Raw genomic sequence first — 230,686 nt, 5'->3', positions numbered from 1 at the left:
ATATTGAGTATGGGGCACTGTCAGTTGATAGCCGTAGCGAACGGTCAGTGTAGGCACTTTGTTATTGATCTTCAGGGGATTGAGAAGAAAGACCTGGTCAACGCCGTAGCTACCGTTTCGGTAGGCGAAGTACATTTTTCCGCGAACCTTGATCCAGTTCACGGATTGGTTGGCGCCGCGGTCATTGGTATGGAAAAGTGAGCCGGATTCATGGGCAGACCCCGATGTCCTGCTGATGAACCGACCTTCACTGCGACGGTAGGTTTCTGTGTAACTGAACATCCCGGTGCCGCCGGAATAGGTTTCAACGATGAGGTCACGCTGTCCGTCGCCATCCATATCCATCAGCGTGTATGTGGTCTGCCCGGATTCAGCGGCGCTGTCGATGTCGGACGCTGTCAGTGCTTTCCACTCGTCCCCCGTGACATTTTGGGGAATGGTCTTGGGAAAGTGGGATTGCTCATCTTCACCCGAGTCGCCAGAGAATGACGTTGTGCCGCTGTCGAACGCCATAGAGTCGAGTGCCCGCTCCAACGCAAACTCGGGGTTGTCCTTGCTCAGGTCCTGGATGCGTTGTTGCAAATCCTCCATCACTTGTTTATCGATGTCATCGGGTTGGTAGGCAACGGCGTCGACCCATTGCTCGTGCAATGCCAGCAAGCGTTCGCGATAGTGTTGGTCCAGACAGGCGATGTCTTCGACGCAGTCATTGCGCACTTTCAACCACTGGCGCTGGGATCTCTTCAGTTCAACCTGTGCCTGCGAACCGGCGTTCATCAGCGTTCGATAGGCCGAACCCATTTGCGTATCTAACTCATACAGCTCTTTGTTCGCGCAAATTGTGTTTTCGACAGCGTTTGCCGCTTTTGTGCAGTCCATTCCGGTCGCCAGTGCGTGCTGGAAAAACAGCAGCGCGCAGGCAGATATGAGGTAACGTCCTTTGATGTACACGATGAAATCCTTTTCCTGGGTGGCGCACATTAAACTACGCATCCCAGAGGTTCACCTAACGCGTTGCATCCACTAGTGAATCAACTAGTTAGGGGGTATGGAGCGTGAGCGAAGGAGTTGAGTAGCCGGATAATGGTTCGACCTTCCCTGGTCTCCACTATCATCAACTGCTCAACTCCAGCCCAACATCACGCCGTCAGCGTGTGGTCCGTATCCCCGAACCAAGTGCGCACCAGATCGGGCCCAGGCGTACCAGTGTGGTCAAGCACTGCCACATCGACGAAGTTCTTGCCATTGCTTGCGCCATCAGGGTCCACCTTCACGGTGATGTCGCTGCCGGTCTGCACCACTTGGACAAAGTCCGACACCTGGCTGGTGCCGGCGACAAAGTTGGCCTTGAGCAGCGCGGAGAGGTCGATTTTGTCTCCTTCGGCGTAGTTGTAGTCGAGGATATGGTCGCCGCCTTCATTCACGTTGAAGTAGGCGAACACGTCGGCTCCCGCGCCGCCGCTGAGCGTGTCTGCGCCGCCACGACCCACAATGATGTCGTTGCCGTCGCCGCCACTGATCGTGTCTGCGAGCATGGTGCCCACCAGAGTGCCGCTGGATTCTCCGTGGTAACTGACTTGAGTGCCGGCCGCGCCGCCGTCGGTGACCTGGAAGTCTTCCGCCGAGTAATGCCCCATCAGGTTCACCTCGGCCCGATGCACGCCGTCGTCCACCGTCAGCAGGCCGCCGGCGCCAGAGGCGTTGGCGTTGTAGCTGAGCTGGGTGTTGGCGCCGAAAGCCACATTGCCGAACGTCAACATGTCATCGCTCTCAAGGCCGAGGATGCCGACCAGCGAGCCCGCCGTTTCGGCCTGGGCGATCACCAGCGTGCCGGCGCCTTCGCCGTGGAAGGCGACGGACCCGTGTGCAGCACCGGAGAAGGTCAGGGTCGCGTCGCCGTCGATGGTCGCGCTGCCATCGCCGGTCACGTCGGCCAGCAGGCGCAGATCGCCACCATTGGCCCACAGGTGCCCGGTGTTTTCGACCGTACTGGCAACCGTCATGCCGCCTGGGCCTGTGGACTCCAGCACCCCGCTGTTGGTGATGGTGTGGGTGCCGGTGTCGAGTACCAGGCTGTTCAGCCCGCTGGCCATGATCAGCCCCGCGTTGATCAGCACCATCTGCCCGGCACCCAACTGGCCGGCGCCGGAAATGCGGTTGTCGACGTTGTTCAGCACGGTGTCGGCGCTGCCGCCGAAAATCACGTTTTGCGCGTTGTCGGATAGCAGCACCTGGCCGCCACCGGTCAAGGTCGCGCCACGGAACAGAATCTCAAGACTGGTCGTGCTGCCGGCGGAGCCGAGCTCGATAGTGCCGCTGTTATGGATACTGCCACCGAACGGCATGATCGCGCCGTCGGCAATGGTGATGGTACCGGCGTTGTTGGTGATCGGGTCGGTATCGAACTGGAAGTTCGCTTCGCTCAAGCTCGCCGCGTCGACACCTTTCAGGGTGATCGTCTGGCCGGAGCCCATGCTGACCAGCGCATTGCCGTTTGCGTCGTTAGTGATGCTCACGTCAGCAAAGCCGTTGACGCCCGTGAAGCCGATCAGGTCGATCTTGTCCGCTGCGGCATCGAAGTTGTAGATCTGGTTGTTGCCGATCGGCTGGGCGAAGACGAAGGTGTCGGCACCGGACGAGCCGGTCAGGTTGTCGTCGCTGGACAAGGCGAAGATTGGCGCTCCAGGGGCGTAGGCTTCTACGTTATCCAAGACGATGGCGCTTCCTGTGGTCCCGTCTGCGTTGGTCCAGGTCTCCGTTACATGCAACACCATAGCGCCGACATAGCCTGCCGTCGTAGTGACGGAGAGTACCGAGGGATCGATGGTGGTGAGCGTCCAGCTGCCGTCGCCGAGATGCGTGGCGCCGTTCACTATCCAGTCCGCTGGAACACCGCTGATCGTTACCCTAACTTGAACGCTATGGTCTGCAGATGGGTTGGTCAGGGCCAGGTTAATGGGCTGTCCTGCCACGCCTGCAGGTGTTGCCACACTTATCGTGACGGTCTGTGTAGCACTGACGTTCGTACCGTCGTTGACCACCACGTTCACTATGCGAGGGGTTGTGGTATCGCGGTTTCCAGTTTTTGTGTCAGTGTATTGGATGCCATCGAGAATCGTCTGGTAGATCGCCTTGGTGGCCGAGCCCGTGATCGACAGCTCGCCGGTGCCGGCGGTGTAGCTCACGGTGAGGCCGGTGGCGGCGGTCGTTGCCGCCGCGTTGAGCGAAAGCGACTCCTTGTTGTCGCCGTCCGGTCGATTTGTCAACGTGACTGTCAGCGACGTCATGTTAGTGGAGTCAACATCGGTGAGCGTCGCCGATGGGGCGATCGATAGCGCTGAGGTGCCTGAATAGTTCGCTGTTGCATTATTACCGGCCGCCGCACCATTCAGGTCGAGTACCGGTGCGTCGTTAACCGCGGTGATGTTGATGTTGACCGTGTCGCTGTCGCTCAGCGCACCACCAGTGCCCGTGTTGCCACCGTCATTGGTCAGCATGGTCAGGGTGACCGCACCGTTGGCATTGGCAACCGGGGTGTAGGTTGGCTGGTTGGCGACCGTGGCCAGGTAAGTATTGATGTTGGCGAGGGTACCGGTGAGCACGATGCTGCTGGTGCCCGAGCCGCTGACCGTGACACTGCCTGCTGTCGCGGCCGTTAACGAGCCGCTGCCGACCGTGAGCGTGACCGAGATGCTGCCAGCGCCAGCGTCGACGTCTGCCACCGACAGGCCGCTGAGCTTGAATGCAGTGTCTTCATTCGTCGTGTAGCTTGCCGGCAGCGTGTTCACCGGTGTGTCGTTGAGCGCAGTGATGTTGATGTTGATCGTGTCGCTGTCGCTCAGTGCTCCACCAGTGCCCGTGTTGCCACCGTCATTGGTCAGCATGGTCAGGGTGACCGCACCGTTGGCATTGGCAACCGGGGTGTAGGTCGGCTGGTTGGCGACCGTGGCCAGGTAAGTGTTGATGTTGGCGAGGGTACCGGTGAGCACGATGCTGCTGGTGCCCGAGCCGCTGACCGTGACACTGCCTGCTGTCGCGGCCGTTAACGAGCCGCTGCCGACCGTGAGCGTGACCGAGATGCTGCCAGCGCCAGCGTCGACGTCTGCCACCGACAGGCCGCTGAGCTTGAATGCAGTGTCTTCATTCGTTGTGTAGCTTGCCGGCAGCGTGTTCACCGGTGTGTCGTTGAGCGCAGTGATGTTGATGTTGATCGTGTCGCTGTCGCTCAGTGCTCCACCAGTGCCCGTGTTGCCACCGTCATTGGTCAGCATGGTCAGGGTGACCGTACCGTTGGCATTGGCAGTCGGGGTGTAGGTCGGCTGGTTGGCGACCGTGGCCAGGTAAGTGTTGATGTTGGCGAGGGTACCCGTGAGCACGATGCTGCTGGTGCCTGAGCCGCTGACCGAGACACTGCCCGCTGTCGCGGCCGTTAACGAGCCGCTGCCGACCGTGAGCGTGACCGAGATGCTGCCAGCGCCTGCGTCGACGTCTGCCACCGACAGGCCGCTGAGCTTGAACGCAGTGTCTTCATTCGTCGTGTAGCTTGCCGGCAGCGAGTTCACCGGCGTGTCGTTGAGCGCGGTGATGTTGATGTTGATCGTGTCGCTGTCGCTCAGTGCACCACCAGTGCCTGTGTTGCCGCCGTCATTGGTCAGCATGGTCAGGGTGACCGCACCGTTGGCATTGGCAACCGGGGTGTAGGTCGGCTGGTTGGCGACCGTGGCCAGGTAAGTGTTGATGTTGGCGAGGGTACCCGTGAGCACGATGCTGCTGGTGCCTGAGCCGCTGACCGTGACACTGCCTGCTGTCGCGGCCGTTAACGAGCCGCTGCCGACCGTGAGCGTGACGGAGATGTTGCCAGTGCCTGCGTCGACGTCAGCCACCGACAGACCGCTGAGCTTGAATGCGGTGTCTTCATTCGTCGTGTAGCTTGCCGGCAGCGTGTTCACTGGCGTGTCGTTGAGCGCGGTGATGCCGAGGGTGACGCTGTGCGAGATGCTGCTGTCGATGCCGTCGCTGACCAGAACGTTCACTGTCCGATCAGAAGTGGTCGGCGTATTGCTGGAGTTGTTGTAGAGGATGCCGTCCAGAATCGTCTGGTATGTGGCCTTACTGGCCGAACCGGTGATCGACAGCACGCCGGTGCTGGTGGTGTAGCTGACCGTCAGGCCGGCCGCTGCGGTAGTGGCGCTCGCGTTAAGCGATAGCGACTCGGTGGTGTTGCCGTCAGGGCGCACCGTCAGCGTCGCCGTCATCGAGGTCAGGTTGGCCGAGTCGACGTCGGTGATGGTCGCCGACGGGGCGATCAGCACGGAGGTCTGTTCGGTGAAGGCTGCGGTCGCGTCGCTGCCGACGCTTCCACCGTTCAGGTCGGTTACCGGTGCATCGTTAGTGCCGTTGATGGTGACGCTGACCGAGGTCTCGGTGCCATCAGCACTGAATACCGCGAAGGTGTCGGTCAGGCTGTCGCCGACATTGAGTGCATCGAAGGCCGAGTTGGCGGTATAGCTCCAGTTACCCGCGGCATCGATGGCGAAGGTCCCGTTGGCGCTGGTAGTGCCGGACTGCGCCTGGAAGCTTTCCGGGCTGTCGATATCGCTGACGGTCAGGCTGCCACCGGTGGTCAGCGGAGCATTGGTTTCGCTCAGCGTGACGCTGGCCGAGGACAGCACTGCGGCGTCGTTGCTGCCGGTGACGGTCACGGTCACCTGCTGGGTGTCGACGCCGCCGAGGCCATCGCTGACCTGCACGCTGAACACTTCGTTATGACTTTCGCCGGCCTTCAGCGACTGCACCGCACTGGCAACGCCATCGCTGCCGTTGGCCAGGGTGTAAGTCCATTGGCCGCTGCCGTCCACGGCGATCGAGCCGTAGGTTCCGGTTGCCGAGCCATTGATCGACCAGGTGGCGGTGGCCGCATGATCGATGTCGCTTGAGCTGAACTGGCCACTGACGCTGAGGGTGCTGTCTTCCTGCACGGCGCCGACCTCATTACCCGACGCGAAGCTGAGCACCGGCGCGTCGTTGCTGCCGGTGACGGTGACGGTCATCTGCTGGGTGTCGACGCCGCCCAAGCCATCGCTGACCTGGATGGTGAACACTTCGTCGTGAGTCTCGCCGGCCTTCAGCGATTGCACCGCACCGGCAACGCCATCGCTGCCGTTGGCCAGGGTGTAAGTCCATTGGCCGCTGCTGTCCACGGCGATCGAGCCGTAGGTTCCGGTTGCCGAGCCATTGATCGACCAGGTGGCGGTGGCCGCATGGTCGATGTCGCTTGAGCTGAACTGGCCACTGACGCTGAGGGTGCTGTCTTCCTGCACGGCGCCGACCTCATTACCCGACGCGAAGCTGAGCACCGGCGCGTCGTTGCTGCCGGTGACGGTGACGGTCACCTGCTGGGTGTCGACGCCGCCGAGGCCATCGCTGACCTGGATGGTGAACACCTCGTCGTGGCTCTCGCCGGCCTTCAGCGATTGCACGGCACCGGCAACGCCATCGCTGCCGTTGGCCAGGGTGTAAGTCCATTGGCCGCTGCTGTCCACGGCGATCGAGCCATAAGTGCCGTTAGCTGTTCCGGCGATGCTCCAGGTAGCCGTGGCCGCATGGTCGATGTCGCTTGAGCTGAACTGGCCGCTGACGCTGAGGATGCTGTCTTCCTGCACCGCGCCGACATCGTTGCCGCTGGCGAAGCTGAGTACGGGGGCGTCGTTGCTGCCGGTGACGGTGACGGTCACCTGCTGGGTGTCGACGCCGCCGAGGCCATCGCTGACCTGGATGGTGAACACCTCGTCGTGGCTCTCGCCGGCCTTCAGTGATTGCACGGCACTGGCGACGCCATCGCTGCCATTGGCTAACGTGTAGGTCCATTGACCGCTGCTGTCCACGGCGATCGAGCCATAAGTGCCGTTAGCTGTTCCGGCGATGCTCCAGGTAGCCGTGGCCGCATGGTCGATGTCGCTTGAGCTGAACTGGCCGCTGACGCTGAGGATGCTGTCTTCCTGCACGGCGCCGACATCGTTGCCGCTGGCGAAGCTGAGTACGGGGGCGTCGTTGCTGCCGGTGACAGTGACAGTCACCTGCTGAGTGTCGACGCCGCCCAGGCCATCGCTGACCTGGATGGTGAACACTTCATCATGACTCTCGCCGGCCTTCAGTGATTGCACGGCACCGGCGACGCCATCGCTGCCGTTGGCCAGGGTGTAGGTCCATTGGCCAGTGCTGTCGACGGCGATGGAACCGTAAGTGCCGGTATTGGACCCGGCAATGCTCCAGGTGGCGGTGGCATCGTGGTCGATGTCGGCCGAGCTGAACTGGCCGCTGACGCTGAGGGTGGTGTCTTCCTGCACCGCGCCGACATCGTTGCCCGACGCGAAACTGAGCACTGGCGCGTCGTTGCTGCCGGTGACAGTGACAGTCACCTGCTGAGTGTCGACGCCGCCCAGGCCATCGCTGACCTGCACGCTGAACACTTCGTCGTGACTCTCGCCGGCTTTCAGTGATTGCACGGCACTGGCAACGCCATCGGTGCCGTTGGCCAAGGTGTAGGTCCATTGGCCGCTGCTGTCGACGGCGATCGAGCCGTAAGTGCCGGTATTGGACCCGGCGATGCTCCAGGTGGCGGTGGCCGCATGATCGATGTCGGCTGAGCTGAACTGGCCGCTGACGCTGAGGGTGCTGTCTTCCTGCACCGCGCCCACTTCATTACTCGACGCGAAACTGAGCACGGGGGCGTCGTTGCTACCGGTGACGGTGACGGTCACCTGCTGGGTGTCGACACCGCCGAGGCCATCGCTGACCTGCACGCTGAACACTTCGTCGTGACTCTCGCCGGCTTTCAGTGATTGCACGGCACTGGCAACGCCATCGCTGCCGTTGGCCAAGGTGTAGGTCCACTGGCCCGTGCTGTCGACGGCGATCGAGCCGTAAGTGCCGGTATTGGACCCGGTAATACTCCAAGTGGCGGTGGCATCGTGGTCGATGTCGGCCGAGCTGAACTGGCCGCTGACGCTGAGGGTGCTGTCTTCCTGCACCGCGCCCACTTCATTACCTGACGCGAAGCTCAGCACCGGCGCATCGTTGCTGCCAGTGACAGTGACGGTCACTTGCTGGGTGGCGACGCCACCGAGGCCGTCGCTGACCTGCACGCTGAACACCTCGTTATGGCTCTCGCCGGCCTTCAGCGATTGCACCGCGCCGGCGACGCCATCGCTGCCGTTGGCCAACGTGTAGGTCCACTGGCCGCTGCTGTCGACGGCGATCGAGCCATAGGTTCCGGTTGCCGAGCCATTGATGGTCCAGCTGGCCGTGGCATTGTGATCGATATCGGCCGAGCTGAACTGGCCGCTGACGCTGAGCGTGCTGTCCTCCTGCACCGCACCGACATCGTTACCGCTCGCGAAGTTGAGCACCGGCGCGTCGTTGCTACCGGTGACGGTGACAGTCACCTGCTGGGTGTCGACGCCACCGAGGCCATCGCTGACCTGGATGCTGAACACTTCGTCATGGCTCTCGCCGGCCTTCAGCGATTGCACGGCACCGGCAACGCCATCGCTGCCGTTGGCCAGGGTGTAGGTCCATTGGCCGCTGCTGTCGACGGCGATCGAGCCGTAGCTGCCAGTCGGCGAGCCATTGATGGACCAGGTGGCGGTGGCCGCATGGTCGATGTCGGTCGAGTTGAACTGGCCACTGACGCTGAGGCTGGTGTCTTCCTGCACCGCGCCGACATCGTTGCCCGACGCGAAGCTCAGCACTGGCGCATCGTTGCTGCCAGTGACGGTGACGGTCACCTGCTGGGTGTCGACGCCACCTAGGCCGTCGCTGACCTGGATGCTGAACACCTCGTCGTGACTTTCACCGGCTTTCAACGATTGCACGGCACTGGCGACGCCATCGCTGCCGTTGGCCAGGGTGTAGGTCCACTGGCCGCTGCTGTCGACGGCGATCGAGCCGTAAGTGCCGGTATTGGACCCGGCGATGCTCCAGGTGGCGGTGGCCGCATGGTCGATGTCGCTTGAGCTGAACTGGCCGCTGACGCTGAGGATGCTGTCTTCCTGCACCGCGCCGACATCGTTGCCGCTGGCGAAGCTGAGTACGGGGGCGTCGTTGCTGCCGGTGACGGTGACGGTCACCTGCTGGGTGTCGACGCCGCCCAAGCCATCGCTGACCTGGATGCTGAACACCTCGTCGTGGCTCTCGCCGGCCTTCAGCGATTGCACCGCACTGGCGACACCATCGCTGCCGTTGGCCAGGGTGTAGGTCCATTGGCCGCTGCTGTCGACGGCGATCGAGCCGTAGGTTCCAGCTGCCGAGCCATTGATGGACCAGCTGGCGGTGGCCGCATGGTCGATGTCGCTTGAGCTGAACTGGCCACTGACGCTGAGGGTGCTGTCTTCCTGCACCGCGCCCACTTCATTACTCGACGCGAAACTGAGCACGGGGGCGTCGTTGCTACCGGTGACGGTGACAGTCACCTGCTGGGTGTCGACGCCACCGAGGCCATCACTGACCTGGATGCTGAACACCTCGTCGTGACTTTCACCGGCTTTCAACGATTGCACGGCACTGGCGACACCGTCGGTGCCGTTGGCCAGGGTGTAAGTCCATTGGCCGCTGCCGTCCACGGCGATCGAGCCGTAAGTGCCGGTATTGGACCCGGCAATGCTCCAGGTGGCGGTGGCATCGTGGTCGATGTCGGCCGAGCTGAACTGGCCGCTGACGCTGAGGGTGGTGTCTTCCTGCACCGCGCCCACTTCATTACCCGACGCGAAACTGAGCACTGGCGCATCGTTGCTGCCGGTGACGGTGACGGTCACCTGCTGGGTGTCGATGCCACCGAGGCCATCACTGACCTGCACACTGAACACTTCGTTGTGACTCTCGCCAACCTTCAGCGATTGCACGGCACTGGCAACGCCATCGCTGCCGTTGGCCAGGGTGTAAGTCCACTGGCCCGTGCTGTCGACGGCGATCGAGCCGTAGGTTCCAGTTGCCGAGCCATTGATCGACCAGGTGGCGGTGGCCGCATGGTCGATGTCGGCCGAGCTGAACTGGCCGCTGACGCTGAGGATGCTGTCTTCCTGCACCGCGCCCACTTCATTACCCGACGCGAAACTGAGCACTGGCGCATCGTTGCTGCCGGTGACGGTGACAGTCACCTGCTGGGTGTCGACGCCGCCGAGGCCATCGCTGACCTGGATGGTGAACACTTCGTCGTGAGTCTCGCCGGCCTTCAGCGATTGCACGGCACTGGCAACGCCATCGGTGCCGTTGGCCAGGGTGTACGTCCATTGGCCGCTGCCGTCCACGGCGATCGAGCCGTAAGTGCCGGTATTGGACCCGGCAATGCTCCAGGTGGCGGTGGCCGCATGGTCGATGTCGGTCGAGTTGAACTGGCCACTGACGCTGAGGATGCTGTCCTCCTGCACCGCACCGGCATCATTGCCGCTGGCGAAGCTGAGCACCGGTGCGTCATTGCTGCCAGTGACGGTGACGGTCACCTGCTGGGTGTCGACGCCACCTAGGCCGTCGCTGACCTGGATGCTGAACACCTCGTCGTGACTTTCACCGGCTTTCAACGATTGCACGGCACTGGCGACGCCATCGCTGCCGTTGGCCAGGGTGTAGGTCCACTGGCCGCTGCTGTCGACGGCGATCGAGCCGTAAGTGCCGGTATTGGACCCGGCGATGCTCCAGGTGGCGGTGGCCGCATGATCGATGTCGGCTGAGCTGAACTGGCCGCTGACGCTGAGGCTGGTGTCTTCCTGCACCGCGCCGACATCGTTGCCCGACGCGAAGCTCAGCACTGGCGCATCGTTGCTGCCAGTGACAGTGACGGTCACCTGCTGGGTGTCGACGCCACCTAGGCCGTCGCTGACCTGGATGGTGAACACCTCGTCGTGGCTCTCGCCGGCCTTCAGTGATTGCACGGCACTGGCGACGCCATCGCTGCCATTGGCTAACGTGTAGGTCCATTGACCGCTGCTGTCCACGGCGATCGAGCCATAAGTGCCGTTAGCTGTTCCGGCGATGCTCCAGGTAGCCGTGGCCGCATGGTCGATGTCGCTTGAGCTGAACTGGCCGCTGACGCTGAGGATGCTGTCTTCCTGCACCGCGCCGACATCGTTGCCGCTGGCGAAGCTGAGTACGGGGGCGTCGTTGCTGCCGGTGACGGTGACGGTCACCTGCTGGGTGTCGATGCCACCGAGGCCATCACTGACCTGCACACTGAACACTTCGTTGTGACTCTCGCCAACCTTCAGCGATTGCACGGCACTGGCAACGCCATCGCTGCCGTTGGCCAGGGTGTAAGTCCACTGGCCCGTGCTGTCGACGGCGATCGAGCCGTAGGTTCCAGTTGCCGAGCCATTGATCGACCAGGTGGCGGTGGCCGCATGGTCGATGTCGGCCGAGCTGAACTGGCCGCTGACGCTGAGGATGCTGTCTTCCTGCACCGCGCCCACTTCATTACCCGACGCGAAACTGAGCACTGGCGCATCGTTGCTGCCGGTGACGGTGACGGTCACCTGCTGGGTGTCGATGCCACCGAGGCCATCACTGACCTGCACACTGAACACTTCGTTGTGACTCTCGCCAACCTTCAGCGATTGCACGGCACTGGCAACGCCATCGCTGCCGTTGGCCAGGGTGTAAGTCCACTGGCCCGTGCTGTCGACGGCGATCGAGCCGTAGGTTCCAGTTGCCGAGCCATTGATCGACCAGGTGGCGGTGGCCGCATGGTCGATGTCGGCCGAGCTGAACTGGCCGCTGACGCTGAGGATGCTGTCTTCCTGCACCGCGCCGACTTCATTACCCGACGCGAAACTGAGCACTGGCGCATCGTTGCTGCCGGTGACGGTGACAGTCACCTGCTGGGTGTCGACACCGCCGAGGCCATCGCTGACCTGGATGGTGAACACCTCGTCATGACTCTCGCCAGCCTTCAGCGATTGCACGGCACTGGCAACGCCATCGGTGCCGTTGGCCAGGGTGTAGGTCCACTGGCCCGTGCTGTCGACGGCGATCGAGCCGTAAGTGCCGGTATTGGACCCGGTAATACTCCAGGTGGCGGTGGCATCGTGGTCGATGTCGCTCGAGCTGAACTGGCCACTGACGCTAAGCGTGCTGTCTTCCTGCACGGCGCCGACATCGTTGCCCGACGCGAAACTGAGCACTGGCGCGTCGTTGCTGCCGGTGACGGTGACGGTCACCTGCTGGGTGTCGACACCGCCGAGGCCATCGCTGACCTGCACGCTGAACACTTCGTCGTGACTCTCGCCGGCTTTCAGTGATTGCACGGCACTGGCAACGCCATCGCTGCCGTTGGCCAAGGTGTAGGTCCACTGGCCCGTGCTGTCGACGGCGATCGAGCCGTAAGTGCCGGTATTGGACCCGGTAATACTCCAAGTGGCGGTGGCATCGTGGTCGATGTCGGCCGAGCTGAACTGGCCGCTGACGCTGAGGGTGCTGTCTTCCTGCACCGCGCCCACTTCATTACCTGACGCGAAGCTCAGCACCGGCGCATCGTTGCTGCCAGTGACAGTGACGGTCACTTGCTGGGTGGCGACGCCACCGAGGCCGTCGCTGACCTGCACGCTGAACACCTCGTTATGGCTCTCGCCGGCCTTCAGCGATTGCACCGCGCCGGCGACGCCATCGCTGCCGTTGGCCAAGGTGTAGGTCCACTGGCCCGTGCTGTCGACGGCGATCGAGCCGTAGCTGCCGGTATTGGAGCCGGCAATGCTCCAGGTGGCGGTGGCATCGTGGTCGATGTCGCTTGAGCTGAACTGGCCGCTGACACTGAGGGTGCTGTCTTCCTGCACCGCGCCCACATCATTGCCCGACGTGAAATTGAGCACCGGTGCATCGTTGCTGCCGGTGACGGTGACGGTCACCTGCTGGGTGTCGACGCCACCGAGGCCGTCGCTGACTTGCACGCTGAACACTTCATCGTGACTCTCGCCGGCTTTCAGTGATTGCACGGCACTGGCAACGCCATCGGTGCCGTTGGCCAAGGTGTAGGTCCACTGGCCCGTGCTGTCGACGGCGATCGAGCCATAGCTGCCGGTATTGGACCCGGCAATGCTCCAGGTGGCGGTGGCATCGTGGTCGATGTCGCTTGAGCTGAACTGGCCGCTGACACTGAGGGTGCTGTCTTCCTGCACCGCGCCCACATCATTGCCCGACGTGAAATTGAGCACCGGTGCATCGTTGCTGCCGGTGACGGTGACGGTCACCTGCTGGGTGTCGACGCCACCGAGGCCGTCGCTGACTTGCACGCTGAACACTTCATCGTGACTCTCGCCGGCTTTCAGTGATTGCACGGCACTGGCAACGCCATCGCTGCCGTTGGCCAGGGTGTACGTCCACTGGCCAGTGCTGTCCACGGCGATCGAGCCGTAGCTGCCGGTATTGGACCCGGCAATGCTCCAGGTAGCGGTGGCATCGTGATCGATGTCGGCCGAGCTGAACTGGCCGCTGACGCTGAGGATGCTGTCTTCCTGCACCGCGCCGACCTCATTACTCGACGCGAAACTGAGTACGGGGGCGTCGTTGCTACCGGTGACGGTGACAGTCACCTGCTGGGTGTCGACGCCACCGAGGCCATCACTGACCTGGATGCTGAACACCTCGTCGTGACTTTCACCGGCTTTCAACGATTGCACGGCACTGGCGACACCGTCGGTGCCGTTGGCCAGGGTGTAGGTCCACTGGCCGCTACTGTCGACCGCGATCGAGCCATAGCTGCCGGTATTGGACCCGGCAATGCTCCAGGTAGCCGTGGCCGCGTGATCGATGTCGGTCGAGTTGAATTGGCCGCTGACGCTGAGGGTGCTGTCTTCCTGCACAATGCCGGCATCGTTGCTGGGCGCGAAGCTCAGCACGGGCGCATCGTTGCTGCCGGTAATGGTGATGCTGACAGTCTGCGTTGCCGAAGCAGCGTTAGCCGCGCCACTGTCATCGGTGGCGACCACCGTGTACGAGAAGGTGATGGTTTCACCTGCGCCGAGGAAGTCGAGGTTCTGGCTGGTACTGTAATCCCAGCTGTCCTGATCGACCGAGAAGCCGGAGACCAGTGCCGAAGCCACGCCCGCATTGAGCGTGCCGCCGCTCCAGGTGATGTCGCCGTTGGCGGTGTGCGACACGGTCACCACGTCGGTGCTGTCCAGATCGGCAAAGCTCAGTGCGCCGCTGTCGCTCAGCATCGCCGCGCCATCGCCTTCGTTCATCGCGCCGGTGGTGTCGGCAATTGTCAGGGTTGGTTGGTCGTTGGTACCGGTGATGGTCACGTCCACGGTGGAACTCGAGAGTGCGCCGTGTTCGTCCTGCATGGTGTAGTTGAGTGTCACATGCGTGACCGCACCTTGCGCCAGATGATCAAAGTCGCTGCCAGGGTTGAACACCAGCTGGTTGGCGACCACGCTGGCGGTGCCCTGGCCGAGCGGGGCATTGGCGCTGTTCAGGGTGAACAGATGACCGTCATCGACGTCGGTGTCGTTGGCCAGGACGTTGATGGTCAGGGGCTGGTTTTCCGTGCTGGCGGCGACATCGGCCATCGCGACTGGGCCGTCGTTGGTGCCGGTGATAGTGACGTCCACAGTACTAGACGAGAGCGCGCCGTGTTCGTCCTGCATGGTGTAGCTGAGCGTCACGTGCGCGACGGCGCCTTGTGCCAGATGATCAAAGTCGCTGCCGGGGTTGAACAGCAGCTGGTTGGCGACCACGCTGGCGGTGCCTTGGCTGATTGGGGCACTGGCGCTGTTCAGGGTGAACAGATGACCGTCGTCGACGTCGGTGTCGTTGGCCAGGACGTCGATGGTCAGGGGCTGGTTTTCCGTGCCAGCGGCGACATCGGCCATCGCGACTGGGCCGTCGTTGGTGCCGGTGATAGTGACGTCCACAGTACTAGACGAGAGCGCGCCGTGTTCGTCCTGCATGGTGTAGCTGAGCGTCACGTGCGCGACGGCGCCTTGTGCCAGATGATCGAAGTCGCTGCCGGGGGTGAACACCAGCTGGTTGGCGACCACGCTGGCGGTGCCTTGGCTGATTGGGGCACTGGCGCTGTTCAGGGTGAACAGATGACCGTCGTCGACGTCGGTGTCGTTGGCCAGCACGTCGATGGTCAGGGTCTGGTTTTCCGTGCCGGCGGCGACATCGGCCACCGCGACCGGACCGTCATTGGTGCCGGTGACGGTGACGGTCACTTGCTGGGTGTCGATGCCGCCGAGGCCGTCGCTGACCTGCACGCTGAACACTTCATCATGACTTTCGCCAGCCTTCAGTGACTGCACGGTACTGGCGACGCCATCGGTGCCGTTGGTCAACGTGTAGGTCCACTGGCCGGTGCTGTCGACGGCGATGGAGCCGTAGGTTCCAGTTGCCGAGCCATTGATCGACCAGGTGGCGGTGGCCGCGTGATCGATGTCGGCCGAGCTGAATTGGCCGCTGACGCTGAGGATGCTGTCTTCCTGCACGGCGCCGGCATCGTTGCCGCTGGCAAAACTGAGCACCGGCGCATCGTTGCTGCCAGTGACGGTGACGGTCACCTGTTGAGTGTCGACACCGCCCAAGCCATCGCTGACCTGCACACTGAACACTTCGTCATGACTCTCTCCGGCCTTCAGCGACTGCACCGCACTGGCAACGCCATCGGTGCCGTTGGCCAGGGTGTACGTCCATTGGCCTGTGCTGTCGACGGCGATGGAACCGTAGCTGCCGGTATTGGACCCGGCAATGCTCCAGGTCGCGGTGGCTGCATGATCGATGTCGCTTGAGCTGAACTGGCCGCTGACGCTGAGGGTAGTGTCTTCCTGCACCGCGCCGGCATCGTTGCCGGTGGCAAAACTGAGCACTGGCGCATCGTTGCTGCCGGTGACGGTGACGGTCACCTGTTGAGTGTCGACACCGCCCAAGCCATCGCTGACCTGCACACTGAACACCTCGTCATGACTCTCGCCGGCCTTCAGCGATTGCACCGCACTGGCAACGCCATCGGTGCCGTTGGCCAGGGTATAAGTCCATTGGCCGCTGCTGTCGACGGCGATCGAGCCATAGGTTCCAGTTGCCGGGCCATTGATGCTCCAGCTGGCGGTGGCCGCATGATCGATGTCGCTTGAACTGAACTGACCACTGACGCTGAGGGTAGTGTCTTCCTGCACCGCGCCGGCATCGTTACCCGACGCGAAACTGAGCACCGGTGCGTCATTGCTGCCGGTGACAGTGACGGTTACCTGCTGGGTGTCGACACCGCCGAGGCCATCGCTGACCTGGATGGTGAACACTTCGTCATGACTCTCTCCGGCCTTCAGCGATTGCACGGCACTGGCGACACCGTCGGTGCCGTTGGCCAGGGTGTACGTCCATTGGCCGGTGATGCTGTCGACGGCGATCGAGCCATAGGTTCCGGTTGCCGAGCCATTGATGGTCCAGCTGGCCGTGGCATCGTGGTCGATATCGGCTGAGCTGAATTGGCCACTGACGCTGAGGATGCTGTCTTCCTGCACCGCGCCAAGCTCGTTGCCGCTGGCGAAACTGAGTACCGGCGCGTCGTTGCTGCCGGTGACGGTGACAGTCACCTGCTGGGTGTCGACGCCACCGAGGCCATCGCTGACCTGGATGGTGAACACCTCGTCGTGGCTCTCGCCGGCCTTCAGTGATTGCACGGCACTGGCGACGCCATCGCTGCCATTGGCCAGGGTGTAAGTCCATTGGCCGCTGCTGTCGACGGCGATCGAGCCATAGGCTCCGGTTGCCGAGCCATTGATGGTCCAGCTGGCCGTGGCCGCATGATCGATGTCGGCCGAGCTGAACTGGCCACTGACGCTGAGGATACTGTCTTCCTGCACCGCGCCGGCATCGTTGCCGCTGGCGAAACTGAGTACGGGGGCGTCGTTGCTGCCGGTGACAGTGACAGTCACCTGTTGGGTGTCGACACCGCCGAGGCCATCGCTGACTTGGATGGTGAACACTTCGTTGTGAGTCTCGCCGGCCTTCAGCGACTGCACGGCACTGGCGACACCATCGCTGCCATTGGCTAACGTGTAGGTCCATTGACCGCTGCTGTCCACGGCGATCGAGCCGTAGCTGCCGGTGTTTGACCCGGCAATGCTCCAGGTGGCGGTGGCCGCATGGTCGATGTCGGTCGAGTTGAACTGGCCACTGACGCTGAGGATGCTGTCCTCCTGCACCGAACCGGCATCGTTGCCCGACGCGAAGCTCAGCACCGGCGCGTCATTGCTGCCGGTGACGGTGACGGTCACCTGCTGGGTGTCGACGCCGCCCAAGCCATCGCTGACCTGGATGGTGAACACTTCGTTATGACTCTCGCCGACCTTCAGCGATTGCACCGCACTGGCAACGCCATCGGTGCCGTTGGCCAGGGTGTAGGTCCATTGGCCGCTGCTGTCGACGGCGATCGAGCCATAGGTTCCGGTTGCCGAGCCATTGATCGACCAGGTCGCGGTGGCTGCATGGTCGATGTCGCTCGAGTTGAACTGACCGCTGACACTGAGGGTGCTGTCTTCCTGCACCGCGCCCACATCGTTGCCGCTGGCGAAACTGAGCACCGGCGCATCGTTGCTGCCGGTGACAGTGACGGTCACCTGCTGGGTGTCGACACCGCCGAGGCCATCGCTGACCTGCACGCTGAACACTTCGTCATGGCTCTCGCCGGCCTTCAACGACTGCACGGCACTGGCGACACCATCGCTGCCGTTGGCCAGGGTGTAGGTCCATTGGCCCGTGCTGTCGACGGCGATCGAGCCGTAGGTGCCAGTTGCCGAACCATTGATGGTCCAGCTGGCGGTGGCCGCATGATCGATGTCGCTTGAGCTGAACTGGCCACTGACGCTGAGGGTGCTGTCTTCCTGCACCGCGCCGACTTCATTACCCGACGCGAAACTGAGCACTGGCGCATCGTTGCTGCCGGTGACGGTGACAGTCACCTGCTGGGTGTCGACGCCACCGAGGCCATCGCTGACCTGGATGGTGAACACCTCGTCGTGACTTTCACCGGCCTTCAGCGATTGCACCGCACTGGCGACACCATCGCTGCCGTTTGCCAGGGTGTAAGTCCATTGGCCGCTGCCGTCCACGGCGATCGAGCCGTAGGTTCCGGTTGCCGAGCCATTGATCGACCAGGTGGCGGTGGCCGCATGATCGATGTCGCTTGAGCTGAACTGGCCACTGACGCTGAGGGTGCTGTCTTCCTGCACGGCGCCGACCTCATTACCCGACGCGAAGCTGAGCACCGGCGCGTCGTTGCTGCCGGTGACGGTGACGGTCATCTGCTGGGTGTCGACGCCGCCCAAGCCATCGCTGACCTGGATGGTGAACACTTCGTCGTGAGTCTCGCCGGCCTTCAGCGATTGCACGGCACCGGCAACGCCATCGCTGCCGTTGGCCAGGGTGTAAGTCCATTGGCCGCTGCTGTCCACGGCGATCGAGCCATAAGTGCCGTTAGCTGTTCCGGCGATGCTCCAGGTAGCCGTGGCCGCATGGTCGATGTCGCTCGAGCTGAACTGGCCACTGACGCTGAGGATGCTGTCTTCCTGCACCGCGCCGGCATCGTTGCCGCTGGCGAAACTGAGTACGGGCGCATCGTTGCTGCCGGTAATGGTGATGCTGACAGTCTGCGTTGCCGAAGCAGCGTTAGCCGCGCCGCTGTCATCGGTGGCGACCACCGTGTACGAGAAGGTGATGGTTTCACCCGCGCCGAGGAAGTCGAGGTTCTGGCTGGTGCTGTAATCCCAGCCGTCCTGATCGACCGAGAAGCCGGCGACCAGTGCCGAAGCCACGCCCGCATTGAGTGTGCCGCCGCTCCAGGTGATGTCGCCGTTGGCGGTGTGTGACACGGTCACCACGTCGGTGCTGTCCAGATCGGCAAAGCTCAGGGCGCCGCTGTCGCTCAGCATTGCCGCGCCATCGCCCTCGTTCATCGCGCCGGTGGTGTCGGCAATTGTCAGGGTTGGTTGGTCGTTGGTGCCGGTGATAGTCACGTCCACGGTGGAGCTCGAGAGCGCACCGTGTTCGTCCTGCATGGTGTAGTTGAGTGTCACATGCGTGACCGCACCCTGCGCCAGATGATCGAAGTCGCTGCCGGGGTTGAACAGCAGCTGGTTGGCGACCACGCTGGCGGTGCCCTGGCCGAGCGGGGCGCTGGCGCTGTTCAGGGTGAACAGATGACCGTCATCGACGTCGGTGTCGTTGGCCAGGACGTTGATGGTCAGGGGCTGGTTTTCCGTGCTGGCGGCGACATCGGCCATCGCGACCGGACCGTCGTTGGTGCCGGTGATAGTCACGTCCACGGTGGAGCTTGAGAGCGCGCCGTGTTCGTCCTGCATGGTGTAGCTGAGTGTCACGTGCGCGACGGCGCCTTGTGCCAGGTGGTCGAAGTCGCTGCCGGGGTTGAACACCAATTGGTTGACGACCACGCTGGCGGTGCCCTGGCCGAGCGGGGCGCTGGCAGTGTTCAGGGTGAACAGATGACCGTCATCGACGTCGGTGTCGTTGGCCAGCACGTCGATGGTCAGGGTCTGGTTTTCCGTGCCGGCGGCGACATCGGCCATCGCGACCGGACCGTCGTTGGTGCCGGTGATAGTCACGTCCACGGTGGAACTCGAAAGCGCGCCGTGTTCGTCCTGCATGGTGTAGCTGAGCGTCACGTGCGCGACCGCACCCTGCGCCAGATGATCGAAGTCGCTGCCGGGGGTGAACACCAATTGGTTGGCGACCACGCTGGCCGAGCCTTGGCCGAGCGGGGCGCTGGCGCTGTTCAGGGTGAACAGGTGACCGTCGTCGACGTCGGTGTCGTTGGCCAGCACGTCGATGGTCAGGGATTGGTTTTCCGTGCCGGCGGCGACATCGGCCACCGCGACCGGACCGTCATTGGTGCCGGTGATAGTGACGTCCACGGTGGAACTCGAAAGCGCGCCGTGTTCGTCCTGCATGGTGTAGCTGAGCGTTACGTGCGCGACGGCGCCTTGTGCCAGATGATCGAAGTCGCTGCCGGGGGTGAACACCAATTGGTTGGCGACCACGCTGGCCGAGCCTTGGCCGAGCGGGGCGCTGGCGCTGTTCAGGGTGAACAGGTGGCCGTCGTCGACATCAGTGTCGTTGGTCAGCACGTCGATGGTCAGGGATTGGTTTTCCGTGCCAGCGGCGACATCGGCCACCGCGACTGGGCCGTCGTTGTTGCCGGTGATAGTGACGTCCACGGTGGAACTCGAAAGCGCGCCGTGTTCGTCCTGCATGGTGTAGTTGAGTGTCACGTGCGCGACGGCGCCTTGTGCCAGATGATCAAAGTCGCTGCCGGGGTTGAACAGCAGCTGGTTGGCGACCACGCTGGCGGTGCCTTGGCTGATTGGGGCACTGGCGCTGTTCAGGGTGAACAGATGACCGTCGTCGACGTCGGTGTCGTTGGCCAGGACGTCGATGGTCAGGGTCTGGTTTTCCGTGCCAGCGGCGACATCGGCCACCGCGACTGGGCCGTCGTTGGTGCCGGTGACGGTGACAGTGACCAGATGGGTAGCGACGCCGCCGAGGCCATCGCTGACCTGCACGCTGAACACTTCGTTGTGACTCTCGCCAACCTTCAGCGATTGCACCGCACTGGCAACACCATCGGTGCCGTTGGCCAGGGTGTAGGTCCACTGGCCGCTGCTGCTGTCGACCGCGATCGAGCCATAGGTGCCAGTTGCCGAGCCATTGATGCTCCAGCTGGCGGTGGCCGCGTGGTCGATATCGGCCGAGCTGAACTGGCCGCTGACGCTGAGGGTGCTGTCTTCCTGCACCGCGCCGGCATCATTGCCGGTGGCGAAGCTGAGCACCGGTGCATCGTTGCTGCCGGTGACTGTGACCGTCACCAGATGGGTAGCGACGCCGCCGAGGCCGTCGCTGACCTGGACGCTGAACACTTCGTTGTGACTCTCGCCAACCTTCAGTGATTGCACCGCACTGGCAACGCCATCGGTGCCATTGGCCAGGGTGTACGTCCACTTACCGGTGCCGTCCACCGCGATCGAGCCGTAGGTGCCAGTATTGGACCCGGCAATGCTCCAGCTGGCAGTGGCCGCGTGATCGACGTCGGTCGAGTTGAACTGGCCACTGACGCTGAGGGTGCTGTCTTCCTGCACCGCGCCGGCATCGTTGCCGGTGGCGAAGCTGAGCACCGGCGCGTCGTTGCTACCGGTGACGGTGACAGTGACCAGATGGGTGGCGACGCCGCCGAGGCCATCGCTGACCTGGACGCTGAACACTTCGTTGTGACTCTCGCCAACCTTCAGCGATTGCACGGCACTGGCGACGCCATCGGTGCCGTTGGCCAGGGTGTAGGTCCATTGGCCGGTGCTGTCGACGGCGATCGAGCCGTAGGTTCCAGTTGCCGAGCCATTGATGCTCCAGCTGGCAGTGGCCGCGTGATCGATGTCGGTCGAGTTGAACTGGCCACTGACGCTGAGCGTGCTGTCTTCCTGCACCGCGCCCACATCATTGCCCGACGCGAAGCTGAGCACCGGTGCATCGTTGCTACCGGTGACGGTGACCGTCACCAGATGGGTAGCGACGCCGCCGAGGCCATCGCTGACTTGGACGCTGAACACCTCAGCATGACTTTCGCCCACCTTCAGCGACTGCACGGCACTGGCAACGCCATCGGTGCCGTTGGCCAGGGTGTAGGTCCACTTACCGGTGTTGTCCACCGCGATCGAGCCATAGCTGCCGGTATTTGAACCCGCAATGCTCCAGGTGGCTGTGGCCGCGTGATCGACGTCGGTCGAGCTGAACTGGCCACTGACGCTGAGGGTGCTGTCTTCCTTCACCGCGCCGGCATCATTGCCCGTTGCGAAGCTGAGCACCGGCGCATCGTTGCTGCCGGTAATGGTGATGGTCACAGTCTGCGTCGCCGAAGCAGCGTTAGCTGTACCGCTGTTGTCGGTGGCGACCACCTTGTACGAAAAGGTGATGGTTTCACCCGCGCCGAGGAAATCGAGGTTCTGGCTGGTGCTGTAGTCCCAGCTGTTCTGATCGACCGAGAAACCGGCGACCAGTGCCGAAGCCACGCCCGAATCGAGCGTGCCGCCGCTCCAGGCGATGTTGCCGTTGGAGGTGTGGGACACAGTCACCACGTCGATGTTGTCCACATCGGCAAAGCTCAGTGCGCCGCTGTCGCTCAATGTGGCCGTACCGTTGCCTTCGCTCATGGTGCCGGTGGTGTCGGCAATCGTCAGCGTCGGCCGGTCGTTGGTGCCGGTGATAGTAATGGTCACGGTCTGTACCGTGCCGTCGCCGATCGCCACGTTATAGGTCTGGGTGAGGGTCTGGCCTTCGCCCAGGAACTGCACGGCGGCGTTGTCTACCGCGAAGTGCCAGCCCAGCGAACCGCTGCCCGTGCCGGTGCTGTCGTGCAGTGGATCTGTGGTGAAGCTGCCCAGGTAGCCGGAAGCGCCCGGTGTGACGGTGACGCTGTGAGTGTCGATCAGGTCGGCGTCGGTGAAGGTGATGCTGCCGTTGGCAGCGTAGTCGCCGCTGTCTTCCTTGGCATCGCCGGTCTGCACGCCGCTGGTGATGTGCACCTGGTCGTTGGTGCCGGTGAGGGTGATGATCACATTTTGCGTTGTCGATGAACCATGCCCATCGTTGATGGTGACCACATAGGTTTCGGTAGCCGTCTGACCTTGGGCCAGGTACTGGGCTGCCGCATTATTCACGGTATAAGTCCAGTTAACGGTGCCGTTGGCCGCATTGGCCGCTTCAATGACAGAGGCAAGGGCGAAGTTACCCAGCGCTGTGCTATTGCCTCCCGCCGCCACGAATGAAGCGGTATGCGTGTCGCTCAGATCGACATCGCTAAATGCAATCGTGCCCGTCGTACTCAGCGAGTCGGTTGTGCTAGGCGTCGTGGTCGCATCTTCGGTTACGGTGCCGGCCTGTGCGCCGAGGCTCATCGTCACGCTGTCATTCACACCTGCGAATTGCACCTGCGCAGTGGCCCAGCTGAGGGTGCCATTGCCGAGACGAATCGCATACGTAAAGCTGTCTGCCAGGGACGCTCCGGCAGCAAGCTCCTGAAGTTGCGTCTTGAAAGCAGTCGATAAAGTAGCGGCGTCGTAGCCGACTTTGCCATCCGATGTAATCCAGATTTTTGCCCCGTTTAGGCTGGTGTCGGTACTCGTAGCCTCGATTCTGCACGTGTCCTGGACCAGCAGATCGGCTGGAGCATAAACCTTGGTGGCAGTAGAAAGACTGGTCGCGTTATCGAGTGACCAGAGTGTCTTTGCGTTGCCACCCAGGTCATTGGACATGACGTCCAGGTACACCACACCCTGCAGGTCTTCAGTGATGATCGCGTTGCTCGTGCCAATGACACCTGTAGTGAAAATGTCGTCCTGCGCCTGCGGCGTATTGGAAAACGAAGTAACGGTGCCGCCGCTGGTCGTGGTGGTGGTAGCCATGTCTTTCTCCCGAGAATGTTTTTTTATTGGAATCGCCAGGGAAACTGCTAACAGGACGAAGTCCCGTGTTTGTGCCGCTCAGGGTGTTCAGGAGCGGTGCGGGGCGGCCGCCGGACATCGTCGGCATTCCGGGCCCGACGCAATAGGCGCTGCGGGCAGAGGGACGCTGGTGTCGCGGGGGTGAAAAAGTTCGCCGCACTTGAGGAGCGAATCGCAGGAGCTGCTGGGCGAACGAGGGCCCAAGCCCGGGGCTGCGCTGCGCATGGCGCGCAATAATCTGAGAGTACCCATATGGCAGGGACCCCTGAAGTGATGGCTGGGTGAGGCCGTGTTTTGGTACAGCACTGACTCAGGGATACGGCCTTTCCTGATATCAGTTTGATAGGTGTTTAGTTGTGGGCTCAGGCTTTGTAAAGGTGTTAACCGGATGAAACGGTGGCATGTGCCAATATTCCGACAAGTGGATGTTTTGGTGTCAATATTACGTCGATTTGTTTTTGGCGAAGGGGCCGCAGGCACTCAATACGGGTGCGCCTAAAATGAGCTGAAACCCTTATGCGGCAAGGGCTTGCTGTGTATTTTCAGTGCTGGGACACCCTCAAATTGCAACGTCAGCGGTTAAAAAAGCCCTGCCAGGGCATTCCTCTGTCGTTTTTTTTCATGCTCGAACCACCTGACGACTTATGTGGAACGTCTGTCATGGCAACGAAATACGCGATTGCACACCCGCTGCTTCAAGGGATTGCCACTACTGGCCGATAACCCGATCGGTCGTTGTGAATTTCGTCTCCGGCGGCCGGCAAACCTTATTACGCGATTGTGCGAAATTGCTTGATAGCTGATGGCCTCCCGCTATTATCTGCGCGCCCAAAAAGTGGCCAAGCTGAACTCGCAGCCATTGCCTTTAGGTTGTTCTTCCTTAAATTGCCTGGAAATCTTCGATGCTGTCGTATCACCAAAAAAGCTTTCTGATCGTCGATGATTTCTCGGATTTCCGCAGTTCCGTCAGGTCCATGCTACGGGAGTTGGGCGTCAAGGACGTCGACACCGCCGATACCGGTGAACAGGCGTTGCGCATGTGCTCGCAGAAGTCCTACGACTTCATCCTGCAGGATTTCCACCTGGGCGATGGCAAGAAGAACGGTCAGCAGGTACTCGAAGACTTGATGATCGAGAAGCTGATCAGCCATGAAAGTGTGTTTGTCATGGTCACCGCTGAAACCAGCCAGGCCATGGTGCTCAGCGCACTGGAGCATGAGCCCGACGCTTACCTGACCAAGCCGTTCAACCGTTCCGGCCTGGCCCAGCGCCTGGAGCGACTGGAACAGCGCAAGACCTTGCTCAAACCGATCCTGCAAGCGCTTGACCGGGGTAAACCGGTTGAAGTGCTCAATGCCTGCATCGCCCTGTGCAAGCAGGACATTCGATATTCGCCGCTGTGCCTGCGCTACCGTGCCGATGCGTTGCGCGACTTGAACCAGAACGAAGCGCTGGAGCGCCTGTACGACAGCATTCTGGCGGACCGCCCTTTGCCTTGGGCGTTTGCCGGGTTGGGCCAGTTGCTGTTCAAACGCGGCCAGGTCAGCCAGGCCAAGGGCATTTACGAAAAAGCCCTGAAAGTCTTCCCGATGATGCCGGCCCTCTACGATGGCATGGCCGATGTGCTGGTCGCCGAAGGCGACACCAAAGCGGCGCAGAAAGTGTTGGAAGAAGCTATTCGCCTGTCGCCGCTGGCGGTGCGCCGGCAAGCGTTGCTGGGCAAGTTGGCAATGGCCAACGAAGATTTCGACACCGCCTCCAAAGCCTATCGCCAGGCCGTGAACCAAGGGGCGCAGTCACGTTTCAAGGATGCGGAAAGCAACCTCGGCCTGGCCCATGCCTTGATCAGCAAAGGCGCGGAAAAGGGCCTGGACACTCGAACTCGGTTGGAAATCAACACGACGCTGAGTGCGGTGGCGAAGGAGAACCCTTCCGACCCGGGCCTGCAGATTCGTGCGCGTCTGATGAAGGCCACCAGCCTGCTGCTCAACGATGCCGAGACCGCCGAGAAGCTCACCGAGCAAGCGATGATGCGCCTCGATGGCATGGAACAGTTCATGAGCGCTGAAGCGGCGCTGCTGGTGGCCAAGCAGCTGCAAATGCTCGGGCAGGCGAGTGCCGGCGCTTCGATGCTGAAAAACTGTGCGGAAATCTACGGCGACGATCCGGGCGTGATGAAAGGCATCGCCAAGCTGACCGACGACCCGACCATCCTCAACTCCGGCAACGCGGCAGCCGACCTCAACCGTCAGGGCGTGCGGGTGTACAAGACCGGCAATCTGGTGGAAGCCCGGGATGTGTTCCGCAAAGCCCTGGCGTTGCAACCGAAGAACATCAGTATTGCCCTGAACATGGCACAGTCGCTGCTGCATGGCACCGACACCAGCGTGCCGTCGTCCGAGCTGGAAGAATGCCGGGCCTGCCTGAAAACCGTCGGCCTGATGCCCGATACCGACGCGCGTTATCCGCGCTACCAGAAACTGAAAATCAAGGCGTTCGGCGAATGATCGACAGCGAACCGTCACTCGACTTCTCCACGGTGATTGCCTCCACCGTGCACGACATGAAGAACTCCCTGGCCATGCTGATGCAGGCGCACAGTCAATGGCTGGCGCGCTTGCCAGATCCCGAGCAGCACACCCCGGAGCAGGGCGTCATCGACTTCGAGTTCGCCCACCTCAATGGCATGCTGGTGCAGTTGCTGGGGCTGTACAAACTCGGCGTCAACCAGATGCCGTTGCAGCCGGCCTATCATGAGCTGGATGACTTCATTGAGGCGCAACTGGCGGCTCATCAAGAAGTGTTCGCCAGCCGCGGCATTATTGCGACGTATGAAGTGGACCCGTTGAGCCCGCTGGGTTTCTTCGACCGCGAGCTGATTGCCTCGGTACTCGCCAACAGCATCAACAACGCTATCCGTTACGCCCGCCATGCCTTGTTGATCAGCGTCAGCGATGAGGCCGGGCAACTGGTGCTGACCATCAACGACGATGGCGAGGGTTATCCGCCCGAGATGATCGAGCGTCAGGCCGATTACGTGCAAGGCATCAACCACAGCAGCGGCAGCACCGGCCTGGGCCTGTACTTTGCCGGGCGGATCGCCGCCTTGCATCAGCGCAATGGCGTGGGCGGACGCACCGAAATCAGCAATGGCGGCCCGTTGGGCGGCGGTGTGTTCAGCCTCTATCTCCCCTGAACAACACTTCTCTTCAAGGATTGCGCCTTTTTGTTTGACGCTGCTTGATATTCCGAACGGCCGGAGCCTATTTTGTACGGGTCGCCGTTCGCGGCTCGTACAACAACAAGGATTGCGTCATGACAACCGATGGCCATCGTTCACTCGCGCAGCGATTGACGGGCATTGATGAGATTGAATGTGTCACGCCGGACCTGAACGGCGTACCACGCGGCAAGGTGATGACCGCCGAAGGGTTTCTTGAGGGGCGGCGTTTGCAAATGGCGCGAGGGGTGCTGCTGCAATGCATCATGGGCGGGTATCCGCCAGCGCACTTTTACGGCAGTGATGATGGCGACCTGGCGCTGGTGCCTGAGCCGGCGCAGATCCACCGCTTGCCCTGGAGCGCGCAGCCTCGGGCGCTGGCCATTTGCGACGCGCAGGAACTGACCGGCGAGAGCTCGCGTCTGTCGACCCGCGGTCAACTCAAGGCAGTGATCGCTCGATACGCCGCCCTCGGTCTGGCGCCGGTGGTGGCGACTGAGCTTGAATTCTTCGTGTTCGCGCCCAACCCTGACCCGACTCAACCTTTCCAGCCGCCGATGGGCCTGGACGGCCGTCGCGAGGACGGTCATTCGGCGTTCAGCATCAGCTCCAATAACGGCTTGCGGCCGTTCTTCACTGAAGTCTACGCAGGCATGGCGGCGCTGGGCTTGCCCCGCGATACCTTCATGCACGAGATGGGCATCAGCCAGTTCGAGATCAACCTGTTGCATGGTGATCCGCTGCTGCTGGCCGACCAGACTTTGCTGTTCAAGCATCTGCTTAAAGAGGTCGCGCTCAAACATGGCCTGACCGTGGTCTGCATGGCCAAGCCGCTGGCCCATACACCGGGCAGTTCGATGCATATCCACCAGAGCGTCGTCGAGATCGACAGCGGGCGTAATGTGTTCAGCGACAAGGCCGGCGAGCCGACCGCGACCTTCCGTCATTTCATCGGTGGTCAGCAAGCCGGCATGGCGGATTTCACCGCGCTGTTTGCGCCGAACGTGAACGCCTATCAGCGCCTGTGCCATCCTTTTGCATCGCCGAATAATGCCTGCTGGTCCCACGACAATCGCGCGGCCGGGTTGCGCATTCCGGCCAGTTCGCCGGTCGCTCGTCGGGTCGAGAATCGCTTGCCGGGGGCCGATGCCAATCCGTATCTGGCGATCGCCGCGAGCCTGGCCTTGGGGTTGTATGGTATCGAAAACAAACTGGAGCCGAACGAGGCGGTGCAGGGTGAATTCGTGGTGCCGGATAATCTTTCATTACCCTGTACCTTGCATGCCGCTCTCGAACGTCTGAAACGTAGCCAATTGGCGAAGGAACTGTTCGGCAAGGAGTTCATTGAAGGCTACATCGCTTCGAAGACCATGGAGTTGACCAGTTTCCTCGATGAAATTACGCCCTGGGAACGGCGTGTTCTAGCAGCCCAGGCCTGACGAACCGTCGCCACCGGGCTATCGTTGTCGATAGCCCGGTACTCACTGCAAGGAGCCGCTCGGAACGCCGATGCGCCAAATCTTGAAATCTTTTCGGGGACTTTATTTCGCCTCGCTGATGATGTTGATCGGCTCGGGCCTGTTGAGTACTTACCTTGCCCTGCGCCTGGCGGCCGATAAAGTCGACAGCCTGTGGGTCGGTGCGCTGATGGCCGCCAACTATTTCGGCCTGGTGCTGGGCGGCAAGATCGGCCATCGGCTGATTGCCCGGGTCGGGCACATTCGAGCTTATTCAGCCTGCGCCGGGATCGTCGGCGCGGCGGTGTTGGGTCATGGCTTGGTGGATTGGCTGCCCGCGTGGCTGTTCCTGCGGGTGATTGTCGGCCTGGGCATGATGTGCCAGTACATGGTGATCGAAAGCTGGCTCAATGAGCAGGCAGAAGCCAAGCAGCGTGGCGTGGTGTTCAGCGGCTACATGATCGCTTCGTACCTGGGGCTGGTGCTGGGGCAGCTGATTCTGGTCATGCACCCGGGCCTGGGCCTGGAACTGCTGATGCTGGTCGCGCTGTGTTTCGCCCTGTGTCTGGTGCCGGTGGCCCTGACCCGGCGGATTCACCCGGCGCCATTGCACCCGGCACCGATGGAACCGCGTTTCTTCATCCAGCGCGTGCCGCAGTCACTGAGTACGGTATTGGGGGCGGGGTTGATCGTCGGTTCGTTCTACGGTCTGGCGCCGCTGTATGCCTCGCAGCAAGGGTTGTCCACCGAACAGGTCGGCCTGTTCATGGGTAGCTGCATTTTTGCCGGCCTGGTGGTGCAGTGGCCGTTGGGTTGGCTGTCGGACCGCTATGACCGGGCGCTGTTGATCCGCTGTTTTGCGTTTAGCCTGGCGCTGGCCGCGTTGCCGCTGGCGATCATGCAGCAGGTGCAGCTGGAAGTGCTGTTCATCGCCGGGTTCCTCTGCTCGTTGGTGCAGTTCTGCCTGTACCCGTTGGCGGTGGCGTTCTCCAATGACCATGTCGAGGGTGATCGCCGGGTGTCGCTGACGGCAATGTTGCTGGTGACCTACGGTGTCGGCGCGAGTGTCGGACCGCTGGTGGCCGGGGTGCTGATGAAATTGTTCGGCAGCCACATGCTCTATGCCTTTTTCAGCTTCTTCGCGCTGGTGCTGGTGTGGCGAATCCGTCCGAAAGCGGTCACCAATCTGCATCAGGTGGACGATGCTCCGCTGCATCACGTGGCCATGCCGGACAGCATGACGAGTTCGCCGCTGGTGGCTTGCCTTGACCCGCGGGTCGATGAGCAGGTGGTGCAGGATCAGATGCAGAACCCGGTCAACCCTGAACCCGAGCCCGAATCAGAGCCCGATACAGATCCGGAACCAGAAGACCCTGACGCGAATCGCGAGCAGAGTTTTACCGAAGCGAGGCCTTGATCAAGGCATAAAAAAACGGGCAGTCACCGCAAGGGACTGCCCGTTTTTTATGGGGGGAGCGTATCAGAAGTCGTCTTTATCGAAACGCCGCGCTTCGCGCTGAAGCTGATAGACGAACCGCTCGACCTGCCGCTGCACCAGGCCGCTCATGTTGTGAAAACGCACACCGGCGAAGGTGGTGTTGATCTTCTCTTCGAAGTGCAGGTAACGCAGCTCGACCGGTGCCGTCATGCTGCCGAATGGCAGGGCGGCGATGAAGCGGTCGTAGACCTGGCCCAGTTGCAGCCTGGCGGTAATGTCGCCTTCGAAGCGCAATTTGCAGCCGGTGGCAGAGATGTCCAGCAACTTGCCGTTGATCGGCGACTTGAGCTTGTCACCGCCCAACTCGACATTGACCAGTTGTGCCAACTTCAACGCCGCGCGAAAAGCATTGCGGCGCTGGTGATAAACCACCTCGTCGGGCAGCGTGCCACGGTAGCAGCGGCCATCGCCGGACTCGTCGATGGTCAGCGGGCCATTGCTTTCCCAGGCGATGCGCACGCCGTCGTGGAAGCCTTCGACCTTGAACGGTTCGCCGGCCAGCAGAAAGCGTTCGCCGTCGCGCGGGATCATTTCGTCCAGGGCGATCATGTTGCTGTCACGGTCGACGTCCACCAGATAACTCTGGAAGCGCTGGCTGCGCTCGTGGAACGTGATGATCAGCGGGTCATGGCTGTCTTGCAGCTGACGCAGGTTGCCGGAGATTTCCAGGGGCGTGGTGAGCACCTTGGGGGGCTGCGGAGCATCTTCCGCGCTTAAGGCATTGGACACGGGGTATCAATCTCCAGACAAATATGACTACTAGCCAGCATTCTGCCAGCATGTTTCGCGTCTTGATAGGGCGTGCTCATCGAAAGGCTCAAGCCTGACTGAGCTGGCGTGGCTTGGCGAGCTTGGAGGTTGATCCGCGGGCATCGTAGAGCGCTGGCGGCTCGCCGCCGGTGAGGATCTTCAGCTGGTTGGCCGTGGCGGCCTGCTGCACCAGAATCGACTGGCCATTGTGGACATTGGCGGCCTGGCATTGGGCCAGGAGATCGGTCAACACGTCGCTCTGTGCCAGCAACTGTTCGCCAATGCTCGAGTGGCCGGCAAGTTGCTCCAGGCCCTGGCGATTGGTTGGCAGGTTGAGGCTGGCGAGGATTTCACTGCGCTTGCGGCCATGCTGTTCGAGCAAAATGATCAATGCCTGTTTGCGCGCCAGAATGTCTTCGAGCAGTGGCATGTCGCGACCGTGCAAGGCGAGGGACTCGGTTTGCAGCAGCTCCAGCAAATGTTGCGCCGGGGCAAAGTCGTCGATGATCAGTTGCAGTAAATTAGTGTCGTGCATGGCTGGCCTTGGGTTTTAAGCGTCCAAAAGCCTGGCGCGGGCCGTGGCCTAGCGCTGGGCTTCGAAGTTGAGCAGTTTGCTGGCTACACGGTTGCTGTCGACTTTATAGCTGCCATCGGCAATCGCTGCTTTCAACTCGGCCACGCGGGCTTTGTCGACGGCAGGCTGATCGCGCAGCTTGTCAGTGACCTTCTGCAACTGTTGAGCCTCATTGCTGAGGTGTACCGACTCCCCGCTTTGGGTGGTACTGGCCTGTTCGGCCGGGGTATTCAGCGGCGCGGATTGGCCGGCTTCGGCGGTTTCCTTAGCAACGCTGGTACGCGTACTGCCCGTAAGTGACGAAGAGCTGTTTAAACGACTGAAATCGATGACCATGACAAAAAACCTCTGGATATTTGGACGCTTGCCATGTTTTCGGCGATTCCCCGAAAAACTTTAGGCCCATTTATCAATGAGCGTGCATGCGCCAGCGCGTGTCCTGCATGCGGCACAGTTTAGGCAACAGCCCAGTGGCGCGCCATCTCTTCACGAACTGCATGGCCACTCACATAGACACTTCCACCTGGCCGGGCGCGGTGACTTGCGCCTTGATGACCCGCTGGGAGTTAAGGTTTTTCACGCGAATCTGTTCGCTCATGCCGCCGTTGGACAGCGCTTCACCCGGCATGCGCACACTGAGCGTACCACTGCGGGCGGTAATCACCACCTGGTCGCCTTTGCGAACCACTTCCGCCTGTTCGAGATGCACCAGGGTAATGATCTGATCGGCGACCATTGGTCGGGTAAGTTTTTGCCCGATCGCCTGATCGACGGAGGTCAGAAAACCCTGATTTATCAAGCTGATATCACGCTCGTGCAGGGTCACGTCCTGCGGTTCGATAATACCGGTGCGCTTGAGCGGGCGGGTGGTGGTCACGATGTCGCGAAACAGCTTCACTTGAGCGGGCACGAAGACGGTCCAGGGCGAGGCGCCATCGCAGCGAACCTTGACCGTGACCCGGCCCAGAGGCCTTGCCGGGCTCTCGAGGGTGGCTGTCAATTCCTTGTCGCACATAGGCATGCGCAGGCGCGGATCGAGCTGGTTGACCTGGATTTCGTAGCGACCTTGCGTTTGACTGGTGGCCAGATAGTCCTCTACGGTGAATTCAAGAAAGCCCTGGGTGACGCCGATAAGCATGTCAGGCAAGGTAACCGTATCAGCAAGGGCAGGGCTGCCAGCGTTGAACAGGCAAGCGGCCGACATCGCGCAGAGCAATCTGCGGCAGGTTGATGTCAGGTGTCGGAAAAATGTCGGTTCTGTGTTCATAAGAGTTAAAAAGCAAGCGCCGTGCCGTTTAGTGATGAATGTGCGTCGCAACACACTTAGCGTTGGTAGTGGGAGTCTGGGCATGGCTGGTGTAATGGATTCGGTGAACCAGCGCACACAACTGGTAGGGCAGAATCGCCTTGAGCTGTTGTTGTTCCGTCTCGACGGCCAGCAGCTGTATGGGATCAACGTGTTCAAGGTTCGCGAGGTGCTGCAATGCCCCAAGCTGACCCTGATGCCCAAGTCCAGTCCTGTCGTGTGCGGTGTGGCGAATATTCGGGGGGCAACCATTCCGATTCTGGATCTGGCGATGGCGACCGGTGCCGGTCGGTTGCTGGACCAGAGCAATCCCTTCGTGATCATCACGGAGTACAACACCAAGACCCAGGGTTTCCTGGTCCGGTCGGTGGAGCGCATCGTCAACATGAACTGGGAGGAGATTCATCCGCCACCCAAGGGCACGGGGCGCGATCACTACCTGACGGCTGTGACCCGGGTCGACAATCAGTTAGTCGAAATCATCGACGTCGAGAAGGTGCTGGCCGAAGTGGCGCCGACACCGGAAGCGATTTCGGTGGGCGTGGTCGATGTTGAAACCCAGCACAAGGCGCTCTCTTTGCGTGTACTGACGGTCGATGACTCGTCGGTGGCGCGCAAGCAGGTGACCCGTTGCCTGCAGACGATCGGTGTCGAAGTGGTGGCGTTGAACGACGGCCGGCAAGCGCTGGATTACCTGCGCAAGCTGGTCGAGGAGGGCAAGAAGCCGGAAGACGAGTTCCTGATGATGATCTCCGACATCGAGATGCCGGAGATGGACGGGTACACCCTGACGGCCGAGATCCGCAACGATCCGCGCATGCAAAAGCTGCATATCATCCTGCACACTTCGTTGTCGGGTGTGTTCAATCAGGCGATGGTCAAGAAGGTTGGTGCCGATGACTTCCTGGCCAAATTCCGTCCTGATGACCTGGCATCCCGGGTAGTCGACCGGATCAAAGCGGCAGATAACAGCTAGGGGCCTTCTGTCCCTGGCGTTCAACACGATTTAAGAGGCGGCATCTTTGTCTACGGGTAATTTGGATTTTGAACAGTTCCGGGTATTTCTGGAAAAAGCCTGTGGCATTTTGCTCGGTGAGAACAAGCAATACCTGGTTTCGAGCCGTCTCAACAAACTGATGGAACAGCAGGGCATCAAATCGCTGGGTGAACTGGTCCAGCGCATCCAGACCCAACCACGCAGCGGTTTGCGCGAGATGGTGGTGGACGCCATGACCACTAACGAAACCCTGTGGTTTCGTGACACCTATCCGTTTGAAGTCTTGAAGAACAAGGTGTTGCCTGAAGCGATCAAGGCCAGTCCCGGCCAGCGCCTGCGGATCTGGTCGGCGGCCTGTTCGTCGGGGCAGGAACCTTACTCGCTGTCGATGTCCATCGACGAGTTCGAGCGGGTCAACATGGGCCAGTTGAAGATGGGCGTGCAGATCGTTGCCACCGATCTGTCCGGCACCATGCTGACCAACTGCAAGACCGGCGAGTACGACAGCCTGGCCATCGGCCGCGGTCTGTCGCCGGAGCGCCTTCAGCGTTACTTCGACCCGAAAGGACCGGGGCGCTGGGTCGTCAAGGCGCCGATCAAGAGTCGGGTGGAGTTCCGTTCGTTCAACCTGCTGGACAGCTACGCGAGCCTGGGCAAATTCGACATCGTGTTCTGCCGCAACGTGCTGATCTACTTCTCCGCCGAGGTGAAGAAAGACATCCTGCTGCGCATTCATGGCACGTTGAAGCGAGGCGGTTATCTGTTCCTTGGCGCGTCCGAAGCGCTGAACGGTTTGCCGGATCATTACCAGATGGTCCAGTGCAGCCCGGGGATCATTTACCAGGCGAAGTGATACGTTGACGGCATAAAAAACGGGAGTCCTCAGGGGCTCCCTTTTTTTGTCTGATTTCTCATGTGGCGAGGGGGCTTGCCCCCGTTGGGCTGCGAAGCAGACCTAAAATCTCTGATGTGGCAAAAATCCTATGAGTGCTACGCACTCAAACGGGGGCAAGCCCCCTCGCCACAGTCCGCTCCCACAGGGTCAGTTGTTGTTCTGGCGATCGGTGATAAGCGGCAGAAAAGCGGCAGGCGGCGGAAATCGGTTGCCGCTTTTCTGGCATTGCCACTTTGCCACTGCCCGCAAAGCCCCGGTTTACGGGTTTTTTTGAGTTGGCACGCGGCTTGCTGTACTCATCGTACGAAAAATCAGGTCACCCGAAGGTTTCCCGACATGAGCATCAGCTTCGATAAAGCGCTCGGTATCCATGAACAAGCCCTGGGCTTCCGCGCTCAGCGTGCCGAAGTCCTGGCCAACAACATCGCCAACGCCGACACCCCGAACTACAAGGCTCGGGATCTGGACTTCTCCAAAGTGCTCGCCGAGCAGAACGAGAAAACCAAAAACGGTAAGTTCGCCTTGAACATGACCAACAGCCGTCACATCGAAGCTGAAGGTCTGGGCAATGGCGACGAGTCGCTGATGTATCGCACGCCGATGCAACCGTCGATCGACCAGAACACCGTGGACGCCCAACTGGAACAGTCGAACTACGCCGAAAACGCGGTCAACTTCCAGGCCAGCTTCACCCTGCTCAACAGTAAATTCAAAGGGCTGGTGTCAGCCCTGCGCGGAGAGTAATCCATGTCTCTATCCAGTGTTTTCAACATTGCCGGTAGCGGCATGAGTGCCCAGACCACTCGCTTGAACACCGTCGCCTCGAACATCGCCAACGCCGAAACCGTTTCGTCGAGCATCGACCAGACTTATCGCGCCCGTCACCCGGTGTTCGCCACCATGTTCCAGGGCGGCCAGAGCGGTGGCAGCGATTCGCTGTTCCAGAACCAGGACGCGGCCGGCCAAGGCGTGCAAGTGCTGGGCGTGGTCGAAGACCAGAGCAACCTTGAAGCGCGCTATGAGCCGAACCATCCGGCCGCCGATGCCAAGGGCTACGTCTACTACCCGAACGTCAACGTCGTCGAAGAAATGGCCGACATGATTTCCGCGAGCCGTTCGTTCCAGACCAACGCCGAAATGATGAACACCGCCAAAACCATGATGCAGAAGGTCCTGACCCTCGGTCAGTGATAAGGGGCGATTCATATGAGCGTTATCAGTGATGTTCTGACCAACTCTTCGGTCAAGACCACTACCTCTACTACCACCGGCAGCCTGACCTCGGCCGCTACCGGTGGCCAGGCACTGGGCAAGGACGCGTTCCTGCAACTGCTGGTGACTCAGCTGAAAAACCAGAACCCGCTCGATCCTCAGGACAACAGCGCGTTCGTGGCCCAGCTGGCACAGTTCAGTAGCCTGGAAGGCATCACTACGCTGAACGAGACCGTCTCCGGCATTGCCGGCAACTACAACTCGTCGCAAGCCTTGCAGGCCTCTTCGCTGGTGGGCCGTTCGGTCATCGCGCAAACCGACAAAGCCGTGGTCGACACCACCAAGAGCCTCAACGGGACCGTTGTGGTGCCGACATCGGTTTCCGCCGCCACGGTCAAGATCACCAACTCGGCAGGCACGACCATCCGTACCCTCAACCTGGGCAGTCAAAGCGCCGGCAACGCCAGTTTCATCTGGGACGGCAAGGACGATTCGGGCGCGGTGGCACCGGCGGGTACTTACACCTTCGGCGCAACGACCACCATCGACGGCACCAACACCTCACTGATTACTTACCTGCCGGCAACGGTCAACAGCGTGACCATCAGCCAGACCGGCGGTGAGTTGATGCTGAACCTGGCAGGCATGGGCAGCGTCGCCCTGTCCAAAGTGCAAACCATTGGTATATAGAGCCGACTAACACGGCACAAAGGAGTGGAATATGTCTTTCAATATCGGCCTTAGCGGTCTCTATGCCGCCAACAAACAACTGGACGTGACCGGCAACAACATCGCCAACGTCGCGACCACCGGTTTCAAATCGTCCCGTGCAGAATTCGAAGACGTGTACTCGGCCACTCGCCTGGGCACCGGCAGCAAAACCATCGGTAACGGCGTGCGCCTGGCCAACGTCTCCCAGCAGTTCAGCCAGGGTGATGTGAACAACACCGGCAACGTGCTGGACATGGGTATTCAGGGCAACGGCTTCTTCATCCTCAGCGACAACGGTTCCCTGAGCTACACCCGTGCCGGTGCGTTCAAAACCGACGCTGAAAACTTTGTGGTCGATAACAACGGCAACCGTCTGCAGGGTTATGGCGTCGACTCCAACGGCAAGATCATCAACGGTGTGTTGACTGACTTGAAGATCGATACCTCGAGCCTGAAGCCGAACCCGACCACCAAGGTCGATCAGACGATGAACCTGAATTCGGCGGAAACAACGCCGACTGTGGCCACGTTCAGCCCGACTGACACCAACAGCTATAACAAGACCATCTCCACCAAGGTCTACGACAGCCAGGGTAACGAGCACACCATGGACCAGTACTACGTGAAAACGGGTACCAACGCCTGGCGTGTCTATACCTACATGGACGGTCGCTCCCCGGCCAACCCTGCAACCACGCCTCCAGTGCCGATCACCGCTGACATCACTTTCAACTCCGACGGCAGCATTAACACGCTGACGGCGGGTGCCGGCTGGACCCAGACTGGTAACACGTTGACCATGACCGGTTGGGTGCCAGGTGCCATTACCAACGCCGCAACGATTCCTGTGACCTGGGGCCCGAATGGTTCCGTCGCTGCCACTGGCGGTATCGCGTTCAACATGGCGCTGACCACTTCTTACAACTCGCCAACCGCCCGTACTGCCCAGTATCAGGACGGCTACGCCACCGGCCAGATCTCCAGCCTGACCATCGACGCCAGCGGCGTCATGACGGCCAACTTCAGCAACCAGCAAACCAAGGCCATCGGCCAGGTGGCGGTGGCCAGCTTCGCCAACGAGCAAGGCTTGCAGCCAGTGGGCGGTACCCGCTGGAAAGAAACCTTCGCCTCCGGTGTGGCCGGTGTCGATGCGCCGAAGACCGGTACTTTGGGGTCGGTCGTGTCCAACTCCCTGGAAGAGTCCAACGTCAACCTGACCAACGAACTGGTTGACTTGATCAAGGCGCAGAGCAACTACCAGGCGAACGCCAAGACCATCTCCACCCAGAGCACCATCATGCAGACCATCATTCAGATGACCTGACGCAGATAGCGCTGCATAAAGAGGCCCCTCGCAAGAGGGGCTTTTTTTATGAGCGGGATTTTTGTCAGGGGCTGAGGTTTTGGTTGTGCCGGCCTCTTCGCGGGCAAGCCTCGCTCCAGAATCGCGTTGATCATCTGGACGACGTATATCCTGTGGGAGCGTGGCTTGCCCGCGATAGCGTCAGAGCGGCTACCACATTCATCAAGGCAAAAGAAAACCCCCGACCAGCCAGAGGCTCATCGGGGGTTTCAGGTAAGCGCCTTGCAGCGCTCACCGGCTCAGCTTATTGGCAAGCTTCGCAATCCGGCTCGTCGATAGCGCAGGCCTTCGGCACTGGAGCAGGGCCGGCAGGAGCTGCCAGGACCGAGTCGTCACCGTGGTTACCGCCGCTGGAAACAGCGTTCAGCTTACCGGTGTTGATGGTCGACTTCTCGGTGCTGGTCGCGGCCAGGGCACGGAGGTAGTAAGTGGTTTTCAGACCACGGTACCAGGCCATGCGGTAGGTCACGTCCAGCTTCTTGCCCGAAGCGCCGGCGATGTACAGGTTCAGCGACTGAGCCTGGTCGATCCACTTCTGACGACGGCTTGCCGCGTCGACGATCCACTTGGTGTCCACTTCGAAGGCAGTCGCGTAGAGCTCTTTGAGTTCTTGCGGGATGCGCTCGATCTGCTGCACCGAACCGTCGTAGTACTTCAGGTCGTTGATCATGACCGAGTCCCACAGACCGCGAGCCTTCAGGTCGCGAACCAGGTACGGGTTGATCACGGTGAATTCGCCCGACAGGTTCGATTTCACATAGAGGTTCTGGTAGGTCGGTTCGATCGACTGCGATACGCCGGTGATGTTGGCGATGGTCGCGGTCGGTGCGATGGCCATGATGTTGGAGTTACGAATGCCTTTCTGTACACGGGCGCGAACCGGTGCCCAGTCCAGGGTTTCGTTCAGGTCAACGTCGATGTACTTCTGGCCACGCTGTTCGATCAGGATCTGTTGCGAATCCAGCGGCAGGATGCCTTTGGACCACAGCGAACCCTGGAACGTCTCGTAGGCGCCACGCTCGTCAGCCAGGTCGCAAGACGCCTGGATCGCGTAGTAGCTGACCGCTTCCATCGACTTGTCGGCGAACTCGACGGCAGCGTCGGAACCGTAAGGGATGTGCTGCAGGTACAAAGCGTCCTGGAAGCCCATGATGCCCAGGCCGACCGGGCGGTGCTTGAAGTTGGAGTTCTTCGCTTGCGGCACCGAGTAGTAGTTGATGTCGATCACGTTATCGAGCATGCGCACAGCGGTGTTCACGGTGCGTTGCAGCTTGGCGGTGTCGAGCTTGCCGCCCACGATGTGGTTCGGCAGGTTGATCGAGCCCAGGTTGCAAACGGCGATCTCGTCCTTGTTGGTGTTCAAGGTGATCTCGGTGCACAGGTTCGAGCTGTGAACCACGCCCACGTGCTGCTGCGGGCTGCGCAGGTTGCACGGGTCTTTGAAAGTCAGCCATGGGTGGCCGGTTTCAAACAGCATGGACAGCATTTTGCGCCACAGGTCTTTGGCCTGGATGGTCTTGAACAGCTTGATCTTGCCCGGGTACTCGGACAGGGCTTCGTAGTACTCGTAACGCTCTTCGAAGGCCTTGCCGGTCAGGTCGTGCAGGTCCGGTACTTCGGACGGCGAGAACAGGGTCCACTTGCCGTCATCGAAGACGCGCTTCATGAACAGGTCAGGGATCCAGTTGGCGGTGTTCATGTCGTGGGTACGACGACGGTCATCACCGGTGTTCTTGCGCAGTTCGATGAACTCTTCGATGTCCATGTGCCAGGTTTCCAGGTAGGCACAGACAGCGCCTTTGCGCTTGCCACCCTGGTTAACGGCAACGGCGGTGTCGTTCACCACTTTCAGGAACGGCACGACGCCTTGGGATTTGCCGTTGGTGCCCTTGATGTACGAGCCCAGCGCACGAACCGGCGTCCAGTCGTTGCCCAGGCCGCCTGCGAATTTGGACAGCATGGCGTTGTCGTGGATCGCGTGGTAGATGCCCGACAGGTCATCCGGCACGGTGGTCAGGTAGCAGCTCGACAGCTGTGGACGCAGGGTACCGGCGTTGAACAGGGTCGGGGTCGAGGACATGTAGTCGAAGGACGACAACAGGTTGTAGAACTCGATCGCACGGTCTTCTTTGTGCTTCTCTTCGATCGCCAGGCCCATGGCCACGCGCATGAAGAAGATCTGCGGCAGTTCGAAGCGGATACCGTCCTTGTGGATGAAGTAACGGTCGTACAGGGTTTGCAGGCCCAGGTACGTGAACTGCTGATCGCGCTCGTGGTTGATCGCCTTGCCGAGTTTTTCCAGGTCGAAGGACGCCAGAACCGGGTTCAGCAATTCGAATTCGATACCCTTGGCGATGTAGGCAGGCAGGGCCTTGGCGTACAGGTCGACCATTTCGTGGTGGGTCGCGCTCTCGGCGACTTCCAGGAAGCTCAGGCCTTCGGCACGCAGGGTGTCCATCAGCAGGCGAGCGGTCACGAACGAGTAGTTCGGCTCACGCTCGACCAGCGTACGGGCAGTCATCACCAGGGCGGTGTTGACGTCGGTCAGGGCTACGCCGTCGTACAGGTTCTTCAGGGTTTCGCGCTGGATCAGCTCGCCGTCGACTTCTTCCAGACCTTCGCACGCTTCGGTGACGATGGTGTTCAGACGACCCATGTCCAGAGGTGCAAGGCTGCCATCGGCGCGGGTGATGCGGATCGACGGGTGAGCCTGAACCGCTTCCTCGGCAGGCGTGTGCGCAGCACGCTCTTTGGCGCGGGAATCGCGATAGATCACGTAGTCGCGCGCCACTTTCTGCTCGCCGGCACGCATCAGGGCCAGTTCGACCTGGTCCTGGATTTCTTCGATGTGGATGGTGCCGCCCGAAGGCATGCGACGCTTGAAGGTTGCGGTGACCTGTTCGGTCAGGCGGGCAACGGTGTCGTGGATGCGCGACGAAGCGGCAGCGGTGCCGCCCTCAACTGCAAGAAACGCTTTGGTGATGGCGACGGTGATCTTGTCATCGGTGTAAGGAACGACAGTGCCGTTACGCTTGATCACACGCAGTTGGCCAGGCGCGGTGGCGGACAGATCCGAATTCGAATCGGCGGCCTGCGGCAAGGTGCCCTGCGGGTTCTCGCGAGTTGTGTCGGTTTGCATGGGGGGGTGTCTCCACATTCTCTATGTTTGTTTGGGCACCATCACGGTGCCCACCGTTCTGTCCTGAAGCACTACAGCCGACGAGCGTCGGGCATAACAACTTCGGGACAGTAGGAAAAAGGCTAATGATGCCGCTTCCTTGCCGAAGTCTTTGGCCGCGAGCCTGGGCTCGAAACCGGATTCCTTTCAGGGGTGCAGTAATGACTGCAACACCCGTACCGTTCTGGCCGTTCCGGCTTGAAAAAACGGTGCCATCCGCGCGTGCGGTTTGGGCTTGTAAAATCACGCTTGGTTCAACCATAAACAGGCAATAAAGCGCTTGAGTTTCTGGTCTGAAATGTGGTTGGGCTTTTAAGCAAAAACCCTACATGTAGGGTTTTTTTTGCGCCGTGCTACAAGATAATGCGTTTTTGGGGGTGTTGCAACGTACTGCCTGTGGATAAACCTGTGCGTAAATTGTGAGTGAAAGGTGGAACGCGCGTGTAAGCCGCGACGCTGCTGGCGCGGACTATTTTTCATCGATTTTCAATGATCAAAAACGGCGGGACGGATTTTTAAGGGCGCGAACCCTATCACAAAAAACCGTTGTGTCCGAACGCATTTACCGGCTTGTGTTCCCGGCGAGCGACGTTTATACAATCGGGCAATGCATACGCATTCTTATCCTCCCCAATCATTACAAAAAGACGGGCGGATCCTTCCTTATCAGTGTTGTTGGCAAGTAGAGGTCACCGTGGAGCAAGAAGCCTGGCAGGTATTGATTGTCGAAGACGACCAGCGTCTGGCTGAACTGACCCGCGACTATCTGCAAGCCAATGGCTTGCGTGTGGCGATCGAAGGGAATGGCGCCCTCGCCGCGGCCCGTATCATCAAGGAACAGCCTGATCTGGTGATCCTCGATCTGATGCTCCCTGGTGAAGATGGCCTGAGCATTTGCCGCAAGGTTCGCGACAAATATGACGGCCCGATCCTGATGCTCACCGCGCGCACCGATGACACCGATCAGATCCTCGGTCTCGACCTCGGCGCCGACGATTACGTCTGCAAACCCGTTCGACCACGCCTGCTGCTGGCGCGCATCCAGGCCTTGTTGCGGCGCAGTGAAACCCCTGAAACCGCTCCGGAAAAACAACGGCGCCTGCAGTTCGGCCCCTTGGTGGTGGACAACGCGTTGCGCGAAGCATGGCTGCATGACAAAGGCATCGAGTTGACCAGCGCCGAGTTCGATTTGCTCTGGCTGCTGGTGGCCAACGCCGGGCGTATTCTGTCCCGCGAAGAAATTTTCACCGCGCTGCGCGGTATCGGTTATGACGGCCAGGACCGCTCCATCGACGTGCGTATCTCGCGTATCCGCCCCAAGATCGGCGATGACCCGGAGCATCCGCGGCTGATCAAAACCATCCGCAGCAAAGGCTATCTGTTCGTTCCCGAAGCCTGCGCAGACGTGTCGCTGTGAACTCGATCTTCCTGCGCATTTATGGCGGCATGTGCGCGGCGCTGATTCTGGTGGCCGTACTCGGTGTGCTGGCCTTGCACCTGCTGAACCAGGTGCGCAGCGAGCAGTACCGCGAGCGCCTGGCCCACGGCACGTTCTCGCTGATGGCCGACAACCTGCAACCGATGAACGAAACCGAGCGCCACCGCGCCTTGCTGGTATGGGAGCGCTTGCTCGGGATTCCGCTGGCGCTCAAGACCTTCCCTCAAACTGACCTCGACTTGACCCAGCGCACCCGCGTGCTGCACGGCCAGGCACTGGTGGAGCAGACCGGTCCGCATGCGGCGAAGGTTTACCGCTTGGTCAGCGACAAGGAACAACTCGTGCTCACCGGGGAAGTCCAGCAGATCAGCGAACAACTGGCGCGCGCGACCATTTACCTGTTGGCCGATGAATTGGTGCGCTATCCGGTGGCCGAGCAGCCCAAGCGTCTGGCGCAATTAAAGGAAGAGAAGGGGTTCGGCTTTGATCTGCGGCTGGTCACAGTCGATCAGGCTGATATGGACGAAGACCAGAGCCGCCGCGTGTCCGAAGGCGACACGGTGATGGCGCTGGGCAAGGGCGGCGATTCGATCCGGGTGTTTGCCGGCATGGTCGGTACGCCGTGGGTGCTGGAAATCGGTCCGCTGTATCAGATGAATCCTTACCCGCCCGAGTGGCTGGTGCTGATCGCGGCCCTTGGCCTGAGCCTGATCGGTTTGATTGTCTATCTGTTGGTGCGCCAGCTGGAGCGCCGTTTGCGCGGGCTGGAAGCCGCCGCCACGCGCATTGCCCAGGGCAGCCTGGAAACCCGTGTACCGGCCCGCGGCGCGGACTCAGTGGGGCGCCTGGCCTCGGCGTTCAACGGCATGGCCGAGCACTTGCAGCAATTGTTGGCGATTCAGCGAGAACTGGTGCGTGCCGTGTCCCACGAATTGCGCACGCCGGTGGCGCGCTTGCGTTTTGGCCTGGAAATGATCGGTTCGGCCACCACGCCTGAGGCGCTCGAAAAATACCGCGACGGCATGGACCACGACATCGAGGACCTTGATCGGCTGGTCGACGAGATGCTCACCTATGCGCGGCTGGAGCAGGGTTCGCCGGCATTGAATTTCCAGCGGATCGACCTGGATGCGCTGGTCAATCAGGTGATCGAGGAACTGGCGCCGTTGCGCGCCGAGGTCACGGTGCAGCGTGGTTTGTGCCTGTCGGCCGCCGATTGCGACGGCGCCTGGGTCGAGGCCGAGCCGCGTTACCTGCACCGGGCATTGCAGAACCTGGTGAGCAACGCCATGCGCCACGCGCAGTCACGGGTGACCGTCAGTTATCAGGTGGGGCAGCAGCGTTGTCGGGTGGATGTCGAGGACGACGGACCGGGCGTGCCGGAAACCGCGTGGGAGAAAATCTTCACCCCGTTCCTGCGCCTCGATGACAGCCGGACCCGCGCTTCGGGTGGGCATGGGTTGGGATTGTCGATTGTGCGGCGGATCATCCACTGGCATGACGGGCGAGCGTTGATCAGCAAGAGCAAAAACCTGGGCGGGGCCTGTTTCAGTTTGAGCTGGCCGAGGAATCAGGAACGGCGTTGAGGTTGGGCACATGACAGGGGCTTCAGGCCTTGATACTGACCAGACTCAACAACTGCCCATCCCTCACCGCAAACTGCGCATCCAGCTCCGTGCCGCTACGCCATTCACCGGACAGGTCAGTCAGCAACCGCAACCGCACTTCACCGCCCTCGCTCCACTCCAGCATTTCGGCGTGTTCGAAGTAGAAGCGTTTTTGGACGATCGGGTAGAGCGCCTTGAACAGGCTTTCCTTCACCGAAAACGTCAATGTCACCCACATTGCCAACTGATCGCGAGCGCCAGCGGCCATGCGCTGCAACTCAGGCCCGGTCAGAATTTCCCCGGCCAGGCGTTCGGCCCGTTCAGCGTCGAGCAGGTTTTCCAGGTCCATCCCCAAACCGCGCCAATGGGCCTTGTTCGCGACAATTGCCGCGGCCCGGCCGGTGCTGTGGGTGATCGAACCAGTGATATGTGCGGGCCACACCGGTGCGCGGTCTTCACCAATGGCCGGAATGAAACTCAGCCCTTCCAGTCGTTGCAACGCGGCCCGAGCGCAAACCCGCCCGGCGAGAAACTCGGCCTGGCGCTTGGCCACCGAACGCTGGATGCTCGCGGGCGGCTCGATGGCGCTGCGCTGGAAATCATCGCTGGCCAGTTGCGCGGTATCGAAGTGAGTGCCCAGCAAGACTGTGTCGGGCAGCACAAACGGCAGCGGCCAATGGGCGTCGAGTGGGGTGCAGCAGGTGGGTAGGGCGGGAATGGGATTCATGACGGGCATTTTGCCGTCTGGCGCGATGGCTGGGTAGTGGCAGCAGGGCTTTTGTGGCGAGGGGGCTTGCCCCCGTTGGGTTGCGAAGCAGCCCCAAAACCTGCAATCGCATTCCGACAGATGCACTGCGTTCGCCGGTTCACGACTGCTTCGCAGCCGAACGGGAGCAAGCCCCCTCGCCACAGGGAGCAATGCCCGGCTCAATGCTGTTGGTGTGTCAGCTAAATATTTTCTTGAAAAACGCCTGCATGTCCGCCCACGACTTCTCATCGGCGGCCTTGTTGTAACCAATGTCCGGCCCGCCATGATCGCCGTGGCTCAGGCGATCTGCATCAGGGTTGCTGAACCCATGCTTGGCGCCTTCGAGGCTGACGAATTTATAGTCGGCACCGGCCTTGTCCATTTCCGTTTTGAACGCCGTCACGTTATCCGCGGTGACCATGCTGTCCAGAGCGCCATGCTCCACAAGGATTTTCGCCTTCACACTGCCAGGCGCAGCCGGCGTAGTGGTCGCCAGCGCACCGTGGAAACTCACCACGCCCGCCAGTGGCAATCCCTGGCGTGCCGCATCCAGCACTACCTTACCGCCGAAGCAATAACCGATGGCCGCCAGTTTGTCCGGATCGGTCTGCGGCTGTTTCTTCAGCAGATCGAGCCCGGCCTGAAACCGCGCGCTGGCCGCCGTGCTGTCCTTCAACGCTGCTTGCATGAACGCCATGGCGTCCTTGGGGTGTTCGGTGTTCTTGCCATCGCCATACATGTCGATCGCCAGCGCGCTGTAACCCAAACCGGCCAGATCACGGGCGCGGCGCTTGGCGTAGTCGTTGAGGCCCCACCATTCGTGCACCACCACAACGCCGGGGCGTTGGCCTTTGATGGCGTCGTCGTAGGCGTAATAGCCAATCAGCTTGGTGCCGTCGGTACTTTGGTAAGGGATTTCCTGAGTCTTGATGGCTGCCTGGCTGAGCCCGCTGAGGGCCAGCAATACGAGGGTGAGGAATACGCGCATGGTTGGACCTCTTTATATGAAAGCGTCAAAACAGCGTAGTCGATTTGATTCAGCTCAGGTTCAGAGTGCGTTCAGGGGGAGTTCAGGGGCGGGTGCGTAACCTTGCCCCGTACCCAAAAAGCACATAGCGCATGAGGAAACTTCCCAATGACTACTTTCAAAAAACTGCTTCTGGCTTTCACCGTGATGGGCGCCAGTGTGGCGGCCCACGCCGATACCACCAATTTCGCCGGCCTGACCTTTGGCCAGACCAGCGACAAGGTTAAAAAATCCAACGCCCTGAACGACAACCTCAACCACCCGAACGCCGACGGTGTCATTGGCAAGGACAACACTTGGGGCGTGCGTCTGGGTCAGCAAGACAGCAAGGGTCGTTACTACGCCACTTACGACAACGTGTCGGGCTCGCACAATGGCATTAAACTGCGTCAGGAAAACCTGCTGGGTAGCTACGATCTGTTCTACCCGGTGGGCGGCAGCACCAAACTGTTCGGCGGTGCCACGGCCGGTTTGACCAAAATGACTCAGGAATCGCCAGGTTTCAGCCGCGACAGCGACATCGGTTACGCCCTCGGTGGCCAGGTCGGCGTGTTGCAGCAAGTTTCGCAAAACACCTCGGTCGAGTTGGGTTACCGTTACTTGCGCAGCAACGCCAGCACCGAGATGAGCGAACGCGGTGGCAGCAAACAGGGTTCGCTGGATTTGACCAGCAGCGCCCAGACTTACCTGTCCGCCAACTACGCTTTCTAAAAAACGGTTCGCGGCCAGTCGGTTAAGCCGCGGAACCTGTGGGAGGTTCCGTGACTTGATTGACTGGCATCGTCCTGTCAGCCGTCAAGATGCGTGCCTTAGGGCGCGTCATGTCTTTGGAGACGTTGAGTTGCCCCGGAGAGCCTTATGAAATTGCTGGTCGTCGAAGATGAAGCGCTGTTGCGCCATCACCTGCAAACCCGCCTGACGGAGAGCGGCCATGTGGTCGAGTCCGTGGCCAATGCCGAAGAGGCGTTGTACCAGACCGGGCAATTCAACTTTGACCTGGCGGTGATCGACCTCGGTCTGCCGGGCATGGGCGGGCTCGACCTTATTCGTCAGCTGCGCGCCCAGGGCAAGAGTTTTCCGATCCTGATCCTCACCGCGCGCGGCAACTGGCAGGACAAGGTCGAAGGCCTCGCCGCCGGTGCCGACGACTACGTGGTCAAGCCGTTCCAGTTCGAGGAGCTTGAGGCGCGGCTCAATGCCCTGTTGCGCCGCTCCAGCGGTTTCACCCAGTCGACCATCGTCGCCGGGCCGCTGTTGCTGGACCTCAACCGCAAACAGGCGTCCCTCGATGAACAACCGCTGGCACTGACCGCCTACGAATACCGGATCCTCGAGTACCTGATGCGGCATCACCAGCAAGTGGTGGCCAAGGATCGCTTGATGGAGCAACTCTACCCGGATGACGACGAGCGCGATCCGAACGTGATCGAAGTGCTGGTCGGCCGCCTGCGCCGCAAACTCGAAGGCCCGGCCGGCTTCAAGCCGATCGATACCGTGCGTGGCCTCGGCTACCTGTTCAATGAGCGCTGCACTTGATTCGATCCCTTCGCGTCCGTTTGATGCTCGCCGCCACCATCCTGGCGGTGTTGTTCATGCTGGCGTTGCTGCCGGCGATGCAGGGCGCGTTCAGCCTGGCGTTGCAGGATTCCATCGAGCAGCGCCTGGCATCGGACGTCACCACGCTGATCTCCGCCGCCCGGGTGGATAACAACCGCTTGCAGATGCCGGCGCAGCTGCCCGACGAGCGCTTCAACCTGACCGACAGCCGTTTGCTCGGCTACATCTATGACCGCGAAGGTCATTTGGTCTGGCGCTCGAAGGCCACCCAGGAAGAGATGATCAACTACAAGCCGCGTTACGACGGACGCGGTAACGAGTTCGCGAGGATTCGTGAGGCCAATGGCGAAGAGTTCTTCGTCTATGACGTCGAAGTCAAACTGCTGGGCGGTAAAAGTGCGGCGTTCAGCATCGTCGCGCTGCAACCGGTGCGCGAGTACGAAGTCACCCTCGAAGGCCTGCGGGAAAACCTTTATCTGGGCTTCGGCGCGGCGTTACTGGTGTTGCTCGTCTTGCTCTGGGTCGGCCTGACCTGGGGCTTGCAGGCGTTGCGCCGGCTGAGCCAGGAACTGGACCAGATCGAGGGCGGCACGCGTGAAAGCCTGAGTGAAGAACATCCACGGGAACTGCTGCGCCTGACCGGCTCGCTCAACCGTTTGCTGTACAGCGAGCGTGAGCAGCGCAGCCGCTATCGCGATTCCCTCGACGACCTGGCCCACAGCCTGAAAACCCCGCTGACCGTGTTGCAAGGCGTCAGCGAAGACATGGCCCAGAAGCCGCAAGAGCGCGATCAGGCCTGGGTGCTGCAAACCCAGATCGAGCGCATGAGCCAGCAAATCAGCTATCAACTGCAACGCGCCAGCCTGCGCAAAAGCGGCCTGGTGCGCCACCAAGTGCGCCTGCAACCGGTACTCAAAAGCCTCTGCGACACCCTGGACAAGGTCTACCGCGACAAACGTGTGCGGGTCGCTTTCGATCTGCCCGATCAATGTTACGTACCGATCGAGCAGGGCGCCTTGCTGGAAATGATGGGTAACCTGTTGGAAAACGCCTATCGCCTGTGCCTGAGCGAGGTGCGCATCAGCGTGCGTGAAACCCTCAGCGGCATTGAGCTGTGCGTCGAAGACGACGGCCCCGGTGTACCACCAGACCAGCGCGCACGGATTCTCGAGCGCGGCGAGCGGCTGGATCGCCAGCATGCGGGGCAGGGGATTGGGTTGGCGGTGGTCAAGGACATCATCGAAAGCTACAGCGCCAAGCTGACACTGGGGGATTCGCCGATGGGCGGGGCGGCGTTCCGGATTCATTTTCCGGTGGTTTAGTTATTGGCTGGGCTGGCCTCATCGCGAGCAGGCCGGTACAGCCACCAAAAGGCTCGGTGTCAGACCGCTAAACAAGCACTGTTTAAACGACACTTCCAGATACTCACTCAGGCTACACATTCTTGCGCCGCTGCCTACGACTACGCCAGAATCCGCCGGCTAGTGCGCCTGGGGCGCGGGCTCTATCCTTTGCCGGTCGCTGACGAATCAGCGATCGGGTTTAGCGATCCGATCCCATACACAGACGCAAAAGCGCCCAAGTTCTGATTGCAGTTTTTAGTGCCTGCAATTCGCGTAATGGTGGCTGTGCGTGGGAGACCTTCGAGTCTACCCGGGGTTTCTGTGACCCGGATCGCTAACCTGCGTACAGCCGCCACCTTTACTTGTTTAGCGATAGGTTGTGGCGGCTCAACCAACCACGGAGTTTCGCCATGTTCAAACCTACACCCAACCCACCTGAAACCGATCCGACATCCCCCTACGAATCCCTCGATTCGAAAAAACTCAACGAAGCCGCCGACCGCGCCCTCGATTACTACCTCAAACCGGACATTCCCAAAGACACCAAGCGCAAACCCAGCACCATTTACCATGTCGGCACCGAGGTCGATAACGAAACCCTGCTGGTCAACGCCTGCGAATCCCTGGCGTCAGCGAGCATGATGCTCAGTGAGTTCGCCGGATTGATGGACATGCCACATCGCAACATGATGTTGGGGATTCAATCGGTGGTCATGCTCGGGGAATTGGCGGTGAATCGGGTGCTGGATAACCTCGATCCGCGAGGCTAGCGAAGAACCTGTGGCGAGGGGGCTTGCTGTGGCGAGGGGGCTTGCCCCCGTTCGGCGGCGCAGCCGTCGTAAACCAGCATCTGCGGAGTACCTGAAAACATGCGGTTGCAGGTTTTGGGGCCGCTTCGCAGCCCAACGGGGGCAAGCCCCCTCGCCACAACAGCATGGCTGTCTGCAAAGTTCTGTGGTGTTTTTCCGGGCCTCATCGCGGGTAAGCCCGCTCCCACAGGTTTCGACTTCTGACACAAAATTTGTGAACAACACAGCCTCCTGTGGGAGCGGGCTTGCCCGCGATGGGGCCAGTCAATTCAACCGAAATATCAGTTCTCTTGGGCGCGATAGGCCCCAGGCGTAAGCCCCGTCCACTTCTTGAACGCCCGGTGAAACGCCGACGGCTCGGAAAACCCCAACTGCTCGGCAATCTGTTGCAACGACAGATCCGCCCGCCCCAGGTGATAAATCGCGATGTCCCGGCGCAACTGGTCCTTCAATTCCTGAAAACTCGTGCCTTCTTCGCGCAAATGCCGACGCAAGGTTTGCGGGCTGATGTGCAGGTGCGCGGCCACGGCTTCCAGGTCTGGCCAGCGCGCACTGTCACGGCTGAGCAAGCGTCGCAACTGGCTGCTCAGACTGTCGCCTTCATCGGGGCGCGATAGCAGGTCGGCGGGGGAGCGCTCAAGGAAGTGCTTGAGGGTTCGTTCGTCCTGTAACAGCGGCATGCTCAGGTAGCGACTGTGGAACAGCAGGCTACTCTGAGTAGTGGAGAACGTTAGCGGGCAAGAAAACAGCAAGTCGTATTCGGCCCCGTGCTCGGGCCTCGGGTAGCTGAATGTGGCGTGCTCCAGACGAATGCGCTGGCCGATCAGCCAGCTGCCGAACCGATGCCAGATCACCAGCAGGCTTTCGCTGAGGAAGTGGTCCGGGTCCCACAGCGGCGAATCGTCGAGGCTCAGGCGAATCATCTCGCCTTCTCGGCTCAGCGTCAGACGCGGTGCCCCGGGAAACAGGCTGTAAAACAACAGGCCGCGATTGAGCGCTTTCTCCAGCGTGCGGCAGTGGATGACGGCGTGGCACATCATCGCGAAACTGCCGGGTTTGCTCGGCGCCTGCCCGAAGCCCAGGTATTCGTCGTCCAGGGCCAGCCACAATCCCTGGATCAACCGGGTGAATTGTTCAGGCGCGATTCGCGCGCGCGGTTCGTCGAGCAACTCGGGGCTGATCCCCAGTTGCTGCAGCAGGCTCGAATAGTCGTAGCCACGTCGACGCGCGCCACCGAGGGCGGCACGGGCGAAATGGCTGGCGATGGTGCGTTCACGCATAAGAGGGCAGGTCCGTGCACTGAGCAATGGATGGTAGCGGTGCCCGTCGATGATGGACAAGGCGGATATCCGCCAAATTGCAGGACGAGGTTTGGCTGGTTGGCGGAAATCCGCCACATCGTTGTAACCAGTCGGTGACGAAAAAAAACCTGTAACCCTTGATGTCAAAAGGCTCGCAGGCTTTTTGGCGAATGTGGCACGGGCCTTGCGATACAAGCCACAGATGCCTGCCACCACGCAGCTCGACAAAACAAATCCCTCCAGTGCAGGAGGGTTCGCAATTGAAGTGTCTTGGGCAACATGATGGATGTTGTCATCGGGCACTCTTGAGGAACTTTGCAATGACGACTCGTCAGCCACTGTACAAATCCCTGTATTTCCAGGTGATCGTTGCCATCGCTATCGGCATCCTGCTCGGTCACTTCTACCCGCAGACCGGTGTAGCCCTCAAGCCGTTGGGTGACGGGTTCATCAAACTGATCAAAATGATCATCGCTCCTATCATCTTCTGCACCGTTGTCAGCGGTATCGCGGGCATGCAGAACATGAAGTCGGTCGGCAAGACCGGCGGTTACGCGCTGCTGTATTTCGAAATCGTTTCGACCATCGCCTTGCTGGTCGGTCTGGTAGTGGTCAACATCGTGCAGCCGGGTAACGGCATGCACATCGACGTCACCACGCTGGATGCCTCCAAAATCGCTACCTACGTGGCTGCCGGTGCGGATCAAAGCGTCGTTGGTTTCCTGCTGAACGTGATCCCGACCACCATCGTCGGTGCGTTCGCCACGGGCGATATCCTGCAAGTGCTGATGTTCTCGGTGATCTTCGGTTTCGCCCTGCATCGCCTGGGTGCTTACGGCAAGCCGATCCTGGACTTCATCGATCGCTTCGCCCACGTGATGTTCAACATCATCAACATGATCATGAAGCTCGCGCCACTCGGTGCCTTCGGCGCCATGGCGTTCACCATCGGTGCCTACGGTGTGGGTTCGCTGGTGCAGCTGGGTCAACTGATGGCCTGCTTCTACATCACCTGCCTGCTGTTCATTCTGGTCGTGCTGGGCGGTATCGCTCGCGCTCACGGCTTCAGCGTGCTGAAAGTGATCCGCTACATCCGTGAAGAACTGCTGATCGTGCTGGGTACTTCCTCTTCGGAGTCGGTACTGCCTCGCATGCTGATCAAAATGGAGCGTCTGGGTGCACAGAAATCCGTGGTAGGTCTGGTGATCCCGACCGGCTACTCGTTCAACCTCGACGGTACTGCAATCTACCTGACCATGGCGGCCGTGTTCATTGCTCAGGCAACCGACACCCACATGGACATCACTCACCAGATCACTCTGCTGGTGGTGTTGCTGCTGTCCTCCAAAGGCGCTGCTGGCGTGACCGGTAGTGGTTTCATCGTACTGGCCGCTACCTTGTCCGCCGTTGGCCACCTGCCGGTTGCCGGCCTGGCGCTGATCCTCGGCATCGACCGCTTCATGTCCGAAGCCCGTGCCCTGACCAACCTGATCGGTAACGCGGTTGCCACCATTGTTGTGGCCAAGTGGGTCAAGGAACTGGACACCGACGTGCTGCAATCGGAGCTGGCTTCCGGTGGTCGCGGCATTGCCGACGAGCCTAAAGACGATGTTTTGGGCCACGTCGAAGGGGCAACCCCGACGAACGCCAAGTAAGCCTTGTTGTAATAAAAAACCCGCTTCGGCGGGTTTTTTAATGCCTGCGATTTGAGCACAACGGTCACCGCCGCTGACGCATCAGGTGATTGCTGCAATGTCCCGGGCTGCCTAGGCTTGGGGGATCGTATTGGAGAACACTCATGCTCGGTCCACTGGCATCACTCAAGGTTCTGGATTTTTCGACATTGCTGCCGGGGCCGTTCGCCTCGTTGTTGCTGGCAGACATGGGCGCCGAGGTGTTGCGCATCGAATCGCCGACCCGCATGGACCTGCTGCGGGTGCTGCCCCCCCATGATCAAGGCGTGTCGGCCAGCCACGCCTACCTCAATCGCAACAAGCGCAGCCTGGCGCTGGACCTCAAGCAGCCCGAGGCGCTGGAAGTGATCAAGGCGTTGCTGCAGGACCACGACATTGTGCTGGAGCAGTTCCGTCCCGGCGTGATGGATCGGCTTGGCCTGGGGTACGAAGCCTTGAAGGCGATCAATCCGCGGCTGATCTATGTGTCGATCACCGGTTACGGCCAGACCGGCCCTTACAAGGACCGCGCCGGCCACGACATCAACTACCTGGCACTGGCGGGGCTGGCGAGCTACACCGGCCGTGCCGATAGCGGCCCGTTACCGTTGGGCATGCAGGTGGCGGATGTCGCGGGCGGTTCGTTGCACGGGGTGATCGGGTTGCTGGCGGCGGTGATCGCACGACAGCAGACAGGGCAGGGGCAGCATCTGGATGTGAGCATGACCGACTGCGCCTTCAGCCTGAACGCCATGGCAGGTGCCGGGTACCTGGCCTGTGGTGTGGAGCCGGGCAGGGAAGATCAGTTGCTCAATGGTGGCAGCTTCTACGACTACTACCGCTCGCGCGATGGCCGCTGGTTGTCGGTGGGCAGTCTGGAACCGGCGTTCATGCAGCAACTGTGCACGGCGCTGGGCCGTCCGGAACTGGCGGCCGAGGGAGTGTCGTCTGACCCCGCCCGGCAACAAGCGCTCAAGGACGAGTTGAAAGTCGAATTCGAAAAACATGACTTTTCCCGGTTGTGTGAACTGTTTGCCGGGGTCGATGCGTGTGTCGAACCGGTGTTGAGTCTGGGCGAAGCGGTGCGGCACCCGCAGTTGCAGGCGCGGGAGTTGGTGACTGAGGTGCCGCGCGGCGATGGGACGAGCCAGGCGCAGATGGCTTGTCCGTTGAAGTTTTCGGACGGCTTGCCTGAGCCTCGGCAGATTGGCGCGACGCTGGGAGCGCATACCGATCAGGTGTTGGGGGAGTTGGGGTTCAGTGTTGAGCGGATCGAGGAATTGCGGCGTGCCAAGGTGGTTGTGTAGCGCCTGATCAGACGCCATTACAACTCCCACTACTCGACCCGCATCTCGCCACTGAACACCAACGTACTGCGACAACGCCGGCACAAATACCGTCGCCCCTGGCGCACCAGGCTGTGGCGCTGGGCCGAAAACGGGAAATCGCTGTCGGCGCACGGGCATTTGTAGATGTAGCGGGTCACGCTGCGGCGTTTGACGTCGTAGGTGTGGCAGCGGTTGGGCGGCAGTTCATAAACACCGCGCATGATCAGTTGCCACTCTTCACCATGGGGCTGGATGCGGTCGCCGAACAGTTGATGGGCGATCAGGTGCGCGACTTCATGGGCCACGGTCTGCTTGAGGAAATCTTCGGTGTTTTCCCGGTACAGCTGCGGGTTGAAGCGCAGCAGGTTCTCGTGCAGATGCGCGACACCGGCTTTTTGCCCGCGCAGCTTGAGGCTCACCACGGGGCGTTTGAAAGGTCGTTTGAAAAAGGATTCAGCTTGTTGGAAACAGTCTTCGACGCGGGTATTGAGTTGCTCGGGCATGCTTGATGGATCTCCAGAGGCGTCGAGTATGCCGCAACCTTCGAGGCTTGCGAATCGTCGAGGCGCCGAATGGTCGTCGCCGCTTCCTGTCGTCGAGCCCTCTATCCCGGAGCTCTTTATGCTGAGCATTAGAAGGCCGCCTTGCGGCGGCCTTGTATTGGCAGATCTTGATTGTTATGTGGGCGGTCGGTTGTCAGTTGGTATAGACGGGGCCCACGCCCAGGCCCCAGACAATCACGGTGAACGCCATGATGGCCACCAGCACCACCAGTCCTACGGCGAGCACCGAACTGGAAAACAGGAATCCCTCGTCCGACGGAATGTTCATGAACGTTGGCAAGCCTACATATAGCAGGTACACCGTGTAGCAGACGGCTGCAGTGCCGACGATCATCCCCAACCACAAGTGCGGGTACAGCGCCGCCAGGCCGCCGATGAACAGTGGGGTTGCGGTGTAGGTGGCGAACGCGACACAGCGTGCCAGGCTCGGATTGGCGTCATAGGTACGGGCCATCCAGTGGATGAACGCACCCATCACCGCGACACCGCCAAGCATCGCCAGGTACGACATGACGGTCATCCAGAGCGCGCTTTCCATAGTCAGCATCACCGGCGCCCGATTACCAATGACCCAGCCGACCTGCGTGGTGCCGATAAACGCCGAAACGGCGGGGATCGCCGCCAGAATCAGGGTGTGCGTCAGGTACATGTGGCTGATGCTTTCCTCCTGGTCGCCACGGATTTCTTTCCATTCCTGGTCAGGGTGGGTGAAGAGCCCCACTACGTGATGGATCATGCCAGTCACTCCTCTTGTTGTTGCCATCGCCCCCCAGCGGAGCGCTTACGGGCCAAAGTGGCCAGGTAAGTACAGGTCTGAATACGTGTGCGACCTTATGCCGCAGTATAGAAAGGAGTTACCGGAAATAGTGCGAGGGGCTTAGAGCAAATCGCGCTGTAAACAATCTTGTTAATCGCCGCCAGGTCTGTGCCTGTTAAACCCTGTGGCGAGGGGGCTTGCCCCCGTTGGGTCACGAAGTGGCCCCCAATCAGTCGACTATATTTTCCAAGAGGAACCGCAGTGTTTGTTTTACGACTGCTGCGCAGCCGAACGGGGGCAAGCCCCCTCGCCACAAGTGCAATGTTTTTGCGTAAAATGCCGGCCTTTCGTCACACCTCACGGATTTCGCGTCATGGGCACTCTTACGGTCAATCAGAACAAACTGCAGAAGCGCCTTCGCCGCCTGGCCGGTGAGGCTATCGCCGATTTCAATATGATTGAAGACGGCGACAAGGTCATGGTCTGCCTGTCCGGTGGCAAGGACAGTTACACCATGCTTGATGTGTTGATGCATTTGCAGAAAGTCGCGCCGATCAAGTTCGAGATCGTGGCGGTGAACATGGACCAGAAGCAGCCGGGTTTCCCTGAGCATGTGCTGCCGGCTTACCTCAAGGAACTGGGCATCGAGTACCACATCGTCGAGAAAGACACTTACTCGGTGGTCAAGGAGCTTATTCCTGAGGGAAAGACCACCTGCTCGCTGTGCTCGCGCCTGCGTCGCGGCACGCTCTACACCTTTGCCGATGAAATCGGCGCGACCAAAATGGCCCTCGGTCACCACCGTGACGACATAGTCGAGACGTTCTTCCTGAACATGTTCTTCAACGGTTCGCTCAAGGCCATGCCGCCGAAGCTGCGCGCCGACGATGGTCGCAACGTGGTGATCCGCCCGTTGGCCTACTGCAACGAAAAAGACATTCAGGCCTACTCGGACCTCAAGCAATTCCCGATCATTCCGTGCAACCTCTGTGGCTCCCAGGAAAACCTGCAACGCCAGGTGGTCAAGGAAATGCTCCAGGAGTGGGAACGCAAGACCCCGGGCCGTACCGAAAGCATTTTCCGCAGTTTGCAGAACGTGATCCCCTCGCAACTGGCGGACCGCAACCTGTTCGATTTCACCAACCTGCGTATCGACGAAAGCGCCGCTTCGCGGTTCGTCAATGTAGTAAACCTCTGAACAAAATTGTGGGAGCGGGCGTTGTGGTGAGGGGGCTTGTCGGAACGCCGCATCGCCACGGGTCGCTCCCACAGGTGATTCTTATTCCTCAGGAGAGGGCATGCGCGACTACAAGTGGCTGCACGAGTACTGTCTGAACCGCTTCGGTTCGGCAGCTGAACTGGAAGCCCATCTGCCCGTTCCCAAGACCCCGGCGCAATTGCGCAAGATCAGCGATGACCGCTACCTCTCGACCATGGCGTTGCGCGTGTTTCGCGCCGGGCTCAAGCACAGCCTGGTAGATGCCAAGTGGCCGGCGTTCGAAGAGGTGTTCTTCAAGTTCGACCCGGAAAAAGTCGTGCTGATGAGCGCCGAACACCTGGAGCGCCTGATGCAGGACGCGCGAATCATCCGCCACCTGGGCAAGCTCAAGAGCGTGCCGCGCAATGCGCAGTTCATTCTGGATGTCGCACATGAGAAGGGCAGCTTTGGTGCCTTGCTGGCTGAGTGGCCAGTGACCGATATCGTCGGCTTGTGGACCTACCTGAAAAAACACGGGCATCAGTTGGGCGGGTTATCGGCACCGCGATTCTTGCGCATGGTCGGCAAGGATACCTTCGTGCCGAGCTACGACGTGGTGGCGGCGCTGAATGCGCAGAAAATCGTCGACAAAGTGCCAAGCAGTTTGCGCGACCTGGCTACGGTGCAGAATGCATTCAACCAGTGGCATGAAGAGAGTGGTGGGCGGCCGATGAGCCAGATTTCGATGATGCTGGCGTACACAGTCAATCATTGATACCGAGTCGCCCCCATCGCGGGCTTGCCCGCGATGGCGATATGTCAGGCGACAGAGATCTCGCCTTCACCGGCCAGTTTGCGGTTCAGCTGATACCGCCACCGCACATACAGCAGCGCCGAGCAGAACACCGCCAGGCTCGCGGCCATTTCCAGCAAACCGAACAGCTGCCGGTTCGGGTCATACGCGGCCAATGCGCCCTTGATGAAATACAGGTTCACCACAAAACACATCCACGAATGCCCGCGGGCGCTGCCGATGATCATCCCCGGCGCCAGCAACAACAACGGCACCAGTTCGATCAACAGAATCACCCACGGCCGCGCGCCATGCAGGTCGGCGAACACCAGATAGTAGGCACAGAGCAGCCCCATCAGGCCAAAAAAACACAGCAGGCTGATGATGCGCATCGCCTTGACTCGCGGTTCAAGCCATTCGATGGAAGGCAGAATCTTCGGCTTCTTGGCCACGTTAGCGCTCCAGTTTCTGCGCGGTTTTTGCCAGACGCAGGCCCAAGGCCCGGCACAGTGCGACTTCATGTTCGTTCAAGCCGCTTTTGCCGTCGGCCCCGGCGTGATGGCTGGCACCGTAAGGCGTGCCGCCGCCACGGGTTTCCAGCAGCGCCGATTCGCTGTAAGGCAGGCCGGTGATCAACATGCCATGGTGCAACAGCGGCAACATCATCGACAACAAGGTGGTTTCCTGGCCGCCGTGCAGGCTCGCGGTCGAGGTGAAGACCCCGGCCGGTTTGCCCACCAGGGCGCCGGTCAGCCACAGGTTGCTGGTGCCGTCGAGAAAGTACTTGAGCGGTGCGGCCATGTTGCCGAAGCGGGTCGGGCTGCCCAGGGCCAGGCCGGCGCAGTTCTTCAAATCGTCGAGGCTGGCGTACAGCGCGCCTTCGTCGGGAATGTCCGGCGACACGGCTTCGCATTCGGTGGAGATCGCCGGCACCGTGCGCAACCGGGCTTCAAGGCCGGCCTGCTCGACGCCACGGGCAATTTGCCGGGCCATTTCATTGGTCGAGCCGCTGCGGCTGTAATACAGCACCAGAATGTACGGCGCGCTCACGGCAGCAACTCCAGCACTTGCTCCGGCGGACGGCCGATGATGGCTTTGTCGCCGACTTCGAGAATCGGCCGCTCCATGAGTTTCGGGTGCGCGGCGATGGCGGCGATCAGTTGCGCCTCGCTCAAACTGCTGTCAGCCAGGTTGAGGGTTTTGTACTCGTCCTCGCCGGTGCGCAGCAGTTGCCGGGCGCCGATGCCGAGTTTGCTCAGCAGGCTCTGGATTTGCGCGGCGTCCAGCGGCGTTTCCAGGTAGCGGACCACCGTCGGGGTCAGTCCACGGGCTTCGAGCAGTTCGAGCGCACCGCGGGATTTCGAGCAGCGCGGGTTGTGATAAAGCGTCAGATCGGTCATGTGCGGGTCGCATCTTGCGTAAGGTGGCGGCTATTCTAACTGTGCGGCGCGTAATCCAGAACCTTGGGAGGCGATGGGTCGCAGACGATTCCATTTTTGACAAGGATTGAGACATGAAAAGGCGACTGGCAGCGGCATTGGCGATCATGGGGGCGTTATTGCTGGGGGGCTGCGGCAACGACTATGGCATTGACCAGAACGGCCACAAAATCGCCGCCGAGCGCCTGGACAAACAATGGCTGGTGCTCAATTACTGGGCCGAATGGTGCGGCCCGTGCCGTACCGAGATTCCAGAGTTGAACGTGCTGGCCGGGCAGCTCAAGGGTAAGAAGATCGGTGTGTTCGGGGTCAACTTCGACAATGTACAGGGCGAAGAGCTGAAAAGTGCCAGTGAGAAACTGGGGATCACGTTCACCGTGCTGGCCCAGGACCCGGCCGACCTTTTCGAATTGCCGCGCAGTGAAGCGTTGCCGGTGACGTACATCATCGATAACAAGGGCAAGGTGCGGGAACAGTTGATGGGCGAGCAGACGGCGGCGGGCGTGATGGCGAAGCTTGAGGCGTTGCAGGCGACCAACTGATTGCGCAGGGCGATTCGCGGAACACCTGACAAAACAAGGTGACTGGGTTTAGGGCTGCTTTGCAGCCCAGCGGGAGCAAGCTCCCTCGCCACAGTCATTCACTTGGCTACAACCGAGGGTGATCAACCCTCTTCAAGCCACCAACGCAACGGCTTGCCTTCGGCCGGCCAGAAGCGCATCTGGTCGATCGGCGAAACGTCCCAACGCTGGACGTTTTCCAGTGCCTGCAGGAATCGTTTCTCCTGCTCCATCAGGGCCGGTGCGCAGAGTTTGCGGGTGCTGCCTATCTTGCCGAAGCTCAGCTTGTCGCCTTCCAGGGAATACGGCGCGAACCAGTGGTTGCAGCCGCCGTTGCCGTAGGCCCGACCGTCTTCACCGAGGGTGACGGTCAGGTGGCTGTAGTCCATCAGCGGACGCTCGCCGATCCATTCCAGAATATAGCTGCGGTTGTGTTGCAGTTGCGCAGGTGTAGCGGCGCAACCCAGCAGGCTGGCACCAACCATCGTGGTCAGGGCAAGGTGTTTCATCACGCAGGCTCCTGGCATTTCGGGCACAGGTGCTTCTCGGCGACAGTCGTCCAGCCCAATTCGGCAATTCGCGCGGTGGCTGCCGGTTTTTCGGCCTTGTTGCCCAGCTTGGCGTCGACCGCGAACTCAAAGCTGAGCTCTTTGGCGCAGCTGTCGCAATTGACTTGCCAGGTGTGGATCGCCAGTTCGCCGAACACCGGACCACTGGCCACCGCGACCCATTGGCCCGGCGGGTTGATCAAGTGGCGAACCGTTTCGACGGTCAGGCGCATGGACAAGTCCTTGCTGCCTTTCAGGGTCACTACCAGCACGTCGCTATTACGAATCGAGCCGCCGTTGCCGGTGACTTGATAACGCCCCGGCACCAGGGCGCGGCATTCGGTGAGAGTGTGTTGCGGGTTCATCAGGCTGTAGCGGAAATCGTGTTCGACCATGGGTCCTCCAAATATGCGCGGTATGCTAGCACGAGCATGAATGCAGCATGGCGCGGGCATGTGACCTTCGATCCGGTTCAAATTACTTGTCGACTCATGGCACACTGCTACTTTTGCATTTCTAAGGAACGGACATGGCGTTAATCGAGTGTTATGAATGTAAGCAAAGCATCAGTACCACGGCGCCTGCTTGCATTCATTGCGGTGCACCTGCGGTAACGGTGCAAGCAGCCACTTCGACGGCAGCGCCGGTGCAAACACCGCTTTCTTTCGGGCGTTTGCCGAGCAATGAGAGTGTGCCTCGGGTAACCCCAGCCGCGTTCGGGCGCAAACGAAAAACCGAAGTCCAGGCCGAAGTCACTGCACCGGCGCTCAGTGGGCCGCGTCCGGTGGCACTGTGGCTGAAACTGATGATTTTCTTTCTGCCACCCTTTTTTGTCTGGTTCCTGCTACGTCCCGGACATTCCCTGCGGCAACGCTTGATAGGTTTCGGCTGGCTGGCTCTGATGATTATCTTGTCCAAGGCCTGAGCCCCGATCAGCGCTCGACCCGGTTCTGCGGCGTACCGGCGGCCCAGGCCGCGATGTTCTGCAGGGTCGTCGCGGCAATCGCGCCCAGGGCTTCGCGAGTCAGGAAGGCCTGGTGAGCCGTGACGATCACGTTCGGGAAGGTCAGCAGGCGCGCCAACACATCGTCTTGCAGTGGCAGGTCGGAACGGTCCTCGAAGAACAGCTGCGCTTCCTCTTCATACACATCCAGCCCCAGATACCCCAGTTGACCATCCTTCAGCGCATCGATCAGCGCCGGCGTGTCGACCAGGCCACCGCGCCCGGTGTTGATCAGCATCGCGCCGGGCTGCATGTGCGCCAGTGACTCACTGTTGATCAAGTGTTTGCTCTGCTCGTTGAGCGGGCAGTGCAGGCTGATGATCTGCGACTCGGCCAGCAATTGCGGCAAGCTCAGGTAGCGCGCGCCGAGGGCTTCGACCTGCGGGTTCGGATAGGGGTCATAGGCCAGCAATCGGCAGCCGAAGCCGTTCATGATTTTCGCGAAGGTCGCGCCGATTTGCCCGGTGCCGACCACGCCAACGGTCTTGCCCACGAGGTCGAAACCGGTCAGCCCGTGCAGGCTGAAATCGCCTTCTCGGGTACGGTTGTAGGCACGGTGCAGGCGCCGGTTGAGCGCCAGGATCAGCGCCACTGCGTGTTCGGCCACGGCATGGGGCGAGTAGGCCGGGACCCGCACAACCGCCAGCCCCAGGCGTTTCGCCACCGCGAGGTCGACATGGTTGTAGCCGGCCGAGCGCAAGGCAATCAGGCGTGTGCCGCCCGCGGCCAGGCGTTCGAGTACCGGGGCGCTGAGGTCATCATTGATGAAGGCACAGACAACCTCGTAATGCTCCGCCAGCGCCGCCGTGTCGAGGCTCAATCGCGCCGACTGGAAATGCAGCTCGATGCCGGCGGGCAGGTCGGCTGCGAGAAAACTGTCTCGGTCGTAGGTCTGGCTGCTGAAAAGAATCGTGCGCATGCTGTCCTCCTGGAAGTCTCAAACCTTGTAGCAGCAGCTGCTACACAGAATGTATTTGAGCTTAGCCTTCCAGGCACTCCGTGTTATTGCGCTGCATCAGGCATTGATGCGTGCCTGGGCCGCCAGGCGATTGATGGCGCGATCGAGGTCTTCCAGCGCGCTGGGGGCTTTGGGGTCCTGTTGCTTGAGCAGGGTCTCGCTGCGCTGGCAGGCGGCACGCAATTGCGGTACGCCGCAATAACGGGTTGCCCCATGCAGGCGATGGACCCGCTCGATCAAGGCATTCTGGTCGTTGGCTTCACGGGCGACGCGGATGGCCTCGCGGTCGGCTTCCAGCGACGCCAGCAGCATTGCCAGCATATCCGCCGCCAGATCGGCCTTGCCAGCCGCCAGGCGCAGGCCTTCGTCGTGATCGAGCACCTGCAAATCATTGCCGCCGTGGTTTTCACTGGAACGCTCAGGCCCCAGATTTCGCAACGCCAGGCCGGTCCATTTCAACACCACCTGCGCCAGTTGCCGTTCGCTGATGGGTTTGGTCAGGTAGTCGTCCATGCCGCTTTGCAGCAACGCACGTTTTTCATTGGCCATCGCGTGGGCGGTGAGGGCGACGATCGGCAGGGGCGTGCAATGCCGCTCGCTTTCCCACTGACGAATCGCTTCGGTGCTTTGACGCCCATCCATGCCGGGCATCTGCACATCCATCAGCACCAGGTCGAAGGTCTCGTGCTGCACCGATTTGACCGCGGCATAACCGCTTTCCACCGCGAGTACCTTGGCGCCCATGTCTTCGAGCAGGGTTTGCACCAGCAGCAGGTTGGCCGGGTTGTCGTCGACGCAAAGGACCTTCGGCGCGCGGCTGGAAACCGGCTCGGCGGGGTCGCTGCGCTGCTGGCGCGGGTTGATCAGATCAGACAGGGCCCGACGCAGTTTGCGGGTGCAGGCCGGTTTGGCCTGGAGCTGGCTATGGGGGTTGGGCACCGAGAGGTGGAACAGCGTCAGTTCGGTGGTAGGGCACAGCACCAACACTCTGCAGCCCAGATGTTCGAGGTCCCAGATATGCTGGTTGAGGCGCTCCGGCGGCATGTCGTTGCTGGTGATGCCGAGTACCGCCAGACCAATCGCCTGATCGGTCTGATGGGCACCGGTCACGCCGTTGGCCAGGCTTTCCAGGGTGTTGAACGGCGTGACGGCCAGGCCGCAGTCTTCCAGTTGATGCTGCAATGCCTGACGGGCCAGTTCATGATTTTCCAGGACGGCCACCCGAAGCCCGAGCAACGGTGGGCCGGGCAGGTCTTCGGCATCGTCACGGGTTTTGGGCAGGCTCAGGCTGATCCAGAATTCCGAGCCTTCGCCCGGTGTGCTGTCGACTCCGATCTCGCCGCCCATCTGTTCGATCAGGCGTTTGGAAATCACCAGCCCAAGGCCGGTGCCGCCCGGTTGCCGGGACAGCGAGTTATCGGCCTGGCTGAAGGCCTGGAACAGGGCGCGCACGTCCTGATTCGACAGGCCGATGCCGGTGTCCTGAATGCTGATGCGCAGTTGCACGCTATCTTCGTGCTCTTCTTCGAGCATGGCCCGGGCGACGATAGTGCCTTCGCGGGTGAATTTGATCGCGTTGCTCACAAGGTTGGTGAGGATCTGCTTGAGTCGCAGTGGATCGCCCACCAGCGACAGTGGCGTGTCGCGATAAACCAGGCTCACCAGCTCAAGTTCCTTGGCGTGGGCGGCCGGGGCGAGGATGGTCAGCGTGTCCTGTAGCAGGTCGCGCAGGTTGAACGGAATATGGTCGAGTACCAGTTTGCCGGCCTCGATTTTCGAGAAGTCAAGAATCTCGTTGATGATCCCCAGCAGGCTGTCGGCGGATTTTTCGATGGTGCCCAGGTAATCGAGCTGGCGTGGGGTCAACTCGCTTTTTTGCAGCAGGTGCGTGAAGCCGAGAATGCCGTTGAGCGGCGTGCGGATTTCATGGCTCATATTGGCCAGGAACTCGGATTTGATCCGGCTCGCTTCCAGGGCCTCTTTACGCGCCAGGTCCAGCTCGATGTTCTGGATTTCGATGGTTTCCAGATTCTGGCGCACGTCTTCGGTGGCCTGGTCGACGCTGTTTTGCAATTCTTCCTGAGCGTTCTGCAGGGTTCCGGCCATGCGGTTGATGCCGGACGCCAGTTCATCCAGTTCCTGGCTGCCGAGCGGCGGCAGGCGGGTTTCCAGATGACCGTCCTTGAGCAACGTCACTGCTTGTTTGATCTGGTTCAGCGGTCGATTGATGGTCCGGCCCATGCGCAACGCCAACAGCGCCGCACCGGCCAGGCCCGTGCCAATCAGCAGCAGGCTGGCGAACAGGCTGCGGTAACCGCGCAGCAACATGCCATTGTGCGACAGTTCGATTTCGACCCAGCCCAACAGGCGGTCGGCTTCATCGGGGATCAGGTCGCCGGCAAGGTTCCGGTGCTTGCCGAACACTGGCAGCAAGTAACGAGTGGCGTCATTGCCACTGCGGCGCAGCATCTGCGAACCATTGCCCAAAGGCGCCGAGTTGAGCATGGTCGGGCCGGCATGGGCCAGCGTCGTGCGGTCGGGGGCGAGGAAGGTCACCGCGCGCACGTCGGCTTGTTCCAGGGACTGGGTGGCGATGCGCTCCAGCAGCTCGTTGTCTTTGCGACCCATGGCCGGGGCCACCAATGGCGCCAGTTGTTCGGCAATCATTTCGCCGCGCTGCATGAGTTGCGATTGCAGGTCCGACTGCTGCATCCAGGTGAAATAACCGCCCAGGACCAACGCCATCAGGGTGGTCGGCAACAGGGTCAGCAACAGTACGCGGCCTTTGATTCCCAGTTTTTTGAGCACGCATCTCTCCTGCATCCAGCTGTTTATTGACCTGCACATGCGTCCGGCATGCACCACCTGCGCAGTGTAGCGATTTGCATGCGGGCAATCTTCGTAAAATTGATGTCGTCATTCGTCGGTTAGTTCAGTGCTTTGGTGTCGGGGGCAAACCTTGGGTTGCCCCCGACAAGGCAATCTTGAATAATCGCCAACTGAGAATTATTTGCAGATACTCATGACTCCCATCTCTGTTGGCCATCCAAGAATCCTCTCCATCGAGGACGATCTGGTGCTCGGTGCTTATGTTCATGAGCATCTGGGGCGCTGCGGCTTTCAGGTGACCTGGTGCCAGAACGGGCGGGAAGGTCTGGCCATTGCGCGCCAGCAAACCTTCGATGTGGTGTTGATGGATATCCTGCTGCCGGGGCTGGATGGCTTGACGGTGTTGACCCAATTGCGCCAGAGCCATTCCACCCCGGTGGTGCTGATGTCGGCGCTGGGCGCCGAGGCGGATCGCATCAGTGGCTTTCGCCTCGGGGCCGACGATTACCTGCCCAAACCCTTCAGCATGGCCGAGTTGCGGGTGCGCATCGAAGCGATCCTGCGGCGGGTGGCGTTCGACCGTCGGCCAGCGCCGGCACCGATTGCCCCCGCGGCGGACAACCTGTGTTTCGACGATGAACTGTGCGAGGTTTTTTTTGGCTCGCACGCTGCGGGCCTGACCCGCAGCGAATACCGGCTGCTGGACACGCTGAACCGTAACGGCGACGAAGTGCTGAGCAAGGCGTTCCTTTATCAGCAGGTGTTGCAGAGAGGTTATGCGCCCCATGACCGCAGCCTCGACATGCACATCAGCCAGATTCGCCGCAAACTCAAGGCTATCGGTTACACCGAGCGCGAAGTGCATACGGTCTGGGGCAAGGGCTATGTATTGAGTGTGGCCGATGACGTGGTCTGACGTGCCGGGCCGTACGATGGCCTTGCAACAGCAATTGCTGCGTGACCTGTCCCACGAATTGCGCACACCGCTGAGCCGGCTGCGGGTGGCCTGCGAAAGTGAGCAGGACCTGGAGCAATTGCGCGAGCGCATCAGCCGGGAAGTCGATGGCATGCAGCGTCTGGTCGAGGACGCCCTGCAACTGGTCTGGCTCGACACCGAGCGTGCGCCGTTGCCCGACGAAGCGATCCAGGTCCAGGCCTTGTGGGAAATGCTCACGGAAAATGCCTGCTATGAAAGCGGCTGGCCGGCGAGTCAGTTGCACTGTGCATTGGATGCCTCCTGCTGGGTGCGCGGCCATCTCAATACCTTGGCCCAGGCGCTGGAAAACATTCTGCGCAACGCCATTCGTCATTCTCCGAAGGGCGGCATCGTGACGCTCGATGGCCGGCGCGATGGCGACTGCTGGCACCTATGGCTGGAAGACGAGGGCGGTGGAGTGGCTGACGAGGATCTTGAGCGGATCTTCTCGCCGTTCATCCGGCTCGATGGTTCGCGGCCGGGGGATGGTGGGTTCGGGTTGGGTTTGAGCATTGCGAGGAATGCGGTGCAGAGGCAGGGTGGGCGGCTTTGGGCGGAGAATACTGGACGTGGATTGCGGCTGAATATGCGGTTGGTGACTGAGCGTGATGGCATCTTTAAGGACGCCCTCGCGAGCAGGCTCGCTCCCATATTGGGTGTGTGTAAGCCACAGATAGTGTGATCAACCTCGACTCCTGTGGGAGCGAGCTTGCTCGCGATGCGGCTCTTCCAGCCACCGCCGTTCTGCTTTTGCCGGAGCGTTCCCGTTTATTTGTACGACCTTTCCTAAAGGGTATTACCGACACCTTATGCCTGATTCGACGGAATAGACTCGCGTTTTTCCTCGTCCCCAATGAATTTGGCATGAATGCATCCAGCGTCCCCGACAACGCAACCGACGACCGTTTCAATGAAGTACTTGCGCTGATTCAAAGTGCCAAACAGCAAGCCATGCAGGCGGTGAATACTCAGCTGATCGAGCTGTATTGGCAGGTGGGTGCCTATATCAGCCGCAAGCTGGAAAGGGCTGAGTGGGGTGATTCTGTGGTCAGTCAATTGGCTGAGCATTTGGCTAAGACTCAACCAGGGTTGCGTGGCTTTACCCGCCCCAATCTATTCCGCATGCGTCAGTTCTACGAGACTTACCGGGGTGACGAGAAAGTCTCACCGCTGGTGAGACAAATACCCTGGACCCATAATCTGGTCATCTTCAGTCAGGGCAAACGCCCGGAAGAGCGGGAGTTTTATCTACGTATGGCGGTTCAGGAGAAGTGGTCGAAGCGCGAGTTGGAACGTCAGTTCAAAGCAGCACTGTTCGAGCGTAGCGTGACCCAACCGGCAAAAACTTCCGCAGTGCTAAGACACACTCACCCTGCGGCGCTTGAGATTTTCCGCGATGCCTACATGGTCGAGTTTCTCGACCTGCCTGGCGGCCATGCCGAAACCGATCTGCATAAGGGGCTGCTGGCGCGTCTCAAGGAGTTTTTGATCGAACTGGGTCGCGACTTCTGCTTTGTCGGCTCCCAATACCCGCTGCAAGTCGGCGGGCGTGATTTCGCCCTGGATCTGCTGTTCTTCCACCGTGGGCTCAACTGTCTGGTAGCCATTGAGCTCAAGGTCGGTCGATTTGAGCCGGAGTATTTGGGCAAGCTGGATTTCTATCTGGAAGCGCTGGATCGCAAGGAGCGCAAACCCCACGAAAACCCGGCCATTGGTGTATTGCTCTGCGCCAGCAAGGATGATGAAGTGGTCGAGTACGCCCTTAACCGCAGCCTTTCGCCAGCGCTGATTGCTGAATACCAGGTGCAGCTACCGGACAAACAGTTGTTGCAGGCCAAGTTGCATGAGTTCTATGCATTGAATGTCGCGCAAGATGAAGGGTACTGATCCAGCCCTTATTCCCATTAGCCATAAGCCCCTCACTTTGCGTGATATGGCCTGCGCACGTTTGCCGGTATGATAGGCACCCCCGCAGTCTGGATTGCGAATACGCCATGACCTTGCAGTACCCAACCATCGCCGATTGCGTCGGCAACACTCCGCTGGTTCGTTTGCAGCGCCTGCCTGGCGAGACCAGCAACACGCTTTTGCTCAAGCTCGAAGGGAACAACCCGGCGGGTTCGGTCAAGGACCGTCCGGCGCTGTCGATGATCACCCGCGCCGAATTGCGCGGACAGATCCACGCTGGCGATACGCTGATCGAAGCGACCTCGGGTAATACTGGGATCGCCCTGGCCATGGCCGCCGCGATCAAGGGTTACAAGATGATCCTGATCATGCCGGACAACTCCAGCGCCGAGCGTAAGGCCGCCATGACGGCGTATGGCGCCGAGCTGATTCTGGTCAGCCAGGAAGAAGGCATGGAAGGCGCCCGCGACCTCGCCCAGCGAATGGAAGCCGAAGGCCGCGGCAAAGTGCTGGATCAGTTCGCCAACGGTGACAACCCCGAGGCGCACTACACCACCACCGGTCCGGAAATCTGGCGTCAGACCCAGGGCACCATCACGCATTTCGTCAGCTCGATGGGCACCACCGGCACCATAATGGGCGTCTCGCGCTACCTGAAAGAACAGAACGAGAACGTGCAGATCATCGGCCTGCAACCGATGGAAGGCTCGGCAATTCCCGGCATCCGTCGCTGGCCGCAGGAATACCTGCCGAAGATCTACCAGGCCGATCGCGTGGACCGGATCGTCGACATGGCGCAAAGCGAAGCCGAAGACGTGACCCGTCGTCTGGCTCGCGAAGAAGGCATTTTCTGCGGCGTGTCCTCGGGCGGTGCCGTGGCGGCGATGCTGCGTCTGTCCAGAGAAGTTGAAAACGCGGTGATCGTCGCGATCATCTGCGACCGTGGCGACCGTTACTTGTCGACCGGCATTTTCGACGCGCCCAACTGATGGCCAAGCAAGAGAGAGGCCTGCGCTTCCAGCCCACTGGCGGCAGCAAGGCGCCGCAAGTCCCGACCGGCAAAAAGCAGCGCTTGAGCATCGAGCGCCTGGCCAATGACGGTCGCGGTATTGCGTTTTTCGAAGGTCGTACCTGGTTCGTCATCGGCGCATTGGCCGGTGAAGAAGTCGAGGCGCGGGTTCTGGGCGCTCACGGCAAAGTGGTCGAGGCGCGCACCGAGCGTGTGTTCCAGGCCAGTGAATTGCGCCGCCCGGCGCCGTGCGCCCATGCCGCTCGCTGCGGCGGTTGCAGCGTGCAGCATCTGCCCCACAACGAACAGCTCGCCCTGAAACAGCGCATGCTCGCCGAGCAGCTGTCGCGGGTCGCCGGTGTCGAACCCGAAGCGTGGGCCGAGCCGTTGAGCGGTCCGGAATTCGGTTACCGTCGTCGCGCCCGGGTGGCAGTGCGCTGGGACATGAAGGCGAAAAAACTCGAAGTCGGTTTCCGCGCCGCTGGCAGTCAGGACATCGTCGCCATCAACGAATGCCCGGTGCTGGTACAGCCCTTGCAACCGATCATGGCCCGCTTGCCGGACATGCTCCGGCGCTTGAGCAAACCGCAGGCGCTAGGGCATGTGGAGTTGTTCAGCGGTTCGTCATTGGCGGTATTGCTGCGGCACATGGCACCGTTGTCCGAAGCCGACATGACGATCCTCAAGGAATTCTGCGCGTTGCATGAAGCCCAGTTATGGCTGCATGGCGACGGCGAGCCGCAACCGGTCGAGGCCGGTCAGTCCCTGGGCTATCGCCTTGAGCAGTGGGACTTGAACCTGGCGTATCGGCCGGGAGATTTCATCCAGGTCAACGCCGGGATCAACGAAGCGATGGTCGCCCAGGCGCTGGAGTGGTTGAAGCCTGCAGCGGATGAGCGGGTTCTGGACTTGTTCTGCGGGTTGGGCAACTTTGCCTTGCCGCTGGCCAAGACCGTTCGCGAGGTGGTGGCGGTGGAAGGTGTGCAGGCGATGGTCGAACGGGCTGCCGCGAACGCCGCTAGCAATAATTTGCATAACGCGAAATTTTTTCAGGCCGATTTATCCCAGCCTTTGGCTGATGCCGAATGGGCCAGCGAAGGCTTTTGTGCGGTACTCTTGGACCCACCTCGCGATGGTGCTTTCGAGGTGGTGCGCAAGCTGGCGTCCCTGGGTGCCAAACGCTTGGTGTATGTGTCGTGCAACCCTGCAACTCTGGCGCGCGACACGGTCGAATTGATCAAGCAGGGCTACCGGTTAAAACGTGCCGGGATTCTCGATATGTTTCCTCAAACGGCACATGTCGAGGCCATGGCGTTATTTGAAGCGAGCTAGGAAGGCTCGTCTGGTCCGACTGACCCGCTCGTGCAAAGCGCATTCGTCTTAGCCCCGCGAGTGCACATGGGCAGCAAAGGTCAGCGATTTGACGCATTGAATCTGCGTCGTAGGGAAGGTAAAGCAAGATGGTACAGGTGAGAGCACACCAGCCGATCAACACCGACGGCAGTATCAATCTCGAGGCTTGGCTCGATCATGCGGTCAGTGTCGATGCGGCACTGGATCGCGAAGCCTTGAAGGAAGCCTGCGAGTTCGCTCGCGAGGCCGAACAACAAGCCAATGCGGCGAAGAATCTGTGGTCCGAAGGGACCTCGAGTTTTCGCACCGGCCTTGAGATCGCCGAGATTCTCGCCGACCTCAAACTCGATCAGGATTCGTTGGTCGCAGCGGTCTTGTACCGCGGCGTGCGTGAAGGCCAGATCCAGTTGCCGGCGGTCAGCCAGCGCTTCGGCCCGGTGGTCGCCAAACTCATCGACGGCGTGTTGCGCATGGCGGCGATCAGTGCCAGCCTGAGCCCCCGTCAATCGCTGGTGCTGGGCACCCAGGGCCAGGTGGAAAACCTGCGCAAGATGCTGGTGGCCATGGTCGATGACGTGCGTGTCGCGCTGATCAAACTGGCCGAACGCACCTGCGCGATCCGTGCGGTGAAAACCGCCGACGACGAGAAGCGCAACCGCGTGGCCCGTGAAGTCTTCGACATTTACGCGCCGCTTGCCCACCGCCTCGGTATCGGTCACATCAAGTGGGAACTGGAGGACTTGTCCTTCCGTTACCTGGAGCCGGAGCAGTACAAGCAGATCGCCAAGTTGCTCCACGAGCGACGGCTGGATCGCGAGCGTTTCATCGCCGATGTGATGAACCAGCTGAAAGTCGAATTGCAGGCTACCGGCGTTGAAGCCGACATCAGCGGCCGGGCCAAACACATCTATTCGATCTGGCGCAAAATGCAGCGCAAGGGCCTGGAGTTCAGCCAGATCTACGACGTGCGCGCCGTTCGCGTGTTGGTGCCGGAAATGCGCGACTGCTATACCGCGCTCGGCATCGTCCACACCCTGTGGCGGCACATCCCGAAAGAGTTCGACGACTACATCGCCAACCCGAAAGAGAACGGCTACCGCTCGCTGCACACCGCGGTGATCGGCCCTGAGGGCAAGGTGCTGGAAGTGCAGATCCGCACCCACGCCATGCACGAAGAAGCCGAGCTGGGCGTGTGTGCGCACTGGAAGTACAAGGGCACCGACGTCAAGTCCGGCTCCAACCACTATGAAGAGAAAATCTCCTGGCTGCGTCAGGTTCTCGAGTGGCACGAAGAGCTGGGTGATATTGGCGGCCTTGCCGAACAACTGCGGGTCGATATCGAGCCGGACCGGGTCTACATCTTCACCCCGGACGGTCACGCCATCGACTTGCCCAAAGGCGCAACACCGCTGGACTTCGCCTACCGCGTGCACACCGAAATCGGTCACAACTGCCGCGGCGCCAAGATCAACGGGCGGATCGTGCCGCTCAACTACAGCCTGCAAACCGGTGAACAGGTCGAGATCATCACCAGCAAGCACGGTACCCCGAGCCGCGACTGGCTGAACCCGAACCTGGGTTACGTCACCACCTCGCGGGCGCGGGCGAAGATCGTTCACTGGTTCAAACTGCAGGCGCGTGACCAGAACGTCGCGGCCGGCAAAACCTTGCTCGAGCGCGAACTCAATCGCCTCGGCCTGCCACAGGTGGATTTCGACAAGCTGGCCGAGAAGGCCAACATGAAGACCGCTGAGGACATGTTCGCCGCATTGGGTGCAGGCGACTTGCGCCTGGCGCAACTGGTGAACCTGGCGCAGCAACTGGTCGAGCCGGAACGCGGCAACGAGCAATTGGAGCTGATCCCTCGCAAAGCTACCGGCTACAAACCGGGCAAGCGCGGCGACATCCAGATCCAGGGCGTCGGCAACCTGATGACCCAGATGGCCGGCTGCTGCCAACCGTTGCCGGGGGATGCCATCGTCGGTTACATCACCCAGGGCCGTGGTGTGAGCATCCACCGTCAGGACTGCGCCTCGGTGCTGCAACTTGCCGGGCGCGAGCCGGAGCGGATCATCCAGGTCAGCTGGGGCCCGGTGCCGGTGCTCACCTATCCGGTGGACATCATCATCCGTGCCTACGATCGCTCCGGTCTGCTGCGTGACGTGTCGCAGGTGCTGCTCAACGAGCGGATCAACGTGCTGGCGGTCAACACCCGCTCGAACAAAGAGGACAACACGGCGTTGATGTCCCTGACCATCGAGATTCCGGGGCTGGATGCGCTGGGGCGGTTGCTGGGGCGGATTTCCCAGTTGCCGAACATCATCGAAACCCGCCGTAACCGCACACCGTGAGTGGCCTGCACGGAAATTGATGGTGAACCTGTAGGAGCGAGCGGTGCGGCGCTCCTACAGGTATGTAGAGATTTTGAAAGATGTATTCACTTGAAGACCTGTTGCACCTGATGAACCGTCTGCGCGACCCGCAATACGGCTGCCCGTGGGACATCAAGCAAACTTACGCCACCATCGTCCCGCACACCCTCGAGGAAGCCTACGAAGTCGCCGACGCCATCGAGCGTGGCGACTTCGATCACTTGCAGGGTGAGTTGGGCGACTTGTTGTTCCAGGTGGTTTATTACAGCCAACTGGCGCGGGAAGAAGGGCGCTTCGAGTTTGCGGGCGTGGTCGATAGCATCACGCGCAAGTTGATCCGCCGTCATCCTCACGTGTTCCCCACTGGTGATCTGTACGCACCGCTGGACATCGCGCGTTTGAGTGAGGAGCAGGTCAAGCAGCGTTGGGAAGAGATCAAGGCTGAAGAACGCGCCGAGAAGTCTTCGGCGCCGCAGCAGTTGTCCTTGCTCGATGATGTGCCCGCGGCGCTGCCGGCGCTGTCCCGTTCGGCAAAACTGCAGAAGCGTGCAGGGCAGGTCGGTTTCGACTGGCCGGACGCGTTGCCGGTGCTCGACAAGGTTCGCGAAGAGCTCGACGAAGTGCTCGAAGCCATGGCCGACAATGACTCGGCAGCGATTGCCGATGAAGTCGGCGACCTGCTGTTTTCCGTGGTCAATCTGGCGCGACACCTCAAGGTCGATCCGGAAACCGCACTGCGCGGCGCGAACTCGAAGTTTGAAAGACGCTTCCGATTTATCGAACAGGCATTGCGCGACACCCACCGTCCCATAGAAGATTGCACCCTCGAAGAGTTGGACGCCTTGTGGGGCGAAGCCAAACGTCAGGAAAAGAATTTGCCCAGCTGCGGCTGAGCTGTTGCCTAAGTGAGAAATAAGCACCATGAGCATTTCCCTTCGCGACCAGTTGCTCAAAGCAGGGCTGGTCAACCAAAAGCAGGCCAAACAGGTCGGCAAAGAGAAGCAGAAGCAGCAACGTCTGGCCCACAAAGGCCAGATCGAACTCGATGACTCCCAGCAGCGTGCCGCTCAGGAAGCCATGGCCGAGAAGGTCAAGCGCGATCAGGAGCTGAACCGCCAGCAACAAGAGAAGGCTGAAGCGAAGGCCCGTGCGGCCCAGGTCAAGCAGTTGATCGAAGTCTCGCGCCTGCCCAAGCTGACCACCGAGGACTACTACAACTTCGTCGACGACAAGAAGGTCAAGCGCATCTCCGTCAACACGCTGATGCGCAACAAGCTCAGCAGCGGCTCGCTGGCGATCGTGCATCATGCCGGCGGTTACGAAGTGATCCCTCGTGAAGCGGCCCTGAAGATCCAGGAGCGCGATCCACAGCGCATCGTGCAGCTGAATGTGAAGACAGAAGAAGTCAGCGCCGAAGACGATCCGTACGCGGCTTATCAGATTCCTGATGATCTGATGTGGTAAGCCTTTGTGGCGAGCGAGCTTGCTCGCGTTGGGCTGCGTAGCGGCCCTGAAAATCTGGCAGCAATTGCCGATTTTTGTGAGTGCTACGCACTCAAGCGGGAGCAAGCTCCCTCGCCACAGTTTCTCACTGGTTCAGGGTTTTGTCGTTTTCAATGCGGTGGTTATGCAGAACGCGCTTCGCGTTGCTGCTCCAGTGTTTCCAGTTCGGCCTTGTACTGGTGGGCTTCGGTCTCGGAGTGGAACATCCCGACCAGCAGGTCTTGTTGATGTACATCCCAGATGCGGATACCGGCGGCGATGCCTTCATGGGACATATGTGAATCGTCGCGTTCAGTTACTTTTACAGTCATCTGCTAGCTCCAATCTCTGTTATCTGCAGCAAGGCGTGTGCAGGCCTTTGTTATATGATTTGTTAGCTGGCTAAGTAAATGGCAGAGTTCGGTAGCGAATTTTTGCAGAATCGGCAAAAGTCCTGCAGCCCGCGAAATACGCGACATTCAGTCGCAGGTCGCTGAGTTTCATGACAAATGTTTCATGTTTGCGAGACAGAAAACGCGGCTTGTACCTGTAGGAGCCAGGCTTGCCGGCGAAAGCGTCCTTGAATACGCCTTCGCCGGCAAGCCTGGCTCCTACAAGAGCAATCCACGCATCATGAACATTATTTACAGGCACAAAAAAAACGCCCCGAACCAGTCGGGGCGTTTTTATTTACGGCGAATCGACAGGGTATTACTTACCCTGCCAGCGCTTCAGTACCAGCGTGGCATTGGTGCCACCGAAGCCGAAGCTGTTGCTCATCACCGTGTTGATGGTGGCGTCTTCGCGAGTCTTGGTCAGGATTGGCATGTCTGCCACTTCCGGGTCCAGTTCGTCGATGTTGGCGGAGCCCGCCATGAAGTTGCCTTCCATCATCAGCAGGCAGTAGATCGCTTCGTGAACGCCAGCGGCGCCCAGGGAGTGACCCGACAGGCTCTTGGTGGAGCTGATGGCCGGGGCCTTGTCGCCGAACACTTCACGCACACCTTTCATTTCCATGACGTCGCCGACCGGAGTCGAGGTGCCGTGGGTGTTCAGGTAGTCAATCGGAGTGTCGACGGTGGCCATGGCCATCTGCATGCAGCGGATGGCGCCTTCGCCGCTTGGGGCGACCATGTCGTAGCCGTCGGAGGTCGCGCCGTAGCCAACGATTTCCGCGTAGATCTTCGCGCCACGGGCCAGAGCGTGTTCCAGCTCTTCGACTACGACCATGCCGCCACCGCCGGCGATGACGAAACCGTCACGCTTGGCGTCGTAGGCACGGGAAGCTTTTTCCGGGGTTTCGTTGTACTGGCTGGACAGGGCGCCCATGGCGTCGAACAGGAACGATTGGCTCCAGTGTTCTTCTTCACCGCCGCCAGCGAACACGATGTCCTGCTTGCCCATCTGGATCTGCTCCACAGCGTTACCGATGCAGTGAGCACTGGTGGCGCACGCGGAGGAGATCGAGTAATTCACACCCTTGATCTTGAACGGCGTCGCCAGGCAAGCCGAAACGGTGCTGCCCATGGTCCGCGTGACGCGGTACGGGCCGACGCGCTTGACGCCTTTCTCGCGCAGGATGTCCAGCGCTTCCATCTGGTTCAAGGTCGACGCGCCACCGGAACCGGCGATCAGGCCGGTACGCACGTTGGAAACCTGCTCTTCGGTCAGGCCGGAGTCAGCGATGGCATCTTTCATGGCCAGGTAGGCGTAAGCCGCCGCGTGGCCGACGAAGCGATAGATCTTGCGATCGATCAGCTCTTCGAGGGGAAGGTCAATGGAGCCGGAAACCTGGCTACGCAGACCCATTTCGGCATATTCCGGGTTGAACCGGATGCCAGGGCGGCTTGCACGCAGGTTAGCGGAGACGGTCTCTTTGTCATTGCCCAGGCACGAAACGATGCCCAGACCAGTGATAACGACGCGGCGCATGCGGATAACCCTTAGAAGTTGTCAGTGGAAGTGAAAACGCCGACCCGAAGGCCTTCGGCGGTATAGATTTCGCGGCCGTCAACGGTCACGGAACCATCGGCGATAGCCAGGTTCAGTTTGCCTTTGAGGATGCGTTTGATTTGAATGTTATAGGTGACTTTCTTGGCCGTCGGCAGTACCTGGCCAAAGAATTTTACTTCGCCCGAGCCCAGGGCGCGACCGCGGCCCGGCAGACCTTGCCAGCCGAGGAAGAAACCGACCAGTTGCCACATGGCATCGAGGCCCAGGCAGCCCGGCATCACCGGATCACCTTCGAAGTGGCAGGCGAAGAACCACAGGTCCGGAGTGATATCCAGCTCGGCGACCAATTCACCTTTGCCGTACTTGCCACCCTCTTCACTGATCAGAGTGATGCGATCGACCATCAGCATGTTCGGGGCGGGCAGTTGCGCGTTACCTGGGCCGAACAGCTCACCGCGACTGCAGCGCAGCAGGTCTTCCCGAGTAAAGGCGTTTTGTTTGGTCATGCGAGCTCCTCAATAGTCCATGCGGCAGGGTGGGCGAATCTTCCCGGCCGATCGAAGCGTTCATGCCTCGAGTCAGCAGCCTACTCATAGACTATTGCGTTGTGGTGAAAGTCACAGCGCCAAGGACATGAATGTACACTTGTGCACTGAAATTATTATTCAAGCCCCTTTTGGGGCTCGTTCGGGTGCCTAAGACTGCCGCACTTTCGTCGTTCACGCCAGTCGCAGATAGCCGAATGGCCTGTTCTACTGCACCCATCGTTGCAGAATTTGCTGCAGATCAGTGCGTTTGAAGGGCTTGGCCAGGTAATCGTTCATTCCTGCGGACAAACAGGCTTCGCGGTCACCCTGCAAGGCGTTGGCCGTCAGGGCGATGATCGGCACGTCGGCGCAGCCGGGCAATTGGCGAATCTGTCGGGTGGCCTCGTAGCCGTCGATGACCGGCAGTCGGCAGTCCATCAGGATCGCTTCGAAAATCAGACTCTCGGCACTGCGTACCGCTTGTGCACCATCGGTGACGACGCTGACAGTAAAGCCCAGACTGCGCAACATTGCCTCGACGACAGTGCGGTTGACCGGATTGTCCTCCACCAGCAACACATTGCGACCTTCGCCGTGGTCATTGTCGGTGTGTACTCGCGGCGTTCGCACGGGCAACGACTGCTTGTAGAGGGCCAAAGGGATTTCCAGGGTGAACACCGAGCCAACGCCTTCTTCGCTCTGAGCGCGCAAGGTGCCGCCCATCCGCTCTGCCAGGGTGCGGGCAATCGGCAGCCCCAGCCCGGTGCCGCCGTAACGTCTTGAAATAGAACTGTCGGCCTGCTGGAACGCGTTGAACATCAATTCCAGACTTTCGGCCGGGATACCGATCCCGCTGTCGCGCACGGTGCAGGTGAACCACAGCAGCTCTTGATCCAGGGACTGCCACTGCGGTTCGATCGTGACGCGCCCCTGTTCGGTGAATTTCAGCGCATTGCCGACCAGATTGACCAGAATCTGCCGGATCCGCGTCGGATCGCCCTGAACCTGCAGGGCGCGCATGTCTTCGGGGATCAGCAATTGCAGGTCGAGCCCGCGTTGTGCCGCGCTGTGCTGGAACGACTGGGCGCAACTGCCGATCAGGTCCGCGAGGTTGAACGGAATGTGCTCCAGCTCCAGTTCCGAACGCTCGATGCGCGAGAAATCGAGGATGTCGTTGATCACTTTGAGCAGGTGTTCGGTGGATTCCGAAGCCAGTGCCGCGTACTCGATCTGTTCCTCGGTCATCTCGGTGGTTTCCAGCAGTTGCAGCATGCCCAGCACGCCATTCATCGGCGTGCGCAGTTCATGGCTCATCATGGCCAGGAAATCGGATTTGGCGTTGTTGGCCTTTTCCGCTTCCTCGCGGGTCTGGATCAGTTGTGCCATGGCCTGGTGCTGTTCGCGGCTGGCTTGTTCAAGGCCTTTGGCCAGGTTGTTGATGTGTTGCGACAGGGCGCCCAGTTCGGTGTCGTCGACAATCGGCAGGGGTGTTTTGTAGTCGCCTTCCTGAATCGCCTTGACGGCGTTGCCGATGTCGTGGATCGGTTGCGACAGGCTGCCGGCCAGGCGCCGAGCCAGCAAAAACGTAAACAGCAGGGCAAACAACGCCAGGACCCCGGCCTTGAAGAGGATTTCCTGCTGGCGTTGGTTGAAGGCGTCATTGGACAGGCCGACGATCACCCGGCCCAGATAATCCTCGCCCGGTGCACTGGCGGTGGTACGGCTGTTCTGGAAAAAGTCATTGTGCAGGGCGATGCGTTGCAGCCGCACCGGTGCCTGGAACACTTCGACCTGGTGCGAGCGGCTGTGGGTTTGCGACGGTTGTTCGACGTACACCAGAATCCGGTTGGTGCTGTCCTGTACTTCCAGAAAGCGCACATTGGGCGTGGCCAGGGTGGCCTTGAGCAAACTTTCGAGCACTTCGTTATTGCCCGAGATCACCCCGTATTCGGTGGCCGGCGCCAGTTGGTTGGCGATCAACTGACCGGTGTGATTGAGTTCCTGGCGCAGGTCCTGGATTCGCACGAAGGTGAAAAAACTGATCAGCAGCAACGTCAGCAGCAGGGCCGGGCCGAGGCTGATGATCTGGGTGCGGGTATTGATGTCCCAACCGCGACGGAAGGTCATGGGCGGCGTTCTCCTTCGGCCAGCTGTGTTGCGACAGAGGCTTCATTCATCGGTTCAATACCCAATGAACGAGCCACTTGCGGGTTGCTCAAGACCTTGAAGTGTTGCGGATAGAGTGTGCGCGGCCAGGTGCTTGATGGTCGGTCGAGCAACTCGTCGAGAATCCCCAGCCAATCGCTCTGGTCGCTGTAGGTGCTGGCCAGGCTGCCGGCCTTGACGAAGGCTGCGTTGGGACCGATCAACGCCAGTTGCTGTGCATAGCTGCTGAGCAGCAGGTTTTTCACGGTTTTGGGGTTGTACAAATCTGAATCGTCCAGACCCAGCAGCACGTCACTGTTTTTCAGCAAGGTCTGCAAGGGGCGGCTGTCATTGGTGTTGTCCCAACGCTCGGTGACTATCTCAAGGCCCAGAGGCTGCGCCGCCTGATGCAGTTCCTTCAAAAGGAATTCGCTGTGGGTGTCGAAGAGTACGCCGACCCGCCGGGCCTGAGGCAGGAGGAGTCGGGTCAGGCGTAACTGTCGATCCAGCGGCGGATCGCTCCAGAGCAGGCTGAGATGCGAGGGCTGGTCATTGCCCAGGCGTTGGTGGGCTTGCAGGCGGCTGATACGCAGCACCAGCGTCGGCGGGCCCTGAGTGTCTTGCAGGCGCCAGTCGAGGCTCGGCAAGTCGAGCAGCACCAGGCGGGTGCCGGCCGGTAGTTGACCTGGCGCCGGCAGGCTGGCGAGCGGCTGGAAATGCACGCGGTCGGTGGGGCGCAACTCGCTCAGGGCCTGGGTGAAAGACTGCACGCCGGGGCTTTCTTCGGCACCGGTCAGCAGAATGTCGGCGGCGCGTACTGGCAGACTGCACAGCAGCCCGCTAAACACCAGGCACAACCCGGCCAGCAGGCGGCCAAGGGTTGGCGTCTTCGGTGCCGGGCGATGCTGCATCTTAGAACTCCAGCTCCGCGCTGAAGTAGAGCACCCTGCGTTCGTCGTAGTTGTTGTCAACGAAGGTGGTGGGCTGATTGTCGAGGCGTTGCTGGAGGATCCCGGCCAGTTCCAGATTGGCCTTGCCCAGGCCGATGCGTTTGGCGATGCGGGTATCGACCCGTTCGAAGCGATAACCGTTGAGGGCGTCGGCGCCATAGTAGAAGAGTGCGCTGTTCCAGCCGTGGTCCCAGTTTCGCAGCCAACCGGCGGAGCCACTGTGGCGCGCAGTCTGTTGTGCATCCAGCGGGTTGCTCGACTCGGCATCGACGTAGGCATAGGTCAGGCGCAGGCGATCGGTGCTGTTGACGCGCCAGTCCAGCTGGGTTTCAGCCCCGGAAAAGCGCGAGTTGTTCGAGTTGCTGGCGATGTACTGATTGTTGCGCAGCGGTTCGCTGATCATGCCGGTGATTTCGTCGTAGAACAGCTTTACATCGACCGTCAGCCCCCACTCAGTGAAATAGCCGTTGTAGCCCAATTCCCGGGAGCGCATGCGTTCCTGTTCGAGGTTGCCCGGGCCACGGGTCTTGACGAAATAGCGGGCGCTGGTCTGGCCATAGGCACTGGGCTGCAGGTTGGTCACCTGATAACTCCAGTTGACGTTGTTCTCGAACATGTCCGGCGAGCGGATGGCTTCCGAATACACCGCGCGCAAGCCGTGGCGCGGGTTGATCAGGTAATTGACCGCCACCCGCGGGGTAAGCGAATTGCCGGTCAATTGCGTGTCTTCGAACATCGCACCGCCCTGCAGCAACCAGTGCTCGGTGGCGCGCCACTCAAGTTGGCCGAACACTCGCCAGGTGGTGTCGTCGAGCGTGCCATTGAAGTAGGTCTCGGAATTTGCCCGGTCGTAACGATAGTTCATGCCGCTGACCAGCCGCAGAGTGTCGGACAGGCTGAGCGTATCTTGCAGTTCGAGGTCGTATCGCGATTCCCGGGCGCTCTGGTCAATGTTGCCGCAGACGGTTTGCCGGGCGCCGTTTTGCCATTGCCTCAGGACCTGATTGCCCAGCGCTTGTTCAGCCGCAGTACCCGCCGGTGCGCCGGAACCCGTGTAGCGCTCCATGTTGCGCGCCAGGCGTTCGGTGTAGTTCGGGTTGAGTTGCCAGAGCTCTGTCAGTTCCGGGCTGAACGAGATTTCGGCATCGCAGGCACGCCAGGTCTGTTGCCGATCCCAGTGTTGCGCCGAGCCTTGAATATAAAGGCTGTGATCGGGATTGATGTCCAGGTTCCAGCGCAGCGAACCGGCATAGTCCTTGGCGATGACGTCGGAATTGTTCCCGGCAGCGGTAATCCCTGAGAACACTGGTCGGTAGGTATACGGCCGCTGGTTGCTCCCGTCCTTGGCATTCAGTTGCCAATCGATGCTCTGGTTTTCATTGAGCGTCTGGCTGACGGCGAGGCTGAAGCGGTTCAAGCGACGGCTGTCGCGGTAATCGGCACCGGTGTGGTCCGAGTCGAAGCCATCGTCTTGTTGGCCGGACAACGACAGGCGCAAGTCACCGCTGTCCCAACCCATGCCCTGGCTGGCGTAGAAGTCGTTGATACCGCGTTGGCCATGGGTGACTTTCAGCCGCGTGCCGTGGCTGTCGGCCGGTTTGCGAGTGATGATGTTGACCACCGCCATCAGCGCGTTGGCGCCGTAGCTGACGGTGTTCGGGCCGCGGAAAACTTCGATGCGCTCGATGTCTTCCATAGCCACCGGAATATCACTCCAGTCCACCGTGGCCAGGCCTGCGCGGTATACCGAGCGGCCGTCGATCAGCACTTGCATGCGCCGTGCTTCGCTGGCGTTGGTGCCGTGGTAGTTCACCGCCGCCTGATTGCCGTTGATATTGCCGACCATCATTCCCGGCACCAGCCGCAGCAACTCGCTGATGTCCCGCGCGCCGCTGGCGTTGATCAGTTCGCTGTCGATCACCGTCATGCTGCCCGGCACGGCCGCCGGCGACTGCTTCAGGCGCGTCGCGGTGAGTACTTGCGGCAACGGATCGTTGTCCAGAAACAAGTCGTCGGCCAGCAATGGCGAGCTGAAGATCAGCGCCAGTACCAGCGGTGAGCGAGGAGAGGGAGAGCCAAAAGACACGACACAGCCTTGTCAGCGATTAGTTGGCGCGCATGTTAACCGAGCGCAATGACTTTTCCAGTCACGATGAGGGCATTTTCCTCGGTTTTCTTGGTCTTCTTCCTACAAGTGCCGGTAATTGATGCAGGGGCTGGCCGCCACTGGGCCGCTCCGTATAATGCCGACATCGCCACTGGTATGGATTAACGGATTGCATATGACTGAACAGCGCCCAATTGCGGTCCTGGGAGGCGGAAGTTTTGGTACCGCCGTGGCTAATCTGCTGGCCGAGAACGGTCATCAGGTCCGGCTGTGGATGCGTGACCCCGAGCAGGCCGAGGCTATTCGGGTCGATCGCGAGAACCCGCGTTACCTCAAAGGCATCAAGATTCTTGCGGCGGTAGAAGCGGTCACGGACCTGCAAGCCACCCTGAAGGCTTGCGACCTGTGCTTCGTCGCGTTGCCGTCCAGCGCGTTGCGCTCGGTGCTGGCACCCTACGCCGAGCTTTTGAGTGGCAAAATGCTGGTGAGCCTGACCAAAGGCATCGAAGCCCATACCTTCAAGCTGATGAGCCAGATTCTTGAAGATATCGCCCCACAAGCGCGCATCGGCGTGCTGTCCGGGCCGAACCTGGCCCGTGAAATCGCCGAACACGCACTGACCGCCACAGTAGTCGCCAGCGAAGATGAAGACCTTTGCCAGCAGGTCCAGGCCGCGCTGCATGGCCGGACCTTTCGCGTGTACGCCAGCGCCGACCGCTTTGGCGTGGAGCTGGGCGGGGCACTGAAAAACGTCTACGCCATCATTGCCGGCATGGCGGTGGCGTTGGGCATGGGAGAAAACACCAAGAGCATGCTGATCACCCGGGCACTGGCGGAAATGACTCGCTTTGCGGTGAATCAGGGCGCCAACCCCATGACGTTCCTGGGGCTGGCGGGCGTCGGCGATTTGATCGTCACTTGCTCGTCGCCGAAAAGTCGCAACTATCAGGTCGGGTTTGCCCTCGGCCAGGGCTTGAGCCTGGAGGATGCGGTGACGCGTCTGGGCGAAGTCGCCGAAGGCGTGAATACCCTCAAGGTACTCAAGGCCAAGGCCCAGGACGTGGGCGTCTATATGCCGCTGGTCGCCGGATTGCACGCGATTCTGTTCGAAGGGCGCACGCTGAATCAGGTCATTGAGTTATTGATGCGTGGTGAACCGAAAACCGACGTGGACTTTATTTCCACCAGTGATTTCAACTGAGCACTTAACCAATACGGGCAGGGAGCGAGACAGACATGAATGATCCGAAAGTAGAAGCCAAGTACGAATCCATCCTGCTGCGCGTGCTGTGGATGATTGTCTATGTGCTGGTCTGGCAAGTGGCGCAATTCATCCTCGGTGCGGTGGTGCTGGTGCAACTGATCTATCGTTTGATTTATGGCGCACCGAGCGCCAGCCTGATGAATTTCGGCGACAGCCTGAGCCAGTTTCTGGCGCAGATCGGTCGTTTCGGCAGTTTTCACAGCGACCAGAAACCCTGGCCGTTCGCCGACTGGCCAGCGCCGCGTACACCGGAAGGTGAAGCGCCTCACGTTGTGGCGCCGGCACCGCATCCGGCCCGAGATGAGGAACCGAAGCTATGAAACTCTGGGTATTGCGTCATGGTGAAGCCGAGCCTCACGGTACTCGCCCGGACTCCGAGCGGACGCTGACCGTCAAGGGGCGTGAAGAGGTGTTGCGCGCTGCCGCCCAATTGATCGGCAAGCCGCTCACCGCCATTTATGCCAGTCCTTTCCTGCGAGCGCAGGAGACCGCTTTGCTGGTGCGTGAGGCACTGGGTTTCGAGCCGGAGATCCGCACGGTTGACTGGTTGACCCCGGATACCGATCCGGACAAGGTGGCGGAGCAGCTCGTATCGGTGAGTGACGTCCTGTTGGTCAGTCACAATCCGCTGGTGGGCAACCTGCTGAGCTATCTGCAGCACGGCGCTGGCCATCCACCGGAAAAAGTCAGCACCGCCGGCCTGGCCGAGCTTGAAAACAATGAACTGCTGATCGGGTCGATGAAGCTCAACGGCATCCAACACCCGTAACGGTTTTGGCAGTGGCTGTGACCTTTGCTTCTGCTCCTACAGAGGGCGGTAGCGTTCGGTTTTTTGTGTGAAATAGTCAACCAAGCACTTGCTTGGTTGACTACGCTTGCTCCAGATAAAAAATAAAGGGGCAAGTCGCATGTCTGCTGCTTTTCGTTTGCCATTGGATATCTTCTACGAGCGTGAAGCCCGTCATCCGCGCCAGCGCTTTCTGGTCCAGCCAACGGGGGGCGGCCAGGTCGAAACGCTGACCTGGGCCGACGTCGGCCATCAGGCGCGTTGTGCCGCCCACTGGTTGCGGGCTCGCGAATTGCCGCAGGGCAGCCACATCGCGCTGATTTCGAAAAACTGCGCCCACTGGATTATCGCCGACCTGGCGATCTGGATGGCCGGGCATGTCTCGGTGCCGCTTTATCCCAATCTGACCGCCGATTCCGTAGCCCAGGTGCTCGATCATTCTGAAGCCGCGCTAGCCTTCATCGGCAAGCTGGATGACTGGCCGGGCATGTCCGCCGGGGTCAGCCCCGACCTGCCGACCATCAGCCTGCCCCTGTGTCCGGCCGGCAATTTCGATTTCAGCTGGGCCGATCTGCAACGCAGCTCGCCGACTCAGGACGACCCCAAACCCGCCGCCGATCAACTGGCGACCATTATTTACACCTCCGGCACCACGGGCCAGCCCAAAGGCGTGATGCACAGTTTCGCCACCTTGGGATTTGCCACTACCCATGGCACGCAGCTGTTCGACCTTAATGAGTCGGACCGCCTGCTGTCTTATCTGCCGCTGTGCCATGTTGCCGAGCGCATGTTCGTCGAGCTGGCGTCGATCTACACCGGGCAAACCGTGTTTTTCGCCGAGAGCCTCGACACTTTCCTCACCGATTTGCAGCGTGCCCGGCCGACCGCGCTGTTTGGCGTGCCGCGGATCTGGACCAAATTCCAGATGGGCGTCTACAGCAAAATCCCGGCAAAACGCCTCGACTTCCTGCTCGGTTTGCCCTGGATCGGCAAACGGGTCGGGCACAAAGTCCTCGCCGGGCTGGGGCTGGATGCCTTGCGCATTGCCTTGTCCGGCGCTGCGCCCGTGCCGCAGACCTTGTTGCTCTGGTACCGAAAGCTGGGGCTGGATGTGCTGGAGGTTTATGGCATGACCGAAAGCTGCGGTTATTCCCACATAGGCCGGCCGGGGCAGGACAAACCCGGCTGGATCGGCAAACCGTGCCCGGAGGTCGAAGTGCGCATCGAACCGTCCGGCGAAGTGCTGGTGCGAAGCGGCGCGACCATGCTTGGCTATTTCAAGGAACCTGGAAAAACCGCCGAAACCCTCACCAAGGATGGCTTCCTGCGCACCGGTGACAAGGGCGAGGAAGATGCCGAAGGCAACCTGCGGCTGACCGGGCGGCTGAAGGAAATCTTCAAAACCAGCAAAGGCAAATACGTTGCCCCGGCACCGATCGAAAATCGCCTGGCGGTGCATTCGCGAATCGAACAAGTGTGCGTGGTCGGCGATGGCCTGAGCGCACCCTTGGGCTTGTGCGTGTTGTCGGCGGTGGGCCAGCAGGACGCGAATGGATCGGCGCGGGCGGGTTTGCATTCAAGCCTGGAAAAGCTGCTGGAGGAGGTCAACGGCGTCCTCGACAGGCATGAACGCTTGCGTCGGCTGGTGGTGGTCAAGGACAGTTGGGCGGTGGAAAACGGTTTCCTGACACCGACCCTGAAGATCAAACGCAACATGATCGAAGCGGCTTACGGTGCGCGCTTTGAAGAATGGAGCGAGCGTAGTGAGGCGGTGCTGTGGCAGGATTGAGCCACGAACAACTCCAGCAAAGGAACGTAACGATGAGTCTGTGGCGCACCATTCCCAACGTCGAGCAGTTGAACGCAATCGGGAAAAATACCATCAGCGAAGTGCTGGATATTCGCTTTGAAGCCTTCGATGACGAGTCCCTGACTGCCAGTATGGTCATCGACCATCGCACGCATCAGCCCTTTGGTTTGCTGCACGGCGGCGCCTCGGTGGTGTTGGCCGAAACCGTCGGCTCGATGGCCAGTTACCTGTGCATCGACGCCAGCAAGTTTTATTGCGTGGGCCTGGAAATCAACGCCAACCATTTACGCGGCCTGCGCAGTGGGCGAGTGACGGCGGTGGCCAAGGCGATTCACATCGGTCGCACCACCCATGTCTGGGATATTCGCTTGAGCAGCGATGAGGGCAAGGCCAGTTGCGTGTCGCGCCTGACCATGGCGGTGGTGCCGCTGGGTGAAAATCCACCGGCGCGTTGATTCCTGATCGAGCCAAAGATTCATGGTCGGCGAACTTTTGTGGCGAGGGAGCTTGCTCCCGCTGGGTCGCGAAGCGGCCCCAACCCGGAATACATCGCTCTGGTCATACCGCATTCGCCGGTTTTGCGGCTGCTGCGCAACCGAGCGTCGGAACGCCGCCCGGAGCAAGCTCGCTCGCCACAAGATTTTCAGTGAATGCTCAATGGTCCATAGCCCTGACCCGACTGTCATCATTCCTGTCAGTTACGGTCATTGCTGTAGGGCACGGTCTTACGGACAATCAACCTCCGTTCTCGCTCATGGATTTGCAGGTATGTCGCAACAGATATTTTTCGCCCACGCCAATGGCTTTCCTTCGGGGACCTACGGCAAGTTGTTCGCGGCGCTGGCGCCCGAATACCAGGTGACGCATCTGGAGCAGCACGCCCATGACCCGCGTTTTCCGGCGGACGACAACTGGAACAATCTGGTGGACGAACTGATCCATCACCTCAAGCAGCAGCCGGAACCGGTCTGGGGCGTCGGCCATTCCTTTGGTGGCGTGTTGCACCTGCACGCCGCCTTGCGTTGCCCTGAGCTGTATCGCGGCGTGGTCATGCTCGACTCGCCAGTGCTGACCCGCGCCGATCAGTGGGTGATCCGTGCCGCCAAACGGTTCGGTTTCATCGATCGCCTGACCCCGGCTGGCCGTACATTGGGACGACGGGAAGAGTTCGCCGATCTGGACGCGGCTCGCCTGTATTTCGCCGGTAAAACCCTGTTTCGTGGCTTCGATCCGGAATGCTTCGAGGCCTACCTTCAACATGGTTTGCAAAAGGTCGGCGACAAGTTGCGGCTGCGTTTCGATCCGGCCACGGAAATCAGCATCTACCGCGGCGTACCCCACACCAGCCCTGGCCGTGCACGGCAGTTGAAAGTGCCGCTGGCGGTGGTTCGCGGGCACAAGAGCCGCGTGGTGATGCGCCATCACGCCCGTTCCGTCGGGCGCATGCCCTTGGGCGAGTCCTTGACCATGCCCGGCGGCCACATGTTTCCCCTCGAACGCCCGCAGGACACGGCCACGCTGCTGAAGAATCTGTTCAGCCGTTGGGACGGTCGCAGCCAACAGGATTGCGCATGAACAGCATCGTTGAAGAAGTTCGCCTGAGCCTGCCGCATATCGAGTTGGCGGCGCACCTGTTCGGTCCCGAGGACGGCTTGCCGGTGATCGCCTTGCACGGTTGGCTGGACAATGCCAACAGCTTTGCCCGGTTGGCGCCCAAGCTCAAAGGCTTGCGCATCATCGCGCTGGACATGGCCGGGCACGGTCACTCGGGGCATCGGCCGAACGGCGCCGGTTATGCGCTGTGGGACTACGCCCACGACGTGCTGCAAGTGGCCGAGCAATTAGGATGGAAACGGTTTGCACTGCTGGGGCATTCCCTGGGGGCGATCGTTTCGCTGGTGCTGGCTGGCTCGTTGCCGGAACGGGTCACGCATCTGGCCTTGATTGACGGCATCATTCCTCCTACAGACAAAGGCGAAAACGCCGCCGAGCGCATGGGTATGGCCCTGCAAGCGCAGCTGGATCTGCGGGAAAAACGCAAACCGGTCTACAGCACCCTCGACCGGGCCATCGAAGCGCGCATGAAAGGCCTGGTGGCAGTCAGTCGCGAGGCCGCCGAACTGCTGGCCCAGCGCGGCTTGATGCCGGTGCCGGGTGGTTATACCTGGCGCACCGACAACCGCCTGACCCTGCCATCGCCGCTACGTCTGACCACGGAACAGGCGATGGCCTTCGTCCAGCGCGTCAGTTGTCCTGCACACCTGGTGGTTGCGGCTGACGGCATGCTCGCCAAACATCCCGAGTTGCTGGAACGTCTACCCTTTAGCCGGGAACAGTTGCCTGGCGGCCACCATTTGCACCTGAATGACGAATCCGGTGCCGACCTTGTCGCAGACTGTTTCAATCGGTTCTTCGCCGTTCCTTGACTTGCGCCGGGCAACTGTCGAGGCTGGGCGGGTTGAAATGGGAGACAACCATGATAGATCTGTACACCGCTGCGACCCCGAATGGCCACAAGGTCTCTATCGTGCTCGAGGAACTCGGCCTGCCCTACACGGTGCACGCCTTGAGTTTCGACAAAAAGGAACAGAAGTCCCCGGACTTCCTCAAGATCAACCCCAATGGCCGGATTCCGGCGATTGTCGACCGCGCCAATGGCGATTTCGCCGTGTTCGAGTCCGGCGCAATTCTGATTTACCTCGCCGAGATGACCGGCAAACTGCTGCCCCAGGACCCGAAAGGGCGTTCGGTGGTGTTGCAATGGCTGATGTTCCAGATGGGCGGCATCGGTCCGATGCAGGGCCAGGCCAACGTGTTCTTCCGCTATTTTCCGGAAAAACTCCAGGGTGCCATCGACCGCTATCAACATGAAACCCGGCGCTTGTACGAGGTACTCGACACGCGTTTGCAAGCCGTAGAGTTCCTGGCGGGCGAGTACAGCATTGCCGATATCGCGACTTTTCCGTGGGTCCGTGGCTACGACTGGTCAGGGGTCTCGGTGGAGGGCTTGCCGGCCTTGCAACGCTGGATGGCAGCCATGGAGGCACGTCCTGCGGTACAACGCGGTTTGCAGGTGCCCCAGCGCATCGATGACGACAGTGTCATCAAGGGTGCCCAGGCCATGCTGATTCGATGAGTCTATCCATGCGTTCTCTCAATCTGCTGGCGCTGTGCTGTTTCAGCCCTCTGTTATTTGCCGCCGACATCCCGGGCAGCCAGGACCTGCCGATCGTGCCGCGTATGGCCGATGCGCAGATTGTCGACTATCGCCCTGTGGCTGAGCTCGAGCGGATCTACCCGCTGGGTTCGATCCGCAAGATCAGCGGCCAGTTGCGCTTCGACGGCCAAGTCTCGGCTCGGGGTCAAACCACCTCGGTCACCTACGAGTTGCCACCGGAGCATTCCTCCACCGATGCCTTCACCGCCGCTCGCGAAGCCTTGCAGAAGCAAGGCGCTGAGTTGTTGTTCTGGTGCCAGGCCCGGGATTGTGGCGAAAGTAGCGCTGTGGGCCAATGAAGTCTTCGGCAATGCCAAGCTTTATGGCGCCGATAATGAGCAGGCTTATTTGCTGCTGCGTCTGGCGGCCCCTCGAGACAACACACTGGTGGCGCTTTACAGCATTACTCGCGGCAATCGCAGGGCTTATCTGCACGTCGAACAGTTCGACGCCTCCACGCCGCTGGGTGATGTGCTGCCGACGTCCGCGACTTTGCTGCGCCAGCTCAAAAGCACCGGGAAACTCGATTTCCCCAAACTCGGCGGCGCGCCTGACGACACCTGGTTGCGTCTGATTTCCCGAGGCTTGAACCTGGACACCACGCTGCGAGTCAGCGTTGCGGGGGCCGATGCCGAAGCCTGGCGTCAGGCGCTGATCGGCCAGGGCGTACGGGCGACGCGGATGGAAACCGGCAGCGTCGAAGGCTCTGGTTTGCACTTCGAGCTGTTGCGATAAGCTTCATTCGGCGAACGCGTGCTGCGCGTTCGCCTACTCTTTGCTGACTGACTTTTTCAGGACCTTACATGCTCAATAACGATCGGCTGTTGGTGCAGATCCTGCTCCTGGTGCTGTTTGGCGCGAGTTTATGGGTGATGGCGCCTTTCTGGTCGGCGCTGTTCTGGGGCGCGGTACTGGCGTTTGCCAGTTGGCCGCTGATGCGGCTGTTGACCCGTTGGCTCAACGGCCGTGAATCCCTGGCGGCGCTGTTGTTGACGCTTGGCTGGATGCTTTTGGTGGCGGCGCCGCTGGTATGGCTGGGGTTCAACCTGGCGGATCACGTGCGTGATGCCACGGCGTTTATCAAGGATGTGCAGGTCGATGGTCTGCCGCAAGCACCGGCCTGGCTGGGCAGTATTCCCTTGGTCGGCGAGCGATTGGTGGGGATCTGGAACAGCATCGATCAACAGGGCGCGGCGATGATGCTGGCGATCAAGCCTTATCTGGGGCAGGTGGGTAACTGGTTACTGGCGCGCAGTGCACAGATTGGCGGCGGGATTCTCGAGCTGACGCTGAGTATTGTCTTCGTGTTCTTTTTCTACCGCGATGGGCCGCGGTTGGCGGTGTTTGTTCATGGGCTGCTGGAGCGGCTGATCGGTGAGCGTGCCGGGTATTACATCGAACTGGTGGCGGGCACCGTGCAGCGGGTGGTCAATGGGGTGATCGGCACAGCGGCGGCCCAGGCGGTGCTGGCGTTGATCGGCTTCCTGATTGCCGGCGTGCCTGGGGCGTTGGTGCTGGGGATCGTGACCTTCCTGCTCAGCCTGATTCCGATGGGGCCGCCGTTGGTGTGGATTCCGGCCACGGCCTGGTTGGCCTGGAAAGGGGAGTACGGGATGGCGGTGTTCCTCGGGATCTGGGGGACGTTCATCATCAGTGGGGTCGACAACGTACTTAAACCGTACCTGATCAGCCGGGGCGGGAATTTGCCGTTGGTGATCGTGCTGCTCGGGGTGTTTGGCGGGTTGATTGCGTTTGGATTCATCGGCTTGTTCATCGGCCCGACGTTGTTGGCCGTGGCTTACAGCCTGCTCACCGATTGGAGCAAGAGTCAGGTTCGGGTTGAGGATCGCAGGCCCTGACCTGTGGGAGCGAGCCTGCTCGCGATAACGATGACGCGATGTACTTGATGATACGGGCCGGCTGACTCACATCGGCTCCGGCGGCCCAATCAATCTTCCCATCACCCCAAACAACCCCAGCTCGCGAATCACCTCCAATTCGCCTTGTGTCTCCACCATCTCGGCAATCAACGGCAAATCAATGCTGTTGGTCGCCCGGAAAATCGCCTCGATGAACAGGCGTTTGTCTGTCTGCTCATCGATGCCCCGTATGTAGGCACCGTCGATTTTCAGGTAAGCCAGCCCCAGTTGCGTCAGGTTGCCGATCTGGCTGAAGCTGCCGCCGAAATGCTGCAACCCGATGCGGTAACCGGTATTGAGCAGGCTGTGGCTCAAGCGTTGCAGTTCTTCGGGAGGTGGCAGTTGGCGTTCGTCGATTTCCAGGATCAGCAGCGGCGCGAGTTCTGGCAGCGATTCGAGCAGGTCGAGGATCTGTTGCAGTTGCGCCTGATCGCGCAGGGTACTGCCGGACAGGCTCAGCGCGAGGGGCCAGCGGTTGGCGGCCAGGTATTCGAGGGTGGTTTCGAGCATCGCCAGGTCGAATCGCGCCGACCAGCCAAGACGCTCGATCCACGGCAGGAAATGCCCGGCGGCAATCGCCTCGCCCTGCGGATCGAGCAGGCGAGCGAGGACTTTGTGGTGCAGCACCTGGCTGGTGTCGGCGCACTGCACCACCGGTTGGAAATACAACTGCATCTTGCCCTCGGTCAGTGCCTCGTCGATCCAGCTGCGCCAATCGTGTTGGGAATGGTTCGGCGCGGTATCGGTGTGGGCCTGGGCTTGGTACACCCAGGGGCGCTCGGGATGTTGCCGGGCCTGGGTCAGCGCCTGATCGAGGCGTAGCAGCACGTCGCTCGCCGGTTCGCCGGGGTGATAGGCGACCACGCCCAGGTGCGCCACCGGCATGCAGTCGCTGGCGCCGGTAAGACGCAGGTTTTCCAGGGTGGCGCTGATTTCGGAGGCCAGCCGTGCCGCGTCCTTATTGTCCAAGCCTGGGGTCAACAAACTGAATTCGCCGCCGCGATTGCGCGCCCCGAGCCAGGTTCGACGCTCCGGCGGTTGCATCAGGCGCTTGAGCAACTCGCCGACGGCACTGATCAGGGCATCGGTGCGCTGGCCGCCCAAGCGTTGGTTGAGGCCGATCAGGTCATTGATTCGCAGCATCAGCAAATGACCGTCGCGGCTTTGCTCGGAAACCAGTAATTGGTCGGCCAGATGTTCATCCAGCAAGCGCCGGTTCGCCAGGCCCGTCAGGGCGTCCTGATAAGATTCGGCTCGCAGATTTTCACTGCGCGCGGCCTCCTCGGCGAACAGCGCCTTGAGCTTTTCGACCATCTGGTTCATGGCCAGCACCACGCGTTTGAGTTCCGGCGTGCGCGGCAGTTTCGGCAAACTGCGGAATTCGCGTTTGCTGATGGCTTCTGCCTGTTTGACCATGTTGTCGAGCGGGCGCAGTTGCCGGCGCAACAACCAGCCGCCGAACACGGCGCTGAGCAGCCCGCAAATCAGTAACCAGATCAGGCTGCCGAGGCTGCTATCCCAGAGTTTGGCCAAGGCGAATTGCGGATTGCTCAACACTTCGACCCGCGCCGCCTGCTGCCAGCCACGGGTGATCAGTGCGTCACCACCTTGCGGACGCAGATTGACCACGCTCACAAACCACTGCGGAACGCCTTCTATTTGCGCCGGTGCGCTGCGTTCCACCAGCACCTGTTCATTCTCGATGTTGATGACCCGGATGCTGCTGAAATAGCCACTGTCGAAAATCGAGCTGACCATCAATTCGATCATCGCCGGGTCGTCGATCTGTGCGGTCAATGACAGGCCCAGCGCCGTGGCCGCGTCCTGGGCGTGAGAGCGCAACTGGCTGAGCATCTGTTCGCGAGAGCTTTCCAGGCTGACAAAAAAGTTGCCGCTGAAAGCCACCAGCAAGAACAGGCAGATGGCCAGGAACAACTGTTTGCGCAATGACATAAAACGCTCCTTGCTGTGGCGGCTAGCCTTCGCCCACGGCGAACCCTTCGATTTGCATCTTTTGCAGCACGTCTTGCCAGCGCGACAGTTTTTTCGAGTCGCTGCTGCGTTTGCCGCCATGGGCCCCTGGCAAGTACAGGCCTTCGGCGTTGAAGGCGTACACCGGCAGCAGATCCTTGCGTTGGGACGCGGGGAGGATCTCGCCGATCAGGTTGTCCAGCACCAGCGGGTCGGCCGTGGGGCTGCCGTAGAAGGTCAACACCATGTGCGCCTGGTTCTGGGTCAGGGCCTTGACGTAGGTGATGCGCAGTTTCTCGCTGGGAATTCCGAGGTGACGCAGGCTGAAATATTTCGCCAGGGCGTAGTCTTCACAGTCACCTGCGGCTTTGATCAAGGATTCCACCGGCGTGGCCCAGTAATCAGTCTGACGCCAAATGCGCATGTCATCCTGAAAACTCAGTTGTTGATTGAAGAAGCGATTGACCGCGTTCAGTTGCTCGCGCTCAGGCTGGTTGAGTTCGCTTTGCAGCATTTGACTCCAGGCCTCGATCCGTCCCTGGGCCGGGCCAAGGGGGCCGTAGCGTTTTTCGGCCGTTTGCAGAATCTGCGCAAAATCCCGGTCGGCCCAGACACTGCCCAACCCGGCCAGCAGAAAACTCGCCAGCAGCAGCCATCCGCCGAACCGAAGTCGGAGCGTTGACCATCCTGGACTACGCGGACTGCGGGACATGTCTGGCCGCTCGGGTGCAGATGTCTGAAGTCTAGGCGCTGATTTGGGCGGGGTAGGGCAGGTCGTCGGACGAATGGACGTCAGCGGTTTGCTTTCCGTGGCGAGGGGGCTTGCCCCCGTTGGGTTGCGAAGCAGCCCCAAAACCTGCAACCCACCTTCTCCTGACACACTGCATTGATCGGATTGGCGACTGCTTCGCAGCCGAACGCAGCCTCGCTGGGGCTCGACAGCTGCTACGGGAATCAGGGTTTATGCAGGGTTTTCTGCCGCAGGATGTAAACCGTCACCAGCACCGCACTGGTCAGCATGAACCCCCGCGCCCACGGCAGCGGTACCAGATAGCAAGAGAACAGAATGCTCGCCCACATCAGCCCGATCGCATAGACCTTGCCCTTGAGCGGAATGCCATTGCCGCTCAGGTAATCGCGAACCCACGGCCCGAGCCGTGGATGTTCAACCAGCCAGTGATAGAAACGCGGCGAACTGCGGGCGAAACAGGCGGCCGCCAGCAACAGGAACGGTGTGGTGGGCAGCACCGGCAGGAAAATCCCGATCACCCCCAGCGCTACGCTCAGCCAGCCGATGGCCAGCAGCACGTAGCGCAACATCAGGGGGCGGTTGCCTATGGGGTTGTCCATAGGCAAAACCTTAGTGGTGACGTGGCTTGAGGATCGCCGGTTTTTCGTCTGGCGCGTTGCACAGCAGGTACAGCGCGGTCAGGGCTTCCGGGATCTGCACGATCATGTCGTCCATCAGGTTGGCGTCGGCCGCGATGTCGGAGAACTCAGGCTGTTCGTCGAACAGACCCGAACCGACCATGATCGGCAGCAGCATTTCGCTGACTTCGTCTTCGGCGGTTTCGAACCAGGCCGCTTCGCGCAGGAACACGCCTTCCATGAAACCGATGCACCAGCCGCGCAGGTCGGAGTCGTCCGGGTCGTCGCCCAGGTCCAGGTCGCACGGCAGCTCGAACTCTTCGTCGGACGCCAGTTGGCGGGCGATGTGAGCCTTGAGCAGCAGCAGGGTGGATTCGATCGCTTCACGCTCGGTGTCGTCGGCGTAGTGCGGCTCTTCGGCGAAGAGTGCGTCGATCCATTCACGGTCGGGAACGCTTTCGGAACAGATCGACAGCGCAGTGAGGTAGCCGTGGGCGGCCACGTAGTCCAGCGCCTCGTCATGCAGCTCGTCGGCGTCGAGGAAGACTTGCAGGCGGGTTAGTTGCTCAGCGAAGGACATTAAAGGGCTACCTTGGGGAATATACGATGCGGGAATTCTAGGCCTTCTTGAGCGCTTGGGCCAGCCGCGCGGTGTATTTGCACCTTTGCAGGCTTGCGGGATGCTGCATTCCCTGTGGGAGATTCTATGGTTGAGGGGAAGCCCTCAACTGACTTTCGGTTGGTATTCGTCCTGCCCCTTTAGCAGAGCGAATACCACCCGAGCGAGCTTTCGAGCCAGCATCACCAATGCTTGAGTCGTGCTGAAACCCCGAGCTCTTTGTTCTTGATAAAAATCTTTCCAGGCCTCGGTGCGACTCGCCGACATTGCCGCATTGTGCAGCAGCCGCCGAGCTTCCGGGTCACCGCGCTTGGTCAAACTGCGGCGGCCATCTTTTTGCCCCGATTTTGATACCCGCAAATCCATTCCCAGAAAGGCGATAAAAGCATCCGCGTTTCTGAAGTCACCCCTCTGAAACGCCGTGATCAAACGCGCTCCTGTCAAAAAACCAATGCCTTCCACTTTCAGGCAGCGTTTTAACTGGCCCAGCAAACCGGCTTCTTTGAGCTGATCGTTGATCGTCTTCTCGATCAGCATCTCAAGCTGTTGCATGGACTTCACTTGTTCGGCAAAAGCGGTCTTGAGCAGCGGCTCATTGGCCCAGCTTTGCACCAGGCCGACCCTTGCCTGGACCAACGCCGCCCGGCGGCGGAAAAGACCCAGAAGCTGGCGGTATAGCGGGGATGGCGGGGTCCATGGGTGAAGCTCTTCATGTTCATTTTTCAGATACCGAGCAAGCAGCTTGGCATCCAGTGCATCAGTTTTGGCGCGGACCTTCACACCTTCGCGGTAATGCTTGAGTTCATAGCCGCCCACCATGTAAATCACGCATCCGGCCTCGTAGGCCAGATCGGCGAACTCCAAGTGGTAGATATTGGTGGCTTCGACGGCAATGGCCACCGTACTCGGCAAGGCCTTCAACCACTTCTTGATGGCTGTTTTGTTGTTGGGAATCTCTTCAAGCAGGCTCAGTTCGGCGTGATAAATCACCAACTCATTCTTGGCGACATCCACGCCCACGATCGGCTTTGAAGCAGAAACCGGCATTGCCATAGGATTTCCTCCGGGATATGGTTTTAAGCACTTGAAGGGCTCACCCAGGGGCGCAGGCTTGTTCCTATCGTCGGTCTAGGCCAGATGCATTCTTTATCGGCGCTTGGGTGAAAGGAGGAGGGGCGAACTCTCCCACGGTCTGTACTGCGTCAACAGTCAGAATCGAGCCTTGTCCCTTCTCCTCCCTTCAAGTCCTACCATACAAGCGAGCCTGCTCGCGATGAGGACATAACATTCAATAACAATATTGACTGGCCCACCGCTATCGCGAGCAGGCTCGTTCCCACAAGTTGGCTTTCATGTCTTATCAGTGGCGCCCTTTGCCGGACAGGCGTCGGGTATACTCGCGCGTTTTGTGATGCCCTGCTGGCGTCACGGCTGAGATGTGAAGCGTCATGCAATGCGTACTTACGATTTGTCAGTGCAGCTTTCGTGATTCTGAACCAGCCTTGCAGGGATGTTTCGGTGATTTTTGGAGTTTTTATGCTCGAACAGGCTCAACGCGTCCTCAAGGACATCTTCGGCTACGACAGTTTCCGTGGCCGTCAGGGTGCAATCATTGAGCGCGTGGCCAGTGGCGGCGACGCCCTGGTACTGATGCCTACCGGGGGCGGCAAGTCCTTGTGCTTCCAGGTGCCGGCGCTGCTGCGCGACGGGCTGGCAGTGGTGGTGTCGCCACTGATCGCGCTGATGGACGATCAGGTCGCCACCCTCGAAGAGCTGGGCGTTGCCGCGGCGTCGTTGAACTCCACTCTCAGCGCCGAGCAGCAGCGCGACCTGGCGGCGCGGATCAAGCGAGGCGAGGTGAAAATGCTCTACCTGGCGCCCGAGCGCCTGGTTCAGCCGCGCATGCTGGCCTTTCTGCAAAGCCTTGAAATTGCCTTGTTCGCCATCGACGAAGCGCACTGCGTGTCCCAATGGGGCCACGATTTCCGTCGGGAATACCTGCAACTGGGCCAGTTGGCGGAATTGTTCCCCAACGTTCCGCGCATTGCCCTGACCGCCACTGCCGACAAGCGCACCCGGGAAGAAATCGTCGATCGCCTGCATTTGCAGGATGCCGAGCGCTTCCTGTCGAGTTTCGACCGCCCCAATATTTTTTATCGCATCGTGCCCAAGGAACAGCCGCGCAAGCAGTTGCTGGCGTTCCTCGCCGAGCGGCGCAGCGATGCCGGTATCGTTTACTGCCTGTCGCGCAAAAAGGTCGACGAAGTGGCGGTGTTCCTCAGTGAGCAGGGCTTCCCGGCGCTGCCGTACCACGCCGGCCTGGCCAACGATACGCGGGCTCACCACCAAAAGCGCTTTCTCAACGAGGAAGGCCTGATCATGGTCGCCACCGTGGCGTTCGGCATGGGCATCGACAAGCCCAACGTACGTTTTGTCGCGCACCTGGATTTGCCGAAGTCCCTTGAGGCCTACTACCAGGAAACCGGTCGCGGCGGTCGTGATGGCCTGCCGGCGGATGCCTGGATGGCGTACGGCCTGCAAGACGTGGTGATGCTCAAGCAGATGCTGCAAAACTCCGAAGGCGATGAGCGCCACAAGCGTCTGGAGCAGCACAAGCTCGACGCCATGCTCTCGCTTTGCGAAGAAACCCGCTGCCGCCGCCAGACCCTGCTCGCGTACTTCGACGAAGACATGCCCGAGCCCTGCGGCCACTGTGACAACTGCGTCGACGGCGTGCAGACCTGGGACGCCACCGAGCCGGCCCGTCAGGCGCTGTCGGCGATCTACCGTACCGGTCAGCGTTATGGCGTCGGTCATCTGGTGGACGTGCTGCTGGGCAAGGACAACGAAAAGGTTCGCAGCTTCGGTCATCAGCATTTGTCGGTATACGGTGTAGGCAAAGCGATGGGGGAGAGCGAATGGCGCTCCTTGTTCCGACAGCTTGTTGCCCGAGGCCTGGCGGACATCGACCTCGAAGGCTACGGCGGTCTGCGCCTGAGCGATACCTGTCGGCCGCTGCTCAAGGGCGAAGTGACTCTGGAACTGCGCCGCGACCTCAAGCCGCAAACCACCGCCAAAAGCAGCAAGAGCCAGGCCAGCCAACTGGTTCGCGGTGAAGAACGCGAACAGTGGGAAGCCCTGCGTGCCTTGCGTCGCAAACTGGCTGAAGAACATGGCGTGCCGCCGTATGTCATCTTCCCCGACTCGACGCTGCTGGAAATGCTCCGCAGCCAGCCGACTTCGTTGGCGGAAATGGCCACGGTCAGCGGTGTCGGCGCGCGCAAGCTGGAACGGTACGGCGAGGCCTTCCTCGAAGTGCTTGGCGGCCAGGTCGAGGCGCCGAAAGTGGTGGCCGATGTGCGTCACGAGCTGATCACGCTGGCCCGGGCCGGCATGACACCGCTGCAGATCGCCGGTCAGTTGCAATGCTCGGAAAAGAACGTCTACACGATGCTCGCCGAGGCCATCGGCAAGCAGCAACTGTCGCTGGAGCAGGCGCTGGATCTGCCCGAAGAATTGATGGGCGAAGTCCAGGACGCCTTCCTCGACGGCGAAGGCGAGTTGCCCTCGGTATCAGACATTGCCGCGTTGTTCGCAGGGCGAGTGCCGGAAGGTGTTTTGTATTGCGTTCGTGCCGCGCTGCAGTCCGAATTCGAACTTTGAACGTCTGGCCGCGCAGGTGTAACGATTCAGTGCAGAGCAAACCTTGCCTATAGCCAAAGGTCATGCTTAGCTGACTAATAATTAGTTTTTCTCTATTTCAGTCTAACCATGAGTGTTTTATGCCGTTAACCGATCAACACCGCTTTGGCATGCAACTGGCCCAGATGTCCCGGGGCTGGCGTGCCGAACTGGACCGCCGACTGGCGGGCTTGGGTCTATCCCAGGCGCGCTGGCTGGTGCTGCTGCACCTGGCGCGTTTCGATGATGCTCCCACCCAGCGCGAACTGGCGCAAAGCGTCGGCGTCGAAGGGCCCACCCTGGCTCGACTGCTCGATAGCCTGGAAAGTCAGGGCCTGGTGCAACGACAATCCGTGCTGGAAGACCGTCGGGCGAAAAAAATCGTCCTTTGTACTCCGGCCCGGCCCTTGATCGAACAAATTGAAACCATTGCCACCCAATTGCGCCACGAACTGTTCGAAGGCGTTGATGAGGCGGATTTGAAGGTCTGCATGCGTGTTCACGGGCACATCCTGGCCAACCTGGAAAAATCTTGAGGCACAACCACGCGCCAGACTTTTGAGATACCCCGTTGGGCAGACTATAAAGAACTACTAGGCAATATCGTGTTCGTACCGGATGTGCGAACACGTACAGGTTGGTTCTGGTTATCTAAGGGATGCTCATGCTCGAGAGTTGGCAGATTGTATTGCGGTGTTGCGCCAGGCTGTTGCTGGTCGGTAGTGCCGTCAGTTACTCGGCATTGGCCCCTGCGCTAGGGTTGGGTGACATCACCCAGCATTCGGCGTTGAATCAGCCATTCAATGCCGACATCGCCCTGGTGGACGCCGATGGGCTGGAGGAGGGCGAGCTGTCCGTCAGCCTCGCGTCGGCGGATGAGTTCAACCGCGTCGGCGTCGAGCGGGTGTTCTTCCTCAACGATCTGAAGTTCACACCGATCCTGCGGGGCAACCACCGCCTGATCCGGGTGACCTCCAGCAAACCGGTCAACGAACCCTTTCTGAATTTTCTGGTGCAGCTCAATCAGCCCAACGGTAGTCTGCTGCGTGAATACACGGTACTCATCGATCCACCGGGCTCGCCGTCAATTGTTCCCGCCAACGACGCCCCCGCACCGCCCCCTCCATCTTCCGGGTTCCCGTCCGTCGAACCTGTTGTTGCACCGCCTCCCGCTGAGAAGGGGGCGGCCCCCAAGCCTGAAGTCGATAAACCCGCCGTGCTGCCTGCGATTGATCCTGTTGCCGAACAACTGGCTGCCAGCGTGTTGCAAAACCAGCAGTTGCAAAAAACCATCGATGAGCTGAATGCGAAGCTTCAAGGGCAGGACGAGCATATCGCCGGTCAGAAAAAACAGCTGGTCGAGCTGCAAACCCAGCTGGCGGAAATCAAACAGGCACGGCCGGAGCCGGTCGCACCCGGGGCGCCGGCGCCGGTGCCGGTAGTCGTCGAAACGCCCGAGGCAACTCATTGGCCGCTGATCATCGGGTTGCTGACGCTGGTGGCTTTGATGTTGCTCGGCGTGTTCGTTCGCCGTCAACGACAGCAGGTTCGGGAATTGCCCGAGCCGTTGCCAATGCCGCCGTCGCGCCATGAGCCGGTACTCAACCGCACGGCAGAACCGGCCAGGCCGGTGTCCCAGTCACAGCCAAACACCGGCTCGGCTGAAGAGACTCCCCCAGGCGATGTGCTGGAAGGGGTCGGTATCTACCTGGCGTATGGCCGTTTGTCCGAGGCGGCCGGTTTGTTGCGAGACGCATTGGTCAAGGAACCCCAGCGCACTGATCTGGCCGTGCAATTGCTGGAAGTCCTCGGTAAACAGGGCGACGTGCAGGCTTATGACGCACAGGAAAGCAGCCTGCGAGATGCCGGGTTCGATGCGCAGCAACTTCAGGACATCCGCGCCCGCCACCCGAAACTGATCGGTGCCGTACCGGTGGCCGCCGCCGTGGCAGTGACGCCACCGACGGCGGCACTAAACCAAGCGGCACCGAGCGATGAGTTCCAGTTGAACCTGGATGACCTGTCGATGGATTCGAGTTGGGACCTGATCAGCCCCTTCGAAAACTCAGCGTCCAGCGCCAAACTGTCGAAAGAGCCTTCGCAGGCAGACGACCCCGGGTTCACCTCGAACCTGCACGTATTGCCCGACGTCTTCGAGATACCCGACGAGCCGACGCTGGACGAGCCTGAGCTTGAATGGGTAGCCGAACCAGACTCCCAGTCTCTGGACGAAACTTTTCTCAACGAATTCAGCGATCCCGGCCAGCCGCTGGAGCTGGAACCGCTGAATGCTGAGTTGATGGACCTAGAACCGGCCGAGACGAGCAGCGCGGGCAAACTCGAACAGGCCCAGACCTGTATCGATGACGGCGACCTGGACAGCGCCATCGAGTTGCTCAACGAGTTGCTCAAGGAAGGCGACGAACCGCTCAAGGAGACGGCGCGGACACTGTTGGCCGGCATCCGATAACACCCTTCCCGGTGTAGGAATCCGGGGCAAGACGGCTATTATAGCGACGCCCCCAGGTCCAGGAGTCTTGTCAATCATGACCGCACACAAACCGGAAATCGTCATCACCTATTGCACGCAATGCCAATGGCTGTTGCGCGCTGCCTGGCTGGCCCAGGAACTGCTCAGCACCTTCGGCGACGATCTGGGTAAAGTGTCCCTGGTGCCCGGCACCGGCGGGGTCTTTCACATTTTCTGTGACGATGTGCAGCTCTGGGAACGCAAGGCCGACGGCGGTTTCCCCGAGGCCAAGATACTCAAGCAGCGGGTCCGCGATCAGATCGATCCGGACCGCGACCTGGGCCACAACGACCGTACTCAGTGAGACGCAGCTTCTGCCGCCACCGCGTTCTTGCTTGAGCTGCCGGACAGCCGGCTGGAGACCACGATGGCCACGATGATCAGTGCGCCGCCGATCAGCATGCGCAGCGTCGGGTTTTCGTTGAACAACAGCCAGGCCAGAGTGATGCCGTAAACCGGCTCCAGCGCAAATATCACTGATGCGGTTCGCGCTTTGATCACCGCCAGGCTGGCGACGAACAGGCTGTGGGCCACGCCGGTGCAGAACACGCCGAGCAGGCCGATCCACAGCCAGTCGATGGCGCGCACTTCGCTCAACTGCGGTGCCGCCACCGGCAGCAGGCAGATCGCAACCACCACGTTCTGACACAGTGCCGCCTGCACCGGCGGAATTCGCCCGGAGCTGGCGCGGTTGGTCAGGGACAGCAGAGCGAACAACAAGCCGGAAGCCACCGCCCACAGCAGGCCGGTAGTGGCGCCGCTGGCCAGATCAAAGTCGGGCGTGACCAGCACCAATCCAATGCTGACCAGCACCACCAGCAGGATTTCGTTGGCGCGGATGCGCTCGCGGAAGATCAGCCCTTCGAGGATCACGGTAAACGCCGGGAAACTGGCAAACCCCAGTGTCGCGATTGCCACCCCGGCGACCTTCACCGCGATAAAGAAACTCACCCAGTGCCCGGTCAGCAGCAAGCCGCTGAGCAGCAGGCGGCGCAGGTCTACGGCGTCGAGTTTCTGCCAACGGGTACCGCTTGCGAACCGTGCGAAAAACGCCAGGGCGAGAACGGCAAACGCGGCACGGCCGAACACGATGATGGCCGGCGAAGCGGCGGCGAGTTTGCCGAATACGCCAGTCAGGCCGAACATCAGTGCACCGATATGCAGAGCGCCAAGGGCGGTACGGGGAGTCATTGCAATCCTTGATAAATGTATTGGACCAGACCATTGAACCGCGCAATGACTTGCCGTGTCTGTCGGCAAACTATCGTCTCTTGTCGCCGGCCTCGCGCCTGACGGATTTTTTGCCCTAACACTCGCCAGTCAGGCCTGGCACTGCCTGTGGCGAGGGAGCTTGCTCCCGCCGGGCTGCGAAGCGGCCCCTCTCTATCTGGTAAAGAAGGGGCCTGCTGCGCAGTCCAACGGGAGCAAGCTCCCTCGCCACAGGTTACTGATTGCTCGTTCTATCTATCAGCCAACCGGCATTTGCCTCGCGGCGCAGTTTACCGGGCGAGGCACCGAACTCGCGCAACACCGCCGCGGCGAAAGCGCTCTGGGAGCTGTAGCCGACCCGACAGGCAATCTCGCCAATGGGCAGTGCCGAATCGCGCAACAAGCCGACAGCGATGTGCAGCCGACGACTGCGAATGTAGTCCATCGGCGTCTGCCCGCATTCAGCCAAGAACCGTGCGTGCAACCGGGCACTGGACAGGCCGGCAATGCGTGCCAGATCGGCGACTTGTAGCGGATAGGCCGCGTATTGATCGATGTGAGCATTGAGCGCCGCATAAGGCAGGCGCCGACCGCCGACACTGTCGGGCTTGGCATTGTTGAGGCTGGCCAGCAACAGCACCGCGCCTTGCTGGGCGATCAGCGGATCACTGATCGGGCTGCACGCCAACCAACTCACCAGTTGGCTTTGTCCGGCGTCCAGCGACAGGCGCCCGGCATTGTCGAGCAAGCGGCGGCTGGCTTCGGCGTGATCGCCAAGGGACTGCAAAACCCACTGGTCGCTCGGCACATCCAGTACCAGGCAACGACTGCCATGGGCGCTGTCACAGGCATGATGCGCGCCCGACGGCACCACCACGAAACTCTGCTGAACCACCTGACTACCACGCCCCTCAACCTCGAAGTCCAGCGCGCCCGACAGCCCGAACACCAGTTGTGCGTGGTCGTGGCTGTGGACGATCAGGTCGTGGGTGTACTGGCGTAGCGTGAGGATCGGTCTCATCGCAGTTCTCCTGTGCAGGTCGCCAGTCTACACCGGGTGCGGCCCGACTCGCGCTGTCACAAGACTGACTTGCCACTGTCATGGGCAATTCACCCGACCGGCGCAAGCTTGCCAAAACTTGTCCTGAGGGTTGCCCATGACCAGCGCCGAGCTCGCCAAACCCAGCCGTAAGCAACGTGTGCGGACCTTATGGATTTCCGACGTGCATTTGGGCACCCGGGATTGCCAGGCCGAACACCTGTCGCAGTTTCTCAAGGGCTATCACGCCGACAAGATTTACCTGGTTGGTGACATCATCGACGGCTGGAAGCTGCGCAGCGGCATGTATTGGCCTCAGGCGCACACCAACGTGATTCGTCGCCTGCTGACCATGAGCAAGCGCGGCACAGAAGTGATTTATGTCACCGGCAACCATGACGAATTCCTGCGCCGTTATTCGAAGCTGATGCTGGGCAATATCCAACTGGTGGACGAAGCCGTGCACGTGACCGCCGATGGCCGTCATTTGCTGGTGATACACGGCGATCAGTTCGACGTGATCACCCGTTATCACCGCTGGCTGGCCTTTCTCGGCGATTCGGCCTACGAATTCACCCTGACGCTCAACCGTTGGCTCAACCATTGGCGTGCCCGTTATGGCTACGGCTACTGGTCGCTGTCGGCGTACCTCAAGCACAAGGTCAAGACTGCCGTCAGCTTCATCAGCGACTTTGAAGAAGCCATCGCCCACGAATGCGTCAAACGCGAATTGCATGGCGTGGTGTGCGGGCACATTCACCATGCCGAGATTCGTAAGGTTGGCGAGGTGGATTACCTCAATTGCGGGGATTGGGTGGAGTCGTGCACGGCACTGATCGAGCATTGGGATGGCTCGATCGAGCTGTATCGGTTGGCCGATGCCCAGGCGCGGGAGGCCGGGTTGAAGGCGGTGAAGGTCGCTGAGCCGGCGTGAACCTGAGGCTTAATCTATGTGGTGAGGGGGCTTGCCCCCGTTGGGTCGCGAAGCGACCCCAAAACTATTCATCCCGGTTGTATCGGGTAGACCGTATTCGTCGGTTTTTACGACTGCTGCGCAGCCGAACGGGGGCAAGCCCCCTCGCCACAGGTTCCTGACATTCATCAGGCTGGCGAATGTTCTTCCATCGCCGCCTTGTAAATCGAATTCTTCGGCTGTGCAAACAGCCGTTCCACCATCGGTTCAAAGAAGCTCAGCGGCAGTGTGTCGTACGCCGGATCAAACGCCGCCGCATCGTACCGGGCGCAAAATTCGATGGTCGCCTGATACTGCGGATGACTGCTGAATTGCTCGCGCAAATGCCGGTCCATGCCCAGGTGATGGAAGAAGTAGTAGCCCTGGAAAATCCCGTGCTTCTCCACCATCCACAAGTTCTCGGCGCTGACGAACGGCTTGAGGATCGCCGCGGCTATGTCCGGGTGATTGTAGGAGCCCAGCGTATCGCCGATGTCATGGAGCAGGGCGCAGACCACGTACTCCTCGTCGCGTCCATCGCGCCAGGCACGGCTGGCGGTTTGCAGGGAATGGGTCAGGCGATCCACCGGGAACCCGCCGAAATCACCCTCCAGTAACTTCAAATGCGCCACGATCCGTTTGGGCAATTGCCGGGCGTAGGCGCTGAAATCCGCGGCGATGATCGCCCAGTCTTCCTGAGTGCCGTCCTGCATGTGGGTGAAGCGGGCATGGGCATTCATCGGTTACCTCTTGTTCTGATCGAAAGGGACGTTTTGAGTGTAGGGGCTGGATCCAATGTCGCATTGGCTGCGCAGGACGCTTTTGTGGCCAAGGGAGCCTAAAACGGCACGCGACCCAGAATCATGTCGCGGTACATGACGAAATCGCCGAGCAGGCTGTAAAGGGGATGCTGAAAGGTTGCCGGACGATTCTTCTCGAAAAAGAAATGCCCGACCCAGGCGAAGCTGTAACCGGCCAGCGGCAGGGCCAACAACATCCACCACACGCTTTTGCCGATGGTCAGCAGCAGAATGAAAATAACCAGGGAGGTGCCGACAAAGTGCAAACGTCGGCAAGTGCTGTTGCGGTGTTCGCTGAGGTAATACGGGTAAAACTCAGCGAAGCTATTGAAACGTTTGATATTTTCCACGACTGCGATCTCTGTGGGAGTTGATCAGTAACAAGTTGCTCTGCGGGTAGCTTATTTGAGTCTAGAGTGATCAGTGGCATCAGCCAGTGACAATAGGCGCCACTTTAGTATCCTTCGGAAATGGGTCGTGGCATGCGGCCATCACGTAGTAGACGCTATGAGCGAACGAACGACTTCTGCAAGCTGGGCGATGGGGATTGTCAAAGCACTGGAAATGGACGGCCTGGATTGCCGGGTTCTGTTCAAGCAGCTAGGGCTCGACTACGCGGCACTGGATGATCCGGATGCACGCTTCACACAAGATTCCATGACGCGGCTCTGGCAGCGCGCGGTCGAGCTGTCCGGTAACCCGGCGATCGGCCTGAACATGGGCAAGGTGGTGCGACCGGCGTCCCTGCACGTCGCTGGTTATGCCTTGATGTCCAGTCGGACCCTGGCCGAAGGCTTTCAACGTCTGGTGCGTTATCAGCGAATCATTGCCGAAAGTGCTGACCTGAGTTTTCGCATACTGGACGAGGGTTATGCGCTGATTCTGACGGTGCATGGCGACCACCTGCCACCGACCCGACAAAGTACTGAAGCATCGATGGCCTGTGCCCTGGCGTTTTGCGGCTGGTTGACCGGGCGCGCGCTGCATCCGCGCAAAGTGCTGTTGCAGGGCGATCAACCCGCCGATCTCGAACCGTATAAGCAAGCCTTCCACGCCCCGATGATGTTCAATGCGCCCTATGACGCCTTGATTTTCGAGCGCGCTGAGCTGGAGGCGCCGTTGCCCACCGCCAACGAGGCCATGGCGCTGCTGCACGACCGCTTTGCCGGTGAATACCTGGCGCGGTTTTCCGAGAGCCGCGTGACCCACAATGCGCGGCAGGTGTTGTGCCGCTTACTGCCCCAGGGCGAGCCCAAGCGCGATGCGGTGGCGCAGGCGCTGCACCTGTCGCAACGTACCTTGCAGCGACGCTTGCAGGAAGAGGGCACGAGTTTTCAGGCGTTGCTGGATGACACGCGGCGTGAACTGGCCGAGCAATACCTGGCGCAATCGGGCATGACCCTGCTGGAAATTGCCTACCTGCTGGGGTTTGCCGATCCGAGCAACTTCTTCCGCGCCTTCCGACGCTGGTTCGAAGTCACTCCCGGCGAATACCGGGCGCGGCTGGTGGAAGCACCCAAGCCGGTCAGTGACGCCAGAACGCAGGGATACACAGAACAAACACCGTAATGATCTCCAGCCGGCCCAGCAGCATGCCGAACGAGAGAATCCACTTCGCGGCATCCGGCAGGCTGGCGAAGTTACCCGCCGGGCCGATGGTTTCGCCCAGCCCCGGGCCGACGCCGGACACTGTGCTGGCCGCGCCGGTCAGGGCTGTCATCCAGTCCACGCCGAGCAGCGACAGCAGCAGCGCGATCACGCAAATGGTGATGGCGAAAAAGAACGAAAAGGTCAGGATCGACCGCACGATCTCTTCGTCGAGTCGGTGGCCGTTGTATTTCTGCTTGATCACCGCACGGGGGTGAATCAACTGGTTAAGGTTGGCCTTGAGCAGAATGTAGGCAACCTGGAAGCGGAAAATCTTGATCCCGCCAGCGGTCGACCCCGAGCAGCCGCCGACAAACCCCAGATAGAAAAACAACATCAGCGAGAAATTGCCCCAGAGGCTGTAGTCCCCCAGTGCAAAACCAGTGGTGGTCACCACTGACGTCACGTTCAGTGCCACATGCCGCAACGCCTCCAGCCAGTGCAACTGAGTAGTCCACCAGTACCAGGTGCCGAGCACCAGCCAGGTCACCAGCAACATGCCGAGCAAGCCTTGCACCTGTTCATCCTTGATCAGCGCCCGACGGTTACCGCGTAATGTGGCGACATACAAGGTGAACGGCAGGGCGCCGAGAATCATGATGACGATCGCGACCCAATGCACCGCAGGCTCCGGCCATTTGGCCAAAGACTGGTCGGAGGTGGAAAACCCGCCGGTGGAAATCGCCGACATCGCGTGGTTGATCGCATCGAACGGGCTCATCCCGGCCCACCAGAACGCCAGGCTGCCGAAAATGGTGATGCCGACGTAGGTCGCTACGATCAAACGCGCCACCATGTGCGAACGGGGCATGACTTTTTCGGAACGGTCTGACGACTCGGTCTGAAACAGCCGCATGCCACCGATGCGCAGCAATGGCAGAATCGCTACCGCCATGCCGATAAAACCGATCCCGCCGATCCAGTGCAGCAATGAGCGCCATATCAGGATGCCGGGGGACATGCTGTCCAGGCCGGTAAGCACTGTCGAACCGGTGGCGGTGATGCCGGACATGCTTTCGAAGAACGAGTCGGTGTAGCTGATGTGTTGGGTCAGCAGGAACGGCAGGGCGGCGAAGATGCACACCACCAGCCAGCTGCTGACGGTCAGCAGGTACATGTCTCGCGGGCGCAGGTGGATGTGTTCGGGGCGTCCCGGAATGACCAGGGCCAGGCCGGCGACAAAGGTGATCATGCTGGCCCAGAGGAACGACGGCAGGTCACTGGTGCGATCGAAAATCACCAGTGTGGCCATGGGCACGACCATGGCGATGGCCAGCGTTATCAGGAAGATGCCGATGATGAAACCAATGATCCGTAAGGTCGGCAACGCCATGAAGTCCGCTCGGGCTGATAGTGGGAAGGGCGCCATTCTACCTGCGGGGTAGGGCATGTAAACCGACGCCGTCGCGACACTTGACGCTAGAATAGCCAGACATTTTTTTCAGGAGGTGGCCGATGCAGGCTCTCGACGCTTTGCTCAACCGTGTTTCCGTTCCACGACTGCTTGATCCGGCGCCCACTGCCGAGCAACGGGAAGTGCTGTTTGCCGCCGCGATGCGCGCGCCAGACCACGGCCACTTGCAGCCTTGGCGCTTCCTGACAGTCGAAGGTGCGGCGCGCGAGCAAATGGGCGAGTTGCTGGCCGAAGCGGCGAAGCTGCAAGACAGCGAGGTGTCAGAAGCCGCACTGGACAAGGCCCGTAACGGTCCGCTGCGTGCACCGTTGGTGGTTGTGGTGATTGCTCGTTTGCAGGATCACGTCAAATACCCCAAATCCGAACAATTGTTGGCGGCAGGCTGCGCGGCTCATGGAATTTTGCTGGCCGCTTATGCGCAAGGCATTGGTGCGGTTTGGCGCACCGGTGAGCTGGCTTATTCGGCGCATGTCGCCAAAGGGTTGGGCCTGGCGGAAGGGGAAGAGGTGATTGCGTTCCTTTATCTCGGCACGCCGCAGAAAGAACCGCGGGTGGCGGAGAAGGTTGATCTGGCCGAGTTTGTCAGCGCTTGGTCCGGTAAGGCCTGAAGATCAATCACCACTGAATTTATGGTTGAACCACAGCCCCCGGCACCAACGGCAATTCCAGGCTGGCGATGAACCCGCCCTGCGGGTGATTGGCCAGCACCAGACTGCCGCCATGCCGTTCCGCCGCACGGCGTGCAATGGCCAGTCCCAGGCCATGTCCGGCCGCTGTCTGCCCAGGTGCCCGATAAAAGGGCTCACCCAGCTGATTCAAATGCTCGGCCTCGACGCCTGGGCCGTGATCGCGCACGCTGACCACAATCCTGTCGCCCTGACGTAACGCCTGCATTTCGATTGGTTGCCCGACCGGGTTAAAGCGCTGGGCATTGCGCAGCAGATTGTCCACGGCGCGCTCGATCATGGTTGGCCAGCCTTTGAGGTTCAGTTGCGGCTCGGCCTCAAGGCGCACGTTTTGCTCCGGTGAGCCCAACTGAGCATCTTTTTGCAGGGTATTGAGCAGTGCAGTGAGATCCACCTCTTCGGCACTGGCATTGTCGGCATCGACCCGCGCCAACACCAGAATTTCGCTGATCAACGCTTCCAGCCGATCGCACTCACGGGTCAGGCGAGGCCAGAGTTTTTCCCGTTCCTGGGGATTGGCCCGCTCGGCCAATGCCAGTGCAATGCGCAGTCGGGCCAAGGGTGAACGCAACTCGTGGGACACATCGCGCAGCAATTGCCGCTGGCTGCCGATCAGGCTTTGCAGACGCGCGCCCATGCGGTTGAAGTCGTTGGCCAGCACTCCGAATTCATCGCGCCGGTTGGCCAGTTGCGCCAGGCTGTTTTGCTGATAGGTCGTCTGCCCCAGATCATGCACCGCGCCACGCAAACGGCTTAGCGGGCGGGTGATGGAAAAGGTCACCAGCAGGCTGAACAGGGTCAGCACCACCAGCGCGATACCCAGTGCACTCAACGGCCAGAGCAGGCTTTCACGGTGCCAGGCATCCAGTTCCGGGTGCGGAATGCGGTAGATCAGCAGATAAGTGTCGCCCGTTTTGGCGCTGGTATATTCATCGGTCAGGCGTCGCCACGGCAGGCGCCGATCATCGTTTTGCTGCCGTGCTTCGAAGGCTGCCGCCCGCCGAGGGAAGGTGCCGCGTACCACCGGGTCCCCCGCCTCATTGAGTACCTGAACGTCGATGTGATACTGGCGCTTGCGCTGCTCCAAAATGTCCTGGGCGGCTTCTTCGCCCTGGCTTTCGTAGGTTTGCGTCCACTGTTCGGCCAGGGTGTTGAGGCCCGGGTGGCGACTGAGGATCCACGCGTCCTGGTTGAGCATGTGCCCGAGCAGGATGGATAGCCCTGCAACCAGAGCGATGGCCAGCCAGAAGCTGGCCAGGATACGCCAGAACAATGAGCGCACAGAAAATCCTCAAACAAGCACAAATCCCTGTGGGAGCGGGCCTGTGGTGAGGGGGCTTGCCCCCGTTCGGCTGCGGAGCAGTCGTAAACCATTACCTGCGGTTTAACTTTGAAATGTCGGGGCCGCTTCGCGACCCAACGGGGGCAAGCCCCCTCGCCACACAAGCCCGCTCCCACATTAGACTGAGTGGTATCAGACCCAACGGTGTTAGCCGTCGGGTCCAGGGTTAACGCATTATTGCGCTTTTTGCGCTTGCTGCGCTTTCCAGGCCTTGAACTCGGCCCATTCGGCGCGACGCTCAGCTTGTTTCTTCTGGATCTCGTCGAATTGCTTCTGTTGATCCGGTTTCAGCAGCGCGCGAATGTCGGCTTCGGCTTTCTTGTGCTTGGCCGCCATCTCGTCTTTCAGGGCTTTCTGATCGGCTGGCGAGAGTTTTTCCAGGTACTTGTCGACCAGTTGCTGACGCTCGTGCATCTGCTCGCCCATGATCTTGCGGATCTGCTCGCGCTGTTCGCGGCTCAGATCCAGCTGGCTGTAAGGGCCTTTGCCGTGCATGCCGTACATCTGACCGCCGTGGCGTGAGCCTTCCATGTGATCACCCATCGGGCCTGTGCCTTCAGGCGTGGCCATGGCAACGGTCGGCAGGGCGGCAGCAAACATCAGAGCGATAAGAGTCTTGCGCATGGTGTATCTCCTTGTCTCGTTCCCGGTACGTTCCGGATGAGTACAGATTACGCAGATCAAGGTCAGCGGCGGTCAGCGGAGCGTAAAGCTTGGGTAAAGACGATTTTCTACCTTCCTGACAATTTCTCTCTGACGAAACATGGCCTCTGTAGCAGCCTCGCAGTCTTGGCAGTTGCTACAAAGGTTCGGGTCAGGTTCAGAGGCTGTAGTAGTAACCGCGACTGCGCAGGGCCACGATGCGTGGGCGGCCGTCGGGGTGTGGGCCGATTTTTTTGCGCAGGTTGCTGACGTGCATGTCCAGGCTGCGGTCGTACAGGGTCAGTTTGCGACCCAGGGCGATTTGCGCCAGTTCCTGTTTATCCAGCGGTTCGCCGGGTTGCTTGAGCAGGGCTTCGAGCAGGCGGCTTTCGGAGACGGTGAGGGTGAATTCCTGTTCATCGATGCTGACCACGCCACGCACTGGGCTGAAGCACAAATCGCCCAGTTCGAGCTGGCTGGAGACGGCTGTCGGATGACTGCGGCGCAACACCGCGCGCAGGCGGGCTGTCAGTTCCCGTGGGTCGCATGGCTTGGCCAGGTAATCGTCGGCACCGAGTTCCAGGCCGAGGATGCGGTCCAGCGGTTCGCCACGAGCCGAAAGCATCAGCACCGGCAAATCCGGATGCTCACTGCGCAGTTGCTTGAGCAGTTCCAGGCCGCTACCGTCCGGCAGCATAACGTCCAGCACCACGGCCGCCGGAGAAGTTTCGGCGAGCGCGCGACGGGCGCTCTGGCCGTCGTGGCAGGCACGGACCTGAAAGCCTTCCTGGCTCAGCCAACTACCCAGGAGCTCACACAGCTCCTGGTCATCATCAATTAATAACAGCTCGCTCATGACTCACTCAATTTAGCCATTGCCGACGTTTTCTTGTGGCACCGCTGGCGAAGATACCGCAGAGCAGGGCCAATAGCGCTACTGCGCCCCCGATCACGAACCATTGCTGTTGATCAGTCAGCAAGCGCGGCAGCGGGCTGCTGGCCTGGGCTTCCTTGAGTTGCAGCTTCAGGCGCTGGTTCTCTTGGCGCAACCGGCTCAACTGGGCGCTTTCGCGTTCGCCATCGGTATTTTGCAATTGTTTGCTCAGTTCTTCTCGTTGCTGTTCGCTTACCTTCAAGCGCTGCTGCAACTCGGTAATCTGGCTGCCGGTACTCAAGGACAGCGGCGTCGAGTTGCCGCCTTCGGTGCTTTCTTCACCGTGGGCGGGCGCCATGATCGACAACGTCACCAACATCAGACACAACGGACCTTTGCGCATCGCAACTCCTGATTCCAATACGAGTATTGGGCAGGTTGTCGGCCGATAAACGAGAATAATGAGCGTTGAGCGCGCGATGAGCCGATAAGGTTCATCGCGCGGGAGGAGTTTACGGCAGGACTTGCTTGAACGGCTTGACCAAAACATTGGCGTAGACGCCTGCGGCAATGTACGGGTCGGCGTCGGCCCAGGCCTGGGCGGCGCTCAGGGAATCGAACTCGGCGACGATCAGGCTGCCGCTGAAACCTGCCGCGCCCGGGTCATTGCTGTCGACCGCCGGGTGCGGACCGGCCAATACGATGCGACCTTCGCCTTTGAGCACTTGCAGGCGCTCAAGGTGCGCGGGCCGTGCGGCCAGTCGGGCTTCCAGGGAGTTGGCGACGTCTGTGGCAATGATTGCGTAAAGCATGTCAGTCCTCGGTTTTTGGCGTTGTGGTATCGGCATCATGCAAATGGCGGGACAGGTAGATCCCCTGGGCGACCAGGAACAGCAAAGTCATGCCCAGGCTGCCGAAGACTTTGAAATCGACCCAGTATTGCTGGAAGGTGAACGCCACGAACAGGTTGGCGGCGCCACAGAACAGGAAAAAACCTATCCAGGCGATGTTCAGGCGGGTCCAGACGGGTTCCGGCAGAGTCAGCGCGTGACCCATGATGCGTTTGATCAGCAGTTGGTCACCGACGAAATGGCTGCCGATGAACGCGAGGGCGAACAGCCAGTTGACCACCGGGGCTTTCCATTTCAGGAAGGTCTCGCTGTGGAACGCCAGGGTCAGGCTGCCGAAGACCAGGCAAGCGATGAGGGTCAGCCACTGGCTCTTCTCCAGCTTGCGCTGCTTGATGTACAGCGTGCCGTAGACCACCAGGGAGCTGACGATCAGCATCGCGGTGGCGCTGTAAATACCACCGACAGACAGTTGATGACCGCCAATATCGACGACCCGAGGATCGATTTTGAAGACGATGAAAAACAGCAGGAGCGGGATGAAGTCGATGAATTGTTTCACAGTGGCAGCCAGAAGCAGGATGTGGCGGCATAATAACAAACATATTGAGGCGCGATAGCGTCAGCTGATTTGAGGTGACACAGTCCTGTGAATGTTGATTTGCACTGCCATAGCACGGCCTCCGATGGCGCCCTGGCGCCTGCGACACTGGTTGCGCGTGCGTTCGAGAAAGGCGTGCGAGTCCTGGCCTTGACCGATCACGACACCCTTGAAGGCCTCGACGAGGCCCGTAGCGCCGCGACGGCGCTGGGGATGCAACTGGTCAATGGCGTCGAATTGTCCTGCACCTGGGGCGGGGCGACCATTCACGTATTGGGCTATGGTTTCGACGTCAATGCGGCGCCGTTGGTCGAGGCCATTGCAAAATTGCACGACGGCCGGTGGCTACGGTCCGAAGAAATAAGCCGCAAGTTGGCGCTTAAAGGCATGCCGGGGGCGCTCGAAGGGGCCCGGGCCATTCAGCAGGAGCTGGGCGACAGCGGCAACGCGCCGGCCCGTCCACATTTCGCCGACTGGATGGTGCGTGAAGGTTTCGTCAAGGATCGCGCCGAAGCGTTCCGTAAATGGCTGGGCGCCGGCAAACTGGGTGACGTCAAACAGCATTGGCCGACCCTGGAGGACACTGTCGAAACCCTGCGCGCCGCGGGTGCCTGGGTCAGTCTGGCGCATCCTTGGCATTACGATTTCACTCGCAGCAAGCGTCGCCGCCTGATTTCTGACTATATTCAAGCCGGGGGCCACGCGATAGAAGTGGTCAATGGCCATCAACCCGCCGAACAGGTGGGCAGCCTGGCGATTCTTGCCCGTGAGTTTGGTCTGCTGGTCAGCGCCGGCAGTGATTTTCATGGCCCTGGAGGCTGGTCCGAGATCGGTGAATATCGCCCGCTTCCAGAGGATCTGCCACCACTGTGGTGTCGATTCAAACATGACCCAATTATTGCCGTCGTCTGAACAGGTAGAGAATGTGAGTCAATTTTTCCAGATTCATCCGGAAAACCCGCAAGCGCGCCTGATCAAACAGGCTGTCGAGATCATCCGCAACGGCGGGGTGGTGATTTATCCCACAGACTCGTCCTATGCCATTGGTTGCCAGATCGGCGACAAAAATGCCGTGGAACGCGTGCGCCGGTTGCGTCAACTGGATGAAAAACACAACTTCGCGCTGATCTGCAGCGACCTGTCGCAACTGGGGCTGTTCGCCAAGATCGACACCGGCACTTTCCGTTTGCTCAAGGCTCATTTGCCGGGGCCCTACACCTTCATTCTCAACGCCACCCGTGAAGTTCCGCGGCTGTTGCTGCACCCGAAAAAGCGCACCATTGGCCTGCGCGTGCCAAGCCACCCGATTGCTCTGGCACTGCTGGAAGAACTCGGCGAACCGCTGATGAGCGTGACCCTGATCATGCCCGGCGACAGCGACCCGTTGACCGATCCCTACGAAATGCGCCAGTTGCTCGAACATCAGGTGGATTTGATCATCGACGGCGGTTTCGGCGGGATCAAAGCGTCCACCGTGATCAGCCTCGCCGACGGCGAGCCGCAAGTGATCCGCGTCGGTTGCGGCGACCCTGCGCCATTCATGGCTGAGGCGTAGATGTCTGCAGTAGAACCAGAACCCGTTGACAGCCAGGCCGGCGCCCAGCAAGAACTGCCTTTCGCCATGGTTTATGGCCAGGCGGTCATGGAAATGCCGCTGGACCTGTACATCCCGCCGGATGCGCTCGAGGTTTTTCTTGAGGCCTTCGAAGGCCCCCTCGACCTGCTGCTGTACCTGATCCGCAAACAGAACATCAACATCCTCGACATCCCGGTGGCGGAAATCACCCGGCAGTACATGGGCTATGTCGAATTGATGCAGTCGGTGCGCCTGGAGCTGGCCGCCGAGTACCTGGTGATGGCCGCGATGCTCGCCGAGATCAAGTCGCGGATGCTGCTGCCCCGGGCCGAAACGATCGAAGATGAAGAAGACGATCCACGGGCCGAACTGATCCGGCGATTGCAGGAGTACGAACGTTTCAAGGCCGCCGCCGAAGGCATCGATGGCCTGAGCCGCGTCGGCCGCGACGTGGTGGTGCCCAAGCTCGATGCCCCTGAAGCCCGGGCGCGCAAGCTATTGCCGGACGTGAGTCTGGGAGAGTTGCTGATGTCCATGGCCGAGGTCTTGCGCCGTGGCGACATGTTCGAAAGTCATCAGGTCAGCCGCGAGGCGCTGTCCACCCGCGAACGTATGAGCGATGTGCTGGAACGGCTCAAGGGCGCTGGTTTCGTGCCGTTTGTCGAACTGTTCACCGCTGAAGAAGGGCGCCTGGGGGTGGTGGTGACCTTTATGGCGATCCTCGAACTGGTCAAGGAATCCTTGGTTGAGCTGGTGCAGAATGAGCCGTTCGCGGCGATCCATGTCCGGGCCCGAGCCGAATAACGAGTTGAATCATGAACCTGACTGAACCCCGCGAGCTGGCGCCACTGCTTGAAGCTTTTCTGCTGGCCTCGGGAAAACCGCAATCGCTGGAGCGCCTGTTCGAACTCTTCGAAGAAGGCGAGCGACCCGAGCCTGCGGTCTTCAAGAAAGCCCTGACGATTCTGGCCAAGTCCTGCGACGGCCGAGCCTTCGAACTGAAGGAAGTCGCCTCCGGGTATCGCCTGCAGATCCGCGAAAAGTTCGCGCCATGGGTCGGACGTTTATGGGAAGAACGGCCGCAGCGTTATTCGCGGGCCATGCTCGAAACCATGGCGCTGATTGCCTATCGCCAGCCGATCACCCGGGGCGAGATCGAAGACGTGCGCGGCGTGGCGGTCAACAGCCACATCGTGAAAACCCTGCTGGAACGTGAGTGGATCCGCATCGTCGGCTACCGCGATGTGCCCGGCAAACCGGCGATGTTTGCCACCACCAAGGCCTTTCTCGATCACTTCAACCTGAAAAATCTCGACGACTTGCCGCCGCTCGCCGAGCTGCGTGAGTTGGAACCTGATCCTGTCCTCGATTTTGACGACGCTCCGGTTCCGCAAGGCTTACAGGAACTGGCCGACGCCAGCGCCGAACCGGAGGAGCCGAAGGAAGAAACCAGTTTCCACACGCTGCTGCTGGAACTGGACACCATGGAGGAGGGGCTCAAGACCGATTTCGACGATTTGTTGCGCGATGGGGCAGTAACCGAAGCCGAAGAGGGTCTGGATCAGCCAGCACCGGAGCCCGAAGTTGAACCTCAGGTCGAGCCGGAAGCGACTGTCGAAGAAGAGCAGGAACAAGAGCAGGAAGACGACATTCTTGGCGTTGCCGAGGCTCGCGAAAAGCTCCTGGCCGCCGTCGCCGCGCTCGAACAGCCGAAACCCGAGCCCGAATTGACCGACGAAGAAGCCGAAGCCCAGGCCCTCGCCGAAGCAATTGAGGCCGAACGCCGCCAGTTCGACGACTGACACAAACCCTGTGGGCAATGGGGATCCCTGTGGGAGCGGGCCCGGCACCACCGTTCGGCGCAAAAACCAATAACCGACTGTCGATCAGCTAGTCTCTGATGCGCGAACGTCTCCATGAGCGTATGATTCGCGACCCTTTGGCGATCTCTTCGCCCGAGGACCCAGCTTTCAATGCTTCAGGACCCTCAATTCAGAGCATCCTGAACAGACCACACCGGGAGGTGCCCAGATGAGTATCAACGACCAGAAAGACGACCAGGAAATCGGCCCAGCAGGCGAAAAACTGCAGAAAGTCCTCGCCCGTATCGGCGTCGGCTCGCGCCGTGACGTAGAAGCCTGGATCAGCCACGGCCGCATCAAGGTCAATGGCAAAGACGCCACCCTCGGCCTGCGCGTCGACCTGCATGACGCCATCACCATCGATGGCAAGGTGATCAAGCGCGAAGAAGCCGCCGAGTCGGTACGCCGCGTGATCATGTACAACAAACCCGATGGTGAAATCTGCACCCGTGACGACCCTGAAGGCCGTCCGACCGTGTTCGACAAGATGCCGCGCCCGAAAGAAGGTCGCTGGATCAACATCGGTCGTCTGGACATCAACACCACTGGTCTGCTGATGTTCACCACCGACGGTGAGCTGGCCAACCGCCTGATGCACCCGTCCTACGAGATGGACCGTGAATACGCGGTACGTGTACGTGGTGAAGTCGATGATGAAATGATCGAACGTCTGAAGGCAGGCGTGGTGCTCGAAGACGGCCCGGCCAAATTCACCGACATCAAGCAAGCGCCAGGTGGCGAAGGTTTCAACCACTGGTACCACTGCGTGGTAATGGAAGGTCGTAACCGCGAAGTTCGTCGTCTGTGGGAATCCCAGGGCCTGGTGGTCAGCCGCCTGAAACGCGTGCGTTTCGGTCCGGTGTTCCTCAACTCCGACCTGCCGATGGGCCGCTGGCGCGAAATGAGTCAGTACGAAGTCGACATTCTGAGTGCTGAAGTCGGCCTGACGCCGGTGGCGATGCCGCAAATGAACGCCAAGAGCAAAGACAAGCTCGAGCGTATGCAGCGCAAATCGTCCCGTCCGGTGGGCAAGACCGAACGCGTACGGACCCTGCGTCCAGCCACTGGTGCTCCAGCTGCCGGTCCGCGTCCAGCCCGCGAGCCGCAGATCGAAGGCGAGCGTCCGGCCCGCAAGCCAGCGCCACGTCAGGATGGCGAACGCGGCCCACGCACGCCGCGTCCGGCCAACGGTCGCACTGAGCGTGGCGAAGGCCGTGGGGCTCCGGCCGGTGGTCGTAGCGATCGCGGTGCGCCTGCTGGTCGTGGCACACCCGTGGCAGACCGCCCGGCCGACACCAAGCGCCCGGCCAAGCCTGCGCCGAAAAAGCGCCCAGGCATCGTGCTGGTCGACCGTGACGCGCCATCGGGCAAGCGTCGCGGCGCACCAGCCGGTTCTGGCCAGCGTCCGGGCTTTGGTCGTCGCAAGCCTGAGTAATCGATAAGCGCTCCATGAAAAACGCCATCCCTCGGGATGGCGTTTTTTTTGGTCTGGTAAACCGGTTTTCAGAAAGCAGGTGAACCTGTGGCGAGGGAGCTTGCTCCCGCTGGGTCGCGAAGCGGCCCCAGAACCATTCACCTCGTTATTTCTGGTAAACCGCGTCGGCAGGTTTTGCGGCTGCTGCGCAGCCGAGCGGGAGCAAGCTCCCTCGCCACAGGGTTTGGTGTTGCTCAGAACACAAACCGCCCATCAAACACTGGCTCATCATCCAGCGCCAACACGCCGCCAGAGAAGATCAGGTCCAGATGATGACTGCCCTTGGCTCCGCCGCCCAACCCCAGGTGCAAGCCGCAATGGCGCTCCTCGAACCCGGCATTGCGCGCATACAACTCTTTCACGCCTTCGTTGGTGCCGATCCCCAACTCTTCGATGCGTCGATTGGACGGATTGGCGTCCAGGTATTTGTTGAAGTCATGTTCCAGGCCCGGCACATCGGTGGCGATTTTGCTGATGGTCGAGTTCTCGATCCACAACTCCAGCGGTGACGCCAGTACGCCGTACTTGCGGGCAAATGGAATCGTGCCGAGGAAAGTCCCCATGAATTTCACCCGGCCATTAATCGCCTCGCTATGGGTGGCAATCTCGCCGGGTGCCAGATCGAAGTTGCCGACACCATTGATATCGGTCCACTTCTTGATACTGCTCAATGGTGTTTCGAACCACGAGCCATGATCATCTTTGAAACTTAACGTTGTGGCGTGGGACATGCGCTGGATCAAGTGCCTGTTCAACCCGGCAATCCGCTGCGGGGTGACACTGAAGGTGTCGTAAAAGTAATCGCCGTAATCCTTGAACAGCAGCGATTTCTTCCAGTTTTCCGCCATCACGCCTTGCAGCGCGCGGACAAAGTCCGGGCCGTCGGGACGCGGGTTGGGCAGGGTGGAAGAGTCGTAGAAGAAAATGTACAGATCGCTGTCGGCAATCGCCTGGGCCAGTAACTCGGTGGGTTCGAGGTCCAGGCGCATCGCGCTGAAGTTGAACCGTGGGCTGTTACCGACCTGTTCGACGATAGCGCCGGTCAGCGCCTCGTAATCAGCGGTATGGCCGAGCAAGACCTTGGCCGGGCTGACACCGGCAACGGCAGGGTGATGTTCGAGGTAGTAAAGGAAATGCGAAATGGCGCGTTGCTTATCCATGTAGTCCTCCCTGACAAACCGAGAAAGTGGCAGGCACGACCGGCCGGATGGTGCCTGCCGGGATGTCTTACAGAGGCCACATCGCCGTGCCGAACGGAACGACCGCATCGGCTTGCATCATTTCAACGGCGGCTTCATGGGTCGGTGCTTCAAACCAATCGTCCAGTTGCAGTTCAGTGTCCAAGTCTTTGTCCAGTGCTTGCATGGTGAGTCTCCTAGATGACTTTTTCAGTAAGAACAGCGGCGTACTTTTCATTCATTGAAGAGCGCGTCAACTTGCCGGTCGATGCGGCTCGGCAAGTCGCTGAAAACCTAGTCCAGAGGTTTTTAGAATGCAAAAAAATAATTAAACAATTTTCATTTGAACTATTTATTCCATTTTTCGAAGGCCAAGTTTCTTAATGAAAAACAGAAAACTAAGTCGGATATTTCCTTAGGAAGCTTCCTATCGTCAATTTATAGTCGGTTGGTCTTCGGATCTGATTTGGAAAGTTTGCGTTACGCCTTGTCAATAAAACCTTACGAAAAACCTTCTGAAACGCCATGGAATGCCGTTGGGGAAAGGGCTGTAAGGAAAACCTGCCGTTGGCTGACGAGTCGGCGCGGTTCGAAGGCTCTGGCGCGCTTGTTTCAACCTCGTTTGAAGGGTGAGATGCGCCCCATGCCTGTCGTGCAGGTGCATAACAAGAAGGAGGCGCAATGAACGCCGTGACTCATCTCCATCTCCCACCGAGGGGCGATTTTTCCGCTGCCCCTGTCGATGACCTGCAAAGGTCTGACTCAATTTTTGCAGCCGCCCGAGGCTCTCGAGGCGGACACAGGCAATCCCGGCAACCGACGCGCTGATCCAGTGGTGTCTGGCAGCAGGGGGTTACAGGTGTACAATGCGCCGCGTTTTAACTGTGACCCTCTGCGCAACAGCGCAAACCTCAAGGTTTATCCGCCTTGTTCACTCCGCCGCGTCACGAGCGTGTCGGGTTCGATTTCGTCACAGATAAAAACAAACAGGTGACGCATGACTGTCGTAAAAACGCTGAACTCCTGGTGCCTGCGCTGGGGTTTGATCGGCGCTGCTTGAAATCGCAACCGAGCAGCAACGTCTACAGAACATCATCAAACCTTGCGTGAGACCCTTTTCATGAGTGGACAAAACTCGCATTCAGGCGAGCTGAAACGCGGCCTGAAAAATCGCCATATTCAACTGATCGCCCTCGGTGGTGCGATCGGTACAGGGCTGTTCCTCGGCTCGGCCGGCGTGCTCAAATCCGCTGGCCCGTCGATGATTCTCGGCTACGCCATTTGCGGCTTCATCGCTTTCATGATCATGCGCCAACTGGGCGAAATGATCGTCGAAGAGCCAGTAGCCGGTTCCTTCAGCCACTTCGCCCACAAATACTGGGGCGGTTTTGCCGGCTTCCTCTCGGGCTGGAACTGCTGGATCCTGTACATCCTGGTGGGCATGTCCGAGCTGACCGCGGTCGGCAAGTACATCCATTATTGGGCGCCGGACATCCCGACCTGGGCCTCGGCCGCCGCGTTCTTCGTGCTGATCAACGCGATCAACCTGGCCAATGTCAAAGTATTCGGTGAGACCGAGTTCTGGTTCGCGATCATCAAGGTCGTGGCGATCGTCGGCATGATTGCCCTGGGCAGCTACTTGCTGGTCAGCGGCCATGGCGGCCCGCAAGCCTCGGTGACCAACCTGTGGTCCCACGGTGGCTTCTTCCCGAACGGCGTCAGCGGACTGGTGATGGCCATGGCAATCATCATGTTCTCCTTCGGCGGTCTGGAAATGCTCGGTTTCACCGCCGCTGAAGCCGACAAGCCGAAAACCGTGATCCCGAAAGCGATCAACCAGGTGATCTACCGGATCCTGATTTTCTACATCGGTGCGCTGGTGGTCCTGCTGTCGCTGACCCCTTGGGACAGCTTGCTGACAACGCTGAACGCGTCCGGCGATGCCTACAGCGGCAGCCCGTTTGTGCAAGTGTTCTCGATGCTCGGCAGCAACACCGCCGCGCACATCCTCAACTTCGTGGTCCTGACCGCGGCGCTGTCGGTGTACAACAGCGGCACCTACTGCAACAGCCGCATGCTGCTGGGCATGGCCGAGCAGGGCGATGCGCCGAAGGCCTTGGCGAAAATCGACAAGCGCGGCGTACCGGTGCGTTCGATCCTGGCATCGGCGGCGGTGACGTTGATCGCGGTGTTGCTGAACTACCTGATCCCGCAAAACGCGCTGGAACTGTTGATGTCGCTGGTGGTGGCCACTCTGGTGATCAACTGGGCGATGATCAGCTTCTCGCACTTCAAGTTCCGCCAGCACATGAACAAGACCAAACAGACGCCGCTGTTCAAGGCCCTGTGGTACCCGTACGGCAACTATGTTTGCCTGGCGTTCGTGGTGTTCATTCTTGGCGTGATGCTGCTGATCCCGGGCATCCAGATCTCGGTGTATGCGATTCCGGTGTGGGTCGCGTTCATGTGGGTCTGCTACGGCATCAAGAACAAGCGCAGCGCCCAGCATGGGTTGCAGGTTGCAGTGAAATAACGCAGCACGTAGAAACAACAAGCCCGGCCATGTGCCGGGTTTGTTGTTTTCAGGGTTTACATATATCCCTGTGGGAGCGTGGCTTGCCCGCGATTCAGACACCACGGTTCATCAGGAGGACCGCGTTATCGTTCATCGCGGGCAAGCCACGCTCCCACAGGGGCCGCATTCCTTCTGTCTATTCGCGGTATCCTGCTTGTTCTGAATACGGACCTTTTTCCATGCTGGTGATTTCCAACAACGTGCATCTGCCGGATGCCGAGATCGAGTTGACGGCCATTCGTGCGCAAGGCGCCGGTGGGCAGAACGTCAATAAAGTCTCCAGCGCCGTGCACCTGCGCTTCGATATTCCAGCCTCGTCCTTGCCCGAGTTCTACAAGGAACGGCTGCTGGCGCTGCGTGACAGTCGCATCACCAGCGAAGGGGTGTTGATCATCAAGGCCCAGCAATACCGCACGCAAGAGCAGAACCGCGCCGATGCACTGGAGCGGTTGACCGAGCTGATCCTCAGTGCCACCAAGGTCGAAAAGAAGCGCCGCCCGACCAAGCCGACCCTCGGTTCGAAAAAACGTCGGCTCGAATCCAAGACCAAACGCGGCAGCATCAAGGCCGGGCGCGGCAAGGTAGATTTCTAACGGGCGTCGCGTTCTTCCCGATACTTTGGTGCCTGCTGGTACAAGTAGGCGCTCAGCATCAATCCGCTCAAAGCGGCGAGGGCGGCAAACAGGAAGATCGAGGCAAACCCGAATCCAGCCGCTATCGCACCCGCCAACGGTCCGGTAATCCCCAGCGACAAATCGATAAACAGCGAATAGGCCCCAACTGCTGCGCCGCGGCTGGAGGCCGGCACCAGGTTGACCGCTTCCACGCCCAATGCAGGGAACACCAGCGAAAAGCCGAAACCGCTCAGCGCCGCACCGGCCAGTGCCCAATGGGCATCCGGTGCCAGCCACAGCAGCAACAGGCCGAGGGTTTCCACCGAGAGGCAGGCAATCGCCACGCGAAAGCCGCCGAGGCGGTTGATCAGGTTGCCGAACAGCAATCGCGCGCCAATGAAACTGGCGCCGAACAAACTCAGGGACAGCACCGCGTTGGACCAATGCTGAGTGGCGTAATACAGCGTGATGAAGGTCGCGATGGTGCCAAAGCCGATGGAGCCCAGCGCCAGGCCGCAGCCATGAGGAAACACCCGTCCCAGCACATGCATGAACGGCAAACGTTCACCCGCGACAATCGGTGCCGCGGTTTTCGGCCAGGCCAGCGCCACGCCCAATACGGCCAGCAGCACGATACTCACACCCATGCTCCACAAACCCAATTGACTCACCAGCAGCACCCCCAGCGGTGCGCCGACCGCCAGCGCGCCGTAGCTGGCGATGCCGTTCCAGGAGATGACTTTGGCGGTATTCGCCGCGCCGACCCGGCCGATGCCCCAGCCGATCGACCCGGAACCGACCAGGCTTTCCGCGCTGCCGAGTATCAGGCGGCCGATCAACAGGCTGATCAAACTCAGTGTCGGCAGGCTTTGCGTCCAGGCCGAAATCAGCATGAACACACCGCTCAAACCACAGCCGGCGAGGCCATACATCACCGCCAGTTTGCTGCCCTTGTTGTCGATAATGCGCCCGGCGTAAGGGCGGCTGAGCAGGGTGGCCAGGTATTGCACGCTGATCACCAGCCCGGCAATCACCGCGCCGAAACCGAGGTCGCTGTGGACGTAGCCGGGCAATACGGCCAGGGGAATGCCGATATTCAGGTAACCGATGAACGTGAACAGGACGATGGAAACGACTTGCAGCGTGACCGCCAGGGGGCGCTGGGTTTTTGACATGGGTAAAAGGTCCACGGGGCAGCAGGATAGATAGGCTGCTTATGATAGCGGCGTGGACGGTCGCGGGGCGTGAAAAGTAAAACTATTTGCCGAACGGGATGAGTCAGGATTTTGCGGGGGCAACCAGTTGCGTCGTGACCAGGGCGGCCAGCGCATTTTCTTCGCTGCCGAAGCGGGCCAGCAAAGCGGCTTGTTTCTCGGGGGAAAGGCGGTTCCAGATCTCGATCATTTTTTCGGCGGTGCCGATCAGGACACTGGCCTGAGCTTCGCTAAAGTCGTCGGTCATGGTAGGGCTCAAGATTCAGGCGGTGTGGAAAGCGCATATTAGCGCTTTCCACACGGTCTGGTACTGCAGGTGTATCAGTCTTCTCTGTCAGCCTGGCGGCGTTCAGGTGCTTCTTTCGGCTCGGGCTGTTGGGCGCCGGCTTGTTGCGTGGTTGTCTGCTCAGTTTCGTGCAGGCTTGGGAAGGGGAGATTAGGGATCTCGTGCATGTTCGCGCTCCTCGCTAAGTCTGTTGATAGATCTGGTAGATCCGCGCTTTTAAAAAGCCTGCGCAGGATACAGCAGGAGAAATGACAAATAGACTTTTATATCCGCATGTTGCGACGGATGGGATTGTCTAGACAGGTCTGTAAGGGGCGAAGATTCACTGTGGCGAGGGAGCTTGCTCCCGCTGGGCCGCGGAGCGGCCCCAATGCAGGCAATGAGTTGTTTGCGTTGAAACTCGGTTGCGGTTTTTGCGACCGCTACGCGTTCCAGCGGGAGCACGCTCCCTCGCCACAGGGAGCGCGCCATTGCATCGGGTTACTTGCAGACGTCAGCGATGGCTTCGGCCAGCAGGTCCAGGCGTGTTGCATCAATCCCGGCGACGTTGGCCCGACCTGAGCTGACCATATAGACGCTGTGGTGATCGCGCAGCTGTTTGACCTGCTCCGGCGACAAACCGGTGTAGGAAAACATTCCGCGCTGCACACCGATGTGCGCAAATCGCTCGCGCAAACCATGAGGTTCAAGCGCTTCAACCAAACCGCTGCGCAGTTGGGCGATACGCAAACGCATGGTTTCCACTTCGTCGGCCCAGCGGCTTTTCAGCTCTGGATCGCCCAGGATGGTCGCGACCACGGCGGCGCCATGATCCGGCGGTGTCGACCACAGGTTGCGGGCGATGTTGGCCAGTTGGCTGCGGATGTCCACCAGCTTGTCGGCGGTTTTCGCGCAGACAATCAACGCGCCGGTGCGGTCGCGGTACAGGCCGAAGTTCTTCGAGCAGGAGCTGGTGATCAGTACTTCCGGCAGTTCGGCGGCGAACAACCGAGTCGACCAGGCATCTTGCTCCAGGCCGTCGCCGAAGCCCTGGTAGGCGAAGTCGATCAGTGGCAGCAAATCGCGACTGCGCACCACGTCCAGCACCCGGCGCCAATCGTCATGGGACAGGTCGAAACCGGTCGGGTTGTGGCAGCAGGCGTGCAGCAGCACCACATCGCCCTTGGGTGCTGCATTGAGCACCGCGAGCATCGCTTCCACATCGAGCCGGTTATCACTGCCCACGTACGGGTAATGACTGACCTTGACCCCGGCTGCCGCGAAGATGGTTTCGTGGATCGGCCAGGTCGGATTGCTCAGCCACACGCCACGGCCCGGCAGGCACTGGGCGATAAAATCGGCGCTCAAGCGCAGCGCGCCGGTGCCGCCCGGCGTTTGCGTCGCGCCGGTCCGTTGTTCGGTGATCAACGGGGAATCGGCACCCAGCACCAATTCAACGATGGCCTTGCCGAACGCCGATTCACCGTGGCCACCGATGTAGGTCTTGGTGGTCTGACGATCCACCAGACGTTGCTCGGCGAGCTTCACGGACTGGGGGATCGGTGTCAGGCCCTGGGCATCTTTATAGACACCCACGCCGAGGTCGAATTTGCGCGGGTTGGGGTCCTGCGCATAGGCCTCCATCAGGCCGAGAATCGGGTCGCCGGGTACTCGGCCGATGGCGTCGAAATGCATTATTTGCGGCCCTCGGCGTCTTTGGCCACTTCGTCAGTGCGCGCGGCCATGATGAAGTCGTTGCGGTGCAGGCCCTTGATGGAGTGGCTCCACCAGGTCACGGTGACTTTGCCCCATTCGGTCAGCAGGCCCGGGTGATGACCTTCAGCCTCGGAGATTTCGCCGACGGCGTTGGTGAAAGCCAGCGCATGCTTGAAGTTCTTGAACAGGAAAACTTTTTCCAGCTGCATCACACCGTCGCGCACTTCGATGTTCCAGTCAGGGATCTGCTTGATCAGGATCGGCAGTTCTTCGTCGCTGACCTGAGGGGCATCGGCGCGGCAGGCTTCGCAATGGGCTTGGTTCAATGTGGACATGATGTGTTCCTGAAATCGAGTGTTTTGAGAAAACGGTCGTCAGTGGGACCACGCTAAAGCAAAGCGGCGATCCATAACAGACTCACTTGATGCCAAAAGGCGCGGGTCACGCAGCTTTTGGCGGAAATTTCGGTGCGTGCAGCCCCAGCTGCATGCCTTGTTTGACCATGCCCATGATGTCTTCGTGGGCCAGATCGAACAGGCGCTTGAGGTTCGGCAGGACAAAGTACAGCGGTTGCAGGATGTCGATGCGGTACGGCGTACGCATGCATTCCAGCGGGTCGAAGGCTTGATGCTCAGGCGCATCCGACAGGGAATAAACGGTTTCTTTGGGCGAGGACAGAATGCCGCCGCCATAGATGCGCAGGCCTTGCGGCGTGTCGACCAGGCCGAACTCGATAGTCATCCAGTACAGGCGCGCCAGGTACACCCGTTCTTCCTTGGAAGCTTGCAGGCCGAGTTTGCCGTAGGTGTGGGTGAATTCGGCGAACCAGGGGTTGGTCAGCAGCGGACAATGGCCAAAGATCTCGTGGAAAATGTCCGGCTCTTGCAGGTAATCCAGCTCTTCGCGGGTACGAATAAAGGTCGCCACCGGAAACTGCTTGTTCGCCAGCAATTCGAAAAAGGTCTGGAAGGGAATCAGTGCGGGGACTCGGGCAACCTGCCAACCGGTGGTTTCACCGAGGACTTTGTTGATTTCGCCGAGTTGCGGAATGCGGTCGTGGGGCAGACCGAGTTTTTCGATACCGTCCAGGTATTCCTGGCACGCACGGCCCTCGACCACTTTCAGTTGGCGAGTGATCAGCGTGTTCCACACCGCGTGTTCTTCGGCGGGGTAGTCGATAAAACCTTGCGCATCGGGCTCACGAGCCACGTATTGCGTCTGCTTCATGCTGCTCTCCTGCTAGGGGATTCGTTCTTGTTGTGTATACAGCTATGGACCTAGAAATACCCCAAGGCGTGCGGTGTTGCAGCAGGTGATCCGCGGTGAAAGTAGGAAAAATCTGCGCTTTTCGTAAAGTATTCGTTACGGATTGATCGCTATGGCGCAAGTATTGATATTTGCGGGTTTGAAATGGCGCACGGGTGTCACATAATCTTGACGACTAACTTGGTGCCCACGCAGAAATTTTCTTGCGTCGGGCCTCGATCACCGCTGTTACGGGCCTTTATATGCGTATCAAAGTCCACTGCCAGAACCGCATCGGCATCCTGCGCGACATTCTCAACCTGCTGGTCGAGTACGGGATCAACGTCGCCCGCGGCGAGGTGGGCGGTGAGCATGGCAATGCGATCTATCTGCACTGCCCGAACCTGATCAACATTCAGTTCCAGGCGTTGCGGCCGAAGTTCGAGGCCATTGCCGGGGTATTCGGCGTCAAGCGCGTAGGGCTGATGCCCAGCGAGCGTCGGCACATGGAGCTCAATGCCTTGCTCGGAGCCCTGGAGTTTCCGGTGCTGTCGATCGACATGGGTGGCTCCATCGTCGCGGCCAACCGTGCGGCGGCGCAGCTGCTCGGGGTGCGGGTGGATGAGGTGCCGGGGATTCCGTTGTCGCGGTACGCCGAGGACTTCGATTTGCCGGAGCTGGTGCGCGCCAACAAGTCACGGATCAACGGCTTGCGGGTCAAGGTCAAGGGTGACGTGTTTCTCGCCGACATCGCGCCGCTGCAATCGGAGCATGACGAAAGCGAGGCCATGGCCGGTGCGGTGTTGACGCTGCACCGGGCGGACCGGGTGGGCGAGCGCATCTATAACGTGCGCAAACAGGAGTTGCGCGGCTTCGACAGCATTTTCCAAAGCTCGAAAGTGATGGCGGCGGTGGTTCGCGAAGCGCGGCGCATGGCACCGCTGGATGCGCCGCTATTGATCGAAGGCGAAACCGGCACCGGCAAAGAGTTGTTGGCGCGTGCCTGTCACCTGGCGAGCCCGCGTGGGCAATCACCGCTGATGGCGCTCAACTGCGCTGGCCTGCCGGAGTCCATGGCCGAGACTGAGTTGTTTGGCTACGGCCCCGGCGCCTTCGAAGGGGCGCGGGCCGAAGGCAAGCTCGGGCTGTTGGAACTGACGGCGGGCGGCACGTTGTTTCTCGATGGCGTCGGCGAAATGAGCCCACGCTTGCAGGTGAAATTGCTGCGCTTTCTGCAGGACGGTTGCTTCCGTCGTGTCGGTAGCGATGAAGAGGTCTATCTGGATGTGCGGGTGATCTGCGCGACTCAGGTGGACTTGTCCGAGCTGTGCGCGCGCGGTGAGTTTCGCCAGGATTTGTACCACCGCTTGAACGTGCTCTCGCTGCACATCCCGCCGCTGCGTGAATGCCTCGATGGCTTGGCACCGCTGGTAGAACACTTCCTCGATCAGGCCAGTCGACAGATCGGTTGCCCGTTGCCGAAACTGGCGCCAGCGGCGATGGAGCGGCTGAGTCACTATCACTGGCCGGGCAACGTGCGGCAGTTGGAGAACGTGCTGTTTCAGGCAGTCTCTCTGTGCGAGGGCGGCACTGTCAAAGCCGAACACATTCGTCTGCCGGACTACGGCGTGCGTCAGCCGCTTGGCGATTTCTCTCTTGAGGGCGGTTTGGACGAGATCGTCGGGCGCTTCGAGAAAGCGGTGCTGGAGCGCTTGTATTCCGAGCATCCGAGCAGTCGGCAATTGGGCAAGCGGTTGGGGGTTTCGCATACCACCATTGCCAATAAGTTGCGTGAGTATGAGGTGGGCAAGGACAACGCCTAATGTGGCGAGGGAGCTTTTGTGGCGAGGGGGCTTGCCCCCGTTGGGCTGCGAAGCAGCCCCTTGCAATCTTTCAGATCCTTCAAGTTGTCCGCATTTACGACTGCTGCGCAGCCGAACGGGGGCAAGCCCCCTCGCCACAGGAATCTGTGTTGGCTGCAAAGGCTGATCCTTGCCTCTTGGCGGCATAACACCGCCGGTTTTTCGTCTTCGATACATTCCCCCCAATCCCCTCTAATCCCCTCAAGTCCTTTGTTTGCCGGGCCCTGCGCCGCCAGAAAAAAGTTGGTCTGCAAATTGCTTATGGCTCAGCAGTACAGCGGTGGGCGGCAAACGTCCGGCATGCAGAGGAAAGAGTGTGGACAAGTACCTTTATGTGGCAATGACCGGCGCCAGCCAGAATGCACTGGCGCAGAAGGCTCATGCCAACAACCTGGCGAACATCTCTACCAATGGTTTTCAGAAGGACCTGGAACAGGCCCGTTCGATGCCGGTGTTTGGTGACAGCTTTCCGGCGCGTGCGTTTGCCATGAGCGAACGTCCGGCCACCGACTTCTCCCCGGGCGCCCTGGTGGAAACCGGTCGTGACCTCGATGTCGCGGTGCAAGGCAACGGCTGGATCGCCGTGCAGAACCCCGATGGCGGTGAAAGCTACGTGCGCACCGGCAGCCTGAACGTTGACGCCCTGGGCGTGCTGCGCGCCGGCAACGGCATGCCGGTGATGGGCAATGGCGGGCCGATTGCCGTGCCGCCCGAGCAGCAGATCGAAGTCGGCGAAGACGGCACCGTCAGCATCCGCGCGATGGGCGAAGGCCCGCGGGTGATGGCCGAAGTCGACCGCATCAAACTGGTCAACCCGGACTTCAAGAACATGACCAAAGGCCTGGATGGTTCGATCCACACCAAGGACGGCAAGCCGGCGCAAGCCGATGCCGGCGTCAAGCTGGTGTCCGGGTTCCTCGAGTCGAGCAACGTCAATGCCGTGGAAGAAATGACTTCGGTGCTGGCGCTGGCCAAGCAGTTCGAGCTGCACATCAAGATGATGAACACCGCCAAAGACGACGACCAGGCCATGGCTCGGGTCTTGCAGATCAGCTAATTATCAGAACGTCGCGCCGTAAAACAGGCGCACGAGGAGAATCGAATGCTTCCGGCTCTATGGGTTGCCAAAACAGGTCTGTCCGCCCAGGACACCAACCTCACCACCATTTCCAACAACCTGGCGAACGTATCGACCACGGGTTTCAAACGTGACCGCGCCGAGTTCCAGGACTTGCTGTACCAGATCAAACGCCAGCCAGGCGCCCAGTCGACCCAGGACAGCGAACTGCCGTCGGGCCTGCAAGTGGGTACCGGTGTGCGCATCGTCGGCACCCAGAAAAACTTCACCGCCGGTAGCCTGCAAACCACCGAGCAGCCGTTGGACATGGCCATCGACGGTCGCGGTTTCTTCCAGATCCTGCAGCCCGATGGCACCACGTCCTACACCCGTGACGGTACCTTCCACCTGGACTCCAACGGCCAGATCGTCAACGCCAGCGGCTTCGCCCTGGAGCCGGCCATTGTCATTCCGAACAACGCCCAGACGTTCACCGTTGGCCGTGACGGCACCGTGTCCATCACCGTTGCCGGCAACCCGGCTGCCCAGGTGATCGGCAATCTGCAAACCGCCGACTTCATCAACCCGGCCGGTCTGCAAGCGGTGGGTAACAACCTGTTCCTGGAAACCGCTGCCAGTGGCGCGCCGCAAGTCGGCACCCCGGGCCTGGCTGGTTTCGGCACCACGCTGCAGAACACCCTGGAAACGTCCAACGTCAGCACCGTTGAAGAGATGGTCAACATGATCACCACTCAGCGCGCCTACGAGATGAACTCCAAAGTGATCTCCACCGCCGACCAGATGCTCTCGTTCGTAACGCAGAATCTGTAATCAAGTCTATGAGGCGGCCATGAGGTCGCCTGCAACACCGTGAGGTAGGGTCATGAATCGCTTCGTATCTGTTCTGGCACTGAGTGGGGCCGTCGTACTCGCGGGCTGCGTCGCCCCGACGCCAAGGCCCAATGACCCTTACTACGCCCCGGTGTTGCCGCGCACGCCGCTGCCGGCTGCCGCCAATAATGGCTCGATCTACCAGGCCGGTTTCGAACAGAACCTGTACAGCGACCGCAAGGCGTTCCGGGTCGGTGACATCATCACCATCACCCTGAACGAGCGCACCCAGGCGAGCAAGAACGCCAACTCGCAGATGGACAAGAACAGCGACAACAAGATCGGCCTGACCTCGTTGTTCGGCTCCAGCCTGACCACCAATAACCCGGTCGGTGGCAACGACCTGAGTCTGAACGCCGGCTATAGCGCCGACCGCTCAACCAAGGGCGACAGTAAGTCCGGCCAGAGCAACAGCCTGACCGGTTCGATCACCGTGACCGTGGCTGACGTGTTGCCCAACGGCATCATCGCTGTGCGCGGCGAGAAGTGGCTGACCCTCAACACCGGTGACGAACTGGTACGAATTGCCGGCCTCGTTCGCGCCGATGACATCGCCACCGACAATACTGTGTCGTCGACCCGCGTCGCCGATGCACGCATCACCTATTCGGGCACCGGTGCATTTGCCGATGCGAGTCAGCCAGGCTGGTTCGACCGTTTCTTCCTCAGCCCGCTGTTCCCTTTCTAGGTGGCTACGTTGAATCTTAAACACCTGATGGTGGGCGCCCTGTTGCTGATGGCGGCCTTCGATGCTCAAGCCGAACGGCTGAAGGACATCGCCAGTATTTCCGGCGTGCGTTCCAACCAATTGATCGGCTATGGCCTGGTGGTCGGGCTTAACGGTACCGGCGACCAGACGACCCAGACCCCGTTCACCCTGCAGACCTTCAACAACATGCTCTCGCAGTTCGGCATCAAGGTGCCGGCAGGTTCGGGCAATGTGCAGTTGAAGAACGTCGCGGCGGTGTCGATCAGTGCTGATCTGCCGGCGTTCGCCAAGCCGGGTCAGCAGATAGATATCACCGTAGCGTCCATCGGTAACTCCAAGAGCCTGCGTGGCGGTACCTTGCTGCTGACACCGCTCAAGGGGATCGACGGCAACGTCTATGCCGTGGCTCAGGGCAACCTGGTGGTCGGCGGTTTCGACGCCGAAGGTCGTGACGGTTCGAAGATCACCGTCAACGTTCCGTCGGCCGGTCGTATCCCCGGCGGTGCGTCGGTCGAGCGTGCAGTGCCGAGCGGCTTCAATCAGGGCAACAGCCTGACCCTGAACCTCAATCGTTCGGACTTCACCACCGCCAAGCGCATCGTCGACAAGATCAACGACATGCTCGGCCCTGGTGTCGCTCAGGCCATCGACGGTGGCTCGATCCGCGTGACCGCGCCACTCGATCCGAGCCAGCGGGTCGACTATTTGTCGATCCTTGAAAACCTCGAAGTCGACCCGGGTCAGGCGGTGGCGAAAGTCATCATCAACTCGCGCACCGGCACCATCGTGATCGGTCAGAACGTCAAGGTTTCCCCGGCCGCCGTGACCCACGGCAGCCTGACCGTGACCATTACCGAAGACCCGATCGTCAGCCAGCCCGGCCCTCTGTCCAATGGGCAGACGGCGGTCGTGCCGCGCTCGCGGGTCAACGCTCAGCAAGAAGCCAAGCCGATGTTCAAGTTCGGCCCGGGCACCACCCTCGACGAAATCGTCCGTGCGGTGAACCAGGTCGGCGCGGCACCGGGTGACTTGATGGCGATCCTCGAAGCGCTGAAACAGGCCGGCGCGTTGCAAGCCGACCTGATCGTGATCTGAGGACGGCGATCATGGATATGCGTAAAAGTGGCTTGGTCAGCAGTAGCGATTCGGGTTCCTACTCGGACCTGAACCGCCTGAATCAGCTCAAGGTCGGCGACAAGAACAGCGATGCGAACATGCGCAAGGTGGCGCAGGAATTCGAATCGCTGTTCCTCGGTGAAATGCTCAAGTCCATGCGCTCGGCCACCGAAGCGCTGGGCCAGGACAATCCGCTCAACACGCCGGCGGCCAAGCAATACCAGGAAATGTACGACCAGCAGTTGGCCGTTTCCCTGTCCCGCGAAGGCGGCGGTATTGGTCTGGCCGATGTGCTGATGCGCCAGATGTCGAAGAACAAGCCACTGGCGCCGGGTGAGGCCGCTGCAGCGTCTGCTGCCAAGCAAGCCGCCGCGCAAGCTGCCGTGGAAACACCGATTGCCGCGGGTACGGCTCCCACCAACGGACCACTGTCGCGCCTCAACGGTGAGCGTCCGTTGTGGGCTTCGCGTTCGGTGAAGGCGCCGGCAAGCGCGGGCGAGGGCGCACACCGCAACGACATGGCGTTGATCAATCAGCGGCGTCTGGCGCTACCACCGAAACTGGCCGACCGTTTGCTCGCCGGGCTGGTGCCGTCAGCATCGACTACGGCGACGACCGCCACCGCGGCACAGAACAAAATCCAGGTGCCGCAGAACGCCGCGACCGGTTCCGGCTCCCTGTACAACGGCGATTGGCTGGCTTCGCAAACGGACACGACCTCCAGCGGGCGTATGCAGATTTATGGGCGTGCCATGGCTCAAATCCCCTTGGCGCCGGCGAAGAAAGCCTTCAGTTCCGCCGACGAATTCGTCAACACCATGCTGCCAATGGCCAAAGAAGCTGCCGACCGTATCGGTGTCGATCCGCGTTACCTGGTGGCGCAGGCTGCCCTGGAAACCGGTTGGGGCAAATCGGTCATGCGCGCCCAGGACGGCAGCAGCAGCCATAACCTGTTCGGCATCAAGGCCAGCAGTAACTGGAAGGGCGATTCGGCGCGGGCGATCACCAGCGAATTCAGAAATGGCGAGATGGTCAAGGAGACGGCCGAGTTCCGTTCCTACGCCTCTTACAAGGACAGCTTCCATGACCTTGTGACGCTGCTGCAAAGCAACAATCGTTATCAAGATGTGCTGAAGTCGGCCGATAACCCAGAACAGTTTGTACGCGAGTTGCAAAAAGCCGGGTATGCAACCGACCCGGATTACGCGAGCAAGATTTCGCAGATAGCCAAGCAGATGACGAGTTACCAAAACTACGCTGCGGCGGGCGCTTCCACTACGCCTTTATAGGCATAAGGCATAAGGTCTGAACCATGAGTTTGCTCAATATCGGGATGTCGGGTTTATCCGCGGGCCAATCCGCGTTGATGGTGACCGGTAATAACATTGCCAACGCCGACACCTCCGGTTATTCACGCCAACAAACCGTGCAAGGCACCAAGGCCTCGAATCAGTTCGGCAATGTCTTTATCGGCAGCGGTACGACCCTCGCCGATGTGCGTCGGGTGTACAACAGCTACCTCGATGCGCAACTGCAAACCACCACCTCGCTCAACAGTGACTCGGCTGCCTACGCCGGGCAGATCAGCCCGCTCGATGCGTTGCTGTCGGACAGCGGCACCGGTCTCAATGGCGCCCTGACCAAGTTCTTTGCCTCGGTACAGAACGTCAATGCCAAACCGGGCGACGATGCTTCCCGGCAACTGCTGCTCAGCGATGCGCAAGCCCTGAGCAACCGGTTCAACTCGATCTCCAGCCAATTGACGACGCAGAACGCGAACATCAACGGCAATCTGGAGAACATGGCCGATCAGATCAACAAACTGGCGGCCACCGTGGCCCAGCTGAACCAGAAGATTTCTGAAGTTTCCAAAGCCGGCGGCCAGCCCAACGACTTGCTCGATGCGCGCAACGAGACCGTACGCCAATTGTCCACTTTCACCGGTGCGCAGGTGATGGAGCGTGACGGTAACCTCGACATTTACCTGGGCAGCGGTCAGCCGCTGGTCATGGGCAGCACCGCCAGCAAGCTGGAAGTGGTGCCGAGCAAAGACGACCCTTCGCGTTCGGCCATTCAGCTCAATCGCGGTTCGAGCACCATCGACATCACCTCGGTGATGACCGGTGGTGAAATGGGCGGCTTGCTGCGCTATCGCAGCACCGTGCTGGACCCGGCCATGAACGAGCTGGGCCGTGTGGCGCTGGTCGTCGCCGATCAGATGAACACCATCCAGGCCCAGGGCATCGACAAGAACGGTGACTTCGGCTCGAACCTGTTCAACAGCATCAACAGTGCCGCGCAAATGGCTCAGCGCAGCGTTGCCACAGTCGGCAACAGTGCCGGCTCGGGCAACTTCGACGTGACCATCGAGGACAGCGGCAAGCTGACCATCAACGATTACAAGGTCACCTTCACCAGCGCCACCAACTACACCGTGCAGCGTCTGCCTGAAGGCACCGCCATGGGCGCGTTCAGTACGCTGACCACGCCGCCGCCAGTGATCGACGGTTTCTCCATGACACTCTCCGGTGGTACCGCAGCCGCTGGCGACACGTTCAAGATCACCCCGACCCGCAACGCGGCAACCAACATCAAGACCGAGATGACCGACTCCAAACGTCTGGCCATCGCGGCACCGTTGGGCGCGGCAATTGCTGCGGGCGGCAGCGGCACATTGACGATTCCGGCCAGCGGCCAGCCGACCCTGACCACGAAGTTCGATGTCTACGACACAGCGACCACCACCACGATCCAGAACGGTCTGAAGACTTCGACGCCGGTCAAAATCGTATTTGGTGCGGCCGGTGGTACGACCCAGACTTACCAAATGCTCGATGCCCAAGGCAACTCGCTCAGCAGCGGCACCATCGTGCCGGGCCAGAACAATACGCTGAGCCTGACCATTCCACTGGTCGACGCCAGCGGCGCCGCGATCAATGATCCGGGACCGCCCATCGTGCAGCGTACTGTGTCGTTTGACATGACCGTGGCCGGTTCGCCAGGTAACGGCACCGCGATCAATGTCTCGCTCAGCCAGCCAGGCACGCTGGACAACCGCAACGGCACAACACTGGCCGGCCTGCAGACCAAGCAGACCGTGGATACCGGTTCAGCCAGTAAAGGTATTTCCCTGACCGACGCCTACGGCAAACTGGTTGAGGGCGTAGGCGCCAAGGCTGCCCAGGGCAAACTCGACAGCGCTGCCACCGAAGCGATCCTGGCCAACGCCAAGGGCGCTCGTGACTCGTTGTCCGGTGTCGACCTCGATGAGGAAACCGGCAACCTGGTCAAGTACCAGCAGTACTACACCGCGTCTTCGCAGATCATCAAGGCTGCGCAGGAAATCTTCAGCACACTGATCAACAGTCTTTAAGGAGTCGTAGCCCATGCGCATTTCTACCGCCCAGTTTTACGAGTCCTCTGCTGCCAACTATCAGAAGAATTTTTCCAACGTGGTCAAGAGCAGCGAAGAGGCCAGCAGCCTGGTTCGCATCAATACCGCTGCCGACGATCCGGTGGGTGCCTCGCGCTTGCTGCAATTGGGTCAGCAGGCTTCGATGCTTGATCAGTACGAGGCCAACACCACCACTATCAAGGCCACCCTGGGGACCACCGAAGCGGTGATGACCAGTATCGGCAACGTATTGCAGCGCGCCAAGGAATTGGCTGTCAGCTCCGGTAACGCCGGTTTCACGGATGCCGACCGTCAGGCCAATGCCTCGGAGCTGGGGCAGATCGAAGAGCAATTGCTGAGCCTGATGAACAGCCAGGACGAGAACGGCAAGTACATCTTCGCCGGCTCCAAGGGTGATACCGTGCCGTTCACACGCAACAACGACGGCACCTACAGCTACAACGGTGACCAGGTGACGCTTGACCTGGCGGTCGGCGACACCATGTCGATGGCCACCAACAGCACCGGTTGGGATGCGTTCCAGCAGGCGATCAACACCAGCCGCAGCCAGGTCACCATGACCGCACCGGCGGTGGATGACGGTCGCGTGACCCTGTCCAATGGCCAGGTGTCGTCGGGCGTTACCTACAACAGCAAGTTCCGCAGTGGCGAGCCGTATACCGTGGACTTCGTCAGCGGTACGCAGTTGAAGATCACTGACTCGGCCGGTAACGACGTGACTGCCGAAGCGAGCCAGGGTGGTGCATTTGATCCTGCCAGCAAGACCGGCCAGGCCGTCAGTTTCCGCGGGGTCGAGCTGACCCTGAATATCAATCTGAGCACCGGTGATACGGCGGCAACCGTGCTGCCCGGCCACACCTTTACCCTGGCGGCCAAACCAGACACCTTCACCGCAACCGCTAGCCCGAGCAACCCTTCGACGGCGCAGGTCACCGCCAGCAGCATCACCAATCCGGTGAATTACCACGCCAGTTTTCCTGGCGGTTCGGCGATCCTGAAGTTCACCAGTGCCACCGCCTTCGAACTGTACGCAGCGCCTTTGACGGCCAGCAGCAGGCCGGTGTCCACCGGGACCATGGCCGGCAGCGTCGCCACCGCATCGGGTGTGAGCTTTACTCTGAGCGGTGCGCCGGCTGCCAACGATCAGTTCAGCATTGCGGTCAATACTCACGAAACCCAGAACATTCTGGACACCGTGAGCCAGTTGAAAACCGCGCTGAATACGCCGACCAATGGCAACCCGATCGCCACTCAGAAACTGCAAGCGGCACTGGCTTCGGGTAATGCCAACCTGGCCAGCGGCATCGATCAGTTGTCCAGTGCCTTGAGTTCGGTAGGCGGTCGTGGCCAGGCCCTGGAAACCCAGAGCGATACCAACCAGAGCCTGAAACTGGCCAATTCCCAGACCCAATCCTCGATCCGCGATTCCGATCCGGCTGAAGTAATGACCCGTCTGACCTTGCAACAAACCATGTTGCAGGCCTCGCAACTGGCCTTTAGCAAGATTGCTCAGCTGGGCCTGTTCAACAAGGTCTGAGCCAGCGCCCGTCGAGCTGCCAACCGTCTTTTTTTAAGCGGTTCCGGGGCCTCTGCCTGAAAGGGTAGAGGCCCGCCGCTCGAGAGTTTCCCGCCGTGAATCAACGCCCCCTCGTCAGCATCGTCATCCCTGCCTTCAACCCGCGATTCTTCAGCCAGGCGCTGATGAGTGCGCTTGCTCAGACCTACGAGCACATCGAAATCGTTATCTGCGACGACTCGCCCGACGATGACATCCAGAACATCGTTGAGAGCTTCGCCGAGCCGGTTCATCCGGTTCGCTACTTGCGTAACCCGCAACGGCTGGGGTTGCAGAAGAACGTACTGCGTTGCGTTGAAGAAGCCCGGGGTGAGTTCATCAAAGTGCTCTGCGATGACGATCGACTGTTTTCGCCCAGCGTTGCCTTGCAGGCTCAGGTGTTGATCGATCACCCAGACGTCAATCTGGTGTTTGCGCTGCGCATGTTCAGCGACGCTGGCAATTTTCTGCTGCCGTCGCGGGTGGGCAACTGCCGCTTTTGTCCGAACGATGCGTTGTTCAAGGGTGACGATATGCTGGCGATTTTCGAGGGTATGCCAAAGAATTTCCTCGGCAATTTCAGCGCTAGCCTGATGCGTCGCGCTGATGTGCTGGAGTTGTTGCCAGCCTTGATCCAGGAAGGCTTCGGGTTCATTGCCATGCTCGATTTCGCCTTGTTCGTGTGCCTGATGCGCCGCGGTAACCTGGTGTCGCTCAGCACCGTGCTGAGCACCGAGCGTCTGTATTCGCAGCGGCTGAGCCGGACCCCGGAGATGCTCAAGGCTACCAAGGTCGAGTGGAGCTGGCTGGCGCAGATGCTCGCGGTACGCAGTGGCGAATCGGCGCCGGCATCGGGCTGGGTTCGCTATATCGACCTGGCCAAAGTCACGGATCAACCCCACGCCTGGGAAGAGTTGTTTGTGATGCACATCCTCAGCAACCGCGGCACGGTGGTCAATGGTCGAGTCGGTGGGGAGAGCGAGAGTTACGCCGACTTCTATCGCCAATGGCTGGCGATCCGCAGGTTCTCGGCAGTCGAGCAGCGGCTCATGCCGCAGCGCATCGACAGCTGGGCGTTCCGCCCGCAGATCGTGCCGATCGTCATTGACCGCGGTGCCGGCAGCGCTGCGCTGAAAACCACATTGCAAAGCATCAGTGCTCAGCTGTATGCGCCTCAGGCAGTGGTGGTGCTGTCCGATGCGCACTGTGAAGCCGAAGATCGCATCGTCCAGTTGCCGTTCCAGTCGGGCTGGGCGCAACAGCTCAATGCCGTGGTCCCGCAACTGGAAGGGGCTCACTGGTTTTACCTGTTGCAGGCTGGCGACACCTTGCGCGAATCGGCGCTGCTGATTCTGGCGGAGCGCATCACTGGGGCGCCGGGCATTCTCTGTGCTTATAGCGACGAAGGCGTTTTGATCGACGGCGAGTCGAGCGACGCGGTGTTCAAACCGGATTTCAACCTCGATCTGATGCGTGCCTACCCCTACGTCGGCCGAGCCCTGGCCTTCGAGCGTCAGCGCTTCATGGCCCTGGGTGGGTTTGATCCGGCTCACGGCGAGCTGGCACCCCATGACCTGATGTGGCGTCTGGTGGAAGAGGTCGGTCCGCAGACCATCGAGCACATCGCCGAGATTCAGGTGGAGTCGAGTCTGGCCTTTGCCGACTGGCTGTCATTACCCGAAGTCATCGAGAACAACGCTGGCATGGTCGGTGCGCACCTGGACCGTATCGGCATGGCGCACACTATCCGTCACGAAGAATTGCCACTGATCAATCGCATCGATTACCGGCATGAGGCGCGTCCGCTGGTATCGATCATCATCCAGACCGGCGATTCGCTTTACGCCTTGCAACGTTGTACCGAAGGTTTGATCGAGCGCACGGCTTACACCCAGTACGAAATCCTGATTGTCGACAGCGGCACTGACGACCCGGCGATGCTCGACTGGTTGGCTGCCATGACGCAGCTGGGGGCCGCGATGCTGCGGGTGCTGCGTTACGCCGGGGATGCCAACGATGCGGCGATCCGCAACTTCGCTGCGAGCCTGGCTCATGGCGACTACTTGCTGCTGCTCAGTCCTCAGGCGGTGATCTGCAACAGCGATTGGCTGGACGAATTGCTCAACCACGCACAGCGTCCCGAAGTGGGGGTGGTCGGCGCCCGGATTCTCAGTCCGCAAGGATCGATCGTCAGCGCCGGGTTGATCCTCGGGTTGGGGGGGGCGGTCGGTTCGCCATTCGCCGGGGAGGCTGCTGATTCTCGCGGCTACATGCAGCGGTTGCACATGACCCAGAACTGGAGCGCGGTCAGTGACCAATGCCTGATGGTTCGCAAGGAAGTGTTCGACAGTCAGGGGCAGCTCGATGAGGTGACGTTTACCCAGGGCTTGGGCGATGTCGATTTGTGCCTGCGGGTGAATAACAACGGCTACCTGGTGGTCTGGACGCCGTATTCCAGTGTGGTGCTGGCCCCGGAAGGTGAGGAGTCGACGCCGGAGGTGTGTGTGCGTGAACAGGACGCCTTTTATCGCAAATGGCTGCCGAAGATCGCCAAGGATCCGGCCTACAGCCCGGCACTGAGCCTTGGGGTTTCCAGCTTCAGCCTGGAGCCTTCGCTACGCAACAACTGGAACCCGTTTTGCACCCGTGCATTGCCGCTGATTCTCGGTCTTCCGGTCAACAGCACTGCCGTCGGTCACTACCGGGTGATCGCGCCGCTGGCAGAGCTCGAAGCCTCCGGACGAGTGATCTCACGGGTGGCCCATGAGTCGCCGTCGATCGTGGAGATCGAGCGTATGTCCCCGGACACCATCGTCCTGCAGGGACGTTACAGCGAAGGTTCAGTCGACGATATTCTGCGGATGAAAAAGTATTCCAGCGCCCTGCGGGTTTTCGAACTCGACGACTACATCGTCAGCGCACCGAAGAAAAACGCTCACGCCCGCAACAAACCGGTCAACATCGAACAGATGCTGCGCGAAGGCGTCGGCCTGTGCGACCGCTTGGTAGTCACCACCCAGCCGTTGGCCGATATTTTGTCGAGCATGCACAACGACATTCGCGTGGTGCCGAACATGTTGCCGCCGACCCCTTGGGCGACGCTGACCAGCCGTCGCCGCACCTCCAGCAAACCTCGCGTTGGCTGGGGTGGCGGCACCAGTCATACCGGGGACCTGGAGATCATTGCCGAGGTAGTGCGCGAGTTGGCGGACGAAGTCGAGTGGGTGTTCTTCGGCATGTGTCCGGACGAGCTGCGCCCGTACATCCACGAGTTTCATCCCGTCATCGGCCTGCAGAGCTACCCGTTCAAACTGGCCAGTCTGAACCTTGACCTGGCGCTGGCACCGCTGGAATTCCATATCTTCAACGACTGCAAAAGCAATCTGCGGTTATTGGAGTACGGAGCCTGCGGATACCCGGTGATCTGCACCGACACTGAGGCTTATCGCGGCCACTTGCCGTGCACCCGGGTTCACAGCAACAGCACGGCGGAATGGCTGCAAGCCATCCGCATGCACTTGGCCGACCCGGACGCGAGTTACCGCATGGGCGATGAATTGCGTGAGGTGGTGCATCGGGATTTCATGTTGCGGGGCGATCATTTGAACCACTGGTTGTGGGGTTGGTTGCCGGACTGATTGGCTCCGAGCCATCCCTTGAAAACAGGTGACTTTATCAGACTGTGTGAAAACGCAATCTACCCCGGCTAAAAGCAAGTGCCCCGACTTGTCGGGGCATTTGCTTTTCTAAAACCTGAAAAATGAAAAGCTTCTCAGCCCATCAGGGCCATCAGCTTTTATGACACACTGACCGGCGATGCCAACGTCAACTACCTTGAGGGTGGGTTCGGTGACGATGTCATCTACGGTGGTGATGGTAACGATTACATTTATGGCGGGCTGGTTTCGCCGATCGGGCCGTTCACACTTGACGGTGTGGCCAATGTATCGCAAGCCGACACTCTGTACGGCGGCAATGGCGGTGACGTGATTGTCACTGCTGCCGATGATGTGGGTAGTCGGGCCTATGGCGAGGCGGGTGGCGATAGCATCACGGTGGTTCACGGTATGGCCGATGGTGGTGAAGGCAACGATGTGCCCAACGGCACGGGATCCGGTTTGCCATGTTTGGATGACCCCGGAATTCAATGCCCTCAATCCTGAATCCGGGTTGAAGGCTTGATACACCGCTGAAGGGGATGACTCCGGTTGCTGTTGACCGGGCTCATCCTTTTTTTATGCCTGATTGCGGCGCCGGCGCGGGGCTCATCGAGCTGGCGCGTTTCCTGCAGGTCCCCCTGATATCGCCATAAAACGAGCACTTGCGGTCACACCACAAGCGTCCGACGCGGCAAACGGTTTTAGCCAGAAAGGCCCGAAAAAGCTCGATACAGTTTGGCCGAGCTCTGTGAAGAACAAAAGGGGAGATGATGAAGGCAGTAATTCTGGCGGGTGGCCTGGGCACGCGCATCAGCGAAGAGTCGCACCTCAAGCCCAAGCCGATGATCGAGATCGGTGGCAAGCCAATTCTTTGGCACATCATGAAACAGTACTCCGCCCACGGGATTCATGACTTCGTGATCTGCCTTGGCTACAAGGGCTATGCGATCAAGGACTTCTTCGCCAACTACTTCCTGCACACCTCCGACGTCACTTTCGACATGCGCAATAACCGCATGGACGTGCACCAGAACTACAGCGAGCCGTGGAGCGTCACCCTTGTCGATACCGGTGAGGAAACCATGACCGGTGGCCGTCTGTTGCGCACGGCGCCCTATCTGAAGGGCGAAAAAGCCTTTTGCTTCACCTATGGCGATGGCGTCTCCGACGTCGACATCAGTGCGCTGCTGAATTTCCATGAAGCCCACGGCAAGCTGGCCACCGTCACCGCCGTGCAACCGCCAGGTCGTTATGGCGCTCTGCAACGCATCGGTGACCAGGTTCTGGGATTTACTGAAAAACCGCGCGGCGATGGTGGTTGGATCAATGGTGGATTTTTTGTTCTGTCACCGGAGGTACTGCCCTACATCGCGGGTGATGCGACCAGTTGGGAAGCAGAACCGCTGATGCGTCTGGCCGAGCTTGAGCAATTGCGTGCCTTCGAGCACTCGGGCTTCTGGCAACCGATGGATACTCTGCGCGACAAGAACCACCTCGAAGCGTTGTGGCAGAGCGGGGAGGCCCCATGGAAGCAATGGGACTGAGTCCGCAATTCTGGCGCGGCAAACGGGTGCTGGTCACCGGGCACACCGGTTTCAAGGGCAGTTGGCTGACCCTGTGGCTGCAAAGCCTCGGTGCCGAGGTCAGCGGTTTTGCTCTCGACCCGTCCACCGAACCGAGCCTGTTCGAACTGGCGCGGGTGCGCGAAGGCATCAATGATCAACGCGGCGACCTGCGAGACCTCGGTGCGTTGCTGGAGCTGATCGCCGAGACCCAACCGCAAATCGTCCTGCACCTGGCGGCCCAACCACTGGTACGCGAAGGTTATCGCGACCCGCTGGGCACCTATTCCAGCAACGTCATGGGTACGCTCAACCTGCTTGAAGCGATCCGCCAGGTCGGCGGTGTGCGTGCTTGTGTGCTGGTGACCACCGACAAGGTCTACGCCAACAAGGAATGGCTGTGGCCGTACCGCGAGGACGAAGCCCTTGGCGGTCACGACCCTTACAGCAGCAGCAAGGCTTGTTGCGAATTGCTGGCCCAGTCCTATGCCGCGTCGTTTTTCCCCGCCGACAAGTACGCCGAGCATGGCCTGGCCTTGGCCACCGCCCGCGCCGGCAACGTGCTGGGCGGCGGCGACTTTGCCCCGGAGCGCCTGATTCCCGATGTACTCAAAGCCTGGTCAGCCGACGAACCGGTGACCCTGCGCTACCCGCACGCCGTGCGCCCGTGGCAGCACGCGCTGGAGCCGCTGGCCGGTTATCTGCAACTGGCCGCCGGGCTCTACGAACAAGGCCCGGAATACGCCGGTGCGTGGAACTTTGGCCCGAGCGAAGCGGACATGTGCAGCGTCGGCGAAGTGGTCGAGCTGCTGTCCAGTCGCTGGCCGCAAGCGCGCGGTCTGCGCATCGAACCGAGCGATCTGCACGAGGCCGGCCTGTTGCGTCTGGACAGCAGCCGCGCCCGTCAGCTGCTCGGCTGGCAGCCACGCTGGTCGTTGCAACAGTGCCTGACCCAGACCCTCGATTGGCACCTGGCCTGGCAGAGCGGTGACGACATGCGCACGATGACCTTGAATCAATTGAATCTCTATAGGGAACGATCATGACTGATTTCACGCTCCAGGTACTGGAGCTGGAGGGGTTGTATCTGATCCGGCAAAAAGTGTTCTGTGATGATCGAGGCCGGTTTGCCCGACTTTTTTGCCAGACCCGCCTGACGTCGCAGGGCCGTCCATTCGTCATCCGCCAGATCAACCATTCGCGTACGGTCGAAAAGGGTAGTGTGCGTGGCCTGCATTACCAAAAAGCCGGTTTTTCGGAATCCAAGCTGATTACCTGCGTACGCGGCGCGGTTTGGGATGTGGTGGTGGATTTGCGCCCGCAGTCACCGACGTATTTGCAGTGGCACGGCGAAGAGCTGCGGGCCGACGACGGACGCAGCTTGTTGATCCCGGCGGGTTTCGCCCATGGATTTCAGTCCCTGACCGACGATTCGGAAGTGCTCTATCTGACGGACGCGGACTATGCGCCGGATCATGAGGCCGGCCTGTCGGTCACCGATCCTGCGTTGTCGATCCCTTGGCCATTACCCGTCAAGAACTTGTCGGCCAAAGATGCGACCCATCCATTGCTGGACAATGATTTCACCGGGGTTGAACTGTGACAGGCCCCGACACGACCGTGCTGGTCACCGGCGCCACCGGTTTCGTCGGCCGGCATCTGGTCAGTGCCCTGCTCACCAAAGGCTTCAAGGTGCGTGCGGTGTCGCGCAGTCTTGAAGCGGCACGTGCGATGCCATGGTTCGCTGATGTCGAGTTTGTCGCGGCGGATTTGCATGCGCCGGATCTGGACGTGGAAAGCCTGGCCAGCGGCGTGGACGCTATCGCGCATCTGGCGTGGGCCGGCCTGCCGAACTATCAGGCGCTGTTCCATTTCGAGCGAAACCTGCCGCTGGATTACGGGTTTCTCAAACGGGTAATCGCCGCGGGTGTCAGCCAGGTGCTGGTTACCGGCACCTGTTTCGAGTACGGGCTGCAAAGCGGCCCGCTGGACGAGTCGGCGGCCGCCCGGCCTTATACATCTTATGGCCTGGCCAAACACACTTTGCGTCTGTTCCTCGAAGCCTTGCAGCGTGAGCACACGTTTACTTTGCAGTGGGCGCGGCTGTTTTACCTGCATGGCGAGGGGCAGAACCCCAACAGCCTGTTGGCCAGCCTCGACCGGGCCATCGACGCCGGTGACACGCAGTTCAATATGTCGACGGGCGATCAGTTGCGGGACTACCTGGAGATCGGGCAGGCCGCTTCTCAATTGGCAGCGCTCATCGCCCGTCGCGATGTCGATGGCGTGATCAACTGCTGCAGCGGCCAACCGGTGTCCGTGCGGGCGCTGGTCGAGCAGCGCGTGCGCCAGCGCCAATCCTCCATCGTCCTGAATCTGGGGCACTACGGTTATTCCGCCCATGAACCCATGGCGTTTTGGGGCGATGCCCAGCGCATTTCGCAACTGACGGGAGAAGAGCATGCAGCATGAACTCTATCGGGCAATCGGGCTGCCGGTTCTGCAGAATCGCACCTTTGCCACTGCCGAACAGGCGCGGGCGTCGGGTGGCTCGGATATCGTGCTGGTGCAAGACAGCCAGAGCGGGTTGATCTTCAACCAGGCGTTCGACGCCAGCAAACTCAGTTATGACGCCGACTATCAAAACGAACAAGCCCATTCGGTTCAGTTTCAGCAGCACTTGAATGATGTCGAAGCGATCCTGGCGCATCATTTCAAAGGAAAAAACCTGATTGAAGTCGGCTGCGGCAAAGGCTATTTCCTCGAGATGCTTCGGGGGCTTGGCTATGCCATCACTGGGATCGACCCTTCCTACGAAGGTGACAATGCCAAAGTGATCAAGGCCCCTTTCGCCCGGGAACTGGGGCTGGCCGCCGACGCGATCATCCTGCGCCACGTGCTGGAACATATCAGCGATCCGGTCAGTTTCCTGGCTGAAATAGCCAGTGCCAACCATGGCGGGCAGATTTACATCGAAGTGCCGTGCTTCGACTGGATTGTCGAGCACAACGCCTGGTTCGATGTTTTCTACGAACATGTGAATTACTTCCGCCTTGCGGATCTGCGCGCAATGTTCGGAACGGTGCACGAGGCGGGGCACCTTTTCGGTGGTCAGTACCTGTACATTGTTGCGGATCTGTCGACGTTGCGCCGCACGCCGGTCGAGGCACCGAAGTTGCTGACGCTGTCGGATCATTTCACCGCCAGCCTCGACCGCGCGGTGCAGATTATCCGGGCCGCGCCCGAGCAAGGTTCGGCGATCTGGGGCGCGTCGTCCAAAGGCGTGATTTATTCGCTGTTCCTGCAACGAGCGGGTGTGGCGGTGGATCGCGTGGTGGATATCAACCCGGCCAAACAGGGCCGGTATCTGCCCCTGAGCGGCGTGCGGGTGTCCTCGCCGCAAGAGGCCATGGATGCCTTGCCCGAAGGCGCCAACCTGTTTGTGATGAACTCCAATTATTTCGAAGAGATCAAGCGGATGACCGGTGGACGCTACGTCTATCACGCCGTTGACAGCGCTTTGTTTCAGTAACCCTTGAGAATTTTCAAATGACCGACAACAGCATCCATAAAGCCTTCGAAGCCGAGTGCCGAGAAGAGATCGCCCGTCAGGGCGACGACCAGAAAGTCGTCGGCCTGGCCCGGGACTTCTTCAACGAGTCCGCCCGACACAAATACAGCTACCACTTCTCGTGGATGGGCCGTCCGATCATCCAGCTGCCGCAAGACATGATGGCGATGCAGGAGATCATCTGGCAGGTCAAACCGGATCTGGTCATCGAGTGCGGTATTGCCCACGGCGGTTCGATCATCTACTACGCCTCCTTGCTGGAGTTGCAAGGCCACGGCGAAGTGCTGGGCATCGACCTCGACATCCGCCCGCACAACCGCGAAGCCATCGAAAGTCACCCGATGAGCAAGCGCATCAAGATGATCGAAGGCTCGAGCATCGACCCGGCCATCGCCGCCCGGGTGCACGCTATCGCCGAAGGCAAGAAAGTCATTCTGGTACTGGACTCCAACCACACCCACGATCACGTGCTGGAAGAACTGCGCCTGTACGCACCACTGGTTTCGGTGGACAGCTACTGCGTGGTTATGGACACCGTGGTTGAAGACATGCCGGCCGATTTCTTCCCGGATCGTCTATGGGGGCACGGCGATAACCCGAAAACCGCCGTATGGAAGTACCTGGAAGAGAACAAGGACTTCGAAATCGACCGGCAAATGCAAAACAAACTGCTGATCACCGTGGCGCCGGACGGCTATCTGCGTCGCGTTCGTTAATCAAAAACCGTTTCAGGTTCTCGGCGATTGGCCAGTTGTGGGGATAGGAATAATGCAGGTTCAAAGCAGCACTCAAATCAATGTGACACCGCTGAACGAGCTGTTCACGGTGGTGGTCATCACCCACAACCGCAATGCGTTCCTGCGACGCACCTTGCAGTACTACAGCAGCTATGCCGCCAAGGTGCTGGTGCTGGATTCGTCCGTGCAGGGCGATGAGCGCATGACTCGGGACTTCCCGTCGGTCGACTATCGCCACTTGCCCCAGTACAGCTACAAGGGGCTGCAGGAAAAACTCACCTACGGCGTCAATCAGGTCACCACGTCGTACATGGTGTTTGCTGCTGATGACGACTTCCTGTTGCACCGCGCACTGACCGAGTCGGTGGAGTTTCTTGACGCCAACCCTGACTACGGCCTGTGCCATGGCTACGGGATGATGTACCTGACCCGTGCCACCGAAGTGAACTACTACCGTCGTGACCAACGGGTGCAAGAAGATTACGACTCGCAGCGGCCTGAAGATCGGGTCATTGAATTCATGGGGCAGTTCCTGCCGCCGTTCTACGCAGTGACCCGCACCGACCTGCTGCAACAGTGGTACAGCCTGTTGCCTGCCGGTACCAGTTTCGAGTGGCAGGAAATCGGCCACGCGTTCTACCTGCTGGCGTGTGCCAAGGCGCGGATCCTGCCGATTCCCTACGCTGTGCGCGAGGCGAACTATGGCGGTTCGGACCACAACACTAACGTGCTGACCGTGCTGACGTACAAGGATGCGAAAACCGTCGCCGAACGCGAGCAGTTTGCGCAATTCCTGGCCTCGATCCCGACGCAGTTCAGCGACAGCGACCCGGCCCGGGCCAAACAGATTGCTCTGGACAGTTTTACCGCCATGGCCGACTGCCTGCTTGAAGGTCGCTCGCTCAAAGGCACCATGATCTTCCGTTCGGCCTGGGTCGAGGCGGGGCGCGAGCCGGTTCGCTCGTTCGGGCCAGAGCAGTTCGTCGAAATGCCGTTCTACAACAAACCGATGTTCGACCTGCTGACCGAATTCGAGTTTCTGTTGCACGCCATGCCGGCCGGTCGTCTGCAATTGCAGGAGCTCGAAGGCATCCTGCTCAAGCAACACGAACTGATGCGAATTCAGCCTAACGACAACGACCGCACCATTCGCGCTCGCTTGTGGGAGGCATTGAGTCTTAACCTGTTCAACCGGTCGGTGGTCAAGCGCTTGATCGAATCGCTCGAAGGCACCGAGGAACAGGACGAGAAGCTCAAGCTTCAAGCATGGGCCAAGCGTCTGGATTCGGTCCCGGGACAGGATGACCGCACACTGCTTCAGAACATGCCGTCCGGGCGCTTGCTCGATTGGCTCGAAGCACGCAATCCCGATACCGCTCAACTTTCAGCGATCTCCAGGCATCTGGCCAAGCACAATGGCGGCCCGCAATTCGGCATTCTGCTGCTGGACCTGGATGCGGACATGTTCAAGTTGCAGGCGACCTTCGACAGCCTGGTCAACGGTCACTGCAAGGCCTTCAAAGTGGTGGTCTTCACCACCGGCGAATTGCCGGCGATCACGTCCGTGCGCGACACCGTGCACTTCGTCAAGGTCACCACCGCCAACTACGTGGAGCGCATCAACCAGATCGTCACCCAATGGTCTGTCGACTGGCTGCTGCTGGCCGAGGCCGGTGACCAGTTGACCCCAAGCGGGTTGCTGCGCGCCAGCCTGGAGCTGATCGGCGCCGAGGGTGTGCGTGCGGTGGCGATGGACGAAATTCAGCGTCAGGCCAACGGTGCTCTGGCGGATGTATTCCGTCCCGGGGTCAACCTCGATCTGCTGCAAACCGTGCCGTCGCTGATGGCGCGGCACTGGTTGATCCAGCGTGATGTGTTGGTCCAGGCCAAGGGGTTCTCGGCGGAATACACCCAGGCGCTGGAGTTCGACCTATTGCTGCGTCTGATCGAAGACGGCGGTCTTGGTGGTCTGGCGCATCTGGCCGAACCCTTGCTGATCTGCAACGCGCCGGCCACTGAAGAAAATGCTCAGGAGCGTCAGGTTTTGACTCGTCATCTGGTCAACCGCGGTTATCGCGGCCAGGTCAGTTCGGAGCTGCCGCAGACTTGGCAGATCGACTATCAGCACGCTCAGCGACCGATGGTGTCGATCGTCCTCCAGAGCCAGGACAACCTGGAACACTTGCAATGTGCATTGGCCAGCGTGCTGCAGCGCACCCGCTACCAGCGTCACGAAGTACTGATTGTCGACAACCACAGCCAATTGCCAGAGCTGGCCGAATGGCTGAGCAGCCAGGAAGGCAAAGGCGAGCGCATTCGTGTGCTGCGCACCGGTCAGCGCCTGAGTGATTCAGCGTTGTATAACGTTGCAAGCGCCGAGGCCAAGGGCGAGTATCTGGTGCTGCTGTCGGCCGAAGCCCAAGTGTTCAATGCCAATTGGCTCGACGCCATGCTCAACCAGGCTCAGCGTCCCGAAGTCGGCATCGTTGGCGCCAAGTTGACGGACACTCAAGGTGTTACCACCCTGGCCGGGTTGGTTCTCGGATTGAATGGCGATATCGGCTCGGTCTTTGTCGGCGAGCGCAAGGAGGCCAAGGGCTACATGAATGGACATCAGGTCGAGCAGAACTATTCGGCGGTGTCCGGTGCGTGCCTGATGATCCGCAAGGACTTGTATGAAGCGGTCGGAGGCTTGGACGAAGAGCATTTCGATGAGGCCTTCGCTGATGTCGACCTGTGCCTGAAAGTCGCCGATGCAGGTTACCTCACTGTCTGGACGCCCCAAGCGCAACTGCTGCACCCGGGCCTGTTGCCTGAGGCGCCTCAGGCTCTTGCGGCCCTGCGCGACAAGTGGCATGCCCGCTTCGAACACGACTCAGCCTACAACCAGAACCTGGCCTTGACCGGCAAGGGCTTTACTCTCGGCGAACCGACCAGCGTGAATTGGGCGCAGTTGCTCGCATAAGCCTGGCTGACAGGTAAAAGGACTCAAGGCATGTTCAACGGTAAATCGATTTTCATCTCTGGCGGCACCGGCTCGTTCGGGCGCAACTTCATCCGCCGCTTGCTGGAACAATACCAGCCCAAGCGCGTGGTGGTGTTCTCCCGCGATGAACTCAAGCAGTACGAGATGCAGCAGACATTCAACGCGCCGTGCATGCGTTACTTCATCGGCGATGTGCGTGACGCCGACCGTTTGCGCCAGGCCATGCGCGGCATCGATTACGTGGTGCACGCCGCGGCGCTGAAGCAAGTGCCGGCGGCGGAATACAACCCCACCGAATGCATTCGTACCAACGTCAACGGCGCGGAAAACATCATTGCCGCGGCCATCGACAACGGCGTGAAAAAAGTTGTCGCGCTGTCCACCGACAAGGCTGCCAGCCCGATCAACCTGTACGGCGCGACCAAGCTGCTGTCGGACAAACTGTTCGTGGCCGCCAACAACATTGCCGGCGAGCAACAAACCCGGTTTGCCGTGGTGCGCTATGGCAACGTCGCCGGCTCGCGGGGGTCGGTAGTGCCGTTCTTCAGCAAACTGATTTCCGAGGGCGCCAAAGAGCTGCCGATCACCGACGAGCGCATGACGCGGTTCTGGATCACTCTCGATCACGGCGTGAAGTTTGTACTCGACAGCTTCGCCCGCATGCACGGCGGTGAAGTGTTTGTGCCGAAGATCCCATCGATTCGCATCGTCGATCTGGCGTTGGGCATGGCTGAACATTTGCCGCACAAGAACGTCGGCATTCGTCCGGGGGAAAAACTCCATGAGCTGATGGTGCCGCTGGATGACGCGCGCATGACCCTGGAGTTCGACGATCACTACACCATTCAGCCGTCGATTCGTTTCACCAGCGTCGACGTGGATTTTGCCGTGGACAAACTGGGCGAGCAGGGCCGGCCGGTGAGCGAAGATTTCGAGTACCGCTCCGACACCAATCCACACTTCCTGTCGGTCGGCCAGATCGCCGACCTGCACGCGGAGTTGTCGGCATGATTCCCTACGGTCGGCAAAGCCTCGATCAGGCGGACATCGATGCGGTGGTCGCCGTGTTGCAGTCCGACTGGCTGACGCAAGGGCCGACCATCGAGCGTTTCGAACAGGCCATGGCCGAGCGTTGCCAGGCCGATTTCGCGGTGGCGGTGTGCAATGCCACGGCGGCGTTGCACATCGCGTGTCTGGCGGCGGGCCTGGGGCCGGGCGATCGCTTGTGGACCACGCCGAACACCTTTCTGGCCTCCGCCAACTGCGGTCGCTACTGTGGCGCGGATGTCGATTTTGTCGACATCGATCCGTTGACCTGGAACCTCGACGCCTACACCTTGGCGGCGAAGCTTGAAATCGCCGAGCGCGACGGCACGCTGCCGAAAGTGCTGGTGGCGGTAGCGTTCTCCGGGCAGAGCTGCGATATGCGCATGATCGCCGAACTGGCCGAGCGTTACGGCTTCACGGTGATCGAGGATGCCTCCCACGCGGTTGGTGCGTCCTATGCCGGGCGCCCGGTGGGTTGCGGTGAATTCGCAGCAATGACGGTATTCAGTTTCCATCCGGTGAAGATCATCACCAGCGCCGAAGGCGGCATGGTGCTGACCAATCGCCCGGAACTGGCGGAGCGCTTGCGGCGCCTGCGCGGCCACGGCATGACCCGTGACCCCGAGCAGATGACCGAACCCAGCCACGGCCCCTGGTATTACCAGCAAGTGGAGCTGGGTTTCAATTACCGGATCACCGACCTGCAAGCGGCCCTCGGTCTGTCACAGTTGAACAAGCTCGATGGCTTTATCGAGCGTCGGCGTGAGCTGGCGGCGCGTTACGACCGGCTGCTGGCGTACTTGCCGCTGACCTTGCCCAGCGCGCAGCCTGAAGCCGAATCGGCGTGGCATCTGTACGTGGTGCGCTTGCAGACTGAGCGGATCAACCTCAGTCATCGACAGGTGTTCGAAGGTTTGCGAGCGGCCGGTATCGGAGTGAATCTGCACTATATTCCCGTGCACTTGCAGCCGTACTATCGCGACCTGGGTTTCGCCGAGGGGGACTTTCCCGAAGCCGAACGTTATTACGCCGAGGCCATCAGCCTGCCGCTGTTTCCTCTGCTGAGCGATGAACAACAGGACTATGTGGTCGAGCAATTGCGGCGGCTGACCGAATAAATGCTGCCATGGGCGGCGGATGGGAAAGTGTGATGCGTGAACTGAGTGAGCAGGAAAAATTCTGGCAGGGTGACTTTGGTAATCAGTATGTCGAGCGCAATGTGGGACAGCCCTTGGTGGCTGCCAACCTCGCATTGTTTGCCAAGGCGCTGACCCGGACAGGGCGGATTGAGAGCCTGGTCGAACTGGGGACCAATGCCGGTAATAATCTGCAGGCGTTACGCCAGCTGTTGCCTCAGTGCGACTTGTTCGGCGTGGAAATCAATAGCAGTGCTTGCGCCCAGGCCCGGGCACTGGGAATTGCGCAGATCTGGCAGGGGTCGCTGTTCGATTTTCCTCGCGAGCGCACCTTTGACCTGACACTGAGCAAAGGCGTGTTGATTCATCTGGCGCCAGAGTTGCTGGCCGCCGCTTATGCGCAGCTATATGAGTTGAGCAATCGTTACGTACTGATCGCCGAGTACTACAACCCGGCACCGGTCGAGGTGTCGTATCGTGGTAACAGCGGCAAGCTGTTCAAGCGTGATTTTGCCGGTGAAATGCTTGATCGTTATGAGGACCTGCAATTGGTCGATTACGGTTTTGGTTACCATCGCGACCCGCAATTCCCGGTGGATGACATCACCTGGTTCCTTCTGGAAAAACGCCAGTGAACAGCGTCGCCATCATTCCGGCCCGGGGTGGCAGCAAACGTATACCACGCAAGAACCTCAAGTCGTTCGATGGCGTGCCGATGATTGCCCATTCGATTCGGACGGCGATCAGCTCAGGGCTGTTTGCTCACGTAGTGGTCAGTACCGATGATGAAGAAATTGCCGAGCTGGCCCGTGCCAGCGGTGCGCAGGTGCCGTTCACGCGGCCTGCGGCCCTGGCCGATGACTTCACCGGCACTGCCGCGGTGATTGCGCACGCTCTGAATGAATTACATCGACAAGGTCAGGATTTTGACTATGCCTGTTGCATCTATGCCACGGCGCCGTTGCTGCAGACGAGGTTTCTGCATCAAGGGTTGAATCTGCTGGAGCGGCGTCCCGAAAAATCTTTCGCATTCTCGGTGTGCGATTTCAGTTTTCCAGTGCAGCGCGCGCTCACCGTTGACGATAAGGGCGCATTGACCGCGTTGTATCCGGAGTTTCGTAACACCCGCTCGCAGGACTTACCGGTCGCCTTTCAAGACGCCGGCCAGTTCTACTGGGGGCGCAGTGAGGCCTGGTTGCGTGGTGATGCGCTGTTCTCGCCGGCGAGCCTGCCGGTGATTCTGCCGCGCTACCTGGTACAGGACATCGACACCCTCGAAGACTGGAAACGCGCCGAATACCTCTACGCCGCCTTGAAGGCCGGGGGAGAGCTGCAATGAGAGTGCTGATCCGCGCCGATGCGTCGCCGACCATTGGCAGTGGCCATATCGCCCGCTGCCTGACCCTGGCCAGGGTGTTGCGCAAGCAGGGCGCGCATGTGGCCTTCGCCTGTCGTCTGTTACCGGGTCATCGGCTGGACAGCCTGGCCAGCGAGGGTTTCGAGACCTTCGCACTGCCAGACCGCTATCGCGATGAAGACCCGCAGCAGGCTATCGAGTCGATGCTGCCATGGCAGGCGGACGTCGCTGCGCTGGCGCAAGCATTGGAAGGCCATGCGGGCTTTGACTGGATCATCGTCGACCACTATGGCCTCGACCATCACTGGCAGGCCGCAGCCCGTCATTGGGCGCCACGGATCGCAGCGGTGGATGACCTGGCCACTCGACACTACCGCGTGGATCTGCTGCTCAATCAGAATCTGTCGGGTACACCACAGGCCTACGCCTCACTGTTGACGCCCGACTGCCAAACCTTGCTCGGCCCACGATTTGCCCTGCTGCGCGATGAATTCTGCTGCCCGGCGATCGAGATCAAGCCTGTGGTCAGGCGAGTGCTGGTGAACTTCGGCGGCTTCGATGCAGCCATGCAGACTCACCACACGATGTTGGCGCTGGCGGACTTCCATGAGCTGGAGGTCGACTTCGTGGCGGGTGCCGACAACCCGGCCTGGGAGCAGATGCAGGCACTGGCGGTTGATCGTCCGAACTGGCGGCTGCACAGTTTTGTCAGCGACTTCTACCGACTGATGACCGAGGCCGATCTATTCATCGGTGCCGGTGGCGGTACCAGTTGGGAGCGGGCGGCCATGGGGCTGCCGACGATCTGCATTGCGGTCTCGAATAATCAGCAGGCCAATGGCGAGGTGATGGCGACCTCGGGGGCTCATGTGTTCCTGGGCAACCGCGAGCAGGTTAGTGTCGAGCAGTTGCGCCAGGCCATCGGTTTTGTCGTGGGCAATCAGGGGCTTCGCCAGAGTCTGGCCGAACGTTCGCGGCAGTTGGTCGATGGCCGTGGCGCGCAGCGGGTGGCGGCAGCATTGGCGGGGGCGGTATTGCAGGTGCGCCGTGCCACTGCGGACGATGCGCAATTGTTGTTCGAGGGGCGTAATGCCGAGGCAGTACGGCGCTGGTCGCTGGACACCCACGTCATCGATTGGCAACGGCATCAGGCCTGGCTGGCCGCGAGCCTGAACAATCCACGGCGGTTGTTGTTGGTCGCCGAGACGGATGACGGCCCGGTCGGTGTGCTGCGCTATGACCTTGACGGTACTCGGGCCGAAGTCTCGATTTATCTGTTCGACGGCCGACTCGGCCTGGGCTGGGGCCGGGCGCTGTTGGCGCGGGGCGAAGCCTTCGTCAGCGTTCACTGGCCATCACTGCAAGCAATCACCGCTCAGGTGCTGCCGGCCAACCAGGCGTCGCTGAAAGTTTTCCGCGAGGCAGGTTTCACTCAGAGTGCTTGCGCGTTCACGCGCGTATTGAAGGATCCTAGACAATGACCAGTTTCAAGATCGGCCATCGCTCGATCGGTGCCGATGCGCCGCCGTTCATCATTGCCGAGATGAGCGGCAACCATAACCAGTCGCTGGACGTGGCGCTGCAAATCGTCGAAGCCGCGGCCAAGGCCGGTGCGCACGCCTTGAAGCTGCAAACCTATACCGCCGAGACCATGACCCTGGATCTGTCTGAAGGCGAGTTCTTCATCAAGGACCCAAACAGCCTGTGGGCCGGCTCTTCGCTGTATGCGCTGTACGAGAAGGCCCACACGCCGTGGGAATGGCACGCGCCGATTTTCGCCCGGGCCAAAGAGCTGGGCATGCTGGCGTTCTCCACACCGTTCGATGACACCGCGGTGGACTTCCTCGAAAGCCTCGATGTGCCGGCCTACAAGATCGCCAGCTTCGAGAACACCGATCTGCCGTTGATCCGGCGGGTCGCTGCCACCGGCAAGCCGTTGATCATTTCCACCGGCATGGCCAGCATCGCCGAACTCGACGAAACCGTGCGTGCCGCCCGCGAGGCAGGTTGCAAGGACCTGGTGTTGCTCAAGTGCACCAGCACTTACCCGGCGACGCCCGCCAACAGCAACGTGCGCACGATCCCTCATCTGCGGGAGTTGTTTGGCTGTGAAGTCGGTTTGTCCGACCATTCGATGGGTGTCGGGGTGTCTGTCGCCGCCGTAGCGCTGGGGGCGACGGTGGTGGAAAAACACTTCACCCTCGATCGTGCCGCCGGAGGCGTGGATGCCAGTTTCTCCCTGGAACCGGCCGAACTCGCCAGCCTGGTGGTCGAAACCGAGCGCGCCTGGCAGGCCATGGGCCAAGTGCATTACGGCGTGACTGACGCCGAGCGCAAGTCCCTGGTGTACCGCCGGTCGCTGTATGTCACCCAGGATATGGTCGCCGGAGAGCCTTTTACCGCCGCCAATCTGCGAGCCATCCGCCCTGGTCTGGGGCTGGCCCCCAAACACGCTGAAACCCTTCTGGGCCGCCGCGCTCGCCAGGCCATCAAGCGCGGAACACCGCTGGATTGGTCGTTGGTTGAATAACCGCTTGTGGGGCTGATTCGGCAAAATAGCGTGACCTGCGAGTCATAACGCGCATCTTCACTGTATTGTATAAATAGGGGAGAGGGCGCCTGGTCTGTTTTTTGACTCAGTGATGGCCTTTTACGCTTCCCGCTGTCACCCCCTTGAGGGCGACGTTTATTCGTTGTTTGTCGGCGCCCCTCGATTCCTTGCGAGCGGTGGTATTGGGCTGTTTATTATTGGGAAGCCGTAATGATTGGCATAAAGAGCATTGCGAGCTACGTTCCTGTAGCCGGCGTGGACAATTACGCACAAGGTGCAAAATTCGAAAAGGATGAAGAGTTCATCCTGGGCAAGATCGGTTCGGCCTTCCTGCCGCGCAAAGACGCCGGGCAAGAAACTTCCGACCTGTGTGTCGAGGCAGTCAACGCGCTGTTCGCCAACAATCCCGATTTGAAGCGTGAAGCCATCGACGTGCTGATCGTCGTCACCCAGAACGGTGACGAAGAAGGCCTGCCGCACACCGCCGCCATCGTTCAGGACAAACTGGGCCTGCCGACGACCGTGGCGGCGTTCGATATTTCCCTGGGCTGCTCCGGTTACGTCTACGGGATCTACGCCATCAAGGGCTTCATGGAGGCTGCAGGCCTGAAGAATGGCCTGCTGGTGACCGCCGATCCGTACTCCAAGATCGTCGACCCGGAAGATCGCAACACCACCATGCTCTTCGGCGATGCCGCCACCGCCACTTGGATGGGCGAAGACGCTCCATGGCAGTTGGGCAAGGCCAAGTTCGGCACCGACGGTTCCGGTGCGCCGCACCTGAAGGTCACCGATGGCGTGTTCTTCATGAATGGCCGTCAGGTCTTCAACTTCGCGCTGCTCAAAGTGCCGGCGCATTTGCATGAGCTGCTCGGCGACTCGGGTCTGACGGCCGATGATATCGATGCCTTCTGTATTCACCAGGGCAGCGCGGCGATTGTCGATGCCGTGGCGCGACGCTTCGAGGGCGAGCCCGAGAAGTTCATCAAGGACATGGTCGAGACCGGTAACACCGTGTCGTCGAGCATTCCATTGCTGCTGGAAAAACACGTGCTCGATTCCAAGTGGAAGCGTGTGGCACTCAGCGGTTTCGGTGTTGGTTTGTCTTGGGGTTCGGCGATCATCTATCGTCCTTGATCTTCTAAAAGCCGGGCACAAAAAAAGCGTTCAAGGTGTAACCTTGAGCGCTATTTTTTTGCCCGAATCACAGCGAGGCGCCATGAGCGAGTTTTTTCAACCCAACGCCGAACTCATCCAGCGTCGCTGGCCGGTTGTGGCTGAGCGTCTACTGTCTGAAGATCCGGGCCCGTTGCAGGCCGATCTGGTGGAAGGGCTCGGCTCGACCCTGAGCATCAACGGCATTCAGTTGACCAGTCGCCATGACCGTACCCGCGAAGCGCAGCTTCAGGCCGCAAGTCTGCCGGTCGACAGTCCGGTGGTGCATGTCTATGGCGCCGGTCTTGGCGATCTGCAGATGGAGTTGCTGCAGCGCGACGGGCTTGAACGTTTGTATGTGCACATCCTCAACGGCGCGGTGTTTGCGTTGGTGCTGCAATTGCTCGATCAGCAGCAATGGCTCAACGATCCCCGAGTCGAGCTGTTGTATGCCGGGGATCTAGCGGAAATCCAGCTGCCGTACTTCGCCTTGCCGTCCGAGCTGGTGCTGACCGATGACTTCAATGCGAAGATCCGTGATCGCTTGATCAGCGAAACTCACCTGAGCTTCAATAATCGTGAGTTCGATCCTCAGACCCCGGATGTCGTGGAGCGCTTGCAGGCTAGTCTGGAGCTTGTGCAAACCGACCGCGATGTGACCGAGTTGTTCGGTTCGCGCAACGGGCAGGAGGTGTTCGTCATTGCCACGGGCCCTAGCCTTGAACAGCATTTCGAGGTCTTGCGCGCGATTCGCAGTCAGGACGAGCGACCATTGTTTATCTGTGTCGATACGGCCTACCGACCACTGCTTGATCACGGGATCCGTCCCGATGTGGTGGTCAGCATCGACCAGCGCATCTCGGCCCGGCATCTACCACCTGAAGGCACGGTCGACATCACCCTGGCGTACATGCCCATGGTCGACCCTCAGGTGCTGGTCGCCTGGCAAGGGCCACGGTATGTCGGTTACTCCGCCAGCCCGATCTATCAGCAGATGCGCCAGCAATGGCCCAAGGGCGAGCTGTATGTAGGCGGTAGCGTGATTCATCCGGCGGTGGACCTGGCGGTGAAGATGGGGGCGGTGCAGATCACCCTGTTCGGTGCCGACTTTGCCTTCCCCAACGACAAGACCCATGCTGGCTGGAACGATGGCGACTTGGGCCCGCAACTGGGAGCAGCCAAACACTGGGTGCTGGATGGTCACGGTCAGCGCATCAAGACCCAGCTCAACTTCCGCAGCTACCTGTGTGAGCTGGAACGTTTTATCGCCGGCCATCCTCAGGTGCGCTTCTATAACAGCAGTCGGGCAGGGGCGATGATCGCCGGGACGGCTTTTCATCCGGAGTTGGCGTCATGAGCGGGCTTGAATCTTTTGTCGTCGACTCACAGCACTGCGCTGCATTATTCCGTTTGGGGCGTGATGTAGAAGCAGGGCTGGCGATGATCGAATTGATCGGAGCGATGCAGCCGTCTTTCGATTTGTTACCGCAGACTATTCGGCAGCAATGGGTTCTCTTGCTCGGCCGGCTGCTCGAATGTCAGGAGACGCAGAACTGGCTGGCGCTGGCGGACTACCTGGAATACGAGCTGGTCCAGTTACTGCGCGACAGTCTGTCCATTTAAACAATTTCTCTTCTGCCGGTGCAGGCGAATTCTCGCCAGTCCGTCACCGGCATTTCCCTGGCGTCATTTTTTTTCGCTGCTCTGGTGCTGGCAAACCCTTGAATCACGGGGGGTGGCAACGTGATGGCAATTTTTTTTGAAAATCCCCTAAAGCAAGTTGCAATCCCGACGATAACTATTACGAAGGTTCTCTAGGCCATACCCGGCGGTTGCCAGGGCCGGAAGCCGCAGTACCCAACCAACGAGGAATTCGTCATGGCTTTAACAGTAAACACTAACGTCACATCGTTGAACGTTCAGAAAAACCTGAACCGTGCTTCCGACGCTCTGTCGACTTCGATGACTCGCCTGTCTTCCGGCCTGAAAATCAACAGCGCCAAAGACGACGCCGCCGGCCTGCAAATCGCTACCCGTATGACTTCGCAGATCCGTGGTCAGACCATGGCGATCAAAAACGCCAACGACGGTATCTCGATCGCTCAGACCGCTGAAGGCGCGATGCAGGAACAGACCAACATTCTGCAACGTATGCGTGAACTGGCTGTTCAATCGCGAAACGACTCCAACGGTACTGCTGACCGTGTCGCTCTGAACAAAGAATTCGCTTCGATGTCGGACGAACTGACTCGTATCGCCAGCTCGACCAACCTGAACGGTAAGAATCTGATCGACGGCTCTGCCGGTACCATGACTTTCCAGGTCGGTTCCAACACGGGTGCGACCAACCAGATCACCATCTCTCTGGCGGCCGGCACAGACGCTGTAACTCTGGGCGTTGATAGTGGTGCTATTGCCATCACCGGTACCGATAGCGCCACCGCAGAAACCAGCACCGCAGCATCTATCGTTGCAATCGATGCGGCTCTGGCGACCATCAACTCCACTCGTGCTGACCTCGGTGCTGCACAAAACCGTCTGACCAGCACCATCTCCAACTTGCAGAACATCAACGAAAACGCCGCTGCTGCACTGGGTCGTGTACAAGATACCGACTTCGCTGCTGAAACTGCACAGCTGACCAAGCAACAAACTCTGCAACAAGCTTCCACCGCGGTTCTGGCTCAAGCCAACCAACTGCCATCCGCTGTACTGAAACTGCTTCAGTAATCGCTGATGAGTTTTGGCGGGGGAGTGCGCTTGTCGCGCTCTCTCGCTTTTTACTTTAAGAGGTGATGGACATGGATATGAGCGTCAAGCTGAACTTGTCTTATCCTGCGGCCCAGCAGGCGACGACTGTTGCCGACAAGCCTGCGGAAAAGCCTCGAGCGGAAACTGCGCCAGTGGTTGCCGTCAAGGAAGAAGGTAAAAACGACCAGACCGAGCAGGAAAAACTGAAGATGGCCGTTCAGGAAATCGAAAAGTTCGTTCAGTCGGTCAAGCGTAACCTGGAGTTCTCGATTGACGAGCCTTCAGGCAAAGTTGTGGTCAAAGTGATTGCCAGTGACTCCGGTGAGGTGATTCGTCAAATCCCCAACGAAGAAGTCCTTAAGCTGGCGAACAGTTTGAATGATGCAAGCAGCCTGTTGTTCAGCGCTAAAGTCTGACAACTGGCACGAATTTTGTTGCTATGTTCTTTTGGGCGTTGTAGTGGTCAAAAGGCCGGCGACACACTGAAGGGAGTTCCACATGGCAAGTCCAATTCTACCGGGCACGGGTTTAGGCTCCGGCCTTGATACCGGTGCTATCGTCAAAGCCTTGGTAAACGCTGACAAAGCCGCCAAGCAAGGTCAGATCGACCGTGGGACTGCGACCAACACCGCGAGCATTTCCGGTATTGGTACCTTGAAGTCGTTGATGGCTGCCTTTAATCAGGCCATGAAGGATCTGGGCAGCACGACTACCCCGCAATTTCCGGGTTTTGCAGCCACTTCCTCCGATGTGAAGATCGTCGGCGCCACCGCCAGCAACTCGGCGGTAAACGGCAACTACGTCGTGAAAGTGGATAATCTGGCCACGTCTTCGAAAGTCACCAGCGCAGCGTTCGCCGGCGGTACGACCAGCCCGATCACTGCAGGTACGTTGAGCATCACGCAGGGAACCAGCACCTACAACCTCGACATCAAGGCCGGGGCGACGCTGCAATCGGTTCGCGATTCGATCAACGCCGATACCTCGCTCAAGAGCGCAGGTATCAGTGCCAACATCGTCACCGACTCCTTCGGTTCGCGTCTGGTACTTGGCTCGACCACGACCGGTGCGGGCTCTGACATTTCCGTCAGCGGCATTTCGGAACTGACTATCGACGGCAGCAATGTCGTTGGCGCCAGCGGCGGCCCGGCAATGAGCGCCACCTCGGCCGGTTCGATCGGTGCTGTGGCCATTGATGCTAAATTCTCCATCGATGGCATGGCGCTGACCAGCAAGAGCAATATTGTAGACAAGGCTGTTTCCGGGCTAACCTTAAACTTGGTGGCGACCGGTACTTCGACCGTCACTGTGGCCAGCAACAACGATGGTCTGAAAGCTTCGATCCAGAAGTTCGTCGATGCTTATAACGCTCTGGCCAACGGCATCTCGGCATTGACCAAGCCTTCGCTCGACGATAATGGCAAGCCGACCGTTTCGGCTGCATTGACCGGCGACGCGTTGCCGCGTTCGATTCTCTCGTCCATACGCGGTCCGCTGGCGGAAACCGGTGCGGGTGACAAACTGACTGTTCTGGCGCAGCTGGGTATTACCACCGATCAAAAAACCGGTGCCCTCAACTTCGACAGCACCAAATTCACCAGCGCCATGAATGACAAGAAGCTGGGCGGTGAAGTCCAGAAGATGTTTGTCGGCGACGCTGGCAGCAACAATGGTCTGCTGGCGCGCATGACGAAGGCTATCGCACCGTTCACCGATACTGGCGGTGTTCTGGATCAGCGCACAACAAGTCTGAACAAGACAAAGACCAAGTTGAGCAATGACCAGGCGGCCCTGGATCGCCGAATAGAGACCCTGACCGCGGTACTGACCAAAAAGTACAACGACATGGATACGCTTGTCGGCAAGCTGAAAGCGACAGCCAGTAACATCACGTCGATGTTCGAAGCCATGACCGCGCAACAGAAGAACTCGTAACACTCACAGTGCCAAAAGCCCGGCAGCGTTTACACGCTCCGGGCTTTTTGTTTTTGAATCTAAAGTTTTTTGACGCGTCGTCGATACACTGATTATACGAACCACAGAATTCTGATGAGGTACAACATGAATCCAATGTTAGCCCTTCGCCAATACCAGAAGATTGGCGCTCAGGCGCAAACTTCCGAAGCCAGTCCCCATCGTCTGGTGCAGATGCTGATGGAAGGTGGCCTGGATCGTATCGCTCAGGCCAAAGGCGCGATGGAGCGTAAGGATATTCCGAACAAAGGTGTTTTGATCGGCAAGGCCATCGGCATTATCGGTGGTCTGCGTGAAGGCCTGGATCTGGATAACCAGGCCGAATCAGTAGGTGAGCTGGATAATCTCTACGCCTACATGATGAAGCGCCTGGCGGAAGCCAATCTCAGGACCGATCCGAAAATTCTCGACGAAGTTGCCGATTTGCTTCGCACGGTGAAAGACGGTTGGGATGCCATTGGCGCACCTGCTCCCCAGTTTTAAGGAGACACCATGAGTCTTGTATTGCAGCGAATCGAACAAACCCGGGACGCACTGGTCGAGGCATTGGCCGAGCGTAACTGGGAAGCCATCGGTGAATTGGACCTGGCTTGCCGTTCCTGCATGGAAGACGTCTTGAGTGAAGCTTCGGTGGACGAGGCCGCGTTGCGCGACAACCTTGAGGAGTTGCTGGGGGTGTATAAACAGCTTCTGGCAGCGGCGAGGGGGGAGCGCCAGGCGATAGTCGACGAGATGTCGCAGATCCACCAAGCACAGAGCGCGGCAAAGGTTTACCATCTGTTTGGTTAATTAACCCTCAGTTAATCCAAACATAGTGCGCCATAAATTTGACTGTGCACGGTTTTTTGACTTAACTAGTGGCTGGTTCCAGATTTCAGGCGTCTACAGGCACAACGTGTCTGCAAGCGTCTAGCTTGCCCCTCATTTTGGGCATTGAGTTGACTAGGGAAGTTGCTATTGCATGTGGCGTGAAACCAAAATTCTGCTGATTGATGACGATAGCGTCCGCCGCCGCGACTTGGCGGTGATTTTAAATTTTCTCGGCGAAGAAAATTTACCCTGTGGCAGCCATGATTGGCAGCAGGTTGTCGGCTCTTTGTCATCAAGTCGCGAAGTAATCTGTGTCCTCATCGGGACGGTTAATGCTCCTGGTGCACTTTTGGGCTTGTTAAAGACACTCTCAACCTGGGATGAGTTCCTTCCGGTTTTGTTAATGGGTGATAATTCTTCCATTGACTTGCCCGAAGACCAGCGTCGTCGAGTGCTTTCGACCCTCGAGATGCCACCCAGCTACAGCAAATTGCTCGATTCGCTGCACCGTGCCCAGGTCTATCGCGAGATGTATGACCAGGCCCGTGAGCGCGGTCGTCACCGTGAACCGAATCTTTTCCGCAGCCTTGTCGGCACCAGCCGGGCGATTCAACACGTCCGGCAGATGATGCAGCAAGTCGCCGACACCGACGCCAGCGTGCTGATCCTCGGCGAGTCCGGGACCGGCAAGGAGGTGGTCGCGCGCAATCTGCACTACCACTCCAAGCGTCGTGAAGCGCCGTTCGTTCCGGTCAACTGCGGGGCGATCCCGGCTGAGTTGCTGGAAAGCGAATTGTTCGGCCACGAGAAGGGCGCCTTCACCGGGGCGATCACCAGCCGTGCCGGGCGTTTCGAGCTGGCCAACGGCGGTACGCTGTTCCTCGATGAAATCGGCGATATGCCGCTGCCGATGCAGGTCAAGCTGTTGCGCGTCCTGCAGGAGCGCACCTTCGAGCGCGTGGGCAGCAACAAGACCCAAAGCGTCGATGTGCGGATCATCGCGGCGACCCACAAGAATCTCGAAAGCATGATCGAGATCGGCACCTTCCGCGAAGACCTCTACTATCGCTTGAACGTGTTCCCGATCGAGATGGCGCCGCTGCGCGAGCGTGTCGAAGACATCCCGCTGCTGATGAACGAGTTGATCTCGCGCATGGAGCACGAGAAGCGTGGTTCGATCCGTTTCAACTCGGCCGCGATCATGTCGCTGTGCCGTCACGGCTGGCCGGGCAACGTTCGCGAACTGGCCAACCTGGTGGAGCGCATGGCGATCATGCATCCGTACGGGGTGATCGGTGTGGTCGAATTGCCGAAGAAATTCCGCTACGTCGACGACGAAGACGAGCAACTGGTCGACAGTCTGCGCAGCGATCTCGAGGAACGGGTGGCCATCAATGGTCATACCCCGGACTTCACCGCCAATGCGCTGTTGCCGCCGGAAGGCCTGGACCTGAAGGACTACCTTGGTGGTCTGGAACAAGGGCTGATTCAGCAGGCGCTGGATGATGCCAATGGCATCGTGGCGCGGGCGGCCGAACGGCTGCGGATTCGTCGCACCACGCTGGTGGAGAAAATGCGCAAGTACGGCATGAGTCGTCGTGACGGTGATGAACAGGCGGATGATTGACGCCTGTTTTTCAACTCCTTCATTTATAGGCGGTTTTTTTTAGGCACGGGTATTGCTACATCCCTCGCAACGTTCCGTTTAACTGACGGTCAGCCACGCGAGAGAGCACAATGCCCCCAGCCGCCCAGATGTCTCCTGCCCCTGATGTTATGGGGCAACCGTCGTCCGTAGAGCAGGCAAGCCGGCTTGGCCTTGAGCAGGCGTTTGCGCTGTTCAACCAGATGTCGAGCCAACTGACCGATTCCTACAGCATGCTCGAAGCCCGGGTCACCGAGCTCAAGGGCGAGCTGGCGGTAGTCAGTGCCCAGCGTATGCAGGAACTGGCCGAAAAAGAACGCCTGGCCAACCGTCTGCAAAACCTCCTCGATCTATTGCCGGGCGGCGTCATTGTCATCGACGCCCAAGGCATCGTGCGCGAAGCCAACCCCGCCGCGTGCGAATTGCTCGGCCTGCCTCTGGAAGGTGAGCTGTGGCGTCATGTGATTGCGCGATGCTTTGCGCCGCGCGAAGACGACGGTCACGAAATCTCCCTCAAGGACGGTCGGCGTCTGTCGATCGCCACCCGCTCGCTGGACGCCGAGCCTGGTCAGTTGGTGTTGCTCAACGACCTGACTGAAACCCGTCATTTGCAAGATCAACTGGCTCGCCATGAACGCCTGTCGTCCCTGGGGCGTATGGTCGCCTCGTTGGCTCATCAGATTCGTACGCCGTTGTCCGCCGCGTTGCTCTATGCCAGTCATTTGACTGAGCAGGAGTTGCCGGTCGCGACACAGCAGCGTTTTGCCGGCCGCCTGAAAGAGCGTCTGCATGAGTTGGAACACCAGGTGCGCGACATGCTGGTGTTCGCTCGCGGCGAGCTGCCATTGACTGATCGCGTGACTCCCAAAATGCTGATGCAATCGCTGCAAGCGGCCGCATTGACCCATGTTCAGGACTTGCCGATTCGTTGGCAATGCGACAGTCATGCCGGCGAGTTGTTGTGCAATCGCGACACCTTGGTCGGGGCGATCCTCAATCTGATCGAGAACGCCATTCAGGCCAGCGCCGGCGACGTCCGTTTGAAAGTTCACCTGTATACCCGCGGCAATAACCTGCGCCTGTGTGTCAGTGACAGCGGCAGCGGTATCGACGGGGCGGTGCTGGCGCGTCTGGGTGAGCCGTTTTTTACCACCAAAACCACCGGCACCGGCCTGGGCCTGACCGTGGTCAAGGCGGTGGCCCGTGCTCATCAGGGAGAATTGCAGTTGCGCTCGCGGCCGGGGCGCGGCACTTGCGCACAGGTGATTCTGCCGCTTTTTTCGGGTGAGCAACCCAGCGCTCAGGGAGCGAAGTGAAGGACATGGCAATCAGGGTTTTACTGGTCGAGGATGACCGCGCGCTACGGGAAGCGCTGGCCGACACGCTGCTGCTTGCCGGGCACGATTACACGGCGGTTGGTTCGGCGGAAGAGGCGCTGACAGCGGTCGGCGCCGAGGTGTTCAGTCTGGTGGTCAGTGACGTCAACATGCCGGGCATGGACGGTCACCAATTGCTCGGATTGTTGCGGGCTCGTCAGCCGCAACTGCCGGTATTGCTGATGACCGCTCACGGTGCGGTCGAGCGTGCGGTCGACGCCATGCGTCAGGGCGCGGCGGATTATCTGGTCAAGCCGTTCGAGCCCAAAGCCCTGCTCGATCTGGTGGCACGTCACGCCTTGGGCAATCTCGGCGCGACCGAGAGCGAGGGGCCGGTGGCGTTTGAGCCGGCCAGTGCGCAATTGCTGGAATTGGCCGCACGGGTGGCGCGCAGTGACTCCACGGTATTGATTTCCGGTGAGTCCGGGACGGGCAAGGAAGTGCTGGCGCGTTACATCCATCAACACTCCCATCGCGCCAGTCAGCCGTTCATTGCAATCAACTGCGCGGCGATTCCGGACAACATGCTCGAGGCCACCTTGTTCGGTCACGAAAAGGGTTCGTTCACTGGTGCCATCGCGGCGCAGGCCGGCAAGTTCGAACAGGCCGATGGCGGGACGATCCTGCTCGATGAAATCTCCGAAATGCCCCTCGGCCTTCAGGCCAAGTTGCTGCGCGTATTGCAAGAGCGTGAAGTCGAGCGAGTCGGTGCGCGCAAACCGATCTCGCTGGACATTCGAGTGGTTGCCACCACCAACCGTGACCTGGCCGGTGAAGTGGCGGCGGGGCGTTTTCGCGAAGACCTTTTCTATCGCCTGTCGGTGTTCCCATTGGCCTGGCGTCCGCTGCGCGAGCGTACCGCCGACATCCTGCCGCTGGCGGAGCGCCTGTTGGCCAAGCACGTCAATAAAATGAAGCATGCCGCGGCAAAGCTTTCGCCTGAGGCGCAGGCGTGCCTGATCGACTATCCGTGGCCGGGCAATGTGCGTGAGCTGGATAACGCGATCCAGCGGGCTTTGATTCTGCAGCAGGGCGGTTTGATCCAGCCGCAGGATTTCTGCCTGGCCGGGCCGGTGGCCTGTGCGCCATTGCCGGCATTGGCGCCAACACCCGCACGCGCTGTAGAGGTCGAAGCCGAATCGGCAGGCGCCCTGGGCGATGACCTGCGGCGCCGTGAATTCCAGATGATCATCGACACCTTGCGCGCCGAGCGTGGCCGGCGCAAAGAAGCTGCCGAGCGCCTGGGCATCAGCCCGCGCACCTTGCGCTACAAGCTGGCGCAGATGCGCGACGCCGGAATGGATGTGGAGGCGTACTTGTTCGCCACCTGATCCGACTTTGGTAGCAGATTGCGTAATGGCTTGAAAGACTGGGGTGAGAGCCAAGGAAGAGCTTTTGTTTAGAGCAGCCACCGAGCTGGCACCCTTGTTGCTAACACCTCACTACCCGCCGAGTGAGTGTCAAAAAATTGCGGGTAGCCAAAGACGTAGTTTCGTCAAAGAGAGTAGACCATGAGCCAAGGTATTGAATTCAATCGGTTGATGCTGGACATGCGCTCCATGCAAATGGATGCGATGTCTGCGCCGAAATCGACTGCCGCAGTCCCTGAAATGGGTGGCAGCAGCTTTTCCGACATGCTCGGTCAGGCCGTCAATAAAGTGAACGACACCCAGCAGGCCTCCAATCAATTGGCGAGTGCCTTCGAGATCGGTAAAAGCGGCGTCGACCTGACGGACGTGATGATTTCCTCACAGAAGGCCAGCGTGTCTTTTCAGGCGCTGACCCAAGTGCGTAACAAGCTGGTTCAGGCTTACCAAGACATCATGCAGATGCCGGTTTAAGGACGAGATTGAGTCATGGCAGAAGCAATCGCCGATAATGTTCCGGCCAAGGCCACTCCAATAGACGGCAAACCGCCGCTGTTCGGGTTGTCCTTCCTGGAAAACCTCTCCGAGATGACCATGTTGCGTCAGGTGGGCCTGTTGGTCGGCCTGGCCGCGAGCGTGGCGATTGGTTTTGCCGTGGTGTTGTGGTCCCAGCAGCCGGACTACCGGCCTCTGTATGGCAGCCTTGCGGGTATGGACGCCAAGCAGGTCATGGAAACCCTGGCCGCCGCCGATATCCCTTATACCGTTGAACCGAACTCCGGTGCCTTGCTGGTCAAGGCCGATGACCTGTCCCGTGCGCGGCTCAAGCTCGCGGCCGCTGGTGTCACTCCCAGCGACGGTAACATCGGTTTCGAGATCCTCGACAAAGAGCAGGGGCTGGGCACCAGTCAGTTCATGGAGGCGACCCGTTATCGTCGCGGCCTCGAAGGCGAACTGGCCCGGACCATTTCCAGCCTGAACAATGTCAAGGGTGCCCGCGTGCACCTGGCGATTCCGAAGAGTTCGGTGTTCGTGCGTGACGAACGCAAGCCAAGCGCTTCTGTTCTGGTTGAACTGTATTCCGGTCGCTCGCTAGAGCCAGGCCAGGTCGTCGCTATCATCAATCTGGTGGCGACCAGTGTTCCCGAGCTGAGCAAATCGCAGATTACTGTCGTCGACCAGAAGGGTAACCTGCTGTCGGATCAGGCGGAAAACTCCGAACTGACCATGGCGGGCAAGCAGTTCGATTACAGCCGTCGCATGGAAAGCATGCTGACCCAGCGTGTGCACAACATTCTGCAACCGGTGCTGGGCAACGATCGCTATAAAGCCGAAGTCTCGGCCGACGTGGATTTCAACGCTGTCGAGTCGACTGCCGAGCAGTTCAATCCGGACCAGCCTGCATTGCGCAGCGAGCAGTCGGTCAACGAGCAGCGCACCGCCAGCAATGGCCCGCAAGGTGTGCCGGGTGCCCTGAGCAACCAGCCGCCGTCGCCTGCTTCGGCACCGCAAACCACCGGCGGCGCTACCGCATCGGCTGGCATGGTGCAGCCAGGCCAGCCATTGCTCGATGCCAACGGTCAGCAAATCATGGACCCGGCCACCGGTCAGCCGATGCTGGCGCCGTACCCGGCGGACAAGCGTCAACAATCCACCAAGAACTTCGAACTCGACCGTTCCATCAGCCACACAAAACAACAGCAGGGCCGTTTGAATCGCCTGTCGGTGTCGGTGGTGGTGGATGATCAGGTCAAGGTCAACCCGGCCAACGGCGAGATCACGCGGGCGCCGTGGAGCGCCGATGAATTGGCGCGCTTCACCCGTCTGGTGCAGGACGCGGTCGGTTTCGACGCCAGCCGTGGCGACAGCGTCAGCGTGATCAACATGCCATTCTCCGCCGAGCGCGGTGAAGTGATTGCCGAGATTCCGTTCTATTCCCAGCCGTGGTTCTGGGACATCGTCAAGCAAGTGCTGGGTGTGCTGTTCATCCTGGTGCTGGTGTTCGGTGTGCTGCGTCCGGTGCTCAATAACATCACCGGTGGCGGCAAAGGCAAGCAACTCGCAGGCCTTGGCAGTGACATGGAACTGGGTGGTATGGGCGCTCTGGATGGCGAGCTGGCCAACGACCGCGTCAGCCTCGGCGGCCCGACCAGCATCCTGCTGCCGAGCCCGAGCGAAGGCTATGACGCACAGTTGAACGCAATCAAGAGTCTGGTGGCAGAAGATCCGGGTCGCGTGGCCCAGGTCGTGAAAGAGTGGATTAACGCAGATGAGTGATAACCGAGCCGTTGCCGCCAAACTGTCCCGGGTCGACAAAGCCGCGATTCTGCTGCTGTCCCTGGGTTCTACCGACGCCGCGCAAGTGCTGCGCCACATGGGACCCAAAGAGGTCCAGCGTGTGGGTGTGGCCATGGCCCAGATGGGTAATGTGCATCGCGAGCAGGTCGAACAGGTCATGAGTGAGTTCGTCGACATCGTCGGCGACCAGACCAGCCTGGGCGTCGGCTCCGACGACTACGTGCGCAAAATGCTCACCCAGGCCCTGGGCGAGGACAAGGCCAACGGCCTGATCGACCGAATCCTGCTGGGCGGCAACACCAGTGGCCTCGACAGCCTGAAGTGGATGGAGCCGCGCGCCGTCGCCGACGTGATCCGTTACGAGCACCCACAGATCCAGGCGATCGTCGTGGCGTACCTCGACCCGGATCAGGCCGGTGAAGTGCTGGGCAACTTCGACCACAAGGTCCGACTGGACATCATCCTGCGGGTGTCTTCGCTGAACACCGTGCAGCCGGCGGCCCTGAAAGAACTCAACCAGATTCTCGAGAAGCAGTTCTCCGGCAATTCGAACGCCTCGCGCACCACCCTGGGTGGCATCAAGCGTGCGGCAGACATCATGAACTTCCTCGACAGCTCGATCGAAGGTCAGTTGATGGACTCGATCCGCGAAGTCGACGAAGACCTGTCCGGTCAGATCGAAGACCTCATGTTCGTGTTCAACAACCTGGCCGATGTCGACGACCGCGGCATTCAGGCCCTGTTGCGCGAAGTGTCCTCGGATGTGCTGGTGCTGGCCCTCAAAGGCTCGGACGAAGGCGTCAAGGAAAAGATCTTCAAGAACATGTCCAAACGGGCGGCCGAACTGTTGCGCGACGACCTCGAGGCCAAAGGCCCGGTGCGCGTCAGCGACGTGGAAACGGCGCAGAAAGAAATCCTCACCATTGCCCGCCGTATGGCCGAAGCCGGAGAAATCGTTCTCGGCGGGAAGGGCGGCGAAGAGATGATCTAAGGTCACTATGTCGTCCAAACATGATGAGTCCCAGACCGACCTGATCCGTGGCAAGGACGTCGCAGGTTTCGACGTCTGGGCGCTGCCCAGCTTCGACCCGTTTGTGCCGGAACCCGAGCCGGAACCGGAACCCGAACCGCCGGAAATGGAAGAAGTGCCGCTGGAAGAAGTCCAGCCACTGACCCTCGAAGAGCTCGAAAGCATTCGCCAGGAGGCCTACAACGAAGGCTTCGCGGTTGGCGAGAAAGAAGGTTTCCACAGCACCACGCTCAAGGTCCGTCAGGAAGCCGAAGTGGCCTTGGCGGCCAAGATCGCTGGCCTGGAGCAGCTGATGGCCAATCTGTTCGAACCGATTGCCGAACAGGACACCCAGATTGAAAAATCCCTGGTCGACCTCGTGCAGCACATCAGCCGGCAAGTGATTCAGCGCGAGCTGGCCATCGACTCAACGCAGATCGAACACGTCATGCGCGAAGCGCTCAAGCTCTTGCCGCTGGGCGTGGGCAATGTGCGGCTGTACATCAATCCGCAGGATTTCGAACAGGTCAAAGCCTTGCGCGAGCGCCATGAAGAAACCTGGCGCATCGTCGAAGACGAGTCCTTGTTGCCGGGCGGCTGCCGGGTTGAAACCGAACACAGCCGTATCGATGCGACCATCGAAACCCGCGTGACCCAGGTCATGGCCAAGCTGTTCGACCAACTCCACGATCAGGCGCTGCACCCGGCCGCGCCGGACCTGAGCCTTGAACTGCCGATCGACGAAAAGCCAGCGATCGCGGCAGAACCGGACGCTCCCGATGCGCCTTGATCGCACCAGCTTCGCCAGGCGCCTGGGCAGTTACGCCGAGGCCACTACGCTTGCCGGCGCGCCGATCCTCGAAGGTCGCCTGTTGCGCATGGTCGGCCTGACCCTCGAAGCCGAAGGCTTGCGCGCCGCCATGGGCAGCCGCTGCATGGTCATCAACGATGACAGCTATCACCCGGTGCAGGTTGAAGCCGAAGTCATGGGCTTCTCTGGCAGCAAAGTCTTTCTGATGCCGGTGGGCAGCGTCGCCGGCATCGCGCCGGGTGCCCGTGTGGTTCCCCTGGCCGATAACGGTCGCTTGCCGATGGGCATGAGCATGCTCGGACGGGTACTCGATGGTGCCGGTCGTGCGCTGGATGGCAAGGGCGGGATGAAGGCTGAAGACTGGGTACCGATGGATGGCCCGACCATCAACCCGCTCAAGCGCGAGCCGATCAGCGAGCCGCTGGATGTGGGCATTCGCTGCATCAACGGTTTGTTGACGGTCGGTCGCGGTCAGCGCCTCGGGCTGTTCGCCGGTACCGGCGTTGGTAAGAGTGTGCTACTGGGCATGATGACCCGCTTCACCGAGGCCGACATTATCGTCGTCGGGTTGATCGGTGAGCGGGGGCGTGAAGTTAAAGAGTTCATCGAGCACATCCTCGGTGAAGAAGGGCTCAAGCGTTCGGTGGTGGTGGCTTCGCCGGCGGACGATGCGCCGCTGATGCGTCTGCGCGCGGCCATGTACTGCACGCGGATCGCCGAGTATTTTCGCGACAAGGGCAAGAACGTCCTGTTGCTCATGGATTCCCTGACCCGTTTCGCCCAGGCCCAGCGGGAAATCGCCCTGGCCATCGGCGAACCGCCGGCGACCAAGGGCTATCCGCCGTCAGTGTTCGCCAAGTTGCCGAAACTGGTGGAGCGGGCCGGTAACGCCGAAAAGGGCGGCGGTTCGATTACCGCGTTCTACACGGTATTGTCCGAAGGCGATGACCAGCAAGACCCGATCGCCGACTCGGCGCGAGGCGTACTCGACGGGCATATCGTGTTGTCCCGGCGTCTGGCCGAGGAAGGGCATTACCCGGCCATCGACATCGAAGCCTCCATCAGCCGGGTCATGCCGTCCGTGGTCAGCATCAAGCACATGAACCACGCGCAGATGTTCAAGCAATACTGGTCGCGCTATCAGCAGAGCCGCGACTTGATCAGCGTCGGCGCCTATGTGTCCGGCGGTGATCGGGAAACCGATACCGCGATCAATCTGCAACCGGCCATGACCATGTACCTGCGCCAGGGCTTGAACGACAACATCAACATGGGCGCCAGCGAGAACCATCTCGCTTCGATCTTTGCGCCAGCGCCGGGCGGTTAACCGGTCATGGCCTCGAGCCGCGCAGCACGCCTGGCGCCTGTGGTGGAAATGGCTGAAAAGGCCGAGAAAGCTGCCGTCCTGCGCCTGGGGCACTTTCAGGGGCAGGTCCGTTTGGCGGAAAGTAAACTCGCCGACCTCGAAGCCTTCCGCCTCGACTATCAAGAGCAATGGATCGTGCGTGGCAGCGGCGGCGTTTCGGGTCAGTGGCTGCTGGGGTATCAGGGCTTTCTCGCGCAATTGGGCACGGCCATCGATCAGCAGCGCCAGAGCCTGAACTGGCATCAAAATAATCTGAACAAGTCTCGGGAAGCCTGGCAGCAAGCGTTTGCCCGGGTCGAAGGCTTGCGAAAACTGGTTCAGCGTTACATGGATGAGGCGCGGCAACTGGAAGACAAGCGCGAGCAAAAGCTGCTGGATGAGCTGTCCCAGCGCTTGCCGCGTCACGATCCGTATTGAATCAGGTAGCCCGCGAAGACGATTTCACAAGTCGAACAATTCTTCAGCCTTGCTCCAGCCCCCATCAGGTGCTAAACCTTGTACACGTACGTTCGTTCGCCAATGACAAGGAAGCCGTGAAATGTCAGTCGTTACAGAAGTATCTCCGGATGGGAAAAAGCTGACGATTTCGATCGAGGGACGATTCGATTTCGGTCGGCATCAGGAATTTCGCGAATCCTACGAAAAACTCAACCAGCAACCCGATTCCATTGTGGTGGACTTGAAGAAAGCCACTTATCTCGACAGCTCGGCGTTGGGCATGCTGCTCTTGCTGCGCGATCACGCCGGTGGCGACAACTCCGATATTCGCGTCGTCAACAGCAGTACCGACGTGAAGAAAATCCTCGCCATCTCCAATTTCGACAAGCTGTTCGACATCAGTTGACCGTCATGCAGTCGCTCGAACCGCTGACGATACTGATCGCCGAAGACAGCGCGGCCGATCGGCTGCTGCTGTCGACTATCGTCCGTCGTCAGGGCCATGAAGTGCTGACGGCCAGTAATGGCGCCGAGGCGGTCGAGGTGTTTCGTTCGCAGCGACCGCACCTGGTGCTGATGGACGCCATGATGCCGGTGATGGACGGTTTCGAGGCTGCGCAGCAGATCAAGGCGTTGGCCGGCGAAACCCTGGTGCCCATCATCTTTCTGACGTCGCTGACCGAAAGCGAAGCCCTGGCCCGTTGTCTGGAGGCCGGGGGCGACGACTTTCTGGCAAAGCCTTACAACCAGGTGATCCTCGCCGCCAAGATCAAGGCGATGGACCGCTTGCGGCGTTTGCAGGCCACCGTGTTGGAGCAGCGTGACCTGATCGCCAGGCACCACGATTATCTGCTCAACGAACAGCGAGTGGCCAAAGCCGTGTTCGACAAGGTCGCCCACTCCGGTTGCCTGAATGCGCCGAACATCCGTTACCTGCAATCGCCTTATGCGCTGTTCAACGGCGATCTGCTGCTGGCGGCATTCACCCCGGCTGGCGACATGCATGTGTTGCTCGGCGATTTCACCGGCCATGGTTTGCCGGCTGCTGTCGGTGCCATGCCGTTGGCCGAAGTCTTCTATGGCATGACCGCCAAGGGTTACGGCTTGTCCGAAACCCTGCGCGAGATGAACGCCAAGCTCAAACGCATCCTGCCGGTCGATATGTTCTGCTGTGCGGCCATGCTGTGCCTGAGCTTTCAGCGAGGGTCGGTGGAAGTCTGGAACGGCGGGATGCCGGACGGTTACCTGCACAGCATCGCCAGCGGCGAGCGTACAGCGCTGACGGCACGGCACTTGCCGCTGGGCGTGTTGAGCCCGCAAACCTTCGATGATCGCACCGAGGTGTTTCCGATGGCCGTCGGCGATCGGGTATTTCTGCTGTCCGACGGGGTGATCGATACCTGCGATGCCAATGAGCAGTTGTTTGGAGTAGAGCGACTGGAGCAAGTGTTTGCAGCCAATCGCCAGCCCGATGCACTGTTCGAAGAGATCGAGCAGGCGCTGCAGGACTTTCGTGGCGAGGCTCGCGATGACGTGAGCATGGTCGAGGTCCGTCTGCTGGAGGCCGCGCAACTGAGCCCTTCGGCACCGGTGTATTCCGACAGTGGTCAGTCCTGCCCGCTGGACTGGTCGGTGAGTTTCGAGTTCCGCGCCGCCACCCTCAAGCGCTTCAATCCGCTGCCGTATCTATTGCAACTGCTGCTTGAGGTGCATGGTCTGCGGGCGCAGAGTGGTGTGCTCTACAGTGTGCTGGCGGAGCTTTATTCCAACGCACTGGAGCATGGCGTGCTGGGCCTGGATTCGAGTCTGAAACGCGATGCTTCGGGTTTTGCGCGGTACTATCAACTGCGCAATACGCGCCTGGATGAATTGCGGGATGGCTATGTGCGGGTGCATTTGCAGGTGACGCCGAAAGGCGAGGGCGGTTGCCTGACGGTCCGGGTCGAAGACAGTGGCAAGGGCTTCGATGTGGCGCAGGTGATGGCGCGGCCCGTTGATGACGTCCGTCTATCGGGACGTGGAGTCAGTTTGATCCGCCAGTTGAGTGATCATGCAAGCTGGTCCGATAATGGTAGAAGTGCTCGCGTGGAGTTTTTCTGGGAGGCTCTGGCATAATGCCAGGCATTCTTGATCAAGGAGTGAACAAGTGGACGACACACATCTGGACCGAGACGTGCTGAGCGCGTTGCAGGAAGTTATGGAGGACGGGTATCCAGAATTGCTCGATACCTTTCTCAGCGATTCCGAAGAGCGATTGAGCTTGCTGCGCAAGGCTGACGATGCCGATCGGTTAGGCGCCACGGCGCACAGTTTCAAGGGCAGCAGCAGCAACATGGGTGCAACCCGGCTGGCCGAGCTGTGCCATGAGCTGGAGCAGCGAGCCAGAGAGAAAAAACTCGAAGGCATTGAAGCGCTGGTCGGAGAAATTGACGGCGAATTCGCCATTGTCCGTCCGCTTTTCGAGGCAGAGCGCCAACGCTCCCTGACTGAATAAGACAACCATCCGGCTAATGCCGGTTGTAGCGGCTGGCGAAGCCTGCGTTCGGCTGCGAAGCAGTCGTGAAATCATCCAGTGCGGTGTTTCAGGTAGACCGAGATGATCGGATTGGCGACTGCTTCGCAGCCGAACGCAGCCTCGCTGGGGCTCGACAGCTGCTACGACCGAACGCAAGCTGCTACGGATCGCATTACAGCTTAGCCGTCCGGCGCTTTTGGCGGCCAGCGAGCAAAGCTGGCTCGACCCTTGCAGTCAACTCACTCAACTGTACCTACGATCCCAGTGCAGCGGAGACCGTTCTATGCCCGTTACCCCCAACATTCTTCTTCAGGCTGGCGCTGCGGCCAAGTCTCAGGCCGTGTCCGCCAATACGCCGGCGCCGACGGTCGAGCCCGGGGACAAGGCGTCCAGCTTCGCTCAGGTCTACGCCAATCAGGCCCAGAGCAAGCCCTCGGTCGTGGCAGACGGATCGACTAAACCCGTACGCGACAAAACCCCCGACAACGCCAGCCCAAAGGACGTGAGCAGCGACAAGTCTGCCGCCCCGGAACCGACGGTTGCCGATAGCGGCAAATCCTTGCCCGCCGATAAACCGGCGCAGGCTGACGACAAGACGGCCAGCGATGATGCGCCGGTTACCGCCGATACATCGACACCGATAACCGATGCCGCGCCTGTTGATCCGGCCCTCGATCCGGCATTAATGCAAGCGGTGCAGCCGGTATTGCCAGCCCCCGTGCCAGAAACCCAACCAGTTATAGCCACTGTACAGCCACCGGTTGAGGCGCCTGTCACGGCCGTCATCAATGCACCAGCGGCGCAGGCTGTTGTGAGTGCCGATCCTGATTTCGATCCCGAAGCCGATCCTCTCGATGCACTGCCGGCCGTGCGCATGGCGATGGAGCAGAGCGGGCACGTTTCGGCCGCCAGCCAGGCTCAGCCAAAAGCGGCGCCGACTCAGGCTCACGTCGACGGCGAGCTGACCTCGGCACAGAACTTTGCTGCGGGCATGGCGAGCATGCTCGATGTGCAAACCGATCAGGACAGCACCAGCCAGGGCGGCGAGAAGGCTTTCAGTGGCCTGATCGATGACGGCCTCAAGGATCTCAAGTCCGCCAGCAGCGATACCCGTGTCGACGATTTCGCCAACCGTCTGGCGGCATTGACCCAGGCGGCAACGCCCAAGACTGCCAATGCCTTGCCGGTGAACCAGCCGATTGCCATGCATCAGAGCGGCTGGACCGAGGAGGTGGTCAACCGGGTCATGTACCTGTCCAGCGCCAATCTCAAGGCGGCCGATATTCAGTTGCAACCGGCCGAACTGGGGCGCCTGGATATTCGGGTGAACATGGTTCCGGATCAGCAGACCCAGGTGACCTTCATGAGCGCTCACCCAAGCGTTCGCGAAGCGCTCGACGGGCAAATGCATCGTCTGCGCGACATGTTCGCGCAACAGGGCATGGGCCAGGTCGACGTCAACGTTTCCGATCAGTCCCGTGGCTGGCAGGGTCAGGGGCAGGAGCAGGAGCAGGCTCAACAAGGGCAGGGTGGGCGTACCAACGCCAGTGGCGGTCGACTTGATTCCGTCGATGAAGAGCTTGCGCCGACTGTTGCCGAAGTGGCGGCTACGGCTACCAGCGTGATTGGTTCGAGCGCCGTCGACTACTACGCCTGATCAAACGCAACCCCCCCCTGTGTGGGAGCGAGCCTGCTCGCGATAGCGGTGGAACAATCAACGCAGATGTTGAATGTTACTGCCTCATCGCGAGCAGGCTCGCTCCCACATTTGTTTTGTGGTGATTGATGATCCTCTGCCTCCACTCCCTCCAGACACTTCTGGCATAACACTTGCTCTTGCCTTGCCGTGCGACTGTGAAAACCCGAATAGTGACGGATTATTGGCATGGCTAAGAGCGACGCAGCACCAGTGAAAGACCCCGCAACCAAAGGCAAAATCAAGCTGATCATTGTGATCGTCGTGGCCCTGCTGCTGGCGATTGGCTTGTCCGTGGGGGCGACCTGGTTCTTCATGCACAGCGCCCAGAGCAAACCTGCTGCCGCGGCTGAAACCGCTGTGGTTGGCAAGCAGCCGGCGATCTTCGAGCCGATGGCTCCGGCCTTCGTGGCCAACTACACCCAGAACGGCCGTCAGCGCTACATGCAGGTGAGCATCACCCTGCAGGGCCGCAACCAGGCCGATCTGGACGCGCTCAAGGTTCACATGCCGGTGATCCGCAATAACCTGGTCATGCTGTTTTCCGGTCAGGACTTCGCCACGCTGGCGACCCCGGTCGGCCAGGAAATGTTGCGTCAGAAGGCCACCGCCAGCGTCCAGGAAGTGGCGCAAAAAGAGCTTGGCAAAGTGGTGATCGAACAGTTGCTTTTCACTAATTTCGTACTGCAGTAGGAACACGACATGGCCGTGCAAGACCTGCTGTCCCAGGATGAGATCGATGCGCTGTTGCATGGTGTCGACGATGGTCTGGTACAGACCGATAACGCTGCCGAACCCGGCAGTGTCAAAAGCTACGACCTGACCAGCCAGGATCGCATCGTCCGTGGACGCATGCCGACGCTGGAAATGATCAACGAGCGTTTCGCCCGCTATACCCGCATCAGCATGTTCAACATGCTGCGCCGCTCGGCGGACGTTGCCGTCGGCGGTGTGCAGGTGATGAAGTTCGGCGAATACGTGCACTCGCTGTACGTGCCGACCAGCCTCAACCTGGTCAAGATCAAACCGCTGCGCGGCACCGCGCTGTTCATCCTCGACGCCAAACTGGTGTTCAAACTGGTGGACAACTTCTTCGGCGGCGACGGCCGTCACGCGAAGATCGAAGGGCGTGAATTCACCCCAACCGAACTGCGTGTGGTGCGCATGGTGCTGGAGCAGGCTTTCGTCGATTTGAAGGAAGCCTGGCAGGCGATCATGGAAGTGAACTTCGAGTACATCAACTCGGAAGTGAACCCGGCCATGGCCAACATCGTCGGCCCGAGTGAAGCCATTGTGGTGTCGACGTTCCACATCGAACTCGATGGCGGTGGCGGTGACCTGCACGTGACCATGCCGTACTCGATGATCGAGCCGGTGCGCGAAATGCTCGATGCCGGTTTCCAGTCGGACCTCGACGACCAGGACGAGCGCTGGATCAACGCCTTGCGCCAGGACGTGCTGGACGTCGACGTACCGATCGGCGCCACGGTTGCCCGTCGCCAGCTGCGCCTGCGCGACATCCTGCACATGCAGCCCGGGGATGTGATCCCGGTCGAGATGCCGGAAGAAATGATCATGCGCGCCAACGGCGTGCCGGCCTTCAAGGTCAAGATGGGCTCGCACAAAGGCAACCTCGCGTTGCAAGTGATCGAGCCGATCGAGCGCCGCTGAGTGGCGCTTTCACCCATTCGCTTTTAACCACTGCTTTGAATTAAACGGTTGCCCGCCGAGGACAAATAATGAACGACGATATGAACGCTCAGGACGATCAGGCACTGGCCGATGAATGGGCCGCCGCCCTGGAAGAAACCGGTGATGCCGGGCAGGACGACATCGATGCCTTGCTGGCCGCCGACGCCGCGAGTTCGCCGTCCAACCGTCTGCCGATGGAAGAGTTCGGCAGCGTGCCGAAGAACAACGATCCAGTGACGCTGGACGGTCCGAACCTGGACGTGATCCTCGATATCCCGGTGTCGATTTCCATGGAAGTGGGCAGCACCGACATCAACATCCGCAACTTGCTGCAACTCAACCAGGGTTCGGTGATCGAGCTTGATCGTCTGGCCGGTGAGCCGCTGGACGTGCTGGTCAACGGCACTCTCATCGCCCACGGTGAAGTGGTGGTGGTCAACGAAAAGTTCGGCATCCGCCTGACCGACGTGATCAGCCCAAGCGAACGCATCAAGAAGCTGCGCTGAGTGAACAAGGTTCTGGGTTCTTTGCCGGGATTAGCGCTGGCCTTGCCGTTCAGCGTTCTGGCTGCCGAACCGGTTGCGACTGCGACAGCGGCCGCCGCCCCGGCCGTCAACAGCGGTGTGGCCGGGCAATTGACGCAACTGGTGTTCGGCTTGCTGCTGGTGCTGGGGTTGATCTTCTTCCTCGCCTGGCTGCTGCGTCGGGTCCAGCAGGCCGGGCCGGCGGGCAAGGGGCAGGTGATCGAGTTGATCGGTTCCCGGGCGCTGGGGCCGCGTGACCGTTTGATGCTGGTGCAGGTCGGCAACGAGCAAATTCTGCTCGGCCTGAGCCCCGGCACCATCACCGCGTTGCATGTGCTCAAGGAGCCGGTGCAGGTGCCGGACAATGCCGACAAAGCCACACCGGAATTTGCCCAGCATCTGCTGAAGATGCTTGGCAAGGATCAGAAGGATAAGAAGTAATGGGTGCGTTACGCATCGTCTTGACGCTGGCCCTGATGCTGGTTGCGCCGCTGGCGTTCGCCGCCGATCCGTTGTCGATCCCGGCGATCACCCTGGGCACCAATGCCCAAGGCGCTCAGGAATACTCGGTCAGCCTGCAAATCCTGCTGATCATGACTGCGCTGAGTTTCATCCCGGCGTTCGTCATGCTGATGACCAGTTTCACCCGGATCATCATCGTCTTCTCGATCCTGCGGCAGGCCCTGGGCTTGCAGCAGACACCGTCGAACCAGATCCTCACCGGCATGGCACTGTTCCTCACCATGTTCATCATGGCGCCGGTGTTCGATCGGGTGAATCAGGATGCCTTGCAGCCCTATCTGGCGGAAAAACTCACCGCCCAGGATGCCGTCGCCAAGGCTCAGGTGCCGATCAAGGACTTCATGCTGGCCCAGACTCGCAGCAGCGATCTGGAGCTATTCATGCGCCTGTCCAAGCGCACTGACATCGCTACGCCGGATCAGGCGCCGCTGACGATTCTGGTGCCGGCGTTCGTGACCTCGGAACTGAAAACCGCGTTCCAGATCGGCTTCATGATCTTCATTCCGTTTCTGATCATCGACCTGGTAGTGGCCAGTGTGCTGATGGCGATGGGGATGATGATGCTCTCGCCACTGATCATTTCCCTGCCGTTCAAAATCATGCTGTTTGTGCTGGTGGATGGTTGGGCATTGATCATCGGCACTCTGGCGAGCAGCTTCGGCGGCGTTTCACCATGACGCCTGAAGTTGCCGTAGACATCTTTCGCGAAGCGCTGTGGCTGACCACCATGATGGTCGCGGTGCTGGTGATCCCGAGCTTGCTGGTGGGGCTGCTGGTGGCGATGTTCCAGGCTGCCACCCAGATCAACGAACAGACCCTGAGCTTCCTGCCGCGCCTGCTGGTGATGCTGGTGACGCTGATCGTTGCCGGCCCGTGGCTGGTGCAGACCTTCATGGAATACATCCTGCAGCTGTACCACAGTATTCCTCAGGTCATCGGTTAAGCCATGTCGCTGCTTCAGCTGACCGATACCCAGATCAGCACCTGGGTGGCGACGTTCATGTTGCCGCTGTTTCGTATCGGTTCGTTGCTGATGGTCATGCCGATTTTCGGCACGACGCTGGTACCCAAGCGCATTCGGCTGTACTTCGCCCTGGCGATCACCGTTGTGATTGCCCCCGGCCTGCCGCCGATGCCACCGGTCAACGCGCTGGACCTGAGCGCGCTGTTGCTGATCGCCGAGCAGATCATCATCGGCGCGGTGCTGGGATTCTCCTTGCAGCTGTTCTTCCAGGCGTTCGTGGTCGCCGGGCAAATTGTCGCGATCCAGATGGGCATGGGCTTCGCTTCGATGGTCGACCCTACGAACGGTGTGTCGGTGGCGGTGATCGGGCAGTTTTTTACCATGCTGGTGACACTCTTGTTCCTGTCAATGAACGGCCATCTGGTGGTGTTCGAAGTCCTCACCGAGAGCTTCACCACGCTGCCGGTCGGCGGTGGATTGATGGTCAATCATTTCTGGGAACTGGCCGGCAAGCTGGGGTGGGTGCTTGGCGCGGCGCTGTTGCTGGTGCTACCGGCGATCACCGCGTTGCTGGTGGTCAATATTGCGTTTGGCGTGATGACCCGGGCGGCACCGCAGCTGAACATCTTCTCGATCGGCTTCCCGCTGACCCTGGTGCTTGGGATGTTCATTGTCTGGGTCGGCCTGGCGGACATTCTCAATCAGTACCAACCGCTGGCCGCCGAGGCCTTGCAGTTGTTACGCGAATTGGCACAGGCGCGCTGAGTCATGGCTGAGAGCGAAAGCGGTCAGGACAAAACAGAAGACCCCACGGAGAAACGCAAAAAGGACTCCCGTGAGAAGGGCGAGATTGCGCGCTCCAAGGAGCTCAACACCCTGGCGGTCATGCTCGCCGGAGCCGGTGGGTTGTTGATTTTTGGCGGCGCCCTGGCGCAGGACATGATGGAGCTGATGCGCATGAACTTCTCGCTCTCGCGGGAAGTGATTCTGGATCAGCGTTCCATGGGCACTTATTTACTGCACTCGGGGCACATCGCCCTGTTGGCGATCCAGCCGGTGATGATCACCTTGCTGCTGGCCGCGCTGATCGGCCCGATTTCCCTGGGTGGCTGGCTGTTCGCGGCCGGCTCAATGGCACCCAAGTTCAGTCGCATGAACCCCGGCGCGGGCCTGAAACGGATGTTCTCGCCCAATGCGCTGGTGGAGTTGCTCAAGGCCCTGGCCAAATTTTTCATCGTGCTGTTCGTGGCGTTGACGGTCTTGTCGTCGGACATCGACGATTTGCTGCGCATCGCCCACGAGCCACTGGATATGGCGATCATTCACAGCCTGCAAGTGGTCGGCTGGAGCACTTTGTGGATGGCTTGCGGGCTGATCATCATCGCCGCGGTCGACGTGCCGGTGCAGTTGTGGCAAAGCCACAAAAAGCTGCTGATGACCAAGCAGGAAATACGCGATGAGCACAAGGACCAGGAAGGTAAGCCTGAGGTCAAACAGCGCATTCGCCAGTTGCAGCGCGAGATGTCGCAACGGCGGATGATGGCCGCGATCCCCGAGGCCGACGTGGTCATCACCAACCCGACTCACTACGCCGTGGCGCTCAAGTACGATCCGGACAAGGGCGGGGCGCCGATGCTGATCGCCAAGGGTAGCGACTTCCTGGCCCTGAAAATCCGTGAAATCGCGGTGGCCAACAATGTGCTGCTGCTCGAATCTCCAGCATTGGCGCGTTCGATCTACTACTCCACCGAGCTGGAGCAGGAAATCCCCGGTGGGCTGTATCTGGCAGTCGCCCAGGTACTGGCCTACGTCTACCAGATTCGCCAGTACCGCGCCGGCAAGGGTAAGCGTCCGGATCCGCTTAAGGATGATCTGCCGATTCCACCGGATCTGCGGCGCGATTCCTGACTGTTGTGTTGGCCATGCTGGCCTCTTCGCTGGCAAGCCTCGCTCACAGAAGCAGCGTCGAACGCCAAAGGTGTGTTCGACCAAGCGAAGAGGTGGTGGCCATACGAAGGCGGCTGCTACCGGGCTCAACAAATCACCCTATTCCCCTCCTTGGCAAAAGTTGGAAGGCTTCTTGCAGTAGCCGCCCTGCGCCTGCTTCAGGCGTCAAAGATTTGCTTTAAAGGAACGGGGAAAACCGGTGGATCGCTCTCAGTTAATCAACACTGCACGCACAAACGTTGCCGACCTCAGTCGGGGCAATCTGGGTGTGCCGCTGTTGCTGCTGGTCATGCTGGCCATGATGATGTTGCCGGTGCCGCCGTTCCTGCTGGACGTGTTTTTCACCTTCAACATTGCCTTGTCGATTGTTGTGTTGCTGGTCTGCGTGTACGCCTTGCGGCCGCTGGATTTCGCCGTGTTCCCGACCATTTTGCTGGTGGCGACGTTGTTGCGACTGGCGCTGAACGTGGCTTCCACTCGGGTGGTGATGCTCCACGGTCAGGACGGCCATGCCGCCGCCGGTAAGGTGATTCAGGCATTCGGTGAGGTGGTGATCGGCGGTAACTACGTGGTTGGTATCGTGGTGTTCGCGATTCTGATGATCATCAACTTCGTCGTAGTGACCAAGGGTGCCGGGCGGATTTCCGAGGTGAGCGCGCGTTTCACCCTCGACGCAATGCCGGGCAAACAAATGGCCATCGACGCCGACTTGAACGCCGGCCTGATCGACCAGAACCAGGCGAAACTGCGCCGGATGGAAGTGGCCCAGGAGGCCGAGTTCTACGGGTCCATGGACGGTGCCAGCAAGTTCGTGCGCGGTGACGCCATCGCCGGCCTGCTGATTCTGTTCATCAACCTGATCGGCGGCATGGCGGTCGGCATCTTCCAGCACGGCATGAGCTTTGGCGATGCCGGTCGGGTTTACGCCTTGCTGACCATCGGTGACGGTTTGGTGGCGCAATTGCCATCACTGCTGTTGTCGACCGCTGCCGCGATCATGGTGACCCGTGCTTCCGGCTCGGAAGACATGGGCAAACAGATCAATCGCCAGATGTTCGCTTCGCCCAAAGCCTTGGCGGTGGCCGCTGGCTTGATGGCGGTGATGGGCCTGGTGCCCGGCATGCCGCATGTATCCTTTCTGTCCATGGCGGCCCTGGCGGCCGGTGGCGCTTACCTGTTCTGGAAGAAGCAGAACGCGGTCAAGGTTCAGGCCTTGCAAGAGGTCAAGCGTCAGCAGGAACTGCTGCCATCGCCGGCCCGGGCTCAGGAAACCAAGGAGCTTGGCTGGGATGACGTGACCCCGATCGACATGATCGGCCTGGAAGTCGGCTACCGCCTGATTCCGCTGGTGGACCGCAACCAGGGTGGACAGTTGCTGGCGCGGATCAAGGGCGTGCGTAAAAAACTTTCCCAGGACCTGGGCTTCCTGATGCCGACAGTGCATATCCGCGACAACCTCGACCTGGCGCCAAGCGCCTACCGCCTGACATTGATGGGGGTGATCCTGGCCGAGGCCGAGATCTACCCGGACCGCGAACTGGCGATCAACCCGGGGCAGGTCTACGGCACGCTCAACGGTATCACCGCCAAAGATCCGGCTTTTGGTCTGGAGGCAGTCTGGATCGAAATCAGCCAGCGCGCGCAGGCGCAATCGCTCGGTTACACCGTGGTCGATGCCAGTACGGTAGTGGCGACCCACTTGAACCAGATTCTGTACAAGCACTCCAGCGAGCTGATTGGCCACGAAGAAGTCCAGCAACTCATGCAATTGCTGGCCAAAAGCTCACCGAAACTGGCCGAAGAGCTGGTGCCGGGGGTGGTTTCGCTGTCGCAACTGCTCAAAGTCTTGCAGGCGTTGCTGGCCGAACAGGTGCCGGTACGGGACATTCGCAGCATCGCCGAAGCCATCGCGAACAACGCCGCCAAGAGTCAAGATACTGCCGCTTTGGTGGCCGCGGTGCGCGTCGGCGTATCCCGTGCAATCGTGCAAAGCATTGTAGGCACTGAGTCGGAGCTGCCTGTGATCACCTTGGAACCAAGGTTGGAACAAATATTGCTCAATAGTCTTCAGAAGGCAGGACAAGGCTCGGAAGAGGGCGTTCTGCTGGAGCCAAGCATGGCGGAAAAACTGCAACGCTCGTTGATCGATGCGGCGCAGCGTCAGGAAATGCAAGGTCAGCCGGTGATTCTGCTGGTGGCCGGTCCGGTTCGCGCGATGCTCTCGCGATTCGGTCGGCTGGCAGTACCGGGTTTGCATGTGTTGGCTTACCAGGAAATTCCTGACAACAAGCAAGTGACCATTGTTGCGACAGTAGGGCCCAACGGCTGAGGTAGTGGTTTATGCAAGTTAAGCGTTTTTTCGCCGCCGATATGCGTCAGGCCATGAAGCTGGTTCGTGATGAGCTGGGCGCTGATGCCGCCATCATTGGCAATCGCCGGATCGCCGGCGGTGTCGAGTTGACGGCTGCCCTGGATTACAAACTGTCGGCGCTGGCCCCGCGTGTTCCGAACATGGAGCTCGAGGACGAGCTGCGCAAGACTCAATCGCGGATCGTCACCGCCCAGGCCGAACTGAGCCTGCGTAGCGATGGCGAGAGCGACGCCATCACCAATCGCCAGTTGTTCGCCGGCCTGCCGTTGACCGCCGCCGAGCCGTTGATCGAACCGACGCTGGCCGAGCCTCGGCGCCCGGCATCCGCGCCTGTCGCAGCGACCGGGGTTGACCCGCGTGCATTCGACTCGATGCGCTTCGAACTCAACGGTCTGCGTGAGCTGCTGGAAGTACAACTTGGCTCGCTGGCCTGGAGTCAGCTGCAAGGCAGCCGTCCGGAGCAGGCCAACCTCTGGCGTCGCCTGCAACGCATCGGCCTGTCTGGCCCGTTGTCTCGTGATTTGCTGGCGTTGATTACCGACATTGAAGAACCTCGTCAGGCCTGGCGCATGTTGCTCGCGCACCTGGCGCGGATGATCGCCACCCCGGAAGTCGAACCGCTGGAAGAGGGCGGCGTGATTGCCATGGTCGGCCCGGCCGGCATGGGCAAGACCACCACGCTGGCCAAGCTTGCGGCCCGTTACGTGCTCAAGTACGGCGCGCAGAACATCGCGCTGGTGAGCATGGACAGCTATCGCATCGGCGCCCAGGAACAGCTCAAGACCCTGGGCCGGATCCTCAATGTGTCGGTCACCCATGTCGACCCGGGCCAATCGTTGGTGCAGGCGCTGGAGCCCTTGCTGCGCAAACGCGTGGTGCTGATCGATACCGCCGGCCTTCAGGCCAGCGACCCGGCACTGCGCATGCAGCTCGAAAGCCTGGCCGGACGGGGCATCAAATCAAAAAATTATCTGGTCTTGGCAACCACCAGCCAGAAACAGGTTCTAACCGCCGCTTATCACAGTTACAAACGTTGCGGCCTCGCCGGCTGCATCCTGACTAAACTGGATGAAACGGCAAGTCTGGGCGAGGTGTTGAGCCTGGCTATCAGCCATGAGTTGCCGGTGGCTTACCTGACCGATGGTCCGCGGATTCCCGATGATTTGCATCTGCCGCGTCGTCATCAGTTGGTCAGCCGCGCCGTCAGCGTACAAATGCAGGAAGAACCCAGCGAAGAAGCCATGGCTGATATGTTCGCTGACCTTTACCACAGTCCGACCAAGCGGGTTGGCTGAGGTATTTAATGAACGGTTTTTGTACCTACATCGATGGTCTGCCACGCATTGTTCCATTGGTGAACGCGCAGCCAGTAATGTGGCCTCCGTCTAAGTAAGACAAGGTAAAGAAATAACATGGGCAGCATGCATCCCGTACAGGTGATCGCGGTGACCGGCGGCAAAGGTGGCGTCGGGAAGACTAACGTGTCAGTGAACTTGTCCCTGGCTCTAGCTGAGCTCGGCCGGCGCGTCATGCTGCTGGATGCCGACCTGGGACTGGCGAACGTCGACGTCCTGCTGGGACTGACACCCAAACGCACCCTGGCCGACGTGATCGAAGGCCGTTGTGAGCTGCGCGACGTGCTGTTGCAAGGGCCAGGCGGTATCCGCATCGTCCCGGCCGCCTCCGGCACCCAGAGCATGGTGCATTTGAGCCCGGCCCAGCACGCCGGCCTGATCCAGGCGTTCAGCGACATCGGCGACAACCTCGACGTATTGGTGATCGACACCGCTGCGGGCATTGGTGACTCGGTAGTCAGCTTCGTGCGCGCTGCGCAAGAAGTCTTGCTGGTGGTGTGTGACGAGCCGACCTCGATCACCGACGCCTACGCGCTGATCAAACTGCTTAACCGCGACTACGGCATGAACCGCTTCCGCGTCCTGGCCAACATGGCGCAAAGCCCGCAGGAAGGCCGCAACCTGTTCGCCAAGTTGACCAAGGTCACCGACCGTTTCCTCGACGTTGCCTTACAGTACGTCGGTGCCGTGCCTTACGACGAAAGCGTGCGCAAGGCCGTGCAGAAGCAGCGTGCCGTCTACGAAGCCTTTCCGCGTTCCAAGTGCGCCCTGGCGTTCAAGGCCATTGCGCAGAAAGTCGATACCTGGCCGCTGCCGGCCAACCCGCGTGGGCACCTGGAGTTTTTCGTCGAGCGCCTCGTGCAACAAACGGCAGGACCCGTGTTATGACAGCCAGCGGTTACAACCTCTACAAGCAGTCGGCACGTGACGCGCAGTACGAGCTGATCGAGCGTTACGCGCCACTGGTCAAGCGCATTGCCTACCACTTGCTGGCGCGTCTGCCGGCCAGTGTCCAGGTCGAAGACCTGATCCAGGCCGGGATGATCGGCCTGCTTGAAGTATCAACCAAATACGACGCCAGCAAAGGCGCGAGTTTCGAGACGTACGCGGGCATACGAATCCGCGGCGCGATGCTTGATGAAGTGCGCAAGGGGGATTGGGCGCCACGTTCGGTCCACCGCAATACCCGCATGGTCAGCGACGCGATTCGCTCGATTGAAGCTAAAACCGGCCGTGACGCTAAAGATCACGAAGTTGCGGCCGAACTCCAATTGAGTCTCGACGATTATTACGGAATTTTGAACGACACCCTGGGCAGCCGGTTATTCAGTTTCGACGATCTGTTGCAGGACGGCGAACACGAAGGGCTGCATGAGGATGGCGCGAGTGCTCATCTCGAGCCGTCACGCGATCTGGAAGATGAACGCTTCCAGGCGGCGCTGGCGGACGCGATTGCCAATTTGCCGGAGCGTGAGCGACTGGTGTTGGCGCTGTACTACGACGAAGAGTTGAATCTCAAGGAAATCGGTGAGGTCCTGGGGGTCAGCGAATCGCGGGTCAGCCAGTTACACAGCCAGTGCGCGGCCCGTTTGCGGGGGCGTTTGGGGGAGTGGCGAGCGCGCTGAAGGCAGTGTGGGGACACTGCGAATGGAGCTGGTGTGGTGTTGAACCGTACCGGTCTCGATCTGTTGTGCTCCAGACAGTCATTGAGTGCTTTGCCGGATTGATTGAAATGGCGCGTCCAGGTGCTGGGCGCGTTTAAGACTGCTTGGAGGTCGAATTGGACAAGAACATGAAAATCCTCATCGTTGATGACTTCTCAACGATGCGGCGGATCATAAAAAACCTGTTGCGTGACCTTGGGTTCACCAACACCGCCGAGGCCGATGACGGGTTGACCGGGTTGCCGATGCTGCAAAGCGGTAACTTCGATTTTCTGGTTACCGACTGGAACATGCCCGGGATGACCGGCATCGACCTGCTTCGTGCGGTGCGCGCCGATGAAAGGCTCAAGCATCTGCCGGTGCTGATGGTGACCGCTGAAGCCAAGCGCGAGCAGATTATCGAAGCGGCCCAGGCCGGTGTTAACGGCTATGTGGTCAAGCCCTTCACGGCCCAGGCGTTGAAAGAAAAAATCGAGAAGATTTTCGAACGCATTGGCTGATGTACTGCGCACGGGGGAGCTATGGAGCATAACGAATCTTCACAGGGCGATTTCGAGTCGACCCTGAAAAAACACGCGGTCGAACTGGTCGACAGCCTTGAAAAAGGCAGGTTCGGCGACGCTGTGCAACTGATCCATGAGCTCAACCAGACCCGTGACCGCGGCCTGTATCAGGAAGTGGGCAAGCTCACCCGCGAGCTGCATAGCGCGATCGTCAATTTCCAGATTGACCCGCACATGCCGCAAGCCGAGGAAGTGTCTCAGATCACGGATGCCACCGAGCGCCTGTCCTATGTGGTCAAGCTGACCGAGGCCGCGGCCAACCGCACCATGGACCTGGTGGAAAACGCCACGCCGCTGATCAACAGCCTGAGCGACGAAGCCCAGGTGTTGAGCGCGGATTGGGGGCGGTTCATGCGTCGCGAAGTCGGGGCTGAAGAGTTCCGCGAGTTGGCCCGGCGGGTCGACGGTTTCCTGACACGCAGCAGTGAAGACAACCGCGTCGTGTCGAGCAACCTCAACGACATTCTGCTGGCCCAGGATTACCAGGACCTCACCGGTCAGGTGATCAAGCGTGTGACCCAACTGGTCACCGAAGTTGAAAGCAACCTGCTCAAGCTCGTACTCATGGCCAGTCACGTAGACCGCTTTGCGGGTATCGAACATGACCGTGAGGCGATGCTGGCTGAAAAAGATCCACAAAAACATCTCTCTCAGGGTGAAGGTCCGCAGATTCATGCCGATAAAAGAGAAGACGTTGTGTCCGGTCAGGACGATGTGGACGATTTGTTATCCAGTCTTGGATTTTAGTTTTCTGGGTTTTTAGACCTGTAGGAGCACCCCCTTAATGAGCTTCGGCGCCGATGAAGAGATCCTTCAGGATTTCCTGGTTGAGGCCGGCGAGATTCTAGAGCAACTGTCCGAGCAGCTGGTCGAGCTGGAAAGCCGACCCGATGATGCGGACTTGCTCAATGCAATTTTTCGCGGTTTTCACACTGTAAAAGGGGGCGCCGGCTTCCTCCAGCTCAACGAGCTGGTGGAGTGCTGTCACATCGCCGAGAACGTGTTCGACATCCTGCGCAAGGGTGAGCGTCGCGTCGACTCGGAACTGATGGACGTGGTTCTCGAAGCGCTGGACGCGGTGAACAGCATGTTCAGCGAAGTCCGCGAACGCAGCCCGATCACGGCTGCCACGCCTGAATTGCTCGCGGCGCTGGCTCGTCTGGCCGAGCCGCAAACGGCTGATGAAGCCACACCGGCGCCGGTCGCTGAAGTGGTTGAAGCGCCGGTCGCTGAAAGCGAATCGGGTGACATTACCGATAACGAATTCGAACAACTGCTGGACTCGCTGAACGCCGTCAAGGCCCAGGCCGAGGCGCCCGTAGCGGCTGCTCAACCTGCTTCGCTGCCTGCCACCGATGCGGCCGCCAGTGACGAAATCACCGATGCCGAGTTCGAGTCGTTGCTCGATCAACTGCACGGCAAAGGCCAGTTCGCCGCCGATGCAGTGGCAGCGACGCCTGCTGCACCGGCCGCCCCGAAAGCGGCAGGCGACAGCTCCGATATCACCGACGACGAGTTCGAAGCACTGCTCGATCAGTTGCACGGCAAAGGCAACTTTGCGGTCGACGCACTGGAATCGGCGATTGCTTCGGTCCCGGCGCCGGCAGCGCCAACCGCCGCTGCGGCTGGCAGCGACCTGATCTCCGATCATGAATTCGAATCGCTGCTCGACGAATTGCATGGCAAGGGCAAGTTCACTGAAGTGGGCACTGCTTCTGCTGTTGCTTCGGTGGCGACTCCGGTTGCCAAGGCGCCAGCACCTGTGGCCAAAGCACCCGAGCCAAAAGCCGAAGCGCCGAAACCTGCTGCCGCCGCAGCGCCGGCTCCTGCTCGTGCCCCGGCCGCGCCGCCGGCGGAAAAACCGACCAGCGAAGCCGAGACCACCGTGCGGGTCGACACCGCGCGTCTCGACGAAATCATGAACATGGTCGGCGAGCTGGTACTGGTGCGTAACCGCCTGGTCCGTCTGGGCCTCAACAGCGGCGACGAAGCCATGTCCAAGGCCGTGTCGAACCTCGACGTGGTCACGGCCGACCTGCAAACCGCGGTCATGAAGACCCGGATGCAACCGATCAAGAAAGTATTCGGGCGCTTCCCGCGCCTGGTTCGCGACCTGGCTCGCCAGCTCAAGAAAGAGATCAACCTGGAGCTGGTCGGCGAAGAAACCGACCTCGACAAGAACCTCGTCGAGGCCCTGGCCGACCCATTGGTCCACTTGGTGCGCAACTCGGTCGACCACGGTATCGAAGAGCCGGCCGATCGCGAAGCGATGGGCAAGCCTCGCAGCGGCAAAGTGATCCTGTCCGCTGAACAGGAAGGCGACCACATCCTGCTGTCCATCTCCGATGACGGCAAGGGCATGGATGCCGATGTTCTACGCGGTATCGCCGTGAAGAAAGGCCTGATGGACAAGGATGCGGCGGACCGTCTCAGCGAGTCGGATTGCTTCAACCTGATCTTCGCGCCGGGCTTCTCGACCAAGACCGAGATCTCCGACGTGTCCGGTCGTGGCGTGGGCATGGACGTGGTGAAAACCAAGATCGCCCAGCTCAACGGCACCATCAATATCTACTCGACCAAGGGCAAGGGCTCGAAGATCGTCATCAAGGTCCCGTTGACCCTGGCGATCATGCCGACCCTGATGGTCATGCTCGGCAATCAGGCGTTCGCGTTCCCGCTGGTGAACGTCAACGAGATCTTCCACCTCGACCTGTCGCGCACCAACGTGGTGGATGGCCAGGAAGTGGTGATCGTGCGGGACAAGGCGCTGCCATTGTTCTATCTCAAGCGCTGGCTGGTCAGCTCTGCCGCTCACGAAGAGCAGCGCGAAGGCCATGTTGTGATCCTTTCGGTGGGCACTCAGCGAATCGGCTTCGTCGTCGATCAACTGGTGGGCCAGGAAGAAGTGGTCATCAAGCCATTGGGCAAAATGCTCCAGGGAACCCCGGGCATGTCCGGCGCCACCATCACCGGTGACGGCCGCATTGCACTGATTCTCGATGTTCCGAGCATGCTCAAGCGTTACGCCGCACGGCGTATTTGATTCTGGGGGCGCGGGGCGACTGAGCCTCGCCCCGTCTAACGGAGTGTTTATGGCAGTCAAAGTCCTGGTGGTGGACGATTCGGGGTTTTTCCGCCGCCGCGTCTCGGAAATTCTTGCAGCGGATACAAATATCCAGGTCGTCGGTACGGCGACCAACGGAAAAGAGGCGATCGATCAGGCCCTGGCCCTCAAGCCAGACGTGATCACCATGGACTACGAGATGCCGATGATGGATGGCATCACCGCAGTGCGGCACATCATGCAGCGCTGCCCGACCCCGGTGTTGATGTTCTCCTCGCTGACCCACGAAGGCGCCCGGGTCACCCTCGACGCGCTGGACGCCGGCGCGGTGGATTTCCTGCCGAAGAATTTCGAAGACATCTCGCGTAACCCGGAGAAGGTCAAGCAACTGCTGTGCGAGAAGATTCTCAGCATCTCGCGCAGCAACCGTCGCGCCAGCACTTACAGCGCCCCGGCCCCAGTGGCTGCGCCAGCCCCGACGCCTGCGCCTTCGGGCGTCAGTAGCTACGGCAGCAGCGCGCCTGCGCGTCCGGCACCGGCACCGATTCCGGTTCGCACCCACTCAGCAACGCCGTCGTCTCCGGCGCCGAAACGCAAAGCCTACAAACTGGTCGCCATCGGTACCTCTACTGGCGGCCCGGTTGCGCTACAACGAGTGCTGACGCAGTTGCCAGGCAATTTCCCGGCACCGATTGTATTGATCCAGCACATGCCGGCGGCCTTCACCAAGGCCTTCGCCGAGCGTCTGGACAAGCTGTGCCGCATCAGTGTCAAGGAAGCCGAGGATGGCGACATCCTGCGTCCGGGCCTGGCGTTGTTGGCGCCGGGGTGGCAAGCAAATGATGATCGACGGCCGTGGCGCGGTGAAAATCCTGCCGGGCGACGAGCGTCTGAACTACAAGCCGTGCGTGGACATCACCTTCGGTTCTGCGGCCAAGTCCTACGGCGACAAAGTTCTGGCGGTGGTGTTGACCGGTATGGGCGCCGACGGTCGCGAAGGCGCGCGTCTGCTCAAGCAGGGCGGCAGTGCGATCTGGGCTCAGGATGAAGCGAGCTGCGTGATCTACGGTATGCCCATGGCCATCGTCAAAGCCGAACTCGCGGACGCGGTGTACAGCCTCGACGACATCGGTCGGCACCTGGTTGAGGCTTGCATCTGATGGATGTGCTCAGCCTTATCGGGATCATCATGGCGTTCGTCGCCATCATTGGCGGTAACTACCTTGAAGGCGGTCACCTCGGCGCGCTGGCCAATGGTCCGGCGGCGTTGATCGTACTCGGTGGGACCATCGGTGCGGCATTGCTGCAATCGCCGATGAGCGCTTTCAAGCGTGCCATGCAGATTCTCGCCTGGATCCTGTTTCCACCGCGCGTGGATCTGGCCGGCGGCATCGATCGTGTAGTGAACTGGAGCCTGACCGCTCGCAAGGAAGGTTTGCTCGGTCTGGAAGGGGTGGCCGACGCCGAACCCGACAGCTACTCGCGCAAAGGCCTGCAACTGTTGGTGGACGGTGCCGAGCCGGAAGCGATTCGCAGCATCCTGGAAGTGGATTTCTACACCCAGGAAAGCCGCGACATCGAAGCCGCCAAAGTCTTTGAAAGCATGGGCGGCTACGCGCCGACCATCGGCATCATCGGTGCGGTGATGGGCCTGATCCACGTCATGGGCAACCTGGCCGATCCGTCGCAACTGGGCAGCGGCATTGCCGTCGCGTTCGTCGCCACCATCTACGGCGTGGCCAGTGCCAACCTGGTGCTGCTGCCGATTGCCGCCAAGCTCAAGTCCATCGCATTGCGCCAGTCGCGTTATCGCGAAATGTTGCTCGAAGGCATTCTGTCGATCGCCGAAGGTGAAAACCCTCGCTCTATTGAGTTGAAGCTTCAGGGCTTCATGGATTGATGGGGGAAATGGATTATGGCTCGTCGTCGGCAACCTGAAGAACACGTCAATCACGAACGCTGGCTCGTTTCCTACGCCGACTTCATTACCTTGCTGTTCGCGTTCTTCGTGGTGATGTACTCGATTTCTTCGATCAACGAAGGCAAGTACAAGATCATTTCCGAGGCGCTGATCGGGGTGTTTACCGACTCCGACCGCGCCCTCAAGCCGATCCCCATCGGTGAAGAGCGACCGAAGACCGTGACCCCGGCCAAACCACTGGTCAAGGACAGCGAACAGATCGACGCCGGCATCGCCCAGGCCGCCAATGATCCGCTCAAAAGCATTGCCGATGATATCAGCGCGGCGTTTGGCGACTTGATCAGCTCCAACCAGATGACTGTGCGCGGCAACGAGTTGTGGGTCGAGATCGAGCTCAATTCCAGCCTGTTGTTCGGTAGCGGCGATGCCATGCCCAGCGACATTGCCTTCAACATCATCGATAAGGTCGCGGCGATCCTGAGGCCGTTCGACAACCCGATCCACGTCGAAGGCTTCACCGACGATCAACCGATCCGCACCGCGCAATACCCGACCAACTGGGAGCTGTCCTCGGCCCGTTCGGCGAGCATCGTGCGCATGCTGGCGATGCAGGGCGTGAACCCTGGTCGTCTGGCGTCGGTGGGGTATGGCGAGTTCCAGCCGGTGGCCAATAACGCCACCGCCGAAGGCCGGGCGCGTAACCGTCGGGTGGTGCTGGTGGTATCACGAAATCTCGATGTACGCCGCAGTCTCACCGGTACCGGTACCGCTCATGCACAACCGGATGCCGCGTTGAAGCGGGCTGGCACACAAACTGCACCGACCCCGGTCAAGTCGCCGGGACGAGAGAGTGCCGTCAATTCTCCGTCACCCGCATTAATACGTTGAGCTATTTCTCGGTCGACCTTTTCGACCGGGAGGAACAATCCGAATGAGAGTCTGGGCAGTCGCCAATCAAAAGGGTGGTGTCGGTAAAACCACTTCCTCCATCGCTTTAGCCGGATTGCTGGCAGAGGCGGGCAAGCGCGTGGTTGTGGTCGATCTCGATCCCCACGGCTCCATGACCAGCTACTTCGGTTACGACCCCGACAGCCTGGAACACAGCAGTTACGACCTGTTTCTGCACAAGGGCAGCGTGCCGCAAGGCCTGCCCGGTCAGTTGCTGATGCCCACCAGTGACGAACGTATTTCCCTGTTGCCATCGAGTACCGCGCTCGCCACCCTCGAGCGCCAGTCGCCGGGCCAGAGTGGTTTGGGCCTGGTGATCGCCAAGAGCCTGGCGCAGTTGTGGCAGGACTTCGATTACGCCGTGATCGACAGCCCGCCGTTGCTCGGCGTGCTGATGGTCAATGCCTTGGCGGCCAGCCAGCAGTTGGTGATCCCGGTGCAGACCGAGCATTTGGCCGTCAAAGGCCTGGAACGCATGGTCAACACCCTGGCGATGATCAACCGCTCGCGCAAACTGGCGCTGCCGTTCAACATTGTGCCGACCCTGTTCGACCGTCGCACCCAGGCGTCCCTCGGAACCCTTCGGGTGCTGCGCGACAAATACCCGGAAGAAATCTGGCAAGGCTACATCCCGATCGACACCCGCTTGCGTGACGCGAGCCGGGCAGGGCTGACGCCTTCGCAATTCGACGGCAAGAGCCGTGGCGTTCTTGCTTATCGCGCACTGCTCAAGCATCTGCTGGCGCAGCAACTTGTTCCGCAGGTGGCGTGAGATGAACCCAATTTCTACGGTGATGTTCCGATGAATCGGCCGGTGAAGATCACCTCGCGTCCGCAACTGGCCCTGCAGTCCTATCTGGACGGTTTGCTGCGGGATGCGACCGAAGAGTTGCCGCCAGCAATCGAGGCACTGCCCGAGGTTGTTGAGGCTGAAGCTGTGCTGGATGAGTTCCAGGCTGCGGTGCTTGAAGAGCAGGCCCGTGATGCGCTGAAACCGGCAGTGAACGTGGCAGCCGTCGCGGCACCCGTCGTTGCGCCAGTGGTGAAAGCTCCGGTGGCCGTGCTCGAAGCGCCGGCACCGATTCTGGCGTCCGTGTCGACGATTGCCCCGCTGCTGCAAGCGTTGGTGCCGCCGGTGGTGGAAGTTCATCTGCCGCCGAGCAACACACCGCCTCCGGTGGAAAACGACGGTCGTCCGGCATGGGCGGCCGAGCCGTTCGAATGCCTGTTGTTCGACGTCGCCGGGTTGACCCTGGCGGTGCCGCTGGTGTGCCTGGGTTCGATTTATTCCCTGGCCGGTCACGAGCTGACGCCGCTGTTCGGTCAGCCGGAATGGTTCCTCGGGATCCTGCCGAGCCAGGCCGGCAACCTGAAAGTGCTGGATACCGCACGCTGGGTCATGCCGGACCGCTACCGCGATGATTTCCGCCAGGGCCTGCAATACGTTATTTCGGTTCAGGGCTACGAATGGGGGCTGGCAGTGCATCAGGTCAGCCGCTCGTTGCGCCTGGACCCGAATGAAATCAAATGGAGAAGTCACCGGGGTCAGCGGCCATGGCTCGCCGGCACGGTGATTGAACATATGTGCGCCTTGCTCGATGTCGCCGCACTGGCCGAATTGATCGCCAGCGGCGGGGCTAAGCACATGGGCGGCAGTAAGCCGAACCACAAACCGACATAAAAAACACGCATCGGCATTCAAGTGCCGGCGCACTGAATACACACCGCTAGGGCGGTTTTTCGAGGGGTCAGGGTATGAATGACAAGGCGACGGCGGCAAAAGGTTCCGAAGATCCGATCCTGCAATGGGTCACCTTCAAGCTGGACAATGAAACCTACGGCATCAACGTGATGCGCGTTCAGGAAGTCTTGCGCTACACCGAAATCGCCCCGGTGCCGGGTGCCCCGAGCTATGTACTGGGCATCATCAACCTGCGCGGCAATGTGGTCACCGTGATCGACACCCGCCAGCGTTTCGGCCTGGGCACGGTCGACGTCAGCGACAACACCCGTATCGTCATCATCGAAGCCGACAAGCAAGTGGTCGGGATCATGGTCGACAGCGTGGCTGAAGTGGTTTACCTGCGTCAGTCGGAAATCGAGACCGCACCGAACGTCGGTAACGAAGAGTCCGCCAAGTTCATTCAAGGCGTGTGCAACAAGAACAACGAATTGCTGATCCTGGTCGAACTCGACAAGATGATGAGCGAAGAAGAATGGTCGGAACTGGAGAGTATCTGATTGATTCTTGAGGTGGCTGTCATTGTCCTGTTCCTCTTCTGGGCAGGCACGCTGGCGATGTTCCTGGCGTACATCCGCGCTCAAAGGCAGATCGCCGCGCAACAGGCCCAGGGCGATGCGCTGCGCGATCAGCGCATCAAGGACCTGGCCAAACGCGTCGACGACTACCAGAACGGCAACGTGCGCATGGGTGAAGACCTGCACGAACTGCGCGCGGTGGTCGGGCCGTTACCGGACAAACTGGCGCAGTTGGAGCAACGTGATCCATCGAGCCTTTCATTCGCCCAGGCAGCACGCCTGGTGGGGATGGGCGCGAGCGTCAGTGAACTGACACAGTCCTGCGGCTTGACCCAGGCTGAGGCGGAGTTGATGAGCAAGTTGCACAGAAGCTGAGAAGATCAAAAGATCGCAGCCTCGTTTCACTCGGCAGAGTGAAACGAGGCTGCGATCTTTTGCATTCAACACATCAATAATCGTCTCCGCGATCAGTCACATCCTTCTCCACCCTCGACACCTGCGGATCATGCCCCTCGGGAAACTTACCCTTCAAATTCCACGCAAACGCAATAATCTCCGCAATCGTGCGATACAACTCTTGTGGAATGCTGTCCCCCAATTCCATCCGCGCCAACAGTTTCACCAACTCGGCGTTTTCGTAGATCGGCACTTCGTAATCCCGGGCGATCCGCAGAATTTCTTCGGCCAGCTCCTCGTCACCTTTGGCCGTGAGGGTAGGGGTGTGGCTGCCGTCGTATTTGAGGGCGATGGCCTGGCGCGGTGTGGTGGATTCGTTCATGCGGTTTCGTCGACCCAGCGTTGTTCGAGGCGGGTTTGAGGGCCTTGGGGCGGTGTGCCGAGGTGGCAATCCAGATCGCCGACGTTCAGGCCTGACGCCAGCAGGCGTTCGCGCAGCCCGGCCAGATTGCTTTCGATCAGGCTTGCGGTGTACGGGCGCTCGGCCCATAGCTGGCTGGAGAGGCTGCCTTTGATCAACTGCGCCTGAATCTGCAATGGCCCCAGCGGTTCCATGTTGAATGCCAGCTCAACGCGCCACAGCTGTTGCCGGGGTTCGTGTTCGTCGCGGCGTTCGTGCGGTTGTTCTTTCTCGGGCGCTTCTTCGCGCTGGAATTTGACCTGCAACGGCACGATGTCCTGAAGGTTGCGCATCGGGATTTCCAGTTGCCAGGTGCTGAGCAACCGCCCGTCGTCGGTGACGCCGGTCTGTTCCAGGCTCGACAGTTGATGGCTTTGCAGGCGCGAGACGGCTGCCGCGGCCAAACGCAGCAAGTGCTCTAGGTCACCTTCGCCGTCCTGGCTTTGCAGCAGGCGTTCGGGGATCGGGAAACTGGTCGGCTGCGGTTTGGCGCTGACTTGTCCCAGCATGCCCAGAGCATTTCGCACAAACCCCGGCAGCGCTTGCGCCAGTGTATTGGCGGCGATGATCGCATTGAGATTGGTGTTGGCCGGCAGGCCTGGTGTCAGTTGCGCGATCAGTTTGAGCAGGTCGCCTTTCAGGTCAGGCGTCTGCGTCGGGTTTTGTCCGGTCAGCAGTTTCGCCTCGAGGAACAGGCCGCTGTTGGCCAGCGCCTGGGCCAGGCCTTTGGGCGTACTCATTTGTTGAGCGTCCGGCAGGCCGGCGAGCAATTTGTCCACGGCGGTGCGCAGGTCGCTGGAGGTCTGATCCGATGGCGGCAGGTTTTGCAGGACTTTGATCAAGCCATCCAGCGAACCCTGGCGACTTTGTTGGCTGACCAATTGTTGCGTCACCGCCAACTGTTCCTGGCGGCTGCTCAACGGGACGAATTTCAGTGTCTGGGTGTCCTGCACCAAGGCGCTGAGCAACGTACCGATGCGCAGTGGCGTCGGGCTGTCGATGCTCAGCGTGCTGCCGCTCAACGCGGTGTTGAGCAGGCTCACCATCGAGCGAAATACCGTCGGCTGGCCCGGCACCTGTGGCATCACCTGGGCGGTCAGTACTTTGCCTTGCAGCAAGGTGCCGACCGGCAGTTGCGCCGTGTCGATGCGGGTCAGGGTCGCGACGCTGGTGGCGATGGCCTGTTGCACCGTGACCGCCAGGTTGCCCGCCGATGGCTGGGTGATTGCCAGGCTGGTGCCTTGGGGCAACGGCTGAGTACTGGTGGCCTGGACCGTGGTCTGGCGGCCGCTGTCGAGGGTGACCTTGAGCAACAGTTGAAAGGTCTGATCCGTCTGCTTGAGCGACAACACTTCAGCCTTGGCGGTCTGACCGGCAGTCAGCAGTCCCTCCATCGGCGTCAGCAGCTTGAGCAGCTCGCCACTGACCACCAACGGACGCGACATCGCAGGCGTGGTCGGCGGCAGCGGGAGGATGTTCATTTCGCCTGTCATATGCGGTCACAACCTGTGGAAATTGCGCTCTTTAGAGTCGGGCATGGCATGTATAATGCCGCCCCGTTGTATCCGGAGCGCTAAAAATATTGCAATTGTTTGACGCAGCTCTCTAGTACGGGCCGCCAATGCATCTATTCTGCATCTCTTTAGCGGCCGTTCCGCTGCCGACTTGAACCGCAAAAGGCCCGTGATCTCTTGACCAGTCCTGTCCTGCAAACCGTTGCCCTCGCCTGTGAGCGAGACCTTCGGCTGCTCTTCGAAAATCTCGAATTGAGACTGGCCAGTGGCGAAATGTTGCAGATCAGCGGTCCCAACGGCAGCGGCAAGACCAGCCTCTTACGTTTGCTTTGCGGCTTGATGCACCCGACTGCCGGGCAGGTGCTGCTCAACGGCCAGCCACTGAACGAACAGCGCAGCGAACTGGCGCGCAACCTGTTGTGGATCGGCCATGCCGCCGGCATCAAGGACTTGCTGACCCCCGAGGAAAACCTCAGTTGGCTTTGCGCCTTGCATCAACCGGCTTCCCATGAAGCGATCTGGCAGGCACTGGCGGCTGTGGGGCTGCGCGGTTTCGAAGATGTTCCCTGCCATACCCTGTCTGCCGGCCAGCAACGTCGCGTGGCATTGGCGCGGTTGTATCTGGACAGCCCGCCGCTGTGGATCCTCGACGAGCCGTTCACTGCGCTCGACAAACAAGGCGTGGCGCAACTCGAAGAACACCTGGCCACGCACTGCGAGCGAGGTGGCATGGTGGTTCTGACTACTCACCACACGCTGACCCGGATGCCGGCCGGCTATCGTGACATCGATTTGGGGAATTGGGCCGTATGAGTGTTTTCGGCCTGCTGGTCGCCCGCGAGGCACGTTTGCTGTTCCGCCGTCCCGCCGAATTGGCGAATCCGTTGGTGTTCTTTGCCATCGTCGTCTCTTTGTTCCCATTGGCGGTCGGTCCCGAGACTCAATTGTTGCAAACCTTGTCTCCGGGACTGGTCTGGGTGGCGGCGCTTTTATCGGTTTTGCTCTCGCTGGACGGGCTTTTCCGCAGTGATTTCGAAGACGGATCCCTTGAACAGTGGGTCCTTTCGCCGCACCCCCTGGCTCTTCTGGTGCTGGCCAAAGTACTGGCACACTGGGCCTTTTCCGGCCTGGCACTGGTTTTGCTCGCTCCACTGCTGGCGTTGATGCTCGGTTTGCCTGCCGCCTGTCTGCCGGTGTTGCTGCTTTCTTTATTGCTGGGTACACCGGTACTAAGCCTGCTCGGTGCGGTGGGCGCAGCGCTGACGGTTGGATTGAAGCGTGGTGGCCTGTTACTGGCGCTGCTGATTCTACCGCTGTACATCCCGGTGTTGATTCTTGGCAGTGGCGCCTTGCAGGCGGCATTGCAAGGCATGCCGGCGACCGGTTATCTCTTGTGGCTTGGTAGCCTGACCGCCCTGGCGATAACCCTGACACCTTTTGCAATAGCTGCTGGCCTGAAGATCAGCGTCGGCGAATAATGAGGTCTGGTTATTTTTTAACCAGCAAAGACCCTTTGGCTGCTTGGTGATGACGAGCAGCAACCGTGATGGAAACAGCAATGAACTGGACCTGGTTTCATAAGCTCGGCTCGCCCAAGTGGTTTTACGGCATCAGCGGCAAACTGCTGCCATGGCTGAGTGTCGCGGCGTTGCTGCTGATCAGCATCGGCGTGGTTTGGGGGCTGGCCTTCGCGCCGCCGGACTACCAGCAAGGCAACAGCTTTCGCATCATCTATATCCATGTTCCGGCGGCGATGCTGGCACAGTCCATCTACGTGATGCTGGCGGTGTGCGGCGTCGTTGGGCTGGTGTGGAAAATGAAGCTGGCCGACGTGGCCCTGCAATGCGCGGCCCCCATCGGTGCCTGGATGACCGCCGTGGCGCTGGTCACCGGTGCGATCTGGGGCAAACCGACCTGGGGTTCGTGGTGGGTATGGGATGCGCGACTTACGTCCATGCTGATTCTGCTGTTTCTGTACTTCGGTCTTATTGCGCTGGGCAACGCCATCAGCAATCGTGACAGTGCGGCCAAGGCTTGCGCGGTGCTGGCGATCGTCGGCGTGATCAACATCCCGATCATCAAATACTCGGTGGAGTGGTGGAACACCCTGCACCAGGGCTCGACATTCACCCTCACCGAAAAACCGGCGATGCCCGCCGAAATGTGGCTGCCACTGCTGCTGACGGCGCTGGGTTTCTACTGTTTCTTCGGCGCCGTGCTGTTACTGCGCATGCGCCTTGAAGTGCTCAAGCGCGAAGCCCGGGCGAGCTGGGTGAAAACCGAAGTGCAGAACAGTCTGGAGGTCGCTCGATGAGTTTCGCGTCATTCGGCGACTTTCTCGCCATGGGCCATCACGGCCTGTATGTCTGGTCAGCCTATGGCATTAGCCTGGCGGTGCTGGCCCTCAACGTGGCGGTGCCGATCCTGGCCCGCAAGCGGTATCTGCAACAGGAGGCGCGTCGTCTGCGCCGGGAGAACGGCAAGTGAATCCGCTGCGTAAAAAGCGTCTTATCATCATTCTCGCGATCCTGGTCGGTGTCGGCGCTGCCGTTGGCCTGGCCTTGAGTGCCCTGCAGCAGAACATCAATCTGTTTTACACACCGACCCAGATCGCCAACGGCGAAGCGCCGCAAGACACGCGCATCCGTGCGGGCGGCATGGTCGAGAAAGGTTCGCTGCAACGTTCCGGCGATTCCCTGGACGTGAAATTCGTCGTTACCGACTTCAACAAATCCGTGACCATCAGCTATCGCGGCATCCTGCCGGACCTGTTCCGCGAAGGGCAGGGCATCGTCGCCCTCGGCAAGCTCAACGCTGACGGTGTGGTGGTGGCTGACGAAGTGCTGGCCAAGCACGACGAGAAGTACATGCCGCCGGAAGTGACCAAGGCGCTGAAAGACAGTGGTCAATCCGCCCCAACACCCGCGAAGGAGGGTTGATCCATGACTTCCGGCATCTTTATTCCCGAACTCGGCCACTTGGCCATGATCCTGGCGCTGTGTTTCGCGCTGGTTCAAGCCGTGGTGCCGTTGCTCGGTGCCTGGCGTGGCGACCGTCTATGGATGAGCCTGGCCCAGCCGGCCGCGTGGGGGCAGTTCGCGTTTCTGCTGTTCGCTTTCGGTTGCCTGACGTATGCCTTCATGGCGGACGACTTCTCCGTCGCCTATGTCGCCAGCAACTCCAACAGCGCGCTGCCGTGGTACTACAAATTCAGCGCCGTGTGGGGCGCTCACGAAGGTTCGTTGTTGCTGTGGGCGTTGATCCTCGGCGGCTGGACCTTTGCGGTGTCGGTGTTCTCCCGGCAACTGCCGCAAGTGATGCTGGCCCGGGTGCTGGCGGTGATGGGCATGATCAGCACCGGTTTCCTGCTGTTCCTGATCCTGACGTCTAACCCTTTCGCCCGAATCCTGCCGCAGATGCCGACGGATGGGCGCGACCTCAATCCATTGCTGCAAGACATCGGCCTGATCGTTCACCCGCCGATGTTGTACATGGGTTACGTCGGTTTCTCCGTGGCCTTCGCCTTCGCCATCGCCGCGTTGCTGGGCGGTCGTCTCGATGCGGCGTGGGCGCGCTGGTCCCGTCCGTGGACCATCGTCGCCTGGGCCTTCCTCGGTATCGGCATTACGTTGGGCTCCTGGTGGGCCTACTACGAACTCGGCTGGGGTGGCTGGTGGTTCTGGGACCCGGTGGAAAACGCGTCCTTCATGCCTTGGCTGGTGGGCACGGCGCTGATTCACTCGTTGGCGGTCACGGAAAAACGTGGTGTGTTCAAGAGCTGGACGGTGTTGCTGGCCATCGCCGCGTTCTCCTTGAGCCTGCTGGGGACTTTCCTGGTGCGTTCCGGCGTGCTGACTTCGGTTCATGCCTTTGCGTCCGACCCTGAACGCGGTGTGTTCATTCTGATCTTCCTGCTGTTTGTGGTCGGTGGTTCGCTGACGCTGTTTGCCCTGCGCGCTCCGGTGGTCAAGAGCCACGTCGGCTTCAACCTCTGGTCCCGGGAAACCCTGCTGCTGGGCAATAACCTGGTGCTGGTGGTGGCCGCGTCGATGATCCTGCTCGGTACCTTGTATCCGCTGATCCTGGACGCGATGACCGGCGCCAAGCTGTCGGTTGGCCCGCCGTACTTCAACGCCTTGTTCATTCCGTTGATGGCATTGCTGATGCTGGTGATGGCGGTCGGTGTGATCGTACGCTGGAAAGACACGCCGGTGAAATGGCTGCTGAGCATGCTCACCCCGGTGTTGCTTGGCAGCGCTGCGCTGGCTGTCGTGGTCGGTGTCGCTTACGGTGATTTCAACTGGGCGGTGCTGGCGACCTTCATGCTCGCCGCCTGGGTATTGCTGGCCGGTGTGCGGGACATTTTCGACAAGACGCGTCACAAAGGCCTGATCAAAGGCCTGCCGACCCTGACCCGCAGCTATTGGGGCATGCAAGTCGCGCATTTGGGCATTGCCGTGTGCGCGCTGGGTGTCGTGTTGTCGAGCCAGAACAGTGCCGAGCGTGATCTGCGCCTGGCGCCGGGCGAGTCCATGAGCCTGGCCGGTTACCAGTTTGTGTTCGAAGGCGCCAAGCATTTCGAAGGGCCGAACTTCACGTCCGACAAGGGCACCGTGCGGGTGATCCGCGATGGCAAGGAAGTCAGCGTGCTGCACCCGGAAAAACGCCTCTACACCGTGCAGAACTCGGTGATGACCGAAGCCGGGATCGATGCCGGTTTCACCCGTGACCTTTACGTTGCACTGGGCGAGCCGTTGGGCGAGGGCGCCTGGGCGGTTCGTGTGCACGTCAAACCGTTTGTGCGCTGGATCTGGTTCGGCGGTCTGCTTACAGGTTTCGGCGGTTTGCTGGCGGCGCTGGATCGCCGTTATCGGGTCAAGGTGAAAAGCCGCGTGCGTGAAGCACTTGGCATGACGGGAGCCACTGCATGAGACGTTGGTTGATGCTGTTGCCACTGGCGATTTTTCTGGTGGTTGCTGTTTTTCTGTATCGGGGGCTGTACCTAAACCCGGCCGAGCTACCTTCGGCGATGATCAACAAACCGTTCCCGGAGTTTTCGCTGCCATCGGTGCAGGGTGACAAAACCCTGACTAAAGCGGATCTTCTGGGTAAACCGGCATTGGTCAACGTCTGGGGCACCTGGTGCATTTCCTGCCGGGTCGAGCACCCGGTGCTGAACAAATTGGCGCAGCAAGGCGTGGTGATCTACGGCGTCAACTATAAGGACGTCAACGCCGATGCCTTGAAGTGGCTGGCTGAGTTCCATAACCCGTATCAACTGGACATCCGTGACGATGCCGGCACCCTGGGCCTGAACCTCGGCGTGTACGGTGCGCCGGAAACCTTCTTCATCGACGCCAAGGGCATCATCCGCGACAAATTCGTCGGCGTGATCGACGAACAAGTCTGGCGCGAAAAACTGGCGGCCAAGTATCAGGCGCTGGTCGACGAGGCCAAGCCATGAAGCGCTGGATCGCCGCCGCCGTTCTGGGCTTGAGCATGGCCGGTGTGGCCCACGCGGCTATCGACACCTATGAGTTCGCCAAAGAAGGCGACCGCGAACGTTTTCGCGAGCTGACCAAAGAGCTGCGTTGCCCCAAGTGCCAGAATCAGGACATCGCCGACTCCAACGCACCGATCGCCGCCGACCTGCGCAAAGAGATTTTCCGCATGCTCGGCGAGGGCAAGGACAACCAGCAGATCATCGATTTCATGGTTGATCGTTACGGTGATTTCGTCCGTTACAAACCCGCCTTGAACGCTAAAACCGCGCTGCTCTGGTTCGGCCCCGCCGGCCTCCTGCTGGGCGGTTTTGTGGTCATCGCCGTGATCGTCCGCCGTCGTCGCGTGCAACGCACTGACACCCCGGACGCACTTTCCCTTGATGAGCGCGAGCGCCTCGACCACCTGTTGGATAAAACCAAGAATGATTGATTTCTGGCTCGCTGCAGGTCTGCTGCTTCTGGTTGCCCTGAGTTTTCTGTTGATCCCCGTTCTACGTGGTCGTCGTGCCCAGCTTGAAGAGGATCGTACGGCGCTGAACGTCGCCCTTTATCAAGAACGCGTGGCTGAGTTGCAGGCTCAGCAGGAAGAGGGCGTACTCGACTCCGAGCAAATGGACACCGGCCGCGCCGAAGCTGCCCGTGAACTGCTTGCCGACACTGAAGGCGTCGAGGCGCCGCGAGTGTCACGTCTGGGCAAACCGTTGCCATTGCTCGCGGCGATCCTGGTACCGGTGCTGGGTCTTGGGCTGTACCTGCATTTCGGGGCCAGCGACAAAGTCGAGTTGACTCGCGAATTCGCCCAGGCGCCACAGTCTATGGAAGAGATGACCAAGCGCCTGGAGCGTGCGGTCGCCGCTCAACCGGATTCGGCCGAAGGCCTGTACTTCCTCGGCCGCACCTACATGGCCCAGGACCGTCCGGCTGATGCAGCGAAGATCTTCGAACGCACCGTGAACCTGGCCGGTCGTCAGCCGGAACTGCTCGGGCAATGGGCACAGGCGCAATACTTCGCCGATGGCAAGAAGTGGTCGGACAAGGTCCAGGCCCTGACCGACGAAGCGCTGAAAGCTGATCCAAAGGAAGTCACCAGCCTCGGTCTGCTGGGCATCGCAGCCTTCGAAGGCGAGCGTTACCAGCAAGCCATCGACTACTGGAGTCGCCTATTGGCGCAACTGCCGCCCGATGACCCATCCCGTGTTGCGCTGCAAGGTGGCATCACTCGGGCCGCCGAGAAACTTCAAGCCAGCGGTGGCAAAGTGGCCGAGACTCCAGTCGCGAAGGTCGCCGCACTGCTCAAGGTGCGTGTCGATCTGGCGCCAGACCTGAAAGCCAAGGTCCAGCCCGGCGACAGCGTGTTCATTTTCGCCCGCGCTGTCTCCGGCCCGCCCGCACCGCTGGCCGCCAAGCGTCTGACCGTCGCCGACTTGCCGGCAACCGTCGAACTGGGCGATGCCGACGCAATGATGCCGCAGTTGAAACTGTCGAACTTCCCTGAAGTCCAACTGGTTGCGCGCATCTCCCGCGCCGGCCAACCGACTGCCGGCGAATGGATCGGTCGCAGCCAACCCTTGGCCACCAGCACCACCGCGCAACAAAAACTGACCATCGACAGCCCGGATAAATAACAGGAAGCGCCACCATGACCGCCATCGCTCGTATCACTCTGCTCAGTATGGTTTTGGGGTTAAGCGCTTGTGCGGTCCAGGAGTACGAACCCGAACGGTTGCCGCCAATCCCGCCGTCGGGGCCGAGCACCAAACCGGCTCCGCCGACCACACCGAGCAAACCGAGTACGCCGGTCAAACCGTCAAAACCGATACCACGCACCTCCGCCAGCTTCGCCCCACCACCTGGGGGCAACAGCCATTGGGATGCCAAACTCGGTGTTTACGTCCTCGACAACCAAACCAACACCTTCTACCGCCAGCGCACCTACTACCGCTGGAACAACGGCTGGAGCCGCTCGATCAGCCCGAACGGGCCATGGGAAGAGACAGACATCCATGGTGTGCCGGGCGGGCTGGGCAGACAATTCGGGCAGTAAACAGAAACGGCGATCTCAGGATCGCCGTTTTGCTTTTTGGCGTTTGTGAGAGATGTTCAGAGCATCGCCCGCTTTAAGGGCCTTCTGCCAATGCGGCCAGGATGTCGACCAGCAATCGAAGGGCTGATGTAGGCAGTTCGACGCGGTGAGCTTCGTTCTGCTCGTCGAAAATCTGGATGCGCTGGGTTTCGAACTGAGTCGCAAGATAGGCGCCGAGGGCGCGCTGGCCTTCGAGAGCGGCCTGTCTCTGTTTACGTCTCGAGCAAATCAACACCCTGTAAAACAACCGAGCGTCGCGATCCGGATTTCTGTGCTTGAGTAAATATAACTCTAGGGTTATTTTTGTTTGGCCGGAGCAAGGAGGCTGGTGGTGCAGAGCAGGTTATTGATCAAAGAGCTGATAGAGGCGGGCTGGACACTGGACCGGGTCACCGGCAGTCATCACCTCTTCACTCACCGTTACAACCCGTACACGATACCCGTCCCACATCCGAAAAAGGGTTTGCCGATCGGGACGGTCAAAAGCATCAGGAGGCGAGCCGGGCTTTATTGCCCGGGAGCCAGTTTGGCAGGAGATCCATAATGCAATACCCAATCTGTATCGAGTGGGGCGACGAGAACACCGCCATCGGTATTCAGATCCCCGATATTCCTGGCGCCGTAACGGCCGGGGATACGTTTGAAGACGCTTACAACGCTGCGGTCGAAATTGCTCATATCATGCTGCAGGAAATCATGGCAGACGGGGAGTCGATTCCGATGCCGACCTCAGCGGCTGCGCACCGCGAGAATCCAGAATTTGCCGACATGGGTTGGGGGATGCTGGAGTTGGACATCTCGCCGTATCTGGGCAAGACCGAGAAGGTCAACGTCACGCTGCCTGGCTACGTGATCCAGCGTATTGACCGTTATGTGCGAGAGCACAATGTCAAAAGCCGCTCCTCTTTTCTCGCGGATGCGGCGATGGAGAAGCTGGTTCGGCATTGAGTGATATCAGTCAAATCGCCTTCGCGGGCAAGGCTCGCTCAGGGTTAGTGTAAGACCTGAGCGAGGCTTGCCCGCGAAGCTTTTAGCGTCCTAAGCCGTTGCCAACGAACGCCTCTGCGAAACACTCAAAAACCGCAACAACGCCAATAACGGAAACGCACTACCCACCACCACGATCCACAACCAGCCGCCATGCTCATACACCGCACTGGCCACCGATGAACCGAATGCGCCACCGATGAAGATGCTGGTCATGTACAACGCATTCAGACGGCCACGGCTTTTGGCGTCGAGGGCGTAGACCGCGCGCTGGCCAAGGACCATGTTCATCTGCACACAGAAATCCAGCACCACGCCGGTCACGGCCAGGCCGATGACGCTGAAGGCCGGATGGATGAAGGCGGGCACAAAGCTCAGGCTGGCAAACAGCAGGGCCAGCAGTGAAGCGATACGGGTGTGGCCGGCATCAGCCAGTCGACCGGCGATGGGGGCAGCGATGGCGCCAATGGCCCCGACCAGGGCGAAGATCGCGATCTGGGTTTGCGACAGGCCATGATTACGCGCCAGTTCCAGCGGTACGGCGGTCCAGAACAGGCTGAACGTGGCGAACATGCAACCCTGATAAAACGCCCGCTGACGCAAAACCGGTTGCTGGCGCAGCAGCGTCCAGAGTGAACCCAGTAATTGGCCATAAGAGGCGCTGTGATCAGGCTGGCGTTTGGGCACTGTCAGGGCCAGCACGAGGCTGATCGCTGCCATCAACACCGCCGCAATGACAAACATTGCGCGCCAACCGAAATGGTCAGCCACCACGCTCGACACCGGCCGTGCCAGCAGAATCCCCAGCAGCAAACCGCCCATGATTCCGCCGACCACGCGGCCGCGCGATTCTTCCGGTGTCAGGTGGGCGGCCAGCGGAATCAGGATTTGCACCGATACCGAACTGAAACCCACCAGCAACGAGATCAGCAGAAACACGTTCGGTTGATCGGTGAACGCCGCACCCAACAGACTGACGATCGCCACCACGGTGGTGATGATCATCAAGCGACGGTTTTCCAGCAGATCGCCCAGCGGCACCAGAAAGAACAGGCCCAGCGCATAACCAATCTGCGTCAGCGAAACGATCAGGCTGGCCATGGTGTCGGTCAGGCCGATGTCCGGCGCGATCAGGCCGATGATCGGCTGGGCGTAGTAGATGTTGGCGACGATCGCGCCGCAGCAGAAGGCGAAAAGCAGCACCATGCCCCGGGTCATTGTCGCGGCACCGTGGGGCACCTGAGTCGCTGAATTCATAACGTGGCTCGCTGAACAAGAAGGAATGCGCAGAGGCTAATCGGCTGGCTAGAGCGGCGGAAGAGGGATTGAAGTGATAGTAAATATTGCTTTGCGCAATGAGTGACGTTGCCTGCCGATGAACCCTGTGCCCAAACTTTGGGATCCGATGATACATTCACTGACATCTTGTTCGGTAGCGTGCTTATGTTCTCTCTTTACGTTTCATAAACCGGAAGGCACTTCCATGAATGCGATGTTCCGTCACCTGATTCGCAGTGCTTCAGCAGTCACCTTGATCACTATGTGCACGATAACTTTGGCCCAGGCCCAGAATGCGCCGGGTATGCGCATCGGCGTGCGCGGCGAGATCACCGGGGTCAGCGCTGACGTTTTGAAAGTCCATGTCAACAGCGGCGAAAATGTGCTGATCAACCTGACCAAGGACACCAAAGTCCGCGCCGTCACCCTGGCCAATATCGAAGACATCAAGCCTGGCAGCTACATCGGCTCGGCTGCCGTGTCTCAGGAAGATGGCACTCTCAAGGCTCTGGAAGTCCACGTCTTCCCTCCGGAACTGGCCGGCAGCGGCGACGGCCATCGGCCTTTTGATTTGGTCAAGGGCAGCAGCATGACCAACGGCAGCGTGGGCGATCTGGTGGTCAGCAATGGTCGCGTTCTGACCGTTAACTACAAGGGTGGCCAGCAGAAAATTCTGGTGCCGGAAGATGTGCCGATCGTCAATCTGGTGCCGGGGGATCGCAGCTTGCTGAAGGTGGGTGTGAAAATCGTGACGTTTGTGACCCAGAGTGCTGACGGGACGCTGACCGCTCAATCGATTGCCGCGGGCAAGGATGGCGTGACACCGCCGATGTAACTGCTCGCCACACAAGCTTGTTTGCCTAGCCCTGAAACAGGTGTGACGAAACAGCTCTCCCACAAAAAAGGCGACCCTCACCTCACAGGTCGCCTTTTCATTGAGCCCAGCGATTACTGACCGCTGTAAATCTGATCAAAAACCCCACCATCATTGAAGTGCGTCTTCTGCACAGTCCGCCAGTCACCAAAGGTCTTCTCCACCGACAAGAAATCCACTTTCGGGAAGCGATCGGTGTACTTGGCCAAAACAGCCGGATCCCGCGGACGCAGGTAGTTGGCAGCCGCAATTTCCTGTCCTTCCGGCGACCACAGGTACTTCAGGTATTCCTCTGCAGCAGCGCGAGTGCCTTTCTTGTCGACGGTTTTGTCGACCACCGACACCGGAGGTTCAGCTTCAGCGGAAACACTCGGGTAAATCACTTCGAACTGATCGCGGCCAAATTCACGTGCAATCATTTCCGCTTCGTTTTCGAAGGTCACCAGAACATCGCCGATCTGGTTGGTCATGAAGGTGGTCGTGGCCGCACGACCGCCGGTATCCAGCACTGGTGCCTGTTTGAATAGCTTGCCGACGAAGTCCTTTGCCTTGCCCTCGTCACCGCCGTTTTTCAGTACATAACCCCAGGCCGAAAGGTAGGTGTAACGGCCGTTGCCCGAGGTTTTCGGGTTGGGGACGATCACTTGCACGCCGTCCTTGAGCAGGTCCGGCCAGTCTTTCAGGGCTTTCGGGTTGCCCTTGCGCACGATGAACACAGTGGCCGAAGTAAACGGCGCGCTGTTGTTCGGCAGGCGCGTGACCCAGTTATCCGGGACCAGTTTGCCGTTGTCCGCCAAGGCGTTGATGTCGGTGGCCATGTTCATGGTGATGACGTCAGCCGGCAGGCCATCGATTACCGAGCGCGCCTGTTTGCTGGAACCGCCGAAGGACATCTGCAGCGTGATGTTTTCGTTGTGTTCGGCTTGCCAGTGTTTCTGGAAGGCAGCGTTGTAATCCTTGTAGAAGTCTCGCATCACGTCGTAGGAAACGTTGAGCAGGGTCGGTGCGGCCTGAGCCATGCTGCTCAAGGCCAGGCCAGCGGCCAGAAGTGAGGCGCCAAAGAGTTTTTTCACTGCGCATTCCTTGTTTTATCAAACGTGTTCGATGGAAAGTGTTGGCAATTTGCCCGCGACTATAGCCGGGCTCGTATAGTCGTTTAAAGATTAAAAAGCACTTTGCTTATTCCAGTTTTTTGAACAGCGCGTTGCCACAACGGGAGCAGAACGCCGCGCTATGTTCGTGGCTGTTTTTCTTGCAGGTCGGGCAATCGTGTTGCAATTGTTCACCGCGCATGGCGTTGGCCAGCTCAGCAGTAAAGATCCCCGTCGGCACGGCGATGATCGAGTAACCGGTGATCATCACCAGGGATGAAATCACCTGGCCCAACGGCGTCTTGGGCACGATGTCGCCAAAACCCACGGTGGTCAGCGTCACGATAGCCCAATAGATTCCTTTCGGGATGCTGGTGAAGCCGTGTTCCGGGCCTTCGATCACGTACATCAAGGTGCCGAACACCGTCACCAGGGTGCTGACGCTGAGCAGAAACACCACAATCTTCTGCTTGCTGCCGTGCAGCGCCGACATCAGGTAGTTGGCTTGCTTGAGATACGGGCTGAGCTTGAGTACGCGGAAAATCCGCAGCATCCGAATGATCCGGATAATCAGCAAGTACTGCGCATCGGCGTAATACAGCGCAAGAATGCCGGGCACGATCGCCAGTAAATCCACCAGGCCATAGAAGCTGAACGCGTACCTCAGCGGCTTGGGCGAGCAGTACAGGCGCAGGCCGTATTCGACGACGAAAATGACGGTGAAGCCCCATTCGATGTACGCCAGCACGTCGGCGTAGTTCTGGTGAACGCTGTCGATACTGTCCAGAACCACGATCACCAGGCTGGCGAGGATGATCAACAGCAAGATACTGTCAAAACGTCGACCGGCCTGGGTGTCGGTCTGGAAGATCATGACGTAAAGCTCTTCACGCCAGTTTTTGCTGATGTCCATGGATAACGCCTGAATCGAGAATCAGCGCAGCCTAGGGTGATTCTCCCCGGTAGTGCAAGGCACGCTGTCTTTGGCGGCCTGACGCAGCACCCGAATGCCGGCACGCATCAGCCAGCAGGCGAGGATGAACGGCGCGGTCAGCGTGGCCAGACCGAGTGCGGCGAAACCCGGTGTAAGCAGGATCGCCAAGACGATGCCGAGCAGCGGCAACCACGGTTGACTGCGTTGTGGGCTGAAAGCGAGGGCGGCGAGCACGGCGTTATAAGCGCTTAAACCGAGCAGCGCGGTTGATGTTTCGTGATGCGCAAGGGCGAATCCGAGGCCGGCAGCGGAGCCGAGCAGCGCCCACAGGCAGGCACGGCGGTCGGCGATCAGCAATCCGGCCGCGATTAGCGCGCCGGCCAGGGGATGGCCGAGAAACATGACTTGCCCCAGCCCTTTCAGTTCGGCGGCGAGCAGGTTGAGGGTGTTCAGTTCGATCACAGGTTCTGGTTGCGGTGGTGCGGCAAAGCCGAGCAATAACCAGCTCAATCCAACGAAAGGTGCGGTGTAAGCCGGTAGACGTTGTTGATCACGGGCGCCTTTGAGCCATTGCTGAGTGAGCATTGCACTCAGGCCGCCGCTGGCAATGATCAACGGCGGCAACAGCGCCGACCACGGGAAATACAGACTCAGCAGCAGGCCGAGCAGAATACCGTTGTAACTGAACAGCCCGGCCTGTCGATCCGCCTTGGCGTATCCGCGACGTTGCGCGGTGAGCAACCCGGCGACACCGCCCAACAGCGCACCGCCGAGCAGGGCTGGGGCGGTGAGCAGGATGGCTAAAAGGCACAGCAGTCCGCACAGCGGATGGCGCTGGAGGAAAATTTGACTGAAACCGTTGAGCAGGGCGGTGGCCCAGTCGGGGCAGTGGGTGTTGAAGTGGTTGGCAGGCATTTTAGGTCTGTGTGTCAGAGGAACCGTGTTGCCTGCATCGCGAGCAGGCTCGCCACCACACTGAATCTCTGTTCAGTCGCCAAATTTGTGGAACGAGCCTGCTCGCGATGAGGCCGGTACAAGCGTTAAATCATTGTGGCGAGGGAGCTTGCTCCCGCTGGGCTGCGAAGCGGCCCCAAAATCGGCGAATGCGGTCTTTCTGTTGAAGCCGTCATGCCAAAACGACGACTGCTTCGCAGCCGAGCGGGAGCAAGCTCCCTCGCCACAAAAGTTTTTTCCTAAATCAACGTCTCGATGCGCAACGAATTGGTCGACCCCGGTTGCCCAAATGGCACACCTGCCGTGATCAACAACGTATCCCCCCGCTGAGCCATCCCCTGTGCCTGCGCAATCTCCAGCGCCGTCGAGCACACTTCGTCAACCTGCCGCAGCCGATCATTGACCACTGAGTGCACGCCCCACGCCACCGTCAACCGGCGAGCGGTCTGCAGATTCGGCGTCAGGTTGAGAATCGGCACCGTCGGCCGTTCCCGCGCCGCCCGCAGGCTCGAGGTACCAGACTCGCTGTAGTTCACCAGCACCGCCACCGGCAGCACGTTGCTGATGCGGCGGATCGCGCAGCTGATCGCGTCCGATACCGTGGCCTCGGCTTTCGGTCGGCTCACGTCCAGTTGCGTTTGATAATCCGGGCCGTTTTCCACCTGACGGATGATTTTGCTCATCATCTGCACGGCTTCCAGCGGGTACTCGCCGGAAGCGGTTTCCGCCGACAGCATCACCGCGTCCGCACCTTCGGCCACCGCGTTGGCAACGTCGGTGACTTCGGCGCGGGTCGGGGCCGGTGAGAAGCGCATCGACTCCAGCATTTGCGTCGCCACCACCACCGGTTTGCCGAGTTGGCGGCAGGTGCCGATGATGTTTTTCTGAATCTGCGGCACGCTCTCGGCCGGCACTTCCACGCCCAGATCACCGCGAGCGACCATGATTGCATCGCTCAATTCAGCGATTTCCCGCAGTTGAGTCACGGCCGATGGCTTCTCGATCTTGGCCATCAGGAAGGCCTTGTCGCCGATCAATGCGCGGGCTTCGAGAATGTCTTCCGGACGTTGCACGAACGACAACGCGACCCAGTCCACCCCCAGCTCCAGACCGAAGCTCAAGTCGCGACGGTCCTTGACGGTCAGCGGGCTCAGGTCGAGTACCGCTTGCGGTACGTTGACGCCTTTGCGGTCCGACAGTTCGCCGCCGTTGAGCACCGTAGTGTCGATGGCGTCGGCGTACTTGGTCACCACTCGCAGGCGCAGTTTTCCGTCGTCCAGCAGCAGGTCCATGCCGGGCTCCAGGGCGGCGATGATTTCCGGGTGGGGCAGGTTGACCCGGCGCTCGTCCCCTGGCGTCGCATCCAGATCCAGGCGCAGCGCCTGACCGCGATGCAGCTGCACTTTGCCCTGGGCGAATTTGCCGACCCGCAGTTTCGGGCCTTGCAGGTCCATCAGAATCCCCAGCGGGTAATTCAGCTGGCGCTCGACTTCACGAATCCACTGATAGCGCTGCGCGTGGTCGGCGTGATCGCCGTGGCTGAAGTTCAGGCGAAAGATATTGACCCCGGCGCGCACCAGTTCACGGATATCGTCGATCCCGTCGGTGGCCGGGCCGAGGGTGGCGAGGATTTTGACCTTCTTGTCAGGCGTCATGTTTAGGGCTCTCGAGAATCAGGATGGCGCGGAAGTCGTTGACGTTGGTGCGGGTCGGCTCAGTGACGATCAGTGCATCGAGCGCCGCGAAGTAGCCATAGCCATTGTTGTTGTCCAACTCATCGCTGGCGCTCAGGCCGAGCGCGGCGGCGCGAGCGTAACTTTCCGGTGTCATGATGGCGCCGGCGTTGTCTTCGGAACCGTCGATACCGTCGGTGTCCCCGGCCAGGGCGTAGACGCCGGGCAGGCCTTTGAGGCTGTCGGTCAGGCTCAGCAGGAATTCGGCGTTGCGCCCGCCACGGCCATTGCCACGCACGGTGACGGTGGTTTCGCCGCCGGACAGAATCACACACGGTGCCGCCAACGGCTGGCCGTGCTGGACGATCTGCCGGGCAATGCCGGCATGGACTTTCGCCACGTCCCGGGATTCACCTTCCAGGTCACCGAGAATCAGTGGACTGAAACCGGCCTGACGGGCTTTCACCGCGGCCGCTTCCAGCGATTGCTGTGGGCGGGCGATCAGTTGGAAATGACTGCGGGCCAGGCTCGGATCGCCGGGTTTGACCGTTTCCGACTCGGGACTTTGCAGCCAGTTGCGCACCGAGGCCGGGACTTCGATGGCATAACGCTTGAGGATCGCCAGCGCTTCGGCCGAAGTGCTCGGGTCGGCCACGGTGGGGCCGGACGCGATGACCGTGGCGAGATCGCCCGGTACATCAGAAATCGCATAGGTATAAACCGTGGCTGGCCAGCAGGCTTTGCCCAGACGACCGCCCTTGATCGCCGAGAGGTGCTTGCGCACGCAGTTCATCTCGCCGATGGTCGCGCCGGATTTGAGCAGGGCTTTGTTGATCGATTGTTTGTCGGCCAGGGTGATGCCGGCGGCGGGCAAGGCGAGCAGGGCAGAGCCACCGCCAGACAACAAGAAGATCACACGGTCGTTTTCGCTCAGGTCGCTGACCAGCTCCAGCACCCGTTTCGCGACGGCCAGACCGGCGGCATCCGGCACCGGGTGCGCGGCTTCGACCACTTCGATTTTTTCGCATGGGGCGCCGTGGCCGTAGCGGGTCACCACTAGGCCTGACACTTCACCCTGCCAGCAGCGCTCGACCACCTGGGCCATGGCCGCCGCGGCTTTACCGGCGCCGATGACGATCACCCGACCGCTGCGATCGGTTGGCAAATGGGCTTCAAGGACGTGCTGCGGATGGGCCGCGTCGATGGCTGTGGCAAACAGCTCGCGCAGCAATTGTTGCGGATCGACCGACATGGCGGGCTCCCGGAATTCTTGTTGTTGGAGGGCGACTCGGTTCCCTGTGGGAGCGAATCTGTGGCGAGGGGGCTTGCCCCCGTTGGGTTGCGCAGCAGCCCCCAAATCTCTGATGCACCAAAGATCTTGTGAGTGCTGCGCACTCAAACGGGGGCAAGCCCCCTCGCCACAGACTCGCTCCTACAGGGGCGGGTGATGGTGTTATTTATCGCGAATCGAGAAATTCGCCATGTGTTCCAGGCCCTTGATCAGTGCCGAGTGATCCCAGTTGCTGCCACCGATGGCCGCGCAGGTGCTGAACACCTGCTGGGTATTGGCGGTGTTCGGCAGGTTGATGTTCAACTCCTTGGCACCTTGCAGGGCCAGGTTCAGGTCCTTCTGGTGCAGGCTGATGCGGAAGCCCGGGTCGAAAGTGCCTTTGATCATGCGCTCGCCATGGACTTCGAGAATCTTCGACGAGGCGAAACCGCCCATCAGCGCTTCACGGACCTTGGCCGGATCGGCACCGTTTTTCGAGGCGAACAGCAGCGCTTCGGCCACCGCCTGGATGTTCAGCGCGACGATGATCTGGTTCGCCACTTTCGCGGTTTGCCCGTCGCCATTGCCACCGACCAAGGTGATGTTCTTGCCCATGGCCTGGAACAGCGGCAGGGCGCGTTCGAAGGCATCGGCGTCGCCACCAACCATGATGCTCAGGGTCGCGGCCTTGGCACCGACTTCACCGCCGGACACAGGCGCGTCGAGGTATTGCGCGCCTTTCTCGTTGATTTTGGCCGCGAAGGTCTTGGTGGCGGTTGGCGAGATCGAGCTCATGTCGATCACCACTTTGCCCTTGCTCACGCCCGCCGCAACGCCGTCGGCACGGAACAGCACGTCATCGACCTGCGGGGTATCCGGCACCATGACGATGATGAATTCCGCTTCCTGGGCGACTTCTTTCGGGTTGGCCAGCGCAACGGCGCCAGCGGCCACCAGGTCGGCAGGTGCCGGGTCGTGGTGCGCCGACAGGAACAGGCTGTGACCGGCTTTCTGCAGGTTCAACGCCATTGGGTGGCCCATGATGCCGGTGCCGATAAATCCGATTTTAGCCATGAGAAAATCCTCTTGTTTTTGTGTCGCCAAATAATGTGCGCGTAGCTGAGGTAGACACATCCTGTGGCGAGGGAGCTTGCTCCCGCTGGGTTGCGAAGCGACCCCAAACCAACCGCCGCGGTGTGTCAGGTAAAACTTGCTCGCAGGTTTTACGACTGCTTTGCAGCCGAGCGGGAGCAAGCTCCCTCGCCACAATGGTTCTGTTTCAACATCAGATCGCGTTATGGCTTTTCAACCAGCCCAGGCCCGCTTCAGTGGTGGTCAGCGGCTTGTATTCACAGCCGATCCAGCCCTGATAACCGATGCGGTCCAGGTGTTCGAACAGGAAGCGGTAGTTGATTTCACCGGTGCCCGGTTCGTTGCGCCCCGGGTTGTCGGCCAACTGGATGTGGTTGATCTCGCCCAAGTGCGCAGCCATGGTCCGGGCCAGGTCGCCCTCCATGATTTGCATGTGATAGATGTCGTATTGCAGGAACAGGTTGGCGCTGCCCACCTGTTCGCGAATCGACAGGGCTTGCGCCGTGTTGTTCAGGTAGAAGCCGGGAATGTCACGAGTGTTGATCGCTTCCATCACCAGTTTGATGCCCGCCGCTTGCAGCTTGTCGGCTGCGTATTTGAGGTTGGCGACAAAGGTCTTTTCCACCGTGGCTTCGTCGACGCCTTGTGGACGAATACCGGCCAGGCAGTTGACCTGAGTGTTGCCCAGCACCTTGGCGTAAGCGATGGCCAGATCGACACCGGCGCGGAATTCTTCGACCCGATCCGGCAGGCACGCGATACCGCGCTCGCCCTTGGCCCAGTCACCGGCCGGCAGGTTGAACAGCACCTGGGTCAAGCCATTGGCATCGAGCCTGGCCTTGATTTCGGCGGAGCTGAAATCGTAGGGGAACAGGTATTCGACACCACTGAAGCCGGCCTTGGCGGCAGCGTCGAAACGGGCAAGAAAATCCTGCTCGGTGAACAACATGGACAGGTTGGCTGCGAAACGCGGCATGGTGGTCTCCCGTAAATGTGTGTAGGCCCTCTGTGGTGAGCGAGCCAGTGTGGCGAGGGAGCTTGCTCCCGCTGGGGCGCGAAGCGGCCCCAAAAACTTTGCGACTGCTTCGCAGCCGAGCGGGAGCAAGCTCCCTCGCCACACAGGCTCGCTCCCACAGGGGGGGATCAATCGAGCAGCGAAATCGCCGTTGGCGCATCGTTGCCGACCAGCGCCAGGTCTTCGAATTCGTTGACGGCGTTGATCTCGGTGCCCATGGAAATGTTGGTCACGCGCTCCAGAATGATCTCGACGATCACCGGCACCTTGAACTCCTCGATCATTTCCTGAGCCTTGCGCAGGGCTGGCTGGATCTGAGCCGGTTCGAACACCCGCAGCGCCTTGCAACCCAGGCCTTCGGCGACCGCGACGTGATCGACACCGTAGCCGTTGAGCTCCGGAGCGTTGAGGTTGTCGAAGGACAGCTGCACGCAGTAGTCCATGTCGAAACCGCGTTGGGCCTGACGGATCAGCCCCAGGTACGAGTTGTTCACCACGACGTGTATGTACGGCAGCTTGAACTGCGCGCCCACCGCCAGTTCCTCGATCATGAACTGGAAGTCGTAGTCGCCCGAGAGCGCCACCACCTTGCGGGTCGGATCAGCCTTGACCACGCCGAGCGCGGCCGGAATGGTCCAGCCCAGCGGGCCGGCCTGGCCGCAGTTGATCCAGTGACGCGGTTTGTAGACGTGCAGGAACTGCGCGCCGGCAATCTGCGACAGACCGATGGTGCTGACGTAGCAGGTGTCTTTGCCGAACACCTGGTTCATCTCTTCGTAAACCCGCTGCGGCTTGACCGGCACGTTGTCGAAGTGCGTCTTGCGCTGCAGGCTGGCTTTGCGTTGCTGGCAGTCTTGCAACCAGGCGCTGCGGTTTTTCAGCTTGCCGGCGGCTTGCCATTCGCGAGCGACTTCGATGAACACGGTCAACGCGGCAGCGGCGTCGGACACGATGCCCAGGTCTGGAGTGAACACGCGGCCGATCTGGGTCGGTTCGATGTCGACATGAATGAATTTGCGGCCTTCGGTGTAAACATCGACCGAACCGGTGTGACGGTTGGCCCAGCGGTTACCGACGCCCAATACGACGTCCGACTTCAGCATCGTGGCGTTGCCATAGCGGTGCGAGGTTTGCAGACCGACCATGCCAACCATCAGCGGGTGATCGTCCGGGATGGTGCCCCAGCCCATCAGGGTCGGGATCACTGGAATGCCGGTCAGCTCGGCGAACTCCACCAGCAACTCGCTGGCGTCGGCATTGATGATGCCACCACCGGCCACCAGCAACGGGCGTTCAGCCTGGTCGAGCATGGCCAGGGCTTTTTCCACCTGAACGCGGGTCGCGCTCGGCTTGGCCAATGGCAGTGGCTGGTAGGCGTCGATGTCGAATTCGATTTCGGCCATCTGCACGTCGAACGGCAGGTCGATCAGCACTGGGCCGGGACGACCGGAGCGCATTTCATAGAAGGCTTTCTGGAACGCGTAAGGCACCTGGCCTGGCTCCAGAACAGTGGTCGCCCACTTGGTGACCGGCTTGACTATGCTGGTGATGTCGACGGCCTGGAAGTCTTCCTTGTGCATACGAGCCCGCGGTGCTTGCCCGGTGATGCACAGGATCGGGATCGAATCGGCCGAGGCGCTGTAGAGCCCGGTGACCATGTCGGTACCAGCCGGGCCGGACGTGCCGATGCACACGCCGATGTTGCCGGCCTTGGTGCGGGTGTAGCCCTCGGCCATGTGCGAGGCGCCTTCAACGTGGCGAGCGAGGACGTGATCGATGCCACCGACCTTCTGCAAGGCCGAGTACAGCGGGTTGATCGCGGCGCCCGGGATGCCAAAAGCGGTATCGACCCCTTCACGGCGCATCACCAGAACGGCGGCTTCGATTGCTCTCATTTTGCTCATTATTTTGTGCCTCTTACGTTTTGTAATTGTATACAAGTGGCTTTGCGCAGAGTGTATTCACGGCGGACGGCGCAGGTCAATTCATTTTCTCAAGCGGCTGGTTCATTCGTCGGAAGCCCAAATGACTGTGGCTTTTCGTCGCATGTCGCGCTTTTCGAGAATTATTGTATACAAAAAAATAATTCATTGTGTTCTATTTGTTGCATAGGATTGCCCAACACAAAGCAGTCCAACGGCTTTCCCTATAACAAAATGAGGACGGCACCATGAGCGCTTTAACCTTGAAAGTCGCAGTCAACCTGGCCGATCAGGCCATCACCGCGGGCCGTGCAATCTCTGCCGCGCCATTGACCGTTGCAGTACTGGATGCCGGCGGGCACCTGATAACGCTGCAACGCGAAGACGGCGCCAGCCTGCTGCGCCCGCAAATCGCCATCGGCAAGGCCTGGGGCGCGATTGCCCTGGGCAAGGGCTCACGCCTGCTGGCCCAGGACGCCCAACAACGCCCGGCGTTCTTCGCCGCGCTGAATAGCCTGGGGCAGGGCAGTGTCGTGCCGGTGCCGGGCGGCGTGTTGGTTCGGGATCAGGACGGGACTGTGTTGGGGGCGGTCGGTATCAGTGGAGATCTGTCTGATGTCGATGAGCAATGTGCGATCCGTGCGATCGAGGGGCAGGGGTTGAAGGCGGATGCGGGGGTGGCTGGTTGATCTTCGGCGTCTGATTTACCGCTTTCGCGGGCTTGCTCGCGAAAGCAATCTCCCAGACACATCCAGCTAAAAGTCTGCGCCATTTCGCGCAGCCATTCGCGAACTACTGTCCTCCATACTTTCGCCCAGGCTCCAGAAATGCAGCGGTCGGCATGCATTTGCGCAACGCCTTGCGGATGAAAACAGCTTTTTAGCTGCCTGCTTTTTTCGTTGAAATTTCCATCCGGTAAATTCCGGATTTTTAGAATTTTGTGCGAAACATTTGGGCGTTGCCGAAGATTTTCGCAAGAATATTCACAGGTATCACTCGTATCATCCTCTCGGAACAGGCCGAGAGCTTTGCAATGAAAACAACACTATCGTGGTGGGATATCAGCCCGCCTTTGAGTACCGCTACACCTACCTGGCCGGGTGACACACCTTTTCAGGAAGAGCGCGTTTGGACGTTCGGACCAGAGTGTCCAGTGAATGTAGGGCGTATCACCCTGTCGCCTCACACGGGTGCCCATGTCGACGCGCCGCTGCATTACAGCGCTGATGGCGCGGCCATTGGCGATGTGTCACTCGATGTCTATATGGGGCCTTGCCGTGTGCTGCATTGCCTGAATAGCGGCCGGCTGGTACACCCCGAGCAGCTTGAAGGTCGCTTGCAAGACCTGCCTGAACGGGTGCTGCTGCGCACCTGGCGACAAGCACCGTTGAGCTCCTGGGATCCGGATTTCACCGCAGTCGCCAAAGAAACCGTCAACCTGCTGGCGAGCCTCGGTGTGCGCTTGATCGGTATCGATACGCCGTCGCTGGATCCTCAGCAATCCAAAACCATGGATTCGCACAATGCCGTAGCCCGACATGGCATGGCCATCCTCGAGGGCATCGTGCTCGATGACGTCCCGGAAGGGGACTATGAATTGATTGCGCTGCCGCTGCGTTTTGCCCATCTGGACGCCAGTCCGGTCAGGGCAATTTTACGTCCACTGAATAAACCGCAACTTGAGGAGCCGACTCAATGAACCAATGCCCCTATTCACCTGCAAACCAGACTGGGGAATGGCATAACGCCGAGCTGAATTTTTCCGACTCCATGAGCTACGGCGACTACCTGGATCTGGGGCGCATTCTCAACGCACAGCACCCGTTATCTCCGGACCATAACGAGATGTTGTTCATCATCCAGCATCAGACGTCAGAGCTGTGGATGAAGCTGATGCTGCACGAGCTCAAAGCCGCCCGTGAACACATTCGACTCGCAGAGTTGCCGCCCGCTTTCAAAATGCTGGCGCGGGTCTCGCGGATTTTTGATCAGCTGGTGCATGCCTGGACGGTGCTGGCCACCATGACACCCACCGAGTACCACGCGATACGGCCCTTTCTGGGGCAGTCATCGGGCTTTCAGTCGTTCCAGTACCGCGAGATCGAATTCATTCTGGGCAACAAAAGCGCGACCCTGTTGCGCCCCCATGCGCATCGGCCGGAACTGTTGCAGGCGCTTGAAAAGGCGATCGCCACACCGTCGCTGTATGACGAGGCGATTCGCTTGATGGTCAGCGCAGGCTTGACCATCGACCCACAGCGTTTCGAGCGCGATCCGAGCAGTCCGACGGCGCATGACGCGTCGGTCGAAGCCGCCTGGCGCGAGGTCTACACCGACCCTTCGCGTTATTGGGATCTCTATCAGCTGGCGGAGAAACTCATTGATCTTGAGGATTCGTTCCGTCAATGGCGCTTCCGGCATGTGACCACGGTTGAGCGGATCATCGGCTTTCAACCAGGGACCGGCGGCACAGAAGGTGTCGGTTATCTGCGCAAGATGCTCGATACCGTGCTGTTCCCGGAGTTGTGGCGAGTGCGCTCAACGCTCTAATTTACCGAGAGTAACGTCTGAACGCTTAGACCGAGCAGCAATTGAATAAATTGACGCATTCAAACCAGGCCTGACCATAACAATTAGAAGGTAACCAGATGGCGGATGAAATCTTGCGACAAGGCGAGCTCAAGCGAGGGCTGAAAAATCGTCATATTCAGCTGATCGCATTGGGCGGAGCGATAGGTACCGGGTTGTTTCTAGGCTCTGCCGGAGTACTCAAATCGGCCGGGCCGTCGATGATCCTCGGCTATGCGATTGCCGGCTTCATCGCCTTTCTGATCATGCGTCAGCTGGGCGAGATGATTGTCGAGGAACCGGTGGCCGGCTCCTTCAGTCATTTTGCCCACAAGTACTGGGGCGGCTATGCCGGCTTTCTGTCCGGCTGGAACTACTGGGTGCTGTATGTGCTGGTGGGCATGGCCGAGTTGACGGCCGTCGGCAAGTACGTGCAATTCTGGTGGCCGGAAGTCCCCTCCTGGGTCAGCGCGGCGGTGTTCTTCGTCCTGGTCAACCTCATCAATATGATGAACGTCAAAGTCTTCGGCGAGATGGAGTTCTGGTTCGCAATCATCAAGGTCGTAGCGATCATTGGCATGATCGCCCTGGGCTGCTACATGTTGTTCAGCGGAACGGGCGGCCCGCAGGCCTCGGTCAGCAATCTGTGGAGTCACGGCGGCTTCTTTCCCAACGGCACCACTGGATTGCTGATGTCCATGGCGTTCATCATGTTCTCCTTCGGCGGTCTGGAGCTGGTCGGCATCACCGCCGCTGAAGCCAGTGAGCCGGGTAAGGTGATTCCCAAGGCGATCAACCAGGTGGTTTATCGCGTGCTGATCTTCTACGTCGGCGCGCTCACCGTGTTGCTGTCGCTGTATCCGTGGGATCAACTGCTACAGACACTGGGCGCTTCGGGCGATGCCTATAGCGGCAGCCCGTTCGTGCAGATCTTCTCCTTGATCGGCAGCGACACCGCAGCGCACATCCTCAATTTCGTGGTGCTCACCGCGGCGCTTTCTGTCTATAACAGCGGTGTCTACTGCAACAGCCGCATGCTCTATGGCCTGGCCGAACAGGGCGACGCGCCCAAGGCACTGATGAAACTGAACAAACAGGGCGTGCCTCTACTGGCGCTGGGCGTATCTGCGTTGATCACCATGCTGTCCGTGCTGGTTAACTACCTCGCCCCGCATGAAGCGCTTGAGTTGCTCTTTGCACTGGTGGTCGCATCGCTGATGATCAACTGGGCGATGATCAGCCTGACGCACCTGAAATTTCGCAAAATCATGGGCCAGCGAGGCATCGTGCCGGGCTTCAAGGCGTTCTGGTTCCCCTACAGCAATTACCTGTGCCTGGCCTTCATGGCCATGATCGTCTGCGTCATGCTGATGATTCCAGGGATACGCGCTTCAGTCTTCGCCATACCGGTGTGGGTGTTGATCATCTTCGGTTTTTACCGGATGCGTATGGCCAAGGGTCGGGCCTTGCCGGTTGTTCAATAGTCTTCCCCCGATAAAAGCCCCGACATTCAATGAGTGACGGGGCTTTTTAAACGGATAAGACAGCCGTGTTGTGGCGTGGAACTTGCTATTTTCAAGCCTGATACGCGCCATCAGAGCGCGCTGAAAAATATTGCCGTGGGTGCGCCGTGATGAGTAGCAACGCTGATCCGCAGTTTCGCGACATTCGTATCGATCACTATGACCTCGAGGGTGCGAGGAGCTGGATGTCTGGTATCTGCGGGCCGCACCGCCTCCAGACTTCGACGCCTGAGCGGATCCGCTTTCATCATTGCGCCAATGTGTTCAAGTCGATGGCCACGACCCTGGGCACGCTCTCATACGGCACCGATGTCACCATCGATATCGAAGACGCCGAGCACTTCAGCAGCTACAGCCTGAGTTTGCCGCTGGTGGGCGAGCAGGAGCTGAGCAAGAACGGCAGCGTGGTGAAATCCAACCGCGATCAAGGGGTGATCATTTCCCCGAATGAGAACCAGATGCTGGCGATCTCCGGCGACTGTCGCAAAGTCCAGGTGGTGATCACCCGCGTCGCTATGAGCGAGTCGCTGGAAGGCATGCTGCAGCGACCGCTGGATACGCCGCTGCGTTTCAAGCCAGTGATGGATGCGGTGGACGGCGCGTCGGCCTCGTGGTGGCGCATGGCGCGTTATTTCATCGCGGAACTGGAACGCAGCAATGAACTGTACGAACAGGTGGCCTTCACTCGGGACATCGAAAACTCATTGATCAAAGGCTTGATCCTCGCCCAGCCGAACAACTACTCCGAAGAATTGCGCAACGTACTCGGCGTGAAACTGCCGCACTACCTGATCAGGGCCAAACAATACATTCACGACAATGCTCGCGAAGCCTTGCACCTGGAGGACATCGAGGTCGCGGCCGGGGTCTCGCGTTTCAAGCTGTGCGAGGCGTTCAGGAAGTACTTCGCCCTGTCGCCGATGGTCTACCTGAAAAAGTACCGGTTGAACGCTGTGCGCCAGGAAATCCTCGAACACGGCTCGGCGCGCAATATTTCCGCGATCGCCATGGGCTGGGGCTTTACGCATCTGGGACGTTTTTCTGCCGAATACCGCAAGTTATTCGATGAGTCCCCCAGCGTGACCTTGCAGCGTAACGAAGCCCGGCGCATGCGTGGGGTCTGAATATTCCGGCGTCCAGGATTGAATCAGACCTGCGACAGCAGCCTGATCAAGCGCTATTTGTGGCGAGGGAGCTTGCTCCCGTTCGGCTGCGTAGCAGTCGTAAAACGCTCCATGCGGTGCACCTGAAGAATCGAAGAGCCTGGGTTTTGGGGCTGCTTCGCAGCCCAACGGGAGCAAGCTCCCTCGCCACAATTGATCACCTGACCATCGATATCCATTAGCTGGCGCTCACTTACGCACCACCAAATCAAGCAACGTCTCCCGCTCCTTGATTTTCTGCAACACGATTTCCGAGCGGATATCAGTCACTCCCGCCGTGCGGTTCAGTTGGTTGACGATGAAGTCGGAGAAGTGTTTGACGTTACGCGCCTGGACCCGCAGCACATAGTTGCTCGCCCCGGTAATCACGTAGGCGGTGACCACTTCCGGCCACAACTGGACCTTCTTGATGAAGGTCTCGTGCCAGTCCTCGACGTCCTGTCGCAATGACACATGGACGATGGCTTCCAGTTCGACTCCCAGCTTCTCTGCGTTCAGCATCGCACGATAGCCGGTGATGATTCCTTCACTTTCCAGCAGGCGTAAACGGCGCAAACAGGCCGACGGCGACAGTGCGACCTTCTCTGCAATTTCGTGATTGCTGATACGGCCGTCCCGTTGCAAGAGATGCAGGATCCGCAGGTCTGTCGAGTCGAGGGTCATGGCTAGAATAAATCCGCGATATTTGGAGATGGATTCGAATTTTCTTCGAGATAAATACTAGATGGCCGCTTACTTTGCACGAAAATTCTCTAAAGCTTCGTTCATTATCTCTTCACCGTGAAGGCGCAAATAACGCCTGAAACACGACACTCACACCCGACTATCGCGATCTGCCCGGACGGCACTTCTTTCAAAAAAGCAGGACATCCAATGACTACAAGAAACGATTGTCTGGCGCTTGATGCGCAGGACGCTCTGGCCCCTCTGCGCCAGCAGTTTGCGCTCCCTGAAGGCGTGATCTATCTCGACGGCAACTCCCTGGGCGCGCGCCCGGTCGCAGCGCTGGCGCGTGCTCAGGCAGTGATCGCCGAGGAATGGGGCAATGGCCTGATCCGCAGTTGGAACAGCGCTGGCTGGCGCGACCTGCCTGAACGTCTGGGCAATCGACTGGCAGGGCTGATTGGCGCCGGTGACGGCGAAGTGGTGGTGACCGACACCACCTCGATCAACCTGTTCAAGGTGCTCAGCGCCGCCCTGCGCGTGCAGGCCACGCGGGCGCCGACGCGGCGGGTGATCGTCACCGAGACCAGCAACTTCCCGACTGACCTGTATATCGCCGAAGGTCTGGCGGACATGCTGCAGCAGGGCTACACCCTGCGTCTGGTCGATAGCCCGCAAGAGCTGCCGCAAGCGATTGACCAGGACACCGCGGTGGTCATGCTCACCCACGTCAACTACAAGACCGGCTACATGCACGACATGCAGGCCCTGACCGCGCTGACCCATGAATGTGGCGCGCTGGCCATCTGGGACCTGGCGCATTCTGCCGGGGCGGTGCCGGTCGACCTGCATCAGGCGCGCGCCGACTACGCCATCGGTTGCACCTACAAGTACCTCAATGGCGGTCCGGGCTCGCAAGCTTTCGTCTGGGTTTCCCCTGAGCTGTGCGATCTGGTGGTGCAACCGCTGTCCGGCTGGTTCGGTCATTCGCGGCAGTTCGCCATGGAGTCGCATTACCAGCCGAGCAGCGGAATCGCCCGCTATTTGTGCGGCACCCAGCCCATCACTTCATTGGCGATGGTCGAGTGTGGTCTGGATGTCTTCGCCCAGACCGACATGGCCAGCCTGCGCAGCAAGTCCCTGGCGCTGACGGACCTGTTCATCCAGTTGGTCGAGCAGCGTTGCGCCGCTCACGAGCTGACCCTGGTCACTCCGCGCGAACACGCCAAACGTGGCAGCCATGTCAGCTTCGAACATCCCCAGGGTTATGCGGTGATCCAGGCCTTGATCGCCCGTGGCGTGATCGGCGATTACCGCGAGCCGCGGATCATGCGGTTCGGCTTCACCCCGCTGTACACCAGTTTCACCGAGGTCTGGGATGCGGTGCAGATCCTCGGCGAAATACTCGATCAGAAAACCTGGTCGCAAGAGCAGTTCCAGATCCGCCACAGCGTCACCTGATACCCCCCGACGCCTTTGTCCTGCTGCCGCGAATTTCTCGGCAGCAGGGCTTCGGTCGCCTCGGATAAGCACTTCTGTGAAAACACAATAATAAGGAACACGCAGAATGAAACTGTCCCTTTGGCCCGCCTTGCCGCTCGCCATTACCAGCTGTCTCGGCCAAGTGGCCTATGCCGCACCCGACAATGGATTCGTTGAAGACAGCAGCCTGACCCTGACCAATCGCAATTTCTATTTCTACCGCAACAACCTCAACAACCCGGGCGGTCAGAACTATCGGGAGGAGTGGGCCCACGGACTTATGCTCGATTACCGTTCCGGCTATACCCAGGGCACTGTGGGTTTCGGAGTCGACGCCTACGCGCAGTTGGGTCTCAAGCTCGACAGCGGCAGGGGGCGTACCGGCACCGGTTTGTTGCCGGTCGATTCCGATGGGCGCGCCGAGGATGAGTATTCCGAAGCGGGTGGCGCGCTCAAGGCGCGGATCTCGAAGACCGAACTCAAATACGGCAACCTGACACCGCTCAACCCGGTGTTCGGCACCGGCTCGGCGCGCCTGTTCACCACCTACGCCAATGGTTTCCAGCTGACCAGCAGCGAGTTGAAAGGACTGCAACTCGATGTCGGGCACTTCACCTCGGGCAATGACAGTGCGTCGACCAACGACGATGGCGCCCTCAAGGCGCTGTATGCCGGTGTGGAAACCCGTAGCGTCGATTATCTGGGCGGCAGTTATGCCCTGAGCGATCAATTGAGCGTCAGCCTGTACGGTTCACAGTTCGCTGATATCTGGCGGCAGTACTACGCCAACGCCAACTACAGCTATGCCCTGAGCGAAAACCAGTCGCTGAACCTGGATTTCAACCTCTATCGCACCAACGACTATGGCCAGAGCCTGGCCGGCAAGATCGACAACACCACCTGGTCGCTGGCCGCCGCTTACAAGGTGGGTGCGCACCGCTTGACCCTGGCCTACCAACGGGTCGATGGCGATGAACCGTTCGATTATCTCGGCTTCGATCAGCAGCCGGGCACCTCGATATTCCTTGCCAACTCGGTACAGATCCTCGATTTCAACGCGCCCAATGAACGCTCCTGGCAGCTGCGTTATGACCTGGACATGGCGCCTTTCGGCGTGCCGGGCCTGAGCTTCATGTCGCGCTATGTGAGCGGTGACCATATTGACGACAGCCACTACGACGGCGGCCCTAATGGTGCCTATGGACGTTACGGCGGTGACGGCAAGCGCTGGGAGCGCGACCTTGAAGCGCGCTACGTGGTGCAGGAGGGCAAGGCCAAGGACCTGTCGATACGTGTGCGTCAGGCCAGTGTGCGTTCCACCGGCCAGGTCGCCCGAGCGGACACCACCGACAACAATGAAGTGCGGGTGATCGTCGAGTATCCGCTGAATATTTTCTAATCCGTGGCTGATCCCCACCGGCAACCCAAAAGATTTGCTCTCTTCAAGAAAGACAATATTCAGAGGAAAGAAAAATGACCGATAACACCGGTTTTGAAAACATCTCCAAGCGTGAGCAGGGCCTCAGGCGCCAGCTCACCTCGGGTCAGATGAGCATGATCGCCATTGGCGGTGCGATTGGCACCGGGCTGTTCATGGGCAGTGCCTACGCCATTGGTTATGCAGGGCCGAGCGTGCTGCTCAGCTATGCCATTGGCGCGATCATCACCCTGCTGTTGATGGGCTGTCTGGCGGAAATGACGGTGGCCCATTCGACCTCCGGCTCATTCGGCGCCTATGCCGAATTCTATGTCAGCCCATTGGCCGGGTTCCTGGTGCGCTATGCCTATTGGGCGGCGATTGTGCTGGCAGTGGGCACGGAAGTGACGGCGGTGGCGATGTACATGAAGTACTGGTTCGCCAACGTGCCTGAATGGATCTGGATTGTTTCGTTCTCGAGCATGCTGATCGTGCTCAACGCCATCAGCGTGAAAACCTTCGGCACCTTCGAGTACTTGTTCTCGACCATCAAGATCGGTGCGATTGTCGGCTTCATCATCCTCGCGGTGTATGTGGTGTTCGGTTCCGGCAACGCGGATTACGGCGTGCACAATTACACCGCCCACGGCGGCTTTTTTCCCAATGGTCTGCAAGGGATGTGGATTGCGGTGATCGTCTCGATCTTCAGCTATCTGAGCGTGGAAATGATCGCAGTGGCTGCCGGCGAGGCGCAGGACCCGGAGCGGGCGGTGAAGAAGGCCTTTCGCGCGACCATCGTGCGGCTGGTGGTGTTCTACCTGCTGACCCTGGCCCTGATGTTGGCGATTGTGCCGTGGGTCCAGGCCGGTCAAGCGCAGAGCCCGTTCGTCACCGTCATGCAGACCATCGGTATTCCCGGCGCAACCGGCGTGATGAACTTCGTGATCCTGATTGCGGCGTTGTCGGCGATGAACAGTCAGCTCTACATCACCACCCGCATGATGTTCAGCCTGTCCCGCGGCGGTTATGCACCCAAGTCCATGGGGGTGTTGAGCAAGACCGGGATCCCGCTGAATGCCTTGTTGCTGTCGAGCTCCGGCATTGCCCTGGCAACATTGCTCAATGTGCTGTACCCGGAAAGCTCCTTCACCTTGATGATGGCGATCTCGATGTTCGGCGCGATCTTCACCTGGTTCATGATTTTCCTGACCCACTACTGCTTCCGTCGCTACCACGAGCGCAACGGCGAACGGAAACTGTCTTTCCGCATGCGCCTGTTCCCGTACACCACGCTGTTGGGGCTGCTGCTGATGGGCGCGGTGATGATCACCACCTACTTCACCGATGCCTTCAAAATGACCTTGGTATTCGGTGTGCCTTTCCTGCTGATCCTCACGGTTGTCTACTGGATTTTCTTCAGAAAACCCAGGGCCGCCGTGGCGTTGAATCCGCTGCCGAAGGTTTAGAAGGCGCAAACATGCAATCCCGACCGGCAGTTTTCATAGACTGCCGAGTCGGCATTGATGCTGGGCCGCTATCAGTCCGGCTCACACCCCTTGAGCACCAATCGGATAATCGTCTGCGCCGCCGCCTCATAGTCAGCCTCATCCAGCTTGGCCTTGCCAGTCACCGCAGAGATCTGCCAGTCGAAGTCGGCGTAGGTCTGGGTTGCGGCCCAGATGCTGAACATCAGGTGGTTGGGGTCGAGGGGGGCGATCTGGCCGCGGTCGATCCAGGTCTGGATGCAGTCGATGTTGTGTTTGGCCTGGGCGTTGAGCTGTTCGACCTGATCGGGGCTCAGGTGTGGGGCGCCGTGCATGATTTCGCTGGCGAACACCTTTGAGGCAAAGGGCAAGTCACGGGAGATGCGGATTTTCGAGCGAATGTAGCCACTGAGCACTTCGCCGGGCACGCCGTCGGCGTTGAATGGCGTCGAGGCCTGCAGGATTGGCTCGATGATGCTTTCCAGAACCTCGCGGTAGAGGTTTTCCTTGGATTTGAAGTAGTAGTAGACGTTAGGCTTGGGCAGCCCCGCCTTGGCCGCGATGTCACTGGTTTTGGTCGCAGCGAAGCCCTTGTCGGCAAATTCTTCACTAGCGGCACGCAGGATCAGTTCTTTGTTGCGCTCGCGGATGGTGCTCATAAACCAAGGAGTTCCTTGCCTGTTCTGGCGGTTGCGCATGGTAGCACCGGCCTCGCGCGGGGCTCAAGAATGCCCCGTGTGGCCTCGGGTTTCGGTATGCTGCGCAGCATTCATTCAAGAAGGAAACCCGATTCATGGCAGGAAGCAGTTTGCTGGTGCTGATCGACGACATCGCCACCGTACTGGACGATGTGGCGCTGATGACCAAAATGGCCGCGAAGAAGACCGCCGGTGTACTGGGCGACGATCTGGCGCTCAATGCCCAGCAGGTTTCCGGTGTGCGTGCCGAGCGGGAAATCCCGGTGGTGTGGGCGGTGGCGAAGGGCTCGTTCGTCAACAAACTGATTCTGGTGCCGTCGGCGTTGGCCATCAGTGCGTTCATTCCGTGGCTGGTCACGCCGTTGTTGATGGTCGGTGGTGCTTACCTGTGCTTTGAAGGCTTCGAGAAACTCGCCCACAAATTCCTGCACAGCAAAGCTGAAGATCAGGCCGAACACGCAGAATTGGTCGAGGCCGTGTCCAACCCGGCGGTCGATCTGGTGGCGTTCGAAAAGGACAAGATCAAAGGTGCCATCCGTACCGATTTCATCCTTTCGGCGGAAATCATCGCCATCACCCTG

General features: G+C 60.2%; 202 protein-coding genes and 4 pseudogenes (2 of these 206 running past the window's edge). 143 read left to right on the top strand and 63 right to left on the bottom strand.

All coding sequences use genetic code 11. From position 1 onward, the window contains the following. Together ACZ9BB_RS16940 and ACZ9BB_RS16935 are read right to left on the bottom strand one after the other, a co-directional pair. Positions 1 to 951 carry the 5' portion of a lysozyme inhibitor LprI family protein gene (locus ACZ9BB_RS16940; protein ID WP_476214726.1) on the bottom strand. Its footprint begins 417 nt before the window's first position, so only the first 951 of its 1,368 coding nucleotides appear in the window; it begins with the start codon at positions 949 to 951; its stop codon lies beyond the left edge, outside the window. Positions 952 to 1,139: 188 nt separating this feature from the next. Continuing rightward, positions 1,140 to 23,444: a VCBS domain-containing protein gene (locus tag ACZ9BB_RS16935; protein WP_476214725.1), complete on the bottom strand. Its 22,305-nt coding sequence runs from the start codon at positions 23,442 to 23,444 to the stop codon at positions 1,140 to 1,142. Positions 23,445 to 24,385: 941 nt separating this feature from the next. On the opposite strand from ACZ9BB_RS16935, the gene ACZ9BB_RS16930 reads away from it, so the two are divergent. The 4 genes from ACZ9BB_RS16930 to ACZ9BB_RS16915 all read left to right on the top strand — a co-directional run bounded on the left by ACZ9BB_RS16930 (position 24,386) and on the right by ACZ9BB_RS16915 (position 29,577). After that, positions 24,386 to 25,990 carry a response regulator gene (locus ACZ9BB_RS16930; RefSeq protein ID WP_476214724.1) on the top strand — a complete coding sequence of 535 codons (1,605 nt, stop codon included), beginning with the start codon at positions 24,386 to 24,388 and terminating at the stop codon, positions 25,988 to 25,990. Then, positions 25,987 to 26,679 (top strand): sensor histidine kinase, encoded by a 693-nt coding sequence (locus ACZ9BB_RS16925; protein WP_305422798.1) that lies wholly within the window; start codon positions 25,987 to 25,989, stop codon positions 26,677 to 26,679. The genes ACZ9BB_RS16930 and ACZ9BB_RS16925 overlap by 4 nt, the downstream gene beginning before the upstream one ends. A 221-nt stretch (positions 26,680 to 26,900) precedes the next feature. Continuing rightward, the gene (locus ACZ9BB_RS16920) at positions 26,901 to 28,142 is read left to right on the top strand and encodes a glutamine synthetase family protein (protein WP_476218338.1); all 1,242 of its coding nucleotides are present in this window, start codon (positions 26,901 to 26,903) and stop codon (positions 28,140 to 28,142) included. Between the two features lie 70 nt (positions 28,143 to 28,212). Continuing rightward, positions 28,213 to 29,577, top strand: coding sequence for an MFS transporter (locus ACZ9BB_RS16915; RefSeq protein WP_476214723.1), 1,365 nt, complete (start codon positions 28,213 to 28,215; stop codon positions 29,575 to 29,577). Between the two features lie 63 nt (positions 29,578 to 29,640). Here ACZ9BB_RS16915 and ACZ9BB_RS16910 read toward each other — a convergent pair whose 3' ends face one another. The 4 genes from ACZ9BB_RS16910 to flgA all read right to left on the bottom strand — a co-directional run bounded on the left by ACZ9BB_RS16910 (position 29,641) and on the right by flgA (position 32,249). Then, the gene (locus ACZ9BB_RS16910; RefSeq protein ID WP_476214722.1) at positions 29,641 to 30,387 is read right to left on the bottom strand and encodes a flagellar brake protein; all 747 of its coding nucleotides are present in this window, start codon (positions 30,385 to 30,387) and stop codon (positions 29,641 to 29,643) included. Between the two features lie 88 nt (positions 30,388 to 30,475). Then, positions 30,476 to 30,943, bottom strand: coding sequence for a flagella synthesis protein FlgN (locus ACZ9BB_RS16905; protein WP_476214721.1), 468 nt, complete (start codon positions 30,941 to 30,943; stop codon positions 30,476 to 30,478). Between the two features lie 48 nt (positions 30,944 to 30,991). After that, entirely contained in the window at positions 30,992 to 31,318 is a 327-nt protein-coding gene (flgM, locus tag ACZ9BB_RS16900) for a flagellar biosynthesis anti-sigma factor FlgM (protein WP_476214720.1), read from the bottom strand. 169 nt (positions 31,319 to 31,487) lie between these two features. Further along, positions 31,488 to 32,249, bottom strand: a complete 762-nt coding sequence (flgA, locus tag ACZ9BB_RS16895; protein WP_476214719.1) for a flagellar basal body P-ring formation chaperone FlgA — start codon at positions 32,247 to 32,249, stop codon at positions 31,488 to 31,490. An 82-nt stretch (positions 32,250 to 32,331) separates the two neighbouring features. Here flgA and ACZ9BB_RS16890 point away from each other — a divergent pair, with 82 nt between their 5' ends. The 6 genes from ACZ9BB_RS16890 to flgE all read left to right on the top strand — a co-directional run bounded on the left by ACZ9BB_RS16890 (position 32,332) and on the right by flgE (position 37,427). Then, positions 32,332 to 33,264, top strand: coding sequence for a chemotaxis protein CheV (locus ACZ9BB_RS16890; protein ID WP_476214718.1), 933 nt, complete (start codon positions 32,332 to 32,334; stop codon positions 33,262 to 33,264). Between the two features lie 46 nt (positions 33,265 to 33,310). Continuing rightward, entirely contained in the window at positions 33,311 to 34,138 is an 828-nt protein-coding gene (gene cheR / locus ACZ9BB_RS16885; RefSeq protein WP_476214717.1) for a protein-glutamate O-methyltransferase CheR, read from the top strand. Between the two features lie 378 nt (positions 34,139 to 34,516). Continuing rightward, on the top strand, positions 34,517 to 34,924 hold the full coding sequence (gene flgB / locus ACZ9BB_RS16880) for a flagellar basal body rod protein FlgB (RefSeq protein WP_007899124.1): 408 nt from the start codon (positions 34,517 to 34,519) through the stop codon (positions 34,922 to 34,924). A gap of 3 nt (positions 34,925 to 34,927) precedes the next feature. Continuing rightward, entirely contained in the window at positions 34,928 to 35,371 is a 444-nt protein-coding gene (flgC, locus tag ACZ9BB_RS16875; protein WP_007937507.1) for a flagellar basal body rod protein FlgC, read from the top strand. Positions 35,372 to 35,386: 15 nt separating this feature from the next. Next, positions 35,387 to 36,082 carry a flagellar hook assembly protein FlgD gene (gene flgD / locus ACZ9BB_RS16870; protein ID WP_476214716.1) on the top strand — a complete coding sequence of 232 codons (696 nt, stop codon included), beginning with the start codon at positions 35,387 to 35,389 and terminating at the stop codon, positions 36,080 to 36,082. 31 nt (positions 36,083 to 36,113) lie between these two features. Next, positions 36,114 to 37,427 carry a flagellar hook protein FlgE gene (gene flgE / locus ACZ9BB_RS16865; protein WP_476214715.1) on the top strand — a complete coding sequence of 438 codons (1,314 nt, stop codon included), beginning with the start codon at positions 36,114 to 36,116 and terminating at the stop codon, positions 37,425 to 37,427. A gap of 283 nt (positions 37,428 to 37,710) precedes the next feature. Here flgE and ACZ9BB_RS16860 read toward each other — a convergent pair whose 3' ends face one another. Then, positions 37,711 to 40,605: a ribonucleoside-diphosphate reductase subunit alpha gene (locus tag ACZ9BB_RS16860; protein ID WP_476214714.1), complete on the bottom strand. Its 2,895-nt coding sequence runs from the start codon at positions 40,603 to 40,605 to the stop codon at positions 37,711 to 37,713. A 733-nt stretch (positions 40,606 to 41,338) separates the two neighbouring features. Here ACZ9BB_RS16860 and ACZ9BB_RS16855 point away from each other — a divergent pair. Together ACZ9BB_RS16855 and ACZ9BB_RS16850 are read left to right on the top strand one after the other, a co-directional pair. After that, positions 41,339 to 42,061: a response regulator gene (locus tag ACZ9BB_RS16855; protein WP_476214713.1), complete on the top strand. Its 723-nt coding sequence runs from the start codon at positions 41,339 to 41,341 to the stop codon at positions 42,059 to 42,061. Next, on the top strand, positions 42,058 to 43,668 hold the full coding sequence (locus ACZ9BB_RS16850) for an ATP-binding protein (RefSeq protein ID WP_476214712.1): 1,611 nt from the start codon (positions 42,058 to 42,060) through the stop codon (positions 43,666 to 43,668). Before ACZ9BB_RS16855 ends, ACZ9BB_RS16850 begins: the two co-directional genes overlap by 4 nt. Positions 43,669 to 43,690: 22 nt before the next feature. On the opposite strand, the gene ACZ9BB_RS16845 is transcribed toward ACZ9BB_RS16850, so the two are convergent. Both ACZ9BB_RS16845 and ACZ9BB_RS16840 read right to left on the bottom strand, forming a co-directional pair. Beyond that, the gene (locus ACZ9BB_RS16845) at positions 43,691 to 44,416 is read right to left on the bottom strand and encodes a 4'-phosphopantetheinyl transferase family protein (protein WP_476214711.1); all 726 of its coding nucleotides are present in this window, start codon (positions 44,414 to 44,416) and stop codon (positions 43,691 to 43,693) included. A gap of 217 nt (positions 44,417 to 44,633) precedes the next feature. Next, a complete protein-coding gene (locus ACZ9BB_RS16840) occupies positions 44,634 to 45,425 on the bottom strand; it encodes a dienelactone hydrolase family protein (protein WP_476214710.1) in 792 nt (263 codons plus the stop codon). Between the two features lie 147 nt (positions 45,426 to 45,572). On the opposite strand from ACZ9BB_RS16840, the gene ACZ9BB_RS16835 reads away from it, so the two are divergent. From ACZ9BB_RS16835 to ACZ9BB_RS16820, 4 genes are all read left to right on the top strand, one after another. Beyond that, on the top strand, positions 45,573 to 46,175 hold the full coding sequence (locus tag ACZ9BB_RS16835; protein WP_476214709.1) for a hypothetical protein: 603 nt from the start codon (positions 45,573 to 45,575) through the stop codon (positions 46,173 to 46,175). 147 nt (positions 46,176 to 46,322) lie between these two features. Next, a complete protein-coding gene (locus tag ACZ9BB_RS16830) occupies positions 46,323 to 47,000 on the top strand; it encodes a response regulator (protein ID WP_476214708.1) in 678 nt (225 codons plus the stop codon). Continuing rightward, the gene (locus tag ACZ9BB_RS16825) at positions 46,997 to 48,343 is read left to right on the top strand and encodes an ATP-binding protein (RefSeq protein ID WP_476214707.1); all 1,347 of its coding nucleotides are present in this window, start codon (positions 46,997 to 46,999) and stop codon (positions 48,341 to 48,343) included. Before ACZ9BB_RS16830 ends, ACZ9BB_RS16825 begins: the two co-directional genes overlap by 4 nt. 431 nt (positions 48,344 to 48,774) lie before the next feature. Beyond that, positions 48,775 to 49,134, top strand: a complete 360-nt coding sequence (locus tag ACZ9BB_RS16820) for a DUF6124 family protein (RefSeq protein ID WP_183678954.1) — start codon at positions 48,775 to 48,777, stop codon at positions 49,132 to 49,134. A 320-nt stretch (positions 49,135 to 49,454) separates the two neighbouring features. Here ACZ9BB_RS16820 and ACZ9BB_RS16815 read toward each other — a convergent pair whose 3' ends face one another. Then, positions 49,455 to 50,453 (bottom strand): AraC family transcriptional regulator, encoded by a 999-nt coding sequence (locus tag ACZ9BB_RS16815; protein ID WP_476214706.1) that lies wholly within the window; start codon positions 50,451 to 50,453, stop codon positions 49,455 to 49,457. A gap of 341 nt (positions 50,454 to 50,794) precedes the next feature. Between ACZ9BB_RS16815 and ACZ9BB_RS16810 the strand changes: the two genes are divergently transcribed. Both ACZ9BB_RS16810 and ACZ9BB_RS16805 read left to right on the top strand, forming a co-directional pair. Next, positions 50,795 to 52,129: a dicarboxylate/amino acid:cation symporter gene (locus tag ACZ9BB_RS16810; protein ID WP_476214705.1), complete on the top strand. Its 1,335-nt coding sequence runs from the start codon at positions 50,795 to 50,797 to the stop codon at positions 52,127 to 52,129. Positions 52,130 to 52,272: 143 nt separating this feature from the next. Next, positions 52,273 to 53,454, top strand: a complete 1,182-nt coding sequence (locus tag ACZ9BB_RS16805) for a CaiB/BaiF CoA transferase family protein (RefSeq protein WP_476214704.1) — start codon at positions 52,273 to 52,275, stop codon at positions 53,452 to 53,454. A 29-nt stretch (positions 53,455 to 53,483) separates the two neighbouring features. Here the strand turns inward: ACZ9BB_RS16805 and ACZ9BB_RS16800 are convergent, their stop codons facing one another. Both ACZ9BB_RS16800 and ACZ9BB_RS16795 read right to left on the bottom strand, forming a co-directional pair. Continuing rightward, positions 53,484 to 53,978, bottom strand: coding sequence for a SprT family zinc-dependent metalloprotease (locus tag ACZ9BB_RS16800; RefSeq protein ID WP_123407102.1), 495 nt, complete (start codon positions 53,976 to 53,978; stop codon positions 53,484 to 53,486). A 193-nt stretch (positions 53,979 to 54,171) separates the two neighbouring features. Then, positions 54,172 to 54,774: a Yip1 family protein gene (locus ACZ9BB_RS16795; protein ID WP_476214703.1), complete on the bottom strand. Its 603-nt coding sequence runs from the start codon at positions 54,772 to 54,774 to the stop codon at positions 54,172 to 54,174. A 394-nt stretch (positions 54,775 to 55,168) separates the two neighbouring features. On the opposite strand from ACZ9BB_RS16795, the gene ttcA reads away from it, so the two are divergent. Together ttcA and ACZ9BB_RS16785 are read left to right on the top strand one after the other, a co-directional pair. Continuing rightward, the gene (gene ttcA, locus ACZ9BB_RS16790) at positions 55,169 to 55,993 is read left to right on the top strand and encodes a tRNA 2-thiocytidine(32) synthetase TtcA (RefSeq protein ID WP_476214702.1); all 825 of its coding nucleotides are present in this window, start codon (positions 55,169 to 55,171) and stop codon (positions 55,991 to 55,993) included. A gap of 100 nt (positions 55,994 to 56,093) precedes the next feature. Next, a complete protein-coding gene (locus ACZ9BB_RS16785; protein WP_476214701.1) occupies positions 56,094 to 56,768 on the top strand; it encodes a DNA-3-methyladenine glycosylase I in 675 nt (224 codons plus the stop codon). A 44-nt stretch (positions 56,769 to 56,812) separates the two neighbouring features. On the opposite strand, the gene ACZ9BB_RS16780 is transcribed toward ACZ9BB_RS16785, so the two are convergent. Genes ACZ9BB_RS16780 through arsC form a run of 3 tightly spaced genes read right to left on the bottom strand, consistent with a single transcriptional unit; the run spans position 56,813 to position 58,186 of the window. After that, positions 56,813 to 57,238: a DUF2069 domain-containing protein gene (locus tag ACZ9BB_RS16780; protein WP_476214700.1), complete on the bottom strand. Its 426-nt coding sequence runs from the start codon at positions 57,236 to 57,238 to the stop codon at positions 56,813 to 56,815. A 1-nt stretch (position 57,239) separates the two neighbouring features. Next, on the bottom strand, positions 57,240 to 57,836 hold the full coding sequence (gene wrbA / locus ACZ9BB_RS16775) for an NAD(P)H:quinone oxidoreductase (protein ID WP_476214699.1): 597 nt from the start codon (positions 57,834 to 57,836) through the stop codon (positions 57,240 to 57,242). Further along, complete coding sequence (gene arsC / locus ACZ9BB_RS16770) at positions 57,833 to 58,186, bottom strand: arsenate reductase (glutaredoxin) (protein WP_476214698.1); 354 nt, start codon at positions 58,184 to 58,186, stop codon at positions 57,833 to 57,835. Before arsC ends, wrbA begins: the two co-directional genes overlap by 4 nt. 113 nt (positions 58,187 to 58,299) lie before the next feature. Here arsC and ACZ9BB_RS16765 point away from each other — a divergent pair, with 113 nt between their 5' ends. After that, a complete protein-coding gene (locus tag ACZ9BB_RS16765; protein WP_476214697.1) occupies positions 58,300 to 58,767 on the top strand; it encodes a TlpA disulfide reductase family protein in 468 nt (155 codons plus the stop codon). Positions 58,768 to 58,889: 122 nt separating this feature from the next. Here the strand turns inward: ACZ9BB_RS16765 and ACZ9BB_RS16760 are convergent, their stop codons facing one another. Together ACZ9BB_RS16760 and ACZ9BB_RS16755 are read right to left on the bottom strand one after the other, a co-directional pair. Continuing rightward, entirely contained in the window at positions 58,890 to 59,294 is a 405-nt protein-coding gene (locus tag ACZ9BB_RS16760; RefSeq protein ID WP_476214696.1) for an META domain-containing protein, read from the bottom strand. After that, entirely contained in the window at positions 59,294 to 59,728 is a 435-nt protein-coding gene (locus ACZ9BB_RS16755) for a hypothetical protein (RefSeq protein ID WP_476214695.1), read from the bottom strand. The genes ACZ9BB_RS16760 and ACZ9BB_RS16755 overlap by 1 nt, the downstream gene beginning before the upstream one ends. A gap of 134 nt (positions 59,729 to 59,862) precedes the next feature. Here ACZ9BB_RS16755 and ACZ9BB_RS16750 point away from each other — a divergent pair, with 134 nt between their 5' ends. Beyond that, positions 59,863 to 60,258, top strand: coding sequence for a hypothetical protein (locus tag ACZ9BB_RS16750; RefSeq protein ID WP_476214694.1), 396 nt, complete (start codon positions 59,863 to 59,865; stop codon positions 60,256 to 60,258). Positions 60,259 to 60,265: 7 nt separating this feature from the next. Here ACZ9BB_RS16750 and ACZ9BB_RS16745 read toward each other — a convergent pair whose 3' ends face one another. Continuing rightward, the gene (locus ACZ9BB_RS16745; RefSeq protein ID WP_476214693.1) at positions 60,266 to 61,255 is read right to left on the bottom strand and encodes a 2-hydroxyacid dehydrogenase; all 990 of its coding nucleotides are present in this window, start codon (positions 61,253 to 61,255) and stop codon (positions 60,266 to 60,268) included. A gap of 96 nt (positions 61,256 to 61,351) precedes the next feature. Then, complete coding sequence (locus ACZ9BB_RS16740) at positions 61,352 to 64,102, bottom strand: response regulator (RefSeq protein ID WP_476214692.1); 2,751 nt, start codon at positions 64,100 to 64,102, stop codon at positions 61,352 to 61,354. A gap of 214 nt (positions 64,103 to 64,316) precedes the next feature. Between ACZ9BB_RS16740 and ACZ9BB_RS16735 the strand changes: the two genes are divergently transcribed. The 8 genes and pseudogenes from ACZ9BB_RS16735 to ACZ9BB_RS16700 all read left to right on the top strand — a co-directional run bounded on the left by ACZ9BB_RS16735 (position 64,317) and on the right by ACZ9BB_RS16700 (position 73,205). Continuing rightward, positions 64,317 to 65,039 (top strand): response regulator transcription factor, encoded by a 723-nt coding sequence (locus ACZ9BB_RS16735; RefSeq protein ID WP_476214691.1) that lies wholly within the window; start codon positions 64,317 to 64,319, stop codon positions 65,037 to 65,039. A 13-nt stretch (positions 65,040 to 65,052) separates the two neighbouring features. Beyond that, positions 65,053 to 65,781 (top strand): annotated as a pseudogene (locus ACZ9BB_RS16730) (sensor histidine kinase); the annotation flags it as partial. 182 nt (positions 65,782 to 65,963) lie between these two features. Beyond that, entirely contained in the window at positions 65,964 to 66,986 is a 1,023-nt protein-coding gene (locus tag ACZ9BB_RS16725) for a PDDEXK nuclease domain-containing protein (RefSeq protein ID WP_476214690.1), read from the top strand. A gap of 107 nt (positions 66,987 to 67,093) precedes the next feature. Further along, entirely contained in the window at positions 67,094 to 67,996 is a 903-nt protein-coding gene (cysM, locus tag ACZ9BB_RS16720) for a cysteine synthase CysM (RefSeq protein ID WP_476214689.1), read from the top strand. Continuing rightward, a complete protein-coding gene (rlmD, locus tag ACZ9BB_RS16715; RefSeq protein ID WP_476214688.1) occupies positions 67,996 to 69,348 on the top strand; it encodes a 23S rRNA (uracil(1939)-C(5))-methyltransferase RlmD in 1,353 nt (450 codons plus the stop codon). The genes cysM and rlmD overlap by 1 nt, the downstream gene beginning before the upstream one ends. A 128-nt stretch (positions 69,349 to 69,476) precedes the next feature. Then, positions 69,477 to 71,720 (top strand): GTP diphosphokinase, encoded by a 2,244-nt coding sequence (gene relA, locus ACZ9BB_RS16710; RefSeq protein ID WP_476214687.1) that lies wholly within the window; start codon positions 69,477 to 69,479, stop codon positions 71,718 to 71,720. Positions 71,721 to 71,800: 80 nt separating this feature from the next. Next, a complete protein-coding gene (mazG, locus tag ACZ9BB_RS16705) occupies positions 71,801 to 72,634 on the top strand; it encodes a nucleoside triphosphate pyrophosphohydrolase (protein ID WP_476214686.1) in 834 nt (277 codons plus the stop codon). Positions 72,635 to 72,662: 28 nt separating this feature from the next. After that, complete coding sequence (locus ACZ9BB_RS16700) at positions 72,663 to 73,205, top strand: DUF2058 domain-containing protein (RefSeq protein WP_007899055.1); 543 nt, start codon at positions 72,663 to 72,665, stop codon at positions 73,203 to 73,205. A 161-nt stretch (positions 73,206 to 73,366) separates the two neighbouring features. Here the strand turns inward: ACZ9BB_RS16700 and ACZ9BB_RS16695 are convergent, their stop codons facing one another. The 6 genes from ACZ9BB_RS16695 to ACZ9BB_RS16670 form a co-directional block, all read right to left on the bottom strand. Beyond that, complete coding sequence (locus ACZ9BB_RS16695; protein WP_030130084.1) at positions 73,367 to 73,555, bottom strand: hypothetical protein; 189 nt, start codon at positions 73,553 to 73,555, stop codon at positions 73,367 to 73,369. Positions 73,556 to 73,934: 379 nt separating this feature from the next. Next, complete coding sequence (gene fabB / locus ACZ9BB_RS16690; protein ID WP_476214685.1) at positions 73,935 to 75,155, bottom strand: beta-ketoacyl-ACP synthase I; 1,221 nt, start codon at positions 75,153 to 75,155, stop codon at positions 73,935 to 73,937. 11 nt (positions 75,156 to 75,166) lie between these two features. Next, positions 75,167 to 75,682 carry a 3-hydroxyacyl-[acyl-carrier-protein] dehydratase FabA gene (fabA, locus tag ACZ9BB_RS16685; RefSeq protein ID WP_476214684.1) on the bottom strand — a complete coding sequence of 172 codons (516 nt, stop codon included), beginning with the start codon at positions 75,680 to 75,682 and terminating at the stop codon, positions 75,167 to 75,169. A 246-nt stretch (positions 75,683 to 75,928) separates the two neighbouring features. After that, positions 75,929 to 77,830 carry an ATP-binding protein gene (locus tag ACZ9BB_RS16680; RefSeq protein WP_476214683.1) on the bottom strand — a complete coding sequence of 634 codons (1,902 nt, stop codon included), beginning with the start codon at positions 77,828 to 77,830 and terminating at the stop codon, positions 75,929 to 75,931. After that, positions 77,827 to 78,759 carry an ABC transporter substrate-binding protein gene (locus ACZ9BB_RS16675; protein ID WP_476214682.1) on the bottom strand — a complete coding sequence of 311 codons (933 nt, stop codon included), beginning with the start codon at positions 78,757 to 78,759 and terminating at the stop codon, positions 77,827 to 77,829. The genes ACZ9BB_RS16680 and ACZ9BB_RS16675 overlap by 4 nt, the downstream gene beginning before the upstream one ends. A 1-nt stretch (position 78,760) precedes the next feature. Continuing rightward, positions 78,761 to 80,884: a TonB-dependent receptor plug domain-containing protein gene (locus ACZ9BB_RS16670; RefSeq protein WP_476214681.1), complete on the bottom strand. Its 2,124-nt coding sequence runs from the start codon at positions 80,882 to 80,884 to the stop codon at positions 78,761 to 78,763. A 196-nt stretch (positions 80,885 to 81,080) separates the two neighbouring features. On the opposite strand from ACZ9BB_RS16670, the gene ACZ9BB_RS16665 reads away from it, so the two are divergent. The 10 genes and pseudogenes from ACZ9BB_RS16665 (at position 81,081) to ACZ9BB_RS16620 (ending at position 89,842) form a co-directional block, all read left to right on the top strand. After that, on the top strand, positions 81,081 to 82,106 hold the full coding sequence (locus tag ACZ9BB_RS16665; RefSeq protein WP_476214680.1) for an NAD(P)H-dependent glycerol-3-phosphate dehydrogenase: 1,026 nt from the start codon (positions 81,081 to 81,083) through the stop codon (positions 82,104 to 82,106). A gap of 35 nt (positions 82,107 to 82,141) precedes the next feature. Next, positions 82,142 to 82,489 carry a DUF4389 domain-containing protein gene (locus ACZ9BB_RS16660; RefSeq protein WP_476214679.1) on the top strand — a complete coding sequence of 116 codons (348 nt, stop codon included), beginning with the start codon at positions 82,142 to 82,144 and terminating at the stop codon, positions 82,487 to 82,489. Next, positions 82,486 to 82,938: a phosphohistidine phosphatase SixA gene (gene sixA, locus ACZ9BB_RS16655; protein WP_476214678.1), complete on the top strand. Its 453-nt coding sequence runs from the start codon at positions 82,486 to 82,488 to the stop codon at positions 82,936 to 82,938. Before ACZ9BB_RS16660 ends, sixA begins: the two co-directional genes overlap by 4 nt. A 139-nt stretch (positions 82,939 to 83,077) precedes the next feature. After that, complete coding sequence (locus tag ACZ9BB_RS16650; RefSeq protein ID WP_476214677.1) at positions 83,078 to 84,745, top strand: AMP-binding protein; 1,668 nt, start codon at positions 83,078 to 83,080, stop codon at positions 84,743 to 84,745. A 32-nt stretch (positions 84,746 to 84,777) separates the two neighbouring features. Next, entirely contained in the window at positions 84,778 to 85,221 is a 444-nt protein-coding gene (locus ACZ9BB_RS16645) for a hotdog fold thioesterase (protein ID WP_123495925.1), read from the top strand. 313 nt (positions 85,222 to 85,534) lie between these two features. Beyond that, positions 85,535 to 86,341: an alpha/beta fold hydrolase gene (locus ACZ9BB_RS16640; protein ID WP_476214676.1), complete on the top strand. Its 807-nt coding sequence runs from the start codon at positions 85,535 to 85,537 to the stop codon at positions 86,339 to 86,341. After that, positions 86,338 to 87,192, top strand: coding sequence for an alpha/beta hydrolase (locus ACZ9BB_RS16635; RefSeq protein ID WP_476214675.1), 855 nt, complete (start codon positions 86,338 to 86,340; stop codon positions 87,190 to 87,192). The genes ACZ9BB_RS16640 and ACZ9BB_RS16635 overlap by 4 nt, the downstream gene beginning before the upstream one ends. A gap of 50 nt (positions 87,193 to 87,242) precedes the next feature. Beyond that, positions 87,243 to 87,902 (top strand): glutathione S-transferase family protein, encoded by a 660-nt coding sequence (locus ACZ9BB_RS16630; protein ID WP_476214674.1) that lies wholly within the window; start codon positions 87,243 to 87,245, stop codon positions 87,900 to 87,902. Positions 87,903 to 87,910: 8 nt separating this feature from the next. Next, a pseudogene (locus tag ACZ9BB_RS16625) lies at positions 87,911 to 88,718 on the top strand (DUF4892 domain-containing protein). Between the two features lie 68 nt (positions 88,719 to 88,786). Further along, on the top strand, positions 88,787 to 89,842 hold the full coding sequence (locus tag ACZ9BB_RS16620; protein ID WP_476214673.1) for an AI-2E family transporter: 1,056 nt from the start codon (positions 88,787 to 88,789) through the stop codon (positions 89,840 to 89,842). Positions 89,843 to 89,908: 66 nt separating this feature from the next. Here ACZ9BB_RS16620 and lapD read toward each other — a convergent pair whose 3' ends face one another. From lapD to ACZ9BB_RS16595, 5 genes are all read right to left on the bottom strand, one after another. After that, the gene (lapD, locus tag ACZ9BB_RS16615) at positions 89,909 to 91,855 is read right to left on the bottom strand and encodes a cyclic di-GMP receptor LapD (RefSeq protein WP_476214672.1); all 1,947 of its coding nucleotides are present in this window, start codon (positions 91,853 to 91,855) and stop codon (positions 89,909 to 89,911) included. Positions 91,856 to 91,877: 22 nt separating this feature from the next. Then, positions 91,878 to 92,585, bottom strand: coding sequence for a cysteine protease LapG (gene lapG, locus ACZ9BB_RS16610; protein ID WP_476214671.1), 708 nt, complete (start codon positions 92,583 to 92,585; stop codon positions 91,878 to 91,880). 242 nt (positions 92,586 to 92,827) lie between these two features. Beyond that, positions 92,828 to 93,223 (bottom strand): YbaN family protein, encoded by a 396-nt coding sequence (locus tag ACZ9BB_RS16605; RefSeq protein ID WP_476214670.1) that lies wholly within the window; start codon positions 93,221 to 93,223, stop codon positions 92,828 to 92,830. A gap of 10 nt (positions 93,224 to 93,233) precedes the next feature. Next, positions 93,234 to 93,821 (bottom strand): UPF0149 family protein, encoded by a 588-nt coding sequence (locus tag ACZ9BB_RS16600; RefSeq protein ID WP_007895005.1) that lies wholly within the window; start codon positions 93,819 to 93,821, stop codon positions 93,234 to 93,236. A gap of 144 nt (positions 93,822 to 93,965) precedes the next feature. Beyond that, a complete protein-coding gene (locus tag ACZ9BB_RS16595; protein ID WP_476212610.1) occupies positions 93,966 to 94,913 on the bottom strand; it encodes an IS110 family transposase in 948 nt (315 codons plus the stop codon). Between the two features lie 483 nt (positions 94,914 to 95,396). Between ACZ9BB_RS16595 and recQ the strand changes: the two genes are divergently transcribed. From recQ to ACZ9BB_RS16575, 4 genes are all read left to right on the top strand, one after another. After that, positions 95,397 to 97,523 (top strand): DNA helicase RecQ, encoded by a 2,127-nt coding sequence (gene recQ / locus ACZ9BB_RS16590; protein WP_476214669.1) that lies wholly within the window; start codon positions 95,397 to 95,399, stop codon positions 97,521 to 97,523. 119 nt (positions 97,524 to 97,642) lie between these two features. Continuing rightward, on the top strand, positions 97,643 to 98,077 hold the full coding sequence (locus ACZ9BB_RS16585) for a MarR family transcriptional regulator (RefSeq protein ID WP_476214668.1): 435 nt from the start codon (positions 97,643 to 97,645) through the stop codon (positions 98,075 to 98,077). A gap of 128 nt (positions 98,078 to 98,205) precedes the next feature. After that, positions 98,206 to 100,011, top strand: coding sequence for a motility hub landmark protein FimV (locus ACZ9BB_RS16580; RefSeq protein ID WP_476214667.1), 1,806 nt, complete (start codon positions 98,206 to 98,208; stop codon positions 100,009 to 100,011). A gap of 76 nt (positions 100,012 to 100,087) precedes the next feature. Continuing rightward, on the top strand, positions 100,088 to 100,375 hold the full coding sequence (locus ACZ9BB_RS16575; RefSeq protein ID WP_476214666.1) for an Rdx family protein: 288 nt from the start codon (positions 100,088 to 100,090) through the stop codon (positions 100,373 to 100,375). On the opposite strand, the gene ACZ9BB_RS16570 is transcribed toward ACZ9BB_RS16575, so the two are convergent. Then, positions 100,369 to 101,262, bottom strand: a complete 894-nt coding sequence (locus ACZ9BB_RS16570) for a DMT family transporter (protein WP_476214665.1) — start codon at positions 101,260 to 101,262, stop codon at positions 100,369 to 100,371. The two genes, ACZ9BB_RS16575 and ACZ9BB_RS16570, sit on opposite strands and share 7 nt — an antisense overlap. Positions 101,263 to 101,515: 253 nt before the next feature. Continuing rightward, positions 101,516 to 102,301, bottom strand: a complete 786-nt coding sequence (locus tag ACZ9BB_RS16565; RefSeq protein WP_476214664.1) for a helix-turn-helix transcriptional regulator — start codon at positions 102,299 to 102,301, stop codon at positions 101,516 to 101,518. A 136-nt stretch (positions 102,302 to 102,437) separates the two neighbouring features. Here ACZ9BB_RS16565 and ACZ9BB_RS16560 point away from each other — a divergent pair, with 136 nt between their 5' ends. Continuing rightward, positions 102,438 to 103,253 (top strand): UDP-2,3-diacylglucosamine diphosphatase, encoded by an 816-nt coding sequence (locus ACZ9BB_RS16560; RefSeq protein ID WP_476214663.1) that lies wholly within the window; start codon positions 102,438 to 102,440, stop codon positions 103,251 to 103,253. A gap of 167 nt (positions 103,254 to 103,420) precedes the next feature. Here ACZ9BB_RS16560 and ACZ9BB_RS16555 read toward each other — a convergent pair whose 3' ends face one another. Next, complete coding sequence (locus tag ACZ9BB_RS16555) at positions 103,421 to 104,011, bottom strand: HD domain-containing protein (RefSeq protein ID WP_476214662.1); 591 nt, start codon at positions 104,009 to 104,011, stop codon at positions 103,421 to 103,423. A 98-nt stretch (positions 104,012 to 104,109) separates the two neighbouring features. Further along, a complete protein-coding gene (locus ACZ9BB_RS16550) occupies positions 104,110 to 104,421 on the bottom strand; it encodes an Mpo1-like protein (RefSeq protein WP_476214661.1) in 312 nt (103 codons plus the stop codon). A 157-nt stretch (positions 104,422 to 104,578) separates the two neighbouring features. On the opposite strand from ACZ9BB_RS16550, the gene ACZ9BB_RS16545 reads away from it, so the two are divergent. After that, positions 104,579 to 105,640 (top strand): AraC family transcriptional regulator, encoded by a 1,062-nt coding sequence (locus ACZ9BB_RS16545; protein ID WP_476214660.1) that lies wholly within the window; start codon positions 104,579 to 104,581, stop codon positions 105,638 to 105,640. Here ACZ9BB_RS16545 and ACZ9BB_RS16540 read toward each other — a convergent pair. Continuing rightward, the gene (locus tag ACZ9BB_RS16540) at positions 105,597 to 107,051 is read right to left on the bottom strand and encodes a TrkH family potassium uptake protein (protein ID WP_476214659.1); all 1,455 of its coding nucleotides are present in this window, start codon (positions 107,049 to 107,051) and stop codon (positions 105,597 to 105,599) included. The genes ACZ9BB_RS16545 and ACZ9BB_RS16540 overlap by 44 nt on opposite strands. A 122-nt stretch (positions 107,052 to 107,173) precedes the next feature. Between ACZ9BB_RS16540 and ACZ9BB_RS16535 the strand changes: the two genes are divergently transcribed. Further along, positions 107,174 to 107,740: an NAD(P)H nitroreductase gene (locus ACZ9BB_RS16535; protein WP_007938516.1), complete on the top strand. Its 567-nt coding sequence runs from the start codon at positions 107,174 to 107,176 to the stop codon at positions 107,738 to 107,740. A gap of 19 nt (positions 107,741 to 107,759) precedes the next feature. Here ACZ9BB_RS16535 and ACZ9BB_RS16530 read toward each other — a convergent pair whose 3' ends face one another. The 6 genes from ACZ9BB_RS16530 to ACZ9BB_RS16505 all read right to left on the bottom strand — a co-directional run bounded on the left by ACZ9BB_RS16530 (position 107,760) and on the right by ACZ9BB_RS16505 (position 112,086). Next, positions 107,760 to 109,100: a sensor histidine kinase gene (locus ACZ9BB_RS16530; RefSeq protein ID WP_476214658.1), complete on the bottom strand. Its 1,341-nt coding sequence runs from the start codon at positions 109,098 to 109,100 to the stop codon at positions 107,760 to 107,762. 234 nt (positions 109,101 to 109,334) lie between these two features. Continuing rightward, positions 109,335 to 109,784: a Spy/CpxP family protein refolding chaperone gene (locus ACZ9BB_RS16525; RefSeq protein WP_476214657.1), complete on the bottom strand. Its 450-nt coding sequence runs from the start codon at positions 109,782 to 109,784 to the stop codon at positions 109,335 to 109,337. Positions 109,785 to 109,980: 196 nt separating this feature from the next. Continuing rightward, entirely contained in the window at positions 109,981 to 110,658 is a 678-nt protein-coding gene (locus tag ACZ9BB_RS16520; protein WP_476214656.1) for a response regulator transcription factor, read from the bottom strand. Positions 110,659 to 110,665: 7 nt separating this feature from the next. Then, complete coding sequence (locus ACZ9BB_RS16515; protein WP_476214655.1) at positions 110,666 to 111,079, bottom strand: SH3 domain-containing protein; 414 nt, start codon at positions 111,077 to 111,079, stop codon at positions 110,666 to 110,668. Positions 111,080 to 111,188: 109 nt separating this feature from the next. Then, positions 111,189 to 111,488, bottom strand: coding sequence for a YciI family protein (locus ACZ9BB_RS16510; protein WP_476214654.1), 300 nt, complete (start codon positions 111,486 to 111,488; stop codon positions 111,189 to 111,191). Between the two features lies 1 nt (position 111,489). Further along, on the bottom strand, positions 111,490 to 112,086 hold the full coding sequence (locus ACZ9BB_RS16505) for a septation protein A (protein ID WP_476214653.1): 597 nt from the start codon (positions 112,084 to 112,086) through the stop codon (positions 111,490 to 111,492). Positions 112,087 to 112,173: 87 nt separating this feature from the next. Here ACZ9BB_RS16505 and ACZ9BB_RS16500 point away from each other — a divergent pair, with 87 nt between their 5' ends. The 5 genes from ACZ9BB_RS16500 to rluB all read left to right on the top strand — a co-directional run bounded on the left by ACZ9BB_RS16500 (position 112,174) and on the right by rluB (position 116,998). Beyond that, complete coding sequence (locus ACZ9BB_RS16500; RefSeq protein ID WP_476214652.1) at positions 112,174 to 113,037, top strand: PHP domain-containing protein; 864 nt, start codon at positions 112,174 to 112,176, stop codon at positions 113,035 to 113,037. Between the two features lie 13 nt (positions 113,038 to 113,050). Beyond that, the gene (locus ACZ9BB_RS16495) at positions 113,051 to 113,680 is read left to right on the top strand and encodes an L-threonylcarbamoyladenylate synthase (RefSeq protein WP_476214651.1); all 630 of its coding nucleotides are present in this window, start codon (positions 113,051 to 113,053) and stop codon (positions 113,678 to 113,680) included. Between the two features lie 66 nt (positions 113,681 to 113,746). Next, positions 113,747 to 114,505 (top strand): segregation and condensation protein A, encoded by a 759-nt coding sequence (locus ACZ9BB_RS16490; protein WP_476218337.1) that lies wholly within the window; start codon positions 113,747 to 113,749, stop codon positions 114,503 to 114,505. Positions 114,506 to 114,516: 11 nt separating this feature from the next. After that, positions 114,517 to 115,503 (top strand): SMC-Scp complex subunit ScpB, encoded by a 987-nt coding sequence (gene scpB / locus ACZ9BB_RS16485; protein ID WP_476214650.1) that lies wholly within the window; start codon positions 114,517 to 114,519, stop codon positions 115,501 to 115,503. A 229-nt stretch (positions 115,504 to 115,732) separates the two neighbouring features. Beyond that, positions 115,733 to 116,998 carry a 23S rRNA pseudouridine(2605) synthase RluB gene (rluB, locus tag ACZ9BB_RS16480; RefSeq protein WP_476214649.1) on the top strand — a complete coding sequence of 422 codons (1,266 nt, stop codon included), beginning with the start codon at positions 115,733 to 115,735 and terminating at the stop codon, positions 116,996 to 116,998. A 233-nt stretch (positions 116,999 to 117,231) separates the two neighbouring features. On the opposite strand, the gene ACZ9BB_RS16475 is transcribed toward rluB, so the two are convergent. Both ACZ9BB_RS16475 and ACZ9BB_RS16470 read right to left on the bottom strand, forming a co-directional pair. Next, positions 117,232 to 118,197, bottom strand: a complete 966-nt coding sequence (locus tag ACZ9BB_RS16475; RefSeq protein WP_476214648.1) for a M29 family metallopeptidase — start codon at positions 118,195 to 118,197, stop codon at positions 117,232 to 117,234. Between the two features lie 67 nt (positions 118,198 to 118,264). Further along, positions 118,265 to 118,402: a hypothetical protein gene (locus tag ACZ9BB_RS16470; protein ID WP_007938535.1), complete on the bottom strand. Its 138-nt coding sequence runs from the start codon at positions 118,400 to 118,402 to the stop codon at positions 118,265 to 118,267. A gap of 156 nt (positions 118,403 to 118,558) precedes the next feature. On the opposite strand from ACZ9BB_RS16470, the gene ACZ9BB_RS16465 reads away from it, so the two are divergent. The 3 genes from ACZ9BB_RS16465 (at position 118,559) to arfB (ending at position 121,383) form a co-directional block, all read left to right on the top strand. Beyond that, a complete protein-coding gene (locus ACZ9BB_RS16465) occupies positions 118,559 to 118,900 on the top strand; it encodes a hypothetical protein (protein WP_476214647.1) in 342 nt (113 codons plus the stop codon). A 435-nt stretch (positions 118,901 to 119,335) separates the two neighbouring features. Then, a complete protein-coding gene (locus ACZ9BB_RS16460) occupies positions 119,336 to 120,748 on the top strand; it encodes an amino acid permease (protein WP_476214646.1) in 1,413 nt (470 codons plus the stop codon). Between the two features lie 221 nt (positions 120,749 to 120,969). Continuing rightward, a complete protein-coding gene (gene arfB / locus ACZ9BB_RS16455) occupies positions 120,970 to 121,383 on the top strand; it encodes an alternative ribosome rescue aminoacyl-tRNA hydrolase ArfB (RefSeq protein ID WP_007938537.1) in 414 nt (137 codons plus the stop codon). Here arfB and ACZ9BB_RS16450 read toward each other — a convergent pair. The 6 genes from ACZ9BB_RS16450 to phhA all read right to left on the bottom strand — a co-directional run bounded on the left by ACZ9BB_RS16450 (position 121,380) and on the right by phhA (position 125,826). Continuing rightward, on the bottom strand, positions 121,380 to 122,579 hold the full coding sequence (locus ACZ9BB_RS16450) for an MFS transporter (RefSeq protein WP_476214645.1): 1,200 nt from the start codon (positions 122,577 to 122,579) through the stop codon (positions 121,380 to 121,382). The genes arfB and ACZ9BB_RS16450 overlap by 4 nt on opposite strands. A gap of 103 nt (positions 122,580 to 122,682) precedes the next feature. Beyond that, on the bottom strand, positions 122,683 to 122,865 hold the full coding sequence (locus tag ACZ9BB_RS16445; RefSeq protein WP_476214644.1) for a hypothetical protein: 183 nt from the start codon (positions 122,863 to 122,865) through the stop codon (positions 122,683 to 122,685). Positions 122,866 to 122,939: 74 nt separating this feature from the next. Beyond that, on the bottom strand, positions 122,940 to 123,071 hold the full coding sequence (locus ACZ9BB_RS16440; protein WP_007938543.1) for a hypothetical protein: 132 nt from the start codon (positions 123,069 to 123,071) through the stop codon (positions 122,940 to 122,942). Positions 123,072 to 123,384: 313 nt separating this feature from the next. Then, on the bottom strand, positions 123,385 to 124,578 hold the full coding sequence (locus ACZ9BB_RS16435; protein WP_476214643.1) for an amino acid aminotransferase: 1,194 nt from the start codon (positions 124,576 to 124,578) through the stop codon (positions 123,385 to 123,387). Beyond that, positions 124,578 to 124,934, bottom strand: coding sequence for a 4a-hydroxytetrahydrobiopterin dehydratase (locus tag ACZ9BB_RS16430; protein WP_018929944.1), 357 nt, complete (start codon positions 124,932 to 124,934; stop codon positions 124,578 to 124,580). The genes ACZ9BB_RS16435 and ACZ9BB_RS16430 overlap by 1 nt, the downstream gene beginning before the upstream one ends. A 106-nt stretch (positions 124,935 to 125,040) precedes the next feature. After that, positions 125,041 to 125,826: a phenylalanine 4-monooxygenase gene (gene phhA / locus ACZ9BB_RS16425; protein WP_476214642.1), complete on the bottom strand. Its 786-nt coding sequence runs from the start codon at positions 125,824 to 125,826 to the stop codon at positions 125,041 to 125,043. A gap of 281 nt (positions 125,827 to 126,107) precedes the next feature. On the opposite strand from phhA, the gene ACZ9BB_RS16420 reads away from it, so the two are divergent. The 66 genes and pseudogenes from ACZ9BB_RS16420 to ACZ9BB_RS16095 all read left to right on the top strand — a co-directional run bounded on the left by ACZ9BB_RS16420 (position 126,108) and on the right by ACZ9BB_RS16095 (position 196,435). Beyond that, the gene (locus ACZ9BB_RS16420; RefSeq protein WP_476214641.1) at positions 126,108 to 127,667 is read left to right on the top strand and encodes a sigma-54-dependent transcriptional regulator; all 1,560 of its coding nucleotides are present in this window, start codon (positions 126,108 to 126,110) and stop codon (positions 127,665 to 127,667) included. Positions 127,668 to 128,022: 355 nt separating this feature from the next. Beyond that, positions 128,023 to 128,763 carry a flagellar basal body rod protein FlgF gene (locus ACZ9BB_RS16415; RefSeq protein WP_026286705.1) on the top strand — a complete coding sequence of 247 codons (741 nt, stop codon included), beginning with the start codon at positions 128,023 to 128,025 and terminating at the stop codon, positions 128,761 to 128,763. A gap of 45 nt (positions 128,764 to 128,808) precedes the next feature. Further along, on the top strand, positions 128,809 to 129,594 hold the full coding sequence (gene flgG / locus ACZ9BB_RS16410; RefSeq protein WP_205887176.1) for a flagellar basal-body rod protein FlgG: 786 nt from the start codon (positions 128,809 to 128,811) through the stop codon (positions 129,592 to 129,594). A gap of 52 nt (positions 129,595 to 129,646) precedes the next feature. Next, positions 129,647 to 130,342: a flagellar basal body L-ring protein FlgH gene (gene flgH / locus ACZ9BB_RS16405; RefSeq protein ID WP_476214640.1), complete on the top strand. Its 696-nt coding sequence runs from the start codon at positions 129,647 to 129,649 to the stop codon at positions 130,340 to 130,342. A gap of 27 nt (positions 130,343 to 130,369) precedes the next feature. Continuing rightward, a complete protein-coding gene (locus ACZ9BB_RS16400; RefSeq protein ID WP_253426641.1) occupies positions 130,370 to 131,458 on the top strand; it encodes a flagellar basal body P-ring protein FlgI in 1,089 nt (362 codons plus the stop codon). Between the two features lie 11 nt (positions 131,459 to 131,469). After that, positions 131,470 to 132,768: a flagellar assembly peptidoglycan hydrolase FlgJ gene (gene flgJ, locus ACZ9BB_RS16395; RefSeq protein ID WP_476214639.1), complete on the top strand. Its 1,299-nt coding sequence runs from the start codon at positions 131,470 to 131,472 to the stop codon at positions 132,766 to 132,768. 23 nt (positions 132,769 to 132,791) lie between these two features. After that, a complete protein-coding gene (gene flgK / locus ACZ9BB_RS16390; RefSeq protein WP_476214638.1) occupies positions 132,792 to 134,852 on the top strand; it encodes a flagellar hook-associated protein FlgK in 2,061 nt (686 codons plus the stop codon). Positions 134,853 to 134,865: 13 nt separating this feature from the next. Then, positions 134,866 to 136,431, top strand: coding sequence for a flagellar hook-associated protein 3 (locus ACZ9BB_RS16385; RefSeq protein WP_476214637.1), 1,566 nt, complete (start codon positions 134,866 to 134,868; stop codon positions 136,429 to 136,431). 95 nt (positions 136,432 to 136,526) lie between these two features. Next, a complete protein-coding gene (locus ACZ9BB_RS16380) occupies positions 136,527 to 140,087 on the top strand; it encodes a glycosyltransferase (protein ID WP_476214636.1) in 3,561 nt (1,186 codons plus the stop codon). 141 nt (positions 140,088 to 140,228) lie between these two features. After that, entirely contained in the window at positions 140,229 to 140,612 is a 384-nt protein-coding gene (locus tag ACZ9BB_RS16375) for a calcium-binding protein (protein WP_476218334.1), read from the top strand. 266 nt (positions 140,613 to 140,878) lie between these two features. Then, a complete protein-coding gene (gene rfbF, locus ACZ9BB_RS16370; protein ID WP_476214635.1) occupies positions 140,879 to 141,652 on the top strand; it encodes a glucose-1-phosphate cytidylyltransferase in 774 nt (257 codons plus the stop codon). After that, positions 141,634 to 142,716 carry a CDP-glucose 4,6-dehydratase gene (rfbG, locus tag ACZ9BB_RS16365; protein WP_476214634.1) on the top strand — a complete coding sequence of 361 codons (1,083 nt, stop codon included), beginning with the start codon at positions 141,634 to 141,636 and terminating at the stop codon, positions 142,714 to 142,716. The genes rfbF and rfbG overlap by 19 nt, the downstream gene beginning before the upstream one ends. Beyond that, entirely contained in the window at positions 142,713 to 143,273 is a 561-nt protein-coding gene (rfbC, locus tag ACZ9BB_RS16360; protein WP_476214633.1) for a dTDP-4-dehydrorhamnose 3,5-epimerase, read from the top strand. Before rfbG ends, rfbC begins: the two co-directional genes overlap by 4 nt. Beyond that, the gene (locus ACZ9BB_RS16355; protein ID WP_476214632.1) at positions 143,270 to 144,142 is read left to right on the top strand and encodes an NAD-dependent epimerase/dehydratase family protein; all 873 of its coding nucleotides are present in this window, start codon (positions 143,270 to 143,272) and stop codon (positions 144,140 to 144,142) included. The genes rfbC and ACZ9BB_RS16355 overlap by 4 nt, the downstream gene beginning before the upstream one ends. Continuing rightward, entirely contained in the window at positions 144,132 to 145,202 is a 1,071-nt protein-coding gene (locus tag ACZ9BB_RS16350; protein ID WP_476214631.1) for a class I SAM-dependent methyltransferase, read from the top strand. Before ACZ9BB_RS16355 ends, ACZ9BB_RS16350 begins: the two co-directional genes overlap by 11 nt. A gap of 17 nt (positions 145,203 to 145,219) precedes the next feature. Next, positions 145,220 to 145,957 carry a cephalosporin hydroxylase family protein gene (locus ACZ9BB_RS16345; protein WP_476214630.1) on the top strand — a complete coding sequence of 246 codons (738 nt, stop codon included), beginning with the start codon at positions 145,220 to 145,222 and terminating at the stop codon, positions 145,955 to 145,957. Positions 145,958 to 146,009: 52 nt separating this feature from the next. Next, positions 146,010 to 148,943 carry a TIGR00180 family glycosyltransferase gene (locus ACZ9BB_RS16340; protein ID WP_476214629.1) on the top strand — a complete coding sequence of 978 codons (2,934 nt, stop codon included), beginning with the start codon at positions 146,010 to 146,012 and terminating at the stop codon, positions 148,941 to 148,943. A gap of 30 nt (positions 148,944 to 148,973) precedes the next feature. Next, positions 148,974 to 149,975 (top strand): UDP-N-acetylglucosamine 4,6-dehydratase (inverting), encoded by a 1,002-nt coding sequence (gene pseB, locus ACZ9BB_RS16335; RefSeq protein ID WP_476214628.1) that lies wholly within the window; start codon positions 148,974 to 148,976, stop codon positions 149,973 to 149,975. Beyond that, a complete protein-coding gene (gene pseC / locus ACZ9BB_RS16330) occupies positions 149,972 to 151,129 on the top strand; it encodes a UDP-4-amino-4,6-dideoxy-N-acetyl-beta-L-altrosamine transaminase (RefSeq protein WP_476214627.1) in 1,158 nt (385 codons plus the stop codon). The genes pseB and pseC overlap by 4 nt, the downstream gene beginning before the upstream one ends. A gap of 32 nt (positions 151,130 to 151,161) precedes the next feature. Beyond that, on the top strand, positions 151,162 to 151,782 hold the full coding sequence (locus ACZ9BB_RS16325; protein WP_476214626.1) for a pseudaminic acid biosynthesis-associated methylase: 621 nt from the start codon (positions 151,162 to 151,164) through the stop codon (positions 151,780 to 151,782). Further along, on the top strand, positions 151,779 to 152,486 hold the full coding sequence (gene pseF / locus ACZ9BB_RS16320; RefSeq protein WP_476214625.1) for a pseudaminic acid cytidylyltransferase: 708 nt from the start codon (positions 151,779 to 151,781) through the stop codon (positions 152,484 to 152,486). Before ACZ9BB_RS16325 ends, pseF begins: the two co-directional genes overlap by 4 nt. Continuing rightward, positions 152,483 to 153,985, top strand: coding sequence for a UDP-2,4-diacetamido-2,4,6-trideoxy-beta-L-altropyranose hydrolase (gene pseG / locus ACZ9BB_RS16315; protein WP_476214624.1), 1,503 nt, complete (start codon positions 152,483 to 152,485; stop codon positions 153,983 to 153,985). The genes pseF and pseG overlap by 4 nt, the downstream gene beginning before the upstream one ends. Continuing rightward, positions 153,982 to 155,034 (top strand): pseudaminic acid synthase, encoded by a 1,053-nt coding sequence (gene pseI, locus ACZ9BB_RS16310; protein ID WP_476214623.1) that lies wholly within the window; start codon positions 153,982 to 153,984, stop codon positions 155,032 to 155,034. The genes pseG and pseI overlap by 4 nt, the downstream gene beginning before the upstream one ends. Positions 155,035 to 155,265: 231 nt before the next feature. Continuing rightward, complete coding sequence (locus ACZ9BB_RS16305; RefSeq protein WP_476214622.1) at positions 155,266 to 156,192, top strand: ketoacyl-ACP synthase III; 927 nt, start codon at positions 155,266 to 155,268, stop codon at positions 156,190 to 156,192. Between the two features lie 82 nt (positions 156,193 to 156,274). Then, positions 156,275 to 157,567 (top strand): motility associated factor glycosyltransferase family protein, encoded by a 1,293-nt coding sequence (locus ACZ9BB_RS16300; RefSeq protein ID WP_476214621.1) that lies wholly within the window; start codon positions 156,275 to 156,277, stop codon positions 157,565 to 157,567. Then, a complete protein-coding gene (locus tag ACZ9BB_RS16295; protein WP_476214620.1) occupies positions 157,564 to 157,833 on the top strand; it encodes a hypothetical protein in 270 nt (89 codons plus the stop codon). The genes ACZ9BB_RS16300 and ACZ9BB_RS16295 overlap by 4 nt, the downstream gene beginning before the upstream one ends. A 255-nt stretch (positions 157,834 to 158,088) precedes the next feature. After that, positions 158,089 to 158,940, top strand: coding sequence for a flagellin domain-containing protein (locus tag ACZ9BB_RS16290; RefSeq protein WP_476214619.1), 852 nt, complete (start codon positions 158,089 to 158,091; stop codon positions 158,938 to 158,940). Between the two features lie 71 nt (positions 158,941 to 159,011). Next, the gene (locus tag ACZ9BB_RS16285) at positions 159,012 to 159,377 is read left to right on the top strand and encodes a flagellar protein FlaG (RefSeq protein WP_476214618.1); all 366 of its coding nucleotides are present in this window, start codon (positions 159,012 to 159,014) and stop codon (positions 159,375 to 159,377) included. An 82-nt stretch (positions 159,378 to 159,459) separates the two neighbouring features. Beyond that, positions 159,460 to 160,896: a flagellar filament capping protein FliD gene (gene fliD, locus ACZ9BB_RS16280; protein ID WP_476214617.1), complete on the top strand. Its 1,437-nt coding sequence runs from the start codon at positions 159,460 to 159,462 to the stop codon at positions 160,894 to 160,896. Between the two features lie 126 nt (positions 160,897 to 161,022). Then, positions 161,023 to 161,418 (top strand): flagellar export chaperone FliS, encoded by a 396-nt coding sequence (fliS, locus tag ACZ9BB_RS16275; protein WP_476214616.1) that lies wholly within the window; start codon positions 161,023 to 161,025, stop codon positions 161,416 to 161,418. A gap of 9 nt (positions 161,419 to 161,427) precedes the next feature. Next, on the top strand, positions 161,428 to 161,724 hold the full coding sequence (gene fliT / locus ACZ9BB_RS16270) for a flagellar protein FliT (protein ID WP_476214615.1): 297 nt from the start codon (positions 161,428 to 161,430) through the stop codon (positions 161,722 to 161,724). Positions 161,725 to 161,896: 172 nt separating this feature from the next. Beyond that, positions 161,897 to 163,372, top strand: coding sequence for a sigma-54 dependent transcriptional regulator (locus ACZ9BB_RS16265; protein WP_476214614.1), 1,476 nt, complete (start codon positions 161,897 to 161,899; stop codon positions 163,370 to 163,372). A 110-nt stretch (positions 163,373 to 163,482) separates the two neighbouring features. Next, entirely contained in the window at positions 163,483 to 164,706 is a 1,224-nt protein-coding gene (locus ACZ9BB_RS16260; RefSeq protein ID WP_476214613.1) for a sensor histidine kinase, read from the top strand. A gap of 5 nt (positions 164,707 to 164,711) precedes the next feature. Then, a complete protein-coding gene (locus tag ACZ9BB_RS16255; protein ID WP_476214612.1) occupies positions 164,712 to 166,097 on the top strand; it encodes a sigma-54-dependent transcriptional regulator in 1,386 nt (461 codons plus the stop codon). Between the two features lie 180 nt (positions 166,098 to 166,277). Further along, entirely contained in the window at positions 166,278 to 166,607 is a 330-nt protein-coding gene (gene fliE / locus ACZ9BB_RS16250; RefSeq protein ID WP_258696960.1) for a flagellar hook-basal body complex protein FliE, read from the top strand. Between the two features lie 15 nt (positions 166,608 to 166,622). Then, complete coding sequence (gene fliF, locus ACZ9BB_RS16245; RefSeq protein ID WP_476214611.1) at positions 166,623 to 168,410, top strand: flagellar basal-body MS-ring/collar protein FliF; 1,788 nt, start codon at positions 166,623 to 166,625, stop codon at positions 168,408 to 168,410. Then, complete coding sequence (gene fliG / locus ACZ9BB_RS16240) at positions 168,403 to 169,422, top strand: flagellar motor switch protein FliG (protein ID WP_476214610.1); 1,020 nt, start codon at positions 168,403 to 168,405, stop codon at positions 169,420 to 169,422. The genes fliF and fliG overlap by 8 nt, the downstream gene beginning before the upstream one ends. A 7-nt stretch (positions 169,423 to 169,429) precedes the next feature. Continuing rightward, positions 169,430 to 170,230: a flagellar assembly protein FliH gene (gene fliH, locus ACZ9BB_RS16235; protein WP_476214609.1), complete on the top strand. Its 801-nt coding sequence runs from the start codon at positions 169,430 to 169,432 to the stop codon at positions 170,228 to 170,230. Further along, positions 170,220 to 171,578 carry a flagellar protein export ATPase FliI gene (gene fliI, locus ACZ9BB_RS16230; protein ID WP_476214608.1) on the top strand — a complete coding sequence of 453 codons (1,359 nt, stop codon included), beginning with the start codon at positions 170,220 to 170,222 and terminating at the stop codon, positions 171,576 to 171,578. The genes fliH and fliI overlap by 11 nt, the downstream gene beginning before the upstream one ends. A 6-nt stretch (positions 171,579 to 171,584) precedes the next feature. After that, entirely contained in the window at positions 171,585 to 172,034 is a 450-nt protein-coding gene (gene fliJ, locus ACZ9BB_RS16225) for a flagellar export protein FliJ (RefSeq protein WP_476214607.1), read from the top strand. 121 nt (positions 172,035 to 172,155) lie between these two features. Continuing rightward, complete coding sequence (locus tag ACZ9BB_RS16220; protein WP_476214606.1) at positions 172,156 to 172,461, top strand: STAS domain-containing protein; 306 nt, start codon at positions 172,156 to 172,158, stop codon at positions 172,459 to 172,461. A gap of 5 nt (positions 172,462 to 172,466) precedes the next feature. Continuing rightward, entirely contained in the window at positions 172,467 to 174,170 is a 1,704-nt protein-coding gene (locus ACZ9BB_RS16215) for an ATP-binding SpoIIE family protein phosphatase (RefSeq protein ID WP_476214605.1), read from the top strand. Positions 174,171 to 174,201: 31 nt separating this feature from the next. Further along, positions 174,202 to 174,549, top strand: coding sequence for an Hpt domain-containing protein (locus ACZ9BB_RS16210; RefSeq protein ID WP_476214604.1), 348 nt, complete (start codon positions 174,202 to 174,204; stop codon positions 174,547 to 174,549). Positions 174,550 to 174,853: 304 nt separating this feature from the next. Next, on the top strand, positions 174,854 to 176,227 hold the full coding sequence (locus ACZ9BB_RS16205) for a flagellar hook-length control protein FliK (RefSeq protein WP_476214603.1): 1,374 nt from the start codon (positions 174,854 to 174,856) through the stop codon (positions 176,225 to 176,227). A gap of 228 nt (positions 176,228 to 176,455) precedes the next feature. Beyond that, a complete protein-coding gene (fliL, locus tag ACZ9BB_RS16200; protein ID WP_476214602.1) occupies positions 176,456 to 176,959 on the top strand; it encodes a flagellar basal body-associated protein FliL in 504 nt (167 codons plus the stop codon). A gap of 9 nt (positions 176,960 to 176,968) precedes the next feature. Next, positions 176,969 to 177,937, top strand: coding sequence for a flagellar motor switch protein FliM (fliM, locus tag ACZ9BB_RS16195; protein WP_007938639.1), 969 nt, complete (start codon positions 176,969 to 176,971; stop codon positions 177,935 to 177,937). 68 nt (positions 177,938 to 178,005) lie between these two features. Then, positions 178,006 to 178,464, top strand: a complete 459-nt coding sequence (gene fliN / locus ACZ9BB_RS16190; RefSeq protein ID WP_411740787.1) for a flagellar motor switch protein FliN — start codon at positions 178,006 to 178,008, stop codon at positions 178,462 to 178,464. Beyond that, positions 178,465 to 178,923, top strand: a complete 459-nt coding sequence (fliO, locus tag ACZ9BB_RS16185) for a flagellar biosynthetic protein FliO (protein ID WP_476214601.1) — start codon at positions 178,465 to 178,467, stop codon at positions 178,921 to 178,923. It begins immediately after the preceding gene. Continuing rightward, positions 178,923 to 179,681: a flagellar type III secretion system pore protein FliP gene (gene fliP / locus ACZ9BB_RS16180; protein ID WP_476214600.1), complete on the top strand. Its 759-nt coding sequence runs from the start codon at positions 178,923 to 178,925 to the stop codon at positions 179,679 to 179,681. Before fliO ends, fliP begins: the two co-directional genes overlap by 1 nt. After that, positions 179,678 to 179,947 (top strand): flagellar biosynthesis protein FliQ, encoded by a 270-nt coding sequence (fliQ, locus tag ACZ9BB_RS16175; protein WP_007938648.1) that lies wholly within the window; start codon positions 179,678 to 179,680, stop codon positions 179,945 to 179,947. The genes fliP and fliQ overlap by 4 nt, the downstream gene beginning before the upstream one ends. A gap of 3 nt (positions 179,948 to 179,950) precedes the next feature. Further along, on the top strand, positions 179,951 to 180,733 hold the full coding sequence (gene fliR / locus ACZ9BB_RS16170) for a flagellar biosynthetic protein FliR (RefSeq protein WP_476214599.1): 783 nt from the start codon (positions 179,951 to 179,953) through the stop codon (positions 180,731 to 180,733). A 3-nt stretch (positions 180,734 to 180,736) separates the two neighbouring features. Beyond that, positions 180,737 to 181,876: a flagellar biosynthesis protein FlhB gene (gene flhB, locus ACZ9BB_RS16165; RefSeq protein ID WP_476214598.1), complete on the top strand. Its 1,140-nt coding sequence runs from the start codon at positions 180,737 to 180,739 to the stop codon at positions 181,874 to 181,876. Between the two features lie 238 nt (positions 181,877 to 182,114). Next, positions 182,115 to 184,244: a flagellar biosynthesis protein FlhA gene (flhA, locus tag ACZ9BB_RS16160; RefSeq protein WP_476214597.1), complete on the top strand. Its 2,130-nt coding sequence runs from the start codon at positions 182,115 to 182,117 to the stop codon at positions 184,242 to 184,244. Between the two features lie 11 nt (positions 184,245 to 184,255). Further along, complete coding sequence (gene flhF / locus ACZ9BB_RS16155) at positions 184,256 to 185,581, top strand: flagellar biosynthesis protein FlhF (protein WP_476214596.1); 1,326 nt, start codon at positions 184,256 to 184,258, stop codon at positions 185,579 to 185,581. 117 nt (positions 185,582 to 185,698) lie between these two features. Further along, positions 185,699 to 186,529: a flagellar synthesis regulator FleN gene (gene fleN / locus ACZ9BB_RS16150; RefSeq protein ID WP_003222917.1), complete on the top strand. Its 831-nt coding sequence runs from the start codon at positions 185,699 to 185,701 to the stop codon at positions 186,527 to 186,529. After that, positions 186,526 to 187,266, top strand: a complete 741-nt coding sequence (fliA, locus tag ACZ9BB_RS16145) for an RNA polymerase sigma factor FliA (RefSeq protein WP_018925059.1) — start codon at positions 186,526 to 186,528, stop codon at positions 187,264 to 187,266. Before fleN ends, fliA begins: the two co-directional genes overlap by 4 nt. A gap of 167 nt (positions 187,267 to 187,433) precedes the next feature. Next, on the top strand, positions 187,434 to 187,805 hold the full coding sequence (locus ACZ9BB_RS16140; RefSeq protein ID WP_167331167.1) for a chemotaxis response regulator CheY: 372 nt from the start codon (positions 187,434 to 187,436) through the stop codon (positions 187,803 to 187,805). A gap of 21 nt (positions 187,806 to 187,826) precedes the next feature. Further along, positions 187,827 to 188,615, top strand: coding sequence for a protein phosphatase CheZ (locus ACZ9BB_RS16135; protein ID WP_476214595.1), 789 nt, complete (start codon positions 187,827 to 187,829; stop codon positions 188,613 to 188,615). Positions 188,616 to 188,652: 37 nt separating this feature from the next. Continuing rightward, entirely contained in the window at positions 188,653 to 190,911 is a 2,259-nt protein-coding gene (locus ACZ9BB_RS16130) for a chemotaxis protein CheA (RefSeq protein ID WP_476214594.1), read from the top strand. Positions 190,912 to 190,960: 49 nt separating this feature from the next. Continuing rightward, positions 190,961 to 192,092, top strand: a pseudogene (locus tag ACZ9BB_RS16125) (protein-glutamate methylesterase/protein-glutamine glutaminase). Continuing rightward, positions 192,092 to 192,832, top strand: a complete 741-nt coding sequence (locus ACZ9BB_RS16120; protein WP_007938659.1) for a flagellar motor protein — start codon at positions 192,092 to 192,094, stop codon at positions 192,830 to 192,832. The pseudogene ACZ9BB_RS16125 and the gene ACZ9BB_RS16120 overlap by 1 nt, the downstream one beginning before the upstream one ends. A gap of 12 nt (positions 192,833 to 192,844) precedes the next feature. Then, the gene (gene motD, locus ACZ9BB_RS16115; protein WP_370695253.1) at positions 192,845 to 193,741 is read left to right on the top strand and encodes a flagellar motor protein MotD; all 897 of its coding nucleotides are present in this window, start codon (positions 192,845 to 192,847) and stop codon (positions 193,739 to 193,741) included. Between the two features lie 43 nt (positions 193,742 to 193,784). Next, positions 193,785 to 194,573, top strand: a complete 789-nt coding sequence (locus ACZ9BB_RS16110) for a ParA family protein (RefSeq protein ID WP_007938661.1) — start codon at positions 193,785 to 193,787, stop codon at positions 194,571 to 194,573. A gap of 30 nt (positions 194,574 to 194,603) precedes the next feature. After that, a complete protein-coding gene (locus tag ACZ9BB_RS16105) occupies positions 194,604 to 195,482 on the top strand; it encodes a CheW domain-containing protein (RefSeq protein ID WP_476214593.1) in 879 nt (292 codons plus the stop codon). Between the two features lie 74 nt (positions 195,483 to 195,556). Then, a complete protein-coding gene (locus tag ACZ9BB_RS16100) occupies positions 195,557 to 196,042 on the top strand; it encodes a chemotaxis protein CheW (RefSeq protein WP_007938663.1) in 486 nt (161 codons plus the stop codon). Beyond that, positions 196,043 to 196,435, top strand: a complete 393-nt coding sequence (locus ACZ9BB_RS16095) for a DUF2802 domain-containing protein (protein WP_476214592.1) — start codon at positions 196,043 to 196,045, stop codon at positions 196,433 to 196,435. 73 nt (positions 196,436 to 196,508) lie between these two features. Here ACZ9BB_RS16095 and ACZ9BB_RS16090 read toward each other — a convergent pair whose 3' ends face one another. Beyond that, positions 196,509 to 196,838, bottom strand: coding sequence for an EscU/YscU/HrcU family type III secretion system export apparatus switch protein (locus tag ACZ9BB_RS16090; protein WP_476214591.1), 330 nt, complete (start codon positions 196,836 to 196,838; stop codon positions 196,509 to 196,511). After that, positions 196,835 to 198,409, bottom strand: coding sequence for a flagellar hook-length control protein FliK (fliK, locus tag ACZ9BB_RS16085; protein ID WP_476214590.1), 1,575 nt, complete (start codon positions 198,407 to 198,409; stop codon positions 196,835 to 196,837). Before fliK ends, ACZ9BB_RS16090 begins: the two co-directional genes overlap by 4 nt. 198 nt (positions 198,410 to 198,607) lie before the next feature. Between fliK and ccmA the strand changes: the two genes are divergently transcribed. The 10 genes from ccmA (at position 198,608) to ACZ9BB_RS16035 (ending at position 205,978) form a co-directional block, all read left to right on the top strand. Continuing rightward, positions 198,608 to 199,243, top strand: coding sequence for a cytochrome c biogenesis heme-transporting ATPase CcmA (ccmA, locus tag ACZ9BB_RS16080; RefSeq protein ID WP_476214589.1), 636 nt, complete (start codon positions 198,608 to 198,610; stop codon positions 199,241 to 199,243). Then, the gene (ccmB, locus tag ACZ9BB_RS16075) at positions 199,240 to 199,908 is read left to right on the top strand and encodes a heme exporter protein CcmB (protein ID WP_476214588.1); all 669 of its coding nucleotides are present in this window, start codon (positions 199,240 to 199,242) and stop codon (positions 199,906 to 199,908) included. Before ccmA ends, ccmB begins: the two co-directional genes overlap by 4 nt. A gap of 80 nt (positions 199,909 to 199,988) precedes the next feature. Next, on the top strand, positions 199,989 to 200,744 hold the full coding sequence (locus tag ACZ9BB_RS16070; RefSeq protein ID WP_476214587.1) for a heme ABC transporter permease: 756 nt from the start codon (positions 199,989 to 199,991) through the stop codon (positions 200,742 to 200,744). After that, complete coding sequence (ccmD, locus tag ACZ9BB_RS16065) at positions 200,741 to 200,917, top strand: heme exporter protein CcmD (RefSeq protein WP_123360189.1); 177 nt, start codon at positions 200,741 to 200,743, stop codon at positions 200,915 to 200,917. Before ACZ9BB_RS16070 ends, ccmD begins: the two co-directional genes overlap by 4 nt. After that, positions 200,914 to 201,369, top strand: coding sequence for a cytochrome c maturation protein CcmE (gene ccmE, locus ACZ9BB_RS16060; RefSeq protein ID WP_476214586.1), 456 nt, complete (start codon positions 200,914 to 200,916; stop codon positions 201,367 to 201,369). Before ccmD ends, ccmE begins: the two co-directional genes overlap by 4 nt. Before the next feature lie 3 nt (positions 201,370 to 201,372). After that, the gene (locus ACZ9BB_RS16055; protein ID WP_476214585.1) at positions 201,373 to 203,361 is read left to right on the top strand and encodes a heme lyase CcmF/NrfE family subunit; all 1,989 of its coding nucleotides are present in this window, start codon (positions 201,373 to 201,375) and stop codon (positions 203,359 to 203,361) included. Further along, positions 203,358 to 203,894 carry a DsbE family thiol:disulfide interchange protein gene (locus tag ACZ9BB_RS16050; RefSeq protein WP_008073023.1) on the top strand — a complete coding sequence of 179 codons (537 nt, stop codon included), beginning with the start codon at positions 203,358 to 203,360 and terminating at the stop codon, positions 203,892 to 203,894. Before ACZ9BB_RS16055 ends, ACZ9BB_RS16050 begins: the two co-directional genes overlap by 4 nt. Continuing rightward, entirely contained in the window at positions 203,891 to 204,364 is a 474-nt protein-coding gene (locus ACZ9BB_RS16045) for a cytochrome c-type biogenesis protein (RefSeq protein WP_476214584.1), read from the top strand. Before ACZ9BB_RS16050 ends, ACZ9BB_RS16045 begins: the two co-directional genes overlap by 4 nt. Then, positions 204,357 to 205,559, top strand: coding sequence for a c-type cytochrome biogenesis protein CcmI (gene ccmI, locus ACZ9BB_RS16040; RefSeq protein ID WP_476214583.1), 1,203 nt, complete (start codon positions 204,357 to 204,359; stop codon positions 205,557 to 205,559). The genes ACZ9BB_RS16045 and ccmI overlap by 8 nt, the downstream gene beginning before the upstream one ends. Positions 205,560 to 205,573: 14 nt before the next feature. Then, positions 205,574 to 205,978 carry a hypothetical protein gene (locus ACZ9BB_RS16035; protein WP_476214582.1) on the top strand — a complete coding sequence of 135 codons (405 nt, stop codon included), beginning with the start codon at positions 205,574 to 205,576 and terminating at the stop codon, positions 205,976 to 205,978. Positions 205,979 to 206,057: 79 nt separating this feature from the next. On the opposite strand, the pseudogene ACZ9BB_RS16030 reads toward ACZ9BB_RS16035, so the two are convergent. Next, positions 206,058 to 206,264, bottom strand: a pseudogene (locus ACZ9BB_RS16030) (hypothetical protein); the annotation flags it as partial. A gap of 84 nt (positions 206,265 to 206,348) precedes the next feature. Here ACZ9BB_RS16030 and ACZ9BB_RS16025 point away from each other — a divergent pair. Together ACZ9BB_RS16025 and ACZ9BB_RS16020 are read left to right on the top strand one after the other, a co-directional pair. Further along, positions 206,349 to 206,561, top strand: coding sequence for a type II toxin-antitoxin system HicA family toxin (locus ACZ9BB_RS16025; RefSeq protein ID WP_476214581.1), 213 nt, complete (start codon positions 206,349 to 206,351; stop codon positions 206,559 to 206,561). Continuing rightward, positions 206,561 to 206,965 (top strand): type II toxin-antitoxin system HicB family antitoxin, encoded by a 405-nt coding sequence (locus tag ACZ9BB_RS16020; protein ID WP_008014960.1) that lies wholly within the window; start codon positions 206,561 to 206,563, stop codon positions 206,963 to 206,965. The genes ACZ9BB_RS16025 and ACZ9BB_RS16020 overlap by 1 nt, the downstream gene beginning before the upstream one ends. A 90-nt stretch (positions 206,966 to 207,055) precedes the next feature. Here ACZ9BB_RS16020 and ACZ9BB_RS16015 read toward each other — a convergent pair whose 3' ends face one another. After that, positions 207,056 to 208,261: an MFS transporter gene (locus ACZ9BB_RS16015; protein ID WP_476214580.1), complete on the bottom strand. Its 1,206-nt coding sequence runs from the start codon at positions 208,259 to 208,261 to the stop codon at positions 207,056 to 207,058. Between the two features lie 226 nt (positions 208,262 to 208,487). Between ACZ9BB_RS16015 and ACZ9BB_RS16010 the strand changes: the two genes are divergently transcribed. After that, positions 208,488 to 209,117, top strand: a complete 630-nt coding sequence (locus tag ACZ9BB_RS16010; RefSeq protein ID WP_476214579.1) for a hypothetical protein — start codon at positions 208,488 to 208,490, stop codon at positions 209,115 to 209,117. Between the two features lie 113 nt (positions 209,118 to 209,230). Here ACZ9BB_RS16010 and ACZ9BB_RS16005 read toward each other — a convergent pair whose 3' ends face one another. From ACZ9BB_RS16005 to gcl, 8 genes are all read right to left on the bottom strand, one after another. Then, positions 209,231 to 210,229: a sulfate ABC transporter substrate-binding protein gene (locus ACZ9BB_RS16005; protein WP_476214578.1), complete on the bottom strand. Its 999-nt coding sequence runs from the start codon at positions 210,227 to 210,229 to the stop codon at positions 209,231 to 209,233. A gap of 106 nt (positions 210,230 to 210,335) precedes the next feature. Beyond that, on the bottom strand, positions 210,336 to 211,160 hold the full coding sequence (locus tag ACZ9BB_RS16000) for an ion transporter (RefSeq protein WP_476214577.1): 825 nt from the start codon (positions 211,158 to 211,160) through the stop codon (positions 210,336 to 210,338). 21 nt (positions 211,161 to 211,181) lie between these two features. After that, the gene (locus ACZ9BB_RS15995; protein ID WP_476214576.1) at positions 211,182 to 212,096 is read right to left on the bottom strand and encodes an urea transporter; all 915 of its coding nucleotides are present in this window, start codon (positions 212,094 to 212,096) and stop codon (positions 211,182 to 211,184) included. Between the two features lie 278 nt (positions 212,097 to 212,374). Continuing rightward, positions 212,375 to 213,790 (bottom strand): pyruvate kinase, encoded by a 1,416-nt coding sequence (gene pyk / locus ACZ9BB_RS15990; RefSeq protein ID WP_476214575.1) that lies wholly within the window; start codon positions 213,788 to 213,790, stop codon positions 212,375 to 212,377. Continuing rightward, positions 213,780 to 215,060 (bottom strand): glycerate kinase type-2 family protein, encoded by a 1,281-nt coding sequence (locus ACZ9BB_RS15985; protein ID WP_476214574.1) that lies wholly within the window; start codon positions 215,058 to 215,060, stop codon positions 213,780 to 213,782. Before ACZ9BB_RS15985 ends, pyk begins: the two co-directional genes overlap by 11 nt. A 201-nt stretch (positions 215,061 to 215,261) precedes the next feature. Continuing rightward, positions 215,262 to 216,152, bottom strand: a complete 891-nt coding sequence (locus tag ACZ9BB_RS15980; RefSeq protein ID WP_057398406.1) for a 2-hydroxy-3-oxopropionate reductase — start codon at positions 216,150 to 216,152, stop codon at positions 215,262 to 215,264. A gap of 211 nt (positions 216,153 to 216,363) precedes the next feature. Then, the gene (gene hyi, locus ACZ9BB_RS15975) at positions 216,364 to 217,146 is read right to left on the bottom strand and encodes a hydroxypyruvate isomerase (RefSeq protein WP_476214573.1); all 783 of its coding nucleotides are present in this window, start codon (positions 217,144 to 217,146) and stop codon (positions 216,364 to 216,366) included. A gap of 167 nt (positions 217,147 to 217,313) precedes the next feature. Then, positions 217,314 to 219,089 carry a glyoxylate carboligase gene (gcl, locus tag ACZ9BB_RS15970; protein WP_476214572.1) on the bottom strand — a complete coding sequence of 592 codons (1,776 nt, stop codon included), beginning with the start codon at positions 219,087 to 219,089 and terminating at the stop codon, positions 217,314 to 217,316. Positions 219,090 to 219,355: 266 nt separating this feature from the next. On the opposite strand from gcl, the gene ACZ9BB_RS15965 reads away from it, so the two are divergent. The 5 genes from ACZ9BB_RS15965 to ACZ9BB_RS15945 all read left to right on the top strand — a co-directional run bounded on the left by ACZ9BB_RS15965 (position 219,356) and on the right by ACZ9BB_RS15945 (position 224,322). Beyond that, a complete protein-coding gene (locus ACZ9BB_RS15965) occupies positions 219,356 to 219,796 on the top strand; it encodes a GlcG/HbpS family heme-binding protein (protein ID WP_007939170.1) in 441 nt (146 codons plus the stop codon). A gap of 344 nt (positions 219,797 to 220,140) precedes the next feature. Then, a complete protein-coding gene (gene kynB, locus ACZ9BB_RS15960; RefSeq protein WP_476214571.1) occupies positions 220,141 to 220,806 on the top strand; it encodes an arylformamidase in 666 nt (221 codons plus the stop codon). Continuing rightward, positions 220,803 to 221,657 (top strand): tryptophan 2,3-dioxygenase, encoded by an 855-nt coding sequence (gene kynA, locus ACZ9BB_RS15955; protein ID WP_476214570.1) that lies wholly within the window; start codon positions 220,803 to 220,805, stop codon positions 221,655 to 221,657. The genes kynB and kynA overlap by 4 nt, the downstream gene beginning before the upstream one ends. Positions 221,658 to 221,755: 98 nt before the next feature. Continuing rightward, positions 221,756 to 223,159, top strand: coding sequence for an amino acid permease (locus ACZ9BB_RS15950; protein WP_476214569.1), 1,404 nt, complete (start codon positions 221,756 to 221,758; stop codon positions 223,157 to 223,159). Between the two features lie 149 nt (positions 223,160 to 223,308). Beyond that, the gene (locus ACZ9BB_RS15945) at positions 223,309 to 224,322 is read left to right on the top strand and encodes an AraC family transcriptional regulator (RefSeq protein ID WP_476214568.1); all 1,014 of its coding nucleotides are present in this window, start codon (positions 223,309 to 223,311) and stop codon (positions 224,320 to 224,322) included. Between the two features lie 228 nt (positions 224,323 to 224,550). On the opposite strand, the gene ACZ9BB_RS15940 is transcribed toward ACZ9BB_RS15945, so the two are convergent. Then, positions 224,551 to 225,024, bottom strand: coding sequence for an Lrp/AsnC family transcriptional regulator (locus tag ACZ9BB_RS15940; protein WP_476214567.1), 474 nt, complete (start codon positions 225,022 to 225,024; stop codon positions 224,551 to 224,553). Between the two features lie 210 nt (positions 225,025 to 225,234). Here ACZ9BB_RS15940 and kynU point away from each other — a divergent pair, with 210 nt between their 5' ends. The 3 genes from kynU (at position 225,235) to ACZ9BB_RS15925 (ending at position 229,389) form a co-directional block, all read left to right on the top strand. Beyond that, a complete protein-coding gene (kynU, locus tag ACZ9BB_RS15935; RefSeq protein ID WP_476214566.1) occupies positions 225,235 to 226,485 on the top strand; it encodes a kynureninase in 1,251 nt (416 codons plus the stop codon). A gap of 106 nt (positions 226,486 to 226,591) precedes the next feature. Next, positions 226,592 to 227,905, top strand: coding sequence for an OprD family porin (locus ACZ9BB_RS15930; RefSeq protein WP_476214565.1), 1,314 nt, complete (start codon positions 226,592 to 226,594; stop codon positions 227,903 to 227,905). A 74-nt stretch (positions 227,906 to 227,979) separates the two neighbouring features. After that, a complete protein-coding gene (locus ACZ9BB_RS15925) occupies positions 227,980 to 229,389 on the top strand; it encodes an amino acid permease (RefSeq protein ID WP_476214564.1) in 1,410 nt (469 codons plus the stop codon). Between the two features lie 71 nt (positions 229,390 to 229,460). On the opposite strand, the gene ACZ9BB_RS15920 is transcribed toward ACZ9BB_RS15925, so the two are convergent. Next, positions 229,461 to 230,066: a TetR/AcrR family transcriptional regulator gene (locus ACZ9BB_RS15920; protein WP_476214563.1), complete on the bottom strand. Its 606-nt coding sequence runs from the start codon at positions 230,064 to 230,066 to the stop codon at positions 229,461 to 229,463. 134 nt (positions 230,067 to 230,200) lie between these two features. Here ACZ9BB_RS15920 and ACZ9BB_RS15915 point away from each other — a divergent pair, with 134 nt between their 5' ends. Further along, on the top strand, positions 230,201 to 230,686 hold the 5' portion of the coding sequence (locus tag ACZ9BB_RS15915) for a DUF808 domain-containing protein (RefSeq protein WP_476214562.1). Its footprint extends 429 nt past the window's final position; only the first 486 of its 915 coding nucleotides appear in the window; its start codon is at positions 230,201 to 230,203; its stop codon lies beyond the right edge, outside the window.

It is taken from the genome of Pseudomonas sp. TE3552, assembly GCF_056278945.1.
This window is presented reverse-complemented; position numbering and strand designations above follow the sequence as displayed.

Coding starts and splice junctions, on each gene's coding strand:
- ACZ9BB_RS16450 (WP_476214645.1), bottom strand. CDS start 122,579: ATGTCAAAAACCCAGCGCCCCCTGGCGGTCACGCTGCAAGTCGTTTCC.
- ACZ9BB_RS16645 (WP_123495925.1), top strand. CDS start 84,778: ATGAGTCTGTGGCGCACCATTCCCAACGTCGAGCAGTTGAACGCAATC.
- ACZ9BB_RS16325 (WP_476214626.1), top strand. CDS start 151,162: ATGCGTGAACTGAGTGAGCAGGAAAAATTCTGGCAGGGTGACTTTGGT.
- kynA (WP_476214570.1), top strand. CDS start 220,803: ATGAACCAATGCCCCTATTCACCTGCAAACCAGACTGGGGAATGGCAT.
- flhB (WP_476214598.1), top strand. CDS start 180,737: ATGGCTGAGAGCGAAAGCGGTCAGGACAAAACAGAAGACCCCACGGAG.
- fliL (WP_476214602.1), top strand. CDS start 176,456: ATGGCTAAGAGCGACGCAGCACCAGTGAAAGACCCCGCAACCAAAGGC.
- ACZ9BB_RS16785 (WP_476214701.1), top strand. CDS start 56,094: ATGCGCGACTACAAGTGGCTGCACGAGTACTGTCTGAACCGCTTCGGT.
- ACZ9BB_RS16265 (WP_476214614.1), top strand. CDS start 161,897: ATGTGGCGTGAAACCAAAATTCTGCTGATTGATGACGATAGCGTCCGC.
- fliH (WP_476214609.1), top strand. CDS start 169,430: ATGTCGTCCAAACATGATGAGTCCCAGACCGACCTGATCCGTGGCAAG.
- rfbG (WP_476214634.1), top strand. CDS start 141,634: ATGGAAGCAATGGGACTGAGTCCGCAATTCTGGCGCGGCAAACGGGTG.
- hyi (WP_476214573.1), bottom strand. CDS start 217,146: ATGCCGCGTTTCGCAGCCAACCTGTCCATGTTGTTCACCGAGCAGGAT.
- fliE (WP_258696960.1), top strand. CDS start 166,278: ATGAGCCAAGGTATTGAATTCAATCGGTTGATGCTGGACATGCGCTCC.
- ACZ9BB_RS16305 (WP_476214622.1), top strand. CDS start 155,266: ATGATTGGCATAAAGAGCATTGCGAGCTACGTTCCTGTAGCCGGCGTG.
- fliI (WP_476214608.1), top strand. CDS start 170,220: ATGCGCCTTGATCGCACCAGCTTCGCCAGGCGCCTGGGCAGTTACGCC.
- ACZ9BB_RS16810 (WP_476214705.1), top strand. CDS start 50,795: ATGACGACTCGTCAGCCACTGTACAAATCCCTGTATTTCCAGGTGATC.
- arfB (WP_007938537.1), top strand. CDS start 120,970: ATGCTGGTGATTTCCAACAACGTGCATCTGCCGGATGCCGAGATCGAG.
- ACZ9BB_RS16285 (WP_476214618.1), top strand. CDS start 159,012: ATGGATATGAGCGTCAAGCTGAACTTGTCTTATCCTGCGGCCCAGCAG.
- fliJ (WP_476214607.1), top strand. CDS start 171,585: ATGGCCTCGAGCCGCGCAGCACGCCTGGCGCCTGTGGTGGAAATGGCT.
- flgB (WP_007899124.1), top strand. CDS start 34,517: ATGAGCATCAGCTTCGATAAAGCGCTCGGTATCCATGAACAAGCCCTG.
- ACZ9BB_RS16140 (WP_167331167.1), top strand. CDS start 187,434: ATGAAAATCCTCATCGTTGATGACTTCTCAACGATGCGGCGGATCATA.
- ACZ9BB_RS15925 (WP_476214564.1), top strand. CDS start 227,980: ATGACCGATAACACCGGTTTTGAAAACATCTCCAAGCGTGAGCAGGGC.
- ACZ9BB_RS16260 (WP_476214613.1), top strand. CDS start 163,483: ATGCCCCCAGCCGCCCAGATGTCTCCTGCCCCTGATGTTATGGGGCAA.
- fliT (WP_476214615.1), top strand. CDS start 161,428: ATGAGTCTTGTATTGCAGCGAATCGAACAAACCCGGGACGCACTGGTC.
- ACZ9BB_RS16595 (WP_476212610.1), bottom strand. CDS start 94,913: ATGGCAATGCCGGTTTCTGCTTCAAAGCCGATCGTGGGCGTGGATGTC.
- ACZ9BB_RS15980 (WP_057398406.1), bottom strand. CDS start 216,152: ATGGCTAAAATCGGATTTATCGGCACCGGCATCATGGGCCACCCAATG.
- ACZ9BB_RS16000 (WP_476214577.1), bottom strand. CDS start 211,160: ATGGACATCAGCAAAAACTGGCGTGAAGAGCTTTACGTCATGATCTTC.
- ACZ9BB_RS16650 (WP_476214677.1), top strand. CDS start 83,078: ATGTCTGCTGCTTTTCGTTTGCCATTGGATATCTTCTACGAGCGTGAA.
- ACZ9BB_RS16345 (WP_476214630.1), top strand. CDS start 145,220: ATGACCGACAACAGCATCCATAAAGCCTTCGAAGCCGAGTGCCGAGAA.
- mazG (WP_476214686.1), top strand. CDS start 71,801: ATGTATTCACTTGAAGACCTGTTGCACCTGATGAACCGTCTGCGCGAC.
- ACZ9BB_RS16570 (WP_476214665.1), bottom strand. CDS start 101,262: ATGACTCCCCGTACCGCCCTTGGCGCTCTGCATATCGGTGCACTGATG.
- ACZ9BB_RS16520 (WP_476214656.1), bottom strand. CDS start 110,658: ATGAGCGAGCTGTTATTAATTGATGATGACCAGGAGCTGTGTGAGCTC.
- ACZ9BB_RS16020 (WP_008014960.1), top strand. CDS start 206,561: ATGCAATACCCAATCTGTATCGAGTGGGGCGACGAGAACACCGCCATC.
- ACZ9BB_RS16600 (WP_007895005.1), bottom strand. CDS start 93,821: ATGTCCTTCGCTGAGCAACTAACCCGCCTGCAAGTCTTCCTCGACGCC.
- ACZ9BB_RS16905 (WP_476214721.1), bottom strand. CDS start 30,943: ATGCACGACACTAATTTACTGCAACTGATCATCGACGACTTTGCCCCG.
- ACZ9BB_RS16765 (WP_476214697.1), top strand. CDS start 58,300: ATGAAAAGGCGACTGGCAGCGGCATTGGCGATCATGGGGGCGTTATTG.
- ACZ9BB_RS16400 (WP_253426641.1), top strand. CDS start 130,370: ATGGTGGGCGCCCTGTTGCTGATGGCGGCCTTCGATGCTCAAGCCGAA.
- ccmB (WP_476214588.1), top strand. CDS start 199,240: ATGAGTGTTTTCGGCCTGCTGGTCGCCCGCGAGGCACGTTTGCTGTTC.
- ACZ9BB_RS16205 (WP_476214603.1), top strand. CDS start 174,854: ATGCCCGTTACCCCCAACATTCTTCTTCAGGCTGGCGCTGCGGCCAAG.
- rfbF (WP_476214635.1), top strand. CDS start 140,879: ATGAAGGCAGTAATTCTGGCGGGTGGCCTGGGCACGCGCATCAGCGAA.
- ACZ9BB_RS16630 (WP_476214674.1), top strand. CDS start 87,243: ATGATAGATCTGTACACCGCTGCGACCCCGAATGGCCACAAGGTCTCT.
- fliR (WP_476214599.1), top strand. CDS start 179,951: ATGTCGCTGCTTCAGCTGACCGATACCCAGATCAGCACCTGGGTGGCG.
- fliA (WP_018925059.1), top strand. CDS start 186,526: ATGACAGCCAGCGGTTACAACCTCTACAAGCAGTCGGCACGTGACGCG.
- ACZ9BB_RS16915 (WP_476214723.1), top strand. CDS start 28,213: ATGCGCCAAATCTTGAAATCTTTTCGGGGACTTTATTTCGCCTCGCTG.
- ACZ9BB_RS16860 (WP_476214714.1), bottom strand. CDS start 40,605: ATGCAAACCGACACAACTCGCGAGAACCCGCAGGGCACCTTGCCGCAG.
- ACZ9BB_RS16835 (WP_476214709.1), top strand. CDS start 45,573: ATGACTACTTTCAAAAAACTGCTTCTGGCTTTCACCGTGATGGGCGCC.
- ACZ9BB_RS15995 (WP_476214576.1), bottom strand. CDS start 212,096: ATGCCTGCCAACCACTTCAACACCCACTGCCCCGACTGGGCCACCGCC.
- ACZ9BB_RS16340 (WP_476214629.1), top strand. CDS start 146,010: ATGCAGGTTCAAAGCAGCACTCAAATCAATGTGACACCGCTGAACGAG.
- ACZ9BB_RS16445 (WP_476214644.1), bottom strand. CDS start 122,865: ATGACCGACGACTTTAGCGAAGCTCAGGCCAGTGTCCTGATCGGCACC.
- ACZ9BB_RS16640 (WP_476214676.1), top strand. CDS start 85,535: ATGTCGCAACAGATATTTTTCGCCCACGCCAATGGCTTTCCTTCGGGG.
- phhA (WP_476214642.1), bottom strand. CDS start 125,826: ATGAAGCAGACGCAATACGTGGCTCGTGAGCCCGATGCGCAAGGTTTT.
- ACZ9BB_RS16055 (WP_476214585.1), top strand. CDS start 201,373: ATGACTTCCGGCATCTTTATTCCCGAACTCGGCCACTTGGCCATGATC.
- relA (WP_476214687.1), top strand. CDS start 69,477: ATGGTACAGGTGAGAGCACACCAGCCGATCAACACCGACGGCAGTATC.
- ACZ9BB_RS16255 (WP_476214612.1), top strand. CDS start 164,712: ATGGCAATCAGGGTTTTACTGGTCGAGGATGACCGCGCGCTACGGGAA.
- ccmI (WP_476214583.1), top strand. CDS start 204,357: ATGATTGATTTCTGGCTCGCTGCAGGTCTGCTGCTTCTGGTTGCCCTG.
- ACZ9BB_RS16540 (WP_476214659.1), bottom strand. CDS start 107,051: ATGGCGTTGCCGACCTTACGGATCATTGGTTTCATCATCGGCATCTTC.
- ACZ9BB_RS16585 (WP_476214668.1), top strand. CDS start 97,643: ATGCCGTTAACCGATCAACACCGCTTTGGCATGCAACTGGCCCAGATG.
- fliM (WP_007938639.1), top strand. CDS start 176,969: ATGGCCGTGCAAGACCTGCTGTCCCAGGATGAGATCGATGCGCTGTTG.
- ACZ9BB_RS16090 (WP_476214591.1), bottom strand. CDS start 196,838: ATGAACGAATCCACCACACCGCGCCAGGCCATCGCCCTCAAATACGAC.
- kynU (WP_476214566.1), top strand. CDS start 225,235: ATGACTACAAGAAACGATTGTCTGGCGCTTGATGCGCAGGACGCTCTG.
- ACZ9BB_RS16660 (WP_476214679.1), top strand. CDS start 82,142: ATGAATGATCCGAAAGTAGAAGCCAAGTACGAATCCATCCTGCTGCGC.
- ACZ9BB_RS16290 (WP_476214619.1), top strand. CDS start 158,089: ATGGCTTTAACAGTAAACACTAACGTCACATCGTTGAACGTTCAGAAA.
- ACZ9BB_RS16070 (WP_476214587.1), top strand. CDS start 199,989: ATGAACTGGACCTGGTTTCATAAGCTCGGCTCGCCCAAGTGGTTTTAC.
- fliK (WP_476214590.1), bottom strand. CDS start 198,409: ATGACAGGCGAAATGAACATCCTCCCGCTGCCGCCGACCACGCCTGCG.
- ACZ9BB_RS16635 (WP_476214675.1), top strand. CDS start 86,338: ATGAACAGCATCGTTGAAGAAGTTCGCCTGAGCCTGCCGCATATCGAG.
- ACZ9BB_RS16015 (WP_476214580.1), bottom strand. CDS start 208,261: ATGAATTCAGCGACTCAGGTGCCCCACGGTGCCGCGACAATGACCCGG.
- ACZ9BB_RS16815 (WP_476214706.1), bottom strand. CDS start 50,453: ATGCGTGAACGCACCATCGCCAGCCATTTCGCCCGTGCCGCCCTCGGT.
- ACZ9BB_RS16760 (WP_476214696.1), bottom strand. CDS start 59,294: ATGAAACACCTTGCCCTGACCACGATGGTTGGTGCCAGCCTGCTGGGT.
- ACZ9BB_RS16840 (WP_476214710.1), bottom strand. CDS start 45,425: ATGCGCGTATTCCTCACCCTCGTATTGCTGGCCCTCAGCGGGCTCAGC.
- ACZ9BB_RS16470 (WP_007938535.1), bottom strand. CDS start 118,402: ATGCAAGCACTGGACAAAGACTTGGACACTGAACTGCAACTGGACGAT.
- fliQ (WP_007938648.1), top strand. CDS start 179,678: ATGACGCCTGAAGTTGCCGTAGACATCTTTCGCGAAGCGCTGTGGCTG.
- gcl (WP_476214572.1), bottom strand. CDS start 219,089: ATGAGCAAAATGAGAGCAATCGAAGCCGCCGTTCTGGTGATGCGCCGT.
- flgA (WP_476214719.1), bottom strand. CDS start 32,249: ATGAACACAGAACCGACATTTTTCCGACACCTGACATCAACCTGCCGC.
- pseB (WP_476214628.1), top strand. CDS start 148,974: ATGTTCAACGGTAAATCGATTTTCATCTCTGGCGGCACCGGCTCGTTC.
- ACZ9BB_RS16830 (WP_476214708.1), top strand. CDS start 46,323: ATGAAATTGCTGGTCGTCGAAGATGAAGCGCTGTTGCGCCATCACCTG.
- ACZ9BB_RS16675 (WP_476214682.1), bottom strand. CDS start 78,759: ATGCAGCATCGCCCGGCACCGAAGACGCCAACCCTTGGCCGCCTGCTG.
- ACZ9BB_RS16435 (WP_476214643.1), bottom strand. CDS start 124,578: ATGCATTTCGACGCCATCGGCCGAGTACCCGGCGACCCGATTCTCGGC.
- ACZ9BB_RS15950 (WP_476214569.1), top strand. CDS start 221,756: ATGGCGGATGAAATCTTGCGACAAGGCGAGCTCAAGCGAGGGCTGAAA.
- ACZ9BB_RS16440 (WP_007938543.1), bottom strand. CDS start 123,071: ATGCACGAGATCCCTAATCTCCCCTTCCCAAGCCTGCACGAAACTGAG.
- ACZ9BB_RS16575 (WP_476214666.1), top strand. CDS start 100,088: ATGACCGCACACAAACCGGAAATCGTCATCACCTATTGCACGCAATGC.
- ACZ9BB_RS16620 (WP_476214673.1), top strand. CDS start 88,787: ATGCTCAATAACGATCGGCTGTTGGTGCAGATCCTGCTCCTGGTGCTG.
- fliN (WP_411740787.1), top strand. CDS start 178,006: ATGAACGACGATATGAACGCTCAGGACGATCAGGCACTGGCCGATGAA.
- ACZ9BB_RS16515 (WP_476214655.1), bottom strand. CDS start 111,079: ATGCGCAAAGGTCCGTTGTGTCTGATGTTGGTGACGTTGTCGATCATG.
- ACZ9BB_RS16050 (WP_008073023.1), top strand. CDS start 203,358: ATGAGACGTTGGTTGATGCTGTTGCCACTGGCGATTTTTCTGGTGGTT.
- flgE (WP_476214715.1), top strand. CDS start 36,114: ATGTCTTTCAATATCGGCCTTAGCGGTCTCTATGCCGCCAACAAACAA.
- ACZ9BB_RS16420 (WP_476214641.1), top strand. CDS start 126,108: ATGCGTATCAAAGTCCACTGCCAGAACCGCATCGGCATCCTGCGCGAC.
- ACZ9BB_RS16215 (WP_476214605.1), top strand. CDS start 172,467: ATGCAGTCGCTCGAACCGCTGACGATACTGATCGCCGAAGACAGCGCG.
- fliS (WP_476214616.1), top strand. CDS start 161,023: ATGAATCCAATGTTAGCCCTTCGCCAATACCAGAAGATTGGCGCTCAG.
- ACZ9BB_RS15920 (WP_476214563.1), bottom strand. CDS start 230,066: ATGAGCACCATCCGCGAGCGCAACAAAGAACTGATCCTGCGTGCCGCT.
- ACZ9BB_RS16935 (WP_476214725.1), bottom strand. CDS start 23,444: ATGGCTACCACCACCACGACCAGCGGCGGCACCGTTACTTCGTTTTCC.
- ACZ9BB_RS16525 (WP_476214657.1), bottom strand. CDS start 109,784: ATGCGCAAGACTCTTATCGCTCTGATGTTTGCTGCCGCCCTGCCGACC.
- pseC (WP_476214627.1), top strand. CDS start 149,972: ATGATTCCCTACGGTCGGCAAAGCCTCGATCAGGCGGACATCGATGCG.
- ACZ9BB_RS16680 (WP_476214683.1), bottom strand. CDS start 77,830: ATGACCTTCCGTCGCGGTTGGGACATCAATACCCGCACCCAGATCATC.
- scpB (WP_476214650.1), top strand. CDS start 114,517: ATGAACCTGACTGAACCCCGCGAGCTGGCGCCACTGCTTGAAGCTTTT.
- lapG (WP_476214671.1), bottom strand. CDS start 92,585: ATGTCCCGCAGTCCGCGTAGTCCAGGATGGTCAACGCTCCGACTTCGG.
- ACZ9BB_RS16755 (WP_476214695.1), bottom strand. CDS start 59,728: ATGGTCGAACACGATTTCCGCTACAGCCTGATGAACCCGCAACACACT.
- fliD (WP_476214617.1), top strand. CDS start 159,460: ATGGCAAGTCCAATTCTACCGGGCACGGGTTTAGGCTCCGGCCTTGAT.
- ACZ9BB_RS16665 (WP_476214680.1), top strand. CDS start 81,081: ATGACTGAACAGCGCCCAATTGCGGTCCTGGGAGGCGGAAGTTTTGGT.
- flgK (WP_476214638.1), top strand. CDS start 132,792: ATGAGTTTGCTCAATATCGGGATGTCGGGTTTATCCGCGGGCCAATCC.
- fliF (WP_476214611.1), top strand. CDS start 166,623: ATGGCAGAAGCAATCGCCGATAATGTTCCGGCCAAGGCCACTCCAATA.
- ccmD (WP_123360189.1), top strand. CDS start 200,741: ATGAGTTTCGCGTCATTCGGCGACTTTCTCGCCATGGGCCATCACGGC.
- ACZ9BB_RS16475 (WP_476214648.1), bottom strand. CDS start 118,197: ATGGATAAGCAACGCGCCATTTCGCATTTCCTTTACTACCTCGAACAT.
- ACZ9BB_RS16745 (WP_476214693.1), bottom strand. CDS start 61,255: ATGCGCACGATTCTTTTCAGCAGCCAGACCTACGACCGAGACAGTTTT.
- ACZ9BB_RS16695 (WP_030130084.1), bottom strand. CDS start 73,555: ATGACTGTAAAAGTAACTGAACGCGACGATTCACATATGTCCCATGAA.
- ACZ9BB_RS15965 (WP_007939170.1), top strand. CDS start 219,356: ATGAGCGCTTTAACCTTGAAAGTCGCAGTCAACCTGGCCGATCAGGCC.
- ACZ9BB_RS16805 (WP_476214704.1), top strand. CDS start 52,273: ATGCTCGGTCCACTGGCATCACTCAAGGTTCTGGATTTTTCGACATTG.
- ACZ9BB_RS16560 (WP_476214663.1), top strand. CDS start 102,438: ATGACCAGCGCCGAGCTCGCCAAACCCAGCCGTAAGCAACGTGTGCGG.
- ACZ9BB_RS16120 (WP_007938659.1), top strand. CDS start 192,092: ATGGATGTGCTCAGCCTTATCGGGATCATCATGGCGTTCGTCGCCATC.
- ACZ9BB_RS16725 (WP_476214690.1), top strand. CDS start 65,964: ATGAATGCATCCAGCGTCCCCGACAACGCAACCGACGACCGTTTCAAT.
- flhF (WP_476214596.1), top strand. CDS start 184,256: ATGCAAGTTAAGCGTTTTTTCGCCGCCGATATGCGTCAGGCCATGAAG.
- lapD (WP_476214672.1), bottom strand. CDS start 91,855: ATGTCATTGCGCAAACAGTTGTTCCTGGCCATCTGCCTGTTCTTGCTG.
- fleN (WP_003222917.1), top strand. CDS start 185,699: ATGGGCAGCATGCATCCCGTACAGGTGATCGCGGTGACCGGCGGCAAA.
- ACZ9BB_RS15985 (WP_476214574.1), bottom strand. CDS start 215,060: ATGTCGGTCGATCCGCAACAATTGCTGCGCGAGCTGTTTGCCACAGCC.
- ACZ9BB_RS16295 (WP_476214620.1), top strand. CDS start 157,564: ATGAGCGGGCTTGAATCTTTTGTCGTCGACTCACAGCACTGCGCTGCA.
- ACZ9BB_RS16130 (WP_476214594.1), top strand. CDS start 188,653: ATGAGCTTCGGCGCCGATGAAGAGATCCTTCAGGATTTCCTGGTTGAG.
- sixA (WP_476214678.1), top strand. CDS start 82,486: ATGAAACTCTGGGTATTGCGTCATGGTGAAGCCGAGCCTCACGGTACT.
- ACZ9BB_RS16460 (WP_476214646.1), top strand. CDS start 119,336: ATGAGTGGACAAAACTCGCATTCAGGCGAGCTGAAACGCGGCCTGAAA.
- ACZ9BB_RS16385 (WP_476214637.1), top strand. CDS start 134,866: ATGCGCATTTCTACCGCCCAGTTTTACGAGTCCTCTGCTGCCAACTAT.
- cysM (WP_476214689.1), top strand. CDS start 67,094: ATGACCTTGCAGTACCCAACCATCGCCGATTGCGTCGGCAACACTCCG.
- ACZ9BB_RS16735 (WP_476214691.1), top strand. CDS start 64,317: ATGACTCCCATCTCTGTTGGCCATCCAAGAATCCTCTCCATCGAGGAC.
- kynB (WP_476214571.1), top strand. CDS start 220,141: ATGAAAACAACACTATCGTGGTGGGATATCAGCCCGCCTTTGAGTACC.
- flgH (WP_476214640.1), top strand. CDS start 129,647: ATGAATCGCTTCGTATCTGTTCTGGCACTGAGTGGGGCCGTCGTACTC.
- flgC (WP_007937507.1), top strand. CDS start 34,928: ATGTCTCTATCCAGTGTTTTCAACATTGCCGGTAGCGGCATGAGTGCC.
- ttcA (WP_476214702.1), top strand. CDS start 55,169: ATGGGCACTCTTACGGTCAATCAGAACAAACTGCAGAAGCGCCTTCGC.
- pseI (WP_476214623.1), top strand. CDS start 153,982: ATGACCAGTTTCAAGATCGGCCATCGCTCGATCGGTGCCGATGCGCCG.
- rlmD (WP_476214688.1), top strand. CDS start 67,996: ATGGCCAAGCAAGAGAGAGGCCTGCGCTTCCAGCCCACTGGCGGCAGC.
- rfbC (WP_476214633.1), top strand. CDS start 142,713: ATGACTGATTTCACGCTCCAGGTACTGGAGCTGGAGGGGTTGTATCTG.
- ACZ9BB_RS16930 (WP_476214724.1), top strand. CDS start 24,386: ATGCTGTCGTATCACCAAAAAAGCTTTCTGATCGTCGATGATTTCTCG.
- ACZ9BB_RS16100 (WP_007938663.1), top strand. CDS start 195,557: ATGAATGACAAGGCGACGGCGGCAAAAGGTTCCGAAGATCCGATCCTG.
- ACZ9BB_RS16800 (WP_123407102.1), bottom strand. CDS start 53,978: ATGCCCGAGCAACTCAATACCCGCGTCGAAGACTGTTTCCAACAAGCT.
- fliG (WP_476214610.1), top strand. CDS start 168,403: ATGAGTGATAACCGAGCCGTTGCCGCCAAACTGTCCCGGGTCGACAAA.
- ACZ9BB_RS16430 (WP_018929944.1), bottom strand. CDS start 124,934: ATGTCCACATTGAACCAAGCCCATTGCGAAGCCTGCCGCGCCGATGCC.
- ACZ9BB_RS16820 (WP_183678954.1), top strand. CDS start 48,775: ATGTTCAAACCTACACCCAACCCACCTGAAACCGATCCGACATCCCCC.
- ACZ9BB_RS16580 (WP_476214667.1), top strand. CDS start 98,206: ATGCTCGAGAGTTGGCAGATTGTATTGCGGTGTTGCGCCAGGCTGTTG.
- ACZ9BB_RS16350 (WP_476214631.1), top strand. CDS start 144,132: ATGCAGCATGAACTCTATCGGGCAATCGGGCTGCCGGTTCTGCAGAAT.
- fabB (WP_476214685.1), bottom strand. CDS start 75,155: ATGCGCCGCGTCGTTATCACTGGTCTGGGCATCGTTTCGTGCCTGGGC.
- flgG (WP_205887176.1), top strand. CDS start 128,809: ATGCTTCCGGCTCTATGGGTTGCCAAAACAGGTCTGTCCGCCCAGGAC.
- pyk (WP_476214575.1), bottom strand. CDS start 213,790: ATGACGCCTGACAAGAAGGTCAAAATCCTCGCCACCCTCGGCCCGGCC.
- ACZ9BB_RS16110 (WP_007938661.1), top strand. CDS start 193,785: ATGAGAGTCTGGGCAGTCGCCAATCAAAAGGGTGGTGTCGGTAAAACC.
- ACZ9BB_RS16565 (WP_476214664.1), bottom strand. CDS start 102,301: ATGAGACCGATCCTCACGCTACGCCAGTACACCCACGACCTGATCGTC.
- ACZ9BB_RS16545 (WP_476214660.1), top strand. CDS start 104,579: ATGAGCGAACGAACGACTTCTGCAAGCTGGGCGATGGGGATTGTCAAA.
- rluB (WP_476214649.1), top strand. CDS start 115,733: ATGAGTATCAACGACCAGAAAGACGACCAGGAAATCGGCCCAGCAGGC.
- ACZ9BB_RS16555 (WP_476214662.1), bottom strand. CDS start 104,011: ATGAATGCCCATGCCCGCTTCACCCACATGCAGGACGGCACTCAGGAA.
- ACZ9BB_RS15930 (WP_476214565.1), top strand. CDS start 226,592: ATGAAACTGTCCCTTTGGCCCGCCTTGCCGCTCGCCATTACCAGCTGT.
- ACZ9BB_RS16925 (WP_305422798.1), top strand. CDS start 25,987: ATGATCGACAGCGAACCGTCACTCGACTTCTCCACGGTGATTGCCTCC.
- ACZ9BB_RS16750 (WP_476214694.1), top strand. CDS start 59,863: ATGGCGTTAATCGAGTGTTATGAATGTAAGCAAAGCATCAGTACCACG.
- flgD (WP_476214716.1), top strand. CDS start 35,387: ATGAGCGTTATCAGTGATGTTCTGACCAACTCTTCGGTCAAGACCACT.
- ACZ9BB_RS16135 (WP_476214595.1), top strand. CDS start 187,827: ATGGAGCATAACGAATCTTCACAGGGCGATTTCGAGTCGACCCTGAAA.
- fliP (WP_476214600.1), top strand. CDS start 178,923: ATGGGTGCGTTACGCATCGTCTTGACGCTGGCCCTGATGCTGGTTGCG.
- flgJ (WP_476214639.1), top strand. CDS start 131,470: ATGGATATGCGTAAAAGTGGCTTGGTCAGCAGTAGCGATTCGGGTTCC.
- ACZ9BB_RS16535 (WP_007938516.1), top strand. CDS start 107,174: ATGCAGGCTCTCGACGCTTTGCTCAACCGTGTTTCCGTTCCACGACTG.
- ACZ9BB_RS16920 (WP_476218338.1), top strand. CDS start 26,901: ATGACCGCCGAAGGGTTTCTTGAGGGGCGGCGTTTGCAAATGGCGCGA.
- flgM (WP_476214720.1), bottom strand. CDS start 31,318: ATGGTCATCGATTTCAGTCGTTTAAACAGCTCTTCGTCACTTACGGGC.
- ACZ9BB_RS16010 (WP_476214579.1), top strand. CDS start 208,488: ATGAATGCGATGTTCCGTCACCTGATTCGCAGTGCTTCAGCAGTCACC.
- recQ (WP_476214669.1), top strand. CDS start 95,397: ATGCTCGAACAGGCTCAACGCGTCCTCAAGGACATCTTCGGCTACGAC.
- ACZ9BB_RS16300 (WP_476214621.1), top strand. CDS start 156,275: ATGAGCGAGTTTTTTCAACCCAACGCCGAACTCATCCAGCGTCGCTGG.
- fabA (WP_476214684.1), bottom strand. CDS start 75,682: ATGACCAAACAAAACGCCTTTACTCGGGAAGACCTGCTGCGCTGCAGT.
- ACZ9BB_RS15945 (WP_476214568.1), top strand. CDS start 223,309: ATGAGTAGCAACGCTGATCCGCAGTTTCGCGACATTCGTATCGATCAC.
- ACZ9BB_RS16490 (WP_476218337.1), top strand. CDS start 113,747: ATGGTTTATGGCCAGGCGGTCATGGAAATGCCGCTGGACCTGTACATC.
- pseG (WP_476214624.1), top strand. CDS start 152,483: ATGAGAGTGCTGATCCGCGCCGATGCGTCGCCGACCATTGGCAGTGGC.
- ACZ9BB_RS16700 (WP_007899055.1), top strand. CDS start 72,663: ATGAGCATTTCCCTTCGCGACCAGTTGCTCAAAGCAGGGCTGGTCAAC.
- ACZ9BB_RS16605 (WP_476214670.1), bottom strand. CDS start 93,223: ATGGACAACCCCATAGGCAACCGCCCCCTGATGTTGCGCTACGTGCTG.
- ACZ9BB_RS16220 (WP_476214606.1), top strand. CDS start 172,156: ATGTCAGTCGTTACAGAAGTATCTCCGGATGGGAAAAAGCTGACGATT.
- ACZ9BB_RS15940 (WP_476214567.1), bottom strand. CDS start 225,024: ATGACCCTCGACTCGACAGACCTGCGGATCCTGCATCTCTTGCAACGG.
- ACZ9BB_RS16510 (WP_476214654.1), bottom strand. CDS start 111,488: ATGCTTTACGCAATCATTGCCACAGACGTCGCCAACTCCCTGGAAGCC.
- ACZ9BB_RS16845 (WP_476214711.1), bottom strand. CDS start 44,416: ATGAATCCCATTCCCGCCCTACCCACCTGCTGCACCCCACTCGACGCC.
- ACZ9BB_RS16795 (WP_476214703.1), bottom strand. CDS start 54,774: ATGATCCATCACGTAGTGGGGCTCTTCACCCACCCTGACCAGGAATGG.
- ACZ9BB_RS16045 (WP_476214584.1), top strand. CDS start 203,891: ATGAAGCGCTGGATCGCCGCCGCCGTTCTGGGCTTGAGCATGGCCGGT.
- ACZ9BB_RS16890 (WP_476214718.1), top strand. CDS start 32,332: ATGGCTGGTGTAATGGATTCGGTGAACCAGCGCACACAACTGGTAGGG.
- ACZ9BB_RS16105 (WP_476214593.1), top strand. CDS start 194,604: ATGAATCGGCCGGTGAAGATCACCTCGCGTCCGCAACTGGCCCTGCAG.
- ACZ9BB_RS16035 (WP_476214582.1), top strand. CDS start 205,574: ATGACCGCCATCGCTCGTATCACTCTGCTCAGTATGGTTTTGGGGTTA.
- arsC (WP_476214698.1), bottom strand. CDS start 58,186: ATGACCGATCTGACGCTTTATCACAACCCGCGCTGCTCGAAATCCCGC.